At 55.7% G+C, this 230,686-nt stretch carries 198 protein-coding genes, 1 tRNA gene and 1 riboswitch (1 of these 200 cut by a window edge); of the genes, 126 read left to right on the forward strand and 73 right to left on the reverse strand.

What is annotated here, in order from left to right:
• Positions 1-151: 151 nt before the first annotated feature.
• From lrhA to nuoN, 14 genes are all read left to right on the forward strand, one after another.
• Positions 152-1,090, forward strand: a complete 939-nt coding sequence (lrhA, locus tag JY391_RS07415) for a transcriptional regulator LrhA (protein WP_042290686.1) — start codon at positions 152-154, stop codon at positions 1,088-1,090.
• 627 nt (positions 1,091-1,717) lie between these two features.
• Positions 1,718-2,161 carry an NADH-quinone oxidoreductase subunit NuoA gene (gene nuoA / locus JY391_RS07420; RefSeq protein WP_042317806.1) on the forward strand — a complete coding sequence of 148 codons (444 nt, stop codon included), beginning with the start codon at positions 1,718-1,720 and terminating at the stop codon, positions 2,159-2,161.
• 15 nt (positions 2,162-2,176) lie between these two features.
• Complete coding sequence (nuoB, locus tag JY391_RS07425; RefSeq protein WP_003028075.1) at positions 2,177-2,839, forward strand: NADH-quinone oxidoreductase subunit NuoB; 663 nt, start codon at positions 2,177-2,179, stop codon at positions 2,837-2,839.
• A 126-nt stretch (positions 2,840-2,965) separates the two neighbouring features.
• Complete coding sequence (nuoC, locus tag JY391_RS07430; RefSeq protein ID WP_082636826.1) at positions 2,966-4,768, forward strand: NADH-quinone oxidoreductase subunit C/D; 1,803 nt, start codon at positions 2,966-2,968, stop codon at positions 4,766-4,768.
• A 2-nt stretch (positions 4,769-4,770) separates the two neighbouring features.
• Positions 4,771-5,271 (forward strand): NADH-quinone oxidoreductase subunit NuoE, encoded by a 501-nt coding sequence (gene nuoE, locus JY391_RS07435; protein ID WP_012131493.1) that lies wholly within the window; start codon positions 4,771-4,773, stop codon positions 5,269-5,271.
• Positions 5,268-6,605 (forward strand): NADH-quinone oxidoreductase subunit NuoF, encoded by a 1,338-nt coding sequence (gene nuoF / locus JY391_RS07440; RefSeq protein ID WP_042290680.1) that lies wholly within the window; start codon positions 5,268-5,270, stop codon positions 6,603-6,605. The genes nuoE and nuoF overlap by 4 nt, the downstream gene beginning before the upstream one ends.
• Positions 6,606-6,634: 29 nt before the next feature.
• Positions 6,635-9,361, forward strand: a complete 2,727-nt coding sequence (gene nuoG / locus JY391_RS07445; protein ID WP_211935474.1) for an NADH-quinone oxidoreductase subunit NuoG — start codon at positions 6,635-6,637, stop codon at positions 9,359-9,361.
• Positions 9,358-10,335 (forward strand): NADH-quinone oxidoreductase subunit NuoH, encoded by a 978-nt coding sequence (gene nuoH / locus JY391_RS07450; protein WP_042290675.1) that lies wholly within the window; start codon positions 9,358-9,360, stop codon positions 10,333-10,335. Before nuoG ends, nuoH begins: the two co-directional genes overlap by 4 nt.
• A gap of 14 nt (positions 10,336-10,349) precedes the next feature.
• On the forward strand, positions 10,350-10,892 hold the full coding sequence (gene nuoI, locus JY391_RS07455; protein WP_042290673.1) for an NADH-quinone oxidoreductase subunit NuoI: 543 nt from the start codon (positions 10,350-10,352) through the stop codon (positions 10,890-10,892).
• Between the two features lie 11 nt (positions 10,893-10,903).
• On the forward strand, positions 10,904-11,458 hold the full coding sequence (gene nuoJ, locus JY391_RS07460; protein ID WP_042290671.1) for an NADH-quinone oxidoreductase subunit J: 555 nt from the start codon (positions 10,904-10,906) through the stop codon (positions 11,456-11,458).
• Complete coding sequence (gene nuoK / locus JY391_RS07465; RefSeq protein ID WP_211935475.1) at positions 11,455-11,757, forward strand: NADH-quinone oxidoreductase subunit NuoK; 303 nt, start codon at positions 11,455-11,457, stop codon at positions 11,755-11,757. The genes nuoJ and nuoK overlap by 4 nt, the downstream gene beginning before the upstream one ends.
• Entirely contained in the window at positions 11,754-13,595 is a 1,842-nt protein-coding gene (gene nuoL, locus JY391_RS07470; protein WP_042290669.1) for an NADH-quinone oxidoreductase subunit L, read from the forward strand. Before nuoK ends, nuoL begins: the two co-directional genes overlap by 4 nt.
• 291 nt (positions 13,596-13,886) lie before the next feature.
• Entirely contained in the window at positions 13,887-15,416 is a 1,530-nt protein-coding gene (gene nuoM / locus JY391_RS07475) for an NADH-quinone oxidoreductase subunit M (RefSeq protein WP_042290666.1), read from the forward strand.
• A gap of 6 nt (positions 15,417-15,422) precedes the next feature.
• Positions 15,423-16,880, forward strand: coding sequence for an NADH-quinone oxidoreductase subunit NuoN (gene nuoN, locus JY391_RS07480; RefSeq protein WP_042290665.1), 1,458 nt, complete (start codon positions 15,423-15,425; stop codon positions 16,878-16,880).
• Between the two features lie 78 nt (positions 16,881-16,958).
• On the opposite strand, the gene JY391_RS07485 is transcribed toward nuoN, so the two are convergent.
• Both JY391_RS07485 and rbn read right to left on the reverse strand, forming a co-directional pair.
• A complete protein-coding gene (locus JY391_RS07485; RefSeq protein WP_211935476.1) occupies positions 16,959-17,969 on the reverse strand; it encodes a chemotaxis protein in 1,011 nt (336 codons plus the stop codon).
• Between the two features lie 63 nt (positions 17,970-18,032).
• On the reverse strand, positions 18,033-18,950 hold the full coding sequence (gene rbn / locus JY391_RS07490; protein ID WP_211935477.1) for a ribonuclease BN: 918 nt from the start codon (positions 18,948-18,950) through the stop codon (positions 18,033-18,035).
• A gap of 65 nt (positions 18,951-19,015) precedes the next feature.
• Between rbn and JY391_RS07495 the strand changes: the two genes are divergently transcribed.
• From JY391_RS07495 to JY391_RS07535, 9 genes are all read left to right on the forward strand, one after another.
• Positions 19,016-19,477, forward strand: coding sequence for a GNAT family N-acetyltransferase (locus JY391_RS07495; protein WP_060570114.1), 462 nt, complete (start codon positions 19,016-19,018; stop codon positions 19,475-19,477).
• Positions 19,478-19,531: 54 nt separating this feature from the next.
• Positions 19,532-19,837: a stress response protein ElaB gene (elaB, locus tag JY391_RS07500; RefSeq protein ID WP_042290656.1), complete on the forward strand. Its 306-nt coding sequence runs from the start codon at positions 19,532-19,534 to the stop codon at positions 19,835-19,837.
• 96 nt (positions 19,838-19,933) lie between these two features.
• Positions 19,934-21,232, forward strand: a complete 1,299-nt coding sequence (gene menF / locus JY391_RS07505; protein ID WP_060570115.1) for an isochorismate synthase MenF — start codon at positions 19,934-19,936, stop codon at positions 21,230-21,232.
• A gap of 84 nt (positions 21,233-21,316) precedes the next feature.
• Positions 21,317-22,987, forward strand: coding sequence for a 2-succinyl-5-enolpyruvyl-6-hydroxy-3-cyclohexene-1-carboxylic-acid synthase (gene menD, locus JY391_RS07510; protein ID WP_211935478.1), 1,671 nt, complete (start codon positions 21,317-21,319; stop codon positions 22,985-22,987).
• Positions 22,984-23,742: a 2-succinyl-6-hydroxy-2,4-cyclohexadiene-1-carboxylate synthase gene (gene menH / locus JY391_RS07515; protein ID WP_211935479.1), complete on the forward strand. Its 759-nt coding sequence runs from the start codon at positions 22,984-22,986 to the stop codon at positions 23,740-23,742. Before menD ends, menH begins: the two co-directional genes overlap by 4 nt.
• Positions 23,743-23,756: 14 nt before the next feature.
• Entirely contained in the window at positions 23,757-24,614 is an 858-nt protein-coding gene (gene menB / locus JY391_RS07520) for a 1,4-dihydroxy-2-naphthoyl-CoA synthase (RefSeq protein WP_042290647.1), read from the forward strand.
• Positions 24,614-25,576, forward strand: coding sequence for an o-succinylbenzoate synthase (menC, locus tag JY391_RS07525; RefSeq protein ID WP_211935480.1), 963 nt, complete (start codon positions 24,614-24,616; stop codon positions 25,574-25,576). The genes menB and menC overlap by 1 nt, the downstream gene beginning before the upstream one ends.
• Positions 25,573-26,943: an o-succinylbenzoate--CoA ligase gene (gene menE, locus JY391_RS07530; RefSeq protein ID WP_211935481.1), complete on the forward strand. Its 1,371-nt coding sequence runs from the start codon at positions 25,573-25,575 to the stop codon at positions 26,941-26,943. Before menC ends, menE begins: the two co-directional genes overlap by 4 nt.
• A gap of 260 nt (positions 26,944-27,203) precedes the next feature.
• Positions 27,204-27,809: a histidine phosphatase family protein gene (locus tag JY391_RS07535; protein ID WP_211935482.1), complete on the forward strand. Its 606-nt coding sequence runs from the start codon at positions 27,204-27,206 to the stop codon at positions 27,807-27,809.
• Between the two features lie 55 nt (positions 27,810-27,864).
• Here the strand turns inward: JY391_RS07535 and nudI are convergent, their stop codons facing one another.
• Positions 27,865-28,290, reverse strand: a complete 426-nt coding sequence (gene nudI / locus JY391_RS07540) for a nucleoside triphosphatase NudI (RefSeq protein ID WP_181822838.1) — start codon at positions 28,288-28,290, stop codon at positions 27,865-27,867.
• 312 nt (positions 28,291-28,602) lie between these two features.
• Between nudI and JY391_RS07545 the strand changes: the two genes are divergently transcribed.
• From JY391_RS07545 to yfaU, 6 genes are all read left to right on the forward strand, one after another.
• Positions 28,603-29,145, forward strand: coding sequence for a YfaZ family protein (locus JY391_RS07545; protein ID WP_042290635.1), 543 nt, complete (start codon positions 28,603-28,605; stop codon positions 29,143-29,145).
• A gap of 93 nt (positions 29,146-29,238) precedes the next feature.
• Positions 29,239-30,435 carry a nicotinamide mononucleotide deamidase-related protein YfaY gene (locus tag JY391_RS07550; RefSeq protein WP_211935483.1) on the forward strand — a complete coding sequence of 399 codons (1,197 nt, stop codon included), beginning with the start codon at positions 29,239-29,241 and terminating at the stop codon, positions 30,433-30,435.
• Positions 30,436-30,732: 297 nt separating this feature from the next.
• Entirely contained in the window at positions 30,733-31,515 is a 783-nt protein-coding gene (locus JY391_RS07555) for an IclR family transcriptional regulator (protein ID WP_211935484.1), read from the forward strand.
• 12 nt (positions 31,516-31,527) lie between these two features.
• A complete protein-coding gene (rhmD, locus tag JY391_RS07560) occupies positions 31,528-32,733 on the forward strand; it encodes an L-rhamnonate dehydratase (protein ID WP_060570160.1) in 1,206 nt (401 codons plus the stop codon).
• Between the two features lie 54 nt (positions 32,734-32,787).
• A complete protein-coding gene (locus JY391_RS07565; protein ID WP_042290623.1) occupies positions 32,788-34,077 on the forward strand; it encodes an MFS transporter in 1,290 nt (429 codons plus the stop codon).
• 25 nt (positions 34,078-34,102) lie between these two features.
• On the forward strand, positions 34,103-34,906 hold the full coding sequence (gene yfaU / locus JY391_RS07570; RefSeq protein ID WP_205612446.1) for a 2-keto-3-deoxy-L-rhamnonate aldolase: 804 nt from the start codon (positions 34,103-34,105) through the stop codon (positions 34,904-34,906).
• A gap of 49 nt (positions 34,907-34,955) precedes the next feature.
• Here the strand turns inward: yfaU and JY391_RS07575 are convergent, their stop codons facing one another.
• The 4 genes from JY391_RS07575 to glpA all read right to left on the reverse strand — a co-directional run bounded on the left by JY391_RS07575 (position 34,956) and on the right by glpA (position 40,200).
• Entirely contained in the window at positions 34,956-35,918 is a 963-nt protein-coding gene (locus tag JY391_RS07575; protein ID WP_211935485.1) for an Rpn family recombination-promoting nuclease/putative transposase, read from the reverse strand.
• Between the two features lie 217 nt (positions 35,919-36,135).
• Positions 36,136-37,326 (reverse strand): anaerobic glycerol-3-phosphate dehydrogenase subunit GlpC, encoded by a 1,191-nt coding sequence (glpC, locus tag JY391_RS07580; RefSeq protein WP_211935486.1) that lies wholly within the window; start codon positions 37,324-37,326, stop codon positions 36,136-36,138.
• The gene (gene glpB / locus JY391_RS07585; protein WP_211935487.1) at positions 37,323-38,582 is read right to left on the reverse strand and encodes a glycerol-3-phosphate dehydrogenase subunit GlpB; all 1,260 of its coding nucleotides are present in this window, start codon (positions 38,580-38,582) and stop codon (positions 37,323-37,325) included. Before glpB ends, glpC begins: the two co-directional genes overlap by 4 nt.
• Positions 38,572-40,200 (reverse strand): anaerobic glycerol-3-phosphate dehydrogenase subunit A, encoded by a 1,629-nt coding sequence (gene glpA, locus JY391_RS07590; RefSeq protein WP_211935488.1) that lies wholly within the window; start codon positions 40,198-40,200, stop codon positions 38,572-38,574. The genes glpB and glpA overlap by 11 nt, the downstream gene beginning before the upstream one ends.
• A 272-nt stretch (positions 40,201-40,472) precedes the next feature.
• Here glpA and glpT point away from each other — a divergent pair, with 272 nt between their 5' ends.
• The 3 genes from glpT (at position 40,473) to inaA (ending at position 43,763) form a co-directional block, all read left to right on the forward strand.
• Positions 40,473-41,831 (forward strand): glycerol-3-phosphate transporter, encoded by a 1,359-nt coding sequence (gene glpT, locus JY391_RS07595; protein ID WP_211935489.1) that lies wholly within the window; start codon positions 40,473-40,475, stop codon positions 41,829-41,831.
• Between the two features lie 4 nt (positions 41,832-41,835).
• Entirely contained in the window at positions 41,836-42,912 is a 1,077-nt protein-coding gene (gene glpQ, locus JY391_RS07600) for a glycerophosphodiester phosphodiesterase (protein WP_042290610.1), read from the forward strand.
• A gap of 200 nt (positions 42,913-43,112) precedes the next feature.
• On the forward strand, positions 43,113-43,763 hold the full coding sequence (inaA, locus tag JY391_RS07605) for a lipopolysaccharide kinase InaA (protein WP_060570127.1): 651 nt from the start codon (positions 43,113-43,115) through the stop codon (positions 43,761-43,763).
• A gap of 6 nt (positions 43,764-43,769) precedes the next feature.
• On the opposite strand, the gene yfaE is transcribed toward inaA, so the two are convergent.
• The 4 genes from yfaE to ubiG all read right to left on the reverse strand — a co-directional run bounded on the left by yfaE (position 43,770) and on the right by ubiG (position 48,668).
• Positions 43,770-44,024, reverse strand: coding sequence for a class I ribonucleotide reductase maintenance protein YfaE (gene yfaE, locus JY391_RS07610; RefSeq protein ID WP_042290605.1), 255 nt, complete (start codon positions 44,022-44,024; stop codon positions 43,770-43,772).
• Positions 44,024-45,154 (reverse strand): class Ia ribonucleoside-diphosphate reductase subunit beta, encoded by a 1,131-nt coding sequence (nrdB, locus tag JY391_RS07615; protein WP_042290603.1) that lies wholly within the window; start codon positions 45,152-45,154, stop codon positions 44,024-44,026. Before nrdB ends, yfaE begins: the two co-directional genes overlap by 1 nt.
• A gap of 110 nt (positions 45,155-45,264) precedes the next feature.
• Positions 45,265-47,550: a class 1a ribonucleoside-diphosphate reductase subunit alpha gene (gene nrdA, locus JY391_RS07620; RefSeq protein ID WP_211935490.1), complete on the reverse strand. Its 2,286-nt coding sequence runs from the start codon at positions 47,548-47,550 to the stop codon at positions 45,265-45,267.
• Between the two features lie 389 nt (positions 47,551-47,939).
• The gene (gene ubiG / locus JY391_RS07625; RefSeq protein ID WP_042290598.1) at positions 47,940-48,668 is read right to left on the reverse strand and encodes a bifunctional 2-polyprenyl-6-hydroxyphenol methylase/3-demethylubiquinol 3-O-methyltransferase UbiG; all 729 of its coding nucleotides are present in this window, start codon (positions 48,666-48,668) and stop codon (positions 47,940-47,942) included.
• A gap of 193 nt (positions 48,669-48,861) precedes the next feature.
• Here ubiG and gyrA point away from each other — a divergent pair, with 193 nt between their 5' ends.
• Complete coding sequence (gene gyrA / locus JY391_RS07630) at positions 48,862-51,498, forward strand: DNA topoisomerase (ATP-hydrolyzing) subunit A (protein ID WP_042290596.1); 2,637 nt, start codon at positions 48,862-48,864, stop codon at positions 51,496-51,498.
• A 50-nt stretch (positions 51,499-51,548) separates the two neighbouring features.
• Here the strand turns inward: gyrA and JY391_RS07635 are convergent, their stop codons facing one another.
• The 6 genes from JY391_RS07635 to atoS all read right to left on the reverse strand — a co-directional run bounded on the left by JY391_RS07635 (position 51,549) and on the right by atoS (position 58,800).
• Complete coding sequence (locus JY391_RS07635; protein ID WP_211935491.1) at positions 51,549-52,733, reverse strand: acetyl-CoA C-acetyltransferase; 1,185 nt, start codon at positions 52,731-52,733, stop codon at positions 51,549-51,551.
• 29 nt (positions 52,734-52,762) lie between these two features.
• Entirely contained in the window at positions 52,763-54,085 is a 1,323-nt protein-coding gene (locus JY391_RS07640; RefSeq protein WP_042290590.1) for a TIGR00366 family protein, read from the reverse strand.
• A complete protein-coding gene (locus tag JY391_RS07645) occupies positions 54,082-54,732 on the reverse strand; it encodes a 3-oxoacid CoA-transferase subunit B (protein ID WP_211935492.1) in 651 nt (216 codons plus the stop codon). The genes JY391_RS07640 and JY391_RS07645 overlap by 4 nt, the downstream gene beginning before the upstream one ends.
• The gene (gene atoD / locus JY391_RS07650; RefSeq protein WP_060570132.1) at positions 54,732-55,394 is read right to left on the reverse strand and encodes an acetate CoA-transferase subunit alpha; all 663 of its coding nucleotides are present in this window, start codon (positions 55,392-55,394) and stop codon (positions 54,732-54,734) included. The genes JY391_RS07645 and atoD overlap by 1 nt, the downstream gene beginning before the upstream one ends.
• Positions 55,395-55,591: 197 nt before the next feature.
• Positions 55,592-56,977 (reverse strand): acetoacetate metabolism transcriptional regulator AtoC, encoded by a 1,386-nt coding sequence (gene atoC / locus JY391_RS07655; protein ID WP_211935493.1) that lies wholly within the window; start codon positions 56,975-56,977, stop codon positions 55,592-55,594.
• Positions 56,974-58,800 carry a two-component system sensor histidine kinase AtoS gene (gene atoS / locus JY391_RS07660; RefSeq protein ID WP_211935494.1) on the reverse strand — a complete coding sequence of 609 codons (1,827 nt, stop codon included), beginning with the start codon at positions 58,798-58,800 and terminating at the stop codon, positions 56,974-56,976. Before atoS ends, atoC begins: the two co-directional genes overlap by 4 nt.
• 173 nt (positions 58,801-58,973) lie before the next feature.
• Between atoS and rcsC the strand changes: the two genes are divergently transcribed.
• Positions 58,974-61,820 carry a two-component system sensor histidine kinase RcsC gene (gene rcsC, locus JY391_RS07665; RefSeq protein ID WP_211935495.1) on the forward strand — a complete coding sequence of 949 codons (2,847 nt, stop codon included), beginning with the start codon at positions 58,974-58,976 and terminating at the stop codon, positions 61,818-61,820.
• 50 nt (positions 61,821-61,870) lie between these two features.
• On the opposite strand, the gene rcsB is transcribed toward rcsC, so the two are convergent.
• Positions 61,871-62,521: a response regulator transcription factor RcsB gene (rcsB, locus tag JY391_RS07670; protein ID WP_042290573.1), complete on the reverse strand. Its 651-nt coding sequence runs from the start codon at positions 62,519-62,521 to the stop codon at positions 61,871-61,873.
• 16 nt (positions 62,522-62,537) lie between these two features.
• Positions 62,538-65,207: a phosphotransferase RcsD gene (gene rcsD / locus JY391_RS07675; protein ID WP_060570136.1), complete on the reverse strand. Its 2,670-nt coding sequence runs from the start codon at positions 65,205-65,207 to the stop codon at positions 62,538-62,540.
• Positions 65,208-65,948: 741 nt separating this feature from the next.
• Here rcsD and JY391_RS07680 point away from each other — a divergent pair.
• The 6 genes from JY391_RS07680 (at position 65,949) to mgtE (ending at position 73,484) form a co-directional block, all read left to right on the forward strand.
• The gene (locus tag JY391_RS07680; RefSeq protein ID WP_211935496.1) at positions 65,949-67,064 is read left to right on the forward strand and encodes a porin OmpC; all 1,116 of its coding nucleotides are present in this window, start codon (positions 65,949-65,951) and stop codon (positions 67,062-67,064) included.
• A gap of 115 nt (positions 67,065-67,179) precedes the next feature.
• Positions 67,180-68,235: an FAD:protein FMN transferase ApbE gene (apbE, locus tag JY391_RS07685; RefSeq protein ID WP_199956664.1), complete on the forward strand. Its 1,056-nt coding sequence runs from the start codon at positions 67,180-67,182 to the stop codon at positions 68,233-68,235.
• Between the two features lie 227 nt (positions 68,236-68,462).
• Positions 68,463-69,527: a bifunctional DNA-binding transcriptional regulator/O6-methylguanine-DNA methyltransferase Ada gene (ada, locus tag JY391_RS07690; protein ID WP_060570138.1), complete on the forward strand. Its 1,065-nt coding sequence runs from the start codon at positions 68,463-68,465 to the stop codon at positions 69,525-69,527.
• Positions 69,527-70,177, forward strand: a complete 651-nt coding sequence (gene alkB / locus JY391_RS07695) for a DNA oxidative demethylase AlkB (RefSeq protein ID WP_211935497.1) — start codon at positions 69,527-69,529, stop codon at positions 70,175-70,177. Before ada ends, alkB begins: the two co-directional genes overlap by 1 nt.
• A gap of 75 nt (positions 70,178-70,252) precedes the next feature.
• Entirely contained in the window at positions 70,253-71,896 is a 1,644-nt protein-coding gene (locus tag JY391_RS07700) for a multidrug ABC transporter permease/ATP-binding protein (RefSeq protein ID WP_211935498.1), read from the forward strand.
• Positions 71,897-72,047: 151 nt separating this feature from the next.
• The gene (gene mgtE, locus JY391_RS07705) at positions 72,048-73,484 is read left to right on the forward strand and encodes a magnesium transporter (RefSeq protein ID WP_042290555.1); all 1,437 of its coding nucleotides are present in this window, start codon (positions 72,048-72,050) and stop codon (positions 73,482-73,484) included.
• Here mgtE and JY391_RS07710 read toward each other — a convergent pair.
• On the reverse strand, positions 73,447-74,691 hold the full coding sequence (locus tag JY391_RS07710; protein ID WP_060570140.1) for a SulP family inorganic anion transporter: 1,245 nt from the start codon (positions 74,689-74,691) through the stop codon (positions 73,447-73,449). The genes mgtE and JY391_RS07710 overlap by 38 nt on opposite strands.
• Before the next feature lie 275 nt (positions 74,692-74,966).
• Here JY391_RS07710 and mqo point away from each other — a divergent pair, with 275 nt between their 5' ends.
• The gene (gene mqo / locus JY391_RS07715) at positions 74,967-76,628 is read left to right on the forward strand and encodes a malate dehydrogenase (quinone) (protein ID WP_211935499.1); all 1,662 of its coding nucleotides are present in this window, start codon (positions 74,967-74,969) and stop codon (positions 76,626-76,628) included.
• Positions 76,629-76,719: 91 nt separating this feature from the next.
• Here the strand turns inward: mqo and eco are convergent, their stop codons facing one another.
• On the reverse strand, positions 76,720-77,217 hold the full coding sequence (eco, locus tag JY391_RS07720) for a serine protease inhibitor ecotin (RefSeq protein ID WP_200034560.1): 498 nt from the start codon (positions 77,215-77,217) through the stop codon (positions 76,720-76,722).
• A gap of 412 nt (positions 77,218-77,629) precedes the next feature.
• Here eco and napF point away from each other — a divergent pair, with 412 nt between their 5' ends.
• The 15 genes from napF to JY391_RS07795 all read left to right on the forward strand — a co-directional run bounded on the left by napF (position 77,630) and on the right by JY391_RS07795 (position 89,818).
• Entirely contained in the window at positions 77,630-78,121 is a 492-nt protein-coding gene (napF, locus tag JY391_RS07725) for a ferredoxin-type protein NapF (protein WP_042290548.1), read from the forward strand.
• Entirely contained in the window at positions 78,111-78,374 is a 264-nt protein-coding gene (gene napD / locus JY391_RS07730) for a chaperone NapD (protein WP_042290545.1), read from the forward strand. Before napF ends, napD begins: the two co-directional genes overlap by 11 nt.
• On the forward strand, positions 78,371-80,857 hold the full coding sequence (napA, locus tag JY391_RS07735) for a nitrate reductase catalytic subunit NapA (RefSeq protein WP_211935500.1): 2,487 nt from the start codon (positions 78,371-78,373) through the stop codon (positions 80,855-80,857). The genes napD and napA overlap by 4 nt, the downstream gene beginning before the upstream one ends.
• A 6-nt stretch (positions 80,858-80,863) precedes the next feature.
• Positions 80,864-81,559 carry a ferredoxin-type protein NapG gene (napG, locus tag JY391_RS07740; RefSeq protein ID WP_060570143.1) on the forward strand — a complete coding sequence of 232 codons (696 nt, stop codon included), beginning with the start codon at positions 80,864-80,866 and terminating at the stop codon, positions 81,557-81,559.
• The gene (napH, locus tag JY391_RS07745) at positions 81,546-82,409 is read left to right on the forward strand and encodes a quinol dehydrogenase ferredoxin subunit NapH (protein ID WP_181822861.1); all 864 of its coding nucleotides are present in this window, start codon (positions 81,546-81,548) and stop codon (positions 82,407-82,409) included. The genes napG and napH overlap by 14 nt, the downstream gene beginning before the upstream one ends.
• The gene (napB, locus tag JY391_RS07750) at positions 82,406-82,855 is read left to right on the forward strand and encodes a nitrate reductase cytochrome c-type subunit (protein ID WP_042290535.1); all 450 of its coding nucleotides are present in this window, start codon (positions 82,406-82,408) and stop codon (positions 82,853-82,855) included. Before napH ends, napB begins: the two co-directional genes overlap by 4 nt.
• 9 nt (positions 82,856-82,864) lie before the next feature.
• On the forward strand, positions 82,865-83,467 hold the full coding sequence (gene napC, locus JY391_RS07755; RefSeq protein WP_042290532.1) for a cytochrome c-type protein NapC: 603 nt from the start codon (positions 82,865-82,867) through the stop codon (positions 83,465-83,467).
• 23 nt (positions 83,468-83,490) lie between these two features.
• Positions 83,491-84,111: a cytochrome c biogenesis heme-transporting ATPase CcmA gene (gene ccmA, locus JY391_RS07760; RefSeq protein ID WP_199956670.1), complete on the forward strand. Its 621-nt coding sequence runs from the start codon at positions 83,491-83,493 to the stop codon at positions 84,109-84,111.
• On the forward strand, positions 84,108-84,767 hold the full coding sequence (gene ccmB / locus JY391_RS07765; RefSeq protein WP_211935501.1) for a heme exporter protein CcmB: 660 nt from the start codon (positions 84,108-84,110) through the stop codon (positions 84,765-84,767). The genes ccmA and ccmB overlap by 4 nt, the downstream gene beginning before the upstream one ends.
• Before the next feature lie 85 nt (positions 84,768-84,852).
• The gene (locus tag JY391_RS07770; RefSeq protein ID WP_042290523.1) at positions 84,853-85,590 is read left to right on the forward strand and encodes a heme ABC transporter permease; all 738 of its coding nucleotides are present in this window, start codon (positions 84,853-84,855) and stop codon (positions 85,588-85,590) included.
• Positions 85,587-85,799, forward strand: coding sequence for a heme exporter protein CcmD (ccmD, locus tag JY391_RS07775; RefSeq protein ID WP_042290520.1), 213 nt, complete (start codon positions 85,587-85,589; stop codon positions 85,797-85,799). The genes JY391_RS07770 and ccmD overlap by 4 nt, the downstream gene beginning before the upstream one ends.
• Positions 85,796-86,275: a cytochrome c maturation protein CcmE gene (gene ccmE / locus JY391_RS07780; protein WP_042290518.1), complete on the forward strand. Its 480-nt coding sequence runs from the start codon at positions 85,796-85,798 to the stop codon at positions 86,273-86,275. Before ccmD ends, ccmE begins: the two co-directional genes overlap by 4 nt.
• On the forward strand, positions 86,272-88,215 hold the full coding sequence (locus JY391_RS07785) for a heme lyase CcmF/NrfE family subunit (protein ID WP_211935502.1): 1,944 nt from the start codon (positions 86,272-86,274) through the stop codon (positions 88,213-88,215). The genes ccmE and JY391_RS07785 overlap by 4 nt, the downstream gene beginning before the upstream one ends.
• Positions 88,212-88,769, forward strand: a complete 558-nt coding sequence (gene dsbE / locus JY391_RS07790) for a thiol:disulfide interchange protein DsbE (RefSeq protein WP_200034537.1) — start codon at positions 88,212-88,214, stop codon at positions 88,767-88,769. The genes JY391_RS07785 and dsbE overlap by 4 nt, the downstream gene beginning before the upstream one ends.
• Complete coding sequence (locus JY391_RS07795) at positions 88,766-89,818, forward strand: cytochrome c-type biogenesis protein CcmH (protein ID WP_211935503.1); 1,053 nt, start codon at positions 88,766-88,768, stop codon at positions 89,816-89,818. The genes dsbE and JY391_RS07795 overlap by 4 nt, the downstream gene beginning before the upstream one ends.
• A 108-nt stretch (positions 89,819-89,926) precedes the next feature.
• Here JY391_RS07795 and narP read toward each other — a convergent pair whose 3' ends face one another.
• The 4 genes from narP to JY391_RS07815 form a co-directional block, all read right to left on the reverse strand.
• A complete protein-coding gene (narP, locus tag JY391_RS07800; protein WP_042290506.1) occupies positions 89,927-90,574 on the reverse strand; it encodes a nitrate/nitrite response regulator protein NarP in 648 nt (215 codons plus the stop codon).
• 166 nt (positions 90,575-90,740) lie between these two features.
• Positions 90,741-92,285 (reverse strand): DUF6056 family protein, encoded by a 1,545-nt coding sequence (locus JY391_RS07805; protein WP_211935504.1) that lies wholly within the window; start codon positions 92,283-92,285, stop codon positions 90,741-90,743.
• Positions 92,285-93,232, reverse strand: coding sequence for a glycosyltransferase family 2 protein (locus JY391_RS07810; RefSeq protein ID WP_042290502.1), 948 nt, complete (start codon positions 93,230-93,232; stop codon positions 92,285-92,287). Before JY391_RS07810 ends, JY391_RS07805 begins: the two co-directional genes overlap by 1 nt.
• Positions 93,229-93,591, reverse strand: a complete 363-nt coding sequence (locus JY391_RS07815; RefSeq protein WP_181822868.1) for a GtrA family protein — start codon at positions 93,589-93,591, stop codon at positions 93,229-93,231. The genes JY391_RS07810 and JY391_RS07815 overlap by 4 nt, the downstream gene beginning before the upstream one ends.
• Before the next feature lie 923 nt (positions 93,592-94,514).
• Between JY391_RS07815 and tssB the strand changes: the two genes are divergently transcribed.
• The 22 genes from tssB (at position 94,515) to JY391_RS07925 (ending at position 123,280) form a co-directional block, all read left to right on the forward strand.
• The gene (gene tssB / locus JY391_RS07820) at positions 94,515-95,006 is read left to right on the forward strand and encodes a type VI secretion system contractile sheath small subunit (RefSeq protein ID WP_211935505.1); all 492 of its coding nucleotides are present in this window, start codon (positions 94,515-94,517) and stop codon (positions 95,004-95,006) included.
• A gap of 39 nt (positions 95,007-95,045) precedes the next feature.
• A complete protein-coding gene (gene tssC / locus JY391_RS07825) occupies positions 95,046-96,581 on the forward strand; it encodes a type VI secretion system contractile sheath large subunit (protein WP_042290941.1) in 1,536 nt (511 codons plus the stop codon).
• Positions 96,582-96,594: 13 nt separating this feature from the next.
• Complete coding sequence (tssK, locus tag JY391_RS07830) at positions 96,595-97,932, forward strand: type VI secretion system baseplate subunit TssK (RefSeq protein WP_211935506.1); 1,338 nt, start codon at positions 96,595-96,597, stop codon at positions 97,930-97,932.
• The gene (tssL, locus tag JY391_RS07835; protein WP_211935507.1) at positions 97,929-98,594 is read left to right on the forward strand and encodes a type VI secretion system protein TssL, short form; all 666 of its coding nucleotides are present in this window, start codon (positions 97,929-97,931) and stop codon (positions 98,592-98,594) included. Before tssK ends, tssL begins: the two co-directional genes overlap by 4 nt.
• On the forward strand, positions 98,591-100,294 hold the full coding sequence (locus JY391_RS07840; protein WP_211935508.1) for an OmpA family protein: 1,704 nt from the start codon (positions 98,591-98,593) through the stop codon (positions 100,292-100,294). Before tssL ends, JY391_RS07840 begins: the two co-directional genes overlap by 4 nt.
• Before the next feature lie 5 nt (positions 100,295-100,299).
• On the forward strand, positions 100,300-100,791 hold the full coding sequence (gene hcp / locus JY391_RS07845; protein WP_029883904.1) for a type VI secretion system effector Hcp: 492 nt from the start codon (positions 100,300-100,302) through the stop codon (positions 100,789-100,791).
• Positions 100,792-100,956: 165 nt separating this feature from the next.
• On the forward strand, positions 100,957-103,599 hold the full coding sequence (gene tssH / locus JY391_RS07850; protein WP_211935509.1) for a type VI secretion system ATPase TssH: 2,643 nt from the start codon (positions 100,957-100,959) through the stop codon (positions 103,597-103,599).
• Positions 103,596-105,968 carry a type VI secretion system Vgr family protein gene (locus JY391_RS07855; protein ID WP_211935510.1) on the forward strand — a complete coding sequence of 791 codons (2,373 nt, stop codon included), beginning with the start codon at positions 103,596-103,598 and terminating at the stop codon, positions 105,966-105,968. Before tssH ends, JY391_RS07855 begins: the two co-directional genes overlap by 4 nt.
• Before the next feature lie 9 nt (positions 105,969-105,977).
• A complete protein-coding gene (locus JY391_RS07860; RefSeq protein ID WP_211935511.1) occupies positions 105,978-106,850 on the forward strand; it encodes a DUF4123 domain-containing protein in 873 nt (290 codons plus the stop codon).
• On the forward strand, positions 106,847-109,429 hold the full coding sequence (locus JY391_RS07865) for a T6SS effector BTH_I2691 family protein (protein ID WP_211935512.1): 2,583 nt from the start codon (positions 106,847-106,849) through the stop codon (positions 109,427-109,429). The genes JY391_RS07860 and JY391_RS07865 overlap by 4 nt, the downstream gene beginning before the upstream one ends.
• Positions 109,426-110,481, forward strand: a complete 1,056-nt coding sequence (locus JY391_RS07870; protein WP_211935513.1) for a DUF6708 domain-containing protein — start codon at positions 109,426-109,428, stop codon at positions 110,479-110,481. Before JY391_RS07865 ends, JY391_RS07870 begins: the two co-directional genes overlap by 4 nt.
• A gap of 8 nt (positions 110,482-110,489) precedes the next feature.
• The gene (locus tag JY391_RS07875) at positions 110,490-111,299 is read left to right on the forward strand and encodes a hypothetical protein (RefSeq protein WP_211935514.1); all 810 of its coding nucleotides are present in this window, start codon (positions 110,490-110,492) and stop codon (positions 111,297-111,299) included.
• The gene (locus tag JY391_RS07880) at positions 111,287-111,517 is read left to right on the forward strand and encodes a hypothetical protein (protein WP_211935515.1); all 231 of its coding nucleotides are present in this window, start codon (positions 111,287-111,289) and stop codon (positions 111,515-111,517) included. The genes JY391_RS07875 and JY391_RS07880 overlap by 13 nt, the downstream gene beginning before the upstream one ends.
• Positions 111,514-111,780, forward strand: coding sequence for a PAAR domain-containing protein (locus JY391_RS07885; RefSeq protein ID WP_211935516.1), 267 nt, complete (start codon positions 111,514-111,516; stop codon positions 111,778-111,780). The genes JY391_RS07880 and JY391_RS07885 overlap by 4 nt, the downstream gene beginning before the upstream one ends.
• Positions 111,780-112,991 carry a KPHS_23130 family T6SS system protein gene (locus JY391_RS07890; protein ID WP_211935517.1) on the forward strand — a complete coding sequence of 404 codons (1,212 nt, stop codon included), beginning with the start codon at positions 111,780-111,782 and terminating at the stop codon, positions 112,989-112,991. The genes JY391_RS07885 and JY391_RS07890 overlap by 1 nt, the downstream gene beginning before the upstream one ends.
• Positions 112,992-113,291: 300 nt before the next feature.
• Complete coding sequence (locus tag JY391_RS07895; protein ID WP_229264107.1) at positions 113,292-116,510, forward strand: ImcF-related family protein; 3,219 nt, start codon at positions 113,292-113,294, stop codon at positions 116,508-116,510.
• Complete coding sequence (gene tssA, locus JY391_RS07900; RefSeq protein WP_211935518.1) at positions 116,510-118,102, forward strand: type VI secretion system protein TssA; 1,593 nt, start codon at positions 116,510-116,512, stop codon at positions 118,100-118,102. The genes JY391_RS07895 and tssA overlap by 1 nt, the downstream gene beginning before the upstream one ends.
• Positions 118,103-118,136: 34 nt before the next feature.
• Complete coding sequence (gene tssF, locus JY391_RS07905) at positions 118,137-119,897, forward strand: type VI secretion system baseplate subunit TssF (RefSeq protein ID WP_211935519.1); 1,761 nt, start codon at positions 118,137-118,139, stop codon at positions 119,895-119,897.
• Positions 119,861-120,946, forward strand: coding sequence for a type VI secretion system baseplate subunit TssG (tssG, locus tag JY391_RS07910; RefSeq protein WP_211935520.1), 1,086 nt, complete (start codon positions 119,861-119,863; stop codon positions 120,944-120,946). The genes tssF and tssG overlap by 37 nt, the downstream gene beginning before the upstream one ends.
• Positions 120,924-121,463, forward strand: a complete 540-nt coding sequence (gene tssJ, locus JY391_RS07915) for a type VI secretion system lipoprotein TssJ (RefSeq protein ID WP_211935521.1) — start codon at positions 120,924-120,926, stop codon at positions 121,461-121,463. The genes tssG and tssJ overlap by 23 nt, the downstream gene beginning before the upstream one ends.
• 2 nt (positions 121,464-121,465) lie before the next feature.
• Positions 121,466-121,909 (forward strand): type VI secretion system baseplate subunit TssE, encoded by a 444-nt coding sequence (gene tssE / locus JY391_RS07920; RefSeq protein WP_181822884.1) that lies wholly within the window; start codon positions 121,466-121,468, stop codon positions 121,907-121,909.
• A gap of 27 nt (positions 121,910-121,936) precedes the next feature.
• The gene (locus JY391_RS07925; RefSeq protein ID WP_211935522.1) at positions 121,937-123,280 is read left to right on the forward strand and encodes a VasL domain-containing protein; all 1,344 of its coding nucleotides are present in this window, start codon (positions 121,937-121,939) and stop codon (positions 123,278-123,280) included.
• Between the two features lie 106 nt (positions 123,281-123,386).
• On the opposite strand, the gene JY391_RS07930 is transcribed toward JY391_RS07925, so the two are convergent.
• The 3 genes from JY391_RS07930 to JY391_RS07940 form a co-directional block, all read right to left on the reverse strand.
• Positions 123,387-123,463: transfer RNA gene (locus JY391_RS07930), tRNA-Pro, on the reverse strand.
• Between the two features lie 73 nt (positions 123,464-123,536).
• Positions 123,537-125,297: an LPS biosynthesis-modulating metalloenzyme YejM gene (gene yejM, locus JY391_RS07935; protein WP_060569339.1), complete on the reverse strand. Its 1,761-nt coding sequence runs from the start codon at positions 125,295-125,297 to the stop codon at positions 123,537-123,539.
• A gap of 30 nt (positions 125,298-125,327) precedes the next feature.
• Complete coding sequence (locus JY391_RS07940; protein ID WP_042284592.1) at positions 125,328-125,555, reverse strand: YejL family protein; 228 nt, start codon at positions 125,553-125,555, stop codon at positions 125,328-125,330.
• A gap of 181 nt (positions 125,556-125,736) precedes the next feature.
• Here JY391_RS07940 and yejK point away from each other — a divergent pair, with 181 nt between their 5' ends.
• A complete protein-coding gene (gene yejK, locus JY391_RS07945; RefSeq protein WP_042284589.1) occupies positions 125,737-126,744 on the forward strand; it encodes a nucleoid-associated protein YejK in 1,008 nt (335 codons plus the stop codon).
• A gap of 52 nt (positions 126,745-126,796) precedes the next feature.
• On the opposite strand, the gene rplY is transcribed toward yejK, so the two are convergent.
• Together rplY and radD are read right to left on the reverse strand one after the other, a co-directional pair.
• Complete coding sequence (rplY, locus tag JY391_RS07950; protein ID WP_042284586.1) at positions 126,797-127,081, reverse strand: 50S ribosomal protein L25; 285 nt, start codon at positions 127,079-127,081, stop codon at positions 126,797-126,799.
• Positions 127,082-127,205: 124 nt separating this feature from the next.
• Complete coding sequence (radD, locus tag JY391_RS07955; RefSeq protein WP_211935523.1) at positions 127,206-128,966, reverse strand: DNA repair helicase RadD; 1,761 nt, start codon at positions 128,964-128,966, stop codon at positions 127,206-127,208.
• A gap of 150 nt (positions 128,967-129,116) precedes the next feature.
• On the opposite strand from radD, the gene rsuA reads away from it, so the two are divergent.
• The 3 genes from rsuA to JY391_RS07970 all read left to right on the forward strand — a co-directional run bounded on the left by rsuA (position 129,117) and on the right by JY391_RS07970 (position 131,711).
• Positions 129,117-129,812, forward strand: coding sequence for a 16S rRNA pseudouridine(516) synthase RsuA (gene rsuA / locus JY391_RS07960; RefSeq protein WP_200034422.1), 696 nt, complete (start codon positions 129,117-129,119; stop codon positions 129,810-129,812).
• Between the two features lie 32 nt (positions 129,813-129,844).
• Entirely contained in the window at positions 129,845-131,035 is a 1,191-nt protein-coding gene (locus JY391_RS07965; RefSeq protein WP_042284577.1) for a Bcr/CflA family multidrug efflux MFS transporter, read from the forward strand.
• Between the two features lie 331 nt (positions 131,036-131,366).
• The gene (locus tag JY391_RS07970; RefSeq protein WP_042284574.1) at positions 131,367-131,711 is read left to right on the forward strand and encodes a YejG family protein; all 345 of its coding nucleotides are present in this window, start codon (positions 131,367-131,369) and stop codon (positions 131,709-131,711) included.
• A gap of 3 nt (positions 131,712-131,714) precedes the next feature.
• On the opposite strand, the gene yejF is transcribed toward JY391_RS07970, so the two are convergent.
• From yejF to JY391_RS08015, 9 genes are all read right to left on the reverse strand, one after another.
• A complete protein-coding gene (yejF, locus tag JY391_RS07975; protein ID WP_211935524.1) occupies positions 131,715-133,304 on the reverse strand; it encodes a microcin C ABC transporter ATP-binding protein YejF in 1,590 nt (529 codons plus the stop codon).
• A gap of 1 nt (position 133,305) precedes the next feature.
• Entirely contained in the window at positions 133,306-134,331 is a 1,026-nt protein-coding gene (locus tag JY391_RS07980; protein WP_181822887.1) for an ABC transporter permease, read from the reverse strand.
• Positions 134,331-135,425, reverse strand: coding sequence for a microcin C ABC transporter permease YejB (locus JY391_RS07985; RefSeq protein WP_181822888.1), 1,095 nt, complete (start codon positions 135,423-135,425; stop codon positions 134,331-134,333). Before JY391_RS07985 ends, JY391_RS07980 begins: the two co-directional genes overlap by 1 nt.
• Positions 135,426-137,240, reverse strand: a complete 1,815-nt coding sequence (locus JY391_RS07990; protein WP_211935525.1) for an extracellular solute-binding protein — start codon at positions 137,238-137,240, stop codon at positions 135,426-135,428.
• A gap of 91 nt (positions 137,241-137,331) precedes the next feature.
• On the reverse strand, positions 137,332-138,888 hold the full coding sequence (locus JY391_RS07995; protein WP_042284559.1) for a cyclic di-GMP phosphodiesterase: 1,557 nt from the start codon (positions 138,886-138,888) through the stop codon (positions 137,332-137,334).
• Positions 138,889-139,085: 197 nt separating this feature from the next.
• Positions 139,086-139,655: a bifunctional murein DD-endopeptidase/murein LD-carboxypeptidase gene (gene mepS / locus JY391_RS08000; RefSeq protein ID WP_042284555.1), complete on the reverse strand. Its 570-nt coding sequence runs from the start codon at positions 139,653-139,655 to the stop codon at positions 139,086-139,088.
• 414 nt (positions 139,656-140,069) lie between these two features.
• The gene (locus JY391_RS08005; RefSeq protein ID WP_211935526.1) at positions 140,070-140,783 is read right to left on the reverse strand and encodes a phosphatase PAP2 family protein; all 714 of its coding nucleotides are present in this window, start codon (positions 140,781-140,783) and stop codon (positions 140,070-140,072) included.
• Between the two features lie 38 nt (positions 140,784-140,821).
• Entirely contained in the window at positions 140,822-141,808 is a 987-nt protein-coding gene (locus JY391_RS08010) for a CobW family GTP-binding protein (RefSeq protein WP_211935527.1), read from the reverse strand.
• Positions 141,809-141,924: 116 nt separating this feature from the next.
• The gene (locus JY391_RS08015) at positions 141,925-143,391 is read right to left on the reverse strand and encodes a mannitol dehydrogenase family protein (protein ID WP_042284548.1); all 1,467 of its coding nucleotides are present in this window, start codon (positions 143,389-143,391) and stop codon (positions 141,925-141,927) included.
• 203 nt (positions 143,392-143,594) lie between these two features.
• Between JY391_RS08015 and uxuA the strand changes: the two genes are divergently transcribed.
• Positions 143,595-144,785 (forward strand): mannonate dehydratase, encoded by a 1,191-nt coding sequence (uxuA, locus tag JY391_RS08020; protein ID WP_042284545.1) that lies wholly within the window; start codon positions 143,595-143,597, stop codon positions 144,783-144,785.
• A 111-nt stretch (positions 144,786-144,896) separates the two neighbouring features.
• Here uxuA and yeiP read toward each other — a convergent pair whose 3' ends face one another.
• Positions 144,897-145,469: an elongation factor P-like protein YeiP gene (gene yeiP / locus JY391_RS08025; RefSeq protein WP_042284542.1), complete on the reverse strand. Its 573-nt coding sequence runs from the start codon at positions 145,467-145,469 to the stop codon at positions 144,897-144,899.
• A 139-nt stretch (positions 145,470-145,608) separates the two neighbouring features.
• On the opposite strand from yeiP, the gene JY391_RS08030 reads away from it, so the two are divergent.
• Positions 145,609-145,863, forward strand: coding sequence for a YkgJ family cysteine cluster protein (locus JY391_RS08030; RefSeq protein ID WP_042284539.1), 255 nt, complete (start codon positions 145,609-145,611; stop codon positions 145,861-145,863).
• On the opposite strand, the gene setB is transcribed toward JY391_RS08030, so the two are convergent.
• Complete coding sequence (setB, locus tag JY391_RS08035; protein ID WP_042284537.1) at positions 145,860-147,041, reverse strand: sugar efflux transporter SetB; 1,182 nt, start codon at positions 147,039-147,041, stop codon at positions 145,860-145,862. The two genes, JY391_RS08030 and setB, sit on opposite strands and share 4 nt — an antisense overlap.
• A 367-nt stretch (positions 147,042-147,408) precedes the next feature.
• Here setB and fruB point away from each other — a divergent pair, with 367 nt between their 5' ends.
• The 6 genes from fruB (at position 147,409) to JY391_RS08065 (ending at position 154,665) form a co-directional block, all read left to right on the forward strand.
• The gene (fruB, locus tag JY391_RS08040) at positions 147,409-148,539 is read left to right on the forward strand and encodes a fused PTS fructose transporter subunit IIA/HPr protein (protein ID WP_211935528.1); all 1,131 of its coding nucleotides are present in this window, start codon (positions 147,409-147,411) and stop codon (positions 148,537-148,539) included.
• Positions 148,539-149,477 (forward strand): 1-phosphofructokinase, encoded by a 939-nt coding sequence (gene fruK / locus JY391_RS08045; protein ID WP_042284532.1) that lies wholly within the window; start codon positions 148,539-148,541, stop codon positions 149,475-149,477. The genes fruB and fruK overlap by 1 nt, the downstream gene beginning before the upstream one ends.
• A gap of 16 nt (positions 149,478-149,493) precedes the next feature.
• Positions 149,494-151,185, forward strand: a complete 1,692-nt coding sequence (gene fruA / locus JY391_RS08050; RefSeq protein ID WP_211935529.1) for a PTS fructose transporter subunit IIBC — start codon at positions 149,494-149,496, stop codon at positions 151,183-151,185.
• A gap of 282 nt (positions 151,186-151,467) precedes the next feature.
• Positions 151,468-152,409 carry a pseudouridine kinase gene (locus tag JY391_RS08055; RefSeq protein WP_060569323.1) on the forward strand — a complete coding sequence of 314 codons (942 nt, stop codon included), beginning with the start codon at positions 151,468-151,470 and terminating at the stop codon, positions 152,407-152,409.
• On the forward strand, positions 152,397-153,332 hold the full coding sequence (locus tag JY391_RS08060; RefSeq protein ID WP_042284527.1) for a pseudouridine-5'-phosphate glycosidase: 936 nt from the start codon (positions 152,397-152,399) through the stop codon (positions 153,330-153,332). Before JY391_RS08055 ends, JY391_RS08060 begins: the two co-directional genes overlap by 13 nt.
• 82 nt (positions 153,333-153,414) lie before the next feature.
• Positions 153,415-154,665 carry a NupC/NupG family nucleoside CNT transporter gene (locus JY391_RS08065; RefSeq protein WP_060569321.1) on the forward strand — a complete coding sequence of 417 codons (1,251 nt, stop codon included), beginning with the start codon at positions 153,415-153,417 and terminating at the stop codon, positions 154,663-154,665.
• A gap of 60 nt (positions 154,666-154,725) precedes the next feature.
• Here JY391_RS08065 and JY391_RS08070 read toward each other — a convergent pair whose 3' ends face one another.
• The 3 genes from JY391_RS08070 to JY391_RS08080 all read right to left on the reverse strand — a co-directional run bounded on the left by JY391_RS08070 (position 154,726) and on the right by JY391_RS08080 (position 157,840).
• Positions 154,726-155,817 (reverse strand): sugar kinase, encoded by a 1,092-nt coding sequence (locus tag JY391_RS08070; protein ID WP_060569320.1) that lies wholly within the window; start codon positions 155,815-155,817, stop codon positions 154,726-154,728.
• A complete protein-coding gene (nfo, locus tag JY391_RS08075) occupies positions 155,814-156,677 on the reverse strand; it encodes a deoxyribonuclease IV (RefSeq protein WP_211935530.1) in 864 nt (287 codons plus the stop codon). The genes JY391_RS08070 and nfo overlap by 4 nt, the downstream gene beginning before the upstream one ends.
• A 113-nt stretch (positions 156,678-156,790) precedes the next feature.
• A complete protein-coding gene (locus tag JY391_RS08080; protein WP_042284519.1) occupies positions 156,791-157,840 on the reverse strand; it encodes a YeiH family protein in 1,050 nt (349 codons plus the stop codon).
• A gap of 98 nt (positions 157,841-157,938) precedes the next feature.
• Here JY391_RS08080 and yieE point away from each other — a divergent pair, with 98 nt between their 5' ends.
• Together yieE and lysP are read left to right on the forward strand one after the other, a co-directional pair.
• Positions 157,939-158,802 carry a DNA-binding transcriptional regulator YeiE gene (gene yieE, locus JY391_RS08085; RefSeq protein WP_042284517.1) on the forward strand — a complete coding sequence of 288 codons (864 nt, stop codon included), beginning with the start codon at positions 157,939-157,941 and terminating at the stop codon, positions 158,800-158,802.
• 219 nt (positions 158,803-159,021) lie between these two features.
• Complete coding sequence (gene lysP / locus JY391_RS08090) at positions 159,022-160,497, forward strand: lysine-specific permease (RefSeq protein WP_042284515.1); 1,476 nt, start codon at positions 159,022-159,024, stop codon at positions 160,495-160,497.
• A gap of 97 nt (positions 160,498-160,594) precedes the next feature.
• Here lysP and JY391_RS08095 read toward each other — a convergent pair whose 3' ends face one another.
• Together JY391_RS08095 and fghA are read right to left on the reverse strand one after the other, a co-directional pair.
• Positions 160,595-162,580 carry a ligand-gated channel protein gene (locus JY391_RS08095; protein WP_042284512.1) on the reverse strand — a complete coding sequence of 662 codons (1,986 nt, stop codon included), beginning with the start codon at positions 162,578-162,580 and terminating at the stop codon, positions 160,595-160,597.
• 343 nt (positions 162,581-162,923) lie between these two features.
• Positions 162,924-163,760 (reverse strand): S-formylglutathione hydrolase, encoded by an 837-nt coding sequence (fghA, locus tag JY391_RS08100; RefSeq protein WP_211935531.1) that lies wholly within the window; start codon positions 163,758-163,760, stop codon positions 162,924-162,926.
• Positions 163,761-164,067: 307 nt separating this feature from the next.
• On the opposite strand from fghA, the gene folE reads away from it, so the two are divergent.
• The 6 genes from folE (at position 164,068) to mglC (ending at position 170,983) form a co-directional block, all read left to right on the forward strand.
• Entirely contained in the window at positions 164,068-164,736 is a 669-nt protein-coding gene (gene folE / locus JY391_RS08105) for a GTP cyclohydrolase I FolE (RefSeq protein ID WP_042284508.1), read from the forward strand.
• A 14-nt stretch (positions 164,737-164,750) separates the two neighbouring features.
• The gene (yeiB, locus tag JY391_RS08110) at positions 164,751-165,908 is read left to right on the forward strand and encodes a DUF418 domain-containing protein YeiB (RefSeq protein ID WP_211935532.1); all 1,158 of its coding nucleotides are present in this window, start codon (positions 164,751-164,753) and stop codon (positions 165,906-165,908) included.
• Positions 165,909-166,050: 142 nt separating this feature from the next.
• On the forward strand, positions 166,051-167,076 hold the full coding sequence (gene galS / locus JY391_RS08115; RefSeq protein ID WP_042284501.1) for an HTH-type transcriptional regulator GalS: 1,026 nt from the start codon (positions 166,051-166,053) through the stop codon (positions 167,074-167,076).
• 294 nt (positions 167,077-167,370) lie between these two features.
• The gene (gene mglB / locus JY391_RS08120) at positions 167,371-168,369 is read left to right on the forward strand and encodes a galactose/glucose ABC transporter substrate-binding protein MglB (RefSeq protein WP_211935533.1); all 999 of its coding nucleotides are present in this window, start codon (positions 167,371-167,373) and stop codon (positions 168,367-168,369) included.
• Positions 168,370-168,436: 67 nt separating this feature from the next.
• On the forward strand, positions 168,437-169,957 hold the full coding sequence (gene mglA / locus JY391_RS08125) for a galactose/methyl galactoside ABC transporter ATP-binding protein MglA (RefSeq protein WP_181822901.1): 1,521 nt from the start codon (positions 168,437-168,439) through the stop codon (positions 169,955-169,957).
• 15 nt (positions 169,958-169,972) lie between these two features.
• Positions 169,973-170,983 (forward strand): galactose/methyl galactoside ABC transporter permease MglC, encoded by a 1,011-nt coding sequence (mglC, locus tag JY391_RS08130; RefSeq protein ID WP_042284495.1) that lies wholly within the window; start codon positions 169,973-169,975, stop codon positions 170,981-170,983.
• Positions 170,984-171,027: 44 nt separating this feature from the next.
• Here the strand turns inward: mglC and JY391_RS08135 are convergent, their stop codons facing one another.
• The 6 genes from JY391_RS08135 to JY391_RS08160 all read right to left on the reverse strand — a co-directional run bounded on the left by JY391_RS08135 (position 171,028) and on the right by JY391_RS08160 (position 175,328).
• On the reverse strand, positions 171,028-171,267 hold the full coding sequence (locus tag JY391_RS08135; protein WP_042284493.1) for a DUF2542 family protein: 240 nt from the start codon (positions 171,265-171,267) through the stop codon (positions 171,028-171,030).
• 1 nt (position 171,268) lies between these two features.
• Complete coding sequence (gene sanA, locus JY391_RS08140; RefSeq protein ID WP_042284490.1) at positions 171,269-171,988, reverse strand: outer membrane permeability protein SanA; 720 nt, start codon at positions 171,986-171,988, stop codon at positions 171,269-171,271.
• Positions 171,989-172,183: 195 nt separating this feature from the next.
• Positions 172,184-173,068 carry a cytidine deaminase gene (cdd, locus tag JY391_RS08145; protein ID WP_181822902.1) on the reverse strand — a complete coding sequence of 295 codons (885 nt, stop codon included), beginning with the start codon at positions 173,066-173,068 and terminating at the stop codon, positions 172,184-172,186.
• Positions 173,069-173,197: 129 nt separating this feature from the next.
• Positions 173,198-173,893, reverse strand: a complete 696-nt coding sequence (locus JY391_RS08150) for a CidB/LrgB family autolysis modulator (protein WP_042284486.1) — start codon at positions 173,891-173,893, stop codon at positions 173,198-173,200.
• Complete coding sequence (locus tag JY391_RS08155; RefSeq protein WP_042284484.1) at positions 173,890-174,288, reverse strand: CidA/LrgA family protein; 399 nt, start codon at positions 174,286-174,288, stop codon at positions 173,890-173,892. Before JY391_RS08155 ends, JY391_RS08150 begins: the two co-directional genes overlap by 4 nt.
• 131 nt (positions 174,289-174,419) lie before the next feature.
• On the reverse strand, positions 174,420-175,328 hold the full coding sequence (locus JY391_RS08160) for a LysR substrate-binding domain-containing protein (protein ID WP_042284482.1): 909 nt from the start codon (positions 175,326-175,328) through the stop codon (positions 174,420-174,422).
• A 126-nt stretch (positions 175,329-175,454) separates the two neighbouring features.
• Here JY391_RS08160 and mhbT point away from each other — a divergent pair, with 126 nt between their 5' ends.
• The 6 genes from mhbT to dusC all read left to right on the forward strand — a co-directional run bounded on the left by mhbT (position 175,455) and on the right by dusC (position 181,491).
• The gene (gene mhbT / locus JY391_RS08165) at positions 175,455-176,816 is read left to right on the forward strand and encodes a 3-hydroxybenzoate transporter MhbT (protein ID WP_060569313.1); all 1,362 of its coding nucleotides are present in this window, start codon (positions 175,455-175,457) and stop codon (positions 176,814-176,816) included.
• A gap of 11 nt (positions 176,817-176,827) precedes the next feature.
• Positions 176,828-177,865, forward strand: coding sequence for a gentisate 1,2-dioxygenase (gtdA, locus tag JY391_RS08170; RefSeq protein ID WP_211935534.1), 1,038 nt, complete (start codon positions 176,828-176,830; stop codon positions 177,863-177,865).
• A gap of 14 nt (positions 177,866-177,879) precedes the next feature.
• On the forward strand, positions 177,880-178,581 hold the full coding sequence (locus JY391_RS08175; protein WP_042284475.1) for a fumarylacetoacetate hydrolase family protein: 702 nt from the start codon (positions 177,880-177,882) through the stop codon (positions 178,579-178,581).
• An 8-nt stretch (positions 178,582-178,589) separates the two neighbouring features.
• On the forward strand, positions 178,590-179,234 hold the full coding sequence (gene maiA, locus JY391_RS08180) for a maleylacetoacetate isomerase (RefSeq protein WP_042284474.1): 645 nt from the start codon (positions 178,590-178,592) through the stop codon (positions 179,232-179,234).
• Positions 179,235-179,248: 14 nt separating this feature from the next.
• Positions 179,249-180,442: a 3-hydroxybenzoate 6-monooxygenase gene (locus JY391_RS08185; protein WP_042284472.1), complete on the forward strand. Its 1,194-nt coding sequence runs from the start codon at positions 179,249-179,251 to the stop codon at positions 180,440-180,442.
• A 110-nt stretch (positions 180,443-180,552) separates the two neighbouring features.
• Positions 180,553-181,491, forward strand: coding sequence for a tRNA dihydrouridine(16) synthase DusC (dusC, locus tag JY391_RS08190; RefSeq protein ID WP_211935535.1), 939 nt, complete (start codon positions 180,553-180,555; stop codon positions 181,489-181,491).
• A gap of 42 nt (positions 181,492-181,533) precedes the next feature.
• Here dusC and yohP read toward each other — a convergent pair whose 3' ends face one another.
• A complete protein-coding gene (gene yohP, locus JY391_RS24050; protein ID WP_015572324.1) occupies positions 181,534-181,617 on the reverse strand; it encodes a small membrane protein YohP in 84 nt (27 codons plus the stop codon).
• A 244-nt stretch (positions 181,618-181,861) separates the two neighbouring features.
• On the opposite strand from yohP, the gene mdtQ reads away from it, so the two are divergent.
• Entirely contained in the window at positions 181,862-183,301 is a 1,440-nt protein-coding gene (gene mdtQ, locus JY391_RS08195; RefSeq protein WP_211935536.1) for a multidrug resistance outer membrane protein MdtQ, read from the forward strand.
• Between the two features lie 88 nt (positions 183,302-183,389).
• Positions 183,390-184,151, forward strand: a complete 762-nt coding sequence (locus JY391_RS08200) for an SDR family oxidoreductase (RefSeq protein ID WP_042284467.1) — start codon at positions 183,390-183,392, stop codon at positions 184,149-184,151.
• Between the two features lie 8 nt (positions 184,152-184,159).
• Here the strand turns inward: JY391_RS08200 and JY391_RS08205 are convergent, their stop codons facing one another.
• A complete protein-coding gene (locus JY391_RS08205) occupies positions 184,160-184,729 on the reverse strand; it encodes a DedA family protein (RefSeq protein WP_042284463.1) in 570 nt (189 codons plus the stop codon).
• A 172-nt stretch (positions 184,730-184,901) separates the two neighbouring features.
• On the opposite strand from JY391_RS08205, the gene JY391_RS08210 reads away from it, so the two are divergent.
• The gene (locus JY391_RS08210) at positions 184,902-185,489 is read left to right on the forward strand and encodes a Yip1 family protein (protein ID WP_042284461.1); all 588 of its coding nucleotides are present in this window, start codon (positions 184,902-184,904) and stop codon (positions 185,487-185,489) included.
• 169 nt (positions 185,490-185,658) lie between these two features.
• Positions 185,659-186,585: a D-alanyl-D-alanine endopeptidase gene (pbpG, locus tag JY391_RS08215; protein WP_042284459.1), complete on the forward strand. Its 927-nt coding sequence runs from the start codon at positions 185,659-185,661 to the stop codon at positions 186,583-186,585.
• 47 nt (positions 186,586-186,632) lie between these two features.
• Here pbpG and JY391_RS08220 read toward each other — a convergent pair whose 3' ends face one another.
• Positions 186,633-187,187: a GNAT family N-acetyltransferase gene (locus JY391_RS08220; RefSeq protein WP_042284457.1), complete on the reverse strand. Its 555-nt coding sequence runs from the start codon at positions 187,185-187,187 to the stop codon at positions 186,633-186,635.
• A 101-nt stretch (positions 187,188-187,288) separates the two neighbouring features.
• Positions 187,289-189,019 (reverse strand): D-lactate dehydrogenase, encoded by a 1,731-nt coding sequence (gene dld, locus JY391_RS08225; RefSeq protein ID WP_211935537.1) that lies wholly within the window; start codon positions 189,017-189,019, stop codon positions 187,289-187,291.
• Positions 189,020-189,235: 216 nt separating this feature from the next.
• Between dld and bglX the strand changes: the two genes are divergently transcribed.
• The 5 genes from bglX (at position 189,236) to JY391_RS08250 (ending at position 195,432) form a co-directional block, all read left to right on the forward strand.
• Positions 189,236-191,533, forward strand: a complete 2,298-nt coding sequence (bglX, locus tag JY391_RS08230) for a beta-glucosidase BglX (RefSeq protein ID WP_211935538.1) — start codon at positions 189,236-189,238, stop codon at positions 191,531-191,533.
• A gap of 143 nt (positions 191,534-191,676) precedes the next feature.
• The gene (gene osmF / locus JY391_RS08235; RefSeq protein ID WP_042284451.1) at positions 191,677-192,594 is read left to right on the forward strand and encodes a glycine betaine ABC transporter substrate-binding protein OsmF; all 918 of its coding nucleotides are present in this window, start codon (positions 191,677-191,679) and stop codon (positions 192,592-192,594) included.
• Between the two features lie 16 nt (positions 192,595-192,610).
• Positions 192,611-193,777: an ABC transporter permease gene (locus JY391_RS08240; protein WP_211935784.1), complete on the forward strand. Its 1,167-nt coding sequence runs from the start codon at positions 192,611-192,613 to the stop codon at positions 193,775-193,777.
• Positions 193,770-194,717 carry an ABC transporter ATP-binding protein gene (locus tag JY391_RS08245; RefSeq protein ID WP_211935539.1) on the forward strand — a complete coding sequence of 316 codons (948 nt, stop codon included), beginning with the start codon at positions 193,770-193,772 and terminating at the stop codon, positions 194,715-194,717. The genes JY391_RS08240 and JY391_RS08245 overlap by 8 nt, the downstream gene beginning before the upstream one ends.
• A complete protein-coding gene (locus JY391_RS08250) occupies positions 194,701-195,432 on the forward strand; it encodes an ABC transporter permease (protein WP_211935540.1) in 732 nt (243 codons plus the stop codon). The genes JY391_RS08245 and JY391_RS08250 overlap by 17 nt, the downstream gene beginning before the upstream one ends.
• Here JY391_RS08250 and JY391_RS08255 read toward each other — a convergent pair.
• Positions 195,413-195,520: a protein YohO gene (locus JY391_RS08255; RefSeq protein ID WP_042284438.1), complete on the reverse strand. Its 108-nt coding sequence runs from the start codon at positions 195,518-195,520 to the stop codon at positions 195,413-195,415. The two genes, JY391_RS08250 and JY391_RS08255, sit on opposite strands and share 20 nt — an antisense overlap.
• 59 nt (positions 195,521-195,579) lie before the next feature.
• The gene (gene mlrA, locus JY391_RS08260; RefSeq protein WP_042284435.1) at positions 195,580-196,311 is read right to left on the reverse strand and encodes an HTH-type transcriptional regulator MlrA; all 732 of its coding nucleotides are present in this window, start codon (positions 196,309-196,311) and stop codon (positions 195,580-195,582) included.
• A gap of 223 nt (positions 196,312-196,534) precedes the next feature.
• Here mlrA and JY391_RS08265 point away from each other — a divergent pair, with 223 nt between their 5' ends.
• From JY391_RS08265 to JY391_RS08275, 3 genes are read left to right on the forward strand one after another with little or no spacing between them, the layout of a single operon-like run.
• On the forward strand, positions 196,535-198,220 hold the full coding sequence (locus JY391_RS08265) for a sensor histidine kinase (protein WP_181822912.1): 1,686 nt from the start codon (positions 196,535-196,537) through the stop codon (positions 198,218-198,220).
• The gene (gene btsR, locus JY391_RS08270; protein ID WP_042284427.1) at positions 198,217-198,936 is read left to right on the forward strand and encodes a two-component system response regulator BtsR; all 720 of its coding nucleotides are present in this window, start codon (positions 198,217-198,219) and stop codon (positions 198,934-198,936) included. Before JY391_RS08265 ends, btsR begins: the two co-directional genes overlap by 4 nt.
• A gap of 46 nt (positions 198,937-198,982) precedes the next feature.
• Positions 198,983-199,471, forward strand: a complete 489-nt coding sequence (locus JY391_RS08275; RefSeq protein ID WP_042284424.1) for a YehS family protein — start codon at positions 198,983-198,985, stop codon at positions 199,469-199,471.
• A 32-nt stretch (positions 199,472-199,503) separates the two neighbouring features.
• On the opposite strand, the gene metG is transcribed toward JY391_RS08275, so the two are convergent.
• Positions 199,504-201,537: a methionine--tRNA ligase gene (metG, locus tag JY391_RS08280; protein WP_211935541.1), complete on the reverse strand. Its 2,034-nt coding sequence runs from the start codon at positions 201,535-201,537 to the stop codon at positions 199,504-199,506.
• 165 nt (positions 201,538-201,702) lie between these two features.
• Here metG and apbC point away from each other — a divergent pair, with 165 nt between their 5' ends.
• From apbC to JY391_RS08310, 6 genes are all read left to right on the forward strand, one after another.
• Positions 201,703-202,812 carry an iron-sulfur cluster carrier protein ApbC gene (gene apbC / locus JY391_RS08285; protein WP_060569302.1) on the forward strand — a complete coding sequence of 370 codons (1,110 nt, stop codon included), beginning with the start codon at positions 201,703-201,705 and terminating at the stop codon, positions 202,810-202,812.
• Positions 202,813-202,972: 160 nt separating this feature from the next.
• On the forward strand, positions 202,973-203,257 hold the full coding sequence (locus JY391_RS08290) for a DUF2574 family protein (RefSeq protein WP_211935542.1): 285 nt from the start codon (positions 202,973-202,975) through the stop codon (positions 203,255-203,257).
• 270 nt (positions 203,258-203,527) lie between these two features.
• Positions 203,528-204,115: a fimbrial protein gene (locus JY391_RS08295; RefSeq protein WP_211935543.1), complete on the forward strand. Its 588-nt coding sequence runs from the start codon at positions 203,528-203,530 to the stop codon at positions 204,113-204,115.
• A gap of 60 nt (positions 204,116-204,175) precedes the next feature.
• Complete coding sequence (locus tag JY391_RS08300) at positions 204,176-204,859, forward strand: fimbria/pilus periplasmic chaperone (protein ID WP_211935544.1); 684 nt, start codon at positions 204,176-204,178, stop codon at positions 204,857-204,859.
• Between the two features lie 14 nt (positions 204,860-204,873).
• Positions 204,874-207,360 carry a fimbrial biogenesis outer membrane usher protein gene (locus JY391_RS08305; protein ID WP_211935545.1) on the forward strand — a complete coding sequence of 829 codons (2,487 nt, stop codon included), beginning with the start codon at positions 204,874-204,876 and terminating at the stop codon, positions 207,358-207,360.
• Between the two features lie 12 nt (positions 207,361-207,372).
• Complete coding sequence (locus JY391_RS08310; RefSeq protein WP_211935546.1) at positions 207,373-208,341, forward strand: fimbrial protein; 969 nt, start codon at positions 207,373-207,375, stop codon at positions 208,339-208,341.
• A gap of 49 nt (positions 208,342-208,390) precedes the next feature.
• On the opposite strand, the gene rcnB is transcribed toward JY391_RS08310, so the two are convergent.
• Complete coding sequence (rcnB, locus tag JY391_RS08315) at positions 208,391-208,723, reverse strand: Ni(II)/Co(II) efflux transporter accessory subunit RcnB (protein ID WP_042284405.1); 333 nt, start codon at positions 208,721-208,723, stop codon at positions 208,391-208,393.
• A 243-nt stretch (positions 208,724-208,966) separates the two neighbouring features.
• Positions 208,967-209,362, reverse strand: a complete 396-nt coding sequence (locus JY391_RS08320; protein WP_211935547.1) for a hypothetical protein — start codon at positions 209,360-209,362, stop codon at positions 208,967-208,969.
• Between the two features lie 498 nt (positions 209,363-209,860).
• Positions 209,861-209,957, forward strand: a riboswitch (TPP riboswitch).
• Positions 209,958-209,988: 31 nt separating this feature from the next.
• On the opposite strand from JY391_RS08320, the gene thiM reads away from it, so the two are divergent.
• The 3 genes from thiM to JY391_RS08335 are packed head-to-tail and all read left to right on the forward strand — an operon-like array spanning position 209,989 to position 212,362.
• A complete protein-coding gene (gene thiM / locus JY391_RS08325; protein ID WP_211935548.1) occupies positions 209,989-210,777 on the forward strand; it encodes a hydroxyethylthiazole kinase in 789 nt (262 codons plus the stop codon).
• Positions 210,774-211,574 (forward strand): bifunctional hydroxymethylpyrimidine kinase/phosphomethylpyrimidine kinase, encoded by an 801-nt coding sequence (gene thiD, locus JY391_RS08330; RefSeq protein ID WP_042284397.1) that lies wholly within the window; start codon positions 210,774-210,776, stop codon positions 211,572-211,574. Before thiM ends, thiD begins: the two co-directional genes overlap by 4 nt.
• A gap of 41 nt (positions 211,575-211,615) precedes the next feature.
• Positions 211,616-212,362 (forward strand): GntR family transcriptional regulator, encoded by a 747-nt coding sequence (locus JY391_RS08335; protein ID WP_060569293.1) that lies wholly within the window; start codon positions 211,616-211,618, stop codon positions 212,360-212,362.
• A 69-nt stretch (positions 212,363-212,431) separates the two neighbouring features.
• On the opposite strand, the gene JY391_RS08340 is transcribed toward JY391_RS08335, so the two are convergent.
• The 3 genes from JY391_RS08340 to JY391_RS08350 are packed head-to-tail and all read right to left on the reverse strand — an operon-like array spanning position 212,432 to position 215,663.
• Positions 212,432-213,394, reverse strand: a complete 963-nt coding sequence (locus tag JY391_RS08340; RefSeq protein WP_211935549.1) for a PfkB family carbohydrate kinase — start codon at positions 213,392-213,394, stop codon at positions 212,432-212,434.
• Positions 213,391-214,395, reverse strand: coding sequence for an ADP-ribosylglycohydrolase family protein (locus tag JY391_RS08345; RefSeq protein WP_211935550.1), 1,005 nt, complete (start codon positions 214,393-214,395; stop codon positions 213,391-213,393). Before JY391_RS08345 ends, JY391_RS08340 begins: the two co-directional genes overlap by 4 nt.
• Positions 214,392-215,663, reverse strand: coding sequence for a nucleoside permease (locus JY391_RS08350; RefSeq protein ID WP_211935785.1), 1,272 nt, complete (start codon positions 215,661-215,663; stop codon positions 214,392-214,394). The genes JY391_RS08345 and JY391_RS08350 overlap by 4 nt, the downstream gene beginning before the upstream one ends.
• Before the next feature lie 249 nt (positions 215,664-215,912).
• Between JY391_RS08350 and fbaB the strand changes: the two genes are divergently transcribed.
• Positions 215,913-216,965, forward strand: a complete 1,053-nt coding sequence (gene fbaB, locus JY391_RS08355) for a class I fructose-bisphosphate aldolase (protein ID WP_042284383.1) — start codon at positions 215,913-215,915, stop codon at positions 216,963-216,965.
• A gap of 55 nt (positions 216,966-217,020) precedes the next feature.
• Here the strand turns inward: fbaB and yegS are convergent, their stop codons facing one another.
• The 9 genes from yegS to JY391_RS08400 all read right to left on the reverse strand — a co-directional run.
• A complete protein-coding gene (gene yegS, locus JY391_RS08360; protein ID WP_060569289.1) occupies positions 217,021-217,920 on the reverse strand; it encodes a lipid kinase YegS in 900 nt (299 codons plus the stop codon).
• Between the two features lie 305 nt (positions 217,921-218,225).
• Complete coding sequence (gene trhP, locus JY391_RS08365; RefSeq protein WP_211935551.1) at positions 218,226-219,587, reverse strand: prephenate-dependent tRNA uridine(34) hydroxylase TrhP; 1,362 nt, start codon at positions 219,585-219,587, stop codon at positions 218,226-218,228.
• A 187-nt stretch (positions 219,588-219,774) separates the two neighbouring features.
• Positions 219,775-220,485: a tetratricopeptide repeat protein gene (locus JY391_RS08370; protein WP_211935552.1), complete on the reverse strand. Its 711-nt coding sequence runs from the start codon at positions 220,483-220,485 to the stop codon at positions 219,775-219,777.
• Positions 220,486-220,513: 28 nt separating this feature from the next.
• Positions 220,514-221,236, reverse strand: coding sequence for an envelope stress response regulator BaeR (gene baeR, locus JY391_RS08375; RefSeq protein WP_042284377.1), 723 nt, complete (start codon positions 221,234-221,236; stop codon positions 220,514-220,516).
• Positions 221,233-222,636 (reverse strand): envelope stress sensor histidine kinase BaeS, encoded by a 1,404-nt coding sequence (gene baeS, locus JY391_RS08380; RefSeq protein WP_042284375.1) that lies wholly within the window; start codon positions 222,634-222,636, stop codon positions 221,233-221,235. The genes baeR and baeS overlap by 4 nt, the downstream gene beginning before the upstream one ends.
• Positions 222,633-224,048, reverse strand: a complete 1,416-nt coding sequence (locus tag JY391_RS08385; RefSeq protein WP_211935553.1) for an MFS transporter — start codon at positions 224,046-224,048, stop codon at positions 222,633-222,635. Before JY391_RS08385 ends, baeS begins: the two co-directional genes overlap by 4 nt.
• Positions 224,045-227,125, reverse strand: a complete 3,081-nt coding sequence (mdtC, locus tag JY391_RS08390; protein WP_211935554.1) for a multidrug efflux RND transporter permease subunit MdtC — start codon at positions 227,123-227,125, stop codon at positions 224,045-224,047. The genes JY391_RS08385 and mdtC overlap by 4 nt, the downstream gene beginning before the upstream one ends.
• The gene (locus JY391_RS08395; protein ID WP_211935555.1) at positions 227,126-230,248 is read right to left on the reverse strand and encodes an MdtB/MuxB family multidrug efflux RND transporter permease subunit; all 3,123 of its coding nucleotides are present in this window, start codon (positions 230,246-230,248) and stop codon (positions 227,126-227,128) included.
• A protein-coding gene (locus tag JY391_RS08400) for an MdtA/MuxA family multidrug efflux RND transporter periplasmic adaptor subunit (protein ID WP_211935556.1) crosses the window boundary here: on the reverse strand, positions 230,248-230,686 show its 3' portion. Its footprint extends 809 nt past the window's final position; 439 of the gene's 1,248 nt are visible here — the last part of the coding sequence; its start codon lies off the right edge, out of view; the stop codon is at positions 230,248-230,250. Before JY391_RS08400 ends, JY391_RS08395 begins: the two co-directional genes overlap by 1 nt.

Genomic DNA, 230,686 nt, shown 5'->3' on the forward strand with positions numbered 1-230,686 from the left:
TAGCATTTCACCCGTCACATGATATACATATTTACTTTCACCCTGTTACATCGGGATATCCTGCTAAGGAAGCGCATTACAAACGGAATTGCTTGTTTTTGTATGCACAGCATTAACGAGCTCAAAATGAGCCGCCAGTAAGTGAAAAATTATGATAAACGCAAATCGTCCGATAATTAACCTCGACCTCGATCTGCTGAGAACATTTGTTGCTGTTGCCGATCTGAACACTTTTGCAGCAGCAGCTGCTGCGGTGTGTCGTACGCAGTCGGCGGTGAGCCAGCAGATGCAGCGTCTTGAGCAACTCGTAGGAAAAGAACTTTTCGCTCGTCACGGTCGTAACAAGCTGTTGACGGAACACGGCATTCAGCTTCTGGGCTATGCCCGGAAAATCTTACGTTTCAACGATGAGGCGTGCTCATCTTTGATGTTCAGCAATCTTCAGGGGGTATTAACAATCGGCGCCTCTGATGAATCTGCCGACACCATTCTGCCTTTTCTTCTGAATCGCATTAGTTCGGTTTATCCGAAATTAGCGCTGGATGTCAGGGTGAAGCGTAATGCCTATGTCGTCGACATGCTGCAGTCGCAGGAAGTCGATCTGATCGTGACCACCAATCGTCCCACTTCTGTGGACTTTCTGACGTTACGCACTTCACCTACCCACTGGTATTGCGCGGCGGAATATGTGTTGCAAAAAGGCGAACCGGTACCGCTGGTGCTACTGGACGATCCCAGCCCTTTTCGCGATGTGGTGCTAAAGACCCTGAACGCCGCGAACATTCCCTGGCGTCTGGCTTATGTGGCCTCTACGCTGCCGGCGGTTCGCGCGGCGGTGAAGGCCGGTCTTGGCGTAACGGCGCGTCCGGTTGAAATGATGAGCCCGGATCTGCGTGTGCTTGGCGCCGTGGACGGTTTACCGCCGCTGCCCGACACCGAGTATCTGCTCTGTCGCGATCCGGCCAGTCAGAATGAGCTGGCGCAGGTTATCTTTCAGGCGATGGATTCCTGGCAAAATCCCTGGCAATACAGTTCGATTACCCCGGAAGGGGGAGATGACTCGGTGCTGGTCGAAGGGGACTTCGAGTAACGCTTTGCGTTCAACGGTTAAAAATTGTGTTTGTAAAAAAGAGCCACTGAAGATGAAAAAACATCCAGTGGTTCTTTTTTTGTACTAATATCGTTAACGGGCAGGAGAAAAAGGGCAAAATTCCTCAAAAATCAGCGAGTAGAAATCACGCTTACCCATTGCGCAAAAAACACGCTAAAACCGAACCGCTGTTTTTGCATGTTAAAAAAAGCGAGAAATTGTTGCTGTTTTTTATGGTGAATTAACAAAAGCGTGTCACAGATCAAGAAAATACTCCCTTTTAGGGGAAGGCATTTGCCCTAATTCCTGTCAAAATAGGCGCGCTTTTTTCCTTTACCTCACTACGGACACGATTCAACAACCTCGATTTTAGGCAGTGAGTCGATCGACACGGCGCTAAAACGCATTAAATGTTAAGGTTGTTGTTGTCATGTAAATTAATGTGAGGAAACTTTTGTTAAAGTTGACAAAAGGTTATAGAAAGGAGTAAAAAACCCCATCAATTGGCTGTGTAAAACGATTTTCTACAGTGATTGTAAGGTTTTTTTTATTCCTCCCCATGAATCGATGTGGCGTTCATCTGCCGATAAGAGCAGAGAATTTGGCGCTACTTTTGATGAGTAAGCAATGAGTATGTCAACATCCACTGAAGTCATCGCTCATCACTGGGCATTCGCTATCTTTCTTATTGTTGCCATTGGCCTGTGCTGCCTGATGCTCATCGGCGGTTGGTTTTTAGGCGGTCGCGCACGCGCGAGGTCAAAAAACACCCCGTTTGAATCAGGTATCGACTCGGTCGGCACCGCCCGCTTACGCCTGTCCGCCAAGTTTTATCTGGTGGCCATGTTCTTCGTTATCTTCGACGTTGAAGCGCTGTATCTGTTCGCATGGTCAACTTCTATTCGCGAAAGCGGCTGGGTTGGCTTTGTGGAAGCTGCAATTTTTATTTTTGTGTTACTGGCAGGTCTGGTTTATCTGGTGCGTATTGGCGCGCTGGACTGGACGCCCGCGCGTTCACGCCGCGAGCGTATGAACCCGGAAACGAACAGTATCGCTAATCGTCAACGCTAACCGCGAGGCATTAAGATGGATTATACGCTCACCCGCATAGATCCTAACGGTGAGAATGACCGTTACCCCCTGCAAAAACAGGAGATCGTAACCGACCCCCTGGAGCAAGAAGTCAACAAAAACGTGTTCATGGGCAAACTGCATGACATGGTTAACTGGGGGCGTAAAAACTCTATTTGGCCGTACAACTTCGGCCTTTCCTGCTGCTACGTTGAAATGGTGACCTCGTTTACCGCCGTGCATGACGTGGCGCGTTTTGGCGCGGAAGTATTGCGTGCGTCGCCGCGTCAGGCTGACCTGATGGTAGTGGCAGGCACCTGCTTTACCAAAATGGCGCCGGTGATTCAGCGCCTTTATGACCAGATGCTGGAGCCGAAATGGGTGATCTCCATGGGCGCATGCGCTAACTCCGGCGGTATGTACGATATTTATTCGGTTGTGCAGGGGGTCGACAAATTTATCCCTGTGGATGTTTACATCCCGGGTTGCCCGCCTCGTCCGGAAGCGTACATGCAGGCGTTAATGCTGTTACAGGATTCGATCGGCAAAGAGCGCCGTCCGCTCTCCTGGGTGGTGGGCGATCAGGGCGTTTATCGCGCCAACATGCAGTCAGAGCGCGAGCGTAAGCGCGGCGAACGCATTGCAGTAACCAATCTGCGTACACCAGACGAGATTTAATTTGCGCCTGTCGGCAGCAGCGTATGACTTCGCTAATTATTAGATAGACACAAAATCGTTCAGGTCTGAAAGATGAGTGGATAAATCGCGCGAAGCTCTGTCGACAGTCACCACGGACCATTTGCAATGGTGAACAATATGACCGACTTAACCGCGCAAGACGCCGTATGGCAGACCCGGGACCACCTTGATGACCCGGTCATTGGCGAACTGCGCAACCGTTTTGGGCCGGATGCCTTTACCGTTCAGGCGACTCGCACCGGGGTACCCGTTGTTTGGATCAAGCGTGAACAATTACTGGAAGTGGGCGATTTCTTAAAGAAACTGCCGAAACCTTACGTCATGCTGTTTGACTTACACGGCATGGACGAACGTCTGCGCACGCACCGCGAAGGGTTACCCGCCGCGGATTTTTCCGTTTTCTACCACCTGATTTCCATTGAACGCAACCGCGACATCATGCTCAAGGTGGCCTTGTCTGAAAACGACCTGCACGTGCCGACATTTACCAAAGTGTTCCCGAACGCGAACTGGTACGAGCGTGAAACCTGGGACATGTTTGGTATTGAGTTTGACGGTCACCCACACCTGACACGTCTGCTGATGCCGCCGACCTGGCAAGGGCACCCGCTGCGTAAAGATTACCCGGCGCGCGCCACCGAATTCGATCCGTTTGAGCTGACCAAAGCGAAACAGGATCTGGAGATGGAAGCGCTGACCTTCAAACCGGAAGACTGGGGCATGCAGCGTGGTACCGAAAACGAGGACTTCATGTTCCTCAACCTCGGTCCAAACCACCCGTCTTCTCACGGTGCTTTCCGTATCGTTCTGCAACTCGACGGTGAAGAGATCGTCGACTGCGTGCCGGACATCGGCTACCACCACCGTGGCGCTGAAAAAATGGGCGAACGCCAGTCCTGGCACAGCTACATTCCGTATACCGACCGTATCGAATACCTCGGCGGCTGCGTCAACGAAATGCCTTACGTGCTGGCGGTAGAAAAACTGGCGGGCATCACCGTGCCGGATCGCGTCAATGTGATCCGTGTGATGCTCTCAGAGCTGTTCCGCATTAACAGCCATCTGCTGTATATCTCGACGTTTATTCAGGACGTCGGCGCAATGACGCCGGTCTTCTTTGCCTTTACCGATCGTCAGAAAATCTATGACGTGGTTGAAGCGATCACCGGTTACCGCATGCATCCGGCGTGGTTCCGCATCGGCGGCGTTGCGCACGATCTGCCGCGCGGGTGGGAAAAACTGCTGCGTGAATTCCTTGACTGGATGCCGAAGCGCCTGGCCTCGTACGAAAAAGCCGCGCTGCGTAACACCATTCTGAAAGGCCGTTCCCAGGGCGTTGCCGCCTATGGGGCGAAAGAGGCGCTGGACTGGGGCTGTACGGGCGCTGCCCTGCGCGCAACCGGTATCGATTTCGATGTGCGTAAAGCGCGTCCGTACTCTGGCTATGAAAACTTCGACTTTGAAGTGCCGGTGGGCGGCGGGGTCTCCGACTGCTATACCCGCGTAATGCTGAAAGTGGAAGAGTTGCGCCAGAGCCTGCGTATCCTTGAGCAGTGTCTCAATAACATGCCGGAAGGCCCGTTCAAAGCGGATCATCCGCTGACAACGCCGCCGCCGAAAGAGCGCACGCTGCAGCATATCGAAACCCTGATCACCCACTTCCTGCAGGTGTCCTGGGGACCGGTCATGCCAGCGAATGAATCTTTCCAGATGATCGAAGCGACCAAAGGTATTAACAGTTATTACCTGACCAGCGATGGCAGCACCATGAGCTATCGTACCCGTATCCGTACCCCGAGCTATGCGCACCTGCAGCAGATCCCGGTGGCGGTACGCGGCAGCCTGGTGTCCGACCTGATCGTCCATCTGGGTAGTATCGATTTTGTTATGTCAGATGTGGACCGCTAATTATGCACGAGAATCAACAACCACAAACCGAGGCTTTTGAGCTGAGTGCGGCAGAGCGTGAGGCGATTGAGCACGAAAAGCACCACTACGAAGACCCGCGTGCGGCGTCCATTGAAGCGCTGAAAATCGTCCAGAAACAGCGTGGCTGGGTGCCGGACGGCGCGATCTACGCGATCGCCGACGTACTGGGGATCCCGGCGAGCGATGTCGAAGGCGTGGCGACGTTTTACAGCCAGATCTTCCGCCAGCCGGTTGGCCGACACGTGATCCGCTATTGCGACAGCGTGGTATGCCACATTACCGGTTACCAGGGGATCCAGGCGGCGCTGGAGAAAAAACTCAACATCAAGCCGGGGCAAACCACGTTCGATGGTCGCTTCACCCTGCTGCCGACCTGTTGCCTGGGGAACTGCGATAAAGGGCCGAACATGATGATTGATGAGGACACTCACAGCCATCTGACCCCGGAAGCGATTCCAGAACTGCTGGAGCGGTATAAATGAAAAACATTATCCGTACTCCCGAAACGCATCCGCTGACCTGGCGTCTGCGTGATGATAAACAGCCGGTTTGGCTGGACGAATACCGCAGCAAAAACGGTTACGAAGGCGCGCGTAAGGCGCTGACCGGTCTGTCTCCGGACGAGATCGTCAACCAGGTGAAAGACGCTGGCCTGAAGGGGCGCGGCGGCGCAGGCTTTTCTACCGGCCTGAAATGGAGCCTGATGCCGAAAGACGAATCCATGAACATCCGTTACCTGCTGTGTAACGCTGACGAAATGGAGCCGGGCACCTATAAAGACCGTCTGCTGATGGAACAACTGCCGCACCTGTTGGTGGAAGGCATGCTGATCTCCGCGTTTGCGCTGAAAGCGTACCGTGGCTACATCTTCCTGCGCGGTGAATATATTGAAGCGGCGGTTCACCTGCGTCGCGCCATTGCCGAAGCAACCGAAGCCGGTCTGCTCGGCAAAAATATCATGGGCACCGGTTTTGACTTCGAACTGTTTGTGCACACCGGGGCAGGGCGCTACATCTGCGGTGAAGAGACCGCGCTGATTAACTCCCTCGAAGGCCGCCGCGCGAACCCGCGTTCCAAGCCGCCATTCCCGGCGACCTCTGGCGTCTGGGGCAAGCCGACCTGCGTGAACAACGTTGAAACGCTGTGTAACGTCCCGGCGATTCTCGCTAACGGCGTCGAGTGGTATCAGAACATTTCGAAGAGCAAAGACGCTGGCACCAAGCTGATGGGCTTTTCTGGTCGCGTGAAAAATCCAGGCCTGTGGGAACTGCCGTTTGGCACTACCGCGCGTGAGATCCTTGAGGATTATGCGGGCGGTATGCGCGATGGCCTGAAATTCAAAGCCTGGCAGCCTGGCGGCGCGGGAACTGACTTCCTGACCGAAGCGCATCTCGACCTGCCGATGGAGTTCGAAAGTATCGGTAAAGCAGGCAGCCGTCTGGGGACGGCGCTGGCGATGGCGGTGGACCATGAAATTGGCATGGTGTCGCTGGTGCGCAACCTGGAAGAGTTCTTTGCCCGTGAGTCCTGCGGCTGGTGTACGCCGTGTCGCGATGGGTTACCGTGGAGCGTAAAAATTCTGCGCGCACTGGAGCGTGGCGAAGGCCAGCCGGGGGATATCGAGACGCTTGAGCAACTGTGTCGGTTCCTGGGCCCGGGTAAAACCTTCTGTGCACACGCACCGGGCGCGGTGGAACCGCTGCAGAGCGCAATTAAATATTTCCGCGAAGAATTCGAAGCTGGCATCAAGCAGCCGTTCAGCAATACCCACGGAATTGGTGGTATTCAGCCGAACCTGCTGAAAGAGCGCTGGTGAGTTAAATTTTTTAATTTGGAAGCATGCTAATGGCTACGATTCATGTAGACGGCAAAGAATATGAGGTGAACGGAGCGGACAACCTGCTTGAAGCGTGTCTGTCTCTCGGCCTTGATATTCCGTACTTTTGCTGGCACCCGGCGCTGGGAAGCGTCGGTGCTTGCCGCCAGTGTGCGGTGAAGCAATACCAGAACGCGGAAGACACGCGTGGTCGCCTGGTCATGTCCTGTATGACACCGGCCTCCGACGGCACCTTTATTTCTATTGACGACGAAGAAGCGAAACAGTTCCGCGAAAGCGTGGTGGAGTGGTTAATGACCAACCACCCGCACGACTGTCCGGTCTGTGAGGAAGGGGGGAACTGCCACCTTCAGGATATGACCGTGATGACCGGCCACAGCTTCCGTCGTTATCGTTTCACTAAACGTACGCACCGTAACCAGGATCTGGGGCCGTTCATCTCTCACGAAATGAACCGCTGCATCGCCTGCTATCGCTGTGTTCGTTACTACAAAGACTATGCGGACGGTACGGATCTGGGCGTGTATGGCGCGCACGACAACGTCTACTTTGGTCGCCCGGAAGATGGCGTACTGGAAAGCGAGTTCTCCGGCAACCTGGTGGAAATCTGTCCGACCGGCGTCTTTACCGATAAAACGCACTCCGAGCGGTATAACCGTAAATGGGATATGCAGTTTGCCCCGAGCATCTGCCAGCAGTGCTCTATTGGTTGTAACACCAGCCCGGGTGAACGCTACGGCGAACTCCGCCGTATCGAAAACCGTTACAACGGTACCGTGAATCACTATTTCCTCTGCGACCGCGGTCGTTTCGGCTATGGCTACGTCAATCTGAAAGATCGTCCGCGTCAGCCGGTACAGCGTCGTGGAAACGATCTGATTACCCTCAATGCCGAACAGGCCATGCAGGGCGCGGCGGATATTCTACGTCAGTCGAAGAAAGTCATTGGGATCGGGTCTCCGCGCGCCAGCGTGGAAAGCAACTTTGCGCTGCATGAGTTGGTTGGTGCGGAAAACTTCTACACCGGAATTGCGCAGTCGGAACAAGAACGTCTGCAACTGGCGCTAAAAGTACTGCGTGAAAGCGGCGTTCATACCCCTGCGCTGCGCGATATCGAATCTTACGACGCCGTGCTGGTGCTCGGTGAAGACATCACCCAGACCGGCGCGCGCGTTGCGCTGGCGGTTCGTCAGGCGGTGAAAGGGAAAGCGCGCGAAATGGCGGCGGCGCAGAAAGTGGCTGACTGGCAGATTGCGGCAATCCTTAACATTGGCCAGCGCGCTAAACATCCGCTGTTCGTCACCAACGTCGACAACACTCGTCTGGACGATATTGCCGCATGGACCTACCGCGCGCCGGTAGAAGACCAGGCGCGTTTGGGCTTTGCCATCGCCCATGCGCTCGACGCCGCCGCGCCTGCGGTGGACGGTCTGAGCAGCGACCTGAAAAGCAAAATCGACGTGATTGTTCAGGCTCTGGCTGGCGCGAAAAAACCCCTGATTATCTCTGGCACCAACGCCGGGAGCAGTGACGTGATCCAGGCGGCGGCTAACGTCGCGAAAGCGCTGAAAGGTCGCGGCGCGGATGTCGGTATCACCATGATTGCCCGTTCCGTAAACAGCATGGGCCTCGGCATTATGGGCGGGGGGTCGCTTGACGACGCGCTGACCGAGCTGGAAACCGGGCGTGCTGACGCTGTCGTGGTGCTGGAAAACGATCTGCATCGTCATGCTTCCGCCACCCGCGTTAACGCTGCGCTGGCAAAAGCGCCGCTGGTGCTGGTGGTTGACCATCAACGCACCGCGATCATGGAAAACGCCCATCTGGTCCTTTCCGCCGCCAGCTTTGCTGAAAGCGACGGTACGGTCATTAACAACGAAGGCCGCGCACAGCGTTTCTTCCAGGTTTATGACCCGGCGTACTATGACAGCAAGGCCGTGATGCTGGAAAGCTGGCGCTGGCTGCACTCGCTGCACAGCACCGTGCAGAACCGCCAGGTCGACTGGACGCAGCTTGACCACGTCATTGACGCCGTCGTGGCCGCGATGCCAGAGTTGGCCGGTATTAAAGACGCCGCGCCGGATGCTTCTTTCCGCATTCGCGGTCAGAAACTGGCCCGTGAACCGCACCGCTATAGCGGTCGTACCGCGATGCGCGCCAATATCAGCGTGCATGAGCCACGTCAGCCGCAGGATAAAGACACCATGTTCGCCTTCTCAATGGAAGGGAACAACCAGCCGTCGGCGCCGCGTTCACAGATTCCGTTTGCCTGGGCGCCAGGCTGGAACTCGCCACAGGCGTGGAACAAGTTCCAGGATGAAGTGGGCGGTAAACTGCGTCACGGCGATCCGGGCGTGCGTTTGATTGAAGCGTCCGAAGGGGGGCTGGATTATTTCACCACCGTTCCGGCGAGCTTCCAGCCGCAGGACGGTCAGTGGCGTATCGCGCCGTACTACCATCTGTTTGGTAGCGACGAGCTGTCCCAGCGTGCGCCGGTGTTCCAGAGCCGGATGCCGCAGCCGTACATCAAGCTCAACCCGGCCGATGCCGCGAAGCTGGGCGTCAATGCCGGTGCCCGCGTCTCCTTTAGCTACGATGGCAATACGGTAACGCTGCCGGTTGAAATCGCGGAAGGGTTAACGGCAGGGCAGGTCGGTCTGCCGATGGGTATGCCAGGCATTGCGCCAGTGCTGGCCGGTGCGCATCTTGAGGATCTGCAGGAGGCACAACAATGAGTTGGATTACACCGGATCTGATCGATATCCTGCTGACGATCCTCAAAGCGGTGGTGATCCTGCTGGTCGTGGTGACCTGCGGGGCCTTCATGAGCTTTGGCGAACGTCGTCTGCTGGGTCTGTTCCAGAACCGTTATGGACCAAACCGCGTCGGCTGGGGCGGTTCGCTCCAGCTGGTGGCGGACATGATCAAGATGTTCTTTAAAGAGGACTGGATCCCGAAATTCTCGGATCGCGTCATCTTTACGCTGGCGCCGATGATCGCCTTTACCTCGCTGCTGCTGGCCTTTGCGATTGTGCCGGTTAGCCCGGGTTGGGTGGTTGCGGACCTGAACATCGGCATCCTGTTTTTCCTGATGATGGCGGGTCTGGCGGTGTATGCGGTGCTGTTCGCCGGTTGGTCGAGCAATAACAAATACTCGCTGCTCGGCGCGATGCGCGCCTCTGCGCAAACGCTGAGCTATGAAGTGTTCCTCGGACTGTCCCTGATGGGCGTGGTGGCGCAGGCCGGATCGTTCAACATGACCGACATTGTGAACAACCAGGCTGACATCTGGAACGTTATCCCGCAGTTCTTTGGTTTTGTCACCTTCGCTATCGCGGGCGTGGCTGTGTGTCACCGTCACCCGTTTGACCAGCCGGAAGCCGAGCAGGAACTGGCCGATGGTTACCACATTGAATATTCCGGTATGAAATTCGGTCTGTTCTTTGTGGGTGAGTACATCGGTATCGTCACCATTTCCGCGCTGATGGTTACCCTGTTCTTCGGCGGCTGGCAAGGCCCGTTCTTACCGCCATTCATCTGGTTCGCGCTGAAAACCGCGTTCTTCATGATGATGTTCATTTTGATTCGTGCGTCGTTACCGCGTCCGCGTTATGACCAGGTAATGTCCTTCGGCTGGAAAATCTGCCTGCCGCTGACGCTCATCAACTTGCTGGTAACGGCGGCTGTCATTCTCTGGCAGGCGCAATAAGGGGCACTAAGACCATGACCTTAAAAGAGTTGTTAGTAGGTTTCGGCACCCAGGTACGCAGTATCTGGATGATCGGCCTGCATGCGTTCGCAAAACGCGAAACAAAGATGTATCCGGAAGAGCCGGTCTACCTGCCGCCCCGTTTTCGTGGTCGTATCGTCCTGACGCGCGACCCGGACGGCGAAGAGCGCTGCGTTGCCTGTAACCTGTGTGCGGTAGCGTGCCCGGTAGGCTGTATTTCTCTGCAAAAAGCGGAGACCAAAGACGGTCGCTGGTATCCGGAGTTTTTCCGTATCAACTTCTCACGCTGCATCTTCTGCGGTCTGTGCGAGGAAGCCTGTCCGACAACGGCGATCCAGCTTACCCCGGACTTTGAACTGGGTGAGTATAAGCGCCAGGATCTGGTTTTCGAGAAAGAGGATCTGCTGATCTCCGGTCCGGGTAAATATCCGGAATATAACTTCTACCGGATGGCAGGTATGGCAATCGACGGCAAAGATAAGGGCGAAGCGGAAAACGAAGCTAAGCCTATCGACGTCAAGAGCCTGTTACCGTAAGGAGAGGGGCAATGGAGTTCGCTTTTTATATCTGTGGCCTGATAGCCATTCTCGCAACCTTGCGAGTGATCACCCATACCAATCCGGTGCATGCGCTGCTGTACCTGATTATTTCGCTGCTGGCGATTTCCGGGGTGTTCTTCTCGCTGGGCGCTTACTTCGCCGGTGCGCTGGAAATCATCGTCTACGCGGGCGCCATCATGGTGCTGTTCGTGTTCGTGGTGATGATGCTCAACCTGGGCGGGTCTGAAATTGAACAGGAACGCCAATGGCTGAAGCCGCAGGTGTGGATTGGCCCGGCGGTTCTGTCGGCCATCATGCTGGTGGTGATTGTTTACGCCATTCTTGGCGTTAATGACCAGGGCATTGACGGTGAGCCGATTAGCGCGAAAGCCGTCGGTATTACCCTGTTCGGACCTTACGTTTTGGCGGTGGAGCTGGCGTCTATGCTGCTGCTGGCCGGTCTGGTTGTCGCTTTCCACGTGGGGCGTGAAGAACGCGCCGGGGAAGTGCTGAGCAACCGTAAGGACGACAGCGCGAAAAGAAAAACGGAGGAGCACGCATGATCCCCTTACAACACGGACTGATCCTCGCGGCAATCTTATTTGTTCTGGGCTTAACCGGTCTGGTTATCCGCCGCAATCTGCTGTTTATGCTGATTGGGCTGGAGATCATGATCAACGCTTCCGCGCTGGCTTTTGTGGTCGCCGGAAGCTACTGGGGCCAGACCGATGGTCAGGTGATGTACATTCTCGCCATCAGCCTTGCGGCGGCTGAAGCGAGCATCGGCCTTGCGCTGCTGCTGCTGCTTCATCGCCGTCGCCAGAACCTGAACATCGATTCAGTAAGTGAGATGCGTGGATGAACATGCTTGCCTTAACCATTATTCTGCCATTGATTGGCTTTGTACTGCTGGCGTTCTCTCGCGGACGCTGGTCGGAAAATCTCTCCGCGACCGTGGGCGTTGGCTCCATCGGTCTGGCGGCGCTGGTGACCGCGTTTGTCGGTATGGACTTCTTCGCGAACGGCAAGCAGGCGTACAGCCAGCCGCTGTGGACGTGGATGTCGGTCGGTGATTTCAATATCGGCTTCAACCTGGTGCTGGACGGCCTGTCGCTGACCATGCTTTCCGTGGTTACCGGCGTGGGTTTCCTGATCCACATGTTCGCTTCCTGGTACATGCGCGGCGAAGAGGGTTACTCTCGCTTCTTCGCCTACACCAACCTGTTTATCGCCAGCATGGTTGTTCTGGTGCTGTCCGATAACCTGTTGTTGATGTACCTCGGCTGGGAAGGCGTGGGCCTGTGCTCTTACTTACTGATCGGCTTCTATTACAGCGATCCGAAGAATGGCGCCGCGGCGATGAAAGCGTTCGTCGTGACCCGCGTGGGTGACGTATTCCTCGCCTTCGCGCTGTTCATCCTCTACAACGAGCTGGGTACCCTGAACTTCCGCGAAATGGTTGAACTGGCGCCAGCGCATTTCGACGCGGGCAACAATATGCTGACCTGGGCGACGCTGATGTTGCTGGGGGGAGCGGTAGGGAAATCCGCACAGCTGCCGTTGCAGACCTGGCTTGCCGACGCGATGGCTGGCCCGACGCCTGTCTCCGCGCTGATCCACGCCGCGACCATGGTCACCGCCGGCGTGTATCTGATCGCACGTACGCACGGCCTGTTCCTGATGACTCCGGAAATCCTGCATCTGGTTGGGATTGTGGGCGCAATCACGCTGGTGATGGCCGGTTTCGCCGCGCTGGTGCAAACCGACATCAAACGTGTGCTGGCATACTCCACCATGAGTCAGATTGGCTACATGTTCCTGGCGCTCGGCGTGCAGGCGTGGGATGCGGCGATTTTCCACCTGATGACGCACGCCTTCTTTAAAGCGCTGCTGTTCCTGGCGTCTGGCTCCGTTATCCTGGCCTGCCATCATGAACAGAACATCTTCAAGATGGGCGGCCTGCGTAAGTCCATTCCGCTGGTGTATCTCTGCTTCCTGGTGGGCGGCGCGGCGCTGTCGGCGCTGCCGCTGGTAACCGCAGGCTTCTTCAGTAAGGATGAGATTCTGGCTGGCGCGATGGCGAACGGTCATATCAATCTGATGGTGGCAGGTCTGGTCGGTGCATTCATGACCTCTCTGTATACCTTCCGAATGATTTTCATCGTATTCCACGGTAAAGAACAAATTCACGCACATGCAGGGAAGGGGATTACCCACCATCTGCCGCTGATTGTCCTGATGGTGCTGTCCACCTTTGTCGGCGCGCTGATTGTGCCGCCGTTGCAGGGCGTTCTGCCGCAGACTACCGAACTTGAACATGGCCGCGTAATGACGCTGGAAATTACCTCTGGTGTCGTGGCGATCGCGGGCATCCTGATTGCCGCATGGCTGTGGCTGGGCAAACGCACGCTGGTGACGTCCATCGCCAACAGTGCGCCGGGCCGTCTGCTGGGCACCTGGTGGTACAACGCCTGGGGCTTTGACTGGCTGTACGACAAAGTGTTCGTGAAGCCGTTCCTTGGCGTGGCCTGGCTGCTGAAGCGCGATCCGCTGAATGCGCTGATGAACGTACCGGCAATCCTTTCCCGCTTTGCAGGTAAAGGCCTGCTGTTCAGCGAGAACGGCTATCTGCGCTGGTATGTGGCATCCATGAGCATCGGTGCGGTTGTGGTGCTGGCGTTGTTGATGGTTTTACGTTGATTTGAGATCGCGGTTTTGCCCGGTGGCGCTGCGCTTACCGGGCCTACAAGACCGTAGGTCGGGTACGCAAAGCGCCACCCGACACAACAAACCGCACTCAAACGTGAATTTGTTGAAATTCGTTGAAAATCAGGTCCGACAGGACAGGCGTTATCGGCGAAGTCAGAGTGGACACCGCCTGCGCACAGCAACCGAAGCGTACTTAAGTACGTGCGGATTGCGAGCACAGCCGGGGTCGCTATGACGAGCAAGATAGCCTGAACCGGACTTAAACAAGGAACAAATACTGCCATGTTATTACCCTGGCTAATACTTATTCCCTTCATTGGTGGGTTTCTGTGCTGGCAGACCGAACGCTTTGGCGTGAAGGTGCCGCGCTGGATCGCGCTGATCACCATGGGACTGACGCTTGCGCTTGGCCTGCAGCTGTGGTTGCAGGGCGGCTATTCACTGACGCAATCCGCTGGCATTCCGCAGTGGCAGTCTGAATTTGTCCTGCCGTGGATCCCGCGCTTTGGCATCTCTATTCATCTGGCTATCGACGGTCTGTCGCTGCTGATGGTGGTGCTGACCGGCCTGCTCGGCGTTCTGGCGGTACTTTGCTCCTGGCGAGAAATCGAAAAATACCAGGGCTTCTTCCACCTGAACCTGATGTGGATCCTGGGCGGTGTGATCGGCGTGTTCCTCGCCATCGACATGTTCCTGTTCTTCTTCTTCTGGGAAATGATGCTGGTGCCGATGTACTTCCTGATCGCGCTGTGGGGCCATAAGGCGTCCGACGGTAAAACGCGTATCACGGCGGCAACCAAGTTCTTCATTTACACCCAGGCGAGCGGTCTGGTGATGCTGATTGCGATCCTGGCGCTGGTGTTCGTGCATTACAATGCAACCGGCGTCTGGACCTTCAACTATGAAGCGTTGCTGAATACTCCGATGTCCCACGGCGTCGAATACTTGCTGATGCTGGGCTTCTTCATCGCCTTCGCGGTGAAAATGCCGGTGGTTCCGCTGCACGGCTGGCTGCCGGATGCGCACTCTCAGGCGCCGACCGCCGGTTCCGTTGACCTTGCGGGGATTCTGCTGAAAACCGCGGCCTACGGTCTGCTGCGTTTCTCTCTGCCGCTGTTTCCGAACGCCTCTGCGGAGTTCGCGCCGATTGCCATGTGGCTGGGTGTGATCGGCATCTTCTACGGTGCATGGATGGCGTTTACCCAGTACGACATCAAGCGTCTGATTGCCTACACCTCCGTCTCCCATATGGGCTTCGTGCTGATTGCTATCTACACCGGCAGCCAGCTGGCGTACCAGGGGGCGGTGATCCAGATGATCGCGCACGGTCTGTCCGCGGCGGGGCTGTTTATCCTTTGCGGCCAGCTGTACGAACGTCTGCATACGCGTGATATGCGTATGATGGGCGGCCTGTGGGGCAAAATGAAGTGGCTGCCTGCGCTGTCGATGTTCTTCGCAGTGGCAACGCTCGGCATGCCTGGCACCGGTAACTTCGTCGGTGAATTTATGATCCTGTTCGGCAGCTACCAGGTTGTTCCGGTGATCACCGTCATCTCCACCTTTGGTCTGGTGTTTGCCTCTGTTTACTCGCTGGCGATGCTGCATCGTGCTTACTTCGGTAAAGCCAAAAGCCAGATTGCGAATCAGGAACTGGCAGGGATGTCGCTGCGCGAGCTGTTTATCATCCTGTTGCTGGTCGTGCTTCTGGTACTGCTTGGCTTCTATCCGCAGCCGATTCTGGATACGTCGCATTCCGCGATGAGCAACATCCAGCAGTGGTTTGTTAATTCCGTTTCTACTACAAGGCCGTAAATCGCCATGACAATAACTCCACAACACCTGATTGCGCTGCTACCGCTGCTGATCGTCGGCTTGACGGTGGTGGTTGTGATGCTCTCCATTGCGTGGCGACGCAATCACTTTCTCAATGCCACGCTGTCGGTCATTGGGCTTAACGCTGCGCTGGTTTCGCTCTGGTTTGTTGGCCAGGCGGGCGCCATGGACGTCACGCCGCTGATGCGGGTTGACGGTTTCGCCATGCTCTACACCGGGCTGGTTCTGCTGGCGAGCCTGGCGACCTGTACGTTTGCCTACCCGTGGCTGGAAGGCTATGACGACAACCGGGAAGAGTTCTACCTGCTGGTGCTGATTGCCGCTCTGGGCGGGATCCTGCTGGCGAACGCTAACCATCTGGCCGCGCTGTTCCTCGGTATCGAACTGATCTCCCTGCCGCTGTTTGGTCTGGTAGGCTATGCCTTCCGTCAGAAGCGCTCGCTGGAAGCCAGTATCAAATACACTATCCTGTCCGCCGCCGCGTCTTCCTTCCTGCTGTTTGGTATGGCGCTGGTGTACGCACAGTCCGGCAACCTGTCGTTCGTGGCCCTCGGCAAGAGCCTCGGCGACGGTATGCTGAGCGAACCGCTGTTGCTGGCGGGCTTCGGGATGATGATTGTCGGCCTCGGCTTTAAACTGTCGCTGGTGCCGTTCCACCTGTGGACGCCTGACGTCTATCAGGGCGCGCCTGCGCCGGTATCGACCTTCCTGGCGACGGCGAGCAAAATCGCTATCTTCGGTGTGGTGATGCGTTTGTTCCTCTATGCGCCAGTAGGCGACAGCGAAGCGGTACGCGTGGTGCTGGGCATTATCGCCTTTGCCTCTATCATCTTCGGTAACCTGATGGCGCTGAGCCAGACCAACATTAAGCGTCTCCTCGGTTATTCCTCCATCTCTCACCTCGGCTATCTGCTGGTGGCGCTGATTGCCCTGCAGAGCGGCGAGATGTCGATGGAAGCGGTAGGCGTCTACCTGGCCGGCTATCTCTTTAGCAGCCTTGGCGCGTTTGGTGTGGTCAGTCTGATGTCCAGCCCGTACCGTGGGCCGGATGCTGACTCACTGTTCTCCTATCGCGGTCTGTTCTGGCATCGTCCTGTTCTCGCCGCGGTCATGACGGTAATGATGCTGTCGCTGGCGGGTATCCCGATGACGCTCGGCTTTATCGGCAAGTTCTACGTGCTGGCGGTCGGCGTGCAGGCCAGCCTGTGGTGGCTGGTTGCCGCCGTGGTGGTCGGTTCCGCGATTGGTTTGTACTACTACCTGCGCGTTGCGGTCAGCCTGTACCTGAGCGCGCCGCAGCAGCTTAACCGCGATGCGCCGTCGAACTGGCAGTACAGCGCGGGCGGCATTGTGGTGCTGATCTCCGCGCTGCTGGTGCTGGTGCTCGGCGTCTGGCCGCAGCCGCTGATCAGCATTGTGCAGTTAGCGATGCCGCTGATGTAAGCGAAACGCAGACCTAAAAAAACCCGCTTCGGCGGGTTTTTTTGTGGGCTGGCATAACGCCCAGCCTCTCTGGCGTTATTAGGATCCGCTTAACCGCTGTCTGCTCACCAGCGGGCCGTCAATTCTTTTCACCGCGCGCGTCATCACTTCCTGAATAACTGACGACAGCTCGTTGATTTCAAACTTCGCCACATAGCCGTCAGCTTTTACTTTGCGTACGTGATCTTCGTTGGCGCTGCCAGACAGAGAGGAGTGGATCACCACTGGAATGTGCTTCAGGCGTTCGTCGGTTTTAATCTTACGGGTAAGGGTGAATCCGTCCATCTCTGGCATTTCCAGGTCGGTAAGCACCAGGGCGATTTTTTCGCTGACGGCTTTGCCTTCCGCTTCGGCCTCTTTCGCCAGGTGCTGGATTTTCTCCCACGCGTCTTTCCCGGTAACGTGCATCTGGTGCGGAATGTCCATTGCGTTCAAGCCTTTTTCCAGCATCGCCCGGGCCACGCGAGAGTCTTCGGCGACAATGGCCACCGCTCCGGGGGTAATGTTGAATTTACTGGTTTTCAGTTCCGTGGCGCGTAGGTCATGGTTTGCGGGCACGATGTCATACAGGATCTGCTCAACGTCCAGCACCAGCGCCAGGTTGTTGGTCTCTTTGTCCTCGTCCAGGCAGGCGATACTGGTGATGTAACGTCCGTTTACCGCTTTCTCGGCGGTATGCACCTGCTGCCAGTCCAGACGCATGATGTTTTCCACTGACTCGACGGCGAAGGCCTGGACGCTGCGGGCGTATTCAGTGATCAGCAGGATATTCAACCCGTTTTCCGGTTGACACCCGGCGACGGCGGGGAGGTCGATCACCGGGATCACCTGATCGCGAATATTCACCATCCCCAGCAGCGGCGCCTTCATGCCTGCCGGACGCGTAAACGTCGGCATTGGCACAATTTCACGCAACTTGAAGACGTTAATGCCAAACAGCTCAGACTTTTGCTCGTGCAGGGAGGTTCCCAAACGAAACAGCAGCAGCTCAAAGCGGTTGGACAGGGTGAGATTCGCCCTGTCATCGATATCTTTCTGGAAATTGTCCATTCTGTCCTCAGTGTGAATACTGCCTTTTTACTGTTATCGGCACCGGGGACAAAAAGTGGAGCGTTAAACCGTGAAAACGGCGAAATCCCCAGCCAGTTCCGTGTGCGGAAAAATGGCCCGACACTCCGCCAGAAGGCGCTGGCAGCCGGTTTCATCGTAGCGTGAACTGATATGCGTCATGATGAGCTTGCCGACTCCTGCCTCTTTCGCCAGCATCGCCGCCTGACGGGTGGAGCTGTGACCCCGGCTGTTGGCCTTCTCTTCCATCGAGGCATCCAGGGTGGTTTCGTGAATCATCACGTCAACCCCTTTCGCCAGCGCAAGGGCGCCGACGCAGGGCGCCGTGTCGCCAAAAATGGCCACCGCTTTGCCCGGGGTTGCCGGAGCAAGGTAGTCCGCGCCGTTGATGGTGCGGCCATCATCAAGGGTAATTGTCTTTCCGGCTTTCAAGTCCTGAAACCAGGGACCCGGCGTAACCCCCGCGGCTTTCAGCGCGTTGGCGTCAAGCGCACCCGGTTTGTCGTGTTCTTCAACGCGGTAGCCGTAGCATTCCAGCGGGTGTTCAAGCGGGTAGGCGGTCACCTTTCGCAAGCCGTCGTCAAGGATTTCACCGGCGGTAATCTCGATGATATCCAGCGGATAGTCGGTCCACGAACCGCTCAGGCGCAGGCTGGTTTCGGTGAACTCACGAAGCCCTTTGGGTCCATAAAGGGTCAGCGGATGCGGATTGCCTGCCATCGAGCGGCTACACAACAGACCCGGTAAACCAAACAGATGATCGCCATGCAGGTGGCTGATAAAAATGCGTTCAATCTTGCCGGGATGAAACGCCGTCTCCAGCATCTGCTGCTGCGTGCCTTCCCCGCAGTCAAACAGCCACAGCGCGGGCTGAGTGGGATGGTGCAGATGCAACAATATCGCCGTGACGTTGCGCGCGCGGGTAGGGACGCCCGCCGAGGTACCTAAAAAGATAAATTCCATTATTTCATTACACTTTTTCAACTTATTCTGGCTAGTATAAAACGTTTGAGCAAAAGGAGGGCGCGATGATTACCTGGCAAGATCTGCATCATTCACAATTAACGGTTCCCGCGTTGTACGCGCTACTTAAACTGCGCTGCGCGGTGTTTGTCGTCGAACAGCACTGCCCTTATCTGGATATTGACGGCGACGATCTGGTGGGTGAAAACCGCCACATCCTCGGCTGGCATAACGATGAGCTGGTGGCGTATGCGAGGATTCTGAAAAGTGACAACGCGCTGGAGCCGGTGGTCATTGGCCGGGTTATCGTCAGCGAAGCCCTGCGTGGCGAAAAGCTTGGCCAACATCTGATGTCCCGGACGCTCGCCGCCTGCCAGCAGCACTGGCCGCAAAAAGCGCTGTATCTCGGCGCGCAGGCGCATCTGCAAAACTTCTACGCGCGATTCGGTTTTACGCCCGTGACCGATGTCTATGATGAAGACGGCATTGCCCATATCGGTATGGCCCGTGAGGCAATTCAGGCGTAAATCCGCGTCGTTGTCTATAGTTAGGAACAGGTTTTACTAAAATGGAGAACGAGAATGTCTTATCAGTTTGGTGATTCGCGTATTGATGACGACCTGACGTTGCTGAGCGAGACGCTGGAAGAGGTGCTGCGCTCTTCGGGTGACCCTGCCGATCAAAAGTATATCGAACTCAAAGCGCGCGCAGAACAAGCGCTGGAAGATGTAAAAAATCGCGTCAGCCATGCGTCCGACAGCTATTACTATCGCGCAAAACAGGCGGTATATCGCGCTGATGACTATGTGCATGAAAAACCGTGGCAGGGGATCGGCGTGGGCGCAGCGGTAGGTATGGTATTGGGCTTGCTGCTCGCACGGCGTTAACCCTCACCGGAAACGCATCGACTCCCTAAACTGGGGTACTGCATTTTTTCTGTAGTACCCCGTATAATGTGAGGTTTTTAACAGGGAGAGGTCCGCGTGAATTCACTCACTACTGCGCTGGAAAGCCTGACGCGCCTTTTATCGCAGGAATTACCCGCCGCGCCGGGCATGCGGGTTTTCGATGTCCCTTTCCCCCTCAATGACGCTTTCGACGCGTTAAGCTGGCTTGCGAGCCAGCCTGTTTACCCACAATTTTACTGGCAGCAGCGCAACGGCGATGAAGAAGCCGCCGTGCTCGGTTCGGTCTCCCGCTTTTCCTCGCTTGATGCCGCGCAGCGTTTTCTTCGCGACCACCCACAGCAAAGCGACCTGCGAGTCTGGGGATTGAACGCCTTCGACCCGAAAACGGGCGAACTCTTTTTGCCCCGTCTGGAATGGCGGCGCTGTGCGGGCGTGGCGGTGCTGCGGTTGCATGTCTGGAGCGACAGATCGCTGCGTGAGGATGCCGACCGGGCGCTGTCGTTTCTCGCTTCACTGGCGAGCGTCAAACCGCTGGCGGCGCTGCGGCTCACCCTGGTTGGCGAGCAGCACTGGCCGGAAAAAGCAGGCTGGGTGACGCTGATTCAGCAGGCAACGCGCACGATTGCCGAAGACCAACTGGAAAAAGTGGTGCTGGCGCGCGCCAGCGATCTGCAATTTTCTCGTCCGGTGAATGCGGCCGCGATGATGGCGGCAAGCCGTCGTCTGAATCTGAACTGCTATCATTTCTACATGGCCTTTTGCGCGAACAGCGCTTTTCTTGGCTCATCCCCGGAGCGACTCTGGCGGCGGCGGGATACCGCGCTCCGGACCGAGGCGCTGGCGGGTACAGTCGCTAACGATCCTGATGACTACAAAGCCTGGCAACTGGGCGAGTGGTTAATGAAGGACGATAAAAATCAGCGCGAAAACATGCTGGTGGTCGAAGATATCTGCCAGCGATTACAACAACATACCCACTCGCTGGACGTGCTGCCGCCAAAAGTGCTGAGGCTGCGAAAGGTCCAGCATTTGCGCCGCTGCATCTGGACGGCGCTGAATCAGCCTGACGATACGCTGTGCTTACTGCAACTCCAGCCGACGGCGGCGGTGGCGGGGATCCCCCGGGATCGCGCGCGGATGTTCATTCATCAACATGAACCGTTCGAACGCGAATGGTACGCCGGGTCGGCGGGTTATCTGTCGTTACAGCAAAGCGAGTTTTGCGTGTCGCTGCGCTCAGCGAAAATCACCGACAACGTGGTCAGACTGTATGCCGGAGCGGGCATTGTTCGCGGTTCCGATCCCGAACAGGAATGGCAGGAAATCAACAATAAAGCCGCAGGTCTGCGAACTTTGTTACAGATGGACGGATAATGAGTCACTTAATTCCGATTCATATCAATAATCCATTTTTTCCATTCTTTATACTGAGTCGCAATATTGATACCGGACAAACTCATGTCAGTAAGCGCATTTAACCGACGCTGGGCGGCGGTCATTCTGGAAGCATTAACTCGCCACGGTGTCAGGCATGTCTGCATTGCCCCTGGCTCGCGTTCCACGCCCCTCACGCTGGCGGCGGCGGAAAACGCGGCATTTATTCACCACACGCATTTCGATGAGCGTGGACTTGGTCATCTGGCGCTGGGACTGGCAAAGGCGAGCAAACAGCCGGTGGCGGTAATCGTCACGTCCGGTACGGCGGTGGCTAACCTCTATCCGGCGCTGATTGAAGCGGGGCTGACCGGTGAAAAGCTGATTCTGCTGACGGCCGATCGCCCCCCTGAACTGATCGACTGCGGTGCGAATCAGGCCATTCGCCAGGCAGGGATGTTTGCGTCCCATCCGTCGCAAACGATCTCGCTGCCGCGTCCGACGCAGGATATTCCGGCAAGCTGGCTGGTTTCGACCATCGATAACGCGCTGGCGTCGCTGCATGCTGGCGCCGTGCACATCAACTGTCCCTTTGCCGAACCGTTGTATGGCGATATGGACGACACGGGACTGGCCTGGCAGCAGCGCCTCGGCGACTGGTGGCAGGATGACAAGCCCTGGCTGCGCGAAGCGCGTCGGCTGGAAAGTGAAAAGCAGCGCGACTGGTTTTTCTGGCGCCAGAAGCGAGGGGTGGTCGTTGCCGGGCGCATGAGCGCGGAAGAGGGTAAAAAGGTTGCCGAGTGGGCGCAAACGCTGGGCTGGCCGCTGATTGGGGATGTGCTGTCGCAAACCGGACAACCGCTGCCCTGTGCCGATCTGTGGCTCGGGAACGCGAAGGCGGTCACCGAACTGGAACAGGCGCAGATCGTCGTACAGTTGGGCAGCAGCCTGACCGGGAAACGGTTGCTACAGTGGCAGGCAACCTGCACGCCGGACGAATACTGGATTGTCGATAATATCGAAGGGCGGCTGGATCCGGCCCATCATCGCGGTCGCCGTCTGGTGGCGAAAATTGGCGACTGGCTGGCATTGCATCCGGCGGAAAAACGCAAGCCCTGGTGCGTGGCGATCCCGCGTCTGGCTGAGCAGGCCTGGCAGGCGGTGGCGGCGCGTCGTGACGCGTTTGGCGAAGCGCAACTGGCGCATCGCATCCGCGACTATTTGCCCGAACAGGGGCAATTGTTCGTCGGTAACAGCCTGGTGGTGCGCCTGATCGATGCGTTTTCACAGTTACCCGCGGGATATCCGGTATACAGCAACCGTGGGGCGAGCGGCATTGACGGCTTATTGTCAACCGCCGCGGGCGTACAGCGCGCCAGCGCCAAATCAACGCTGGCGATTGTCGGCGATCTTTCGGCGCTCTACGATCTTAACGCGCTGGCGCTGCTGCGCCAGGTATCCGCGCCGTTCGTACTGATTGTCGTCAACAATAACGGCGGACAGATTTTCTCACTGCTGCCGACGCCGCAGAGCGAACGCGAGCGATTTTATCTGATGCCGCAAAATGTCCATTTTGAACACGCTGCCGCGATGTTCGAGCTGAAATATTATCGTCCGGAAACCTGGGATGAACTGGACGCGGCGATAGCCGGCGCGTGGCGAACACCCGCGACGACGGTGATTGAACTGGTGGTTAACGATACCGACGGCACCCGGACGTTGCAGCAACTGCTGGCGCAGGTAAGCCATCTATGAACCTGCACGCGCAGGCGAAACCCGCTCAGCCCGGCGCGCCCTGGCTGGTTTTTCTGCACGGTTTTTCCGGCGACTGCCGGGAATGGCAGGCGGTCGGCGAGCAGTTGACGGCGTTTTCCCGTCTGTATGTCGATCTGCCCGGCCACGGCGGTTCCGCTGAGATTCGCGTAAGCGGATTTGCGCAGGTGATCGAATTACTGCGCAGTACTTTAATTAGTTACAACATACTGGACTACTGGCTGGTGGGTTACTCGCTCGGCGGCAGAGTGGCGATGACGGCAGCCTGTCAGGGGATGACCGGGCTGTGTGGCCTGGTGGTTGAAGGCGGTCACCCGGGGCTACAAAGTGAGGCGGCGCGCGTCGCGCGCCGTCGTTCCGATGCTCACTGGGCGCAGCGTTTTCGCCAGGAAGCGCTGCGAGACGTTTTCAGCGACTGGTATCAACAACCCGTTTTTGCCTCGTTAAATGCCGGGCAAAGGGCCGAACTGGTTGCCCTGCGAAGCGACAATAACGGCGGCACGCTGGCGGCGATGCTCGAAGCCACCTCGCTTGCGGCGCAGCCCGATTTACGCGCGGCGCTCACCGCGCGGACATTTCCGTTTTATTATTTATGTGGTGAACGTGACAGCAAATTTCGCGCGCTTGCGGCGGAATTAGCGGCGGAAAGCCATGTGATTCGTAACGCCGGACACAACGCGCACCGGGAAAATCCCGCTGGCGTGGTGGCATGTCTGGCGCAGATTCTGCGTCTCTGACTAAAGGACACACTATGATCTATCCTGATGAAACAATGCTTTACGCACCGGTTGAATGGCACGACTGCTCTGAAGGCTACACCGATATTCGCTATGAGAAGTCCAGCGACGGTATTGCAAAAATCACCATTAACCGTCCACAGGTGCGCAACGCTTTCCGTCCTTTGACCGTTAAAGAGATGATCCAGGCGCTGGCGGATGCCCGTTATGACGACAACGTGGGGGTGATTATCCTCACTGGCGAAGGTGACAAAGCCTTTTGCGCGGGTGGCGACCAGAAAGTGCGCGGCGACTACGGCGGTTACCAGGACGACTCCGGCGTACATCACCTGAACGTGCTGGATTTCCAGCGCCAGATCCGCACCTGTCCGAAGCCGGTAGTGGCGATGGTGGCCGGTTATTCCATCGGCGGCGGCCACGTGCTGCATATGATGTGCGATCTGACCATCGCAGCGGAAAATGCAATTTTCGGCCAGACCGGCCCGAAAGTCGGTTCGTTTGACGGCGGCTGGGGCGCATCTTACATGGCGCGGATCGTTGGACAAAAGAAAGCGCGTGAAATCTGGTTCCTGTGCCGTCAGTATGATGCGCAGCAGGCGCTGGATATGGGGCTGGTTAACACCGTAGTTCCGCTGGCGGATCTGGAAAAAGAGACCGTGCGTTGGTGTCGCGAAATGCTGCAAAACAGCCCGATGGCGCTGCGCTGCCTGAAAGCCGCGCTGAACGCCGACTGTGACGGGCAGGCGGGCCTGCAGGAACTGGCGGGAAATGCCACCATGCTGTTCTATATGACGGAAGAAGGTCAGGAAGGCCGTAACGCCTTCAACCAGAAACGTCAGCCTGATTTCAGCAAATTCAAACGGAATCCGTAATGCGTAGCGCGCAGGTATACCGCTGGCAGATCCCCATGGACGCGGGGGTGGTTCTGCGTGACAGGCGGTTAAAAACCCGCGACGGGCTGTATGTCTGTCTGCGTGACGGCGAACAGGAAGGGTGGGGAGAGATCTCCCCGCTGCCAGGCTTTAGCCTCGAAACCGTTGAAGATGCGCAGGTGGCCCTGCTGGCCTGGGTTAACGACTGGCTGCTGGGCGGCGAGTTACTGCCGGATATGCCGTCGGTGGCGTTTGGCGTCAGCTGCGCGCAGGCGGAACTGACGGGAATGCTGCCCACGGCGGCGGACTATCGCGCCGCGCCGCTGTGTACCGGCGATCCGGACGATCTGGTGCTGCAACTGGCCGACATGCCTGGCGAAAAAGTGGCGAAGATTAAAGTCGGCCTGTACGAAGCGGTACGCGACGGCATGGTGGTTAACCTGCTGCTGGAGGCGATACCGGAGCTGCATCTGCGTCTGGATGCCAACCGTGCCTGGACACCGCTGAAAGCGCAACAATTTGCGAAGTACGTCAACCCGGACTATCGCCATCGCATCGCTTTCCTGGAAGAACCGTGTAAAACCCGCGACGATTCCCGGGCATTTGCCCGTGAGACCGGTATTGCCATCGCCTGGGATGAAAGCCTGCGCGATGCCGACTTCGCCTTCGAGGCGGAAGAGGGCGTCCGCGCGGTAGTGATCAAGCCGACGCTGACCGGCTCGCTGGACAAGGTTCGTCAACAGGTTGAGTCCGCACATGCGCTGGGGCTGACGGCGGTGATCAGTTCGTCCATTGAATCGAGCCTGGGTTTAACGCAGTTGGCGCGTATTGCCGCGTGGCTGACGCCGCAGACCATTCCCGGTCTCGACACCCTGAACCTGATGCAGACGCAGCAGCTTCGCCGCTGGCCGGGCAGTACGCTACCGTGTACAGAACTTGATGCGCTGGAACGGGTGCAATGAGCTTTTCTGACTGGCCGTGGCGTCACTGGCGGCAGGTAAGAGGGGATGCGCCCGCTCTGCGCCTGAATGATGAGGTACTCACCTGGCAAGCGCTCTGCCAGCGCATTAACGCGCTGGCGAGCGGTTTTGCCGCGCAGGGCGTGGTGGAAGGCAGTGGGGTAATGCTGCGCGCCTGGAACCATCCTCAGACGCTGTTGGCGTGGCTGGCGCTATTGCAGTGCGGCGCGCGTGTTCTGCCGATCAACCCGCAGCTTCCGCAGTCGCTTCTGTCCACGCTGCTGCCGGATCTGACGTTACAGTTTGTGCTGGATCGCGAAGGCGACAATCCCTTTGCTTTTTTGACGACGCTGACGATGCGGGAAGAGGCGGGCGATCATGGCGTGGCCTGGCAACCACAGCGTCTGAGTTCAATGACGCTGACGTCCGGCTCTACCGGTTTGCCTAAGGCCGCCGTGCATACCTGCCAGGCGCATCTCGCCAGCGCCGAAGGCGTCCTCTCGCTAATACCCTTCGGCAAAGACGACGACTGGCTGCTTTCCCTGCCGCTGTTTCACGTCTCCGGTCAGGGCATCTTATGGCGCTGGCTGTTTGCCGGCGCGCGGATGACCGTACGGGAAAAACAGCCGCTGGAGCAGATGCTGGCCGGATGCACCCATGCGTCGCTGGTGCCAACGCAACTGTGGCGGTTGCTGATGAACCAGACGCCCGTTTCGCTGAAGGCGGTGCTGCTCGGCGGCGCGGCGATCCCGGTTGCGTTAACGGAGCAGGCGCGCGCGCAGGGCATTCGCTGTTGGTGCGGCTACGGACTGACAGAATTTGCCTCGACGGTATGCGCCAAAGAGGCCGATGGGCAGGCGGACGTCGGGGAGCCGTTACCGGGACGCGAAGTCAACGTTGTTAATGACGAAGTGTGGCTGCGTGCGGCGAGCATGGCGGCAGGTTACTGGCGAAACGGCAGACTGGCGCCGCTGGTTAACGACGAAGGATGGTTTGCTACACGCGATCGCGGTGTGCTGTCTAATAATAAATTGACCCTTCTCGGGCGGCTGGATAATCTCTTTTTTAGCGGTGGCGAAGGGATCCAACCGGAAGAGGTTGAGCGGGTGATTGCCGCCCATCCGCAGGTGCAACAGGTCTTTATTGTTCCCGTGGCGGATGCCGAGTTCGGCCAACGTCCCGTTGCGGTCGTGGAATATGACGCCAGCGAAGCGGTTCCGGACCTTCGCGAATGGGTGAAAGACAAGCTGGCGCGTTTCCAGCAGCCGGTGGGGTGGTTGATCTTGCCGGATACGCTTAAAAACGGCGGCATCAAAATTTCACGCCGGGCGTTGACCGACTGGGTGCGACAGATTTACGCGGATCGATAATGAATACGCGGGGGGAGCAATCTCCCCGAAAAACGTCATTAAACTCTTCGGGAAATAATTATTAAATAGCGGGTAATGCAATATTAGCAGGTGAATATTAATTTAACCTTAAGAAATAAAATAAAGACGAAAAAGGGATTATTCGCCTGAATAACCTTTGCTTTTATTCAGATTTTAAGGCATTTTCACGACACGAATTTTCGACTGGTATACCGAAAGGTAGACCGTATTTTATTTATTTTTATTGCGTGGAAAGTGACGTGTCAGCTTATTTCCAGTATTTTTCTCATTCCCGAAAATATGCCGCTATTTTGATCGTCAGTCTGGTTGTTCTGATTGGTGTTAGCGGCAAGGTGGCGTGGAGCAGTAACGGTTTGCCGCGCATCAATACCCCGACGCTCGCCTTGCTGGCAAAGCAGCACCCCGTCATCGTTCTGTTTCGCCATGCTGAGCGCTGCGATCGTTCCGAACATCCCTGTCTGTCAGATAAAACCGGTATTACCGCATACGGCGCGCATCAGGCCAGGGCGCGTGGAGAGACGTTCGCCGCACAAATTAACGATTATTCATTATTTGCCAGTCCTGCCGTACGCACTATTCAGTCGGCGACGTGGTTTTCCGGCGGTAAGAAACTCACCGTAGATAACGCGATGCGTACATGTGGAGGCGGAACGCAACGGGCTATTCTACGCCTCGCCAAACAGTCACAGGGTAAAAATACGGTTATTTTTACGCATAATCATTGTCTGACGTGGCTGGCGGAAAATATGCGCGGCGTTAAATACGATCCGGGATATTTGGACGCTTTAGTGATGCATGCCGATCACGGTAAGCTTTATTTAGATGGTCAACTGATGATTCAATAATAAAAGCTTATCTCATCAGCGTCTCAATGACAGCCATAAAGGCTGTCATGTTCTGTTAAAGTAATCCTTTCAGCCCCAACGTTTTTCGCGTGGCGATATTCAGATCATATTTCGGTAAATCTTCCGGTTTGACCCAGGCGAAGGCCTGAAACTCTTCGTTAATATGCACTTCACGGTTAGCGGCAATGCAGTCAAAGATCAGGTAAATCATGTAGATCTCTTCCTGACTACCGTCCGGATAGGTTTTAGTACGGATATCATCGCTGAACGTCCAGGGTTTAATATCACTCAGTATCAATTCATCTCCGAGCTCTTCGCGGATCTCACGACGCAGGGCGTCTTCAATTAGCTCCCCCGGCTCCACGCCACCGCCTGATAAGGCCCATTGACCCGGAAAAACACCGCGATCGTCGGCCATCTGGCACAACAGGTAACTGCCATTATTCTGTATTAAGGGGCAAACAATAGTCCTTTGACGCACGATAATGTTCCTTAAAGCAGAGGTAAATGTGCCAGCGAAAAGCATATCGCCTGACAACACGAGTAAAAAACGTCTCTTTTCCAGACAAAACCGGGAATTAATGTAAGGAAGATTGATCAATAAAAAATTGATCCTGGGCAAGCCCCTATTGGCTATACGGATTTCGTTACCGTTTCCCCTTACCAGACCGATCTTATTTAGTTACAAAACCCTGAACTAACTATTTTTTAACACCTTGATTCCTGCGTTAATGACAGTACAATCCGGCGGTTTTGGGACGTTTTGCGCAATTGCTTGCTGGAAAGGGTAAAAATGAAAAAAAGCGTAATAGTTGGACTGGCTGGAATGCTGTTCGTGTCTGCGACCGTGAATGCGATGAGTATCAGCGGTCAGGCGGGGGAAGATTACACCAATCTCGGTGTTGGATTTGGTACGGAGTCCAGCGGCCTGGCGCTGAGCGGTAACTGGATGCACAACGATGACGACGGCGACGCCGCAGGTCTGGGTTTGGGGTTAAATATTCCTCTTGGACCCATGCTGGCAACGGTCGGCGGCAAAGGCATTTATACCAATCCCAAGGATGGTGAAGAAGGTTACGCGGCGGCGGTCGGCGGCGGGCTGCAGTGGCCGATTGGCGACAGCTTCCGTCTGTTTGGCGAGTACTATTACTCACCGGACTCGCTGTCCAGCGGTATTGACAGCTACGAAGAAGCTAACGCTGGCGCACGCTGGACCCTTCTGCGTCCGCTGAGCATTGAAGCGGGCTATCGCTATCTGAATCTGGCGGGCAAAGACGGCAACCGCGACAACGCAATTGCTGACGGTCCGTATGTTGGGGTTAACGCCAGCTTCTAATCGCTTCGGCGCGGCGTCCTGCCGCGCCTGTTTTTTTCTCCTCCTCCTTCTTCATGCGTTATAGTGTTTGCATCATAAAAGCAGGAGAACACGATGTTACACGTGGAGATGCTATCCACCGGGGATGAAGTGTTGCATGGGCAAATTGTCGACACTAACGCCGCCTGGCTGGCCGATTTTTTCTTTAATCAGGGATTACCCTTAACGCGTCGCAACACGGTGGGCGACAATCTTGACGACCTGGTCGCCGTTTTGCGCGAGCGCAGCCAGCACGCAGATGTTCTGATCGTCAATGGCGGGCTGGGCCCCACCAGCGATGATCTGAGCGCCCTGGCGGCGGCGACGGCAAAGGGGGAGGGGTTGGTGTTACATGAACCGTGGCTTGCTGAAATGGCGCGTTTTTTCCGCGAGCGCGGTCGGGTGATGGCGCCCAGCAACCGCAAACAGGCGGAGCTGCCGGCCAGCGCCGAGTTTATCAACAATCCGGTCGGGACCGCCTGTGGCTTTGCGGTTCAGTTGAATCGCTGCCTGATGTTTTTCACGCCGGGCGTGCCGTCTGAATTTAAGGTGATGATTGAGCACGAGATCCTGCCGCGCCTGCGTGAACGCTTCGCGCTGAGCGAAGCACCGCTGTGTCTGCGTCTGACGACCTTCGGACGTTCGGAAAGCGATCTTGCCCAAAGCCTTGACTCGCTGACGCTGCCGGAAGGTGTGACGCTGGGGTACCGTTCGTCAATGCCGATCATCGAGCTGAAGCTCACTGGCCCATACGCCCAGCGTGAAGCGATGCAAACCCTGTGGCAGGAGGTGAAGCGCGTTGCCGGACAAAGCCTGATCTTTGAAGGCACGGAAGGCCTGCCTGCGCAAATTGCCCGGGAACTGCAGAAAAAGCAGCTTAGCCTGACGCTCAGCGAGCAGTACACCGCAGGGCTGGTGGCGTTGCAGCTTTCAAGGGCGGGCGCGCCGCTTCTGGCCAGTGAAGTGGTGCCTTCTCAGGAAGAAACGCTGGCGCAAACCGCGCACTGGACGAACGAGCGTCGCGGTAACCATTATGCCGGTCTGGCGCTGGCGGTATCCGGCCTGGAAAACGAACATCTTAATTTTGCCCTGGCCACGCCAGACGGCACCTGGGCGCTACGGGTTCATTTTAGCGTCACACGGCATAGCCTGCAGGTGCGTCAGGAAGTCTGCGCGATGATGGCGCTGAATATGCTGCGCCGCTGGCTTAACCATCAGGAGATCGCGACAGAGCACGGCTGGATTGAGGTGGTCGAGTCGTTTACGCTGTGATCGCGCTGACTCGCTTGTAAAAAAGTTTCCGGCACACTGCCCGGTTGCGTTACGGCATACCGGGCCTGGGCGATAGCGCTTTTTAAGATGCCCACCGTGGCGTCAGTCGCCATCCGGCAATAAGCCGTCATGCTTGTCCAACCTGCTGTACTCCCGCCGAAAAAATCCGTGCGTTTATTCACATTTTTCCTCATTTTTTTCCATTCTGCTGGAAGTGAGGCGCGATTTGATGTGCTTCACAAATTTCCCCCTGCGTACCGATCACACTGATTCCAGTATCTCAGACTGGAGTCCAGTATGTTGGAATCAAGTAAAGTGCCGGCGCTTACCCGCGCCATCGACATCCTTAATCTGATCGCGAGGATTGGCCCGTGCAGCGCGGCGACGATCATTGAGACGCTGGGCATTCCCAAGAGCACCGCGTATCTGCTGCTCAACGAACTGAAGCGCCAGCGGTTTATCAGCGTCGACCATCACGAGAATTTTTGCCTGTGGACCAAACTGGTGGAGCTTTCCGGGCATGCGCTTAGCAAAATGGATCTGCGTGAACTGGCACGCCCGCGCCTGACACAGTTGATGGATGAAACCGGCATGCTCTGCCATTTGGGGATCATCGATCACGAGAGTGCTTACTACATCCTGAAAGTGGAATCTTCCTCCACCATCAGCGTTCGCTCCCACGAAGGTAAAAGCCTTTCGCTTTATCGTTCCGGTATCGGCAAATGTCTGCTGGCCTGGCAACCGGCGCCGGTGCGCAAAGCCATCATTGCGCAACTGGTATGGGAAAAGGCGACGCCGACGACCATTACCGACCCGCAACAGCTTAGCGACGAACTGGAGCGCATCCGCCAGCGCGGATGGAGCTTTGACAACGGTGAAGATTACCCGGACGTGCGTTGTGTCGCCGCGCCAGTTTTTAATGCCAACAATGAACCCGCCGCCGCCATTTCGGTGGTCGGCACCCGATTACAAATCAACGATGAGAACCGTGATTATCTGGCCGGGAAGGCGATTGCCTGCGCGAAGGATATTTCACGCCTTCTGGGATGGAAAAGTCCCTTCGATTCACTCGCATCATAAATGGAGAACATCATGACCCTACCTAAAATTAAACATGTTCGCGCCTGGTTTACCGGCGGCGCTACGGCTGAAAAAGGCGCTGGCGGCGGTGACTATCACGATCAGGGGGCCAATCACTGGATTGACGATCACATCGCCACGCCGATGAGTAAATATCGCGAGTACGAACAGTCGCGTCAGTCTTTCGGGATCAACGTACTGGGCACGCTGATTGTGGAAGTCGAAGCCGATAACGGCCAGACGGGCTTTGCCGTCTCCACGGCGGGCGAGATGGGCTGTTTTATCGTTGAAAAGCATCTCAATCGGTTTATCGAAGGGAAATGTGTCAGCGACATCAAACTGATACACGATCAAATGCTTGGCGCGACCATGTACTATTCCGGTTCCGGCGGTCTGGTCATGAACACGATTTCCTGCGTCGATCTGGCGTTGTGGGATCTGTTCGGTAAAGTCGTTGGCCTGCCGGTTTACAAACTGCTTGGCGGCGCAGTGCGGGACGAAATTCAGTTCTATGCCACTGGCGCCCGTCCGGATCTGGCGAAAGGGATGGGCTTTATCGGCGGGAAAATGCCGACCCACTGGGGGCCGCATGACGGCGATGCGGGGATCCGTAAAGATGCGGCAATGGTCGCCGATATGCGCGAGAAGTGCGGGCCGGATTTCTGGCTGATGCTCGACTGCTGGATGAGCCAGGACGTGAACTATGCCACCAAACTGGCCCACGCCTGTGCGCCTTACAATCTGAAATGGATTGAAGAGTGTCTGCCGCCGCAGCAGTACGAAGGCTACCGCGAACTGAAGCGCAATGCGCCGGCGGGGATGATGGTCACCAGCGGTGAGCATCACGGCACCCTCCAGTCTTTCCGCACCTTGTCGGAAACCGGCATCGACATTATGCAACCGGATGTGGGCTGGTGCGGCGGCCTGACCACGCTGGTCGAGATCGCCGCTATCGCCAAAGCGCGCGGACAGCTGGTGGTGCCACACGGTTCCTCGGTCTATTCGCATCACGCGGTCATTACCTTCACGAATACGCCATTCAGCGAATTCCTGATGACCAGCCCGGACTGTTCAACGATGCGCCCGCAGTTTGACCCGATCCTGCTCGATGAGCCGGTGCCGGTGAACGGACGCATTCATAAATCTGTACTGGATAAGCCTGGATTTGGCGTCGAGCTTAACCGCGACTGCAACCTGAAACGCCCTTATAGCCACTAATGACCTGTGCGTTGCCGTTCATCCGGCAACGCCCTCTCTGTTGAGGATCTTGCTATGAGTACCACTTTGCTTGACCGCGTCGTAAAGAAAAACCGCGCGCGTTTGATCCCGTTCATGCTCACGCTGTACGTACTGGCGTTTCTGGATCGTTCGAATATTGGCTTCGCCAAAGAGACCTATCAAATTGATACCGGGCTAAGCAATGAAGCCTATGCGCTGGGGGCGGGGATTTTCTTCGTGGTCTACGCCTTTCTCGGGGTGCCTGCTAACCTGCTGATGCGCAAACTGGGGGCGAGAACCTGGATCGGCACCACCACGCTGCTGTGGGGCTTTCTCTCCGCGGCGATGGCGTGGGCGGATACAGAGGCGAAATTCCTGATTATTCGTACCCTGCTGGGGGCGGCGGAAGCCGGTTTCTTCCCCGGCATGATCTATCTGACCTCGCAGTGGTTCCCGCAGCGCACCCGCGCAAGCATTATGGGGCTGTTCTATATGGGCGCGCCGCTGGCGCTGACGCTGGGGTCGCCGCTTTCCGGCGCGCTGCTGGAAATGCACGGCTTCATGGGGCATCCGGGATGGTTCTGGATGTTCGTTATCGAAGGTTTACTGGCGGTTGGCGCAGGCGTGTTCACGTTTTTCTGGCTGGACGACACGCCGCAACAGGCACGTTTCCTGAGCGCAGAAGAAAAGGCCGCGCTGATAAGCCAACTGGCGAGCGAAGAAGAGAAGAAGGTCACGTCAAAACTCACCGATGCCCTGCGTAACGGACGCGTCTGGCAACTGGCGATCATTTACCTGACGATCCAGGTGGCGGTGTACGGGCTGATCTTCTTTCTGCCGACGCAGGTGGCGGCGTTGTTGGGGACCAAAGTGGGGTTCACCGCGTCGGTGGTCACCGCCATTCCGTGGGTCGCCGCGCTGTTTGGCACCTGGCTCATCCCGCGCTATTCCGACCGCACCGGCGATCGCCGAAACGTCGCCGCGCTGACGCTGTTAGCGGCTGGCATTGGTATTGGGCTTTCCGGGCTGGTTTCTCCGGTGCTGGCGATACTGGCGCTTTGCGTCGCGGCGGTGGGCTTTATTGCGGTACAACCGGTGTTCTGGACCATGCCGACGCAGCTGCTTTCGGGGACGGCGCTGGCGGCGGGGATCGGCTTTGTTAACCTGTTTGGCGCGGTAGGGGGATTTATCGCGCCGATCCTGCGCGTGAAGGCGGAAACGATGTTCGCCAGCGACGCGGCGGGTCTGCTGACTCTGGCCGGGGTCGCCATCATTGGCGCGTTAATCATCTTCACTCTGAGCGTGAACCGTGCCGCGTCGCAACCGGGTGCTGCGCATCAATAATTTTATCCACGTTGTAAGGATCATTATGAACGCATTGTTAGCAAACCCTTTTAAGGAAGGTTTACAAAAAGGGGAAGTGCAAATTGGGCTGTGGCTGAGTTCGACCACGTCTTATATGGCGGAAATTGCCGCGACCTCCGGTTATGACTGGCTGCTGATCGACGGTGAACACGCACCGAATACGGTGCAGGATCTGTATCATCAATTACAGGCTATCGCGCCGTATGCCAGCCAGCCGGTGATCCGGCCGGTTGAGGGAAGCAAAGCGCTGATTAAACAGGTGCTGGATATCGGTGCGCAAACGCTGCTAATCCCGATGGTCGATACCGCCGAACAGGCGCGTCAGGTGGTTGCCGCCACCCGTTACCCACCGCTTGGCGAGCGCGGCGTCGGGGCCAGCGTCGCGCGGGCGGCACGCTGGGGACGTATCGACAACTACATGGCGCAGGCCAACGAATCGCTGTGCCTGCTGGTACAGGTCGAAAGCAAAACGGCGCTCGACAATCTCGACGCTATTCTCGACGTGGACGGCATTGACGGCGTGTTTATTGGCCCGGCGGATCTCTCTGCGTCGCTGGGTTATCCGGATAACGCCGGACACCCGGACGTGCAGCGCATCATTCAGGAAAGCATTGCTCGCATACGCGCCGCCGGTAAAGCGGCAGGGTTCCTCGCGGTTGACCCGGCCATAGCGAAAAAATGCCTGCAGTGGGGGGCTAACTTCGTCGCCGTGGGCGTCGATACCATGCTTTATACCGAGGCGCTGGATCGCCGACTGGCGATGTTTAAAGCTGTCGGTTCAGCGACCCCGGTAAAAAGTAGCTACTGAGTAAACGTGCCGGATGGCGACGCTTCGCTTATCCGGCCTGCTTATGGCATCAGTGGTGGCTGGCTATGACCTCATCAACAGAGATACCGGTAATGGTCAGCACCAAATCACGTTCGATCCCTTTCTCGATCATCATACGCGCAATGCGCAGCGCCTCTTCTCTGGTGCCTGTTTGCTTACCTTCGTGTAATCCTTGTTCAAGCCCTTGCTGAAGGCCTTTTTGCAGCCCCTCCTGCAATCCATGACGGTGGCCTTCCTGCCGCAGTCGTTCTGCAATTGTCATCAGTCTCTCCTTATGATGGGGGGAACGTTCGGCGACCTCGCGGATAAACTCGCTAAAGCGCGTCGCATCGCCGTACTGCACCAGATAATTAAACAGCGTTTGCAGCTGGCTGTCATTAGCAATACCGGTAACTAACAGCGTCACCAGCCGGTCAACCAGACCCATCAGATCGCGATCCCGGATATGCTTTTGCATAAGCTCAAGCAGAGCAACGCGCTGGTGTTGCATGATTTCATCGTCAGGCACCACCGTTATGTCCACCAGCGGAAAGGCCTCCGTATAGAGCTGCCGTGCCAGCTGCGGATTATCAAATTCGTCCAGCCAGTTTAGCGACCAGGGATACGGACTTTGCACGCCGTGGTAAAACAGCATCGGGATCACCAGCGGCAGCGTTTTATGCCCGGCATCCAGATGATGTTGCATGGCGGCGGTGGCATAGCGCATGAGCCGAAAGGCCATATGTGGCACGGCAGTGCTCTGATGTTCAATGACGCAATAGATATAGCCTTCGCCTTCTTTTGTTTTCAGCGACCACACGACGTCAGAATAATATGCGCGGAGATCCTGTTCGATAAACGTGGTGGCTTCCAGCCTGAGCGTTGTTAAATCGCACATTTCGCGCAATGGCGCGGGAAGGTGGATAGTGAGAAAGTCCCGTGCCACTGCAGGACTGGAAATCAGCTTTTTAAACACCGCATCGTGCGGAGTGGATGTGGTTGAATGCGTCATGGTAGTCCGTCACCTTAACATTGTGTTGTCGTGACGTTACAGGCTGATGGCGCGGGTTGCATTAGTTGAATACAGGCTTTGCGCGGCGGGACGAGGGAAAGTTGCTTGCGGTTGCAACGCATACAGTTTTATGGAAAGAATCACGCAAAAATGCCGGATGCAATCCGGCATGGATGTGATGTTCAGGCTCTGTGTTTTGCGCCGTCAGGTAAGTGCGTTAGCCGAGCGCCTGCGCTAACAGCGTTATCGGATGTTCGCAACGCTTGCTGGTGGACATCTCAATTTGCCATTTACAGGTTTCGCAGTCGGTAACCACGATATCTGCGCCGCTCTCTTCAATCTGTTTAAACAGCGGCGCGCCAATGGATTGCGAGGTGGGGAAGTTCTCTTTCTTAAAGCCATAGGTTCCGGCGATTCCGCAGCACTGAGAGTCCAGCACCGTTAGCTCCAGACCCGGTATCCGGCGCAGCAGTTCAAGGGTATACAGCGTCCAGCCCATTTTTTCCATGTGGCACGGCGTGTGATAAACCACTTTCAGCGGCAGCGTTTTCAACGGCAACGTTTTGCCTTCATCAAGCCTGAGCCACAGCCAGCGGGTCGCCAGTTCGATGTGCTCTCGCAGACCGCGGTTGTCGACATCCAGCACTTCCGGATACTCGTCGCGCAGGGCGAAGGTACAGGTGGAGGAGGTGGCGATAACGGGGATGCCTTTTACCGCAATCGCTTCGCGCAGCGATTCGACGTTCGTCACCGCCTGCTTACGCGCTTTGTCGGTGAAACCGTTGGCGATAAGCGGTACCCCGCAACACTTCTCTTTGCTCAACAACTGGACGCCGGTGCCCATGGCGTTCAGCACCTTAATTAAGTCCTTTCCGAGTTGCGGATGGTTGTAATTGACAAAACAACCATGAAAGAAGGCGACCTGATCCTTATATTGCGCCTGCTGCTGCGCCACGCTGCGATACCAGCGACGGAAGGTGCCAAACGAGTATTTGGGCAGGGTGCGACGATGGTCGATTTTTAGCGCGTAATCAAGCAACTGGCGCACCGGTTTTAGCGATGTTGCGGTATTCACTACCGGGGCGAACGGCGTGGAGACGCTTCCCATCAGATCCGTATGGCTGAGGATGAAATTGCGTAGCGACGGGCGCGAAGTGTCATATTTTGCCCGCGCGCGCTGAATGATATCGCCAATCTTCACATCAGACGGACACGCCACTTCGCAGCGCTTGCAGTTAATGCAATATTTCAGCGCCTCATCGTATAGCGCACCGTCTTTCAGACGCAGACGCTCGCCGTCGGGTCCGGCCTGTTTGGGGCCGGGATAACCGGGATTGACGCGGCTGACCGGACAGGCGGTGGTGCACACTGTGCACTTGATGCAACTTTCAAAACGGGTATCGCTCATTGCTCACCTCCTGCACGTTTTGCGATCTCATGGGCGGCGTGTAAGGCGGTGACGGCGCAGACGCCGCCGCCGCATCCCTGGGTTATCGGGTCGAATCCGCCGAGCACCGAACCAATGGCAAACAGGTTTTCTACCGTTTGCCCGGCCAGCGATGGACGTAACGCTGCGTCGGTGGTGACGCCAAACTGCTGCCAGGGTTGGGCGTCAAAGAAATCTTGTCGGTACCACCCGGCACGGTTGGCCGTTTGCTGAACATCCAGTCCAAGAATCGGTTCGCGAATGCCCTGACGGTCAGCCACCAGCCCACTGCTGAAGAAGCTGCCGCTGGCCAGTACCGCGAAGCGCGGACGGAGTGGAATATCAGCATGATTGCGGGTCCAGATTTCGCTCACCGCGCCGTTTTTGCAGGTCACTTTCTTCACTTCATCGCCTGGCATCCAGATCCCGCCCTGACGTACGAACTGGCGCTGAAGCTGATTATGCAGACGAATGCCCAGCACAGACGGCGGCAGGGTCGGCAGCAGCGTCAGCGGACACGGCAGGCGCGCGTTGAGCCAGCGCCAGAGGCGCTCATCCGCGAGGCCAAAGCAGGCGGGCATCATCACCATCTCGCAGCTTTTCGCCACGGGTAACAGCGCGTCGAACAGCAGCGGCCATTTGTCTTCGTTGTCAAGAAAACGCGCAATGTTCACCGCGCGAAACTCCGTGGCGTTGTCGCGTAGCACGTCCAGTTCGGGCAGGTCGATCTCCGCCGTGTCGACCGTCAAACCGGCCTGCTGCAGAGAGGCGGCGGCAAGATGCGCCTGAAAATCGAGCAGACCGGTGATACCGACCACGCACAAGTGTTTTGCGGTAAGCGGCCAGACCGGAATTTCCGGCGCGCTAAGCCAGGTCGTCCGCAGCGTGCCCAGCGGGGTGACGCGCTGATGCGATTGCCTTACGTCGCCCTGCATCTGTGCGCCGGATGTTTGCAGCACTGCCTGTGCTTGCTGTGCAAGCTGTAGCACATGTTCTGTTCCCAGTTGTGAATAAGGGTGGGCAGGCGCCTGTTTTTGCAGTGCGTCCAGACCGGCAGCGATATCCGTTACCGGTTGTCCATCCGGTAATGCGCTGAGCAGATCCAGCGAACCGGAGGAGAAGTGCAGCGCGCTTTGCCCGCGGGTGACGATCGCACAGCGCTGGCCATGTTTTTGCAACTGCAAACCGCAGAGGAGTCCGGCCAGACCGCCGCCCATAATGACTGTATCAAATCTCATCGCGCGGCTCCTTTTCCAGACCACATAAGCCCTGGTATACCCAGCGGGTGAATTCGCTTTCGCGCAGCGCGTCGCCCCAGGCGATAGGCTGCACGCCTTTCCAGCGTTCATTTAAGAAATCAGAGAGTTGGCTGATGGATTGTGTGGCGGTGGTGATATTAAAACGTTGCAACAATCCGGCGGCACGGCAGGCGCACAGTTCACCCTGGCAGGTGCCCATGCCTACGCGGGTACGGCGGCGCAGGTCAAGCAGGCTGTTCACGTTTAAATTTTCCACCGCGTACTGGACTTCGCCAGCGGTGACGGCTTCACATTCGCAAACCACGCTGCGATGCTGACGTCCCTGGCTTAACCACGCCGGCGTGCGATCGCCGTGGCGATAAACGGCGGAGCCGCGCAGCGGCGCGGGCAGGGAGATCACGCGCTTAAGGGTGGTTTCTGTCGGTTCGTGCGAACCAGGCAGCGGCGTGTCGGCGGTCATACAGGGGCGAGTATTACCCAGTTTGCGACAGACCGCATCGGTGGCCCACTCCGCCATCAGGCGGTAGGTCATCAATTTGCCGCCGGTAATGGTGATAAATCCGTCCAGACCATCGCGTTCCGCATGGTCGAACAGCACAATACCGCGGCTGACGTTGCGTCCGCTCGGATCGTCGTCGCTGGTGACCAGCGGCCTTACTCCGGAGTATGCGCGCAGGATACGGGTCTTCGCCATCACGGGCGACAGTTTTTCCCCTTCACGCAGCAGAATATCCACTTCCTCGGCGGTGACGCGGTTGCTGTCGATATCGTTGTAATCAATGTGGGTTGAGGTGGTGCCAATGAGTGAAATGGTGTCGCCCGGCACCAGAATATCGGCATCGGACGGCTTACGGCAGCGGTTTATCACATGCTGATTAATACGGTGATCCAGAATCAGCAGCGATCCTTTCGCCGGGAACATGCGGATGCTCAGGTCGGCGTATTCCGCGATTCGTTGCCCCCAGATCCCGGCGGCATTGACCACCACTGGCGCATGCAGCGTTTGCGTTTCGCCAGTCAGCGCATTGCGTACATGCACGCCGCTGACCGTTGCCCCTTCGCGGATCAGGCCGGTCACTTCATGAGCGGTCAGAATCACTGCGCCATGCTCCTTCGCATCAAGCATATTCGCCGCCGTGAGGCGGAACGGATCGATCGTGCCGTCAGGGACTTTTACCGCGCCAGTCAGCTGTGGATTGACTGAGGGTTCAATTATGCGCGCCTGCTGCGGATCGATCGCCTCTGCGCGGATCCCGGCCTCTTCGCAGGCGCGAATAAACGTGGCCTGGAATGCGAGGTCGTCTTCGGGCAGGGTAATAAACAGACCGTCCGTCGGTTCAACGCAGTGACGGGCGATACGTTTTAAAATCTGGTTTTCGCTGATGCACTCGCGGGCGGACTCTGCGTCAGTGACCGCATAGCGCGCGCCGCTGTGCAGCAGACCGTGGTTGCGCCCGGTCGCGCCGGTGGCGATGTCGTGGCGTTCAACTAACATAACGCGCAGGCCGCGTAGCGCGCAGTCACGGGCAATACCGGCCCCCGTGGCGCCTCCACCAATGATAATCACGTCAGCAGTTTGCGAGTCGCGAGTTTTCATTGTTTTCCCTCACAGTTCGTTTTTTATCATTTAGCCACATAAAACGCATGGTTTGTTTGATTTCGCGCATATTCGCTCATGATTCGAAAATGAAACGTGATTTCGTGCGCCTTTCTGAACATTTGTCATAAAACTGTAACAATATGTGCTGTAATTCACATTAACCGCATGTATCTTTACTTAACATCGCGGCCACACTGGAAGCAGCGGGGTTGTTTGTACGAACTGCGGTGTTGACCACTTATAAAGAGACGGGCCACGGAGGCTACATTATGTTGAGTATTTTTAAACCAGCCGCGCATAAAGCGCGCTTGCCGCAAGCGGAGATTGATCCGACCTATCGTCGGCTCCGTTGGCAGATTTTCCTGGGGATATTCTTTGGCTATGCCGCGTATTACCTGGTGTGCAAGAACTTCGCGCTGGCCATGCCGTATCTGGTGGAGCAAGGGTTTTCGCGCGGCGATCTCGGTTTTGCGCTGTCAGGGATTTCCATCGCTTACGGATTTTCGAAATTCATCATGGGGTCGGTGTCCGACCGCTCGAATCCGCGCGTTTTCCTTCCCGCCGGTCTGATTCTCGCGGCGGCGGTTATGCTGTTCATGGGCTTTGTGCCGTGGGCGACATCGAGCATTGCCATTATGTTTGTCCTGTTGTTCCTGTGTGGCTGGTTCCAGGGGATGGGGTGGCCGCCGTGTGGTCGTACTATGGTGCACTGGTGGTCGCAGAAAGAGCGCGGCGGTATCGTGTCGGTATGGAACTGCGCGCATAACGTCGGCGGCGGGATCCCTCCACTGCTGTTCCTGCTTGGTATGGCATGGTTTAACGACTGGAAAGCCGCGCTGTATATGCCTGCGTTTGGCGCAATCATCGTTGCGCTCTTTGCTTTCGCCATGATGCGCGACACGCCGCAGTCCTGCGGCCTGCCGCCGATCGAAGAGTACAAAAACGATTATCCGGACGACTACAACGAAAAAGCGGAAGAAGAGCTGACCGCGAAGCAGATTTTCATGCAGTACGTATTGCCGAACAAACTGCTGTGGTACATCGCTATCGCTAACGTCTTTGTTTATCTGCTGCGCTACGGCATCCTCGACTGGTCGCCGACCTATCTCAAGGAAGTGAAGCATTTTGCGCTGGATAAATCGTCCTGGGCTTATTTCTTGTATGAATATGCAGGCATTCCGGGCACCCTGCTGTGCGGTTGGATGTCGGATAAAGTGTTCCGCGGCAACCGTGGCGCCACCGGCGTATTCTTTATGACCCTGGTGACCATTGCGACCATCGTCTACTGGATGAACCCGGCGGGCAACCCGACTGTCGACATGATTTGCATGATCGTCATCGGCTTCCTGATTTACGGTCCGGTTATGTTGATTGGTCTGCATGCGCTGGAACTGGCGCCGAAAAAAGCGGCAGGGACTGCGGCAGGCTTTACCGGTCTGTTTGGCTACCTCGGCGGTTCTGTGGCGGCGAGCGCGATAGTGGGTTACACCGTTGACTTCTTCGGCTGGGACGGCGGCTTCATGGTGATGATTGGCGGCAGCATTCTGGCGGTGATCCTGCTGGTTATCGTCATGTTCGGCGAGAAACGCCATCACCAGGAGATGATGCTGAAACGCAACGGAGGCTAATGTAATGAAAACGACGTTTAAGAACCTGAGCCTGGCGCTGATGATGAGCGGGATGGTGCTGGGAAGCAGCGCGCTGGCTGCCAGCGATAACGATAAAGTGGTGATTGCGCACCGCGGCGCAAGCGGCTATCTGCCGGAGCATACGCTGCCTGCGAAAGCGATGGCCTACGCCCAGGGAGCGGATTACCTGGAGCAGGATCTGGTGATGACGAAGGATGACCGGCTGGTCGTCCTCCATGACCACTATCTTGATCGCGTCACTGACGTCGCTGAGCGCTTCCCGGATCGCGCGCGGAAAGACGGACGCTATTACGCTATCGACTTCACCCTTGAGGAGATCAAATCCCTGAAGTTTACCGAAGGGTTCGACCTGGAAAACGGCAAGAAGGTGCAAACCTATCCGGGCCGTTTCCCGATGGGAAAATCGGATTTCCGCGTGCATACTTTTGAAGAAGAGATCGAGTTTGTGCAGGGGCTGAATCACTCTACCGGCAAAAACATCGGCATCTATCCGGAAATTAAAGCGCCGTGGTTCCACCATCAGGAAGGAAAGGACATTGCGGCAACCACGCTGGACGTGCTGAAAAAGTACGGCTACAGCGACAAGCAGGATAAGGTTTATCTGCAAAGTTTTGACGTCGCGGAACTCAAGCGCATCAAAAACGAGCTGGAGCCAAAGATGGGGATGGATCTCAACCTGGTGCAGCTCATTGCGTATACCGACTGGAATGAGACTCAGGAAAAACAGCCGGACGGAAAATGGGTGAACTACAGCTATGACTGGATGTTCAAGCCCGGGGCGATGAAGCAGATTGCCGAATACGCCGATGGCATTGGCCCTGACTATCATATGCTGATTGATGAGACGTCGAAAAAAGACAACATCATCCTGACCGACATGGTGAAAGACGCGCACCAGAATAAGATGACGGTTCATCCTTATACGGTACGCGCGGATCAACTGCCGGACTACGCCGCGAATGTCGACCAGCTTTATGACATTCTTTACAACCAGGCGGGTGTTGACGGGCTGTTTACTGATTTCCCCGATAAAGCGGTAGTGTTCCTGCGTAAAGAGTAAACCGCGCCGTATCAACCTTACCACTGCACCCAAAAGCGGTTTTTCGCGCACCCGGGTGCAGTTTTTATTTTTACCCTCCTGGCCGCGCAGCCGAGCGTGAAGTCCGCAACCGAACATCACCTTCTCAAGTATTTCTTATGTAAGCGATCTATATTTCCTGTCTAAATCGTTTTCCACGTGACTATAACGGATGGTGAAAGATGGCGCAGGACGTTCTACAGTCAACCTTTTATGACTGGTGGGCCACGGAAGGGGATTGGGTGGAAGAACCTAACTCCCGACGCAAAGGCATGAGCGGAGTACAGTGTATTGAGCGGGACGGAACCCGGCTGTACGTGAAGCGGATGACGCAACATCTTTTTTACTCGCTGCGTTATCCGTGGGGGCGCCCGACGATTGTGCGTGAAATCGCGGTGATCAAAGAACTGGCGCGTGCTGGCGTTATCGTACCGAAAATCGTATATGGCGACGCGATGAAAGTTAACGGCGAGTGGCGCGCGTTACTTGTTACTGAGGACATGAGCGGCTTTGTCAGCATTGCCGACTGGTATCACCAGCACGCGCTAACGCCCTATCCTGATGATCTGCGGCAGGACATGCTCAAAGCCGTGGCGCTGGCCTTCAAAAAGATGCATGCCGTGAACCGTCAGCACGGTTGTTGCTATGTACGTCACATCTACGTAAAAACGGAAGGTGAAGTGGAAGCCGGATTTCTCGATCTGGAAAAAAGCCGTCGCCGCTTTCGTCGGCGTAAAGCCGCGCAGCACGACTTTTCCCAGTTAGAGAAAAACCTGCATCCGATTCCGCAAGCGGACTGGGAGGCGGTTAAAGCGTATTATGCCGCGCTGTAATACGCGTTACATCTCAATCTCAATATCGCCTTTTGCCCTGCAACAGCAGGGTAAAATTTCGTCAGGCTGCACAAAGGCCAGCGGTTCGGTGAGCCAGTCAACCTGACCGGCGACCAGACGGATGCGACACGAGCCGCAGTAGCCTTCGCGGCACTGATATTCCACTTCCACGTTATGCGATTCAAGCGCGGCGAGCAGGGAAGGGTGCTCATCCTGGCACAGCAGCTGTGTGCCAGTGATGCGCAGCGTAACGCGTCCCATCAGAGCTGGAAATTGCTCAGATCGTCGGTATCGACTTCAGAGTCGATCTGACCGACCAGGTAAGAACTGACTTCCACTTCCTGCGGCGCGACCTGCACGTTGTCCGACACCAGCCAGGTGTTGATCCACGGGATCGGGTTGGAGCGCGTCTGGAAGGGGAGATCAAGGCCAACCGCCTGCATGCGGATGTTGGTGATATATTCCACGTACTGGCAAAGAATGTCTTTGTTCAGACCGATCATTGAGCCGTCGCGGAACAGATAATCTGCCCACTCTTTTTCCTGCTGCGCCGCCTGGACAAACAGGTCATAGCACTCTTGCTTGCACTCTTCGGCAATCTCCGCCATTTCCGGATCGTCGCTGCCGGAACGCAGCAGGTTCAGCATGTGCTGAGTGCCGGTCAGGTGCAGCGCTTCGTCGCGGGCAATCAGGCGAATGATTTTGGCGTTGCCTTCCATCAGTTCGCGCTCGGCGAAGGCGAACGAGCAGGCAAAGCTGACGTAGAAGCGAATGGCTTCCAGCGCGTTAACGCTCATCAGGCACAGGTACAGCTTTTTCTTCAGTTCACGCAGGTTCACGGTGACGGTTTTGCCATTTACCGTGTGCGTGCCTTCGCCCAGCAGATGCCAGTAGCTGGTCATCTCAATCAGTTCGTCATAATAGCTGGCGATGCCTTCAGCGCGTTTCTGAATTTGCTCGTTGGTCACGATATCGTCAAACACCACCGCCGGATCGTTGACGATATTACGAATGATATGGGTGTAAGAGCGGGAGTGAATTGTTTCTGAAAACGCCCAGGTTTCGACCCAGGTCTCCAGCTCCGGAATGGAGATCAGCGGCAGCAGCGCCACGTTCGGACTGCGTCCCTGAATGGAGTCCAGTAGCGTCTGATACTTCAGGTTGCTGATAAAAATGTGTTTTTCATGCTCCGGCAGCGCCTGGTAGTCGATGCGGTCGCGGGAAACGTCCACTTCTTCCGGACGCCAGAAGAAGGAGAGCTGTTTTTCAATCAGCTTTTCGAAGATGTCATATTTTTGCTGATCGTAACGCGCAACGTTCACCGGCTGGCCGAAAAACATCGGTTCCAGCAACTGGTCATTTTTCGTCTGTGAAAAAGTGGTGTATGCCATTGAAGTGAGTCCTTTGTGGGATGAGCGCCGGATAGGGGCAAGCACCGTATCCGGCCTACAAACCGTGCAATCGTAGGCCGGGTAAGCGTAGCGCCACCCGGCATCTTTCATCAGATCTTACATGCGCCGCTTTCGCAGCCATCGTCCTGAATGGATGGCACCAGATCGTCCTGGGCATCTTCCGCACCATCGCGGGTGTTCTGATAATACAGCGTCTTGACGCCGAATTTATAGGCGGTGAGCAGGTCTTTCAGCAACTGCTGCATCGGCACTTTTCCTGACGGGAAGCGTGTCGGGTCATAGTTGGTGTTAGCCGAAATCGACTGATCGATAAATTTCTGCATGATGCCAACTAACTGCAGATACCCATCGTTACCCGGCATTTCCCACAGCAGTTCGTAGGCCTTGCCCAGATGCTCATAGTCCGGTACCACCTGACGCAGAATGCCGTCCTTCGACGCTTTAATGCTGACGTAACCGCGCGGCGGCTCAATACCGTTGGTCGCGTTCGAGATCTGCGAAGAGGTCTCGGACGGCATTAGCGCAGAGAGCGTGGAGTTACGCAGGCCGTGGGTCTTGATGGATTCACGCAACGCTTCCCAGTCGTGATGAAGCGGCTCGTTGGCAATCGCGTCGAGGTCTTTCTTATAAGTATCGATCGGCAGAATGCCCTGCGCATAGGTGGTCTCGTTAAACCACGGGCAGGCGCCTTGTTCGATCGCCAGTTCGTTAGAGGCTTTCAGCAGATAGTACTGGATCGCTTCAAACGTTTTGTGCGTCAGGTTGTTGGCGCTGCCGTCGGAGTAGCGAACGCCGTGTTTCGCCAGATAGTAGGCGAAGTTAATGACGCCGATGCCCAGCGTACGGCGACCCATGGCGCCACGTTTCGCGGCCGGGATAGGGTAGTCCTGGTAATCCAGCAGCGCGTCGAGGGCGCGAACCGCCAGCACCGCCAGCTCTTCCAGTTCGTTAAGGCTGTTGATCGCGCCGAGGTTAAACGCAGACAGCGTACACAGCGCGATTTCGCCGTTTTCGTCGTTAACGTCCATCAGCGGCTTGGTGGGCAGGGCGATTTCCAGGCACAGGTTGGACTGACGTACCGGCGCGACCTGCGGGTCGAACGGGCTATGGGTGTTGCAATGGTCAACGTTCTGAATGTAGATACGGCCCGTGGACGCACGTTCCTGCATCATCAGAGAGAACAGATCTACCGCTTTTACGCGCTGTTTACGGATACTGTCGTCTTTTTCGTATTTGGTATACAGACGTTCGAACTCATCCTGATCGGCGAAGAACGCGTCATACAGGCCCGGGACGTCAGACGGGCTGAACAGGGTGATGTCTTCCCCTTTCAGCAGGCGGGTGTACATCAGTTTGTTGATCTGTACGCCATAGTCCATGTGACGCACGCGGTTGCCTTCCACGCCGCGGTTGTTTTTCAGCACCAGCAGGCTTTCGACTTCCAGATGCCACATCGGGTAGAACAAGGTTGCTGCGCCGCCGCGCACGCCGCCCTGCGAGCAGGATTTCACCGCCGTCTGGAAGTGTTTGTAGAACGGGATGCAGCCGGTGTGGAACGCTTCGCCGCCGCGAATCGGGCTGCCCAGCGCGCGGATGCGACCGGCGTTGATGCCGATACCGGCGCGCTGGGAGACGTATTTCACGATGGCGCTGGAGGTCGCGTTAATCGAGTCCAGGCTGTCGCCGCACTCAATTAGCACGCAAGAGCTGAACTGGCGCGTCGGGGTGCGCACGCCGGACATAATTGGCGTCGGCAGGGAAATCTTGAACGTAGAAACGGCATCGTAAAAACGCTTAACGTAATCGAGACGGGTTTCACGCGGATAGTTCGAGAACAGGCAGGCGGCCACCAGAATATACAGGAACTGGGCGCTCTCGTAGATCTCGCCGGTGACGCGGTTCTGCACCAGGTATTTGCCTTCCAACTGTTTCACGGCAGCATAGGAGAAGGTCATATCGCGATCGTGCACGATGAACGAATCCATCTGCTTGAACTCTTCTTCCGTGTAGTCTTCCAGCAGATGATTGTCGTATTTGCCCATCTCAACCATTTTTACCACATGGTCGTACAGCGCGGGCGGCTCGAACTCGCCGTAGGCTTTTTTACGCAGATGGAAAATCGCCAGGCGAGCGGCCAGGTACTGGTAGTCCGGCGCGTCGCGGGAGATCAGATCGGCGGCGGCTTTGATGATCGTTTCATGGATATCGGATGTCTTGATACCGTCATAAAACTGGATGTGGGAGCGCAGTTCGACCTGAGAAATCGAGACGTTGTTCAGTCCTTCTGCCGCCCAATCCAGAACCCGATGGATTTTGTCGAGATTGATGCGCTCTGTACTACCATCACGCTTTGTCACCAGCAGACTCTGATTCATGTGGTTTTTACCTGTCCGTGAAAGAAAAAATATCCCCCGCATTATCCACAGCGCCACCTTGTGACTAACTCTGTGGATAAATACTATATGTAGGGGGTGGGTGTTAAAGTAAACGCTATATGGTGAGTATTCTAGTAGGGAATCTTTTCAGTACAAGAGTTGATTTTAAGGTTAAATTGAGGTTGCAAAAGGGTAAGAAAGGCTAAGTGCGCGTCTTATAAGGCCTGGCGGGGATGTCAATAATTCATAAAAAAAATAGATAATTTGATCGAGTGCTGATTTCTTCAACGAAGGTGAAGAAAGTTCTTATGACCTGGCACAATTTTTTCGGATTTTTATTTTTTCCGCAGGCCGGACAGGACGCCGTAGCGTCTCATCCGGCGACGGGATTACTCAGCTTTAGCCGTGGTATGCACCATGTAGTTGACGTCAACGCCCGGGCCCAGCTTGAAGCTGTTGGTGAGCGGGTTATAGTGCAGGCCGGTGATATGGCGTTCTTTCAGGGCCGTCTCGTCCACCCAGCCTAACAGCTCGGCGGGCTTGATAAATTTTTTCACATCATGCGTGCCCTTGGGCACCATTCGCAGAATGTATTCTGCGCCGACGACCGCCATCAGCCAGGATTTACCGTTACGGTTAATCGTCGAGAAAAAGACTTCGCCGCCGGGTTTGACTAACTGTGCGCAGGCGCGAACCACCGACTGCGGATCCGGGACATGCTCCAGCATCTCCATGCAGGTCACCACATCATACTGTCCGGCATGCTTCGCCGCGTGTTCCTCCACGGTTTCCTGCACGTAATCGACGTGAATACCGCTTTCCAGCGCATGCAGTTTTGCCACCTGCAGCGGCTCGAAGCCCATATCCAGCCCGGTAACGCTGGCGCCTTCGCGGGCCATACTTTCAGCCAGAATGCCGCCGCCGCAGCCGACGTCGAGCACCTTTTTCCCAAACAGACCCCCGGAACGCTCCGCGATGTAACCGAGGCGCAGCGGGTTAATGCGGTGCAGCGGCTTAAATTCGCCTTCCAGATCCCACCAGCGCGACGCGACTGCTTCAAATTTGGCAATTTCTTCGTGGTCAACGTTCTGGTTTACCGGCTGTTTTTCGGCATTCATCGGGGCTATTACTCCTTATTTGGCATGACGAATGAGTATATCAGGCATTCACGCTGAATAAAGCGCAGATCCCGGCCATACAGCAGGTCGCGGCCAGCTTAAGTATTTAGGGGATAGGTTTACCTCAATCAGCGCGGTTGTGTTATAATTTGCGACCTTTGAATCCGGGATACAGTAGAGGGATAGCGGTTAGATGAGCGACCTTGCGAGAGAAATTACACCGGTCAACATTGAGGAGGAGCTGAAAAGCTCTTATCTGGATTACGCGATGTCGGTCATTGTTGGCCGTGCGCTGCCGGATGTCCGAGATGGCCTGAAGCCGGTACACCGTCGCGTACTTTACGCCATGAACGTATTGGGCAATGACTGGAATAAAGCCTATAAAAAATCTGCCCGTGTCGTTGGTGACGTAATCGGTAAATACCATCCTCACGGCGATTCCGCGGTGTATGACACCATTGTTCGTATGGCGCAGCCGTTTTCGCTGCGCTATATGCTGGTGGATGGTCAGGGTAACTTCGGTTCTATCGACGGCGACTCTGCTGCGGCGATGCGTTATACGGAAATCCGTCTGGCGAAGATTGCCCATGAACTGATGGCCGATCTGGAAAAAGAGACGGTAGATTTCGTTGATAACTATGACGGCACGGAGAAAATCCCTGACGTTATGCCAACGAAGATCCCGAACCTGCTGGTAAACGGTTCGTCCGGTATCGCGGTAGGTATGGCGACCAACATCCCGCCGCACAACCTGACGGAAGTGATCAACGGTTGCCTGGCCTATATCGACGATGAAGACATCAGCATTGAAGGGCTGATGGAACACATCCCGGGTCCGGACTTCCCGACTGCGGCGATCATTAATGGTCGTCGCGGCATTGAAGAAGCCTACCGTACCGGTCGCGGCAAAGTGTACATTCGCGCGCGCGCCGAAGTGGAAGCGGACGCGAAAACCGGTCGCGAAACCATTATCGTTCATGAAATCCCGTACCAGGTGAACAAAGCGCGCCTGATCGAGAAAATCGCTGAGCTGGTAAAAGATAAGCGCGTTGAAGGCATCAGCGCACTGCGTGACGAGTCCGATAAAGACGGTATGCGCATTGTGATTGAAGTGAAACGCGATGCGGTTGGGGAAGTGGTTCTGAACAACCTCTATTCCCAGACGCAGCTGCAGGTCTCCTTCGGTATTAACATGGTGGCGTTGCACCACGGCCAGCCGAAGATCATGAACCTGAAAGATATCATTTCCGCGTTCGTGCGCCATCGCCGTGAAGTGGTGACTCGCCGTACCATTTTCGAACTGCGTAAAGCCCGCGATCGCGCGCATATCCTTGAAGCGTTGGCGATTGCGCTGGCGAACATCGATCCGATCATTGAACTGATCCGCCGCGCGCCGACTCCGGCAGAAGCGAAAGCCGCGCTGATCGCGCGTCCGTGGGATCTGGGCAACGTGGCGGCGATGCTGGAGCGTGCGGGCGATGACGCTGCGCGTCCGGAATGGCTGGAACCGGAATTCGGTGTGCGTGATGGTCAGTACTATCTGACTGAACAGCAGGCTCAGGCGATTCTGGATCTGCGCTTGCAGAAGCTGACCGGTCTTGAGCATGAAAAACTGCTCGATGAGTACAAAGAGCTGCTGGAGCAGATCGCTGAACTGCTGCATATTCTGGGCAGCGCCGATCGTCTGATGGAAGTGATCCGCGAGGAGCTGGAGCTGATCCGCGATCAGTTCGGCGATGCGCGCCGCACCGAAATCACCGCCAACAGCGCGGACATCAACATCGAAGACCTGATCAACCAGGAAGACGTTGTGGTGACTCTGTCGCACCAGGGTTACGTGAAGTATCAGCCGTTGACCGACTACGAAGCCCAGCGCCGTGGCGGAAAAGGCAAATCAGCGGCACGCATTAAAGAAGAAGACTTTATCGACCGCCTGCTGGTGGCCAACACCCACGACACCATCCTCTGCTTCTCCAGCCGTGGACGCCTGTACTGGATGAAAGTTTACCAGTTGCCGGAAGCGAGTCGCGGCGCGCGTGGTCGTCCGATCGTTAACCTGCTGCCGTTAGAAGCTGATGAACGTATCACCGCTATCCTGCCGGTACGCGAGTACGAAGAGGGCGTGAACGTCTTTATGGCGACCGCCAGCGGTACGGTGAAGAAAACCGCGCTGACCGAGTTCAGCCGCCCGCGTTCCGCCGGTATCATTGCGGTGAACCTGAACGAGGGCGACGAGCTGATTGGCGTCGATCTCACCTCTGGCTCCGATGAAGTCATGCTGTTCTCTGCCGCCGGTAAAGTGGTGCGCTTTAAAGAGGACGCCGTCCGTGCGATGGGCCGTACCGCGACCGGCGTGCGCGGCATCAAGCTGGCGGGCGAAGACAAGGTGGTTTCGCTGATTATTCCTCGTGGCGAAGGCGCTATCCTGACCGTGACGCAAAACGGTTACGGTAAGCGTACCGCGGCGGACGAATATCCGACCAAGTCACGTGCGACACAGGGTGTTATCTCTATCAAAGTGACCGAGCGCAACGGTTCCGTTGTTGGCGCGGTGCAGGTAGACGATTGTGACCAGATCATGATGATTACCGATGCCGGTACGCTGGTGCGTACCCGCGTGTCGGAAATCAGCGTGGTGGGTCGTAACACCCAGGGCGTGATCCTCATCCGTACTGCGGAAGATGAAAACGTCGTGGGCCTGCAGCGTGTTGCTGAACCGGTGGATGACGAAGAGCTGGATTCTATCGACGGCAGCGTCGCGGAAGGGGATGATGACATCGCTCCGGAAGCGGAAACCGACGACGATGCGGCGGATGACGCAGACGAGTAATTGACTCACCGCTGAGTGCGAAGGGCCGGATATTCTCCGGCCCTTTTTATTTAGTTCATCCTTTCCACGATCATGGCAATTCCCTGCCCGCCGCCAATACACAGCGTCGCCAGTCCCAGCGTTTTATCTCTCGCTGAAAGCGCGTGCAGTAACGTCACCAGGATACGTGCGCCGCTGGCGCCAATAGGATGGCCCAGCGCAATCGCGCCGCCGTTGACGTTGACTTTTTGCGGATCAAACCCCAGCGTTTTACCGACCGCTAAAAATTGCGCGGCAAAGGCTTCATTCGCTTCAATCAAGTCAATATCTGACAGCGCTAGTCCACATTGCTGTAACGCTTTTTGGGTGGCGGGAACGGGGCCCATCCCCATTAACGCGGGGGCGACGCCGCCGCTGGCATAGGCTTTGATCCGTGCCAGCGGCTTAAGCCCCGCCGCCAGCGCCGCCGATTCGGCCATGACGATAAGCGCCGCCGCGCCGTCGTTGATCCCAGAAGCATTACCGGCCGTTACCGTACCCGCCTTGTCGAAGGCGGGACGCAGCCCGGCCAGACCTTCCGCCGTACAGTCCGCTTTAGGAAATTCGTCGCGTTCCACCACCGCCGTTTTCTTCCGCGACGTGACGCTAACAGGGACGATTTCAGCCTCGAACGCGCCGGCGTTAATCGCGGCAACCGCCTTCTGCTGAGAGAGCAGCGCCAGTTCGTCCTGCATTTCGCGGCTGATGCCATATTCGCGGGCCACGTTTTCCGCCGTAATTCCCATGTGATAGCCGTGCGTGGCGCAAAGTAAGCCATCGCGCAGGATCACGTCAGAAAGCTGGCCGTCGCCGAGGCGATAACCCCAGCGGGCCTTTGCATCCAGGAGATACGGCGCCTGGCTCATGTTTTCCATTCCCCCTGCGATAATCGCCTGAGCCTGCCCGGCCTGAATCGCCTGAGCAGCAAGCGCGACGCTCTTAAGGCCTGAGCCGCAAACCTTGTTGACGGTAAAGCCGCAAACCGTTTCATTTAGCCCCGCTTTAAGCAGCGCCTGACGGGCCGGGTTTTGCCCGAGACCAGCCTGCAACACGTTCCCCATAATCACTTCATCCACGCGAGTAGGATCAAGCTGTGCGCGTTCCAGGGCTGCTTTAATGACTGTCGCCCCCAGTTCGATTGCGCTGGTAGTGGCCAGCGCGCCATTGAAGCTGCCGATAGCGGTACGTGCTGCGCTGACGATGACACAATTTTTCATCTTCTGTTCCTTAAACGTGAGGGTTGCCGTCAGAACAACGTCAAACCAATAACAAAAATGATTCCGGAGAACAGCAGGGCGGTGATGCAGTAACCCATGATGTCGCGGACCCCAAGCCCGGCGATAGCCAGAGCGGGCAGCGCCCAGAACGGTTGCGCCATGTTCATCCACTGCTCGCCATAGGCGATAGCCATGACCGATTTACCGAGGTCGGCTCCCAGTGCTTGTGCGGCGGGTATGACAAACGGACCCTGGATCACCCAGTGACCGCCCCCTGACGGCACCGCGAAGTTGATCAGTGCAGAGCTAAAAAAGGTCATGATCGGGAACGTGTCTTTGTTGGCGACGTTGATGAAAAACTCAGTGATCAATCCACCGAGACCGGAGTGTTCCATCATCAACTGGATCCCCGCATAAAACGGGAACTGCACCAGAATCCCGGCGGTGCTGCGCGCTGCGGCGCTAATGGCGCGCATGTAGGCCATCGGTGTTTTATGCAGTAGCAGACCGGCAATCATAAACATGAGATTGACGGTGTTAATGGTGATGTTGAACCCTTTCTCGGCAAAGTAGATCCCGAGATAGGCGATACCCAGCGCACCGATGATCAGCGCCAGAATCCGGCTCTCTTCCAGCTTTTCTGACGGTGGCGCATCTGCCGGCAGGGTCTTCTGGAAATCAGGCTCTTCCATCAGCAGTTTCGGGTCAACGCTGACCACATCAGAGGGTTTCGGCGTCATCATGCGAGTAATAAAAGGCATGACCACAATGAGACCAAGCGTAATGAAGATGTTGAAGCCGGTGAACAAGGTGTCGCTGACCGGGATTAACCCGGCAATATGTTCGACCGGATTGCCTGGTGTCGCCGCCAGCAGGGGCATCGAACCGGAGAAACCGCCTCCCCAGGTCAGAAACCCAATATAGGCGCAGGCGATCAGCAGCGGATAGTCAGAGCCGGGTACGCGACGGGCCACTTCCCTGGCAAACATGGCGCCTACCACCAGGCCGAAGCCCCAGTTGATCACGCAGGCGACTGAGCCAAAAAAGGTCACCAGCATAACGCCCTGAGCGGGCGTTTTAGCCGCGGACGCGGCGGTCCTCAGCAGCTTTTTCACCGGACCCGAGCTGGCCAGCGCGTGGCCTGTGACGATAATCAGCGCCATCTGCATGCCGAACGCCAGCAGATTCCAGAAACCGTCACCCCAAAAGCGCACCATGGCGACCGGCGTTTGCGGCGTAAGCCACAGCGCGATGCCGAATGTTAACAGTGTCAGCAGCATGGCAAAAATCAGCGGATCGGGAAGCCAGCGACTGACGAAGCGCGTCATAAAACGCGAGATACGGCCAATCATGCATCACCTCGCTGGATCAACAAGTCGGCGGCCACGTCAAAGTGCGCTTCGGTTTTCGATCTCAGCGTTTGCAGGTCGCAGTCTTCAGCGATTTCACACAACCACATTTTGCCATCTATAAAACGGAATACCGCCAGTTCGGTGACCAGCATATGTACCGCATGTTGGGCGGTAAGCGGCATCGTGCAGTGGCGGAGAATTTTCGCCGATCCGTCTTTCGCGCAGTGTTCCATCGCAATAATGACTTTACGCGCGCCAGTGACCAGGTCCATCGCGCCTCCCATGCCGGGCACCATTTTGCCCGGCACCACCCAGTTCGCGAGGTTGGCCTGCTCGTCAACCTGAAGGCCGCCAAGTACGCAGGCATCCACATGCCCGCCGCGAATTAGCGCGAATGACATTGCGCTGTCGAACATCGCCGCCCCGGGTAAAATTCCGCAAGGTTGGCCTCCGGCATTCACCAGATCCGGATGCGCGGTTGTCACCGGCCCGAGTCCGAGAAATCCATTTTCCGATTGCAGGGTGATATGAATATCTGCAGGCAAGTAATTGGCGACCATCGTTGGCAGGCCTATACCTAAGTTCACAATGTCGCCATCACGAAGTTCGTGCGCCACACGGCGCGCAATACGTTGTTTCGCATCCATTATTTGCTCTCCTGTGGCATGACGATATAGTCAATGACGGCGCCGGGCGTAACGATGTGGTCCGGCAACAGATCGCCTGTCGCAACCAGTTCGTCGGGTTCCACCAACGTGATGTCAGCGGCAAGGGCGATCAGCGGGTTAAAATTGCGGGCGCTGAGTTGATAGGTCAGGTTGCCAAGGGGATCGGCCCGATGCGCGCGTATCAGCGCTAAATCGGCGCGCAGTGGGCGCTCAAGCAGCCAGGTCTTACCGTCGAGCGTCAGGGTTTGTTTGCCCTCTTCGACAACCGTACCGACGCCGGTGGGGGTCAGGAAACCGCCGAGACCGGCACCGCCGCAGCGAATTTGTTCAATCAGGGTGCCTTGCGGGACCAACTGAACATCCATCTCTTTAGCAATCATTCGCCGTCCGGTTTCCGGGTTAGTGCCAATGTGCGAGGCAATGACTTTTTTCACCCGACCATTGACAATCAGAGGGCCGATACCGGTATCGACAAAAGCGGTATCGTTGGCGATAAGGGTCAAATCCCTGACGCCGGATTCCAGTAGGGTGTCGATAAGGCGAGGGGGCGTGCCAACCCCCATAAAACCGCCAACCATGATGGTCATGCCGTCACGAAAGAATTCGGCGGCGTCCTGTAAGGTAATCAGTTTTGTTTTCATTATGTTTCCCTTTTGCATACTCCATTTTGGGTACGAAGCGGGAATTGCAAACAGGATGCCAGAGTTGGGAGGAGAGGGGTTTTGAAATTAACTAGCTGAATAAAAACGAAAAATAGCAAAAGCTCCGTATGCTGTGAGGCACGGAGCTATGCAGAAAATTGCGCACTGTGCAAAATTCTGCATAGCAAATTCCGGGACTAAAGATCCGTCGGATCGATACCGTACTCCTGAAGTTTATACATCAGGGCGCGGCGGCTAATGCCTAACATCAGGGCTGCACGGGTGCGGTTACCGTCTTGTTGTTCAAGGACTTCCATAATGATCCGCTTCTCTTCGCGCTTAATTTCTTCTTTTAAATTTCGTTCGCCGGGCTGCGCGGTTTTGACCTCCGCTATGCTGCTTACCGGCTGGCGTAGCGGGGCGGGCAGATCGTCGGCAAAAATTACCGCTCCAGTATTCATCACCACTGCGCGTTCAATAACGTTTGAGAGTTCACGTATATTGCCAGGCCACGGCCAGGCGGTCAGCATCGACATGGCCGTGGGGTCGATCTCAATAATGTCGCGCTGATTTTCAGTACTGAATTTTTGCAGAAAATGGTTGGCAAGCAGTGCAATGTCCTCCCGCCGCTCGCGCAGCGGAGGCAACTGCAAATGGATGACGTTTAGCCGGTAAAAGAGATCTTCGCGGAAGGCGCCTTCCTTCACCATTGCCGGAAGGTCCCGGTTGGTGGCGGCAATAATACGGATATCGACCTGAATGGTCTGATGTCCGCCCACCCGTTCGAATTCTCGCTCCTGGAGAATCCGCAACAATTTTGCCTGCAACACTAGCGGCATTTCGCCAATTTCATCCAGAAGCAATGTTCCCGTATGAGCACGCTCAAACAGTCCCTGACGCAGGGACTGGGCGCCGGTAAAAGCCCCTTTCTCATGGCCAAATAACTCGCTTTCCAGCAGTGACTCTGGCAGCGCGGCACAGTTGATTTTGATAAACGGACCGTTGGCGCGCCGCGAGTTATAGTGAATGGCGCGGGCTATCAATTCTTTTCCGGTACCGCTTTCTCCGCTGATCAACACATTGGCCTGGGACATGGCAATTTTGGCGGTGTCTTTGCAGATATCCATCATTCGCGGACTGTTGGTCAGAATATGTCCCCATTGCCAACTGGTACTCAGCGCCTGATGCAGACGTCGAATCTCTTGCCTCATCGCCTGAAGCTGCAGCGCCCGCTGAATTAATAAATGCAGTTCATCAAGGTCGAAGGGCTTTATGACATAGTCAAACGCGCCGCTGCGCAGCGCTTCGACTGCGGTTTCGACTTCGGCATATGCCGTCATCAAAATAACGGGGATACGTGGTTGGCGGGCGCGCATCGCCTTTAATGCGTCGAGCCCGTTCATTTCCGGCATGCGGATATCCATCAACACCACGTCCGGCGGCTCGTCGGCAAATTGCTGCAAGGCTTCCTCGCCATTACTGGCGCAGTGGGTTTCATGTCCCTGGAGGGAAAACGCGGTGGTGAGCATACGACGAACGTTGTCTTCATCATCCACGATAAGGATTCGGTAGCGGGTTTTCATACTAACAAGTTTCCCTGCGGATTAATCGGTAAAATGAGGGTGAAGGTCGCGCCGCATCCCGGCATGCTGCTGATGCGAATGTCTCCCTGGTGGGCATTGATGATGCGCTGGCTAAGCGCAAGTCCAAGACCGGTTCCTGACGCTTTGGTGGTAAAGAACGGATCAAAGATTTTTTTCTGTAGCGCGATATCAATCCCGCAGCCGTTATCTTCAATCGATACTGCCTGCTGCGAAGGGGCGTATTGCCAGGTACGAATCCGGATTTCACCGCGCGCGTTAATCGCCTGCACGGCATTGATGAGAATATTGAGGATGACCTGTTTCAATAGTTCACGGTCAGCAATGATGGCGGGCAGTTCCCGGTTAAGTTCACAATTAAAGGCAATCCGCGCCTGTACACCGGAGGTTTTGACCAGAATTAACGTCTCTTCAATCAACGTGTTGAGCTGAACCCGCTGCCACTGGCTTTGTCTCGGTCGGGAAAAATCGAGAAGTTGCTGAATCACTTTATTAATAGAATCAATCTCTTTTAGCACAACGGACAAATATTCCTGGTGTACGGGGAGGGTGAGTTGCTGGCGAATAATCTGTACATAACCACGAATAGCGGTAAGCGGGTTACGGACCTCATGCGCCACGCCGGCCATTAACTCGCCCAGCGTGGCCAGCCGTTCGGTTTGTGCAAGGCGGCGCTGGGACTCTTTGCGGGCGGTCAGGTCGGAAAAAATCACTAACGCGCCAATCAGTTCACCATTGGCATTATGAATGCGACTGGTGGTGACGCTGAGCTCAATGGTACGGTCACGCGCCGGGAAACTCACTTCCTGCGCCAGATGTTCTGTGCCGTGCGCCAAAGTATCAAGCACCGGGCTGGCGAAGTGCGGGTCGGAGAAGAGTGTCGCATAGGGCCGACCGACAAGTTCACTGAGTGTATAACCGGTAATGGCTTCTGCCGCAGGGTTCATTGTGGTGACATCCCCCTGGCGATCAATGGCGATGACTCCGTCGGCGGCGTTTTCAATAATCAGATCGTTGAGCGTTTTGGTTTCGCGTAACGTTTGCGCCAGTGCGTTAACGCTGCGGCTAATTTGCCCCAGTTCGCCGGGGAGATTGGGAAGTTGGGTGGGCGTTTTATGCGCCAGCGTCGACAGACCATCGGTAATGATGTCGATATTGGCGCCGAGACGTCGGGAGAAGAGGACTATCAGCAGCAGACTGCAAAGCAGCCCCGCCACCAGTACCGCAATAATGCGCATGTCCATCTTCCATGCCTGACGTCGGATATCTTCTGTGAGCTCATTGGCCCAGATATAACCCAGAACTTCGCCGTCTCGTCGGATAGGGATCATTGAATTGAGAATATCCCCACGAACCTGGCGGCCGGAAAAGACCACAGGGGTGTTGCTACGCATTACGTCACGACCGGGATGATCGGCAGAAATGGTCACGCCAACATTGTTCTGATACAGCGCGGAAGGGGCATAAGTAATGATCGCATCCAGAGCTTTGTGATAATAGCCCGCGCCGATGCCGGGAAACGCTTGCGTGATTCGCTCGGTAATCGGGCCAAGTTCCGCATTCAGCGCCTGGATGCGTGCATCGCGCGGCAATGTGCTGAAGTGGAAAAAACGTTCTTCCAGCGCCTGGTCGAGCAGATGAACGACGGCGGACAATTTTTTCTCTTTTTCCGCTAAGACCGCTGAACGTCCTTCGGTTTCGACGATATAACCAATCGACACCGTTGGCACGATGACCATCAGGATAGCCATCAGAATCATTTGATTGCGCAAGCGTCGCGGATAGAAACCCCTTAAAAAACGCATTCTGGCATCCCTGTTACCCTTTTCAGGTAAACGCCAATTATCCGCAGTTGCGCAAAAGGTTTCTCAGCGGTGTATCATATTCCGGCAAAGAGGGGCGTGAGGATTGCGACATCGCACTTTTACCGCTACCTTAACCACACTCTATTTATCGCCTCAGGCGGAGCTTTGCCCCTTTGAAATACCTGGCTTCCTTTCGTACAACCCTGAAAATCTCGCGCTACCTGTTCAGAGCGCTGGCGCTGTTGATATGGCTGTTAATCGCCTTTGCTTCGGTGTTCTACATTGTCAACGCGCTGCATCAGCGGGAGTCCGAGATTCGTCAGGAGTTTAATCTCAGTTCCGATCAGGCCCAGCGCTATATTCAGCGTACGTCGGACGTGATGAAGGAGCTAAAGTACATTGCCGAGAATCGTTTGACGGCGGAGAACGGGGTACTTTCTTCACGCACCCGCGATGATAAAACCGTCGTGCCAACCTTTGAGCCCTTGTTTGCCGACTCGGACTGCGCGGCGATGGGCAACGCCTGGCGCGGATCGCTGGAGTCGCTGGCCTGGTTTATGCGCTACTGGCGGGATAACTTCTCCGCGGCGTACGATCTTAACCGCGTGTTCCTGATTGGCAGCGATAATCTGTGCATGGCGAATTTTGGCCTGCGCGATATGCCGGTTGAGCGCGACAATGCGCTGAAAACGCTGCATGAACGGATTATGAAATACCGCAGCGCGCCGAAGGATGATTCCGGAAATAACCTTTACTGGGTGGGGCAGGGGCCGCGTCCGGGTATCGGCTACTTTTACGCGCTGACGCCCGTATATCTGGCTAACCGGCTGCAGGCCCTGCTGGGCGTAGAGCAGGCGATCCGGATGGAAAATTTCTTTACCCCCGGCAGCCTGCCGATGGGCGTGACCATTCTTGATGAAAATGGTCATGCGCTCATCTCACTGACGGGGCCGGAAACCACCATTAAAGCTGAACCTCGCTGGATGCAGGAACGCTCCTGGTTTGGCTATACGCCCGGTTTTCGTGAGCTGGTGCTGAAGAAAAACCTGCCGCCATCCTCGCTCAGCATCGTCTATTCGGTACCGGTCGATCTGGTGCTGGAGGGGATTCGGATGTTAATTCTGAATGCCATTCTGCTGAACGTTTTGGTTGGCGCCGCGCTGTTTACCCTCGCCAGAATGTATGAGCGGCGAATTTTTATCCCGGCGGAAAGCGACGCCCAGCGGCTGGAGGAGCACGAACAGTTCAACCGTAAAATTGTGGCTTCGGCACCGGTTGGGATCTGTATCCTGCGTACCGTCGACGGCGTCAACATTCTCAGTAACGAGCTGGCGCACACCTATCTGAACATGCTCACCCATGAGGATCGGCAGCGGCTGACGCAAATCATCTGCGGACAGCAGGTGAATTTTGTCGATGTGTTGACCAGCAATAACACCAATTTGCAAATCAGCTTCGTTCATTCCCGCTATCGTAACGAGAACGTGGCGATATGCGTGCTGGTGGACGTCTCCGCACGCGTCAAAATGGAAGAGTCCTTACAGGAGATGGCGCAGGCGGCGGAGCAGGCAAGCCAGTCGAAGTCTATGTTCCTCGCAACCGTCAGCCATGAACTGCGCACCCCGCTGTACGGTATCATTGGTAACCTCGATCTCCTGCAAACCAAGGCGTTGCCGAAAGGGGTTGATCGCCTGGTGACGGCGATGAATAACTCTTCCAGCCTGTTATTGAAGATTATCAGTGATATTCTCGACTTCTCAAAGATTGAGTCCGAGCAGCTGAAAATCGAGCCGCGAGAGTTCTCCCCGCGTGAGGTGATGAGCCACATCACCGCCAACTATTTGCCGCTGGTGGTGCGCAAGCAACTCGGTCTTTATTGCTTTATCGAGCCGGACGTGCCGGTAGCGATGAATGGCGATCCAATGCGGTTGCAGCAGGTTATCTCCAATCTTCTGAGCAACGCGATTAAGTTCACCGATATCGGCTGCATTGTGCTGCACGTGCAGCGTGATCATGACTATCTGAGTATTCGGGTGCGCGATACCGGCGTTGGTATTCCGGCGAAAGAGGTCGTACGTCTGTTCGACCCGTTCTTCCAGGTTGGCACCGGGGTGCAGCGCAATTTCCAGGGAACCGGGCTGGGGCTGGCGATTTGTGAAAAGCTGATCAGCATGATGGACGGCGATATCTCGGTGGATTCAGAGCCGGGGATGGGGAGCCAGTTTACGGTGCGTATTCCGCTCTACGGCGCGCAGTATCCGGCGAAGAAGAGCCTCGACGGGCTGGTCAACACGCGCTGCTGGCTGGCGGTGCGGAACGCCTCGCTGTGCCACTTTGTTGAGAACAGCCTGACGCGCGGCGGGATGGACGTGATCCGTTATGAAGGTCAGACGCCCGCCGTCGACGACCTGCTGATCACCGACGATGCGCTGGAGCAGCCGTGGCAGGGAAGAGCGGCGGTGATATTCTGCCGTCGTCACATTGGTATTCCGCTCGAAAGAGCGCCGGGGGAATGGGTACACAGCGTGGCCTCCCCGCATGAACTGCCCGCGCTGCTGGCCCGTATCTACAGCGTCGAGCTGGACAATGAGGAACTGACAGCCTCGTTACCGGCGCCAGAAAAGGTGGCGATCGCCAACGACGATATGATGATCCTGGTGGTGGACGATCATCCGATCAACCGTCGCCTGCTGGCCGATCAGTTGGGATCGCTGGGCTATCAGTGCAAAACGGCCAATGACGGTGTGGATGCGCTGAATGTGTTGAGCAAAAACCACATTGATATTGTGCTGAGCGACGTCAACATGCCGAATATGGACGGTTACCGTCTGACCCAACGTATTCGTCAGCTTGGCCTGACGCTGCCGGTGGTCGGGGTGACGGCGAACGCGCTGGCGGAAGAGAAGCAGCGCTGCCTGGAATCGGGCATGGACAGCTGTTTGTCTAAGCCGGTGACGCTGGACGTGCTGAAACAAACCCTTGCGGTCTATGCCGAACGGGTGCGCAAAACGCGGACATAAAAAATGCCGGATAAGCGTAGCGCTATCCGGCATTTTGCACAGGAAAGGAATTACTCTTTGTCAGCCGGACTCAGGGTCACAGAAGACAGGTAGTTCAGCAGTGCGATATCGTTCTCGACGCCCAGTTTCATCATCGCTGATTTCTTCTGGCTGCTGATGGTTTTGATGCTGCGGTTCAGCTTCTTGGCGATTTCGGTCACCAGGAAACCTTCGGCAAACAGACGCAGCACTTCACTCTCTTTTGGTGAGAGGCGCTTGTCTCCATAACCGCCCGCGCTGATTTTCTCCAGCAAACGGGAAACGCTTTCCGGCGTAAATTTTTTCCCTTTCTGCAGCGCCGCGAGCGCTTTCGGCAGGTCGGTCGGCGCGCCCTGTTTCAGGACGATCCCTTCGATATCCAGATCCAGTACCGCGCTCAGAATCGCCGGGTTGTTGTTCATGGTAAGAACAATAATCGACAGGCTCGGGAAATGACGCTTGATGTATTTGATTAACGTGATCCCATCACCGTACTTGTCGCCCGGCATAGAGAGATCGGTAATCAATACGTGTGCATCCAGTTTAGGCAGATTGTTAATCAGTGCTGTGGAGTCTTCAAATTCGCCGACAACATTCACCCACTCGATTTGTTCAAGTGACTTGCGAATACCGAACAGTACAATCGGATGGTCATCGGCAATAATTACGTTCATATTGTTCATGTATAAGGCTACCTTGCTACAGCAAGCTCTTGACGTAGGCGTCAATGTCGCTGATGTATTTTTCTATTCCTGGAGCATCTTTCTCGCGAATAAGATGTTCCAGCGTTTCACATAACTGCTTGCCGGGTACCAGATTTAGCATGGCAAACACGCCTTTCAGGCGGTGAGCCGTTTGGGCTAGCGCAGCAAAATCGCTGGTTGCCGCCTCAGTATACAACCTCTTAACATCATCCGGTACTGTGTCTACAAATAGCGCGTAATAACCGCTGGCATGAAGTTCGGCATTTTCATCGCCGCCCAGGGGGGATTCCGGAATATCTTCCTGCGCCAGCTGTTCTTCTATTAGTTGTAGTACAGCTTCCTGCATAGCATTACTCATATTAAAGTTGACGCGAAGCTGGCCGGGGCCTATTTTCCGCACGCCTGACTCATCATCGCTTAAAAGCAAGCCGGAAGCAGTAAGATTAGACGGATTATCCGTTAAAAAGAGATCATATTCTTGACTTATGAGTCTTTCGTCCGGCGTGATGCAGGTGGCTCCCCAGTTTTCTAACTGGCGAAGCACGATGGTGCGAATCTCGTTAGAGGTCACGTCAATCATTACGCTGACATCATCCAGCAGACGCTCCTCGTCTTCTACATGCTGATCCAACGGCGTCATTTTAACATGGACCGTATAGCGTGTACCCAGCGTATCTCGCGCTTTGATATTCAAATGTCCGCCCAGCTTGCGCGCCAGTTGATCGCACAACCAGAAGGTGAGGGGATTCGCTTTACCATACCGGTCTTTCTGCGTTTCGCTGATAAACGGGAAATGCAGATTATCGATTTCGCTCAGCGTCACGCCTTCACCGGTGTCCAGGATGCGGAAGGTTAAGCGCTCCGCCACGGATTCATCCTGATCAACTTCAAGCGTGATTTTGCCGATCTGGGTGGTGGTAACAGCATACTGCATCAACAGCATTAATATACGGCGCAACGCGTTACGGTCGCCATGGCGCTCGTCGTTAGCGTTCAGACGGTTGTTGATCAGCAGTTGCAGCCCTTTCCGCTTCATTGCCGGCAGGACTTCCGGCACCACTTCATCAATCAGCGTCTGCACCGAGAATCGGGTCGGTTCACTTTTCCAGGCATCGTTTTCCAGCATGTTCGCCAGCTGGATTTCATCAATCATGCGAACCAGCACGTCAGCCTGAGTGGCCAGCTTCTGCGAGTCGGGCGCTGCGACCTGAGCAATCTCGTCGGCCAGGGTTTTGACCGGCTCTTTCAGCGTATCGCTGATATTTTGCATGAAGGCGATGCGCCCCTGCTGATTTTTTTCATACAAGCGCTGCGCCTGTTTCAGTTTTTTATTCACCAGCACTTCACGATCCTGATCGCGGATGATGAAGATTTGGGTACGCGGCGCAACCTGACTGCGGAACAGGCGGATTTCGTACAGTTCGTTATTGATCGTCGCCTGGATCACCCCCTGATGCTGCTCTGCCATGCTGGTGATATTCTGCAGGTTCAGATGCGGCAGCAGATGGTCGGCAATTTTGTTGCTGATCACCGTTCGGTTGGCCTCCTGGTCGTGCACCAGCAATCCCAGCGGCAGCAGGGAAACGATCTCTTCATTGATGGCGCGTAGGATCCGCAACTCATTATTCGCCGCCGTGTTGGGCGCAACCTCTGTTGAACGTCCCGGCTGGTGACGGAAAGTGGTATAGCCAAACAGCGCCAGCGCAAGCAGACCGATATTCAGCAACAGCGGCAACAGAATATTTTGCAGGGTGTCGAGCAGCAATGTACCGAACGGCACCTGCCAGACAAGGCGCATATCCGTTGAATTCAGCGCAGATGAAATTTCAATTTTTGAACTGTTAAAACTGATGCTGACGCTGTCCGGCGACTCTTTCTCATTATTTCGCGTGGTCGCGGGCGTGGTATCCGGCTCAAGGCGGAAACTGTCCAGCGGCATACCGGGTGGGATGAGATCGTTGATCGGCAGGTCAAACGCGACCACGGTCGCCAGATGTCCCGGCTGGTTGAACGTGGTACGCAGGGTAAAATAGTGCCCGTTCTGCCATGCCAGACGCCGCAGCGAGGAGAAGCTCTCCCGCTCGTCCAGCGCGTTGGCCTGCTGAAGCATCTCCGCCCGACGGGAGTCGACGATATTGCCAATAGTGGATTCTTTAAATCCGGACGAGAGGTCTTTCAGCGGCAGCGTGGAGATGAGGATCAGACTGTTATCCTGACCATTGAGATAATACATTGACCACGGCACCGTTTCCGCCCCCCAGAGGGTGTCGAGATAGGTCGAAATGCGCTGGGTCATTTCCAGCGTGGCGCTGTCGTGCGAGCCAAAGATCAGCGCTTCCGTTTTACGGCGCGGTTTCTCGAGATAGTAAACATCCTGCTTCAGCCGTGTTTCCTGCAATCCTTCGCCAGTGGAAGGGCTGGTGGAGGCGGCAATGTTGTCATAGATTTGCCAGGTCACGTACCGCCAGGTATCCACCCTTTTATGGATAGCATGGGTAATGTCGACAATCTGATAGCTCTTATCTTTCAGCCATGCGTTCACCGCGCTCTGCACCATTACCCCCATCGTCACCAACAGTACGATGATCAGTAATAAAAAGAAGCGGGTGATGCTTCCTGGCAGGAGGGAGAAGCGGGATGTAGCCGTGGTTTCAGACTGACTCATTCGTGGTTATGACCTGTAAAGCAACGCAAAGGTGATAGGGCAGTATAAAGGCTACGCCGTAGATTTCCACACTCTCGTCGCGTCGGATGAACAGCGCTATTCACGGAATATACGGGAAACGAACGGCTTGCGTTAAACGTGTACAACCCGACAGGCGTCGTACAAATATCACCCGATGCTGTGCGATAAATAGCACTATTTAACAAGAAAATGTTTATGAATATCATTCAGGAAATAAACGAAGCGGAATGATTGATTGTGGTGATTGTTTTTATGCGGTAGCACATAAACAGAAAGAGAGTGTAAAGAAAAGTAAAAAAAAACCGAATGCGAAGCATCCGGTTGAAATAGGGGTAAACAGACATTCAGAAATGAATGACGGTAATAAATAAAGTTAATGATGATAGCGAGATTATTTTAGTTGTGAGTGACGATTTTGTTTTGTCATTCAGTGCTATGTTTTATTTGTCTATATTTTATTGTATTTAAAGGGTTTTTATTATTTCTTGTACATTTGTGCTTATTTCTTGACTTTCAGAGCGATATAAAAAGTTCCTTCTTATTAATGTTTTGAAACATCTATATGGATATCTGAAACATCTTAAAAGTTTTAGTATCATATTCGTGTTGGATTATTCTGCATTTTTGCGGAGAATGAACTTGCCGACTGGTTAATGAGGGTTAATCAGTATGCAGTGGCATAAAAAAGCAAATAAAGGCATATAACAGAGGGTTAATAACATGAAAGTTAAAGTACTGTCCCTCCTGGTACCGGCTCTGCTGGTAGCAGGCGCAGCAAATGCGGCTGAAATTTATAATAAAGACGGCAACAAATTAGACCTGTTTGGTAAAGTAGACGGTCTGCACTATTTCTCCGATGACAACAGCGCTGACGGCGACCAGACCTACATGCGTATCGGCTTCAAAGGCGAAACGCAGGTAAACGATCAGATCACCGGCTACGGCCAGTGGGAGTATCAGATCCAGGGCAACGCGCCTGAAAACGAAAACAACTCCTGGACCCGTGTGGCGTTTGCTGGGGTTAAATTTGGCGATGCGGGTTCTTTCGACTACGGTCGTAACTACGGCGTGGCGTATGACGTCACCTCCTGGACTGACGTACTGCCGGAATTCGGCGGTGACACCTACGGTTCTGACAACTTCATGCAGCAACGTGGTAACGGCTTCGCGACCTACCGTAACACTGACTTTTTCGGTCTGGTTGATGGCCTGAACGTTGCGGTTCAGTACCAGGGTAAAAACGGCAGCCCGTCCGGCGAAGGTATGACCGGCATTACTAACAATGGTCGTGAAGCCCTGCGCCAGAACGGCGACGGCGTTGGCGGTTCTGTCACTTACGATCTGGGCGAAGGCTTCGGTCTGGGTGCGGCAGTCACCAGCTCCAAACGTACGGATGAGCAGAACAACGGCATTTACATTGGTAACGGCGATCGTGCTGAAACCTACACCGGCGGCCTGAAATACGACGCCAACAACATCTACCTGGCGGCACAGTACACCCAGACTTACAACGCAACGCGTGCGGGCGACATTGGCTGGGCAAACAAAGCGCAGAACTTTGAAGTGGTTGCGCAGTATCAGTTCGACTTCGGCCTGCGTCCGTCCGTGGCTTACCTGCAGTCCAAAGGCAAAAACCTGGGAACTGTTAACGGCCGTAACTACGACGACGAAGATCTGCTGAAATACGTTGATGTGGGCGCGACTTACTACTTCAACAAAAACATGTCCACCTATGTTGATTACAAAATCAACCTGCTGGACGACAATGACTTCACCCGCGCTGCTGGTATCGGTACTGACGATATCGTCGCACTGGGTCTGGTTTACCAGTTCTAAGGTCATTTCATGACGACAAAAGGCCCTGCGGGGCCTTTTTTTATGGACTTTTCGCGGCGTACAGTCGGGCGTTTTTAGTGTAACCTTGCGCAATTTCGCAGAAGGACAATCACCAATGGAAATTTCTTTTGCGCGGATGGCCCTCCTTGCCGCCACGCTTTTTTTTACCGGGTGCGATAGCGCGCCTGACGCGACGCAGGTTCCCGCATCGGCGCCGGTGATGCTTGAAGGTAAAACCATGGGCACCTTCTGGCGCGTGAGCGTGGTCGATATAGACGCCGCGCGCGCAGAGAAACTGCGTAACCGGATCCAGGCGCAACTGGATGCTGACGATCGGCTTCTCTCGACGTATAAAAATGATTCCGCGTTGATGCGCTTTAACCACACCAAAAGCCTCACGCCCTGGCCAGTTAGCGAGGCGATGGCGGACATCATCACCACTTCGCTGCGTATTGGCGACAAAACCCTGGGGGCGATGGACATTACCGTCGGTCCGCTGGTGAATCTCTGGGGATTTGGTCCGGACAAACAGCCGGTGCAGGTACCCACTCAGGCGCAGATCGATGCGGCGAAGGCGAAAACGGGACTCCAGCACCTGACGGTGATTAATCAGGCGCATCAGCAGTACCTGCAAAAAGATCTGCCGGATCTGTATGTTGATTTGTCCACGGTGGGGGAGGGCTATGCGGCGGATCATCTGGCGCGGCTGATGGAGCAGGAAGGCATCGCGCGTTATCTGGTTTCCGTTGGCGGAGCGTTAAACAGTCGCGGTATGAACGCCGAAGGGCGTCCGTGGCGGGTAGCGATCCAGAAACCGACCGATCGCGAAAACGCCGTTCAGGCGGTGGTGGACATTAATGGTCATGGCATCAGCACCTCCGGCAGTTATCGCAACTATTATGAAGTGGACGGTAAGCGGCTTTCGCATGTTATCGATCCGCAGACTGGCCGCCCCATTGAACATAATCTGGTTTCGGTCACGGTTATCGCCCCGACGGCGCTGGAAGCGGACGGCTGGGACACCGGGTTGATGGTGCTCGGCGCCGAGAAAGCGAAAGAAGTCGTGCGCCGAGAAGGGCTGGCGGTGTACATGATCACCAAAGAGGGCGAGGACTTTAAAACCTGGATGTCGCCACAGTTTTCCGCCTTTCTGATCGGTGAACAAAATTAAACAGCAAGATTGCGGGTTTTTGCGAAAGGGCTTTCGAACATACTGTCGTTAAGCAGGCACTATGCCAGGAGCCTGGCCCAATAGACGATGTCATTTGCCATTTTGCCTCCGGCAGTGCTCAGAATCCTCCCGTACGCCGTGTACGCTCCGGTTCTTCCGCGCTGTCCGTGTTGAAACTCTGCCACAATGACGTCTCTTAGGTTAGGCTCTTATTTAAGGAGTCCCGTATGAAACCGAATCTGTCGAACAATCCTGATGAATGCTGGCAGGCTGTGCTCGCACGCAGCGCTGCCGCTGACGGCCAGTTTGTCTTTGCGGTACAGACCACCGGCATTTTTTGTCGGCCATCCTGCAGCGCTAAGCACGCGTTGCGTAAAAACGTGCGCTTTTTTCCCGATGCGCAGGCCGCGTTATCGGCAGGGTTTCGTCCCTGTAAGCGCTGTCAGCCGGATAAAGCCCATCCCCGGCAGCACCGACTGGATAACATCACCCGCGCCTGCCAGTTGCTGGAGCAGGATAACCCCATCACGCTGGCGGCGCTGGCACAGCAAGTGGCAATGAGCCCGTACCATTTTCACCGCCTGTTCAAGGCCGCCACCGGCATGACGCCGAAAGCCTGGCAGCAGGCCTGGCGCGCGCGTCGGTTACGCGACGCGCTGGGCAAAGGGGAGAGCGTCACGCAGGCGATTCTCGACGCCGGTTTCCCTGACAGTAGCAGCTATTACCGTCACGCCGATACGGCGCTGGGGATGACGGCAACGCAGTTTCGCCGCGGCGGTGAACGGCTGACGGTTCGCTATACGCTTGCAGACTGCGCGCTGGGGCGCTGCCTGGTGGCGGAAAGCGAACGCGGGATCTGCGCAATCTTGCTGGGTGATGACGACGCAGGTTTGATCGCCGAACTGCGCGCGCTGTTCCCGTCGGCGCGCGGCGAACCGGCTGATGAGGCGTTTCACCAGCGTGTGCGTCAGGTGATCGCCAGTATTGACGGGCGCGATGTGCCGCTATCGCTGCCGCTGGATATTCAGGGCACGGCTTTTCAGCAGCAGGTCTGGCAGGCGCTGCGCGCCATTCCTTGTGGTGAAACGGTCAGTTATCAGCAACTGGCCGCCGCGCTCGGCAAACCGAAAGCAGTACGCGCCGTTGCCAGCGCCTGCGGGGCGAACAAACTGGCGATCGTCATTCCTTGCCATCGGGTGGTGCGCGGCGATGGCGCGCTTTCGGGCTATCGCTGGGGGGTAACGCGCAAAGCGCAACTGCTGCGGCGGGAGTCATCAGATAAGGAGTCATAATGCTCGATCTGTTTGCCGATTCACAACCCTGGCAGGAGCCGCTGGCGCCCGGCGCAACAATCCTGCGCCGTTTTGCCTTCAGCGCGGCGCAGAGGTTAATGCTGGATATCGACGCGGTGGCCAGCCGTTCGCCGTTTCGCCAGATGGTCACGCCCGGCGGTTACACCATGTCGGTGGCGATGACCAACTGCGGACAACTGGGCTGGACCACCGATCGACGCGGCTATGTCTATTCCTCTATTGATCCACTCACTGGTCACGCCTGGCCGCCCTTTCCGGCATCGTTTGTCGAACTTTGCCGGCGGGCGGCGACGGCGGCGGGCTATACGGATTTCCAGCCGGACGCCTGCCTGATCAACCGCTACGCGCCTGGCGCGAAGCTGTCGCTGCATCAGGATAAAGACGAGCCGGATTTGCGCGCGCCGATTGTCTCGGTGTCGCTGGGCCTGCCTGCCATTTTTCAGTTCGGCGGCCTGAAGCGCAGCGATCCGCTGAAACGCCTCATGCTGGAACATGGTGATGTGGTGGTATGGGGGGGCGAATCGCGGCTGTTTTATCATGGCATTCAACCGCTGAAGGACGGGCTTCACCCGTTAACCGGAAACTGCCGCTACAATCTCACCTTTCGTCAGGCGAGTAAAAAAGAATAAAAATAAGAATTATTATTGCCGATCGCGTTGAGATGTTTAAACTGCGGGCAGTTATTCCTTGTCCGGGTAGTCTTAATGCAACTCCTTCTTCTTGTCTGGCGGCAGTATCGCTGGCCATTTATCGGCGTGATGGCGCTCAGCCTCGCCAGCGCCGCGTTAGGTATCGGGCTGATTGCCTTTATTAATCAGCGGCTGATCGAAACGGCGGATACGTCGCTCCTGGTGTTACCGGAATTCCTCGGTTTATTACTGTTGCTGATGGCGGTAACGCTGGGTTCGCAGCTGGCGTTAACCACCCTCGGCCATCACTTTGTCTATCGTCTGCGCAGTGAGTTCATCAAGCGTATTCTGGATACCCACGTCGAGCGCATCGAACAGCTCGGTAGCGCGTCGTTGCTGGCCGGACTGACCAGCGATATCCGTAACATTACTATCGCTTTTGTGCGTCTGCCGGAGCTGGTACAGGGGATTATCCTCACCGTGGGGTCCGCGGCATATCTGGCAACGCTGTCGACCAAAATGCTGCTGGTGACCGCAATCTGGATGGCGATCACCATCTGGGGCGGATTCGTGCTTGTTGCGCGGGTCTACCGACATATGGCGACGCTGCGTGAGACGGAAGATAAGCTGTACAACGACTATCAGACGGTGCTGGAAGGGCGCAAGGAGCTGACCCTCAACCGCGAGCGGGCCGAACAGATCTTTAATCATCTGTACGTGCCGGACGCGCGGGAGTATCGCCACCATATTATTCGCGCCGATACGTTCCATCTGAGTGCAGTGAACTGGTCGAATATTATGATGCTCGGCGCCATTGGCCTGGTGTTCTGGATGGCGAATAGTCTTGGCTGGGCGGATACCAACGTCGCGGCCACGTATTCGCTGACGCTGCTGTTCCTGCGTACGCCGCTGCTGTCGGCGGTAGGGGCATTGCCGACGCTGCTGACGGCTCAGGTGGCCTTTAACAAGCTGAACACATTCGCGCTGGCGCCGTTCAGAGCGGAATTTCCCCGTCCGCAGGCGTTCGCGGACTGGAAAACCCTCGAACTGCGCGACGTCACCTTTCACTATCAGGACAACGCCTTTGCCGTGGGGCCAGTGAACCTTACCCTTCATCGCGGCGAACTGCTGTTTTTGATCGGCGGTAACGGCAGCGGCAAGTCGACGCTGGCGATGTTGCTGACGGGGCTGTACCAGCCGCAGTCCGGCGAAATTCTGCTCGACGGCAAGCCACTATCCGCAGAGAAACCGGAAGATTACCGTAAGCTGTTTTCGGCGGTATTTACTGACGTCTGGTTGTTTGATCAACTGCTTGGTCCGGAAGGCAAACCGGCAGATCCGGCGCTGGTTGAGAAGTGGCTCGCGCACCTGAAAATGGCGCACAAGCTGGAACTGCGCGACGGGCGGATCCTGAATCTTAAACTGTCAAAAGGGCAAAAAAAGCGCGTGGCGCTGCTGCTGGCGCTGGCGGAAGAGCGGGACATCATTCTGCTTGATGAATGGGCGGCTGACCAGGACCCGCACTTTCGCCGCGAATTTTATCAGGTGCTGCTGCCGCTGATGCAGGAGATGGGGAAAACCATTTTCGCCATTAGCCACGACGATCACTACTTTGTACACGCCGACCGCCTGCTGGAAATGCGTAACGGTCAACTGAGCGAGCTGGTGGGCGATGAGCGCGACGCTGCGTCGCGTGATGCGGTGGCGCGTACCGCCTGAAGCTGACAACCGTTCGCCCGATGGCCCTGCGCACGTCGGGTGAGCGGATTGTCGCCTGCCGTTTTTTTATCCGTCCGCTAATGCCGTTTATTGTTATTTACATCATCTCGCACCATGCTTAATGGCAACTCGTATCATGGATTTATGATTAATGTCTGTAAAAACCAAAAACAGCGCAAGGCTGCGCGATGAAGAACGTGCGCGCCTGATCTGGCTTCTCACGACCGACAAAGCGGTCGTTTCCACCTTACTGGGCAAACTCACCCTGGCTGAGCAATATGATGTCGGTACGCTTGCCGACGATATTGCTGAGGTAGGCGCTCTGGTCGCCCATCTGCCGCCGCCGGATTTGGCGGATACCCTTGAAGCGCTGCCATCAGAGGAACGCCACGCGCTGTGGCACCTGGTTGATAAGGCAAAGCGCGGTTACGTGCTGCTAGAAGCGTCGGAAAGCGTCTGGGATGACCTGATCGACGAAATGACCGACAGGGAACTGCTCGATGCCCTGCAATATCTGGACATTGACGAACAGATCTATCTGGTGCAGCACCTGCCGAGAAACCTGACCGGACGACTGCTGGCGTCATTACCGGCGGACGAGCGCGCCCGCGTGCGCCAGGTGATGCATTACGAAAAGAACCGCGTCGGCGCGATCATGGAGTTCGAGGTCATTACCGTGCGTCCCGACGTGACTCTGCAGGCGGTGCAGCGTTATTTGCGTCGGCTGGGCAAGATGCCTGAGAACACCGACAAACTGTTCGTCACCCGTCGCGATAAAACGCTGGTTGGGGAGTTGTCCCTGACCTGCATTTTACTCAACGACGTACAGCGCCAGGTCAGCGAGGTCATGGATAACGATCCCCTGACCTTTGAGCCGGAAGATATCGCGGAAAACGCGGCGCGCACGTTTGAACGTGACAACCTGGTCAGCGCGGCGGTGGTGGATCCCGCCGGCAAGCTGATGGGGCGTTTAACCATTGATGAGATCGTCGATGTGGTGTACGAAGAAACCGACAGCGATCTCCGGCGGATGGGGGGGCTGAGCGCCGAGGAAGACGTCTTTGCCCCAGTGCCGAAAGCGGTAAAAACGCGCTGGGCGTGGTTGGCTGTCAACCTCTGTACGGCGTTCATCGCCTCGCGGGTCATCGATGGGTTTGAACATACCATCTCGCAGCTGGTGGCGCTGGCCTCGCTGATGCCTATCGTTGCCGGGATAGGCGGTAATACCGGCAATCAGACCATCACCATGATCGTCCGCGCGCTGGCGTTGCAGAACATTCAGCCCGGTAACCTGAGCTTTTTGATCCTGCGTGAAATGGGCGTCGCGCTGGTGAATGGTCTCGTCTGGGGCGGGATTATGGGCGGCATCACCTGGTGGTTGTATGACGACATGGCGCTCGGCGGCGTGATGACCCTGGCGATGGTGCTCAACCTGCTGGTGGCGGCGCTGATGGGGGTCATCATCCCTATGACGATGGTCAGGCTCGGGCGCGACCCGGCGGTCGGCTCGAGCGTCATGATTACCGCGATTACCGATACCGGCGGCTTCTTTATTTTTCTTGGGCTGGCGACGCTGTTTCTTCTGTAGCGCGTTTTTTACTTCTGATAACGCGCGGAAACAGGCCCATCGCCAGCACACCGGCAACCACGCCAATCGCCAGGTTGTCGGTAGAAACCGTTGCGCCCACGGTGACCAGCATCACCAGCGTTTCTGTGACGGGCAGAGTTGACAGCGTGCTGGGCTGAATGCTGTGCCAGCTAAAGGTTTTTACCGCCACAATCACCATGATCCCCGCCAGCACCGACATGGGGATTTTTGCCATCACCTCGCTCAGAGCCGTAACCAGCAGAAGCAACACCACACCCGCGGCGAAAGTCGATACGCGGCTGCGTCCTTTCCCCATCTCAACGTTGACGATGGTCTGGCCGATCATCGCGCAGCCTGCGATCCCGCCGTAAAAACCGGCGCAGATATTGGCGATGCCCAGACCGGCGCTTTCGCGATTTTTGTTTGACGGCGTGACCGTCAGGTCGTCGACCAGCTTCGCGGTCAGCAGCGACTCCATCAGACCGACAAACGCGATGCTCAGCGCGCACGGCCAGATAATGGTCAGCGTATCCAGATTCAGCGGCACCCGCAGTTGCGTCAGTCCGGGGAGTCCGCCGCTCATTGAGCCTTCATCGCCCACTGTCGGCAGGATCTGACCGGTGGTCACCGTAAACACCGTCAATAACACAATGGCGATCAGCGGCGCGGGAACGCTTTTGATAAACCGCGGCGCCCACAGCACGATCAACAGTGTCAGGGCAAACAATCCCCAGATTAACGGGCTTTTACTCCAGAAATGGGGAACCTGGGCGAAGAAAATTAAAATACCGAGGGCGTTGACAAAGCCGGTCATCACCGCAGAGGGGATAAAGCGCATCAGACGCGCCATACCGGTCACGCCGAACAGGATTTGAATCAACCCGGCCAGAATGACCGCAGGCAGGATGTATCCCACGCCGTGCTGATGCACCATCGGACCAATTACCAGCGCCACGGAGCCTGCGGCGGCGGTTACCATCGCCGGACGACCGCCGAGTACCGACATCGCCAGGCACAGCACCACCGAGGCGATCAGGCTGACTTTCGGATCAACGCCAGCGATAACGGAAAAGGAAATCACTTCGGGGATCAGCGCCAGCGCGGTGATCACGCCCGCCAGCGTTTCGCGCGCCAGCAGGCGTGGCGAGCGCATGACACCGCTGACGGTGTTGTCTGCCGCGACGGCAGAAGAAGGGGTTACAGACATAAATACTCTCAGGTCGGAAATGGCCTGATAACAGCAGACCGACTGGCGTCCGTGCGATGGAAACAAAGCGTCGCATAGTACCTGCCTGGCGCGCGAGTTTCCAGAAAATCTTGTGAATATCCTTATAAAAAATCAACGTATTAATAACATCTTTAAAATCTTAATATAATTTATAAACAATATTTAAATCTTATTGTTGAAATGTTAACGTTGATGCCGCTCGATTTTCACCTGCAAAAAGCAAAAAAACGATACTAAAAGTAAGGCATTACAATATGAAAAAAGTGACTGCCATGCTCTTCTCAATGGCCGTGGGGCTGAATGCTGTCTCTATGGCGGCAAAAGCGAAAGCGACGGAAGAGCAGGAAACGGACGTGCTGCTGATTGGCGGCGGCATCATGAGCGCCACATTAGGAACCTATCTGCAAGAACTGGAACCTGACTGGTCGATGACCATGGTGGAACGCCTTGACGGCGTGGCGCAGGAAAGCTCGAACGGCTGGAATAACGCCGGCACCGGGCACTCGGCGCTGATGGAGTTGAACTATACGCCTAAGAAAGCCGACGGCAGCATCAGTACCGAAAAGGCAGTTGAAATTAATGAAGCCTTCCAGATTTCCCGTCAGTTCTGGGCGCATCAGGTGAAGAACAACGTTCTGCACGATCCGCGCTCCTTTATCACCACCGTCCCGCACATGAGCTTTGTCTGGGGAGATGAGAACGTCAACTTCCTGCGTGCCCGCTACGCCGCGCTACAGCAGAGCACGCTGTTCCGTGGAATGCGCTATTCCGAAGATCATGCGCAGATTAAAGAGTGGGCGCCGCTGGTGATGGAAGGGCGTGACCCGAACCAGAAAGTGGCCGCCACGCGTACCGAAATTGGTACGGACGTCAACTATGGTGAAATCACGCGACAGCTGGTGGCCTCGCTGCAGGAAAAGCCTAACTTTGCGCTGGAGCTGAATACAGAAGTGCGCGGCTTTAAACGCAACAGCGACAACACCTGGACGGTTACCGTCGCGGATCTGAATAAGGGTGAAGCGGAACATCAGATTAAAGCGAAGTTTGTCTTTATTGGCGCAGGCGGTGCGGCGCTGAAGCTGCTGCAGGAAACAGGTATTCCTGAAGCTAAAGACTATGCTGGTTTCCCGGTGGGCGGCCAGTTCCTGGTTGCGGAGAATCCGGACGTGGTGAATCGCCACCTGGCGAAAGTATACGGTCAGGCTTCCGTTGGCGCACCGCCGATGTCCGTCCCGCATATCGATACCCGCGTGCTGGACGGTAAGCGCGTGGTGCTGTTCGGGCCGTTCGCCACTTTCTCGACAAAATTCCTGAAAAACGGCTCGCTGTGGGATCTGCTAAGCTCCACCACCACCTCGAACTTTATGCCGATGGTGAACGTTGGAATGGATAACTTCGATCTGGTGAAATACCTGATTAGCCAAGTGATGCTGAGCGACGACGATCGTTTTGAGGCACTAAAAGCGTATTATCCGCAGGCTAAAAAAGAAGACTGGCGTCTGTGGCAGGCGGGCCAGCGCGTGCAGATCATCAAGCGTGATGAAGACAAAGGTGGCGTACTGCGTCTGGGCACCGAAGTGGTGAGCGATAAAGAAGGAACCGTTGCGGCGCTGTTAGGCGCATCGCCGGGCGCCTCCACCGCAGCACCGATCATGCTGCACCTGATGGAAACGGTATTTAAAGACAAGGTGGCGACTCCGGAATGGCAGGCGAAGCTGAAGACGATTATTCCGTCTTATGGCACGAAACTGAACGGAAATGTGGCGGCAACGGAGCAGGAATTGCAGTACACCAGCGAAGTGCTTGGTCTGAAATACGATACGCCGCAGGCCGCGGACGTCGCGCCGAAACCCCAGCTAAAACCGCAGGCGCAACCGCAGCCCGTGCGTAAAGAAGTGGCGGATATCGCGCTTTAATCCCGAGTCGCGGTTGGCGCTGCGCTCATCCGGCCTGCAACGAAAATCCGTAGGCCGGATAAGGCGGTGCCGCCAGCCGATAAACCGTGCCTTAACGCGCTACCGCATCCTGAATTTTCTCTTCCGCTTTCCAGATACGGTACTTCACGTCGACGTTCGCCGGGGTATACACCACGATCGGCAGTTTGCTGTTATAGCGCAGCATCCCGTCGTCGCCCAGATAAGCGGTAACAAATTTTTTCTCTTTCTTACCGTCCGGGCAGGCCATCATAGTGGAAACCGGCGAGGTGAGTTTATCAAACACATAATAGTCATAGCCCCAGCCTTCCAGCGTCTTGCTGTCCAGTTCGCCGCCCAGGCGGTGCTGATTGCAGTCGACTTCCAGCGTCTGGCCAATCAGCAGTTCCACTTTCAGGGTAGATTCGTCTTCCTGATGGGGTAGCTGAATCACCTGGCGCTTCATGCCTTTTTCCGCCTGTGGATACGGCGCGATTTTTTCCAGTGGCTGTGGGCTGCTCTCCGTTGAGGCCGCCCAGGTGGCGGTACTGGCGAAGGCAGCGAACAGAACGGCAGGGACCATTGTCTTCATTTTTGAGTTCACAGGAGTTCCTTTTATGTCTTATGAACGGTTTTATGGTCAGGCTAACACATTTCTTTAATCAATAACTTCAGATTTACGTATTTTTAAAGTGTATTAACTCTTTGTTGGGTTTTAGGATGGTGATTTATTCTGAATAATTTAATGTGTATAAGATAAATCGCTATCATGAATTGTTGCTGTATAAAGTATTATATAACCCTTTGATTTGTGCGCAGAAGCACATTCTGACAAGCTTCTTTAACACTCTTTTGATCCGACCACCTGTTTTACCCCGATTGGGGTATGCACCTCTGACACATCCTTTAATATCTTAGCCAACATAATAATGACGTAGTTGTAATGCGGTTTTTATTGTCGTTCACCCCGCCTGGGGGAGCGTCGTTTATGGAAGGGCGATGCCATGGTTGATCTATCCCGTCGAGGCATACTGACAGGCAGTTGGCGCAGCGCCAATAGCGGGATCCGTCCGCCGTGGAGCAGGGAAGAATCTCATTTTCTGTCTCATTGCACCCGCTGCGATGCCTGTGTCCAGGCGTGTGAAAACGACGTCCTGCAACGCGGCGCGGGCGGCTATCCGAGCGTTAATTTCAAACAAAACGAATGCAGCTTCTGCTATGCGTGCGCGCAGGCCTGCCCCGAATCTCTCTTTCTTCCGCGCCACACCAGGGCATGGGATCTGATTTTCACTCTCGGGCAAGGCTGTCTGGCGTACCAGTCGGTAGAATGCCGCCGCTGTCAGGATAGCTGCGAGCCTCAGGCGATTACCTTTCGCCCGACGCTGTCCGGCATATATCAACCGCAGCTCGACAATCTGGCCTGTAACGGATGCGGCGCGTGTGCCGCCAGTTGTCCGGTGTCAGCCATTACCGCGGAGTACAACCATGCACACTAACTGGCAGGTCTGCAGCCTGATTGTTCAGGCCAAAGGCGAACATTTACAGGATATCAGCGCGCGGGTGAACGCCTTTTCGGGTTGCGAAGTGGCGGTCAGTGACACCGAAAGCGGTCAGCTGATTGTGGTCGTCGAAGCAGAACACAGTGAAACGCTGATGCAAACAATTGAGTCGGTACGCAACGTTGCGGGCGTGCTGGCGGTGTCGCTGGTTTATCACCAGCAGGAAGAGCAAGGTGAGGAAACACCATGAAACTCAGTCGTCGTAGCTTTATGAAAGCTAACGCCGTTGCGGCCGCTGCGGCGGCTGCCGGGCTAAGCGTGCCGGGCGTCGCCCGCGCAGTTGTGGGTCAGCAGGAAGCCATTAAATGGGATAAAGCGCCCTGCCGTTTTTGCGGTACGGGCTGTGGCGTTCTGGTGGGAACCCAGCAGGGGCGTATCGTCGCCTGTCAGGGCGACCCGGACGCGCCGGTTAACCGTGGTCTGAACTGCATCAAGGGCTACTTTCTGCCCAAAATCATGTACGGCGATGATCGTTTAACGCAGCCGTTGCTGCGCATGAAAGACGGAAAATACAGCAAAGACGGCGAATTTACGCCGATCAGCTGGGATCAGGCTTTCGACGTGATGGAAGAGAAATTCAAAGCCTCACTGAAAGAGAAAGGCCCGGAGTCTATCGGTATGTTTGGTTCCGGTCAGTGGACCATCTGGGAAGGCTACGCTGCGGCGAAACTGTTTAAAGCCGGTTTCCGTTCAAACAACATCGATCCAAACGCCCGCCATTGTATGGCGTCGGCGGTGGTAGGGTTTATGCGTACCTTCGGGATGGACGAACCGATGGGCTGCTATGACGACATTGAGCACACCGACGCTTTCGTGCTGTGGGGCGCCAACATGGCGGAGATGCACCCGATCCTCTGGTCACGCATCACCAACCGCCGTCTGTCCGATCCGAACGTGACCGTCGCCGTACTGTCCACCTTCCAGCATCGTAGCTTTGAGCTGGCGGACAATGGCATGATCTTCACCCCGCAGACTGACCTGGTGATCCTCAACTACATCGCGAACTACATCATTCAGAACAACGCGATTAACCAGGATTTCTTCAGTAAACACGTCAACGTGCGCAAAGGGGTGACCGATATTGGTTACGGCCTGCGTCCGACCCATCCGCTGGAGAAAGCGGCGAAGAACCCCGGCTCCGACGCCTCTGAGCCGATGAGCTTTGAAGATTACAAAGCCTTTGTCGCTGAATACACGCTGGACAAGACCGCCGAAATGACCGGCGTGCCCAAAGATCAGCTGGAAAAACTGGCGCAGCTGTATGCCGATCCGAATAAAAAAGTGATCTCCTACTGGACGATGGGCTTCAACCAGCATACCCGCGGCGTATGGGCCAACAACCTGGTGTACAACATTCACCTGTTGACCGGCAAAATCGCCCAGCCGGGTTGCGGACCGTTCTCGCTGACCGGTCAGCCTTCCGCCTGCGGCACCGCGCGTGAAGTGGGGACGTTCTCCCACCGTCTGCCGGCGGACATGGTGGTGACCAACGAAAAACACCGCGATATCTGTGAGAAGCACTGGAATATCCCGGCGGGGACGATTCCGGCGAAGGTGGGGCTTCACGCTGTCGCTCAGGACCGGGCGTTGAAAGACGGTAAGCTTAACGTCTACTGGACAATGTGTACCAACAATATGCAGGCCGGTCCGAACATCAATGAAGAGCGTATGCCTGGCTGGCGCGATCCGCGCAACTTTATCATTGTCTCCGATCCGTATCCGACCGTCAGTGCGCTGGCCGCCGACCTGATCCTGCCCACTGCGATGTGGGTGGAAAAAGAGGGGGCTTACGGCAACGCCGAGCGTCGCACCCAGTTCTGGCGTCAGCAAATTAAAGCGCCGGGAGAGGCCAAATCCGACCTGTGGCAACTGGTGCAGTTCTCGCGCCGTTTCAAAACCGAGGAGGTGTGGCCGGAAGAACTGCTGGCGAAGAAACCGGAACTGCGCGGTAAAACGCTGTACGACGTGCTGTTTGCCACCCCGGCGGTCACGAAGTTCCCGGTGGCGGAGCTGAAAGAGGATCAGCTTAACGATGAGTCCCGCGAGCTGGGCTTCTATCTGCAAAAAGGGCTGTTCGAAGAATACGCGTGGTTTGGACGCGGTCACGGTCACGATCTTGCCCCATTCGACGATTATCACAAGGCGCGGGGGCTGCGCTGGCCGGTAGTGGACGGCAAAGAGACGCAGTGGCGCTACAGCGAAGGCCATGACCCGTACGTGAAGGCGGGCGAGGGCTACAAATTCTATGGCAAGCCAGACGGCAAAGCGGTGATCTTCGCGCTGCCGTTTGAGCCAGCCGCCGAATCGCCTGACAAAGACTATGACCTGTGGCTCTCAACCGGCCGCGTACTGGAGCACTGGCATACCGGCAGTATGACCCGCCGCGTGCCGGAATTGCACCGCGCGTTCCCGGAAGCGGTGCTGTTTATCCATCCGTTGGATGCGAAAGCCCGCGATCTGCGTCGTGGCGACAAAGTGAAGGTGATCTCCCGTCGTGGCGAGGTTGTTTCGATTGTCGAAACCCGTGGACGTAACCGTCCGCCGCAGGGGCTGGTGTACATGCCGTTCTTCGACGCCGCGCAGCTGGTGAACAACCTGACGCTGGATGCGACGGATCCGCTCTCTAAAGAGACGGATTTCAAGAAGTGCGCCGTGAAACTGGCGAAGGTGTAAGCCATCATGTCCCGGTCAGCGAAACCGCAAAATGGCCGCCGCCGCTTTCTGCGCGACGTGGTTCGCACAGCGGGCGGGCTGGCAGCTGTAGGCGTGGCGCTGGGGCTGCAACAGCAGACCGCGCGAGCCACAGGCGTGCGGCTGCGCCCGCCCGGCGCGCTGAGCGAAAACGCGTTCGCCAGCGCCTGCGTGCGCTGCGGGCAGTGCGTACAGGCGTGTCCGTACGACACCTTAAAGCTGGCGACGCTGGCGTCGGGTTTGTCGGCGGGAACACCCTATTTTGTTGCCCGCGATATTCCCTGCGAAATGTGCGAAGACATTCCGTGCGCCAGGGTCTGCCCCAGTGGAGCGCTGGATAAAGACATCGAATCCATTGATGACTCGCGCATGGGGCTGGCGGTGCTGTTGGATCAGGAAAACTGCCTGAACTTTCAGGGACTGCGTTGCGACGTCTGTTATCGCGAGTGCCCGAAAATCGACGAGGCCATCACGCTGGAGCTGGATCGCAATATGCGTACCGGCAAGCATGCGCGATTTCTTCCCACCGTTCACAGCGACGCCTGTACCGGCTGCGGTAAGTGCGAAAAAGTCTGCGTCCTGGAACAGCCCGCCATCAAGGTGCTGCCGCTGTCGTTGGCGAAAGGGGAGTTAGGCCACCATTACCGCTTCGGTTGGCTGGAGGGGAACGATGGCAAATCGTAAACGTGACGCCGGGCGCGAAGCGCTGGCGAAAAAAGGCTGGTGGCGCAGTCACCGTTGGCTGGTGCTTCGCCGCCTCAGCCAGTTTGCGGTGCTGGGCATGTTTCTTAGCGGACCGTGGTTTGGGGTGTGGATCCTGCATGGCAACTACTCCGGTAGCCTGTTGCTGGACACCATCCCGCTGACCGATCCGCTGATGACCCTGCAAAGCCTGGCGAGCGGTCATCTGCCCGCAGCGCTGGCGCTGACCGGGGCGGTGATTATTGCCCTGCTGTACGCCCTGGCAGGAAAGCGATTGTTTTGCAGTTGGGTCTGTCCGCTGAATCCCGTGACCGATTTTGCGGCCTGGCTGCGCAGAAGATTTGACCTGAATCAGTCCGCAACGCTGCCGCGTCATATACGGTACGTGCTGCTGGTTGTGGTCCTGGTTGGATCGGCCCTGACCGGAACGCTGCTGTGGGAATGGATCAACCCCGTCTCCCTGATGGGGCGTAGCCTGGTGATGGGCTTTGGTAGCGGCGCACTGCTGATTATCGCTCTGTTTTTGTTTGATTTACTGGTCGTTGAACACGGCTGGTGCGGACATCTCTGTCCTTTAGGCGCGCTGTATGGCGTACTGGGTAGCAAAGGCGCATTAACCGTTGCGGCGACTGACCGACAGAAATGTAACCGCTGTATGGACTGTTTTCATGTTTGCCCGGAACCGCATGTGCTACGTGCCCCGGTGCTGGATGAGCAAAGCCCGGTGCAGGTCACCAGTCGCGATTGCATGACCTGCGGTCGCTGCGTGGATGTCTGTTCTGAGGATGTATTTACAATAACTACACGATGGAGTTCGGGAGCGAAATCATGAAAAGCCATGACCTGAAGAAAGCGCTGTGTCAATGGACGGCCCTGCTTGCCCTGGTAGTCAGCGGCGCGGTCTGGGCGGCAAACGGAGTGGATTTTAGCCAGTCGCCGGAAGTGTCCGGTACGCAGGAAGGGGCGATTCGCATGCCGAAAGAGCAGGAGCGTATGCCGCTGAATTATGTCAACCAGCCGCCGATGATTCCCCATAGCGTCGAGGGTTATCAGGTGACCACTAACACTAACCGCTGTCTGCAATGCCACGGCGTAGAAAGCTATCGCACCACTGGCGCGCCGCGCATCAGCCCGACGCACTTTATGGACAGCGACGGTAAAGTGCTGGCGGAAGTGGCGCCGCGTCGTTATTTCTGCTTGCAGTGTCACGTCCCGCAGGCCGATGCCGCGCCGATTGTTGGCAACAGCTTTACGCCATCCAAAGGTTACGGAAAATAAGAGGTCGTTATGGAAAATGCTAACCGTAAACCTGGCCGGATTAAGCGCCTCTGGCAATGGTGGCGTCGCCCCAGTCGCCTGGCGCTGGGCACGCTGCTGTTAATCGGGTTCGTTGGCGGCATTATTTTCTGGGGTGGATTCAACACCGGGATGGAAAAAGCCAACACCGAAGCGTTCTGCATCAGCTGCCACGAAATGCGTAACACAGTGTACCAGGAATACATGGAAACCGTGCACTACAACAACCGCAGCGGTGTGCGCGCAACCTGTCCGGACTGCCATGTGCCGCACGAATGGGGACCGAAGATGATCCGCAAGATCAAGGCCAGCAAAGAACTGTATGCCAAAGCGCTCGGCCTGATCGATACGCCGCAGAAATTCGAAGATCATCGTCTCACTATGGCGCAAAACGAATGGCGAAGAATGAAAGACAATAATTCGCAGGAGTGTCGCAATTGTCACAACTTCGAATTCATGGACTTAACTGCCCAAAAAGGCGTCGCGGCGAAAATGCACGACCAGGCGGTGAAAGACGGCCAAACCTGTATTGACTGCCATAAAGGGATTGCCCACAAGCTTCCCGATATGCGCGACGTTAAGCCGGGCTTCTGACGGGATGGTAATGAGTGGGTAGTATGCTTGAAGCCAGAAAGTTGCTCTGCGAACGGGATGAGCGGATCTTATTCAGCGATTTGTCATTCCGGGTCAACGCGGGTGAATGGATACAAATCACCGGGCGCAACGGCGCGGGGAAAACAACCCTGCTGCGGTTGCTGACGGGGCTTGCTCGCCCCGACGCCGGGGAGGTGTGCTGGCAAGGGCAACCGCTGCATCGTGTGCGGGACAGCTACCATCAAAATTTGTTGTGGATTGGACATCAGCCGGGCATAAAAACCCGGCTGACGGCGTTGGAGAACCTGCGCTTTTTCCATCAGGACGGCGACACCGCGCAGTGCCTGGCGGCATTGGCGCAGGCTGGTCTTGCCGGATACGAAGATCTTCCCGTTAATCAACTTTCTGCCGGTCAGCAGCGCCGGGTGGCGTTAGCGCGCTTGTGGTTGACCCACGCCCGGCTGTGGATCCTCGACGAACCTTTTACCGCGATCGATGTGAACGGCGTTGAACGCCTGACGCAGCGTATGGCGCAACATACCGACCAGGGGGGGATGGTTCTCCTCACCACTCACCAGCCGCTGAACGTCGCCGCAGATCGCATTCGTCGCATCGCGCTTAACGCCATGAGGGAAGCGTTATGATGTGGCGTATTTTCCGGCAAGAGCTGCGCGTCGCGTTTCGCCATAGCGCGGAAATCGCCAACCCGCTGTGGTTCTTCCTGATCGTTATTACGCTGTTTCCCCTGAGCATCGGCCCCGAGCCACAGCTGCTGGCGCGTATTGCCCCTGGCATTATCTGGGTCGCCGCACTGCTGGCCTCACTGCTGGCGCTGGAGCGACTGTTTCGCGACGATCTGCAGGACGGCAGCCTTGAACAACTGATGTTGCTGCCGATCCCCCTGCCAGCGGTGGTGCTGGCGAAAGTGCTGGCCCACTGGGTGGTGACGGGCTTACCGCTGTTGATCCTTTCTCCGTTAGTGGCGCTGCTGCTGGGCATGGACATTTACGGCTGGAAAATTATGGCGCTGACGCTCTTGCTGGGAACGCCGACGCTGAGCTTTCTCGGTGCGCCGGGGGTGGGGCTCACGGTCGGGCTGAAGCGCGGCGGCGTGTTGCTGAGCGTGCTGGTGCTGCCCTTGACCATTCCCCTGCTGATTTTTGCGACCGCCGCTATGGACGCGGCGTCAATGCATTTACCGGTCGACGGTTACATGGCGATTTTAGGCGCGCTATTGGCGGGAAGCGCGACGTTGAGTCCGTTTGCGACAGCGGCGGCGTTACGTATCAGCGTGCAGTAGACCGGTACAGGCTGTAGGCCGGAGAAGGCGAAGCCGCCCCCGGCGCCACGGAATTTCATTGGTTTAGAGAGGTCTGGTGACTTATATGTGGAAAACACTTCATCAACTGGCTATGCCCCCACGGCTGTATCAGATCTGCGGCTGGTTCGTCCCGTGGCTGGCCGTCGCCAGCGTCATCGTCCTGGCGACCGGCTGGATTTGGGGATTCGGCTTTGCCCCTGCGGATTATCAACAGGGGCAGAGCTACCGCATTATTTATCTGCACGTTCCGGCGGCGATCTGGTCGATGGGGATATACGCCGCCATGGCGGTAGCGGCGTTTATCGGTCTGGTCTGGCAGTTGAAAATGGCAAACCTGGCGCTGGCCGCGATGGCGCCGATTGGCGCGGTGTTCACCTTTATCGCCTTGGTGACTGGCTCCGCGTGGGGCAAACCCATGTGGGGCACCTGGTGGGTGTGGGACGCGCGGCTGACCTCTGAACTGGTGCTGCTGTTTCTCTATGTCGGCGCCATTGCGCTCTGGCACGCTTTTGACGATCGCAAGATGGCCGGGCGCGCGGCGGGGATCCTGGTGCTGATCGGCGTCGTTAACCTGCCCATCATCCATTACTCCGTGGAGTGGTGGAATACCTTACACCAGGGCTCGACCCGGATGCAGCAAAGCATTGACCCGGCGATGCGTACGCCGCTGCGCCTGGCAATTGTCGGCTATCTGCTGCTGTTTATCACGCTGACGCTGATGCGCATGCGTAACCTGATTCTAATGATGGAAAAACGCCGCCCGTGGGTGAGCGAACTGATTTTAAAAAGGGGCCGCCAATGACCACTGCATTTGCATCCTGGAGTGAATTTTTCGCCATGGGCGGCTACGCCTTTTATGTCTGGCTGGCCGTGGCGATGAGCGTGATTCCGCTGGCAGTATTGGTTGCGCATACCGCTACCCGGCAGCGGGCCATTTTGCGCGAGGTTGCCCAACAGCGGGCGCGTGAAGCGCGGATGCGCGCCGCCCAGACTCAGCAGGAGGCCGCGTGAATATTCGACGTCGAAACCGCTTATGGATAGCCTGCGGTGTGCTGGCAGGGCTGGCGCTGACCATTACGCTGGTGCTGTATGCGCTGCGTTCCAATATCGATCTGTTTTATACCCCCGGCGAGATCCTTTATGGCAAGCGAGAAACCCAGGAGATGCCGGAAGTTGGCCAGCGCCTGCGCGTCGGCGGCATGGTGATGCCCGGCAGCGTGAAGCGCGATCCGGACACCCTGAAGGTTAATTTCAGTATTTATGACGCTGAAGGCGTGGTGGATGTGAGCTACGAAGGCATACTCCCGGATCTGTTCCGTGAAGGGCAGGGCGTCGTGGTGCAGGGGGAACTCGGCGAGAAAAACCATATCCAGGCGAAAGAGGTGCTGGCGAAACATGACGAAAACTACACGCCGCCGGAAGTGGAGAAAGCGATGCAGGAAAACCATCGCCGCCCGGAAAGCGTGTATAAGGATGCGTCGTCATGATGCCTGAAATCGGCAATGCGCTGCTCTGCCTGGCGCTGGGTGTCGCGCTCCTGCTTTCCATATATCCGTTATGGGGCGTGGCGCGTGGCGACGCGCGGATGATGGCCTCGGCGAGACCCTTTGCCTGGCTGCTGTTTATTCTGGTAATAGGCGCATTTTTGGTGCTGGTCAACGCTTTCGTGGTCAATGATTTCACCGTGATTTACGTTGCCAGCAACTCGAATACCCAACTGCCGGTGTGGTACCGGGTTGCCGCGACCTGGGGCGCCCACGAAGGCTCTCTGCTGCTGTGGGTGCTGCTGATGAGCGGCTGGACCTTCGCCGTGGCGCTGTTTTCGCAACGCATGCCGCTGGATATCGTCGCCCGCGTACTGGCGGTAATGGGGATGGTCAGCGTTGGCTTCCTGTTGTTTATACTCTTCACCTCCAACCCGTTTGCCCGCACGCTGCCCGATTTCCCCATTGAAGGGCGCGACCTGAACCCGCTGCTGCAGGATCCGGGGCTTATTTTCCATCCGCCGCTGTTGTATATGGGCTACGTCGGCTTCTCGGTGGCCTTTGCTTTTGCCATTGCCGCGTTGTTGAGTGGCCGTCTGGACAGCACGTTCGCCCGCTTCTCGCGCCCGTGGACGCTCGCGGCGTGGGTGTTCCTGACGCTCGGCATTGTGCTCGGTTCGGCCTGGGCTTACTACGAACTTGGCTGGGGCGGCTGGTGGTTCTGGGACCCGGTAGAAAATGCGTCGTTTATGCCGTGGCTGGTGGGAACGGCGCTGATGCACTCGCTGGCGGTGACTGAACAGCGCGCCAGCTTTAAAGCGTGGACGCTGCTGCTTTCCATCAGCGCCTTTTCGCTCTGTTTGCTCGGCACCTTCCTTGTGCGCTCCGGGGTGCTGGTATCGGTACACGCCTTTGCCTCCGATCCGTCACGCGGTATGTTTATCCTCGCCTTTATGGTGCTGGTGATTGGCGGATCGCTGCTGCTGTTTGCTACCCGGGGGCACAAGGTACGTTCACGGGTGAACAATGCGCTCTGGTCGCGTGAGTCGCTGCTGCTCGGTAACAACGTGCTGCTGATTGCCGCGATGTTAGTGGTGCTGTTAGGGACGCTGCTGCCGCTGGTGCACAAGCAGCTGGGGCTGGGCAGTATTTCCATCGGCGAGCCATTCTTTAATACCATGTTTACCTGGCTGATGGCGCCGTTTGCGCTGCTGCTGGGCATTGGACCGCTGGTTCGCTGGGGGCGGGATCGCCCGCGTAAGCTGCAACGCCTGTTGGTCGTCGCCCTTGTCAGTACGTTGGCGCTCTCTTTCCTGCTGCCGTGGCTGTTTGAGGACAACATCGTCGCGATGACGGTGGTCGGGCTGGTGATGGCCTGCTGGGTGTTCGTGCTGGCGATCGCCGAGGTGGCGCAGCGCGTTACCCGCGGCACGAAAATGACGCCGGGCTACTGGGGGATGGTATTAGGGCACGTTGGCCTGGCGGTGACTATCGTGGGTATCGCGTTTAGCCAGAACTACAGCGTTGAGCGCGATGTACGCATGAAGGCGGGCGATAGCGTTGATATTCATGAATATCGCTTTACCTTCCGCGAAGTGAAAGAGATCACCGGACCAAACTACCGGGGCGGCGTAGCGATTATCGGCGTTACGCGGAACGGGAAGGCGGAAGCGACGCTGCATGCGGAAAAACGTTTTTACAACAGCACCCGTTCGATGATGACGGAAGCGGCAATTGACGGCGGGATCACCCGCGATCTATACGCAGCGCTGGGTGAAGAGCTGGAAAACGGCGCATGGGCGGTACGCCTGTATTACAAACCGTTTATCCGCTGGATTTGGGCGGGCGGGCTGCTGATGGCGCTGGGCGGGCTGTTCTGCCTGTTCGATCCGCGCTACCGCAAGCGCAAGCAACCGCAAAACACGGCGCCGGAGGCAGTATGAAGCGCAACGTACTTTTGATCCCATTGATAATTTTTCTGCTGATTGCGGCGGCGTTGCTGTGGCAGCTGGCGCGTAACGCCGAAGGGGATACGCCAACCAACCTTGAGTCGGCGCTGGTGGGTAAACCGGTGCCCACGTTCCGCCTTGAGTCGCTGGAGAACCCCGGCAAGCACTATGAAGCGGATGTCCTGACCCAGGGCAAACCGGTGCTGCTTAACGTCTGGGCAACATGGTGTCCGACTTGTCGCGCCGAGCATCAGTATCTGAATCAGCTGTCAGCGCAGGGTATTCGCGTGGTGGGTATGAACTATAAAGACGACCGGCAGAAAGCGATCGCCTGGCTGAAAGAATTAGGAAATCCTTATGCCCTGAGCCTGTTTGACGGCGACGGGATGCTGGGACTGGATCTGGGGGTGTATGGCGCGCCGGAAACCTTCCTCATCGACGGTACCGGCATTATTCGCTATCGCCACGCCGGTGATTTGAACGCCCGGGTATGGGAAAGTGAGATCAAGCCGCTGTGGGAGAAGTACAGCAAGGAGGCCGCGCAATGAGGACTCTGTTAGGCGCGCTGATGCTGCTGCTTTCAGCGAACGCGCTGGCCACTATTGATGTCATGCAGTTTAAGGACGAGGCGCAGGAACAACAGTTTCGCCAGCTCACCGAGCAGCTTCGCTGTCCAAAATGCCAGAATAACAGCATTGCCGATTCCAACTCGATGATCGCGACCGATCTGCGCCAGAAGGTATATGAGCTGATGCAGGAAGGAAAAAGCCAGAAAGAGATCGTCGACTACATGGTGGCGCGCTACGGCAATTTTGTGACTTACGATCCGCCGCTGACGCCGCTGACCATCCTGCTGTGGGTGCTTCCTGTCGCGGCGATCGGCGCCGGAGGCTGGATAATTTACGCGCGCTCGCGTCGCCGGGTAAGGGTGAAACAGGACGCTTTTCCTGACGAGCAGCCTGTACAGGCGGGTAAGCGCGCCGGGTTTGGCGCGTATCTGCCGGGCATAGTGATTGCCCTGGCGGTTGGCGGCGTTAGCTATTATCAGACCGGAAACTTTCGTCAGGTACAAATCTGGCAGCAGGCGACGGCGCAAACGCCGGCACTGCTGGAACGTGCGCTGGATCCGAACGCCCAGCCTCTGAATGAAGAGGAGATGACCCGCCTGGCGCTGGGCCTGAGAACCCGCCTGCAGGATGATGCGGCAAATGTGGAAGGCTGGATCATGCTGGGGCGGATTGGCATGGTGTTAGGCAACGCCAGCACCGCGACCGAGGCCTATGCCAACGCGTATCGGCTGGATCCGAAGAACAGCGATGCCGCGCTTGGCTACGCCGAGGCGCTGACTCGTTCTTCCGATCCTGACGATAATCTGCGCGGCGGGGAACTGCTTCGACAGCTGGTGCGCAGCGATCATGCCAATGTTCGGGTACTGAGCATGTATGCCTTTAACGCCTTCGAGCAGCAGCGCTTTGGCGAAGCGGTGGCGGCCTGGGAAATGATGCTGAAACTGTTGCCCGCCAACGATAGCCGCCGCGCGGTTATCGAACGCAGTATTGCGCAGGCGTTACAGCAGCTTTCGCCGCCGAAGGAGTAACCTTACGGCTGCCCGATGGCGTTACGCTTATCGGGCCTGAATGCCTGTGAGCGGTGGTCCGGATAAGACGCGTTGCGTTGTTATCCGGTAGCAGATAGCTGTGTGACTTTATTGCATCCCGCGCGTTTGCAGGAAAAGGATGGTGGCCGCAACGCGCGAACGCACGTTGAGCTTACGCAGCAGATTGCGGATATGCACTTTTACCGTTTGTTCGGAAATGTTCAGCGCCGAGGCGATCTGTTTATTCGACAGCCCCTGCGCCAGTTCGTGCAGAACGTCCAGTTCCCGCTCGGTCAGTACGCTAAAGGGATCGTCCTGCTCGCCGAACAGTTCCCGTTCGCGCAGGTATTCGCTTACCCGTTCACTGAAGACCTGACCGCCGTTAGCGCCCTTGCGAATGGCTTCCAGTAAGACTTCCGGATCGCTGTCCTTCAGCAGATAGCCGTCTGCGCCTGCATCGATCAGCGCATACACATCGCTGGCGGAATCCGACACGGTGAGAATAATAATTTGCGCCGTTACGCCGTCCCGACGCAGGGCGTTAAGGGTATCCAGACCGCTCAGACCTTTCATATTCAGATCGAGCAGGATCAAATCCAGGTCGAGACGGTTCGCCAGATCAATCGCCGTTGCGCCATCGCCCGCTTCGGCAACCACGTCAAATGCGGGGTCCAGTTCCAGTAATTGACGAATACCGCGCCGCATAAGGGGGTGGTCGTCTACAACCAGCACCTGAAAAGGCGTTGCTTCAGGCATAGTTATCTCCCGAGATTTTCTTAGCATCATTATTGTTATTAGCGCATAAATCGTCCAGATTCATCGCGTCGAAAAGCAGGGTAATTTTACCCCAATTTACGCATGGGTAAGTAGTAAAACCGTGGGGAAATAAGGTCTGCCTCCCACAGATGCGGGAGGCGAAAGCTCAGGGGTGCAACGAGAGAGTCGTGACGTCGCCTGCAGGAATGGCGGTATAGTACCAATATTCGTCATTGATCTGCGCAGACGCAAAGCCGCTTAACGGCAGGTCTCTCTCTTTTGCGTTCACCGAGATATGCAGTGTGCCGGTTACGGGACGAGAGCTGACCAGCATCACGTCGCCATCGCGATTGTAGTGCGCCACCACCCCTCCAGGTAACGACATCATTTTGCCGGATGCCAGTACGGAGTAATCGAAATGAACTTTTTTCTTTTCGACACTTCCGGCGCCGAAATAGCGGCCATAGATTTGCGGATCGTGGAAGAAACCGAAATGGCCGCCGCTGTTTTGCATTTTGAGGAAATGAAAGTCCGGGACAGTAAAGTCACGCTGGTGGCGGCTCAACTGTGTGTGGATGATATTCACCCGTACCTGATCCTGCTGGTAAACGCGGGTATAGGCCGCATACATCAGCGAGAACGACCAGACGAATACGCCTGCCATGAGTCCCGTGATGGCGTAAACGCCAATCCTGACGCCTTTACTGGTGTAAATAACCAACTCTTTAAGCAGAAAAGAGAGCGCTAGCAGGAAAAACAGGAATGTCGACATCATTACCCGGTCCGGATAAGACGGGGAGGCCACCATAATAAAAGAGGTGCCCAGCCCGACCAGCAGCATCAACACAACCATGGCGAGATTGCCGCTTTTAACGCGCGGGCCGTTGCGTCTGGCGAAATACAGAATCACCGCCAGCAGAACCAGCACGACGTAGGCGATCCAAACCAGCGCTAAATGGCTGAAGAAACGATCGCTCAGGTGAATGACGAGGCGCTCAATAATCGATTTCTCATACCAGACTTTATGCGCCCCCTGTGCGCGAATAAAATTACCCGGAGAAAAGATCAGAATAGCCGCGCCCGCCAGGGCAGATAAAAAATAGGCAACTTTGTTGCCGTACAGACGCTTGTCCTGCCAGAGATCGTAAATGATGGCCAGCAGCGCCAGGCCAACCACAAACGGCGCAACACTTTCGTTAGAGCAGCCTGCCAGCACCCCCAGCAGTAGCATGACGACACGCGTGTTTTTTTCCCGCCGCATCTGGATGCGGTACAGGTTCCACAGCCAGGCGGCGACAAACAGATTGGTCCACAGATAATTGGCGCTGCCGACAACCCAGAATACGGTCTGTCCTATATTGGGATTGGCGACCCAGAACGTCAGAAAAATAAGGGTGAAGGTTACCGCGTCATATTTCTTCCACTTCAGCGTGCCGTCGGGCGTTTTGACAATCAAATAGCAGAACGCGACCACGGCGAGCCCGGTCATCATCGAGATAAAAATACGTGATTCCGAGGCCAGCAAAAGCGCGCTGGTGTAGTCAGCGACCAGGCGTCCGCTCCAGGTTAAATAGTGATGCAGATGGGCATCAAATGAGAGGCCAATTAAGGCGTAGCGATAATCATCAGAATGAATTGGGGTATACCATTCAAGGATGAAAACGGCAAAAAAAGCGACAAGAATGATGCTTTTATTAACATACTTAACCATCAGCTATCCTTTCCTGAATTCTGTTCCACAGTGTGTCGTTTTTTGAGCAAGTAACGAGGACGTTGCTTGGTCTCAATGTAAATCCGCCCTATGTATTCCCCCAGTACGCCAATGCCAATCAACTGGACGCCGCCTAAAAACAGGATCGATACAATCAGCGAGGCATAGCCACGAACCGGATTCCCCCACAGGAGAGTGTCAATAAGCATTCCCGCGCCGTAGGTGAATGAGATAAGCGCAACGGCGAGGCCAATATAGGTCCAGATACGCAGGGGGAACGTCGAGAATGAGGTGATTCCCTCCAGCGCGAGGTTCCAGAGCTTCCAGCCGTTGAATTTGCTTTTTCCGGCACAGCGATTCGCCCGGGCGTAAAGCACCACCTCCGTTTTGCCGCCTACCCAGGATAAAATGCCTTTCATAAACAGGTTACGTTCCGGCATCTGCTTGATGTTTTCCACCACTTCCCGACTCATCAGCCGAAAATCGCCAACGTTTTCTTCGATGTGCGGCGTGCTGATTTTATTGTGCAGCGCATAAAACCATGCGGCGGTTTTGCGCTTCAGTCGACCGTCCACCGAGCGGTCTGAACGTTTTGCCAGCACAATGTCCGCACCGTCCTGCCACTTACGGATGAGGTGCGGGATCACTTCTACCGGATCCTGAAGATCGACATCAATAGGGATCACCGCATCGCCCGTCGCGTTATCAAGTCCGGCGAACAGGGCGGGTTCCTTACCGAAATTTCTCGTTAACGACAACGCGACAACCAGCGGGTCGGCAACCGCCAGCGCAGTAACGATCGACTCCGTTGCATCGGTACTGCCATCGTTGATAAAGACAATTTCGACGTCATACGCTTTTAGCGCGTCATATTCGCGCACCGTTTTGTAAAAGATGCCGATGGTCTCTTCTTCGTTGAAAACCGGAACGACCAGCGAGATTTTCATTGAACGTCCTTAAACACAATCAGTCTGGAATAGATAAACCCGCAGATGAGGCTAATTGCTGAGAAAGCGACCAGCGTAACGAGAGGGGGCAGGCCGCACCGTTCGGCCGCCCAGCCGGTCAGGAAACTCAGCAACCCCATAAAACCGACGTAAAGGAAATAGCGCCGTGGCGTAGTGGTTTGCCGGAAGGTAAACCGGGCGTTGGCATAAAAGGAGAAGCTCACCGCGAGGCTGAAGCCAAGAAAATTGGCCAGCGCCTGGTGGATATGAAAGGCGTAAACGCAGACCGCGAAAACCAGCCAGTGGATCAAGGTGTTGATCACGCCTACGGATGTGTACTTAATAAAGTAATGCCACATTATCAAAGAAGTCGGTTATGCAAAGGCGGAAGTGTAACATTATTTTCTACCGCTGCCCGAGTCTGAAATGCCTTTGACCGGCAAAAGTGTGCTGACAAACCGCATTCACCTCCCCTGGCGTACATCTGCGGGTTTTGTCCTGAGCCTGTTACGCATCCTGCCTGCGGTTTGTCGAAAACATGATGGCGCGGGACCTACCCTGAAGTCCTGCGGGAATTCTGCCGATAGTGTAAATTTATATCCCGCCTGTTGGTTCCACGCATTGTGTTTATCGCGGAGCAGATCGTTTTATTGTGGAAGGCTAAGCGTATTCTCCAGGAATTTTCATTGCCTGTCGCATGCCGGGCATGATTTTCAGAAAAAAACAGTGCGGACAGCGCATTTATAGTTCATTTCACAACAGGTGAACTGAAAAAAAGTTTTTTGACCTGATGTCGAGGCGAATACAGGTGGGTTTGACTTATTTTCTGTTCGGTTATTCGTTTTATAAATGCTTGCTATTCGAATTATTAAAGTTATGCATAAGGAATTGTCTTAGATAATCGCTCCCGTCGTCTCTCATTTGCGAAGCATCACTGCTGCTTTTTTTTGCTGAAACTCATATTGTTATGAAAAAGCAAATCCTGACTCCCTGTAAATAATGATCTAAGTCAATAAATAACAAAAATTCAAGCATATCTCTGCTATTTAACTGGTGGGCAGAGATTTCCCCTGTCTTTCATGTGAATTATCGGTCAAAATTTTGTAATGAAGGTGGTTGAGTAGCGATCTCTGTTGTTTGAATTTAGAGGAAAATTCTTAAGTATAGTCTAAAGATGGACTTAAGATCTGATTAATTGATCTGACATGGTGTTTTGTACTAACATGCTTTTGTAAAGAAATGCCGTTTCATTAACAATCATTCCTTAAGGAAAGGGACTACTATGGCTGATTCATTCCAGAATGAAGTGCCGAAGGCACGTATAAATCTCAGGCTGGCGCTGCATACAGGTGGCGCGCAGAAAAAAGTCGAACTGCCGCTGAAACTGCTCACCGTCGGTGATTTCAGTAATGGCAAAGAAACCCGCCCATTATCTGAAAGAGAAAAAATCAACGTCAATAAAAATAACTTCAACAGCGTACTTTCAGAATTTAACCCGGAAGTAAACCTCACCGTCGAGAATACGCTGGCGGGCGATGGCTCTGAAGATAATGTGAAGCTGAGCTTTTCCGATATTAAAGATTTCGAACCGGAACAGGTTGCCCGTCAAATCCCTCAGCTTCGCGCCATGCTGGCAATGCGTAATTTATTACGCGACCTCAAGTCCAATCTTCTTGATAACGTCACTTTCAGAAAAGAACTCGAGAAAATTCTCAAAGACCCGGCGCTGTCTCAGGAATTACGCGACGAAATGAGTGCACTGGCCCCGAAATAACGGCGTGCGTCTTTTAATGGATTAACCGGGAATATGCTGATGTCTGTAAATACTGAAACCGCCTCTGCCCAGGGGCAGACCACCGTACTGGAAAAAGAAGGCGTTTACGCCTCCCTGTTTGAAAAAATCAACCTGACCCCGGCTTCCAGCCTGGGCGACATTAACGCGTTTATGGATGATGCCGCGCTCTCCGACGCGCCGGCGGGCGAGCGCCTGACGGCGGCGATGCAGGTGTTTATGGACTGTATCCGCAAATCCGGTCAGCAGGTGGAGAAACTCGACAAGACCTTAATCGACCACCATATCGCGGAGCTGGATTATCAAATCAGCCGCCAGCTGGACGCGGTCATGCACCATCAGGAATTCCAGAAAGTGGAATCCCTGTGGCGCGGTCTGAAGCAACTGGTGGACAACACCGACTACCGCCAGAACGTGAAAACCGAAATCCTGGACGTCTCCAAAGACGACCTGCGCCAGGACTTTGAGGACGCGCCGGAGCTTATTCAGAGCGGCCTCTACTGGCACACTTACACCGCCGAATACGACACCCCGGGCGGTGAGCCGATTGGCTCGGTCATTTCTGCTTACGAATTTGACGCCAGCCCGCAGGACGTGGCGCTGCTGCGCAATATCTCGAAAGTCTCCGCCGCCGCGCACATGCCGTTTATTGGCGCCGTCGGCCCGACATTCTTCCTGAAAGAGACGATGGAGGAGGTGGCGGCCATTAAGGATATCGGCAACTACTTCGACCGCGCCGAGTACATCAAGTGGAAATCGTTCCGTGACACCGACGACTCGCGCTATATCGGCCTGGTGATGCCGCGCGTGCTGGGCCGTCTGCCATACGGCCCGGACACTGTGCCGGTACGCAGTTTCAACTACGTGGAGCAGGTTAAAGGTCCGGATCACGAGAAATACCTGTGGACCAGCGCGTCATTTGCCTTCGCGTCCAACATGGTGAAGAGCTTCATTAACAACGGCTGGTGCGTGCAAATTCGCGGTCCGCAGGCGGGCGGGGCGGTGAAAGATCTGCCCATTCATCTGTATGACCTCGGCACCGGCAACCAGGTAAAAATCCCGTCGGAAGTGATGATCCCGGAAACCCGCGAGTTTGAGTTCGCGAATCTCGGCTTTATCCCGCTGTCGTACTACAAAAACCGCGACTACGCCTGCTTCTTCTCGGCGAACTCGGCGCAGAAACCGGCGCTGTATGACACCGCCGATGCGACGGCCAACAGCCGCATCAACGCGCGCCTGCCGTATATCTTCCTGCTGTCGCGCATTGCCCACTACCTGAAGCTGATTCAGCGTGAAAACATCGGTACGACGAAAGACCGCCGTCTGCTGGAGCTGGAACTCAACACCTGGGTTCGCGGCCTGGTCACTGAAATGACCGATCCGGGCGACGAGCTGCAGGCATCTCATCCGCTGCGCGATGCGAAGGTGGTGGTGGAAGATATCGAGGACAACCCGGGCTTCTTCCGCGTGAGGCTGTATGCGGTGCCGCACTTCCAGGTGGAAGGCATGGACGTGAACCTGTCTCTGGTTTCTCAGATGCCGAAAGCGAAAGCGTAAGGCGGGAACAGGGATGAAAACAGTCCGACCGCTGTGGGGGCGGGGGCAGATGGTCTCCCCCCAGCATTTCCAGCAACAGGTGGCCGACGCGGCCTGGCAGGCAGAGTGTATTGCCCGTCTGGGAGCGATGGAACCCTGGGGCGTTGTCCGGGCAGAGTTTGATGCTGCCCTGTTGAAACAGGGGAAACTGAAGGCCAGCCACCTGTGCGTGCGTTTCGCCGACGGGACGCTCACTGACACCGACAACGCCGATGCGCTGCCACCGGTGATGACCTTACCGGAAAGTCACGAACTGACAGTGGTACTGGCGCTTCCCCATGAGCATGAAAACGGCGGCAACTGCCTGCAGCCGGAGCAGAAGGCGGACCGCCCGGTGCGCTGGCGCCTGGTATGGCGCGAAGTGCGCAACCGTTATGGCGACGACAGTCGCCAGATTGCAGTGATGCAGCCGGAACTGACGCTGCGTGAGGCAGATGATGACAACGGTAATTACCAGACCGTTGCCGTCGCCCGTCTTAAGCGCGACAGCCAGGGCAACTGGTCGCAGGATGACACCTTTATTCCGCCGCTGCTGAACGTGCAGGCCAGCCGCTGGCTGGCTGAACAGTCTGAACAACTGACGGACCAGATCCGTGCGCGTCTGAAACGCCTGATGGCGATGCGCCGTGAAAGCAACGACCGCATGGCCGACTTTGCGGTGGCGGACGTTTCGCTGTTCTGGCTGCTGAATGCGCTGAACAGTGCGGAGCCGCTGCTCAGCCATTTTGTGCGCCATCCGCAGGTGCATCCGGAACGGCTTTATGAAGCGTTGGCTGCTCTTGCGGGCAGTCTGCTGACCTTCTCCCTTGACCACACCACGGCTGATATTCCGGCCTATCGCCATGAGCAGTTAACGGCGGTCTTCCCGCCGTTGTTTGACCTGCTTGGCGTACTGCTGGAAGCCAGCCTGCCATCAAGGGTGGTGGCGATTGAGATGACCCGTGATGAGCGGCGCAAGCGCTGGCATGCCCGTTTACATGACCCGAGACTGCGCGAAGAGGCGGACTTTTATCTCTCGGTCCGCTCTGTGCTGCCGGTGGCGAAGCTGCTGGAGCAGTTTCCGCAGCAGTGCAAGGCCGGTAGCCCGGATGAGGTCGACAGGGTGGTGAACGGTTCACAGCCCGGCATTCCACTGAAGGCAATGAGCCACGTTCCGGCGGCCATCCCGCTGCGTCTGGAGAACCAGTATTTCACCCTCGATATGACGCATCCGGCGGCGCAGGCGATGCTGGCGGAAGGCAGCTGTGTCTTTTACGTACCGGGACTGCTGGGCGATCCTGAACTTGAACTGTATGCGGTGCTGCGATCATGAAACAGGACACAGATATCGACGCCCTGATGGCGGACGGCTGGCTGACGGTAACAGAGCTGCGGTTCGGCGGCAGACTGGCCGACGGGGAGGGGGACACGCTCTGGCAGCATTGCGTGGACAACATTGAGCAGGTTATGGCGCAGCTTGAGGCGGCGGATGTCAGCGAGGCGAGTCGCCAGCACATTCTTTATGCCTGGTGCGCGCTGATGGATGAGACGGCCAAGGGGCGCGGCGTGGAGGATGACGCCAGCATCGTGTGGTATGACCGTCCGCTGCAGGCGAAATACTTTGGCACCCTGGATGCCGGCGATGAGCTGTATGAAAGGATGCGCCAGGTCCTTCGGGAACCGGCGCCGGACATGGCGGTGCTGACCTGTTTCCACCGGGTGCTGATGCTGGGCTTTAAGGGGAGCCTTGCCCTGAATGATCCTGCCCGCGAACAGCTTGTCCGGGCGCTGGCAGAGCGCGTGCCGCCGTTTAAGACCGATCAGAGCCAGCCCATACTGGCGGATATCGCCGGGCGCAGCGGTCTGGCTGACTGGCTGCGCCGCTGGCCGGTTTGCATCGGGCTGTCGCTGGTTGTGGTCATTGCGTTGTGGCTGGGTCTGAACCACTGGCTTGACGCACTGGTTGCGGCCCTGCTGCCGGGGGCCGGGAAATGAGCGTGCCCCATCTGCGCCTGTTATGGCTGTGGGGAGGGCTGCTTGCTGTCCTGCTATGCCTGCTGTTTCTGCCGCTTTCCACTGGCTGGCGTGTCGCTGCCCTGCTGTCGACGGTTGTCGTAGTGGCTGCCGGACTGGCGTACGCCGGACGCAGGCCGGGCGCGCCGCTGGCGGATGAATCCTGGCTGAATGACCTGCCGGATGCGCCGTACCGTCTGCCGGTCGTGCTGGTCTGTGGTGATACCGCCAGCTGGCCGGGCGACAGCCGGGTGCATCGTACTGCTCAGGGGTGCTGGCTCAGCGTCTCCGCCACTGAACTACAGCAGACGGTACGTATTTTCCGCTGGAAACGTTCCGATCTGCTATCGCAGCTTGCCGTGATGTTCAGCATTTATCCGCAGCAACATAATGACAATGCGGCGCTGGCGGCCCGGCTTTATGAACTGCGCTGGCAACTGAGCCAGGTACGGCGCGATACCCGCCGGGCGGTGCCTTTATTACTGGGCAGTACGATTGCCGGAAAGTCAGTGACTCAGCCGCTGTGGCAGACGGCGCATGCCGGCGAGGCCGTACAGGTGTGGCAGCCTGATGAAGCGCCGTGCAGTACCGGTACATGGCTGTCGCAAACGGATGGCGCAGAGCGTCTGGCGGTACAGGTACGGATGAACGCGCTGATCCGCTTTACACAGCAGACGGCGCTGGCCGCGCTGACGGAGGAATCCGACGATATGCCCCCGGCGGCTCCCGCTGTGCTGCTTTATCACATGATGGTTTCGGGGACGCCTGTTCTGACTGACAACCTCTGGCAGCGCTGGCTGACCCTGCACACAGCCCTGAGTCCACAGCCTGGCTGGCAGCCGGATTCGTCATCAGAGACTCTCACACTGCCGGAATTTATTCTGCCGCTACTGCCGCAGGGGCAGGGCGAAACGCCGCGCAGCCGTGCGCTGCGCCGGGCAGTCTGCCTGCTCACACTTGCCGCGGCCATCGCGCTGTGCGCCAGCGCATGGAACAACCGCCAGCTGGTGCAACGAGTGGGATTTGACATTCAGCACTACGACAGGATTGCGATGGACAACCATGCCCCGAAAGCGCGTGCCGTGCAGGTGCTGCGTGAGGATGCGCGGCAACTGGACGAATGGGCCCGCAGCGGCGAGCCGGTGGCGATGAGTCTCGGTCTGTACCACGGTGAGCGTCTGCGCCTGCCGGTGCTGGAGGCCATCCGTTCATATGTACCGCCGCCTCCGCCGCCGAAACCCGTGGAAAAGGTCGTGCCGAAGATTATCCGTCTCGACAGCATGTCGCTGTTCGACACCGGCAAATGGGCGCTGAAGCCCGGCTCGACGAAACTGCTGGTGAACTCGCTGGTGGGGATTAAGGCGAAGCCCGGCTGGCTGATTGTGGTGGCGGGCCATACCGACAGCACGGGGGATGACAAATCCAACCAGGCGCTGTCGCTTAAGCGTGCGGTATCAGTGCGCGACTGGATGCGCGACACCGGCGACGTGCCGGAGAGCTGTTTTGCGGTGCAGGGCTACGGCGAAAGCCGTCCTGTCGCCACCAACGACACGGCGGAAGGCCGGGCGCTGAACCGACGTGTCGAAATCAGTCTGGTGCCGCAGGCGAATGCCTGCCAGCTGCCGGGCAACACCCCCGCGCCATCGCAGGATGATGGTGCGTCAATAAATGAAATGGAGTAATTAACATGGCAATTCCGGTTTATCTGTGGCTGAAAGACGATGGCGGCGCGGACATTAAAGGTTCCGTCGATGTGAAAGATCGTGAAGGAAGCATCGAAGTTGTTGCGCAGGAACATAACCTGTACATCCCGACCGACAACAACACCGGCAAGCTGACCGGCACGCGTATCCACACGCCGTTCCTGTTCACCAAGGAAATCGACTCTTCCAGCCCGTACCTGTACAAGGCGGTGACCACCGGCCAGACCCTGAAGTCTGCTGAATTTAAGTGGTACAAAATCAACGACGCCGGCCAGGAAGTGGAGTACTTCAACACGAAGCTTGAAAACGTGAAGCTGGTGAAGGTCAATCCGAAGATGCACGACATCAAGGACCCGGCTTTCGAGAAGCATAACCACCTTGAGCAGATTGAGCTGCGCTACGAAAAAATCACCTGGACCTACAAGGACGGCAACATCATTCATTCCGACTCCTGGAACGAACGTACCACCGCGTAAATCCTGTGCGGGCAGTTCTGCTGTCCGCCGTTTTTGCTGAGCGCCTGAGAACGGGCGTTGAGCAAAAAAACAATCTGCCTGCCTGACCTGATGCGCTTTGGGTTCCTGAACCACAGGAAAAGCGACGGGCGGTAGCGTGCCCGGAAGCCAACAAGAGAGAGAAAAATGGAAAATCCCGCCATCCTGTTACGCCGTCTGAATCCTTACTGCGCCCGCGCGATGGAAGGCGCCGCCTCCCTGTGCCAGACCCGGGCCCATGCGGAAATTCTGCCCGAGCACTGGCTGCTGAAACTGCTGGAGCAGGGCGAGGGCGACCTGACGGTGCTGGCGCGGCGCTACGAATGGGATATGGACGCCATCTGGCAGGATTTGCTGGCATTTCTCGACACGCTGCCCCGCTCGGTGCGCAGCCGCCCGCAGTTATCGGACAGCATTCAGACCCTGATGCAGGACGCCTGGCTGCGCGCCTCACTGGCGGGGGAAGCGCATATCCGCAGTATTCACCTGCTGATGGCTATGGTGGAGAAACCAACGCTGGTGCGCTGCGACGGCCTGTGGCCGCTGTTAACGCTGGCGCAGAGCCAGCTTGAGCGTCTGCGCCCGCTGCTTGATGCGCAGTCGGACGAGCGCCAGGAGGTGCAGCAGGACGAGGAACTGACGCACGGCGGGGAGGTGGAATTTGTCGGCCGTCCGGTGAATGCGGAGATTAAAGAAGGCGAACTGAATCCGGCGTTACAGAACGCGCTGGACAAATTCACCCTTGACGTCACCGCCCGTGCCCGGGAGGGTAACATCGACCCGGTGTTTGGCCGCGATAACGAAATCCGCCAGATGGTGGATATTCTCTCAAGACGCCGCAAGAACAACCCGATTCTGGTGGGCGAGCCGGGTGTCGGCAAAACTGCGCTGGTCGAAGGACTGGCGCTGCGTATCGCCGAAGGCAACGTCCCGGACGCGCTGAAATCGGTCTCTGTGCGCACTCTTGACCTCGGCCTGCTGCAGGCGGGCGCGGGCGTGAAGGGCGAATTCGAGCAGCGGCTGAAAAACATCATCGACGCGGTGCAGCAGTCGCCACTGCCGGTGCTGCTGTTTATCGATGAGGCGCATACCATTATCGGCGCGGGCAATCAGGCGGGCGGCGCGGATGCAGCAAACCTGCTGAAACCGGCGCTGGCGCGTGGCGAACTCAGAACCATCGCCGCCACCACCTGGAGCGAGTACAAACAGTACTTCGAGCGCGACGCCGCGCTGGAGCGCCGCTTCCAGATGGTCAAAGTGGATGAGCCGGACGACGACACCGCCTGCCTGATGCTGCGCGGACTCAAATCCCGCTACGCACAGCACCACGGGGTGCACATTACCGATGAAGCGGTGAAAGCCGCCGTCACGCTTTCACGACGCTATCTCACCGGCCGCCAGTTGCCGGATAAAGCCGTGGACCTGCTGGATACCGCCTCCGCCCGTGTCCGTATGAGCCTCGACACCGTGCCGGAGCCGCTGACCCGGCTGAAGGCGCAGATGACGGCCCTTGAAATGGAAAAGCAGGCGCTGCTGGAAGATATCGCGGTCGGCAGTCAGACGCACGGCGAACGTCTGGCCGTTATTGAGCAGGACGAAATCCGCATCATCCTGGAACTCGACGCGCTGGAAACCCAGTACGGCCAGGAGCTGAAGCTGACGGAAGAACTGCTGGCCTGCCGCAGCGATATCTCCCGCCAGGCGGAAATTGCTGATTTGCAAAACCAGCTTACCGGCGTGCAGCGGACTAACCCGCTGCTGGGGCTGGACGTGGACACTCGCACCGTCGCCACGGTAATTGCCGACTGGACCGGTGTGCCGCTCTCCTCATTAATGAAGGATGAGCAGACGGAATTACTGAGTCTTGAGCACAACCTGTCAAAACGCGTTGTTGGTCAGGACGCGGCGCTGAACGCCATTGCACAGCGCCTCCGGGCCTCCAAAACCGGCCTGACGCCGGAGAACGGCCCGCAGGGCGTGTTTTTACTGGTGGGGCCGAGCGGCACCGGCAAGACCGAAACCGCGCTCACACTGGCGGACGCGCTGTTCGGCGGGGAAAAATCGCTTATCACCATCAACCTCTCCGAGTACCAGGAGCCGCACACCGTTTCCCAGCTCAAAGGCTCCCCGCCGGGCTACGTCGGCTACGGCCAGGGCGGCATCCTCACTGAAGCCGTCAGAAAGCGCCCGTACAGCGTGGTGCTGCTGGATGAAGTGGAGAAGGCGCACCGGGACGTGATGAACCTGTTCTACCAGGTGTTTGACCGTGGCTTTATGCGGGACGGGGAAGGGCGTGAAATTGATTTCCGCAATACCGTGATTCTGATGACCTCAAATCTCGGCAGCGACCCCATCATGCAACTGCTGGAGGAACAGCCGGACGCCACAGAGTCTGACCTGCATGAACTGCTGCGCCCGCTGCTGCGGGACCACTTCCAGCCCGCGTTGCTGGCGCGCTTCCAGACGGTGATTTATCGTCCGCTCACACAGACGGCGATGCGCACGATTGTGGAGATGAAGCTGAATCAGGTGAGTAAACGTCTCAACCGTCACTACGGAATGAAAACCACCATCGATGAATCCCTGTACGACGCGCTGACCGCTGCCTGCCTGCTGCCGGATACCGGCGCCCGTAACGTGGACAGCCTGCTGAACCAGCAGATTTTGCCGGTGTTGAGCCAGCAGTTGCTTACGCATATGGCGGCGGGGGTGAAGCCACACGCTCTGACGCTGGGCTGGGATAGGGAAGAGGGCGTTGTGATGGCTTTTGATGAAGGAGCGAGCATATGAGCGTGATAAAATCCCTGCTGTTCAGCCACAGCCACCATCTTTTAAAGGTGCACGGCTGTAGCGCTCTGCCGGACGTGCTGAGCTTTGAAGGTGAAGAAGCGCTGAGCGTGCCGTTTAACTATTTGATTGAATTCACCAGCACGGATAAGGCCATCACGCCGCAACAGATGCTGATGCAGGATGCGACCTTCACCCTGCAGGCTCCGGTGGACCAGGGCTTCGGAATTAAAATCCAGCAGCCGGTACGCACGATTCAGGGCGTGGTGACAGCGTTTGAGCGGCTTTCCACCTCAGCAGACGAAACGCGTTACTCCCTGACCCTGCAGCCGCGCATGGCGCTGCTTTCCCGCAGCCACCAGAACCGGATTTACCAGGACATGTCGGTGCCGGATATCGTGGAGCATATCCTGCGTAACCGACACGACATGCGTGGTGAGGACTTTGTCTTCACCCTGGCAAATGAATACCCGCGCCGCGAACAGGTGATGCAGTACGGCGAGGATGACCTGGCCTTTATCACCCGCCTGCTGGGCGAGGTGGGTATCTGGTTCCGCTTTACTGCCGACACCCGGCTGAACATCGACGTGGTGGAGTTTTATGACGACCAGCGGCATTACGAACAGGGGCTGACGCTGCCGTCGGTGCCGCCCTCCGGCCAGCATGACAGCGGCACGGAGTCGGTGTGGGAGATAGTGAGCCACCACAACGTGGTGCAGCAGTCGGTGTTCACCCGCGACTACAACTACCGTAACGCGCCTGAGGATATGAGCCAGAGCGCGGATGCCACTTCCGGTGACAGTACCACCTACGGCGAGGCGTACCACTGGGCGGATAATTACCTGGCCCCGGGCAGTGCCAGCCAGCGCAACCCGGAGCCGGAGAGCGGGGCGTTTTACGCCCGCCTGCGCCATGAACGCTATCTGAATAACCAGACCCGGCTGAACGGCAAAACCAGCAGTGCGGCGCTGACGCCGGGCCAGGAACTGAAGGTGACCGGTGGCCCGGATGTGACGGACATCTTCCGCCAGGGTGTGGTGATCACCCGGATTCACAGCAGCGCCCGCCGCGACCGCAGCTATGAGGTGGCATTTGAGGCTATCCCGTATTCGGAGAATTACTGCTTCCGCCCGGAGCCGGGCGACAAACCGGTAATGGCGGGCACGCTGCCCGCGCGGGTAACCAGCACCAAAACCAACGATATCTACGGCCATATCGACCGCGACGGTCGCTACCGGGTGAACCTGCTGTTCGACCGCGACCACTGGGCTCCGGGTGAGGAAAGTCTGTGGGTACGCCAGGCTCGCCCCTATGCCGGGGACACCTACGGCCTGCACCTGCCGCTGCTGGCGGGGACCGAGGTGGCGATAGCGTTTGAGCAGGGCGACCCTGACCGGCCTTATATCGCGGGCGTGTTGCATGACTCGGCGCACGGGGACCATGTCACTATCCAGAACTACAAACGCAATGTGCTGCGGACGCCGGCAAACAACAAAATCCGCCTGGATGATACGCGAGGTAAAGAGCATATCAAGGTCAGCACGGAGTACGGTGGCAAGAGCCAGCTGAACCTGGGGCACCTGGTGGACCAGCAGAAACAGCCACGCGGGGAAGGGGCTGAATTGCGAACGGATGACTGGGTATCTGTGCGTGGCGGTAAGGGGATCCTTCTTACTGCTCAGGCACAGCCCAAAGCGACCAGCCAGCAACTGAGTATGGATGAGATTAAGCGCCAACTCTCAGATGCACTCTCTCTGGTGGAGTCATTATCCGGCGTAATGCAGACAGCGCAGCTAGAACCGATGGATAACAGCACGCAGAAGAATTTTCTTCAGCAGCACGTTGATTTCCTCCAACAGCCGGCGATAGTTGCTGGTGCACCTGGTGGTATTGCGTTATCCACACCGCAGCACATCCAGCTCAGCGCTAATGGCAGTCAGATACTGACGGCGGGAGGCAATACAGAATTTTCCTCTTTACGACGCATAGTGCTGGCTGCGAAGCGTGGTCTGGTAGCTTTTGTGCATGAACTGGGGATGAAACTGGTGGCCGCAGCCGGAAAAGTGACTATCCAGGCGCAAACTGATGCGATGGAAATGACGGCGATGAAAGGTATTACCATCACCAGCTCGCAGGATGAAATCATCATCTCAGCGCAGAAAAAAATTACCCTGCAGTGTGGTGGCTCTTACGTGACGCTCTCTCCAGACAAAATTGAGAACGGCTGTGGCGGGGATTTTAAGGTGAAAAGCGCAAACTTTAATTATGCCGGACCAGCCACGCTCAGCGCCACAATGCCTGGATTTACGGCTTGTGAAAATACGGCTGCGGATGCTTCCGAGCAGGGGGCAGCGACTGTGCCGCTGAGTTGAGGAGATACCATGATTACCCGTTTTTACCGGCCAGATCCGTTGCCGCTTTCTGCACACCAGTATCTGGTGATTGATCGCCTGAGCGCTGGAGTATTTCCCGACACTCTACCGCTGACTGAACTGGTAACGCCGTTAACCGCTCCGCAAGCACATCTTTACCCTTGGTTGTTACCACTGAAAACTCTGTCGGCGGATAACTGGATATGGCTGGAGGAACAGTTTCGGTTATCGACCAAAAAAGCCCAGCCTCCGCCAGGTTTTCTGCTGTTAACCAGTCATTGCCCTGAATTTGAAGTGAGAAGTCATCTGATAAATATGTTATTTATCAGTGATGAACAGCGAAAACGGCATATGTTGCGCTGGTTCGACCCACGGGTTTTGTTCCATCTGTGCTGGATGACAGATACTCGCAGCTTGGCAGACATACTACACATTCGCGATATTACTGATTGGACATACTGGCTGAGTGGACGGTGGCAAACACTTTCATTCAAGAAGGATAATACACCGGATGAGGGGCTACCAAATCCGCATCGTCTTTTTAATCGGCTACAGCATGTCGGGCTGATTAATGATGTGCTTGCTGCTCTGCCGGATGAGGCGGATTTATTGCAGCGTGAGCATCTGAGTCAACGGATTCTTCATCTGGCAGAAACAGGAAAAGACTGGTTCTGCTATTCTCGGGATTTGCGAGAGTTTATTCTGCACGGTATGAAATATGGTCCACTTTTTTATGAAACGGAAATTATTCAGTCTCTGGTAAAAAAGAGCGGCAAAACAGCGGGTGTTTATTACCAAGTGACCCGTAGCTGGAATGATGAACAATGGCAGGATGTAATTCACAATACCGCTAAAAAAGAGCATAAAGGATATTTCATATGAGTCAGAAACAGGGATGTAATTTTTGTACCCGTCAGGGGCTGGCGTTATTACCGGTACGTCCGGGTATTAAAGGACTGAATGACCGCGCACCGGATTTCCCGGCGACATTCACACCACCGCCGGTGATGGCGCAGGGTGAAACGGCTTATACCACCCGGTTACTGCGTGAAGGATTTTTGTATATCCGGAATGAAATGGCCGGAAGCTGGATAAATTATTATGTGACGCAGGAAGGTTTTTATTATCCGTTGCCGGAGAGCGGAAATGTGCCCCCGACAGTGGTGAACGGCAAAACAAAGCCCTGCATTACGGAACCCGCAGAGCTGGCGAACGCTTCGCTGATAACGCTGCCGGTGATGCCGCCGCCTTACCAGAATGGCGTGTTCTGGTTTGCGTGGAGCGAGGTGGAATGGACGGATGCGGTGCGTAAACAGCACGAAGATGCGGGATACCAGGCCCGGTATATGCAGCGTTTTGATCTGAATGGCTGGCTGAATGGTGGTAAAGCGGAGAATGTGGTCTCCATTTCGGCACTGACGGAAACGGTGGCGGAATACAGTCAGGGGGCGGACAGCTGCGATCTTCGTCTATGGTCGCCGGTGTACTGGAAAAAGGCAAAAGCGCTGGATGGTGCGAATCTGTTTCAGGCAGCGGATGCGCTGTCGCCAGGGAAGGGAGGGATGATTATGTTGCGAGACCCGGTGGCGGTGGCGCAGGAGCTGAGTGCGCTGTCGAATTACCGGCTGGAGACGAATTTCAGCAACAATCCTGAGTACAAACGGGGTCTGGCGTTATCTTCTGCCCTGTCGGGCCTGCAGGATGCGATGTGCACCCAGTTTGCCCGCGATTTGCTCGCACAGGACGAGCGGCTGGAAAGCCGGACCCGGTATGGCTGGGAGACGACAGGGGGGATAATGATCCCGCCACAACCGGAACGGGCGGATGATCTGCATGAGCTTAATAACAGCGTGATGGAAACTCAGGTCGGTGAACGCTGGGCCGCGTATGAAAAATATATCGACCGGGAGCAGGAAAAGGCATTCCTGAAAAAATACGATGATGCGCTGCTTGCGTATGATTCCCGCATCGTCGTCCCGATGACGGAAATGTACCTGGACTGGATGAAAAGTGGCGAATTGCTGGACTATCTCGATCACAACTTCGATCCGGAAGATGTGGCAAGCGGAGGTCTGTTTGTTCAGGCAGTGACGGATTGTATTGCCGGGATGACCGACAAGAAAGGGGCATCAGATTATTTCTGTGAGCAAATGAGCCTGCCGTCGGTAACGGCCCGTAATATCCTGCTACGGGCCACGGTAATGAATAATACCTCGTGGATGCAACAGATAAACAGTTCGGTTTCAGGTGGTCGTTACGATGATTTGCCCTGGGATAAGCTGGCGGACGGCTTTAAGGATATTACCAAAGGGCTGAACACTGGCATAAATCTGGCTATGGAAACTTATCTTAGTTCTGTGAGCAGCGTACTGCTGGCGGTTGCACGTAAGTCGGTGGAGGGGGCGCTGATGCCCGCACTGGTTGCACTGGCGTCATGCAGCGGTCATGCTTTAAAAACCGTACAACTGACGGGGGAGAGGAAACATTTTGTCAGTGCGGTGCTGGAACAACTCGCTGAGTTAACGGATGTGGACGACAGAGTCTCAAAGGATCGCCTGCGCCACTATATCGATATAGAAATGCGGCGGATGAAGATTTCCGGAGTGGAAATGAACGGTAAGCAGGAGAGTCGGTTCATTGTCATGATTGATATTGATGAAGCGAAACAACTGAAATCTTTGCCAGCCGCAGGAAGGGAGAAAGCGCTGGCGAAAACGATCCATTCAGCAGAAGAAATTAATGAATCGGTGTTTCCGAAATACTGGAGGAGTAAGCTGTATCAGGCAAAAGGGATATCAACGAACAGGCTGGCGGGCGATGCGGCCACTGCCGTGCCATTAGCAGGCGGTGTGCTTTCCGTGGTGCTGCAATGGAATGCGGTCATCAGTGGCGGACTACCGAAAAATTTTGAGAATGGCAGTAAGTTTACAGCCAATATTGTTTCAGCAGTAGGCGCTTCTGCGGAGGCGGTGGACACGGTCTGGCGGGAGTTCAGGACGATACGGCTTCGTGGGGTGGTGAGGCTGAGATACGGGGCGGGTACGGAGCGGTTTATAACCCAAACTTTAAAGGTGTTTAAATGGGTTGGTACCGCCGCTGGAGTTATGGCTGTATTGTGGGATTCTTGGCATGCAGTAGATGAATTTTTGATAAAAGATAACGGAAGCTTTAGCCAGGGTGTTGCGTATTTAGCATCAGCTACTGGTGGCGGTATACTTTGGGCATCAGCTATGGGGTGGCTGGCATTAGGTCCACTTGGGATAATTATTTGCCTGGTGCTGGTCTTCGGCTCAGCAATTTATCTGGCATCAAAAGAGAAAGATAAAATACAGAAATGGCTGGCAGCGATGTGGTGGCGAGCTATTCCTTCCGATGAGAAAAACATTCCGGCGATCATGCCGGAAACTGTTGAGATGGATTCGTTTGCTAAATTGATGGATCTGGAAGGTGCAACAGCATGATGAACTATACTGGGTTATATACGCCTTATAAGCTGAATCGCCCTTTGACGGAGAAAGAAAAGGCGGAGCAGTTTCGTCAAGGGAAATGGCGAAGAGTGAAATTTATCATGGATGAATGTTCTGTTATCAGAATGAATTCGGTATATATGGAGACAGTCTGTAAATATTACCAGGGAAAGGGGGTTGCAAGTTCTATACTCTCTATTTTAACCTTTGGGATATTGTTAATGGTTTTATATGGCTGTGCTTATGCGATTTACGCAACCTTATATGAGGGAAGACCATTTCGGTGGGGGGGAAGTATAATAATTATAATATTTACTATATTAGCTGAGTATTTTCTTATGCGATTGCTCCATAAAGAGTGGTTCAGAAAGACACATTATCCGATCCGTTTTAATCGCAGAAACCAGATGGTATATGTTTATCAGGTAAACGGACAGATATTTTCAGTGCCTTGGTGTAAGGTTTTTTTTACCCCTGCGAAATCAAAGGGGGCCATGTCAGAGTGGGGAATTGATGGCCATATCCTCGCGAATGATGGCGAGACGGTGATTCACACCTTCAGTTTGGCGGTTTCGGTAATAGGTAGCAAAAAATTGCTCAGTGAGTACTGGGAGTTTATTCGCTGCTATATGGAGGAAGATTGCGTGGAGGACCTGGCGGATATCGTGACACTTTGCCCTCCCGTGGAGAACAGAAAAGAAGGGTATATTTTTGGCCTGCAATATCTGCTGAAAATGGATTCCCGACTGGAGTGGATATTCCTGCCAATAATGTTGCCTCTGAATCTGCTTGCCAGTATTGGTCGTTATATTGCCATGCAGACGAGTAAAACTCCCCAGTGGTCGCAGGAGGTGCTGGACGCCTGTCAGCCCGATCCGGACGATCCGGTAAATGTTAGTGCGGCAAACAACCCGGAACATCTGTGGCGCTACGTGCTGGCCAATGAAAAACGGGAAGAGTATGAAATACGCCATGCCCGACAAACGGCGGCAAATGAACGGATAAAGACAAAGCTGGCTGCACGTTATAAGGGAAAAAGTGGATAATGATATAATTGGACTATGGAAAAAAAATAGAATTGCCTTATGTCAATGATAAAGAAAAGGCAATTAATGATTTCCTTACAGAATTTACACTTATGGAATTCTGGATTGAGTGTGAAGAGCATGACGGAACGTTAGGTTTTGTGCTTACGGAAGCAACTGAAGATGATCTGAAATCGTTGCTATTTGCATATCCAGCGGATAGAGTAGAAGAACCGCCGGAGTTGTTAGCTAATGCAATAAATAAAGGAGGTAAAAAATTTCATAAATTCGATGGCGCTTCATTGTTGGGGATTTTACATGGTATTGGATGTTCTTTAATGATTGTATCCTCAGAGCAAAAATTTGTTTGTATCAAAAAAGATATTATAGATAAATTTTATATTGCTCTGACAGGTGATGTGAACTCTGGTAATAATAATAGTGGTATATCACAAAAGTGGTTTTGGGCTGGTATTGCGGTAATCGTATTGCTGTGTTTCCTGGGGGGTAAATTTTATCTGGACAGTTATCCTCAGATACCAACAATTAACTTATCTGAATTATCGTGGCGAATAGCAAAAATTGACGTCGCGAAAGGTGATTTCTCATTAGAACTACCATTTAATTATGAAACTGATGGCTGGAAGAAAGATCTGGCTTATGAACTTCAATCAGGGAAGGTCTTTAGAGTCTATAAAAGCAACGATGCTGTATTCCGTAATCATATCATTAATATTGGTTTTACCCCCTCCAGAATATCACTGTCTGAATCAATGTCAGATTTGGATGCTGAAACCAGTTTGATGCTGACTGCAATGCAAAAAAATTGGGAGAATTAAAAATAAGCAGCAGAGAACATGTTGATATTAACAATAAAGATATGGTTATGGTTAAGGGGAATATGAAAGTAAATGGTGATAATGCGAGACTTACTACTGTTTTTGCGTTAACAGGGACGGGAGTTATGTGGGTACAAGTGATCTCTGCAAGAGGAGATTCTGAAGAACATGACTTTTTTGTAAATAAAATAATCAACAGTATTGAGATTATGAGATGAAAGGCATCATCCGCAAAAACGACAAACTTTCCAGCGGGGGTTATATCACCGTGGGTTCTGAGACCATGAAATTCGGTGGTATCGGTGTGGCGCATAAGGACGACCCGGTGAGCTGTCCACTGGAGGGACACAGTCCTTCTTTTATTGCAGAAGGCCATCCGACCTTTCAGGACAATGGTAGGCAGGTTGCCTTTCACGGCTATAAATGTACCTGCGGCTGTACGCTTATCTCCTCCCTCGGCAATGCCACGACGAGTAAATAATGCCGGTCGATCTTACCTGTATACCTGCGCGGGTTGAAAACTGCAGGACTCCATCGACCAGGCGCTGGCTGGTGTTTCTGCTGGCGTTGCTTACCGGGAATGGTCTGATAACCGCCTGGCTGTGGCCTGCCGGGGTCTCCACCCATATTCCACTGTTCTGGCTCTGTTTTCCGGGAGGGGCGATCGTCATCTGGCTAGCTCTTGTAATTGTTCGGAGCACGATTTTCCTTGCTCCGGTATTCGGCAATGGGGGCTGGAACGATGCGCGTGAACGGGATCTTGCTCAGGAGATCCGGCGCGGGCAACGTAGCCTGATCGTGCTGGCTCAAGCCGCGCAGCTACCACATGTGGTTGTCTCCGGAGCATTATCCGGTCAGTTGCTGATACCCGATGGGATCTCCATACCTCCGGTCGCCGATGCCACCGGGCAGAATGTGATTCATCAGGCACAGTTTGGCGACGCTTCGCTGGCGCGGATGGATAGGCTGAAAGCCCGGCTGCAGGCGCTGTTGTCAGACGGCCGGGTGCTGTCTGCTCTTCGCGGTTTGCCCCAGCAAAGCTCCCTTGCGATCGCATTGCTGACGGGCCCGGAAGATCCGGTGACCCGGGAACAACAGCAGATGTCAGAACAGATTATCAGAGAGATAACCGGATTATCGCTTCATCTTTCATTTATTGAAGGAACCGGGCCGGACATTCTGGATCGCTGGCTGGACGAGCCGGGACTGATGCAGACTTTGCTGGTACTGGCTGTGAATCTGGTAGAAGGGGGGACTGACGGAACGGGGGAGGCCGCCGTTGCGCTGCTACTACAACGAACTGACGACCTGATGAAAGAATCTGTGGTGTCTGTTCACCGTCCGGAGCTGACTCATCCTGAGCAGGGCATAACATATGCGTTGCAACAGGCGCTGTTGTGGGGAATGACCACACCAGATGCGGTTCGCCAGATCTGGTTGACAGGGATGGGAATTGAAAATAAAGCCGATGGACTATTTTCTGATGCAGGTATTCGTTTTCCTGGAGCGGGGCAACCCTGCGATATTGATTTGTATACTGGACAGACTGGTTGTGCATCTCACTGGCTGGCGATGGTCGTGGCAGCTGAAAATCTAATCACCACATCATCTCCACAGTTGCTTATGAGTGTCGCCGGGGAAAACCAAGCTCCGTGGTTTATGGTGATCCGTTCTCCGGCTAAGCCTGTCTGATCTCATCTCTTTTTATTGTCTCTCATCGCTGTAACAGGGCAGTTCCTGCTGCCCGCCAGTTTCTTACAGGAGTAAACCGTAGTGAAGCGCTTTCGCTCATTATTGAGCATATTCAAAAATTCCGGCATTCAGTTATGGCTGCTTTGTGTTGCCATACTGGGGTTGGGCGGCGGTATCTGTCTGTTGCTGATATTACATCCTGAGTGGATAAATATTCGGCGAGATTCTCTTGTGTGGAGGGTATCTTTGATTACCGGGGCTTTTGTTACCCTGATTTTATTTTCCGGCATCCTGATCATAATGTTTACCAGCCGGAGTGTGGGAGTCCATGGATATCTGAAAGCGAAGGCGCTGGCGGCTGGTAAGGGAAAATCCACTCAGATTGAGAAGAACGTCGCCGTAGGTACAAATGAAGATGGTTTTCGCAACATGGCTACCCACCTCCGCCGTCGCCATAACCGCTTCTGGCGCTACAACGTCCGTCTCTTACTGGTTTGCGGCGAACCGGGGCACATCGCAGCCATTGCCCCCGGCCTTGCAGAGAAGCAATGGCTGGAAGGTGGCAGAACGGTGCTGATTTATGGCGGTAGCCTGTCTTCTGCGCCGGACACAGCGCGTCTGAACGTCCTGCGCAAGCTGCGCCGCAGCCGTCCTCTGGACGGCATCGTGCTGGCGCTTGATCAGCAGCAGGTAACCGCCAGCACGCTGGATCTCCATCTGCGTACTCTTGAGCAGGTCGGGGAGGTGCTGCACTGGCAGCCGCCAGTGTACCTGTGGCAGGTGCATGACAGCGACTGGCCGCAGGATACGCGTATCACCCAGACGCTGGGGGCGCTGTTTCCGGCACGGGCCATGCCGGACGCAGTGGAGCGACAACTCCGTGCCATTCTGCCGTCTTTGCGTGAGCAGGGTATGCAACAGATGTGCGCTGAACCGGCTCATGATTTTCTGCTACGCTTGGGACGCTACCTTGAGGAACAGGGCATTGCCCGCTGGCGCACGCTGCTGACGCCGTGGCTGACGGAACGCCTGAAGCGTGTTCCACTGCGCGGCCTGATGTTCAGCCCATCACTGACAGCGGAAGTGACGACTGATGAAGATTTTCATCCCCATCGCTGGCCCATCCCGGCGGTGTGGCAGGGCGTGTCGGCAGATTGTGAACGGGCGCGTGGTGTGCGGGTGGGGATGCCCTGGCAGCGAACACTGGGCGTCACCCTGCTGACGCTGATTGCTCTGTGGGCGGTGGGATGCCTGATCTCCTTTGCCGTTAACCGTCACCATATCGCCAGCGCAGCGGAGCGGGCGATGCAACTGGTGAATTATCCCGCGGTTAACGATGAGCAACTGATGGCGCTCCAGTCCCTGCGCAACGATATCGGACGCTTACACATGCAACAGATGAACGGCGCCCCCTGGTACCAGCGCTTCGGGCTGGACCACAATACGCCACTTGCCGCTGCCCTGATGCCCTGGTACGGCCAGGCAAATAACCGCCTGATACGCGATACAGCGTTGCAGACGCTAACGCAGAAATTGTCGGTTCTGGCAAACCTGCCGCCGCGCAGTCCTAAGCGTGCGGCCCTGGCGAAATCAGGTTACGACCAATTAAAAGCGTACCTGATGATGGCACGTCCGGACAAGGCTGATGCCGCGTTTTACGCACAGGTGATGAACACGGCTGAACCGTCCCGTTCGGGGCATTCTACTGCGTTGTGGCAAAGTATCGCCCCGGACCTGCACGCCTTTTACATGCAGAACCTGCCGTTACAGCCGTCGTGGAAAATCACTCCTGACAGTCAACTGGTCACTCAGGCCCGTCAGGTGCTGCTGGAGCAGATTGGCCGGCGCAACGCCGAAAGCACGTTGTATGCGAACATGCTGGCTCAGGTTCGCCGTAACTATGCGGATATGACGCTTGAGGACATGACACCACAAACTGACGCCGGCCGCCTGTTCAGTACCCAGGAATCGGTGCCCGGCATGTTCACGCGCCAGGCCTGGGAAGGGGGAATTCAGGGCGCTATTGAGAAAGCCGTGGCGTCACGACGTGATGAGATTGACTGGGTGCTGAGCGATAACCGCAAAAGTGTTACCGGGGACGTCTCTCCGGAGGCGCTGAAAAAACGACTGACGGACCGCTATTTTACTGACTTTGCTGGTGCCTGGCTGACCTTCCTCAACAGCATCCGGCTGAACCCGGCGCACAGCATTGCCGATGTCACAGACCAGTTAACCCTGGCAGGCGATGTGCGTCAGTCGCCGCTGATTGCCCTGATGAACACGCTAGCGTACCAGGGGCAGACTGGGCAGCAGAAGGAGGCGATAGCGGACTCGCTGGTCAAATCGGCGAAAAATCTACTGGGCAATGACGATAAACCGGTGATTGACCAGCAGGCAAACGGCCCCGTTGGCCCCCTCAACAGCACCTTCGGGCCACTGCTGGCGCTGATGGGCAAAAACAGCATGCAGAATGTGATGGCGGCGGACAGTTCACTGAGTCTTCAGACGTATCTGACACGACTGACCCGCGTGCGTCTGCGTCTCCAGCAGGTAGCGAATGCTGCTGACCCTCAGGCGATGATGCAGCAATTGGCGCAGACGGTATTCCAGGGCAAAAGCGTGGACCTCACTGACACCCGGGATTACGGCAACCTTGTGGCGGCAAGTCTCGGAGAAGAGTGGAACGGTTTCGGGCAGACGATGTTTGTCCAGCCATTAACCCAGGCCTGGGAGAAGGTGCTTCAGCCATCGGCGGCCAGTCTGAACGAAGCGTGGCAGCGTTCGGTTGTCGCGAACTGGAACTCAGCCTTTAAAGGGCGTTATCCCTTTGCTGCCGGGAAAAATGACGCTTCGCTGCCGATGTTGGCAGAGTTTATCCGCCGTGATACTGGTCGCATTAACCGTTTTCTCACCTCGCAACTGGGGGGCGTGCTGCACCGTGAAGGCAGTACCTGGGTGGCAGACCGAACCAATAGCCAGGGGCTGACGTTCAGCCCGGCGTTTCTGACAGCGGTGAATCAGTTAAGTCAACTGTCCGATATCCTGTTTACCGACGGCAGCCAGGGCATCAGTTTTGAAATGCAAAGTGTGGCTATGCCAGAAATTGTCGAAACACAGCTGACGCTTGATGGCCAGAAGCTGCATTACTTTAACCAGCTTGCCGACTGGCAGAGTTTCCGTTGGCCGGGCGTTATTAATAAACCCGGCGCGATGCTTACCTGGACTTCGACAGCGGCGGGAGCCCGGCTGTTTGCAAACCACAATGGCCAGTGGGGCGTTATCCGAATGCTAGAACAGATGCAGCGGCAGAAGGTGGGGGATGGATTGTACCGGCTGACCATTGCTGCCCCGGATCGCCGCCAGCTACAGTGGCTGCTGCGTACAGAGCTGGGTGACGGCCCCTTGGCGTTACTAAAGCTGCGTAACTTCACGTTGCCGCCGCAGATATTCAGCATCGATACGCTGAACACAAACAGGATGGAAGAAAATGAGTCAGATGTTGTGCTGGAGGGTGAATAATGGCGTCAATTGATACCCTGCTTGCCGCCTGTCAACTGCGGACAGAGACGCTGATGTTTCAGGCGCAGTCGCGGACTGCCCTGTGGGAGAACTGGCTTAAGCCAGTTTCAGACAGCCTGCCTGCTGGGGATGATTTGGGTTACGACGACGATTTTCAGCAGATGCGTGAGGAGGTGAACAAGCTTTCAGGCGCGGATACCGGGTTGATTACTGAGCTGGCGGAAAAATTGCTGACCACCTCCACGAAAGATATCCGCGTGGCTACGTACTACACCTGGGCACGACTGCACCGGGATGGTGAGTCAGGGTTAGCGGATGGGCTGGAGTTGCTGTCCGGGCTATTGCTGCGGTTCGGGAACCAACTCCATCCGAAACGGGAGCGCAGCCGGAAGGCTGCGCTGGAATGGCTTGGCAGTAACCGGATGCTGGATAGTTTGTCGCTGTATCCGGAGGTCACGAAAGCGGAAGCGGAGCGTATAGCCGTGGCGCTGTGGTTGACAGAGCATATGACTGAGAAAACGGACGCTGCAGATCCTCCGCAACTGGGGCCTCTGTACGGGGCGCTGGAAACCCGGCTTCTGAAATCCGGCGGCGTGGATGCCGTGGTGCCGCAGAATGTCAATGAAGACAGCCATGTCACCCCGGCAGGTAATATGCCGTCCCTGAATGGCATTACCTCCGGTCAGGAACTGCTGACACAGGCTCGTATTTTGGCAAAGTATCTGAGAAGCCAGCCGGAAGGCTGGCTACCTGCTCACCGGCTGATAAAAAACCTGCGCCACGACACCCTGCGTCAGTTGCCGGCGCTGTCGGCGGACGGCAAAACCCGTATCGAACCGCCGAAGCCGGACCAGCGGGCGCAGCTTAAGCGGCTGTATGTGCAACAGAGCTGGCGGGAGCTGATGGAGGAGGCGGACAGCCTGCTGTCGCGCGGGGCAAACCATCTGTGGCTGGATGTGCAGTGGTACCTGCACCAGGCGCTGGTCAAATCCGGCCATGAAAATGAGGCGGCCATTATTCAGTCCGACCTGAAGGGGCTGCTGTCGCGCCTGACGGGGCTGGAGACGCTGGCCTTTAACGACGGTACGCCATTTGCCGATGAGGTGACCCTGAATTGGATTCAGCAACAGGTGATGGCTGACCCGTCCGTCTGGCAGGAGGACCTCGCCTCCAGTTCTGTCATCACGTCAGTAGACGACGATATCTTACAACTGGAGCCGGAAGCGCTGGCTCTTGCCGACAGCGAAGGAGCGGAGGTCGCGCTGGCGTGGTTGCAGAACCGTCCCGGCATAACATCGGTACGCAGCCGCTGGCTGATGCATCTACTGATGGCGCGTATAGCCGAGCAGACTGGAAAAAATGAGCTGGCCCTACATCTGCTAGGGAAACTTGACAGCCACGCTAACGAGATCACTCTCAGCCGTTGGGAGCCGGGACTGCTGTTTGAAGTGAAGGCCAGAAGGCTGAAGCTGCTGCGCATGAAGGCTGGTCGCAGCGAGGTGGAGAAGATGCGCTTTCAGCCGGAAATGGAACAGCTGCTGGGCGGACTGATTGTTATCGACCCAGTGAGGGCGGCAGTGCTGTGCAACTGACACCCTTTTTGTTTCCTGATATTTGAGATATTTGATGGATGATTTAACCCTGCGTTATTTTGACGCCGAAATGCGCTACCTGCGTGAAGCGGGCGAGGAGTTTTCCCGCGCGCATCCAGACCGGGCGGCGGCTTTAAACCTTGATAAAGCCGGTGCCCGCGACCCGTATGTCGAACGCCTTTTTGAGGGTTTCGCCTTCCTGATGGGCCGGCTACGCGAAAAGCTTGACGACGACCTGCCGGAACTGACCGGTGGGCTGGTGAGCATGATTTGGCCGCACTATCTGCGCACCATTCCATCGCTCTCCATTGTGGAGTTCACTGCACAATGGCGGGAGATGAAAGAGCCGGTGCAGGTGGACAAGGGTTTTGAAGTGCTGTCGCAGCCTGTGGGCGAAAAGCGCACCCGTTGCCGCTATACCACCACGCAACCTCTGACCTTGCTGCCGCTGTCACTTTCAAGGGTGGGTATCGCCACTGAGCCGGACGGACGCTCGCTTCTGCGACTGCGTTTTGAATGCAGTCCGCTAGCGGACTGGCATGAGATAAATTTAAGCCGTATACCGTTGTACCTGAACGCCGATGCGCCGATGGCCTGTGCCCTGCACGAGGCACTTACCCTGAATGTGGCGAAAATGGGTATCCGCTTTCCGGGTAATGCCGACCGTAGCCCCCTCAACGTCCGTTTTACCGTCTGTGGTTTCGGGAGGGATGAGGTGCTGTTGCCGGAGAGCGGCGGCTTCAGCGGCTATCAACTTTTGCTGGAGTATTTCACCTTTCGCGAGAAGTTTATGTCGGTGATGTTGAGCGGTCTGGAAAAGGTGGATTTCCCGGAAGGACTGACGTGGTTTGAAATCGACGTGGTACTGGATAAACAGTGGCCGCACACGTTTACTCTGTCGGAAAAACACATCCGCCTACACTGCACGCCAGTGATTAACCTGTTCCCGCTGGAGTCCGACCCGCTGTGTCTGGACTCGTTACAGACTGAATATCTGCTGCGCCCGAAGCGTGTCCAGGATGGACACACGGAAATCTATTCAGTGGATTCGGTCACCTCATCACGCCATTCGGGCCAGCAGGAGTATGTGCCGTTCACCAGCTTTCGCCACAAAGGCGGGATGCTACGCCACGACGCGCCGGACTACTACTACCATACGCGGGTAAAGCGAGGTCCTTCAGGGCTGCACGACACCTGGCTGACGCTCGGTGGCGAGGCGTTTGATAACCATACCGTGCCGGAGAACGAAAGACTCTCTCTCAGTCTGACCGGAACCAACGGTCAGTTGCCGTGCCGGGCGCTGCAGAGCACATTGCTTGATACGGCGGTGAAATCCACCACCACGCGTATTCAGGTGCGAAATCTCTGTGCGCCGACGCTGCCGTGTTATCCGCCGGATCAAGACCGTTTTCACTGGCGTGTGCTGAGCCATCTCGGCAGTAGTTTTTTGTCGATGATGGACAATGCCGACGTGCTGCGCGGCGCGCTGGCGTTGTATGACTGGACGGATAACGAAATGAATCGCCGCCGTCTGGAGGCGATTATCGATGTGAAACATTCTGAGACAGAGCGTTTTGAACAGGGGCACTTCCTGCGCGGCGTACAGATAGAGGTGACTCTCGACAGTAACGGCTTCGCCGGACATGGTGATATCTGTCTGTTTGGTGAGATGCTTAACCGCTTTTTTTCACTGTATACCGATATTCACTTGTTTAACCGCTTGATTCTGATACTGCAACCCACCGGAGAGCGCCTCGAATGGCAGGAAAACCACAACCGCCGTATTCCTGGCTGAGCCCTCGGCTTGAGCGGGATATTCACCGCATCAATTTTTACCGGTTCTGCCAGTTGCTGGAAAAATCGCGCCCTGAGGTACCCGCGCTGGGTACCACGCTGAACCCGGCGGATGACCCGGTCCGTTTTCGTCCGCATCCGGGGATGGGCTTTCCGGCCAGCGAACTGAAGTCCGCGCAATATGATGGCGATAACCCTGACGCGCCGCCGGTTGTACGCACCACCTTTATGGGACTGTACGGTGTTGATTCGCCGCTGCCCACCGCGTGGCTCGACGACATCGTGCAGCAGCGGGAAGGGCATGAGGCACAGGAAGCGTTTCTCGATATCTTTAATCACCGCATCCTGACGCAGTTTTACCGTATCTGGCGCAAGTACTCGTATCCGGCGACGTTTGAGGTGGGCGGACGTGATAGCACATCGCAGAGTCTGCTGGGCTTAATCGGACTGGGGTTACCCGGTACCGACGGGCATATCGCTACCCCGGCGTCGCGCTTTCTGGCGCTGCTCGGCATTATGCGCCTCCCAGCCCGCACCGAAGAAGGCGTTCAGGCTCTGGCGCGTTTATTGGCCCCCCGCACCTGGTCCACTGTCACACCATACTGTCCGAATACGGTTTATCTCAGCCATCCGCTGGGTTTTTACGGAGATGAAGATTTCCGTCTCGACGATTATATTGTGCTGGGCGATGAAACCACTGAGGTAAGCAGTAAGTTACTGATTGTGCTGTACACGGAAGATATCGCCGAGGCACAGGGTTGGCTGCCGGAAGGGCAGATATTTGAGGATTTTCTGGCCCTGCTTCGTGTGTATCTCGGCTGGCGTTATAAAGCGAGAATACAATTGACCGTTCCCACGCAGTTACTGCCTGCGCCGGTGCTGGGCGAGACGCCTTTTATGCTGGGCATGACCGGAGTGCTGGGTATGGAAGGTGACGACGTCCCGCCTGATTTGCCAGCGACCTTTACTACCGAACTCGGCGGCTACAGCGGAATGCCGCCTGCAACTCTACAACAAGGAAACCAGCGTGTTGCCTACCACTTTGACTAAACGATTTTCCTTAATTCTTTTACCGTTACTGCTGGTCGGCTGTGGCTTGACACAGCAAATTGGTGACGGTACGTCAGCTATGGTGAAATCCGTTTTTTATAAACAGGTCAAGACGTTGCATCTGGACTTCACGGCAAGAGCTAAACTCAATACCGATGACAGTGAGAACACCTCGCTTTCCCAGCCAGTGATGGTACGGGTGTACCAGTTCAGGGACCGAAAGGTATTCGATAAAATGGTGTATCAACAACTGGAAGCGGAAGGGGATAACGCCGTTGGTGATGAACTTCTCGCCAGTCGTAGTCTGGTAATAAAACCTGGCGCTGATGTGAGCCTGGATATGCCGATGGAGGCGGCGGCACAGTTTGTTGCGGTGGTAGGGTTATTCCGGGCCCCGGATATGGTAAAAAACGACTGGAAACTGGTGCTGACCCGTGACGACCTCGACCCGGACAAACCGCGCATTATTGAAGCCAGCCACAACCGCCTGACCCTGCTACCCCTGAAGGAGGACTGATAATGCCGCGGCCTTCACTCTATGAAACCCTGTTTGGCAACTTCTCCGGTGGTCTCGACCTGCACAACGTCAGCGAGGAAAACCAGCTTATCCTGTCGGTGCTGGACAACATGCAGCGTATTCTCAACTGCCGCGCGGGCACGCTGGCGCACCTCCCGGATTACGGTCTGCCGGATATGACCAAAATCCTCCAGGGGATGCCGGGCACCGCGCACCAGCTCATCACCACGCTGTCGGCGGTGCTGCTGAAGTATGAGCCGCGGCTGAGCAAAATTACGGTGGTGATGCTGGAGCAAACGCAGCCCGGTGAACTGCGCTACGCCATCGACGCGGAGCTGAAGGGGATCGGGCTGGTGCGCTACGGCACCGAATTTATGCCTGAAGGCAGAGTGCTCATACGCCATCTGAAGCAACAGCAGTACCTGGATGCCCGCGCGGCGATTTAATTCCTCTCTTTGAATGAAGCCCTGACGATGACAACCCTTTCTGAACGCCACCTTAACACCGGCGGTGACCCGCGCACGCTTGCGGATTACGCCGCACTCCGCGATGAAATGAACAAACTGACCCACCCGGCGCGCCCCGACGTCAACTGGCCACATGCAGAAACACTCTGCCTGTCGCTGTTTGAGCATAATGGCGTGGAGTTGCAGACCGCTGCCTGGTACACGCTCGCGCGCACCCATCTGGCCGGGCTGTACGGCATGAATGAGGGGCTGGCGATACTGGACGCGCTTCTCTCCCGACAGTGGGGAAATCTGTGGCCGCAACCCGTGCATGCGCGGATGGAAATTCTCAGTGCGCTCAGTAAACGGCTACAGCAGGTGATGCGTACCCTGACGCTGCGCTATGCCGATCTCAGCCAGCTGTACCAGGCAGAGGAACATCTGAACGCGCTGGGTGGCGTGTTACAGCGGCTGGAACTGAAACACGCCAGTCAGCTTGATGCCCTACGTACTCAACTGCATAACGTCGCGGTGCGGCTGGAAAACAGCGATGACGATACCGAAAACACGCCGTCCGCCGGCGTGTGCGTACCGGGTGATGCCGTGAGGTCGCCCGGCCTGACGGCGCCTGCTGAAGGCGTAAAATGGGTTTATGTCGCGCAACCTGAACCGCTGCCGAATGTGCAGGTGGTGACAGACTCTCCGCTACCGGTAAAACTCTGGAAGCCATTCGCCGCAGGTATGCTGACGATGATGGCGCTGGCTGGCGCGGCGGTCTGGGGATGGCAAATGATGCATAATGCGGACCCGGCGAAGGGGCAGTTTACGGCAACGCTTGCGCCTTTACCTGCCGCGCTTTCGGATGAACAATTACAGTCTTTCCGGCAGTCCTCTCCGTCTCCGGAAACGGGTATCAAACAGACGCAGCAGCAGCTTGCACGGCTTGCGCAGTTAAAACCAGACTGGGTTATCCGCTACGGCGACAGTCTGGTGCAGCAGGCGCTTATCCTGTGGCCGGAACAGGCAAAGCCGCTGGCGCAGCAGTGGCAGCAGCAACTTACCGCGTCGGCGCTTCCTGGAGAAAATCTCAACGGCTGGCATCAGGGAATGACGCAGTTACAACAGTTGGCGAACCGGTTGAACGCGCTGGACGAGCAGAAGGGGAAGTACATGACGGTCAGCGAACTGAAGTCGGCTGTCTTTACCATGACGCAGTCATTTAACCGCGCTGTGCCGATCGAGGAAAAACTGCGCCAGCTTGCACTCCTGCCGGAAGGGCAACCCTGGCCTGCGGCGCAGCAAAGCCAGGCGGAACAGCATTTACAGCAGCTTATGACGCGTTACGCGCTGATGAAAGAACACAAACCGTAGTAACCGGGTCCTCATTCAGCCAAAAAAAACAGCGAGTGATTACACTCGCTGTTTTTTCGTGGGGTAATGAACACACTTACATCTGTTATGTGTTCAAAAATTTGATTGGTCGGCACGAGAGGATTTGAACCTCCGACCCCCGACACCCCATGACGGTGCGCTACCAGGCTGCGCTACGTGCCGACTCGTGGGTGCTAATACTACCGCTTTCCACACCGAATGCAAGGGGACATCCCGCTAACTGATTAATTATAAATCAGTTAGCGATAAAACGTTTCTCATCCGTGAGGACCTGTAGCAGCAGGCTTAGCTGCGGCTTCTGATCTTTGATCTTCTCGCCGCGTAAATCATACGTCTGATACTTGCCATTACTGTTCAGCACCAATGTCATGTCCGCCGTGGTGATCGCCAGCGTATTGCCATCCGCTGCGGTTACCCAGTAGTGGCGACGGTTGGCGTTAAACAGATCCTGCCCCTGGGAATATTCATTGGCAGGGGTGCTTACGTGCAGCAGTCGCTGCATCAGCGTGGTCATCACATCCGTATGATCGGTCAGGCTGTTAATTCGTTGGGCGGGGGTGCCCGGCCAGTGAATGATTAACGGAACCTGCAGATGTCCACGCGACCAGTCGAAGTTGCGCTGTTCCTCGCTCAACGGAACACCCCGACCTGCAGTGATAATGACGACCGTGTTGTCCAGTTTACCGGACTCGCGCAGGGCGCCGAGTACCCGGTTTATCTGTTTATCGACATCACCAGCGGCACGGGCGTAACGGCGGACAAAATTCTTTTGATTATCTTCATCCACGTTGGTGCCGTTAAACGAAACCCACGAGAACCAGCGGTTATCTTCCTGGGCGTAACGCCCTAACCAGTTGATCCATTGGCTGGCGGTTTGCTCGTCGGACTGCGTTTGCACGCTCGGCATTGAGAAGTCTGACAGCAGCGCCTGGCGATACAGCGGACTGGTAAAACCGTCGGAGGAGAACAGTCCCAACTGGTAGCCCTGCTGATTGAGCGCCGTGATCAGCGCGGCTGGCGTGCGGGTGGATAAAATGCCGTCCATATAACTCGGCGAGACGCCGTAGAACAGGCCAAAGATACCGTTGTCAGTAGCGTTGCCGGAACTCATATGGCGCGTGAAGGCAATGTTTTGTTCGGCAAATCCGGCAAGGGCTGGCATCTGCTTTTCATAACGCGAATAGTTCAGGCCGTCGACGGTGATCAACAGCACGTTTTGTCCGGTCCCCATGTCGCGATAACGCAATTCGCTCAGCGGATACTGAACGGAAACGGCTTCCGGATTACCCTGCTCAACCAGACGACGCTGATACTCCTGCGCGTCCAGCAGGCCGTGTTTTTCCAGAAAACGGCGCGCTGTCATCGGATAAGACAGCGGCAGGTTGGCGCGCTGCATGGTTATCGGGCGATAAAAATTCGCGTCGGCCCAGATATACACCACGTGCGAGGCAATAAACGACACGAAAAAGAAGGCGGCCAGCGGCCTGGCGAAATGTCGGCGCCGCGTCAGGCTGCGCAGCTTCTGCCAGCTCCAGGTGGCGAACAGCATCTCAATCAGCAGGATCACGGGCACGCTGATAAACATTAGCTGCCAGTCCCGCGCCATCTCATTCTGGTCAGGGTTAATCACCAGTTCCCAGACGATGGGATTAAGATGCAAGTGGAAACGGGTAAAGACTTCGCTGTCGATCAACAACAGCGTCATCCCGGCGGTTGCCAGAATGGCTGACAGGAAACGCATCAGCCTCTGGGACATGACGATAAACGTCAACGGGAACAGGATCAGCAGATAGGCGGCAAACACCAGAAAGCTGAAATGCCCGACGATACTCACATACGAGTAAACGCGACCGGCCAGCGTTGTCGGCCAGTCGGCGACAAACAGGTAACGGCTGCCGAGCGCAATAGCCAGCAGGATATTGAACAGTGCAAACCAGTGTCCCCAGCTAACCATCTGGGAGACTTTTTCACGGTAGCGCTGACGATGAGTTACCATAACGTGTCGTTCGTTTCCCCGAAGTCGGCTTTAGTGCGCTTTGTCGTCGTTGATCGAAGACTGCAACGCGCGGGCAAAAGAGTTGGCTATCGCCTGGCGCTGAGCCGGGGCAATGCTGGTGTTGATAAGGTTAGTGACCATGTTTCCCAACACCATCAGGGAAAGGTCAGTCGGCGCCTTATGTTTTTCCAGTACGTTGAGCATCTCGGTGAGCATCTGTTCAACGTGTTCGTCACTGTAGCGGGAGATTTGTGGCATAAATCGAAATCAGTTTGTTCATGAAAGGGCAACATATTACCGTAGCAGCAGTTTTTTTTCCGCTTTTTTATCCGCAAATAATTCGCATTACTGTGCTAAAGGCAAAACGGCGCGGCATCTTCTGTTGCGTCGCTTCGCGGGTGGTGGTTGAATACCGCCCGGTCTTAAAGGAGAGTTTATCATGAGTCTGGATATCAACCAGATTGCCCTGCACCAGCTTATCAAACGCGATGAGCAAAACCTTGAGCTGGTCTTGCGCGATTCATTACTGGAACCGACAAACACCGTTGTTGAGATGGTGGCCGAGTTGCACCGGGTCTATAGCGCGAAAAATAAAGCGTATGGCCTGTTCAGCGAAGAAAGTGAACTGGCGCAAGCGCTGCGGTTGCAGCGTCAGGGGGAGGAGGATTTTCTCGCCTTTAGCCGTGCGGCGACCGGCCGTTTACGCGATGAGTTAGCGAAGTATCCTTTCGCGGACGGCGGTATCGTCCTGTTCTGCCACTATCGCTATCTGGCGGTAGAGTACCTGCTGGTGGCGGTGCTGAACAATTTAAGCAGCATGCGTGTAAATGAAAACCTGGATATCAACCCGACGCACTATCTGGATATTAACCATGCGGATATTGTGGCGCGTATTGATCTCACCGAATGGGAAACCAACCCGGAGTCCACCCGTTATCTGACCTTCCTGAAAGGGCGGGTAGGGCGCAAAGTCGCCGATTTCTTTATGGATTTTCTTGGCGCCAGCGAAGGGCTGAACGCCAAAGCGCAAAACCGCGGACTGCTGCAGGCCGTCGATGACTTCACCGCAGAGGCGCAGCTTGACAAAGCCGAACGCCAGAATGTGCGTCAGCAGGTTTACAGCTACTGCAGTGAACAGCTGCAGGCCGGAGAAGAGATCGAGCTTGAGTCGCTGTCAAAAGAGCTTTCCGGCGTCAGTGAAGTGAGCTTCAGCGAGTTTACCGCCGAAAAAGGTTACGCGCTGGAAGAAAGTTTCCCGGCGGATCGCAGCACCCTGCGCCAGTTGACCAAATATGCCGGCAGCGGCGGCGGGTTGACCATTAATTTTGACGCGATGTTATTAGGCGAGCGAATTTTCTGGGATCCGGCTACCGATACGCTGACCATTAAAGGTACGCCGCCGAACCTGCGCGACCAGTTGCAGCGCCGCACATCGGGTGGGAATTAACAGGCATAAAAAAACCCCGCCGCGGCGGGGTTTCTCTTCGACGTGTTGGCGATTACGCGCGAACGAAGTCGATGTGGGTCAGCTTCGGCTTGAACGCGTGGCGCTGTACAGCCTGAGCTTTAACTTTTACTTCTTTACCGTCAACAACGATGGTCAGAACTTCGCTGTAGAATTCAGCTTTAGCTTGCATGTTCATAACCTGATCGTGGTCCAGTTCGATAGCGATCGGGGCTTCTTTGCCACCGTAGATGATCGCCGGGAACTTGTTAGCGGCACGCAGGCGGCGGCTCGCACCCTTACCCTGCTCTTTACGTACTTCAGCGTTGATAGTAAACATTTAAATCTCTCTTTAATAATTCCTGCTACAGGCGACCCAGCAACAGGTAAGTGATCTGCTTTGCGTATGCAAAAGCGGGCGAGATTCTATACTCAAACGCCCGGCACATCAATCAAAACTACGATTAACCGCGCAATTCATGCGCCCGGCGAAAACGTCCTTCGTAATCGAACACTTTTTCACGCACCTGCCAGTACTGGCCTTTCATCCGCGCGACCACAAAATCGGGGTGGCGCAGCAGCGGCTGTTGCGCGAGGATATCCGCGGCGGTGAGCCAGCGTAGCGGAACGCCCGGCGTGCGGGTATGCGGGCGAATAAACAGTTGCTCAAAGGCGGTGCGCTGGGCAGGCGTCTGTAAGCGGAAGCGCTCGCTGACGTCCGCGCCATCCTCATCGTAATAGGTAATTTTCAGCCACTCGCCTTTCTCATCCTGACCGTGCTGCAAGGCCATGCCGCTACAGCGCAACACCAGCGCGTCTTTCAGCTTTAGCGCCGCCTTCAGCATATCGTCGGGATCGACCAGCACGGCGTCGCATTCGCGGCAGCGGCGGGCGGCGATATCGTTTTCGGCATTGCAATGCGGGCAGTTTTTGAAACGAAAGCGGAAGTCACACTGTTCGCGAAGCCCTTCATCATCCTCGAACCAGCCCTGGCAACGGCGGCCAAAATGCTCGATCAGCGTACCGTCTGCGGTGGTTTTCCCCCAGAAAGTATTGGCGAATCCGCAGGCGGGGCAGAACACCTGCACCGGCACGTTGTCACTTTTGCCTTTTGGACTTCCAACCTCAGGGGAATACAGGTCGTGCGGGTTTCCGGCGTAATCCAGAATCAGGCAGTCGGTTTTTCCTGGCGCAAGGCGCAAACCGCGCCCGACGATCTGCTGATACAGGCTGACCGACTCGGTTGGGCGAAGAATGGCGATCAGATCGACATGCGGCGCATCAAAACCGGTGGTTAAGACGGAAACATTCACCAGGTAGCGAAAACGCTGCGCTTTGAAAGCATCAATGAGCGTATCGCGATCCGCGCCTGGCGTGTCGCCGGTAATCAGTGCGGCGTCCGTAGCGGGCAGCAATCCGACGATCTCTTTGGCGTGCTCTACGGTGGCGGCGAAAATCATCACGCCTTTACGGCGTTGGGCAAATTCGACGATCTGGCTGATGATATGCGGCGTAATGCGCTGCTGCTTTTTTAGCTCGCGGTTCAGGTCGGCTTCGCTAAACAGACCGTTGCTCTGCGCCTGCAGACGGCTGAAGTCATACTGTACGACAGGCATATCCAGACGCTCCGGCGGCGTCAGATAACCGTGTTTGATCATATAGCGCAGCGGTAACTCATAAATGCAGTCGCGAAACAGCGCCTTTTCGTTGCCGCGCACCATGCCGTGATAATGGAACTGATAAATCCAGCCTTTACCCAGGCGAAACGGGGTGGCGGTCAGCCCCAGCAGGCGCAGGTGAGGGTTCACTTCTGTCAGATGGGCCAGAATTTGCTGATACTGGCTTTCTTCATCGTCGCCGATCCGATGGCATTCATCGACGATCAACAGCGAAAATTCGCCCTGGAAAGCGTCAAGATTGCGCGCGACGGATTGTACGCTGCCGAACACCACTTTCCCCTGACTCTCTTTGCGCTTCAGCCCGGCGGCGAAAATATCGGCCTCCAGCCCCAGCGCGCAGTATTTAGCGTGGTTCTGCGCGACCAGTTCTTTGACGTGGGCCAGCACCAGCACGCGCCCTTTGGCGACACGGGCCAGTTCGGCGATCACCAGGCTTTTGCCCGCGCCGGTAGGGAGGACGATGACCGCTGGCGTACCGTGGCGGCGGAAATGGTTGAGCGTGGCGTCCACGGCTTCCTGTTGGTAGGGACGAAGTGTAAAAATCATGGTCTCACAATGCGTAACGAACTCGGGTATAGTATGCCACGAATCGTTTTCCCTTGAGGGATGTTGTTAGCCCGCTATACTGGGCAAATAACGACGCCACTTTCGGGCACATTGCCCGTTTCCCGTATTTTTACAGGCAAAATCAAACTCATGCGACTTGATAAATTTATCGCTCAGCAACTCGGCGTCAGCCGCGCTATTGCCGGGCGTGAGATCCGCGCTAACCGTATTACCGTGGATGGTGAGGTTGTCCGCAACGCAGCGTTCAAACTGCTGCCGGAGCACAATGTTGAATATGACGGCAACACGCTGGTCCAGCAGCACGGACCCCGTTACTTCATGCTCAATAAACCGCAGGGCTATGTTTGCTCGACAGACGATCCGGATCATCCGACCGTGCTCTACTTCCTCGATGAGCCGGTTGCGTACAAGTTACATGCCGCAGGACGGCTGGACATAGACACTACCGGTCTGGTGCTGATGACCGACGATGGTCAATGGTCGCACCGCATCACTTCTCCTCGCCATCATTGCGAAAAAACGTACCTTGTCACCCTTGAATCGCCGGTGGCCGACGACACCGCGGATCAATTCGCCAAAGGCGTGCAGTTGCATAACGAGAAAGATCTGACGAAACCGGCAACGCTTGAGATTATTACGCCGACCCAGGTACGTCTGACCATCAGCGAAGGGCGCTATCATCAGGTGAAACGCATGTTCGCCGCGGTCGGTAATCATGTGGTGGCGCTGCACCGTGAGCGGATCGGCGCTATCGCCCTTGATGCTGACCTTGCGCCAGGCGAGTATCGCCCCTTGACTGAAGAAGAAATTGCCAGCGTGGGTTAAGCCCCCGCATTGATATATTCAGGAGCTAATTTGTGACCACCCGGCAGCGTTCGTCCCTTGCCATCGTCTTTATTCTCGGCCTGCTGGCCATGCTGATGCCGCTGTCGATTGACATGTATCTTCCGGCGCTTCCGGTGATCTCGGAACAGTTTGGCGTGCCTGCGGGCAGCGCGCAGATGACGCTGAGCACCTATATCCTTGGTTTTGCGCTGGGTCAGTTGCTGTATGGACCCATGGCGGACAGTCTGGGGCGCAAGCCGGTGATCCTGGGCGGGACGCTGGTGTTCGCGGCAGCGGCGGTGGCCTGTGCGCTGGCGCAAACCATCGATCAGCTCATCGTGATGCGTTTCTTTCACGGTCTGGCGGCAGCCGCGGCCAGCGTGGTGATCAACGCGCTGATGCGCGATATGTATCCAAAAGATGAATTCTCCCGCATGATGTCCTTTGTGATGCTGGTGACCACTATCGCCCCGTTAATGGCGCCGATTATCGGCGGTTGGGTGCTGGTGTGGTTGAGCTGGCATTCTATTTTCTGGATCCTCGCGGTGGCGGCGGTGCTGGCATCGGTAATGATCGCTGTGTTGATCAAAGAGACGCTACCGGTTGAAAAGCGCCAGCCGTTTCATATTCGCACCACGATTGGCAACTTTGCGTCGCTGTTTCGGCATAAGCGTGTGCTGAGCTATATGCTGGCGAGCGGCTTTAGCTTTGCCGGCATGTTCTCCTTCCTGAGCGCCGGGCCTTTCGTTTATATCGAGATTAACCACGTCTCCCCGCAGCACTTTGGCTACTACTTCGCTCTGAATATCGTCTTTTTGTTTATCATGACGATCATTAACAGCCGCTTCGTGCGACGTATCGGCGCGCTGAATATGTTCCGAACGGGATTGTGGATCCAACTGGCAATGGCGGTATGGATGGTGGTTAGCGCGCTGGCAGGGGTCGGGTTCTGGTCGCTGGTGCTGGGCGTGGCTGTCTTTGTCGGCTGCGTATCGATGATCTCTTCCAACGCTATGGCGGTTATTCTTGATGAGTTTCCCCACATGGCGGGAACCGCGTCGTCGCTGGCGGGGACCTTCCGTTTTGGCATTGGCGCGGTGGTAGGCGCATTGCTCTCTCTGGCCACGTTTAACTCGGCGTGGCCGATGATTTGGTCGATCGCGTTTTGTGCGACCTGTTCAATTTTGTTTTACCTCTATGCAAGCCGTCCGAAAAAACGGTGATCGCAGACACAACATGGAAGCCTGCTGGCTTCCTTTGTTGATGTACGTCAACGACAAATCCATCATTTCCCCGATATATGTTTATTTTATGTAAAATCAATTTATGTAAAAAGTCACATCATTGTAGTTAAAAAGGTTGAGTTAGATCGCAGAAACGGGTACATATAGCCCGCGAATGTGTCCCGACACAAAAATTTATTTCACAAAAGCCAAACAGGCCGGGCGGGACAAGGATCGCAACATTGTGCATCTGTTTAAGGACGGATTGTCAATGATGTGTTAATATGGATGTAAATAAATTGTGAAGTAATTGTACTTCCGGGGAAAGAAAGTGACATCATTACAGCTCTCAATCGTACATCGCTTGCCACAGAACTATCGTTGGTCTGCGGGTTTTGCAGGTTCGAAAGTTGAACCGATTCCGCAAAATGGCCAGGCCGTCGAGAATAGCCTGGTGGCGCTCAAACTGCTGAGTCCGGACGGCGACAGCGCATGGCCGGTCATGCATAAACTGAGTCAGGCGCTCAGCGATATCGAAGTGCCATGTTCGGTACTGGAATGTGAAGGCGAGCCGTGCCTGTTCGTGAATCGCCAGGATGAGTTTGCCGCAACCTGCCGCCTGAAAAACTTCGGCGTGGCGATTGCCGAACCGTTCTCCAACAACAATCCGTTTTGAGCGTCAGCTTAGCGCGAGAAGCTGACGCGTATACGCCTGCTGCGGCGCGCTAAAGACGTGCTCGCATTGCCCCTGCTCCACAACCTCTCCCTGTCTCAGCACAATTACCTGATGGCATAACGCGCGAACGACGTGCAGATCGTGGCTGATAAAAATATAGGCCAGGCGATGTTTTGCCTGTAGCGATTTCAGCAGCGCGAGAATTTGCGCCTGTACGGTGCGGTCAAGAGACGAGGTCGGCTCATCAAGAATGATTAGCGATGGTTTCAGTATCAGCGCGCGGGCTATCGCAATACGCTGACGCTGACCGCCGGAAAATTCTGCCGGATAACGGTGACGCGTCTCCGCGTCCAGCCCCACCTCGGCCATTACCGTCATCACCTGTTGCTCACGCTGGTCGGCAGACAGGGCAGGCTGGTGGACGCGCAATCCTTCTTCAATGATTTGAAGCACGTTGAGACGGGGATTCAGCGAGGAGTTCGGATCCTGAAACACTACCTGAATGCGATGCCGCACCGGCAACAGCTCGCGACGCTTTAGAAACTGCAACTGCTGACCGTCAAACTCAATGCTGCCCTGCGAAGAAATCAGGCGCAGCAGCGCAAGGCCGGTGGTGCTTTTGCCTGAACCTGACTCGCCCACCAGTCCCAGCGTTTCGCCCGGGCGCAGGCTAAAGCTGACGCCTTTTACCACATTATTGCGGGCTACCACGCGTTTGAGGACCCCTTTGCGGATCGGAAACGAAACCCGCAAATCGTCGACTTTCAGCAACGGAGACCGTTCAGCGGGCAACGGGACGGGATCCCCCACTGGTTCACTGTTGAGCAAGGTTTGTGTGTAAGGATGCACTGGCGCGTTAAGCAGGATGTCCGCGCTGTTCTGCTCAACGCAGCGACCGTTTTGCATCACCGCCACGCTGTCGGCGAGCTTTTTCACAATGCTCAGGTTATGGGTGATAAACAACATCCCCATATTCAGTTCGTGCTGCAGTTCGCGCAGCAGTTGCAGGATCTGCGCCTGGACCGAAACATCCAGCGCGGTGGTCGGCTCGTCGGCAATCAGCAGCTCCGGTCGCGTCAGTAGCGCCATCGCGATCATCACGCGCTGGCGTTCGCCGCCGGAAAGTTGATGCGGGTAATCACCCAGCCGCTTTGCCGCCTGGCGAATGCCGACGCGGTCGAGACAGCTTAAGATCTCGGCGCGGGCAGCTTCCCGGCGCATACCGCGGTGCAGTGACAGCACTTCATAAAGCTGTTTTTCCAGATTATGCAACGGGTTCAGCGAAACCATCGGCTCCTGAAAAATCATCGCGATCCGGTTGCCGCGCACGCCGCGCAGCGTCTTTTCGTTGGCGTGAAGCAGAGACTCGCCGTGAAAGCGGATGTCGCCGGAAAGATAAACCGTCGGGGGGGAGGGTAACAGGCGAAGAATGGACAGCGCCGTCACGCTCTTGCCGGACCCGGATTCGCCCACCAGCGCCAGCGTTTCACCGGCGTTCACCATCAGCGAAACGTCGTTCACCACGGTGCGAACGTTCTCCTCGCGGCGAAAGCCAACGGTCAGATTGTCAATCGACAGTAACGGTTGCGTCATGTTATATCGCCTTATTCGGATCGAAGGCATCACGGACGGCCTCACCGATGAAGATCAGCAGCGAGAGTAAAATCGCCACCGACAGGAAGGCGGTGATCCCAAGCCAGGGCGCCTGGAGATTATTTTTGCCCTGCAAAAGCAGCTCGCCCAACGAAGGCGATCCCAGCGGTAAACCGAAGCCGAGAAAGTCCAGCGAGGTCAGGGTGGTGATGGAACTGCACAAAATGAACGGCAAAAATGTTAGCGTGGCCACCATCGCGTTGGGCAGCATGTGGCGGAAAATAATACTGCGGTCGCTGACGCCTAGCGCCTGGGCAGCGCGAATGTAGTCGAAATTACGGGTACGTAAAAACTCTGCGCGCACCACGCCCACCAGGCTCATCCAGCCAAACAGCACCGTAATCGCTAACAGCCACCAGAAGTTAGGCTGTACGACGCTTGATAGCAGTATGATCAGAAACAGCGTCGGCATCCCCGACCAGACTTCGATAAACCGCTGTCCCCACAGGTCGACTTTTCCGCCGTAATAGCCCTGTAGCGCACCGGCCAACACACCCATAACGCTTGAGCACAAGGTCAGCATCAGGCCAAACAGAATAGAGATACGGGTGCCGTAGAGGATCCGCGCCAGCACGTCGCCGCCATTAGCGTCTGTACCCAACCAGTTTTGCGCCGACGGTGGCGAAGGGAAGGGGGTGTCGGTGGCGAAGTTGATGCTGTTTGCGCCAAAGCGAACGGGCGCCCAGAGGATCCACCCGCGATGTTCCAGTTGTTGCTTCAGCCATGGGTCCTGGTAGTCCGCTTTTGTCGCCAGCGGCCCGCCGAAATCACTCTCGCTGTAGTTTTTGACCAGCGGGAAGTACCAGCTTCCGTCATAGCGCACCAATAGCGGCTTATCATTCGCCACCAGTTCAGCGCACAGGCTCAGCGCAAACAGGACAAGAAAGATCCATAACGACCAGTAGCCGCGGCGGTTGTGACGAAAACGCGCCCAGCGGGCCTGATTCACGGGGCTTAAACGCGCCATTAACGTCCCTCAAAATCAATACGCGGATCGACCAGCGTATAGCTGATATCGCTAAGGATATTCAGCAGCAGGCCAATCAGGGTGAAGATGTACAGCGTGCCGAACATCACCGGATAGTCGCGGGACACCGTGGCCTCGTAGCCTAAGAGTCCCAGACCATTCAGTGAAAACATCACTTCAATCAGCAGCGAGCCGGTAAAAAACATGCTGATGAAGGTGGCGGGAAAGCCGGCAATCACCAGCAGCATGGCATTACGGAAAACATGCTTCCAGAGAATGTTTTTTTCGCTCACCCCTTTTGCCCTGGCGGTGACCACGTACTGTTTGCGGACTTCATCAAGAAATGAATTTTTTGTCAGCATAGTAAGCGCGGCAAAGCCGCCAATCACCGTGGCCAGTACCGGCAGGGTAATGTGCCACAGATAGTCGGTTATCTTCTGATACCAGGGCAGGGTGTCGAAATTCGCCGAGACCAGCCCACGCAGTGGAAACAGATCGTAGTAGCTGCCGCCGGCAAAGAACACGATCAGCAAAATGGCGAAAAGAAACGCCGGAATGGCGTAGCCGATGATAATGAACGCGCTACTCCAGACGTCAAAGCGGCTGCCGTTATGTACCGCTTTGCGGATCCCCAGCGGAATGGAGACCAGATATATGATCAGCGTGCTCCACAACCCAAGCGTCACCGAAACCGGCAAACTGTCTTTAATGAGCGTCAGCACGGAAGCGCTGCGAAACAGGCTGTCGCCAAAATCGAAGCGGAGATAGTTCCAGAGCATGGTGAAATAACGTTCATGCAGGGGTTTATCAAAGCCGTAGCGTTGGGTGATTTCAGCGATAACTTCCGGGTCGAGCCCGCGGCCGCCCCGGTAGTGACTGTCGCTGATATTGCCGATGCCGGTTTGCGCATGGCTGGCCCGAACGCCCTCGCTCCCCGCGCCAGGGAGCGCCCCAGCCTGGCCAAACTCAATGGCGGCAATCGCCTGGTCTACCGGACCGCCAGGGGCGATCTGCACGATAAAAAAGTTAATGGTGATAATGGCCCACAGCGTCGGGATAACCAGCAGCAGCCGGCGAATCAGATAGGCGCCCATTTACTCTCCCTGTCGTCTGGAGGCGGGCAGTTTTGCCGCGCGATTCACGTCATACCACCAGGTATCCAGGCCCAGAGTATATATGGGGCGGATGGCGGGACGGGAGAACTTATCCCACCAGGCCAGTCTGTCTTCCGCCATATACCACATTGGCAGCATGTAGTAATTCCATGTCAGTACCCGGTCCAGCGCGCGACCAAGTGGAATAAGTTTTTCTTTGTTTCCCTGCGCGGCGATGATTTGCGCGATCAGGCGATCAATTACCGGACTCTTTACGCCGGGCGCATTATAACTGGAGTCAATGTATTCAGAGGCCCATGAGATTTGCAGATCGGAACTTGGCCACGGCATCGCCCGCCACAGACGCGGCATCATATCGTAGTCGCGGCTACGCATACGGTTGGTGATTTGGGAATTATCGACCTGGCGAATATTCATCGTGATGCCCAGGCGCTGAAGATTATGCTGGAACGGTAAAACCCACTGACTGTTGCTGCCTGCGGAGATGAGCAGTTCAAAGATGAGCGGTTTCCCGGTCGCGTTGTTGATCCGCTGCTGGCCTTTCAATACCCAGCCCGCCTCTTTCAGGAGCGCGTCCGCTTTCAGCAGATTTTCTCGATCGTAGCCGTCGCCTTTGGAAACGGGGGGCTGATAGATCTGGCTAAAGATCTCCGGTGGCAGATCCTTTTTCATTGGCGCGAGCAGCACCAGTTCGTCCGCGTCGGGATACGCTCTGGCCGCATACTCGGTATTCTGGAAATAGCTGTTTGCCCGGCTCCAGGCGTTATAAAACAGCGCTTTATTCATCCATTCAAAATCAAAGGCCAGCGTGATGGCTTCGCGGACGCGGCGGTCGCTGAACACCGGACGCTGGATATTAAACGCCAGCCAGCGCGTGTCCTGCGCTGATTCATTCTTCTGCTCGTCTTTGACGATGTACTGTTTATCAAAGTTTTTTCCCACGTAACGCGTCGCCCAGTTTTTCGCGTCGCCTTCCAGACGCAGGTCAAATGCTCCGGCTTTAAACGCTTCGAAAGCCACATTGTCGTCGAGATAATAGTCGTAGCGGATAGTGTCAAAATTCCAGCGCCCGCGGTTCACCGGCAGGTTAGCCGCCCAGTACTCTTTCACCCGCGTATAAACAATGTATTGACCCATTTTCCACTGGCTGATGCGGTAAGGTCCGCTGCTTAACGGCGGCGTCGATAATGGATCGCTGAGCTTATGATCTTTCCAGTAAGACGCCGGCATCACCGGCAGCGAGAACAGGCTGAGCATATCTTCTTTACCTGGCTTCGCTAACACCATCCGCACGGTCAGCGGCGCAATGGCTTTAACGGTCGTGCCTTTGTAAACCAGGCGGAACTGAGGAACGCCTTCGGTCATAAACTTGTGGAAGGTAAAGGCGACGTCTTTTGCCGTAATGGGGGTGCCGTCGTGAAAGCGGGCGCGCGGGTTAATCGTCACTTCCACCCAGGAATAGTCGTCGGCATAGCGAGCGCTCTCGGCAATTAATGGGTAGTAGCTGCCTGGCTCATCGTCCGACGTGGTGAACAGCGTGTCGTAAAGCTGCTCGGTACGCGCGCCGGGGTTGCCGCGCAGGGCATAACGATTGAAATTGTCAAAGGTGCCGATGGCGGAAAGGGTGATCTGTCCCCCTTTCGGCGCGGCCGGATTAACGTAATCAAAATGATCGAAATTAAAGGCGTATCGTGGCTCGCCCAGAACGGAAAAAGCATAGCTCTCTTTAATTGTCTGGGCCTGGATGCTAAAGGCCATTGACAGAACAATCAGCAGCAATACGCGAACAATCATTTGCAACGGGATTCCTTATCGTGACTGCCTGTCAGCGCAGGCAAGGGAATAATAGGGCAGGCTGTGCGTATTGTGAATCCGAGTTTGCGTATTACCTCTTCAGCGTAGGGGGCTCTGACACCCAGCGCACAAAATCGTCGAGCGGCAGCGGTCGGCTGATCCAGTAGCCCTGGAGGAAGCGAACGCCTCTGTCACGCAGCCATTTCGCCTGCTCGGGTGTTTCCACGCCTTCGGCCACAGTCATCATATTAAGGCGTTTCGCAAGGGTGAGCACGGCGTCAAGCACCGGTGAAGTGACCGTTTCCATACCGATCGCGTGAATAAAGCCGCGATCGATCTTCAGATAATCCAGGGTGTAACGCTCCAGATAAATAAGCGCGCTGTGTCCAGTACCAAAGTCGTCGATTGCGATTTCAAAGCCTGCGTTGTGCAGCCATTCAAACAATTGCGCGGCTTCGTGCTGCTGGAGCATGTCGCGTTCGGTAATTTCAAGCACCAACTGAAAATGATTTGGCGGCATCGCGGCAGCCAGCTGGCGCACATCGTCTTTAAAACTGCTGCTGTGCAGATGGTCTGGCGCGATATTGATGCCAAATTTCGCCCCCACGGGCAAAACGGCTTGTAAGGCAGGCGCGTCGCGTGCGATCAGCCTGAACAGATGCTGCGTCAGCGGCACGATCATCTGCTGCGCTTCAGCGTAATTGATAAACGCATCGGGGGGAATTTCCCCGGCGGTTGGATGCTTCCAGCGGAGCAGTACTTCGAGGCCGGTCACGCGCAGGGTTTGCGTATCGACCACCGGTTGATACACCACGTAGAACTGATCGCGTTTAATGCCGATCAGGATCTCCCTGCCGGGGCGCAGGCGCAGAGACAGAATGTAATAACAGAGCAAACCGGCGATGCTGCCGCCCATGCCGCCAAGCAGCAGGGCATACCACAATTCCGGCCAGGTCCAGTTGGTTGCGTACAGACGAATCGTCATCGGCACACCGTCGATTTTGGCTTCACGTATCGGGTTATCGCCCAGCTCGTTTAGGGTCAGCAAATGGTCGGAAAAGGTGGAAAGCGCGTTGTTGCCGACGATAATCGCCACACCGTCAAATTCCTCCTGCCTTGCGGTATAGAGCAGGTAAGGGGTGAGATTGATATTCAGTGAGGTGAATACGCCGCTGTTAACCAACAAAGGATTACGATACCAGATCGCCATGGCCGGTTTATTGGGCATCATGGGCGTACCCGGCAGGAGCGCCATATCAATGTCTTTGCTGATATCAATTGCGGGCACCAGTTCGTTCAGCAGCGTATCCATCGCGCCGGTCGCCGAGGAGCAAAAGGCTTTTTTTTCCTTCACCAGAAGAAATGCACGTACGTTCAGACTAAACGCGGCGCGGGAGGTCAGCTCTGAGCCCACCTGCTCACAGGTGTTCAGGGTGAACGGCTGAAGGACATCAGACGTGGTTTTCAGGTCAGCAAAATAGCTGTCAAGATAATGCTGAATGTCGGAAATTAAGGTGTCGTATTTAACTTCTCGTTTATGCCACGCCATCAGAAATTGCAGGCTGCTGATAAACAGGGCAACGATGACCCCGGTAACCAGACAGGTCAAGATGATTTTTCGACCAGACGTTAAGACGCGAGTGAACATGATACCGGGTTTGACCTTACGGTTGCCGCTGATGGCGAAAATGACGTAATTACAAGACTATAGCCTGGATTGCTTCGGCGAGACATATTTTTCCCCAATACGGGCGGGGGACAGGGCAAAAAAAAGCACCGCCGAAGCGGTGCCTGCAATGTGTTCCGGAGTCTCGTCAGGATAGCCAAGGGATAGCAACCTCACGATTAACTGCGGGTAAGAACCCGACGCGCTTCGTTGTAGCGCTTTTTCCAGTACGGCTCGTTCATGCTGGAGATAATGACGCCGCTGCTGGTGGAAGCATGGACAAACTGGTTATTACCAATGTAGATCCCCACATGACGACCTGTTGATCCTGCGCGAAACAGAACCAGATCGCCGGTACGCAGATTGCTGCGTGACACCGATTTGCCGGTTTCCTGCTGTTCGTAGGTGGAGCGTGGAAGCTCTAAACCAAACTGTTCCCGGAATGTACGCTGTACAAAACTGGAACAATCAATGCCTTTCTTGGAGGTGCCGCCGAGACGATAACGCACGCCTTTCCAGTCGGCATACTGATCCATAATCCGCGATTTTACATCGAGGTTACGCACCATACTCTCAAATTCATCCTGAGAAGCTTGCAGTGAAGAAGTCTCCTGACTCACACCAAGCGTCTCAGAATGCACATTCTTTGCGGTGTTGGATGGCGTACTACATGCCGAAAGCAGTACCGCTACTGCTACCGCGGGGATCCCGCGCAAGATATATCTCAAGAACGGTTGAGATTTGACCATTTTGTGTGTTTTCCCTTGAAGTCCTTAACGATAAATATCGTTATAAAAAATGCCAAACGTGACGAGACTAATTACCAGCGCACAATGAGACAATTCTTTAAGCACAAAAGTGTGGCAGAACGCACAAATTTATTCGCGGCAAGAATAATTCCCTGGCGAGGCAAAACGAGTCCGAGGTTACCGTAATGCAACAGGCTTTGCGAGCGATTTTATCTGAATTTTTATAAGAAATTGTGATAGGGAAAGTGAATAAACGGGATTGGTTAAATTAAGTACAAAAAGAGGGCAATATACGCAACTTACTCATTCATAACAGGAATAATGTGACAGGAAAATGACAATAATAAAGATAAATTTACCTTGCACATCAGCAGAGGGATAAGCAAACCCCCTGATGATGTTAATCACTTTAATTTATTTGTTTAAAACTTGTTTGTTTTGACCGGGAAGATAATGGTCGAACAGTCCAATCAGCCGATCGCTTAATGGTGTCATCAGGCACCAGGGCAGCCCAATCAACACCACGGTCAATGATCCAACGACGATATCGGTCAGCCAGTGGGCGCCAATCATCACGCGCGGAAAAGCAAAAACCAGCGCAATAAGCAGGCCGATCGCGCCAGCGGTTTTGCCGAAATAGCGCAGCATAAAGGCGGCGAAAATAAGCAGCATCATGCCGTGATCGCCAGGAAAACTGTCGCGCGATGCATCTTTCGTCGGAATATGCAGCAGCTCGCTGACGCGATAAATGTGTTCAAAGCTGAGCGTTGGGCTGGCGCGTTTGACGGGCAGCAGCGCCTGGCCCAATTGATTGAGAATCACGGCGGTAAGCAGCATCACCAGACCTGTCATGACGATGCGACGGCGACCCGCAGGGGTCTCTTTCAGCCAAAAACTGAGCATCAGACAGCCCATCGCCAGCAGCGAACAGCCGTCAAACGCGCGGTTATTGGTGAGCGCGACCAGCCACAGAAATGCGCGGCTTTCTACCAGCTTTTGATTAAAGAAGTGGAAAATGCTGGAATCGGCGGTGGACCAGATTCCGTGCTGAGCAGGAAGATACCAGCTCATGAATAAGGCCAGGCCTGCCGCGTTCAGCAGAAGTATCAGGGACAACCGGGTTTTCATAGTGACATCTTTTCGCTGTTTATTGGCGGCAGACAACCTTACGCGTGGTCAGCTAAACGAAGCTTCAACAATGCGGACTGCAGCGCATTCCAGTCGGCATCACGACTGGAAATCAGCTCAATGCGGCTATCCGGCGGGGCAACGTTTTGCGTTTCAATATGCAGATCGTCACCCTGGCGATTAATACGCACCAGCCCTTCCGGGATGCGCATCACCCCTTTCACCCGTCCAACCGGCGCCAGCCGCGCCCATTCCAGCAGGCCAATGGTGTCGAAAACGGTATCGGCATCGAAAATCCAGCCGCAGGCCTGGTGCCCCTGTCCACTGTTGAGGCTGCGTCGCCACCGCTGCTGGGCGGGCAGACTCAGCGCCGCGAGTCCTCGTTTTTCCGGATGGCTGTGCGAGTGCGCTTCGCTGGCGGGGAGCGCTTTCAGGTTAAGGCGGGGTAAATCCAGCAACTGAGCGTCAATTTGTCCGTGATCGGCGTGAACGAGCTGGCGATTGTCGCCATTTTGCCGCCACCAGGCGTCCAGCGCTCGCGTGCTCTCTGCGCTTGCTCGATCGCTTTTATTCGCCACCACGATATCCGCTGCGGCCAACTGGTCGCGGAAATTCTCATTGGCAACGGTTTTTTCATCCAGTAGCAGGCGTGGGTCGAGAAGACATAAGGTGGCGCGTAAGTCGATCCACGGCTCGTATACCGGCGCGGTAAGCAGGTCGAGGATCTGTTTTGGATGACCCAGCCCCGTTGGTTCAATCAGCAGCCGATCCGGCTTTCCCTGACGCAGCAGGGTATTCAGGCCAACCTGCATCGGTAAGCCGTTAACGCAACACATGCAGCCGCCGGGAATTTCTTTCAGCAATGCGCCGCTGTCCGCGAGTAGCGCGCCGTCGATACCGACCTCGCCGAACTCATTAACCAGCACCGCCCATTTTTCTGCGGGATCTTTGTGCGCTAACAGATGAAGGATGGAGGTGGTTTTTCCGCTTCCCAGAAAACCAGTGATGAGGTTAGTTTTGGTCACGCCTGCTCCAGAACGATATGCCGTAACGATTTGCATTAATCCTGGCGAAAAAAAGCGGAAAAGAGAAGGGCGGGGCGAACGAACGCGGCATTCGTTCGCCTTAATGGCAGAAATTGTTAAATTTTTAACGTACTGATGACCGCCTGATGCGCGCCGTGCCGGGCAAGATGCTGCCAGGCTGTTTCAATAGCCTGCACAAAAACAGGGTTTTTCGGCAGGTCGCTACCAAAAACTTCCTGTAAAGTGAGCAGGTTTGCCACCTTCTCGTTTTCACCCACGTTGGCGACGAGCAGACGAATTTTGTCGCTCAGCGGATCGCGAACGTCAATTGGCGCGCCCGCGTCGTCAACGCCGCACACATAGCGCATCCAACCCGCGATGCCCAGCGCCAGCAGTGGCCATGCGCTGCCGCGTTCAAGGTGAATTCGAACCCCCGCCAGCATGCGTTGCGGCAGTTTTTGACTGCCGTCCATCGCGATTTGCCAGGTTTTGTGCTTCAGCGCCGGATTGGCGAAACGGGCGATCAGGCTTCCGGCATAGCGCTGCAGATCGACATCGGTAATGCTCAGCGTGGGTGCCTGTTCGCGCATCATCAGTTGATACGCGGCTTCACGGAAGGCCTCGTCCTGCATACATTCGCTGATATGCTGAAATCCGGACAGGTAACCCAGATACGCGAGGAATGAGTGGCTGCCGTTCAGCATTCGCAGCTTCATCTCTTCCCAGGGCCGGACATCGGTGACCAACTGAACGCCCGCGGTTTCCCATGCCGGGCGCCCGGCGACGAAGCGATCTTCAATGACCCACTGGATAAACGGCTCGCAGCTGATGCCGCACGGGTCGGCAACGCCCAGCGCCCGGGAGATTTCATCCAGCGTTTCGTCTGTGGCGGCGGGGACAATCCGGTCAACCATCGTCCCGGGAAAGCTGACATGCTCGCGGATCCACATTGCCAGCGCCGGATCGCGCTTTTCGGCCATTCCCAGCACCGCGTTTTTTACCACATGACCGTTGTCAGGAATGTTATCGCAGGACAGTACGGTAAAAGGGAGTAGCCCCCGCTCACGACGGCGGGACAACGCTTCGACCAGAATGCCCGGCGCGGAATGCGGCTCACCCGGTGAGTCAATGTCGTGCCGGATACGGGGATGGGTCAGATCGAGCGTGCCGGTAGCGGGGTCAATGCAGTAGCCTTTCTCAGTGATAGTCAGCGAGACAATCGCCACCTGCGGCTCGCAAAATTTTTCAATAATCGCGGTCAGCGAGTCGAGCTTTGCGTTCAGACATTCATGGACAGCGCCGATAACGATCGCCTGGTTGCCGTTCGCGCCTTTCTCCAGCACGGTATATAAATGATCCTGAGCGCGGAGCTGACTCATCAGCCTGTCGCCGCTGAACAAGCTGATCTCACAAATGCCCCAGTCGCCGCCTTGCGCATTCAGTACCCGGTCGGTAAGTAGCGCCTGATGGGCGCGATGAAACGCGCCGAAACCGAAATGGACGATACGCGAGGCGAGTCGGCTGCGGTCATACTGCGGCGTCCGGACGCTATCGGGCAGGATGGCTGAGGCAATAGTAGTCATTTTTTATACACCTGATTAACGATAAATTAACAGGCTCAGTGTAAAGTTATATGACAACAAATTGAATTGGTAAGCCGAATTATTCCAGGGAATGTGAGCTGGATCAATCAATGATGCGGCCCTGATTGATCGGAGATGAGAAGCCTGTATGGTAGTCGTCATTCAATGACCCTATTTTGGTATAACAACTTGTGAGGTGAACAATGGAACAAACCTGGCGTTGGTACGGACCAAACGATCCGGTATCGCTTGATGATGTGCGTCAGGCGGGCGCAACGGGCGTTGTGACGGCATTGCACCACATTCCAAACGGTGAAGTGTGGCCGGTCGAAGAGATCAAAAAGCGTCAGGCGGTTCTGGCGGAGAAAGGGCTTACCTGGTCCGTGGTCGAAAGCATTCCGGTGCATGAAGATATCAAAACCCGTTCCGGTCAGTATCAGACCTGGATTGCTAACTACCAGCAGAGCATCCGCAATCTGGCTACCTGCGGTATCGATACCGTCTGCTACAACTTTATGCCGATCCTCGACTGGACGCGTACCGATCTGGAATACACGCTGCCGGACGGTTCAAAAGCGCTGCGTTTTGATCAGATCGCCTTTGCCGCTTTTGAGCTGCACATTCTGAAGCGTGCAGGTGCTGAAGCGGATTATACCGATGAAGAACAGCGTCAGGCGCAGGCGTATTTCAACGCCATGAGCGCGGCGGATATCGAAAAGCTGACCCGTAATATTATCGCCGGCCTGCCGGGCGCGGAGGAGGGTTATACTCTCGATCAGTTCCGCGCGCGCCTGGCGGAGTATGACGGCATCAGCAAAGACGATTTGCGTGAGAATATGGCCGTATTTCTGCGCGCGATTGTGCCGGTGGCTGAAGAAGTGGGCGTCCGTCTTGCCGTTCATCCGGACGATCCGCCGCGCCCGATCCTCGGTTTGCCGCGCATCGTCTCGACCATTGAGGACATGCAATGGCTGAAGGAGACGGTGGACAGCATTCACAACGGCTTCACCATGTGTACAGGATCTTACGGCGTGCGCGCGGACAACGACCTGGTGAAAATGATCGAAACCTTTGGCGATCGTATTCACTTTACGCATCTGCGCTCCACCTGCCGTGAAGACAATCCGAAAACCTTCCACGAAGGCGCGCACCTGCAGGGCGATGTCGACATGGTTGCCGTGGTGACGGCTATTTTGCGTGAAGAGCAGCGTCGTAAACAGGCGGGAGATCTCCGCCCCATTCCAATGCGTCCCGATCACGGGCATCAGATGCTGGACGATCTGCATAAGAAAACCAATCCAGGGTACTCGGCGATTGGCCGTCTGAAAGGGCTGGCGGAAGTGCGCGGCGTTGAACTGGCGTTGAAACAGACTCAGTTCCGCGATCTGCTGTAATGACGCGTTATTGACGTAAAGAGGCCTGATGGCGCTGTGCTCATCAGGCCTACAGCGAAGAGAGCCCTGGCCGGATAAAGGGTTTACACCGCCATCCGGCTACCTCTTCTGTTAATCCGCGCGTCCCATATAGCGACGTTCTTCGATATGAATGCGGATTTTCTCTCCGGCGCTCAGGTATTCCGGTACCAGAATCACCAGACCGGTACTCAGGGTCGCAGGTTTGTTACGTGCGCTGGCAGAGGCGCCTTTAATTCCTGGCGCGGTTTCCACGATCTCCAGATCCACGGTCTGCGGCAATTCAAGCGCCAACAGTTGTCCGTCCCAGAGCAGTACCTGCATGTCCGGCATGCCGCCTTCAGGAATAAACTGCAATTCCTCTTCGATTTGATCCTGGGTAAAGGTATAAGGCGTATAGTCTTCTTTATCCATGAAGACATATTCATTGCCGTCGATATAAGAGAAATCGACGCCACGGCGGTTCAGGGTCACGGTATCAACGATATCATCGCCCTTAAAGCGCTCTTCAACTTTCAGACCGGTACGGACGTCGGAGAAACGCATTTTATACAGCGTCGCCGCGCCGCGGGCGGTAGGAGACTGAATATCGATATCTTTCACAATCAGCAACTTGCCGTTGTAGTTCAGTACCATACCTTTTTTGATTTCGTTCGCTCTTGGCATCGAAAAGATCCTGTTGTGGAGATTAGCTAAATTATCGCGTCAAACTACTCGCGCCGGGGCTTTCAGGCAAGCGGAATTCGCACTTTTACTGGTGTACAAAAGGTGGTACTGTCCGGACGTCAAAAAAAGAGAGCCCGTTATGGAATGCCGTCCGGATTGCGGGGCGTGTTGCACCGCCCCCTCGATTTCCAGCCCCATCCCCGGCATGCCCAACGGCAAGCCCGCCAATACGCCGTGCGTCCAGTTGGACGCGCGCCTGCGCTGCAAAATTTTTGGTTCGCCGCAGCGTCCTAAAGTTTGTGCCGGACTGCAACCGGACGCCGAAATGTGCGGACGCAGCCGCGAACAGGCGATGACGTACCTCATCGAACTGGAAGCGATGACCGCGCCTTAAACGTCTTTGATTCGTGCCAGACAGGCCATGGTGGCGATAATCATCACCAGCGCAAACCAGAACACCGCGTGGTAATTCCAGATCTCCGCGGCAATGCCCGCCAGAGAACCGGCGATGATCCAGCCCACGCGAATGGTGTTGGTATATAAGGTGGTGGCGGAACCCGCCTGGCCCGGCATCAGATCCTGAAAATAGAGCATGCCGATACCGCCAAGAATGCCGATATAGATAGCGTTCAGCAATTGCAGACCCAACAACACCGCCGGGGAGTGGGCGACCAACATTCCCGCATAAAAGCAGAGGCCCGCCGCGACGGCGATGCACATCAGCAACCGTTTACCCAGACGTTTCGCGAAGTAGCCCGCAATCAGCATCGTTGGGATTTCCAGCCCGGCAGCGGTTCCCATCATCACGCCAGCCAGCTTCTCCGGAAGATGTAACTCGTTGATAATAAACAGCGGCATATTAATGATATACAGGCTGTTAGTTCCCCACATCAACGTACAGATCGCGAAAAGCAGCAGGGTATCGCGACGGTTGCGGCGCGGCGCTTCCAGCGCGCCGGTCGCCAGCGTGGTCTCTTTACGCATAGAAGGCAAAAAGAACCACACCATCGCGCCGCAGACCACAAACGCCACTGCGGCGCTCAGGTACATTACCGTAAAGCTGAAGCCCATCGCCAGCGCATAGGCCAGCGGCGGACCAATCACCCAGGCCAGCGATACCTGGGCGCGTAGGATCGAGCTGAACATTACGGCTTCCCGCCCGGTACGGTCGGCGTGCTCGCGGGCCAGCGCAAACATCTGCGGGTTGGCTGTCGAGCCAAAGCTGCTCAGGAACACTCCGATAAACAGCAGAACAAAGTAGTTGCGGTTCCAGGCGAATAACACGCAGGCCAGCATCCCCAGCGCGCAGCAAAAAACAATCAGCGTTTTACGATCGCCCTTTTTATCTGAACGTCCCGCCAGAAACTGGCTTACCAGTATGCCGATCACGGCGCTGCCGGTAAAAAAGAAGCCGACCATACCCGGTCGCGCATGCACTTCATCGGTGAGAAAAAGGCTCAGCGTCGGGGTCTGAAGCGCGCCGGCAATGCCGGTAAGAAAGGCGACAATAAGGAAGGCCGTAGACGTCAGGTCAAACGTTTTTGGCGCGGCGGCAGCGGGACTGTTATGCATGTTTCAGTATCAGTGATGTGACGAGACGCGGAGTTTACGCCGCTTGTCAGAAAATAAACAGGTGCCTGAATCAAATTCGACACGAAAAATCAAAATGGCATTTCATTATGCAAAGCGGGTGCTGACGCTGCTGAACCTTAAACGAAACGCGACCCGATTTGCTTCAGCAAGGCAAAAGCGATGGCGGAAAAATGTGCATTACATCTAAATTTTGCGATCAAAAATACAACTTTTCTTGCGTGCTGAAGCAGAAAGCGCAAGACTTCTTGAAACGTTTCAGCGCTGTCGTGTTTCACTCAACGAAGCCCGTTAGCGCCTTTTTTCTCATGTAAGCTGAATCGTTTCAATTCAGCAGGAGAGGAGAACCATGTTCCAGTTATCCGTTCAGGACATTCATCCGGGCGAACAGGCCGGAGATAAACAAGAGGCCATCCGCCAGGTTGCCGCCGCGTTAGTACAGGCGGGCAACGTGGCGGAAGGCTATGTTGACGGCATGCTCGCGCGCGAGCAACAGACGTCTACCTTTCTCGGCAACGGGATCGCTATTCCTCATGGCACGACCGACACGCGTGACCAGGTGCTGAAAACCGGCGTACAGGTTTTTCAGTTTCCGCAGGGCGTCACCTGGGGGGAAGGTCAGGTTGCCTATGTGGCAATCGGTATCGCCGCCAGCTCCGACGAACACCTCGGACTGCTGCGTCAGTTGACGCATGTCCTTAGTGATGATTCCGTTGCTGAACAGCTGAAATCCGCCGCCACCGCAGAGGAACTGCGCGCGCTGCTGATGGGGGAAAAACAGAGCGAGCAACTGAAGCTGGACAACGACACGCTGTCGCTCGATGTGGCGGCCCAATCTCTGGTTACGCTCCAGGCGCTGAACGCAGCGCGGCTGAAAGAAGCGGGCGCCGTGGACGCGGCGTTTGTCGCCAAAACCATCAACGAACTGCCGATGAACCTGGGACAAGGCGTCTGGCTGAGCGACAGCGCGGAAGGCAACCTGCGTAGCGCCGTTGCTGTCAGCCGTGCGGCGAAGGCCTTCGACGTTGGCGGCGAAAAAGCGTCGCTGCTGGTCACCGTTGCGATGGCTGACGATCAGCCGGTGTCCGTGCTGAAGCGTCTGGGCGATCTGCTGCTCGACAATAAAGCTGACCGACTGCTGAACGCGGATGTGGCGACAGTGCTGGCCTTGCTGACCAGCGATGAGGCATTGACTGAGGATCTGCTGAGCGCAGAGTTTGTCGTGCGCAACGAACACGGGCTGCATGCCCGTCCGGGAACCATGCTGGTCAATACGATTAAACAATTTAGCAGTGAAATTACCGTGGCAAATCTTGATGGAACCGGCAAACCGGCTAATGGACGCAGTTTAATGAAAGTGGTAGCGCTGGGCGTGAAAAAAGGACACCGTCTGCGCTTTACCGCGCAGGGGGCAGATGCTGAACAGGCGCTGAAGGCGATAGGCGATGCTATCGCTGCCGGTCTTGGGGAGGGCGCGTAATGAGCAGACGCGTTGCCACAATCACTCTTAACCCGGCTTATGATCTGGTGGGCTTCTGCCCTGAAATTGAGCGCGGCGAAGTCAATCTGGTGAAAACGACCGGCCTGCACGCGGCGGGCAAGGGCATCAACGTCGCCAAGGTGCTGAAAGACCTGGGCATTGACGTCACCGTAGGCGGTTTCCTCGGCAAAGACAACCAGGACGGTTTTCAGCAGTTGTTCAGCGAACTGGGCATTGCTAACCGTTTTCAGGTGGTGCAGGGGCGTACCCGTATCAACGTCAAGCTGACGGAAAAAGATGGCGAAGTCACCGACTTTAACTTCTCTGGTTTCGACGTGACCCCTGCCGACTGGGAGCGTTTTGTTAACGATTCCCTGAGCTGGCTCGGTCAGTTCGATATGGTTTGCGTCAGCGGAAGCCTGCCGGCCGGCGTTAGCCCGGAAGCCTTTACCGACTGGATGACCCGTCTGCGCAGCCAGTGTCCGTGCATTATCTTTGATAGTAGTCGTGAAGCGCTGGTCGCGGGCCTGAAAGCGGCGCCGTGGCTGGTTAAACCGAACCGTCGCGAACTGGAGATCTGGGCAGGTCGCAAGCTGCCAGAGATGAAAGATGTGATCGAAGCCGCCCACGCCCTGCGTGAGCAGGGCATCGCACACGTGGTGATCTCCCTCGGGGAAGAAGGCGCCCTGTGGGTGAACGCGTCGGGCGAATGGATCGCCAGACCGCCTTCGGTGGACGTTGTGAGCACCGTGGGCGCAGGCGATTCGATGGTTGGTGGCCTGATTTATGGCCTGCTGATGCGCGAATCCAGCGAGCATACGCTGCGCCTGGCGACCGCTGTCGCCGCGCTGGCGGTTAGCCAAAGCAATGTCGGCATTACCGATCGTCCTCAGTTGGCCGCAATGATGGCGCGCGTCGACTTACAACCGTTTAACTGACAGCAGGAGAGGCATAATGAAAACGCTGCTGATTATTGACGCTAACCTCGGGCAGGCTCGCGCGTATATGGCGAAAACCTTGCTTGGCGCGGCGGCACAAAAAGCACATCTGGAGATTATCGATAACCCGAACGATGCTGAGCTGGCTATCGTCCTGGGCGACCGTATCCCGGAAGACAGCGCGCTGAACGGCAAAAAAGTCTGGCTGGGCGACATTGCCCGGGCGGTGGCGCATCCTGAACTGTTCCTGAGCGAAGCGAAAGGTCACGCAAAACCCTATAGCGCGCCAACCGCAACGACGGTGGCGCCTGCAACCAGCGGGCCGAAGCGCGTGGTGGCGGTCACCGCCTGTCCGACGGGCGTCGCCCATACTTTTATGGCGGCAGAAGCGATTGAAACCGAAGCGAAAAAACGCGGCTGGTGGGTGAAGGTTGAAACCCGTGGTTCCGTAGGCGCAGGCAATGCCATCACGCCGGAAGAAGTGGCTGAAGCGGATCTGGTGATTGTTGCGGCAGATATCGAAGTGGATCTGGCGAAGTTTGCCGGTAAGCCGATGTACCGTACTTCTACCGGGCTGGCCCTGAAGAAAACGGCGCAGGAACTGGACAAAGCGGTAGCGGAAGCGACGCTGTATCAACCAACGGCCAAAACGCAGACTGCGGCGGCGGAAGGGAAGAAAGAGAGTGCTGGCGCTTACCGTCATCTGCTGACGGGCGTTTCCTATATGTTGCCGATGGTGGTGGCTGGCGGGCTGTGTATCGCGCTCTCCTTTGCCTTTGGTATAGAAGCGTTCAAAGTAGAAGGCACGCTGGCGGCGGCGCTGATGCAGATTGGCGGCGGCTCGGCGTTCGCGCTGATGGTGCCGGTTCTGGCGGGCTATATTGCCTTCTCGATTGCTGACCGTCCGGGTCTGACGCCGGGCCTTATCGGCGGTATGCTGGCTGTCAGCACCGGTTCTGGCTTTATCGGCGGGATTATCGCCGGTTTCCTTGCCGGGTATGTGGCGAAGGGGATCAGCACCCGGCTGAAACTGCCGCAGAGTATGGAAGCGCTGAAGCCGATCCTGATTATTCCGTTGATCTCCAGCCTGGTGGTGGGCCTGGCGATGATTTACCTCATCGGCAAACCCGTAGCCGGTATACTGGAAGGTCTGACCCACTGGCTGCAAACCATGGGCACCGCAAACGCAGTACTGTTGGGCGCGATCCTAGGCGGGATGATGTGTACCGATATGGGGGGGCCGGTCAACAAAGCGGCATACGCGTTCGGCGTGGGTCTGCTCAGTACGCAAACCTACGCGCCAATGGCAGCGATAATGGCGGCAGGCATGGTGCCACCGCTGGCGCTGGGGCTGGCTACGCTGGTTGCGCGTCGTAAGTTTGATAAAGCGCAGCAGGAAGGCGGCAAAGCGGCGCTGGTGCTCGGCCTGTGCTTTATCACCGAAGGGGCGATTCCGTTCGCCGCGCGTGATCCCATGCGCGTTCTGCCGTGCTGTATCGTTGGCGGTGCGCTTACCGGCGCGATCTCCATGGCCGTCGGCGCGAAGCTGATGGCGCCGCACGGCGGCCTGTTTGTGCTGCTGATCCCAGGCGCTATTAGTCCGGTGTTGGGATACCTGCTGGCGATTGTCGCCGGTACGCTGGTGGCGGGGCTGGCCTATGCGTTCCTGAAACGTCCGGAAGCCGAGATCGCCGCGAAAGCGGTATAAACCGAATTTCCTCAAGGGCAGAGAGACCTCTGCCCTTTTTTTATCTCTGTTTTGTGTTCTTCCTCTCAAGTTTTTCCTCCCTAATAAACTGTCACGATAAAAAATTGTGATTCTGTTCATATCTGTCACTTTTTGCACTTGTCAGCCCGTTTACTTTCGACAAAAGAGGTTTACCATAAACACATGTTTGAATATGAACATGTGCTCAAATAGTTTTTACTAAGGCGAAGTCAGGCCTTACTCTCGCTATCGTAATGGTATTTTCTTACCAGAGGGCGTGCTATGCGCGAAAAGGAATACATAATCACCATTGGTTCCGCCAATATGGATGTCGCCGGATATTCGCATGCGTCATTAAATTATGCGGATTCGAATCCAGGGAAAATAAAATTCACGCCCGGCGGCGTAGGGCGCAATATCGCGCATAACCTTGCTTTATTGGGTAAGCACTCCTGGCTAATGACCGCGGTTGGCGAAGATTTTTACGGTCGCTCGCTTCTGGCGCAAACAAACCAGTCGGGTGTGCATGTTGACAAATGTTTGATCGTTCCCGGCGAAAATACGTCGAGTTATTTATCGCTGCTTGATAATACCGGTGAAATGCTGGTGGCGATAAATGACATGAGTATTACCGACCATATTTCCGCAGCGTTTCTTGCACAGCATCGTGATTTTATCCACGGAGCGAAGGTGATTGTCGCCGACTGCAATATCAGTGAAGACGCGCTGGCGTGGCTGTTGGATAACGCCGGTGGGGTGCCGGTGTTTGTCGACCCGGTCTCGGCGTGGAAATGCGTCAAAATTCGCGACCGCCTGTCCCGTATTCATACCCTTAAACCCAATCGTCTGGAAGCCGAAACCCTGAGCGGTATTGCGCTTGCCGGACGTGATGATGTGGAAAACGTGGCCGCCTGGTTCCACGCGCGTGGGCTACATCGTCTGGTGCTGAGCATGGGTGGCGACGGGGTGTATTACAGCGAAAAACAGGGCGACAGCGGTTGGTCGCCACCGATTAAAACGCAGGTGATCAACGTCACCGGGGCGGGTGACGCCATGATGGCCGGACTTGCCGCCTGCTGGATGGAAGACATGCCATTAATGGATTCCATTCGATTTGCCCAGGGTTGTTCCGCTATGGCGCTGGCCAGTGAATATACCAATAACCCTGAATTATCCGTTGCGAACGTCAGAACTCTTGTGGAGAACACCGAATGTCTGAATTAACGATTTCCTCTGAATTATTACAAATTTCACCAGAAGTACAGGAAGCCTTAAATAACAAAAAACCTGTTGTTGCACTGGAGTCGACAATTATTTCTCACGGTATGCCTTTTCCACAAAATGCGCAAACCGCAATTGAGGTTGAAGAAACGATTCGTAAACACGGCGCCGTGCCGGCAACGATCGCCATTATTGGCGGCGTAATGAAAGTAGGACTGAGCAAAGACGAAATCGAATTATTAGGTCGCGAAGGACATAACGTCACAAAAGTCAGCCGTCGCGATTTACCTTTTGTGGTCGCCGCCGGAAAACATGGCGCAACGACCGTCGCCTCTACCATGATTATTGCCGCACTGGCCGGTATTCATGTTTTTGCCACTGGTGGAATTGGCGGCGTTCATCGCGGAGCTGAGCATACGTTTGATATTTCCGCCGATTTGCAGGAACTGGCGCATACCAATGTGACAGTCGTGTGCGCGGGCGCAAAATCTATTCTCGACCTCGGCTTGACCACTGAATATTTAGAAACCTTCGGTGTACCGTTAATTGGTTATCAGACTACCGCGCTACCGGCGTTTTTCTGCCGCACCAGTCCGTTTGAGGTCAGCATTCGCCTCGACAGCGCGAAAGAGATAGCCCGCGCGATGGCGGTGAAGTGGCAAGCCGGTCTGAACGGCGGTCTGGTGGTCGCTAACCCGATTCCGCACGCGTATGCGATGGCGGAAGAAAAAATCAATGCCGCCATTGACCAGGCGGTCCGGGAAGCCGAAGAGCAGGGCGTAGTGGGCAAAGAAAGCACGCCGTTCCTGCTGGCGCGCGTGGCGGAGCTGACCGGAGGCGACAGCCTGAAGTCGAATATTCAGCTGGTGTTCAATAACGCCGTTCTGGCCTGTGAGATTGCTAAAGAGTATCAGCGTCTCGCCTGATCACACACGGGCAGGATGCGGTCGCCCGAAATAACCAAAACCTGGCTTCGCGCCGGGTTTCCTGGCATGAAGGGAAATCATTATGGACGTCATGAGAAGTCTCGTGGGTATGGCGGTACTGCTGGCGATCGCATACTTACTGTCAGTGAATAAAAAACGCATCAGTTTACGCACCGTGGGCGCAGCGCTGGTTTTGCAAATCGCCATTGGCGGTATCATGCTCTATTTTCCCCCCGGGAAATGGCTGGTGGAGCAGGCCGCGCTGGGTGTGCACAAGGTCATGTCTTACAGCGACGCGGGCAGCGCATTTATCTTTGGCTCTCTGGTTGGGCCAAAAATGGATGTGCTGTTTGACGGCGCAGGGTTTATTTTCGCCTTCCGCGTGCTGCCCGCCATTATCTTTGTCACCGCGCTGATCAGTCTGCTGTACTACATCGGCGTCATGGGCCTGCTGATCCGTATTCTGGGCGGTATTTTCCAGAAAGCGCTGAATATCAGCAAGATTGAGTCGTTTGTGGCGGTTACCACCATTTTCCTCGGGCAAAATGAGATCCCGGCGATTGTAAAGCCGTTTATCGATCGCCTTAACCGCAACGAACTGTTCACCGCAATCTGTAGCGGGATGGCCTCCATTGCCGGTTCGATGATGATTGGATACGCCGGAATGGGCGTACCGATTGATTATCTGTTGGCGGCATCGTTAATGGCGATCCCCGGTGGGATCCTGTTCGCCCGTATTCTCAGTCCGGCAACGGAAGAATCCCGGGTTAGCTTTGAGAATCTTTCATTCACCGAGACGCCGCCCAAAAGTATTATTGAGGCCGCCGCCAGCGGCGCAATGACCGGACTGAAAATTGCCGCCGGGGTGGCGACGGTCGTGATGGCGTTTGTGGCGATAATCGCGCTGATTAACGGCATTATCGGCGGCATCAGCGGCTGGGCGGGTTTTGGTCCGGCAACGCTGGAGGGCATTTTCGGCTACATTCTTGCACCGCTGGCGTGGATTATGGGCGTTGACTGGAGCGATGCGACGCTGGCCGGTAGCCTGATCGGGCAGAAGCTGGCGATCAATGAGTTTGTCGCGTATCTGAACTTCTCGCCATATTTGCAGGCCGGGAGCACGCTGGATGTGAAAACCATCGCCATTATCTCTTTCGCGCTCTGCGGGTTTGCTAACTTTGGCTCGATTGGCGTGGTTGTCGGGGCGTTTTCGGCCATTTCTCCCCAGCGCGCGCCGGAGATTGCGCAGTTAGGTATGCGGGCGCTGGCGGCGGCCACACTCTCTAACCTGATGAGCGCGACAATCGCCGGGTTCTTTATCGGGCTGGCGTAGCGAACAGAGCCGGACAGCAACGCTTCGCGTCCTGTCCGGCCAGAAAGAAGCAACGCGCCATCAGGCGCTGTGCTCTAACAAATACGCGGCGTTATCGGCAGACAGGGTAGGATTGTTGATGCTGACGCTGGCGCGCGAAAGCGCCGCACAGGCCATAGCAAACTGCGCGCTTTCGCGGAAATCGTTGCCTTCCAGGAAGCTGTAAATCAGCCCGGCCATAAAACCGTCGTCAGCGCCGAAGCTGTCGACGACCGTGTGCGCAGGCGGTGTGAGCAGGAACTGCTCGCCGTCTTTCTGGCTGCAAAATACCGACTCATCTTCCAGACAGACGAAAATCTGCTGAACGCCCTGTTGATGCAGCGCATTAACGGCGGCAATCCGATCCGCTTCGTTGTGAACAGGGTGGCCCCACAATATTTCCAGCTCTTTTTGCGTGGGTTTCAGCGTATGAATGCGCGTGAACCAGGTTTTCACTTTTGTGGCCTTAAACTCTGACACCGTATCGATAAACACCGGAATATCGTCGGCCACCGTAAAGACCCACTCAATGGCTTCCGGGGTCAGGTTGCAATCGGCAAGCACCACGCCGGAATGGCGGATTAAGTCGCGGGAACTGTTCAGTAACTGCGGCGTCAGCTGTTGCAGGATATGGGTATCGTTAATCGCCAGCACCGTCTCTTCCTGCTGGTTGGCGATGGAGAGATAGGTGGAGGTGTTATGCCCGTGCAATCGGATACAGCTGGAAATATTTACCCCAGCCTGGCGCGTTTGCTCCAGCAACGTTTCACCGTAAAAATCACTGCCGACGGCGGAAATCAGATGCACATCGCGCCCTAACAGCGCGAGGTTATGGGCGATATTGCGCCCCACGCCGCCCGCGGAGCACTGGATGCTGCCGGGATTCGACGCCGCCTGGGGATAATGGATATCCGCCACGCCGCGAATATCCATGTTGATCGCCCCGACCACCACACAGTACGCCTGCTCGGTGAGGATATACCCTTTGCCTTTAATCACCCCTTTTCGCATCAAATCCATGATATGCGCGGCAACGCGGGAGCGGCTGATCTGCAGGATATCCGCGATTTCATTTTGCTGAATCAGAGGATTGCGGCGCAGGATTTTAAGGATCTGTTTTTCCCTGTCGTTCATGACAACGCTTCCGCCTGTTCAGTTTGCTGCGCCTTTAGCCAGGCGATCTCCTCGGCCCAGATATCCGGGTTGATGGTTTCAAGGATCAGCGGAATGCCGTCAAAGCGCGGATCCTGCATGATCCAGCGGAACGCATCGTGGCCAATGTTGCCTTCCCCTAAGCTATGATGGCGGTCAACGCGGCTGCCGAAGGCGCTTTTAGCATCGTTAAGGTGCATGCCGCGCAAATAGCGAAAGCCGACGATTCGCTCAAATTCGGCGAAGGTTTTCTCGCACGCGTCTGCGGAACGTAAATCGTAGCCTGCCGCGAAAGCGTGACAGGTGTCGATGCATACCCCGACGCGTGACTTGTCTTCCACGCCATCAATAATCGCCGCGAGGTGTTCAAATTTAAACCCGAGGTTGCTGCCCTGACCGGCGGTATTTTCAATGACCGCGGTCACGCCATCGGTACGCGAGAGGGCGATGTTGATTGACTCGGCAATCTTTGCCAGACACGCCTCTTCCGCAATCTGCTGGAGATGGCTGCCCGGGTGGAAGTTCAGTAGCGACAACCCCAACTGCTCGCAGCGCTGCATTTCATCGAGAAACGCGTCGCGGGATTTTTCCAGCGCGTCGCTGACCGGGTGACCGAGATTAATCAGATAGCTGTCGTGCGGCAGAATTTGCGCGGAGGTGTAGTGGTACTTCTCGCAGGCGGCTTTGAAGTCATCAATGATTTGCGCGGTAAGCGGGGCGGCGCGCCACTGGCGCTGATTCTTGGTAAATAAAGCAAAGGCCGTCGCGTCGATTTCTGCGGCGCGAATCACGGCGTTTGCCAGGCCGCCAGCCGCGCTGACGTGCGCTCCGATGTATTTCATAAGGGACTCCTGTTAACCCGCCTACGCAACCATGATAAAACGTGAAGGACGTTGCGTATCTGATAAAGACAATCTCCAATCATAACGGGTTAACAGGGGGGGAATGTAGCAGTTTATGCAATAACGTGATGAACCAGGATGTTAATCACGCCGCCGCCTACAATCAGCCAGGCAAACAGCACCAGCGCCATCAGCAGCGGCTTCGCTCCCGCTTTTTTCAGCGCGCTCACGTGGGTGGTAAGCCCCAGCGCCGCCATCGCCATCGCCAGCAGTACCGTGTCCAGCGTGATCAACATATCGACCACCGCCTTCGGTAACAGGTGGAACGAGTTGAAAATCGCCACCACGATGAACAGAATCGCAAACCATGGAATGGTAATTTTGCTTTTTTCCGCACCGCTCGCCGGGGAAAGCTGTTTTACCCGCGCCGCCAGGAAAATCAGGAACGGCGCCAGCATCATCACGCGCAGCATTTTAGCAATCACCGCCGCGTTTTCCGCATCCGGATTAATTGCATGTCCGGCGGCAACCACCTGCGCCACTTCATGCATGGTTGACCCTATGTAAATGCCGTAGGTTTCCGGGCTGAACCAGTGCGCCAGCAGCGGATACATCGCCGGGTAGAGGAAGATCGCCAGCGTACCGAAGATCACCACCGTCGCCACCGCAACCGTCACTTTGCTCGCTTCTGCCTTGACGACAGGTTCGGTCGCCAGTACGGCCGCCGCGCCGCAGATACTGCTGCCCGCGCCAATCAACCAACTGGTATGACGGTCCAGACCAAAGACCTTCTGCCCGAGGAAGCAGGCCAGCATAAAGGTGCTGGAAAGGGTCAGAATATCGATCAGGATCCCACTTACCCCGACGTCGGCAATTTGCGCGAAGGTCAGGCGAAAGCCGTAAAGAATGATCCCCAGACGTAACAGATGCTGCTTGGCAAACAGCACGCCGCCGTCACAACTTTTCCAGATGTGCGGGTATACGGTGTTACCTATCACCATGCCCAACAGAATAGCTAAGGTGAGGGCGCTGAACCCGGCCCCCGCTACGGCGGGAATGGAACCACCCCACAGGGCCACCCCGGTAATCACTGCACTCAGGGCGAGCCCCGGAATAAAATGCCACACAGTACGACGATGATTCGTTAAGGTGAGTTCTGTCATAACCTTCTCCTTTATCTGGGCAAAAGATTACGGCGATCTGGTTTAAAAATAAAATTGATTATATATTTATAATTAATCTTTATAAGTGGTAAGCGGCCATGCACATCACCCTGCGACAACTGGAAGTATTCACCGAAGTTTTGAAAAGCGGCTCGACAACCCAGGCATCGGTGATGCTGGCGCTGTCGCAATCGGCGGTCAGCGCGGCGCTCACCGACCTGGAAGGACAGCTTGGCGTTCAGCTATTTGACCGGGTGGGAAAGCGGCTGGTGGTGAACGAACACGGGCGATTGTTGTACCCACGGGCGCTGGCGCTGCTGGAGCAGGCCTCGGAAATTGAACAACTGTTTCGCGAAGATAACGGCGCTCTTCGGGTCTATGCGAGCAGCACCATTGGTAACTATATTCTTCCTGCGGTCATTGCCCGTTATCGTCATGACTTCCCGGATTTACCGTTGGAGCTGAGCGTGGGTAACAGTCAGGATGTGATCACCGCGGTGCTCGATTTTCGCGTCGATATCGGCCTGATCGAAGGGCCATGTCACAGTACGGAAATCATTTCGGAGCCGTGGCTTGAGGATGAGCTGGTGGTGTTTGCCGCGCCCTCTTCACCGCTGGCGCAAAAACCGGTGACGCTGGAGCAGCTTGCCGCCGCCCCCTGGATCTTGCGCGAACGGGGTTCCGGCACGCGGGAAATCGTGGACTACCTGCTGTTGTCACATTTACCCAAATTTGAAATGGCGATGGAGCTGGGAAATTCGGAAGCCATTAAGCACGCCGTACGCCACGGACTGGGCATCAGTTGCCTGTCGCGGCGGGTGATTGAAGAACAGTTGCACGCTGGCACGCTGAGCGAAGTAGCGGTACCGCTGCCGCGGCTGGTGCGTACCCTGTGGCGCATTCACCATCGCCAGAAACACCTGTCAAACGCGCTGCTGCGCTTTTTACGCTACTGCGAATAACTTCCGCAAGCGGGAGGCGGTCTCTCCTCTATCCGGCATCCTCTTCGCGTCCTTAACGAACCAGGACGCGAAATCGTCCTGTCCGGCCTACACTTTAGTGCTTTACTTATAATCCGCGGCCAGTCATGAAGGTCTCTTATAACTGCGCATTTGTGCCGGAAGGATAGCGTTTCGTCTGCTACAATCGCGCCTCATTTTTTGGATGGACAGCATTTTCACATGGTTTCCAAAACTAAAACCACAGAAGCGCCCGCGCTACGTCGCGAACTGAAGGCGCGCCACCTGACGATGATCGCCATCGGCGGCTCTATCGGTACGGGGCTTTTCGTTGCATCTGGCGCAACCATTTCAGCAGCGGGTCCAGGCGGCGCGCTGTTTTCCTATATCCTGATTGGCCTGATGGTCTACTTCCTGATGACCAGTCTTGGCGAACTGGCGGCGTATATGCCGGTTTCAGGTTCGTTTGCCACCTATGGCCAGAACTATGTTGAAGAAGGCTTTGGCTTTGCGCTGGGCTGGAACTACTGGTACAACTGGGCGGTAACGATCGCTGTTGACCTGGTCGCCGCGCAACTGGTGATGAGCTGGTGGTTCCCGGACACGCCCGGCTGGATCTGGAGCGCGCTGTTCCTTGGGGTGATTTTCCTGTTGAACTACATCTCGGTACGCGGGTTTGGTGAAGCGGAATACTGGTTCTCGCTGATCAAAGTGGCGACGGTAATCATCTTTATCATCGTGGGCATCATGATGATTGTCGGTATTTTCAAAGGCACGCAGCCGGTGGGCTGGAGCAACTGGACAACCGGCGATGCGCCGTTTGCGGGCGGCTTTGCGGCGATGATCGGCGTGGCGATGATTGTCGGCTTCTCCTTCCAGGGGACTGAGCTTATCGGTATCGCCGCCGGTGAGTCTGAAGATCCGGAAAAAAACATTCCGCGCGCGGTACGTCAGGTGTTCTGGCGAATCCTGTTGTTCTACGTCTTCGCGATCCTGATTATCAGCCTGATCATTCCGTATACCGATCCGAGCCTGCTGCGTAACGATGTGAAAGACATCAGCGTCAGTCCGTTCACGCTGGTGTTCCAGCATGCGGGTCTGCTTTCGGCGGCGGCGGTAATGAATGCGGTGATCCTGACGGCGGTACTGTCGGCGGGTAACTCCGGGATGTATGCGTCAACCCGTATGCTTTACACGCTGGCCTGCGACGGTAAAGCGCCGCGTATTTTCGCGAAGCTGTCCCGCGGCGGGGTACCGCGTAACGCGCTGTATGCCACCACCGTGATTGCCGGTCTGTGCTTCCTGACCTCCATGTTCGGAAACCAGACGGTCTATTTGTGGTTGCTCAACACCTCGGGGATGACCGGTTTTATCGCCTGGCTGGGGATTGCGATCAGCCATTATCGCTTCCGTCGCGGCTATGTTATGCAGGGCAACGATATTAACGACCTGCCGTATCGTTCAGGCTTCTTCCCGCTGGGACCCATCTTCGCTTTTGTGCTGTGCCTGATCATTACGCTCGGCCAGAACTACGAAGCATTCCTGAAAGACACCATTGACTGGGGCGGCGTCGCGGCAACCTACATTGGTATCCCGCTGTTCCTGATTATCTGGTTTGGCTACAAGCTGGTAAAAGGCTCTCGTTTTGTTCGCTACAGCGAAATGCAGTTCCCCGAACGCCTGAAGAAACCGCGCTAAGCGCTTACCTGTAGGCCGGAAAAGACTATTGCATCGCCTTCCGGCAAACAAAAAACCCCGACATTTATCATGCCGGGGTTTTTTTATGCTCTCAGCCTCAGAAGTTATACGTCAGCCCCACCGTATAGCGACGGCCATCCAGTACCGTGTCATACGTGTCGTAATCGATCTGTTTATCCAGAACGTTATACACCCCGGCGGTCACCAGCAGGTTTTTATTCGCGTTATAGCGCAGGCCAACATCCACCTGGGTATACGACGGCGTGCCCTGCGACATCGAGGTTCGGCTCAGGTATTCAGAGGTTTTACCGCGGAAGTTCACCCGGCTCCAGAAACCCACGTCCTGTGTGGCCTGCCAGTCCAGCGTAGTGTTGAACATATGCTTAGGCATTTTGTTTAACGGTTTGCCAGAAAACTGTCCGCTCTTTTGTTCTGATTCGGTATAGGTATAGTTCGCCGTCCAGTTGATATCGGGGGTGATTTTCCAGCCGAAGGTGGATTCCACGCCGCGCATAGTGGCTTCATCAACGTTGACGCGATCGCTGACAAAATCATACTGGGTGCTGCCGATGGTGCAGGCCGGGTCGGCGCTGCTGTTACAGCGGCGCACTTCGGTGATTTTATCTTTGAAATCGGTATTGAACAGGGTGACGCCTGCGTTAAGGTTTTCACCGTTATCCCACAGCAACGCCAGCTCTTCGCTCAGGCTTTTTTCCGGTTTCAGGTCCGGGTTGCCTACGATGATTCCGTTCAGACGGCCCCCGCCGGTGACTTGCCCCCAGCTTGCAGAGGACTGACGCAGATCCGGCGCGCGATAGCCCGCAGATACACCGCCTTTCAACGTCCATTGATCGTTCAGATGCCAGACGCCGTAACCGCGCGGTGTCCAGTTATCGCCGTAGTTTTCGTCTTTATCCATCCGAATGCCGCCGGTCAGCGTGAAGCTGTCGGTCATCGCCCATTCGTCTTCCGCAAACAGCGCCCAGCTCCAGCGGGTGAGTTTGTTCAGACCGTCTGCCGCTTCCAGTTGGTTGCCGTTGTCCGTCAGTTTTTCATAGCGATACTGACCGCCCAGCGTCAGCGTATGCGCCCCGAGGAAAATCTGGTTCTGGTTATTGAAGATAGTGTTATAGGACTTCATCTCACGGCCAGGATTGTTGGTTTCTTCCTGCTGGATGTAGCTGGTGCTGTTAACGTCTTCATAGTAGCCGCTGTGAGTCAGTGAATATGTCGTATGCTCATAGCGGTTTTCGCTTTTGCTGTTCGGCTTGCAGGTGCCATTGCGGCAGGTTTCCGCCGCCATGGATTTACCCGGCGTACTGTTGCGATCCTGAAGCTCGCGGGCAATATCAAAATCGAAATCGTTTTTATCGTCTGGCGTGAAGTTCAGAGTCAGGCCGCCGTTGCGCAGGCGCTGTTCATTATAGCCGTTGACGATCTGGTCTTCCGCGCGGCGAGAGAGCAGGCCGGTCACTTTCGCCCCCAGCAGGCCGTCGATCAGCGGACCGGAGGCATAGGCGTTGGTCTGGAACAGATCGCCGGAATCACTGTCTTCCTGGAAGGTGGCGTCGCCATGCAGCGAGCCGCTCCAGCCTTTAGTGTTGGAGACTTTTTTGGTGATCACGTTAATCACGCCGCCCATGGCATCGGAACCGTACAGCGAGGACATCGGGCCGCGAATCACTTCGATACGTTCGATAGACTCCAGCGGCGGCAGCCAGCCTTGTTCGATACCGGAATTGTCGCTGTTCGGGCGGGTTCCGCGGGTGCTAATGCGTTTGCCGTTGACGAGGAACAGCGTGTACTGCGACGCCATCCCGCGGATGCTGATGTCGCTGCTGCTTCCGCCGCCGGTGACCACGACACCGGGGACGTCTTTCAGCGCGTCGGTCACGTCGCGATACGCTTTATCTTCAAGTTGCTGTTTGGTGATAACCGAAATCGACGCAGGCGCGTTCTGAATTTTCTGCTCAAATCCGGTTGCTGTCACCACAACGGTATCCTGATCGGCAGCCTGAACGAGCGATGGGAGGCATGCCGCGCCGACGGCGACAGCGAGAGCCTTAACGTGAGGTATGGTCATTTTGTCATTCCATTAAACGAGTAAAATCCGCTTGTCATGTAAAAGGCCATGACAACTGTATGTATTTGTCTTTTAAGGACTCTTTGCGGTAAAGAAGCGGAAGAATTGTACAAAATAATCAATATTTGTAAACACAAATGATAATTGAAATCATTTGTGTTTAGTTGATTTATAAAGAAAAAGCTTGTAAGTCAACAGGATACGTAAACGTAAATGTGACGAAAAAATGAAGAAAAAAAGGAGATATGAAGGAAAAATTGGAGAGGCGCGGCAAGCCCGGTAAACAGGAGAGGGCGCGTGCCCCCACCGACGTTGTGCCCGGCGACATAGCCGGGCATGCGCATTATTTCATCAGATGTTCGGCGTGGAACCGCAGATGATCCTCTATAAAGGAGGCGATAAAGTAATAGCTGTGATCGTAGCCCGGCTGAATACGCAGTGTCATGGGCCACGCGGTCTGCCGGGCGGCTTCCGCCAGAACGGCAGGCTGGAGCTGATCGGCGAGGAACTGATCGCTGTCGCCCTGATCGATAAGCGTCGGTATGGCCTCTTCCGGCTTGCTGGCATACATCAGCGCGCAGCTGTCCCATTGTGCCCAGTCGGCTTTATCCTCACCCAGATAAGCGGAAAAAGCTTTTTCGCCCCAGGGCACGCGACAGGGGTTAACGATCGGCGCAAAGGCGGAAACGCTGGTATATTTGCCGGGGTTCTTTAACGCCAGTACCAACGCGCCGTGTCCGCCCATTGAATGGCCGCTGATCGCACAGCGATCGCTGACGTTGAATCGCGCCTGGATCAGCGCAGGCAGTTCGTCGCGAATATAGTCGTACATGCGGAAATGCGCGGCCCAGGGCTGCTGCGTGGCATTGAGGTAGAAACCGGCGCCCTGGCCGAGATCGTAACCGTCATCGTTGGCGACCGCGTCACCGCGCGGGCTGGTGTCCGGCATGACCAGTACCATCCCCAGTTCTGCGGCGATCCGCTGCGCGCCCGCTTTGGTGGTAAAGTTTTCGTCATTACAGGTTAAGCCCGAGAGCCAGTACAGGACCGGAGGCGGCGTGTTGTCGCGGGGCGGCGGAAGAAAAATGCTGAACGTCATTGTACAGTTCAGCGTGGTGGAGTCGTGTCGCCAGCGTTGCTGCCAACCTTCAAAACAGCGGTGCTCCTCAAGCATTTCCATGCGTGGCTCCTTGTTATGTGATCGGAATGTGTTCGCAAACGCCCCATAATACAGATAATTCATGGTGCTGTGAGTAACTTTCACTTCCGCATTCGGCAAAGATGCCTCATCATTTGCACAACGTATAATTAACAGATTTCCGCAGTCTGTTCTGACGGCGGAACGAAAGGCAACGACGATTTCAATAATTATCGTTGTGAATACTGGATTATGTGCACGGCCTCACGCACAATAATCGGGCTGTCACACAGCCGACAAACTTTGCCCCACGCAGGGCAGAGGCGCCACACCTGCAGGAGAAAAATTGATGTCATCACTGAGTAAAGAAGCGGCTCTGGTACATGAAGCGCTGGTCGCGCGAGGGCTGGAAACACCGTTGCGCCCGCCCGTGCATGAGATGGATAACGAAACGCGCAAACGTCTTATCGCCGGCCATATGACCGAAATTATGCAGCTGCTTAATCTCGACCTGAGCGATGACAGCCTGATGGAAACGCCGCATCGCATTGCGAAAATGTATGTCGATGAAATTTTCTCTGGTCTGGATTACGCCAACTTCCCGAAAATTACCGTCATAGAAAACAAAATGAAGGTGGATGAAATGGTGACGGTGCGCGATATCACGCTAACCAGTACCTGTGAGCACCATTTTGTGACTATCGACGGTAAAGCGACGGTCGCCTATATCCCGAAAGATTCGGTGATCGGCCTGTCAAAAATCAATCGCATCGTGCAGTTCTTCGCACAGCGTCCGCAGGTGCAGGAGCGCTTAACCCAGCAGATCCTGACCGCCTTACAGACCCTGCTCGGCACGAATAATGTCGCGGTATCGATTGATGCTGTGCATTATTGCGTGAAAGCGCGCGGTATCCGCGATGCGACCAGCGCCACCACCACCACTTCGCTCGGCGGTCTGTTCAAGTCCAGCCAGAATACGCGTCAGGAATTCTTGCGCGCAGTGCGTCACCATAACTGATCGGGGCAGAGGCTATGGCGCGAAATGTCACGCTGGATGTTGTTCGTGGCGTCGCCGTTCTGGGCATTCTGCTTCTGAATATCAGCGCCTTTGGTTTACCAAAGGCGGCTTACCTTAATCCTGCCTGGTATGGCGAGATTACCGCGCAGGATGCCTGGACCTGGGCTGTACTCGATGTGTTCGCCCAAGCCAAATTCCTCACGCTTTTTGCCTTGTTGTTTGGCGCCGGACTGCAAATGCTGCTGCCGCGCGGAAAACGCTGGATCCAGGCGCGACTGACCCTGCTGGTTTTGCTGGGTTTTTTGCATGCCCTGTTGTTCTGGGATGGCGATATTTTGCTGGCTTATGGCCTGGTCGGGCTGATTTGCTGGCGGCTGGTGCGCGATGCGCCTTCGGTAAAAAGCCTGATGAATACGGGCATTCTGCTGTATCTGGTCGGTATTGGCGTATTACTGCTGCTCGGCGCGATCTCTGACAGCCAAACCAGTCGCGCGTGGACGCCAGACGACGCGGCGCTTCTGTATGAAAAATACTGGAAGGTGAACGGGGGTATGGAAGCCATCAGCAACCGGGTTGACGCGTTGTCCAACAGTCTGCTGGCGCTGGGCGCGCAGTATGGCTGGCAACTGGCCGGGATGATGCTGGTCGGGGCATCGCTGATGCGCAGCGGTTGGCTGAAAGGGCAGTATAGCCTTGCCCACTATCGACGCACCGGTTTCCTGCTGATTGCCGTTGGCCTGCTGATTAATCTGCCTGCCGTGGTTGCGCAGTGGCAACTGGGGTGGAGCTACCGCTGGTGCGCGTTTTTGTTACAAGCGCCGCGCGAGCTGAGCGCGCCGTTACAGACGATCGGCTATGCCGCGCTGCTGTTCGGCTACTGGCCGCAGCTAAGTCGTCTAAAACTCGTATTTGCCATCGCCTGCGTTGGGCGGATGGCGCTGACCAACTACCTGCTACAAACGCTCCTCTGTACCACGCTGTTTTATCAGTTTGGCTTATTTATGCAGTTTGACCGTAGCACGCTGCTGCTGTTCGTCATCCCCGTCTGGCTGGTAAATCTGCTGTTCTCCGTTTTCTGGTTGCGCTTCCTGCCGCAGGGGCCGGTGGAATGGGTATGGCGTCAGTTAACCCTGCGGGCATCAGGAGCGCGCATCTCTCATACATCCGGATAACGATCTGGATCACAATCATTAACAAAACGGATGTAAGCGCTTTCATCCCTGTGACCTTACTCACGTAGCGCTTTTCCTACCGCTGACAAAATAGCCGCCAGTTGTGCAGTGAACCACTGCATTGTCAAACAGGGTAGTGAATATGATCACCATACGTGATGTGGCGCGTCAGGCTGGCGTATCCGTGGCGACGGTTTCCCGGGTTTTAAACAACAGCGCGCTGGTCAGTCCCGATACGCGCGAGGCGGTAATGAAAGCGGTGACGCTGCTGGGCTATCGCCCCAACGCCAATGCGCAGGCGCTGGCGACGCAGGTGAGTGAAACCATCGGCGTGGTGGTGATGGATGTCTCTGATGCCTTTTTTGGCGCACTGGTGAAAGCGGTCGATATGGTCGCCCAACAGCATCAGAAATATGTCCTGATCGGCAACAGCTACCATGAGGCGGAAAAAGAGCGCCATGCGATTGAAGTGCTGATCCGTCAGCGATGTAACGCGCTGATCGTCCATTCAAAGGCGCTGAGCGATCGTGAACTGGGCGAATTTATGGATCAAATCCCCGGCATGGTGCTGATTAACCGTATCGTGCCTGGCTATGCTCATCGCTGCGTCTGCCTGGACAACATCAGCGGCGCGAAAATGGCGACCCGGATGCTGCTGAACAACGGTCACCAGCGGATTGGTTATTTGGCCTCCAGCCACGGTATTGAAGATGACGATATGCGCAGGGAAGGGTGGCTGAGCGCGCTTGGCGAGCAGGGGATAACGCCGCCGGAAAGCTGGACAGGCGTGGGCTCGCCGGACATGCAGGGCGGGGAGTCTGCAATGGTCGAACTGCTGGGGCGCAACCTGCAACTGACCGCCGTCTTCGCCTATAACGACAGCATGGCCGCCGGCGCGCTGACGGCACTCAAGGATAACGGCATTGCCATCCCGCTGCATCTTTCGATCATTGGTTTCGATGATATTCCCATTGCCCGTTACACCGATCCACAACTGACAACGGTGCGTTATCCCATCGCGTCAATGGCGAAACTGGCGACCGAACTGGCATTACAGGGCGCAGCGGGGACGCTGGACGCAACGGCGACCCACTGTTTTATGCCGACGCTGGTCAGGCGGCATTCCGTCGCCGCCCGGCAGAATGCGGTGGTGATCACTAACTCATGACGTCGGCAGATGTAACCGTTTTCAATATGTGAGTAAATTCACAGTATATTAACATTGCCGTCGCTATGATGGCACCGCTTAGCGCAGTGTAACTACGATGTAACCGTGAGTAATCACTTTTAACGAATGAAAGCTGCTTTAAGCAAAATTAAAGCCTATTTCTGGAGCGTTACCGGGCAAGGAAGAACGATTTTTTTAAAAAGAGCCTCGGCGTTCAATTAACACTTCATTAACGTTATGTCCCGCCGGGCATTTATCTGAAGCACTACCCTGCATAATAAAACCGGAGTTACCATGAATAAGAAGGTGTTGACCCTTTCTGCTGTAATGGCAGGCATGTTGTTCGGCGCGGCTGCGCACGCCGCGGATACTCGCATCGGTGTGACAATCTATAAATATGACGATAACTTTATGTCCGTGGTGCGTAAGGCTATCGAAGCAGACGCGAAAGCGGCGCCGGACGTCCAGTTGCTGATGAACGACTCGCAAAACGACCAGTCCAAACAGAACGATCAGATAGACGTCCTGCTGGCGAAGGGGGTGAAAGCGCTGGCGATCAACCTGGTCGACCCGGCGGCGGCTGGCACCGTTATTGAAAAAGCCCGCGGCCAGAACGCGCCGGTGGTTTTCTTCAACAAAGAACCTTCCCGTAAAGCGCTGGACAGTTATGACAAAGCCTATTACGTCGGCACTGACTCCAAAGAATCCGGTATTATCCAGGGCGATCTGATCGCGAAACACTGGGCGGCGAATCAGGGCTGGGATCTGAATAAAGACGGTCAGATTCAGTTCGTACTGCTGAAAGGCGAGCCGGGTCACCCGGACGCGGAAGCGCGTACCACTTACGTGGTTAAAGAATTGAACGACAAAGGCATCAAGACCGAACAGCTTCAGTTAGATACCGCCATGTGGGATACCGCTCAGGCGAAAGACAAAATGGACGCGTGGTTGTCCGGCCCGAACGCTAACAAAATTGAAGTGGTTATCGCTAACAACGATGCGATGGCAATGGGGGCGGTAGAAGCGCTGAAAGCGCACAACAAAACCAGCATTCCGGTCTTTGGCGTGGATGCGCTGCCAGAAGCGCTGGCGCTGGTGAAATCCGGAGCGATGGCCGGTACTGTGCTGAATGACGCCAACAACCAGGCGAAAGCGACATTCGATCTGGCGAAAAACCTGGCGGATGGTAAAGGCGCCGCAGACGGCACCAGCTGGAAAATTGAAAACAAAATTGTGCGCGTTCCTTACGTGGGCGTAGATAAAGATAACCTGGCCGAGTTCTCCAAAAAGTAAGACTGTTGGGCGCGATCGCGATCGCGCCCTTTAATCACGCACTCTGCGAGGCCGACAAGGTATAATTATGGTCAGCACAACGACACCGTCCTCAGGCGAATACTTGTTGGAAATGAGCGGTATCAACAAGTCTTTTCCCGGCGTTAAGGCACTTGATAATGTTAATTTAAAAGTCCGTCCACACTCTATTCATGCATTGATGGGAGAAAACGGCGCGGGGAAATCGACACTATTGAAATGTCTTTTTGGCATCTATCAAAAAGATTCTGGCAGCATATTATTTCAGGGGAAAGAGATCGATTTCCATTCAGCGAAAGAAGCGCTGGAAAACGGTATTTCAATGGTTCATCAGGAATTAAACCTGGTATTACAACGCTCCGTGATGGACAACATGTGGCTCGGGCGTTATCCCACCAAAGGCATGTTTGTCGATCAGGACAAAATGTATCGCGACACAAAAGCGATATTTGACGAACTGGATATTGATATCGACCCGCGGGCGCGCGTCGGGACGCTTTCCGTTTCGCAAATGCAGATGATCGAAATTGCCAAGGCGTTTTCCTATAATGCCAAAATCGTCATCATGGATGAGCCGACCTCGTCGTTAACCGAAAAAGAGGTTAATCATCTGTTTACGATTATTCGTAAGCTGAAAGAACGCGGCTGCGGCATTGTGTATATCTCGCATAAAATGGAAGAGATTTTCCAGCTCTGCGATGAGGTCACGGTGCTGCGCGACGGCCAGTGGATTGCCACTCAGCCGCTCGAAGGGCTGGATATGGACAAGATCATCGCCATGATGGTTGGACGCTCGCTGAACCAGCGTTTCCCGGATAAAGAGAACAAACCCGGTGAAGTAATACTGGAAGTGCGTAATCTGACGTCGCTGCGCCAGCCGTCGATTCGTGACGTCTCTTTTGATCTGCATAAAGGTGAAATTCTCGGTATTGCCGGGCTGGTAGGCGCAAAACGTACCGACATCGTCGAAACGCTGTTTGGTATTCGTGAGAAATCTTCCGGCACCATTACCCTGCACGGCAAAAAAATCAATAACCATAATGCGAACGAAGCCATCAACCACGGCTTTGCGCTGGTTACCGAGGAGCGACGCTCTACCGGTATTTATGCCTATCTGGATATTGGTTTTAACTCCTTAATCTCCAATATCCATAATTATAAAAACAAGGTCGGTCTGTTAGACAATTCGCGGATGAAAAGCGACACCCAGTGGGTTATTGACTCCATGCGGGTAAAAACCCCTGGCCACCGCACGCAAATTGGTTCGCTTTCCGGAGGCAACCAGCAGAAAGTGATTATTGGTCGCTGGCTGCTGACCCAGCCGGAGATATTAATGCTCGACGAACCCACGCGTGGAATTGACGTTGGCGCCAAATTTGAAATCTATCAGTTAATTGCGGAACTGGCCAAAAAAGGAAAAGGGATCATCATTATCTCCTCCGAAATGCCGGAATTGTTAGGGATAACCGATCGTATTCTGGTCATGAGCAACGGACTCGTGTCTGGAATTGTTGATACTAAAACGACCACGCAAAATGAAATTTTGCGTCTTGCGTCTTTGCACCTTTAAGATCAGGGGCTCCTCATGAGTGCGTTAAATAAGAAAAGTTTTCTCACTTATCTGAAAGAGGGCGGTATTTACGTCGTTCTTTTAGTTTTACTGGCAATTATTATTTTTCAGGATCCCACGTTCTTAAGTCTGCTTAACCTGAGTAACATTCTGACTCAGTCCTCGGTGCGCATTATTATCGCCCTCGGCGTGGCGGGGCTGATCGTCACCCAGGGGACAGACCTGTCAGCCGGGCGTCAGGTCGGGCTGGCGGCGGTGGTTGCGGCAACACTATTGCAGTCGATGGAGAACGCCAATAAGGTCTTTCCGGAAATGGCGACCATGCCGATTGCGCTGGTGATCCTGATTGTCTGCGCTATTGGCGCGATTATCGGCCTGATCAACGGCATCATTATCGCCTATCTGAACGTGACGCCGTTTATTACCACGCTGGGTACGATGATTATCGTGTACGGTATTAACTCCCTGTATTACGACTTCGTTGGGGCATCGCCGATTTCCGGCTTTGACAGCGGTTTCTCGACCTTCGCGCAGGGCTTTATCGCGTTAGGCAGCTTCCGGCTTTCCTATATCACGTTCTACGCACTGATCGCCGTGGCGTTCGTGTGGGTGTTGTGGAACAAAACCCGCTTCGGTAAAAACATTTTCGCCATCGGCGGCAACCCTGAAGCGGCGAAAGTGTCTGGCGTCAACGTCGCGCTGAACCTGCTGATGATCTATGCCCTCTCCGGCGTGTTCTACGCGTTTGGCGGTTTGCTGGAAGCGGGGCGTATCGGCTCCGCCACCAACAACCTCGGCTTTATGTATGAACTGGATGCGATTGCCGCGTGTGTCGTAGGCGGCGTATCGTTTAGCGGCGGCGTTGGGACGGTGTTGGGCGTGGTGACCGGGGTCATTATCTTTACGGTTATCAACTACGGCCTGACCTATATCGGCGTTAACCCGTACTGGCAGTACATTATCAAGGGCGGCATTATCATTTTCGCCGTTGCGCTGGACTCCCTGAAGTACGCACGTAAGAAGTAACCGGCAGGACAAAAAAACCGGCGCAGAGCCTCTGCGCCGGTTTTTTATTTAAAGAACACTAACCAGACGCCGACAACCAGCGCGCCAACGGCAACGCCAAAATAGGCGATAACGTAGCTCCAGTAGACGCCCGGCTGTCCGGTCCGCTGAATGATAAGCGGCGTCTGCGAGCCTTTTACCGTTTTTTCTACACTGCCTGCGCGTAGCGCTTTGAGCCCTTCACGAAAGGTCCACAGGACGATCATCAGTACGCCAATGACGATAAAAATCGTTTTATCTTCCATGTTATTTTCCCAGTTTCTTTTGCAATTCCAGCAACTGCTCTGGCGTAACCGCCGGGTAACCCTGCGCGTCATCGGGGATCTGATGCTGTGTCGGGATAGGCACCAGCGGGCCGAGGAAACGCGGTTCACGCTTAAACAAGTACAGGTCCGCCAGCGCGCCAAAGCGTGCGCCAAACTCGCGAACCCGAACCGTCAGCATATCCTTCGGCGACGGGACGGCGTAGCACTGCGCCTGAATGCCCATGTGCAGAGCGATAAACAGCGCGCGCTCGCAGTGGAAGCGCTGAGTGATGATAATAAAGTCGTTGGTGTCAAAAACCTTGCGGGTGCGGACAATTGAATCCAGCGTGCGGAACCCGGCATAATCCAGCACGATGTCCGCCGGATCGACGCCTGCGGCAATCAGATCCTTACGCATGGTTCTCGGTTCGTTATAACTCTGCAGGGCGTTGTCGCCGCTAAGCAGCAAATAGTTCACTTTCCCGCTGTTATAGGCGTTGAGCGCGCCCTGAATGCGGTAACGGTAGTACTGGTTGATGACGCCAGCGCGATAATATTTCGCGGTGCCGAGCACCACGCCGACCTGACGATAGGGAAGGTCCTGCAGTTCATCATAAATATAGGGCGCGGTTTTCCAGCTCATCCAGCGGTCAAGGCCGAGCACGGTCAACAGCAGCAAGCCGATCAGGACTAACAGGCTGTAAAAAACGCGCTTTAGCATGAAGAAAACTCGGTAACGGGATGAAATTTCAATCAGGCTACTTTACCCGCCTGCGAAGCGCAAGAAACGGCAGTCTGATTGAAGGGATTTTCAGCAATACGCCCCGGAAAAAACGCGTAACATCCAGGCAGGAAAAGGCAACGGCAATTGCGCGAGAGGGGGATGTTGCTCGCGCCGGCCTGGATGATGACAGGTTTATGCTAACAATACGCGGTCGATATTATTGCAGCCTAATGCCTTCAGCGTTGCGGCGGTGGCATCCCACTGAATCAACGAGGCATCCGCTTTTTCCGCCAGCACCGCCCGCTGAATATCGGCAAAATCATATCCGTTGAGATTCAACAAATTCAGCGCGCCCTGAAGCGGCGGCAGAGTCGGGTTAAACGCCGCATTTTCGGCGTAGCTTCCGCTAAAAATGTTGCCGTCTTTGCACGCCAGCGCCACGCCGCTTGGTGACTGGCTGTAAGGCATATGTGAGCGGTTCGCCGCGGCAATGGCCGCTTGCGCCAGCGCGTCGCCTTCGGCGGAGAAGCCGTGATCCTGCTCGTCCATCAAGAGCGTCTTAATGTCCAGATCTTTAGGGCCGAAGGCGTCCGGCAGATAGTCGCGCAGGGTATGCGGTTCGCGTCCTGGCAGATGAATGCGCAGATCCAGCCCGCTGTTCAGTTCATTCATAAACTGACGACAGTGACCACATGGCGTGTAGTTGACAGTGATCGCCGCAAGGCCTTTTTCACCGCGCAGCCACGCGTGACTGATAGCGCTTTGCTCGGCATGGACGGTTTGCTGCATGGTGGCGCCCAGATATTCCATATTGCCGCCGAAATACCAGGTGCCGCTGACGCCGCGCGCAATCGCGCCGACGTTGAAATGGGAGAGCGGGGTACAGGCGCAGGCCGCAGCCAGGGGCAGTAGCGCAAATGCCAGCGCGTCTTCGTCAAGTCCCGTGGCGCTTTTCAGCCACGCGACCTGCTCTGCGGTCAGCAAGGCGGGGAAATGCGTTTCCGCCAGGATCGGCGCCAGCGCTGATTGCAAATTATCCGCAAGTTGGCCAAAGGCAGTGTGAAAACGTGGGTGCATGGCGTTGCCTCAAAATAATGTAATGGGATCGTAGTGTACGGGCCTGTCAGGGCTTTATATGTGATATAAATCTCATTATTTGTGCAACTTATGAAACTTAAATGAAAAATGCGCGACGTATCGCAAATTTTAGCCGGCTACCGCCAGAATTAGCGGAAACAAAAACGGCGCGATCAGGGATGTGATGATCCCGCAGATCACCAGCGCCAGCGAACTGAACGCCCCTTCCTGATAATCCAGCTCCGCGCAGCGGGCGGTGCCGAGGGCGTGAGAAGCCGTTCCCATCGCCAGGCCACGCGCGGCTTTAGTACGAATACGCATGGCATTTAACAGGGTGTGGCCAAAGACGGCGCCGAGAATACCGACAAATATCACGCAAACCGCGCTCACTGCCGGGATGCCGCCAATGCTGCCGCCCACCGCCATTGCGATTGGCGTGGTGACGGATTTTGGCAACACCGACGCGGCAATTTCCGGAGTTGCCCCCATCAGCAGCGCAACCGAGGTGCCGGTCACCATCGCCACAACGCTGCCGACAAAGCAGATGGTGATGATGGATTTCCAGCGGGCGCGGATTTGGTGCAACTGTTCATATAGCGGATAGGCCAGCGCCACGACCGCCGGTTGCAGCAGATCGTTTAACACTTCACTGCCTTTGAAATAGTGATCGTAGGGAATCCCCGTAAGCAGCAAAAACGGAATGATGACCACCATCGCCACCAGCAGCGGGTTCAGCAACGGAAACTTAAAGCGCGCCGCCAGCTTCCGCGCGGCAAAAAAGACCGCTAAGGTCAGCGGCAGCGACCACCAGATATAGGCCATCATTCTTTTGATCCTTTCTGTCCAACCACTTTACGTTCACCGTGAACCAGGTGCGAACTCCAGCTGACCACCAGAAAAACCACCAGCGTACTGATGGCGCACGAGACCACCACCGGGCCAAACTGCGCGCGCAGTAAGTCAAAATACTGCATCACGCCCACGCCAATTGGCACAAACAGCAGCGCCATATAGCGAATCAGGACATAGCAGCCAGGATTGACCCATTTAGCGGGGATGATTTGTAGCGCCAGCAGGACAAACAGGATCAGCATGCCGATAATGCTGCCGGAAATGGCGACAGGAAGCAGAGTTGCAATAAAAATGCCCGCATACAGGCAGGCATAGATCAGCACGAAAGCGCGTAAATATTGCCAGATGATATTCAGTGTCTTACTCATGGGATACGCCTTAAATGAGATGGATTCATCATACAATTAAACGTTAAAACGTGCTACCGATCACATCATGAATTCTTAGCATACTGAGGATAGACAACGGGAACATCGTGCCATGTTCTCCCTTCGTCGGGCTAGACCTGCGTCAGAAAGTGCAGAAAGCGGCTGAGCGCCGCCGAAGGCGTTTCGTTGTTGCGCCAGAACACGCCGACGCTGCCTTTCTGCTCTATCTTCGGCAGGTTCAGGATCACCAGTTGCCCCTGGCTGGCATAGCGCTGCGCCAGCCGTAAAGAAAGAATAGAGATCATGTCGCTGCTTTGCAGCAGGTTAGTGCTGACGTTCATGGATGCCGATTCAATGGTGTTTTCTGGCAGCATCACGCCGTTATCGACCAGCGCGTTATCAATGCTGATGCGGATGGGCGTCCCCGTGGGCCAGACGATCCAGCGCCAACTGGCGAGATCGTTCCAGGAGAGGCTGGCATGGCTGGCCAGCGGGTGATCCGGCCGCGCAACAAAGCAGACGGGTTCGGTATACAGGACCTGATAGTTCAGCGGAAGCTGGAGCGCCCGCCCGCCAACCCGGCCAACCACCACATCCACTGACCCCGCCAGCAGATCGTGCAGCAGCGGCGTCATCACTTTTTCTTCGATGTTGAGGTGCAGCGTCGGCATTTCGCTGAGCAAACCGAGGATCGCCTGTGACACACAGTCAGTCGCCACCGGCGAGCAACCGATTTTCAGGCTGCCGACCAGACCACCGGCCTTAAAGCGGGCAATTTCATACTGGGATCGCTCCATGTCGTTGATTAAGCGCTGAGCATGCTGCAACAACAATTTGCCGCCTTCGGACGGGCGCAGGCCTTTACTGTGACGTTCGAAGAGCGTGATCCCTATCTCATCTTCGAGCTGTGACAACCATTTCGACAGCGCGGGCTGGCTGATATTCATCATTCGCGCCACCTGCGTGAGATTGCCCTGCTCGCCCAGCGCCATCAGCGTTTGCAGGTGATGAAGTTTCAATTTCTGCGCCCAGTTAGCCATCCGCGATAACCTCCAGGTTATGTCTCTGCATGAAAAGCCATTGTACATTTTATCGCCCTATCTACAAACTCGTAACATACCAAAAACAAAAGAACCTCTTACCTTACCTGCACCGAGGCATACACAATGACTCAACGACGTGAACTACAGGCTCTGATCGATGCCGCCCCCGTCGGCAAAACCCAGTGGCGGGTGATCATCTGCTGCTTTCTGGTGGTGATGCTGGACGGCTTTGATACTGCCGCGATTGGCTTTATTGCACCCGACATTCGCAGCCACTGGCAACTGACCGCCGGTGACCTCGCGCCGCTGTTTGGCGCGGGACTGCTGGGGCTGACGGCGGGCGCGCTGCTCTGCGGCCCACTTTCCGACCGCTTTGGCCGCAAACGGGTTATCGAGCTTTGCGTGGCGCTGTTCGGCGCTCTGAGTCTGATCTCGGCGTTTTCGCCGGATCTGCAAACGCTGGTATTCCTGCGCTTTTTGACCGGGCTTGGGCTGGGCGGCGCGATGCCGAACACCATCACCATGACCTCTGAATATCTGCCTGCGCGGCGGCGCGGCGCGCTGGTGACCCTGATGTTCTGCGGCTTTACCCTCGGTTCGGCGATGGGGGGGATCGTCAGCGCCCAACTGGTGGCGGTCATTGGCTGGCACGGCATTCTGATCCTTGGCGGGGTGCTGCCGTTAATGCTGTTCGCCGCGCTGCTGTTCGTGCTGCCGGAATCTCCGCGCTGGCAGGTTCGTCGCCAGCTGCCGCAGGCCACCATTGCCCGCACGGTCAGCGCCATTACCCGTCAGCGTTACGAGGACACGCATTTTTACCTTAATGAAGCGGCGGCGATCGCCAAAGGCAGCATTCGTCAGCTTTTCGTGGGTCGCCAGTTGCCCATTACCCTGATGTTATGGGTGGTGTTCTTCATGAGCCTGCTGATTATTTATCTGCTTTCAAGCTGGATGCCCACGCTGCTCAACCACCGCGGCATTGACCTCCAGCAGGCCTCCTGGGTGACGGCGGCTTTCCAGATTGGCGGTACGCTGGGGGCGCTGGCGCTGGGCGTACTGATGGATAAACACAACCCGTTCCGGGTTCTGGCGGTGAGCTATGCGCTGGGCGCGGTGTGCATCATCATGATTGGCCTGAGCGAAAATGGCCTGTGGCTGATGGCGCTGGCGATTTTTGGTACCGGGGTGGGGATCAGTGGATCGCAGGTGGGACTGAACGCCTTAACCGCCACGCTCTACCCGACGCAAAGCCGCGCGACAGGCGTCAGTTGGTCAAACGCGGTGGGTCGCTGCGGCGCCATCGTCGGATCGCTCTCCGGCGGCGTGATGATGGCGATGAATTTCTCATTCGATACGCTGTTTTTCATTATCGCTGTCCCGGCGGCGATCAGCGCGGTGATGTTGACCCTGCTGATCGTGGTTGTCCGTCAGTCAGCCTCTGTCCCCGATAACGTGCCGCGCACTGGCGGTATGGTAAATGAATAAGGAGAATCCCTATGTCTGAACATAACCAGGATGTCAAAAACAGCCGTCAGCAGTTCTATCAGCATATTTCGGGGCAAAACCTGACCCCGCTGTGGGAGTCGCTGCATCACCTGGTGCCGCAAACCCCGAACGCCAACTGCGCGCCGGCTTACTGGAACTACCAGGAAATTCGTCCGCTGCTGCTGGAGAGCGGCAACCTGATTGGCGCAAAAGAGGCGGTGCGGCGCGTGCTGGTGCTGGAAAACCCGATGCTGCGCGGACAATCCTCTATCACCTCGACGCTGTATGCCGGGCTTCAGCTGATCATGCCGGGAGAGGTCGCCCCGAGCCACCGCCATAACCAGTCGGCGCTGCGGTTTATTGTGGAAGGGAAAGGGGCGTTCACTGCCGTGGATGGCGAGCGCACGCAGATGCACGTCGGTGACTTTATTCTGACGCCGCAATGGCAGTGGCATGACCATGGCAACCCGGGCGATGAGCCGGTTGTCTGGCTTGACGGGCTGGACCTGCCGCTGGTGAATCTTCTCGGCTGCGGCTTTGCCGAGGATTACCCGGAAGATCAGCAGCCGGTGACGCGCAAAGAGGGCGATTACCTGCCGCGCTATGCCGCTAACATGCTGCCGCTGCGTCAGCAAAAGGGGAATTCATCACCAATCTTCAACTATCGCTACGATCGCAGTCGCGAAGCGCTGCACGATCTGACCCGTTTCGGCGAGGCCGACGAGTGGGACGGCTACAAAATGCGCTACGTCAACCCGGTCACCGGCGGGTACCCGATGCCATCAATGGGCACTTTCCTGCAGCTGTTGCCGAAAGGCTTTGTCTCGCGGATGGCGCGTACCACCGACAGCACCATTTACCACGTGGTGGAGGGCAGCGGCGAAGTGACCATCGGCAATGAAACCTTCACCTTTACCGCCAAAGACATTTTCGTGGTGCCGACCTGGCACGGCGTGTCGTTTACATCCTTCGATGACACCGTGTTATTCAGTTTTTCAGACCGGCCGGTACAGGAAGCCCTCGGGTTATTCCGCGAAGCACGTTATTAATAAGGGAGAAAACAATGACTCAGTATGTATTTGAACCGCAAGCGCCCGTTACCGTACCGGTGGTCGGCAGCGATGAACGCTTCCCCGTCCGCCGCGTGTATTGCGTCGGACGCAACTACGCCGCCCATGCCCGGGAAATGGGTTTCGACCCGGATCGCGAGCCGCCGTTCTTCTTCTGCAAGCCCGCCGATGCCGTAGTGCCGGTGCCGGCAGGTGAAACGCTCGAACTGCCGTATCCGGCGCAAACCGACAATTACCACTATGAAATTGAGCTGGTGGTGGCGATAGGCAAAAAAGGCAGTGATATCCCGTTAGAAAACGCTCATGAATATGTCTGGGGCTATGCCACCGGACTGGATATGACCCGCCGCGATCGGCAGATGGAGATGCGCCAGATGGGCCGTCCGTGGGAGATTGGCAAAGCGTTCGATCTCTCTGCGCCCATCGCGCCGCTGCATAAAGCCAGCCAGGCGCCGGACGTTAATGCCGCGCCTATCTGGCTCCAGGTCAACGGCGAAGATCATCAGCGCAGCGACATCCGCCACCTCATCTGGTCGGTGAACGAAACCATTAGCTATCTGTCCGGCTTCTTCGAACTGCAACCGGGGGATCTCATTTTTACCGGCACGCCGGAAGGGGTGGGGGCAGTGGTGAAGGGCGATGTGATCACCGGTAACGTGGACGGGTTAACCCCCCTCGCCGTGAAGATTGTCTGAGGTGAGACATGAAGCTGTACAGTTTTTTCAATAGTTCGGCCTCGTACCGCGTGCGCATTGCACTGGCGCTGAAAGGTATCGACTACCAGACGGTGGGCGTCAATATCCGCATCGGTCAGCAAAATGAACTGGCCTACCGGCGGATGAATCCGGTGGGGCTGGTGCCAACGCTGGTGACCGATGACGGCGACGCGCTTGGCCAGTCGCTGGCGATTATCGACTGGCTGGACCGGCATTTCCCGCAGTCGCCACTGCTGCCGGCCAGCGATCCGGCGCGCAGCCAGGTGCTGGAGATTGTCTACGCCATCGCCTGTGATATTCACCCAGTGAATAATCTGCGGGTGCTGCGCTATCTCACTGACGAACTGAAGATCAGCGAAGAGGATAAAAAACGCTGGTACGCGCACTGGATCCAGCAGGGGCTGAGCGCTGTTGAACAGTTGTTGCGTCAAAGCCAGTCTCAGTCGTACTGCGTCGGAAACCGTCCAACGCTTGCCGACTGTTGCTTGATCCCGCAGTGGGCGAACGCGCTGCGTATGGGGTGTGACTTAAGCGCCTTTCCGCGCTGCAATGCGGTGTATGAAGCCTGCACACAGCTTCCGGCGTTTATCGCCGCCGCGCCCGAAAATCAACAAGATAAACTCTCAGCCTGAGAAGGAGAACGACAATGGCTAAAGTGAAGAGCGCAATTATCGTTGGCGGCGGCATCGGCGGGGCAGCAACCGCGCTTTCGCTGGCGCGCCAGGGTATCAAGGTGATGCTGCTGGAAAAGGCGCACGAGATTGGCGAGATTGGCGCAGGCATCCAGCTTGGCCCAAATGCCTTTTCGGCGCTGGACAGCCTCGGTGTTGGCGACGTAGCGCGCCAGCGGGCGGTATTTACCGACCATATCACCATGATGGATGCGGTAAACGCGGAGGAAGTTGTCCGCATTGAAACCGGCCAGGCGTTTCGCGACCATTTCGGCGGGCCGTATGCCGTGATTCACCGCGTCGACATTCATGCCTCGGTCTGGGAAGCGGTGCTGACCCATCCTGATGTTGAATACCGGACATCCACCAATGTGGTGGATATTCGCCAGACGCCGGACGACGTCACGGTATTTGATGAGCAGGGAAACAGCTGGACAGCCGATATTCTGGTGGGCTGTGACGGCGTGAAGTCGGTTGTGCGCCAGAGTCTGCTGGGGGATTCCCCGCGGGTGACCGGACATGTGGTCTACCGGGCGGTGATTGACTGTGACGATATGCCGGAAGATTTACGCATTAACGCGCCGGTACTGTGGGCGGGGCCGCACTGTCACCTTGTTCACTATCCGCTACGCGGCGGCAAGCAGTACAACCTGGTGGTGACGTTCCATAGCCGTCAGCAGGAGGAGTGGGGTGTGAAGGACGGCAGTAAAGAAGAGGTGCTCTCGTATTTTGCCGGTATCCATCCTCGTCCACGTCAGATGCTCGACAAACCCACCTCCTGGCGTCGCTGGTCCACCGCCGATCGCGAACCGGTGGAAAAATGGGGAACGGAGCGCATTACGCTGGTCGGTGACGCCGCGCATCCGGTCGCGCAGTATATGGCCCAGGGCGCATGCATGGCGCTGGAAGATGCGGTGACCCTCGGCAAAGCGCTGGAAAAATGCGAGGGCGATGCGGCAAGCGCCTTTGCGCTGTATGAGTCGGTGCGTATTCCGCGCACGGCGCGAATTGTCTGGTCGACCCGCGAAATGGGGCGCGTCTACCACGCCGCGGGCGTCGAACGTCAGGTGCGTAATCTGCTGTGGAAAGGCAAATCGCAGGCGGAATTTTATCGCGGCATGGAGTGGTTATACGGCTGGAAAGAGGATAACTGTCTGCTGCCGCGCTAGCGCTGTGCTTCATCACCGGCCTGGGCAGCCGTTTTACCGCCATCCGGCAAAAGGTTTTGATCCTCGCAGAGAGGCGCTATGATAGCGCCTCTTTTTTTGCGGATAACCTTATGCGTGTTTTACTGGCGCCGATGGAAGGCGTACTCGACTCCCTGGTACGCGAACTTCTGACGGAAGTGAATGACTACGATTTATGCATCACCGAATTTGTGCGCGTGGTGGATCAACTTCTGCCGGTAAAAGTGTTTCATCGCCTGTGTCCGGAACTGATGAACGGCAGCCGAACGCCTTCCGGGACGCTGGTGCGCGTGCAACTGCTGGGCCAATATCCACAGTGGCTGGCGGAGAACGCCGCCCGCGCCGTTGAGCTGGGATCCTACGGCGTTGATCTCAACTGCGGCTGCCCGTCGAAAATGGTTAACGGCAGCGGTGGCGGCGCGACGCTTCTGAAAGATCCGGAGCTGATTTATCAGGGCGCCAAAGCGATGCGTGAGGCGGTGCCTGCCCACCTGCCGGTGACGGTAAAAGTCCGTCTCGGCTGGGACAGCGGCGATAAAAAATTTGAGATCGCCGACGCCGTGCAGCAGGCCGGGGCCAGTGAGCTGGTGGTGCATGGCCGCACGAAAGAGCAGGGCTACAAAGCCGATCACATCAACTGGCAGGCCATCGGCGAGATTCGCCAGCGTCTGACCATTCCGGTGATCGCCAACGGGGAAATCTGGGACTGGCAAAGCGCGCAGGCCTGCATGGCGGCAAGCGGCTGTGACGCGATAATGATTGGCCGTGGCGCGCTGAATATTCCCAACCTCAGCCGGGTGGTGAAATACAACCAGCCGCGGATGCCGTGGCCGGAGGTGGTGGCGCTACTGCAAAAATATACCCGTCTGGAAAAGCGGGGAGATACCGGGCTTTATCACGTGGCGCGCATCAAGCAGTGGCTGGGGTATTTGCGTAAAGAATATGATGAAGCCACCGTTCTCTTTCAGCACATCCGCGCGTTAAATCATTCACCGGACATTGCACGGGCGATCCAGGCGATAACCCTCTGATAACTGGCCGGGTAAGCGAAGCGTCGCTACCCGGCGCAGCCGTTAAAAAATCATCTTAAACACGCCGGTGACCACCAACAGCCCAATCAGAAAAATAATCAAAATCACCCACAGTAAAATCTTCATTGCCGTTCCCTTATTGGTAAGTTCAGATTAAGTATAGGAAATCTTCGGCAACCTGCCGCCGGGATATCGTCCGTAAATAACAAACACATAAATCAGATAAATAAATCCCATTAATGATATTTATTTGAGAAATACATTGCCGGATATGACGGTTATTTGCCAAAGATGTTATGCCACGCGTAACTAAAAAACCGCATTCAACAACAGGTAAGCTCCGCGCACCCTTTCAAAGCAGAACTTCTTCATGAATCGTAACTCTTTTCACGCTGTGAAAGCGTGCTTCCCCTTTGCACTTTTGCTGGCGGGATGCGCCCCCATGCATGACAGTCATCAGACGCTGGCGCAGCAAACCCCCGCGACTCACGTTGACGCCTCACTGCCTGCGTCACTCAAAAAAGGGTGGCCGGAAAGCCAATGGTGGCAGGTATATCACGATCCCCAGCTCAACGGTCTGATTGAGCACGCCCTGCTGCACTCGCCGGATATGCAGGTGGCTGAACAACGCATTCAACTGGCGGAAGCGCAGGCGAAAGCGGTTGAAACCCAGGACGGTCCGCAACTGGATTTTTCAGCGGATCTCGAGCGGCAGAAAATGTCAGCGGAAGGGTTAATGGGGCCGTTCGCACTGACCGATCCCGCGGCAGGCACCACGGGACCGTGGTATACCAACGGTACATTTGGCTTAACCGCCGGTTGGGATCTGGATTTATGGGGGAAAAATCGTGCGGAAGTGACGGCGCGAATCGGCGCGGTGAAAGCGCGGGAAGCGGAACGTGAGCAGACCCGCCAGTTGCTGGCAAGCAGCGTCACGCGGTTGTACTGGGAATGGCAAACGCAGGCGGCGTTAAGCACGCTGCTCCAGCAAATCGAAGACGAACAGCGCAATATTATTAACAGCGATCGCCAGCTGTACCAGAACGGGATAACGTCTTCGGTCGAGGGTGTTGAAACCGATATCGATGACAGCAAAACACAACAGCAACTGAATGATGCTGCCGGAAAGATGAAGGTCATAGAGGCGCGGCTCAGCGCGCTCATTAATGCCCAGTCGACCTCGCTGGCGCTTCACCCGGTGGCGCTGCCGAACGTGGAAAGCCGACTGCCGGATCGCCTGGGCTATGAATTGCTGGCGCGCAGGGCAGATTTGCAGGCGGCGCACTGGTATATCGAATCGTCGCTCAGCAGCGTGGAGGCGGCGAAAGCGGCGTTTTATCCTGATATCAACCTGATGGCTTTTCTGCAACAGGATGCGCTGCATTTAAGCGATCTGTTCCGCAGCTCCGCGCAGCAGATGGGCGTTACCGCCGGGCTGACGCTACCGATTTTCGACAGCGGCAGACTGAACGCGAATCTGGATATCGCCCAGGCGCAAAGTGATTTGTCGATCGCGAATTACAACAAAGCGGTGGTGGAGGCGGTAAATGACGTCGCACGCGCCGCCAGTCAGGTGGCAACGCTGGCGCAAAAAAATGCCCATCAGCAGCAGATTGAGCACGATGCCCGGCGGGTGGTAACGTTGGCTGAAGCGCGCTTCAGGGCGGGGATTATTGCCGGTTCCCGCGTTAGCGAGGCGAAAATTCCGGCGCTGCGCGAACAGGGTAACGGCCTGATTTTACAAGGCCAGTGGCTGGACGCCTCGGTACAGCTCATCAGCGCGCTCGGCGGCGGCTACCCGCACTCCTGATCTTTCCGGCTCTCTCAGACTGAGCTTCTATACTTAGAGCCTGATGAGACAGATTCTTAAGGTTCAGTTTGATTCAACCGGAGATATTATGAGAAAAGTGGCCATTGTCACCGCGTCTGATTCAGGTATCGGCAAAGCCTGCGCCCTGCATCTGGCGCAGCAGGGATTTGATATTGGCATCACCTGGCATTCCGATGAACAGGGCGCGCGCGCGACAGCGCAAGAGGTGATGAAGCACGGCGTTCGCGCTGAGACCGTCCAGTTAGATCTCAGCCAGCTACCTGCGGGGGTACAGGCGCTTGAGCAACTGATTACCCGGCTGGGCCGGATTGACGTGTTGGTGAATAATGCGGGCACAATGCGCAAAGCCGCGTTTCTTGAGATGCCCTTCGACGACTGGCGACAGATTTTCACGGTGGACGTCGACGGCGCATTTCTCTGTTCCCAACTGGCTGCTCGCCAGATGGTAAAACAGGGGGAGGGCGGCCGTATTATCAATATCACCTCGGTACATGAGCATACGCCGCTGCCCGAGGCCAGCGCTTATACCGCCGCGAAACACGCCCTTGGCGGGCTGACCAAATCCATGGCGCTTGAGCTGGTCAAACACAATATTCTGGTCAACGCCGTGGCGCCGGGAGCCATCGCCACCCCGATGAATGATATGGACGACAGCGACGTGAAGCCTGGCGCTGAACCGTCGATCCCACTGGGCAGAATGGGGGCGACGCGCGAAATTGCCAGCCTGGTGGCGTGGCTGTGTTCGGACGGGGCAAGCTACACCACCGGCCAGTCGCTGATCGTCGACGGCGGATTTATGCTCGCCAATCCACAGTTTACACCGCAGTAGCGTTCGTATTAGTCGGCTTTGCGGCGGCTGCGGCGTTTTAACCACCCGCGAACGCCGACCACCAGCGCAATGGCAAGAAACAGCCAGACCAGATGTTTTAGATGGTGATCAAGGCTGTGCAGCCAGGGGGCAATGACTTCACCACCCGCGTAGCCGAGTGTGGTGAAGATCAGCGCCCAGATCAGCGCCCCGAGAATATTCAGCGGCAGAAAAATTTTTGGCGGCAGATGGCTTGCGCCAATCAGCAGCGGGCCAATGACGCGAAAACCGTACATAAAGCGCGTGCCGATGACGAACAGATATGGACGACGCTGGATCATCTTTTGCGCCTGGCGGATTTTGTCACGATGACGGGAAAAACGGCGCAGGAGCGGGTCACCGTAGCGGCGCCCAAGCAAATACAATACCTGATCGCCAATCATGCCGCCTACGGCGACGGCCAATACCACCAAAGGAAACTTCAGTAATCCCTGATGAGCGGCGACGCCGCCCAGCAGGGTCACAGTTTCGCCTTCCGCCAGACTACCGATGACCAGCGCGGCATAACCGTATTGTGCAATAAGACTGTTTATATCCATGTGTCTGAATGACCTCCGCACGTTTAAGCATACACCTTGTGAATTTATGTTGCTGAATGAAAAAGGAGGGAGGGGATCGTCTGCCATGACATTTCCTGAACTGTACATAAAATAATCGAAAAGCGAATTATACTTGAGGTGTTAGGGGCCGGAACTGACACAAGGGGGCGGTATGAACCATGTCTGGGGGTTGTTTTCCCATCCCGATCGTGAAATGCAGGTGATCAAAAGCGAGAATGAAACGGTATCGCATCACTACACCCATCATGTACTGCTGATGGCGGCGATTCCGGTTATCTGCGCGTTTATTGGCACCACGCAAATCGGCTGGAATTTTGGCGACGGCAACGTGCTGAAGCTGTCGCCGGTAACGGGGCTTGCGCTGGCTGTGCTGTTCTACGCCGTCATGCTCGCTGGTGTGGCGGTGATGGGACGGGTGATCTGGTGGATGGCGCGTAGCTTTCCGCAGCGCCCGTCGCTGGCGCACTGTATGGTGTTTGCCGGTTATGTAGCGACCCCGCTGTTTCTGAGTGGGGTGGTGGCGTTGTATCCGCTGGTCTGGCTGTGCGCGCTGGTGGGAACGGTGGCGCTGTTTTATACCGGTTACTTACTGTATCTCGGTATACCGACCTTCCTGAACATTAATAAGGAGGAGGGGCTGAGCTTCTCCAGTTCGACGCTGGCGATTGGCGTGCTGGTGCTGGAAGTGCTGCTCGCGCTGACCGTTATTCTGTGGGGATACGGTTACCGGGTCTTCTGAGGTCATTCTCTGCATTGTTGGTGTAAAAGCCAGCAATGCAGCCTTTCCTGACGATTCTCTTATGGCGGCAACGTTATTAGCTCGCTATGATTCTTTCGCTAGCTTAAGTAAATTCTCACTCAAGCGGTGCGTGTTATCACACGTGTGAATCATTTTCTGAAATCTCATCATGCTGACATTCCGAGTTTCTGTTCTTAGCCTGGCGTTAATACTGGCGGTGCCTTTTGCACCGCAGGCGATGGCCAAAGCGGCGGCGACGACCGCGGCCTCCCAACCGGAAATCGCCTCCGGTAGCGCGATGATCGTCGATCTGAACACCAATAAGGTGATCTATTCGAACCATCCGGATCGGGTGCGTCCGATCGCCTCGATAACCAAATTAATGACCGCGATGGTCGTGCTGGACGCGCGACTGCCGCTGGACGAGAAGCTGAAGATCGATATCAGCCAGACGCCAGAAATGAAAGGCGTCTATTCCCGTGTGCGGCTGAACAGTGAGATCAGTCGTAAAAACATGCTGTTGCTGGCGCTGATGTCCTCGGAAAACCGCGCGGCGGCAAGCCTGGCGCACCATTATCCGGGAGGCTATAACGCCTTTATTAAGGCGATGAATGCGAAGGCGAAAGCGCTCGGCATGACCCATACGCGTTTTGTCGAGCCGACCGGGTTATCCATTCACAACGTATCTACCGCGCGCGATCTCACCAAAATGCTGATTGCCAGCAAGCAGTATCCGCTGATTGGGCAACTGAGTACGACGCGTGAGGATATGGCGACCTTCTCGAACCCGGCGTATACCCTGCCGTTTCGCAATACCAACCATCTGGTGTACCGCGACAACTGGGACATTCAGTTGACGAAAACGGGCTTCACCAACGCGGCGGGGCACTGCCTGGTGATGCGCACGGTAATTAATCACAAACCGGTGGCGCTGGTCGTGATGGACGCCTTTGGCAAATATACCCATTTTGCCGACGCCAGCCGTTTACGTACCTGGATTGAGACCGGCAAAGTGATGCCGGTTCCGGCGGCGGCATTAAGCTATAAAAAGCAAAAAGCCGCGCAGATGGCGCAGCAGACCGCGCAAAACGATTGAGCTGAAAGCCGGATAAGGCGGTTCTCCGCCATCCGGCGACATCAACGTTATTCCGGCAGCGTCCAGTCACCCTCGTTAAGCGGGCGCTGCATAATCAATGTGTCCCGCCAGTCGCCTTTCTTGTAGCCGACGCTGCGAAGCTGTCCGGCAATTTCAAAACCATGTTTTTTATGTAACCGTAATGAGCCAGGGTTATTGTGCCCGTCGCCGATCACCGCCACCATTTGTCGCCATGGGCCTGCTTCACAGCGACTGATGAGCGTGGACATTAACAGACTACCGATACCGCGCCCGGTCATGCTGGCGTCAACGTATATCGACTCTTCCAGGGTATAACGGTAGGCGGGGCGAGGGCGGTACTGAGTGGCATAGCAATAGCCCACCACCACGCCGCGATACAAAGCCACCAGCCAGGGCAGGCCATACTGCGCGACCTTGAGCATTCGCTGGCGCATCTCTTCTACCGTCGGGGGGATCTCTTCGAAAGAGGCGCGACCATTCAGCACATGCCAGGCATACAGCGCGGAAATGGCCTCCACGTCGCCGGGCGAAGCGTCGCGCACCACAATATCATCATCAGAAAGCGTATCGGCAGCAGACATGGTTATCACCTTCAGGATAAAAAGCCGGAGTCATAGCTCCGGCACATGTCGTTACTTTTGCACGATATTTCGAGCAGATCCAGCCTGCACGGCGGGCCTGCTTACACGGTTTGCCCGGTAGAGGGGGCTTTCCAGAATTTCTGCTTGCTGGTTTTGCCAATTCCGGGATTCATACTATTGGTCGGGTCATTTTCGCGATAAAAACGGGTCAACGCCTCCGGCGCTTTGTACAGATGACCGACGTTGTGCTCGGCGGGATACTGCGCGCCGCGCTGGTGAAGCAGTTCAAGCATCTGCGCTTTCAACGCATGTACGTCAACGCCTTTTTTAACGATGTAATCCTGATGGAAGACGTAGCACATAAAGTGTCCGTAATAGAGCTTATGCACTAACTGGCTGTCAAGTTCCGCCGGCAGATGTTCATACCACTCGGTGTCATTACGACGCAAGGCGATGTCCAGCGCCAGAATATCTTCCACGTCATCGGCATGCACTGCCTGATAGCGGATTGCCGCGCCCGCCGCCGCGAAACGGTGCAGGAATGCTTTGCTGCCTTCCTCCGGCGTACAGGCGAAGAAGTCGCCTTCCGCGGTTTTAAAGAATTCGCTCAGCCAGTTTTGCGCTTCCGCCACGCCGTCACCGGCCATTTTTAACAGCAGATGATGCTCGTATTTATCGCGCCAGCTTTTCATTCGCGGCGGCAAATGACTGGGGAACAGATGACCGAACTTCTGCATTGCGCGGTCAGTGAAGTGCGGACGGAAAAATTTCACTTTCTCCAGCATTGCATCGGTACGGCCCTTCAGGGTAAAGAAGAACGGCATTTTGTCGGTACCGAGCTTGTCGATCATCAGGAACGTATCTTTACCGTACTGCTCCGCGATATCGTAAATATCACGATGCATATACTCGCCCGCGACCGGCAGATTCTCAAAGTTTGCCAGAATATGGCGGCGGATTTCGGTCAGCACGTCAGGCTGATTGGTGCCGATGTAAAACACCTGCTGGTTTTTTTCCGCTTCAAAAGTGTCGAGGCGTACCGCAAACACCGCCAGTTTTCCGGCGCAGCCGGAGGCTTCAAACAGGCGGTCCGGGTCGGCGTTATAACGCGCCGGCGTGTCAGCCTCGATATCGCGCACGCGGGTTACGTAGTCGTGATCGTGGGCGTGACGCCCGTCGTGACGCACGTTTTCTTCTTTGATGCGCTCATCGTCCAGTTGACTGAGGATCTGCTCCGGCGTTTGACCAAGGTCGATGCCAAGATGGTTGACCAACTGGAGCTTGCCGTTTTCATCAATACGCGCAAACAGCGACATTTCGGTATAGGCAGGGCCGCGCTGAACCAGCGAGCCGCCGGAGTTATTACAGATGCCGCCAATCACCGAGGCGCCAATGCACGACGAACCAATGACCGAATGCGGTTCGCGTCCCAACGGTTTCAGCGCTTTTTCCAGTGAATACAGCGTGGTGCCCGGCCAGGCCAGCACCTGCTCGCCTTTGCCAAGGAGATGCAGCTTGTCGAGGCGCAGAGTGCTGATAATCACAATATCGCGATCGTAGTCGTTGCCGTTTGGCGTTGAACCTTCGGTCAGGCCCGTGTTGGCGGCCTGCATCAGAATAATTTTGTCGGCATTCACGCAGGCGTTAAGGACGCGCCAGAGTTCAAGCAGTGAGCCGGGAAAGACCACCGCCAGCGCATCGCCCTGGCCGGAACGGAAGCCCTTGCGATAGCGGGCGGTTTTCTCAGGTTCAGTCAGCAGGTGTGAATGACCCACGAGACGGGCGAGTTCATTCAGAAAGGCTTTATTATCAGTTGTTGTCAGGGAAGACATTTTCCACTCCTTGTGGTGGGACAAAATATCACGTTCAAGCATAGCGCTTTGTCTGACCCTGCGCTTACTCATTTACCCTGTCTGTGAATCAGCGGCGGTGAAAATTAAGAGAATAACCTTCGCTTTCTGCGTGGCGGCCAATTAGGCTTATGGCAACGTGCGGTTTTTGTTATATTTTCGCAGCCACGTCGGGCTAATGAGAAAGAGAGAAACAACATGAAATGGCTATGTTCTGTAGGTGTCGCGGTGAGTCTGGCGTTGCAGCCAGCGCTGGCGGAAGATCTGTTTGGTAACCACCCGCTGACGCCGGAAGCGCGGGATGCGTTTGTGACTGAACTCCTGACCAAAATGACCGTTGACGAGAAGATTGGTCAGCTTCGCTTGATTAGCGTCGGCCCGGATAACCCGAAAGAAGCGATCCGTGAAATGATCAAGGACGGACAGGTTGGGGCGATCTTCAATACCGTCACCCGCCAGGATATCCGCAAAATGCAGGATCAGGTGATGGAACTGAGCCGCCTGAAGATCCCTCTCTTTTTCGCGTATGACGTGTTGCACGGTCAGCGTACCGTTTTCCCCATCAGCCTGGGCCTGGCTTCCTCTTTTAACCTTGAGGCGGTGAAAACCGTCGGGCGCGTGTCGGCATATGAAGCGGCAGATGACGGCCTGAATATGACCTGGGCGCCGATGGTCGACGTTTCCCGCGACCCGCGCTGGGGACGCGCTTCCGAAGGCTTTGGCGAGGACACCTATCTCACATCGATCATGGGCAAGACGATGGTGGAAGCGATGCAGGGTAAAAGCCCGGCGGACCGCTATTCGGTGATGACCAGCGTGAAGCACTTCGCCGCCTACGGCGCGGTGGAAGGCGGCAAAGAGTACAACACCGTCGACATGAGTCCACAGCGTCTGTTCAACGACTATATGCCGCCGTACAAAGCGGGGCTGGACGCGGGCAGCGGCGCCGTCATGGTGGCGCTGAACTCGCTGAACGGAACGCCCGCCACGTCTGATGCCTGGCTGCTAAAAGATATTCTGCGCGACAAATGGGGCTTTAAGGGGATTACCGTTTCCGACCACGGCGCGATCAAAGAGCTGATAAAACACGGCACCGCCGCCGATCCCGAGGATGCGGTGCGCGTGGCGCTCAAGTCCGGCATTAACATGAGCATGAGCGACGAGTATTACAGCAAATACCTGCCGGGGCTGATCAAATCCGGCAAGGTGACGATGGAAGAACTGGACGACGCCGCCCGTCATGTGCTGAACGTCAAATATGATATGGGGCTGTTCAACGATCCGTACAGCCATCTGGGGCCGAAAGAGTCTGACCCGGCGGACACCAACGCCGAAAGCCGCCTGCATCGTAAAGAGGCGCGAGAAGTGGCGCGCGAAAGTCTGGTTCTGCTGAAAAACCGTCTGGAAACCCTACCGTTAAAAAAATCCGGCACTATTGCGGTGGTAGGTCCCCTGGCAGACAGCAAACGTGACGTGATGGGCAGTTGGTCCGCGGCGGGCGTGGCGGATCAGTCAGTGACCGTACTGACCGGCATTCAGAACGCCGTGGGTGATAAAGCAAAAATTGTTTACGCCAAAGGCGCGAATGTCACTGACGATAAAGACATCGTCACGTTCCTCAACCAGTACGAAGAAGCGGTGAAGGTGGATCCACGTACGCCGAAAGCGATGATCGACGAAGCGGTGAACGCGGCGAAACAGTCCGACGTGGTGGTTGCCGTCGTCGGTGAAGCGCAGGGCATGGCGCACGAAGCCTCCAGCCGGACCGATATCACTATTCCGCAGAGCCAGCGCGATCTGATCGCGGCGCTGAAAGCGACCGGCAAGCCGCTGGTGCTGGTGCTGATGAATGGCCGTCCGCTGGCGCTGGTGAAAGAAAATCAACAGGCCGACGCGATCCTGGAGACCTGGTTTGCCGGTACCGAAGGCGGTAACGCCATTGCCGACGTGCTGTTTGGCGACTACAACCCGTCCGGTAAACTGCCGATGTCTTTCCCGCGTTCCGTCGGGCAGATCCCGGTCTACTACAGCCACCTTAATACCGGTCGTCCGTATAATGCCGATAAACCTAATAAATACACGTCACGCTACTTTGACGAGGCTAACGGCCCGCTGTATCCGTTTGGCTACGGTCTGAGCTACACCACGTTTACCGTGTCTGACGTCAAACTTTCCGCCCCGAGCATGACGCGTGACGGCAGCGTAACCGCGAGCGTGCAGGTGACGAACACCGGTAAACGGGAAGGCGCGACGGTGATTCAGATGTACCTGCAGGACGTGACGGCGTCTGTGAGTCGTCCCGTGAAAGCGCTGAAGGGCTTTAAGAAGGTGACCCTGAAACCAGGGGAAACTCAGACCGTCAGTTTCCCGATTGACATCGAGGCGCTGAAGTTCTGGAATCAACAAATGCAGTATGATGCCGAACCGGGCAAGTTTAACGTCTTTATCGGCGTAGACTCAGCGCGGGTCAAGCAAGGGGAATTTGAGCTGCTGTAACAGAGACGAGAGGCGGGCGTAATCCCGTCTCTCTTTTTTGCGCTGGCGCGAAAAAACTGAATTCTCCGGTTAAAGAGACACTTTTCGACTATGCTTTTTGCTCAAGTCGCTGAAAAGGGCGGCAAAAGGATGAGGAAAGCATAATGACACTCTCAAAGATCTGTGCGGGCTCGCTGGCGCTGCTAGCGGCGGTGAGTTTACCCCTGCAGGCGGCGTCGCCGGTGACGGTGGGGTCGAAAATCGACACCGAAGGGGCTCTGCTCGGCAATATCATTTTGCAGGTGCTGGAAAGCCACGGCGTTAAAACGGTCAATAAAGTCCAACTGGGCACGACTCCGGTTGTGCGCGGGGCAATCACCTCCGGCGAACTGGATATTTATCCGGAATACACCGGCAACGGGGCCTTCTTCTTTAAAGATGAAAACGACCCGGCGTGGAAAAACGCCAACGCGGGCTATGAGAAAGTCAAAAAGCTCGATGCCGAACAGCATAAGCTGGTGTGGTTAACGCCAGCGCCCGCCAATAATACCTGGACCATCGCAGTGCGTAGCGATGTCGCTGAGAAAAATAAACTCACTTCGCTGGCCGATCTCGGACGCTACCTGAAAGCGGGCGGAACCTTTAAGCTGGCCGCCTCGGCCGAATTTATTGAGCGCGCCGATGCGCTTCCCGCTTTTGAAAAAGCCTACGATTTTAAACTGAGTCAGGATCAACTGCTTTCGCTGGCGGGCGGCGACACCGCGGTAACGATCAAAGCGGCAGCACAGCAAACGTCCGGCGTAAACGCGGCGATGGCTTACGGTACGGACGGTCCGGTGGCCGCGTTGGGGTTGCAAACCCTGAGCGATCCGAAAGGCGTACAGCCGATCTATGCCCCTGCGCCGGTAGTGCGTGAAGCAGTGCTGAAAGACTATCCTCAAATGGCCGAATGGCTGCAGCCGGTATTCGCCAGCCTTGACGCGAAAACCCTGCAGCAGTTAAACGCCAGTATTGCCGTGGAAGGGCTGGACGCGAAAAAAGTCGCCGCAGATTACCTGAAGCAAAAGGGATGGGTGAAGTAAAAGGACTGAAATAAGGCTGGGTGACGTGGCAAAAGTCAGTATTAACCGCGTGCTGTTGCTGCTGGTGGCGCTCACCGCAGTTGCCGCCGCGCTGCCGTTCGTAAACTATGCTCCTAACCGACTGGTTTCTGGCGAGGGGCGTCCGATCTGGGCAGTCTGGCCCGGTTCGGTTTCGCTGCTGGTGGGCGCCGGGTGCGCCTTGCTCACGCTGTGCTTCGTGCCGGGAAGACGAGGCGCTGCGCTCACGCTTGCTGTTGCGCAACTGTTGGTGATCCTGATGCTCTGGAGCGCGGGAAAAGCCGCCAGCCATCTGGCTGAAACGGGCTCGCCGTTGGCGCGGACCAGCCTGGGAAGCGGTCTGTGGCTGGCGCTGGCGTTAGGGCTGCTGGCCTGTAGCGACGCGATTCGCAGAATCACCGTCCAGCCGCTCTGGCGCTGGGTTCTGCATGCCCAGATCGCCATCGTGCCGCTGGCGCTGCTGTTTTCCGGCGCGTTCGACGCGCTTTCTCTGCTTAAAGAATACGCCAACCGGCAGGACGTCTTTGACGACGCGCTGGCGCAGCATCTGACGCTGCTGCTGGGAACCGTTTTGCCTGCGCTGGCGATTGGCGTGCCGCTGGGCATCTGGTGCCACTTTTCCGCTGCCCGTCAGGGACCGGTGTTTACCGTGTTAAACGTGATCCAAACCATTCCGTCGGTGGCGCTGTTTGGTCTGTTAATTGCGCCGCTTGCCGGGCTGGTAAAGGCCTTCCCGTGGCTTTCATCGTTGGGCGTCGCGGGAACCGGTCTGACGCCAGCACTGATCGCGCTGGTGCTGTACGCGCTGCTGCCGCTGGTGCGCGGCGTGGTCGCCGGGCTGGACCAGGTGCCGCGTGACGTGCAGGAAAGCGCGCGCGCGATGGGCATGGGCGCCGCCCAGCGCTTTTTTCACGTCCAGTTGCCGCTGGCGTTACCGGTATTTTTGCGCAGCCTGCGCGTGGTCATGGTACAAACAGTCGGGATGGCAGTGATTGCCGCGTTGATTGGCGCGGGCGGCTTCGGCGCGTTGGTTTTTCAGGGACTGCTCAGCAGCGCCATCGATTTAGTGTTGCTTGGCGTGATCCCGGTGATTGTACTGGCGGTAGTGATTGACGCGCTGTTTGACTTAGGGAGCGCTTTGCTGAAGGTAACCCATCATGATTGAATTTAACCACGTGAGTAAAACCTTCGGTGAGCAGAGAGCGGTTAACGATCTCAATCTGCATTTTAAAGAAGGCAGTTTTTCGGTGCTGATTGGCACCTCCGGTTCGGGAAAATCAACCACGCTGAAGATGATCAACCGCCTGGTGGAACATGACAGCGGACGAATTCGCTTTGCCGGTGAGGAGATCCGCTCTCTGCCGCTGCTCGAACTTCGCCGACGTATGGGATACGCCATTCAGTCGATCGGTCTGTTTCCACACTGGACCGTGGCGCAAAACATTGCCACCGTGCCGCAGTTGCTCAAGTGGTCGCGACAGAAACGAGACGATCGTGTCGATGAACTGATGGCGCTGCTGGGGCTGGAGCCGGGGCTGCGGGAACGCTATCCGCATCAGTTGTCCGGCGGGCAACAGCAGCGGGTGGGCGTAGCGCGCGCGCTGGCCGCCGACCCGCAGGTGCTGCTGATGGATGAGCCGTTTGGCGCGCTGGACCCGGTTACCCGTGGCGCATTACAGCAGGAGATGACCCGTATTCACCGCCTGCTCGGGCGAACCATTGTGCTGGTGACCCACGATATTGACGAGGCGTTACGCCTGGCGGAACATCTGGTACTGATGGACGGCGGCGAAGTGGTGCAGCAGGGCACTCCGCTCCAGATGTTGACCGCGCCGAACGATGATTTTGTTCGCCAGTTTTTTGGACGTAGCGAACTGGGCGTACGTCTGCTGTCGCTGCGTAACGTCGCCGACTATGTGCGGCGTGATGAGCACACTGACGGCGATGCGTTAACGGAAACGATGACGCTACGCGACGCGCTCTCCCTGTTTGTGGCGCATAACCGGGAAATCTTACCGGTGGTTAACCAGCATGGCGTTGCCTGCGGTACGCTGCACTTTCGCGATCTGCTTTCGGAGACGTTGCGTGATGAAACGACTGACTGATCCGCTGCTCTGGCTTATCGTCGTATTTGTGCTGATGCTGGTAGGCTTGCCGCATAGCGAGGCGCTGTTCGCTCGCCTGTTTCCTGAACTGCCGCGTCCGGTCTACCAACAGGAGAGCTTTGTCGCGCTGGCGCTGGCCCACTTCTGGCTGGTCGGCGTGTCGAGCCTGATCGCGGTGCTGATTGGCGTCGGGGCAGGGATCGCGGTCACGCGACCTGCCGGGGCGGAGTTTCGTCCGCTGGTGGAAACCATTGCTGCAGTAGGACAAACCTTTCCGCCCGTCGCCGTGCTGGCAATCGCGGTGCCGGTGATGGGGTTTGGCCAGCAGCCGGCGATTATTGCGCTGATCCTCTACGGCGTGCTGCCGGTGTTACAGGCGACGCTGGCGGGGTTGGGGTCTGTCCCGGCAAGCGTACGAGAAATCGCCAGCGGGATGGGAATGAGCCGCGGCCAGCAGCTGCGAAAGGTCGAACTGCCGCTGGCTGCGCCTGTCATTCTGGCGGGGATCCGCATCTCGGTAATCATCAATATTGGCACGGCGACCATTGCCTCTACGGTTGGGGCGAGTACGCTGGGCACGCCGATCATTATCGGCCTGAGCGGCTTTAATACCGCCTATGTCATTCAGGGGGCGTTACTGGTCGCGCTGGCGGCGATCGTCATTGACCGCCTGTTTGAACGATTAGTTCAGCGGCTTAGCCAGCACGCAAAATGAAGGTATAACCCGCGAGCATGACGCCGCCGATACCGCCGATAGCCATGAGTAAAAAGAGGGCGATAACGCCGATTTTCGTTGCGCTCATGATGTTCTCCTTATGTTAACCAAGAGATTATACAGAGAAGCGCTCCTGTTAATGAATCATTAAATGCCAAGTGGGTAAATATCATATCCCTGGGCACGCCAGGTCGCCAGTTGCTGTTGCTGCGCCGGTGTCTGGTTTTCGCCGCACCACACCAGGAGGGTGCGGCCTTCAAACTGCTCCGGGCGAAGCTGGTTCAGGGAGTGCGCCAGTACATCAACGCGCCAACCCTGCTGGCTGGCGATCCAGCCCTCAAGCCATAATCGGGTGGTGTCGTGAATATTCCAGCCTACCACCAGCGCGTCTTTGCCCTGTTTCTTTCTCGCCGAGGCGAGACAAATCGCAATGTAGTTAATTAACACGCCGTCGAGAATGCCCAGCAGCGCCTGAAGCGTCGGCTGCGGGCACTGGAGACGGCGGCGTAGCGGAATAAACAGATGGCTGGTGAGCGTTTGCGCCGGATAATCCTGGCCGCGCTCTTTAAGCCAGACTCTGATGCTGTGCAGATTATTGTTTTGCAGGTAATGCAGGAGCGTTTCCTGATGCTCGCGCCAGCCGTTTTGCCGATCGAACGTGTCATTGCTCAACAGCACTTTGACTTTGCTGACCTGGACGCCATTGTCGATCCAGCGTTTGATCTCGCGGATGCGGTCGATATCCGAGTCGTTGAAAAGACGATGTCCGCCGTCTGTTCGCTGCGGTTTCAGTAATCCATAACGCCGCTGCCACGCGCGAAGCGTGACAGGGTTGATATCACAAAGCAGAGCCACTTCACCTATGGTGTAAAGCGCCATCTTTTAATCCTTGCTCGCGAGGTCCCAGTTTAACTTTAGACGCTCTTTTTCGAACCAGGTAGTTTTGTCTGTTTTTTAATCAATTTAGCGGTAAAAATCTGAGAGTCGGCGGCGACATTGAGTGATCGTACTCACGATTTCATCTTTTTTTGCAACAGTTCAAAGAAAGATCAACGCAGTCGATGTATGTTACGCGGTTTTAATAGAAGTGTGGTCTGCGGGTATGTACGAGTTTAATCTGGTGTTGCTGCTGCTTCAGCAGATGTGCGTGTTCTTGGTTATCGCATGGCTGATGAGCAAAACGCGTCTGTTCATTCCCTTAATGCAGGTCACTGTCCGCTTACCGCACAAGCTGTTGTGCTACGTTACCTTCTCCATCTTTTGCATTCTCGGCACCTATTTTGGCCTGCATATCGACGATTCTATCGCCAATACCCGGGCGATAGGCGCGGTGATGGGCGGGCTGCTCGGTGGGCCGGTGGTCGGCGGATTGGTTGGGCTAACCGGCGGCCTTCATCGCTACTCCATGGGCGGGATGACCGCCCTGAGCTGCATGATCTCCACCATCGTCGAAGGCTTGCTCGGCGGGTTGGTACACAGCGTTCTGACGCGGCGGGGGCGGACCGACAAAGTCTTTAATCCGCTGACCGCAGGCGCGATTACCTTTGTCGCCGAGCTGGTGCAGATGCTGATCATTTTGCTGATCGCCCGGCCTTTTGACGATGCGTACCGGCTGGTCAGTAATATCGCCGCGCCGATGATGGTGACCAACACCGTCGGGGCGGCGCTGTTCATGCGCATTCTGCTCGACAAGCGCGCCATGTTCGAAAAATACACTTCGGCGTTTTCCGCTACCGCCCTGAAGGTGGCGGCCTCGACGGAGGGGATTTTGCGCCAGGGCTTTAACGAAGTGAACAGCATGAAGGTCGCGCAGGTGCTGTACCAGGAGCTGGATATCGGCGCGGTGGCGATTACCGACCGGGAGAAGCTGCTGGCTTTTACCGGCATTGGCGATGACCATCACCTGCCGGGCAAGCCGATCTCATCAAGCTATACGCTGCGGGCGATTGAAACCGGCGAGGTGGTTTACGCCGACGGTAACGAAGTGCCGTACCGCTGTTCGCTGCATCCGCAGTGCAAACTGGGATCAACGCTGGTGATCCCGCTGCGCGGCGAAAACCAGCGGGTGATGGGCACCATCAAGCTGTATGAAGCCAAGAACCGCTTGTTCAGCTCCATCAACAGGACGCTCGGGGAGGGGATTGCCCAGCTGTTGTCCGCCCAGATTCTGGCCGGACAGTACGAGCGCCAGAAAGCGATGCTGACCCAGTCGGAAATCAAGCTGCTGCACGCCCAGGTGAATCCGCATTTTCTGTTCAATGCGCTCAATACCATTAAAGCGGTGGTGCGCCGCGACAGCGAGCAGGCGGGCCAACTGGTGCAGTATCTGTCCACCTTCTTTCGCAAAAACCTGAAGCGACCCTCAGAAATTGTGACGCTTGCCGATGAAATTGAGCACGTCAACGCCTATCTGCAAATTGAAAAGGCGCGATTTCAGTCGCGCTTAAAGGTGAATCTGAACGTGCCGGAGGCGCTGGCTCACCAGCAACTTCCGGCGTTTACCCTTCAACCCATTGTGGAAAACGCCATCAAACACGGCACATCGCAACTGCTGGAGACGGGCGAAGTGTCCATAACCGCCCGTCAGGAGGGACAACACCTGATGCTGGACATAGAAGATAACGCCGGGCTGTATCAACCGACGACCAATGCCAGCGGCCTGGGAATGAATCTGGTGGACAAACGCCTGCGTGAGCGTTTTGGCGATGACTATGGCATTAGCGTGGCCTGCGAGCCTGACCGCTTTACCCGAATAACCCTACGACTTCCGCTGGAGGAGAACGCATGATTAAAGTGCTGATTGTGGATGATGAACCGCTAGCGCGGGAAAATCTGCGGATCCTGCTACAGGAACAGAGCGATATTGAGATTGTCGGGGAGTGCGCGAATGCGGTAGAAGCGATTGGCGCGGTGCATAAATTACGCCCGGACGTGCTGTTCCTCGACATTCAGATGCCGCGCATCAGCGGACTGGAGATGGTCGGTATGCTCGACCCGGAACACCGTCCATATATCGTTTTTCTGACCGCTTTTGATGAGTACGCCATCAAAGCCTTTGAAGAACACGCCTTTGATTATCTGTTAAAGCCCATTGAAGAGGCGCGTCTGGAGAAAACCCTCAACCGCTTGCGCCAGGAGCGCAGCAAACAGGACGTTTCCGTGCTGCCGGAAAACCAGCAGGCGCTGAAGTTTATTCCCTGTAGCGGACACAGCCGGATTTATCTGTTGCAGATGGATGATGTCGCTTTCGTCAGCAGCCGAATGAGCGGCGTTTTTGTCACCAGCAGCGAAGGTAAAGAAGGCTTTACCGAACTGACGCTCAGAACACTGGAAAGCCGTACGCCGCTGCTGCGCTGCCACCGGCAATATCTTGTGAACATGGCGCATCTTCAGGAGATTCGGCTGGAAGATAATGGCCAGGCGGAGCTGATTTTACGCAACGGATTAACCGTGCCGGTGAGCCGGCGCTATCTGAAAAGTTTGAAAGAGGCGATTGGCCTGTAAAACTGGTACACTGCGCGCCATTGCATCATCGACAGTTGAAGGCTCTATGCTTAGTAATGATATTCTTCGTAGCTTGCGCTACACCCTGAAAGCCAATAATAACGACATGGTACGCATTCTTGCGCTTGCCGGTATGGAATCGACCTCTGCGGGTTTTGATACCTGGATGACCAAAGAGGATGAAGACGGTTTTGTGCGCTGCCCGGATATTGTCCTGAGCGGATTCCTCAACGGCCTGATTTATGACAAGCGCGGAAAAGACGACTCTGCGCCGGAATTAGCGCTCGAACGCCGCGTGAATAACAACACGGTGCTGAAGAAACTGCGCATCGCGTTTTCTCTGAAAACGGACGATATCCTCGCCATCATGACCGAACAGAATTTCCGCGTATCAATGCCGGAAATTACCGCGATGATGCGCGCGCCGGACCATAAGAACTACCGCGAGTGCGGCGATCAGTTTATGCGTTATTTTTTACGCGGGCTGACGAACCGGGAACATAGCGCGAAGCCGCCACAGGGCAAGAAGGCGTAAAAAAAAGCCGGAGACGATCTCCGGCTTTTTGGTTATTTAACCTGCTGACCCGGCTTTGCGCCTTCGTCAGGGGTTAACAGGAAGATATCTTTCCCGCCCGGGCCTGCGGCCATCACCATCCCTTCCGAGATGCCGAAGCGCATTTTACGCGGCGCGAGGTTTGCCACCATCACCGTGTGGCGGCCAATCAGCACCTGCGGGTCAGGGTACGCGGAACGAATGCCGGAGAAGACGTTACGCTTCTCGCCGCCGAGATCCAGCGTCAGGCGCAGCAGCTTGTCCGAACCTTCCACAAACTCGGCGTTTTCAATCAACGCCACGCGCAGATCGACTTTGGCGAAGTCGTCAAAAGTGATGGTTTCCTGAATCGGATCGTCCGCCAGCGGACCGGTGACCGGCGCTGTCGCCGCCTTTACTTCCTCTTTCGACGCTTCAACCAGCGCATCGACCTGCTTCATGTCGATGCGGTTATACAGCGCTTTGAAGGTATTTACCTTATGGCCCAGCAATGGCTGCTGGATAGCATCCCAGGTCAGTTCGGTGTTGAGGAAAGCCTCCACGCGTTCGGACAGGGTCGGAAGAACCGGCTTCAGATACGTCATCAGCACGCGGAACAGGTTGATGCCCATTGAGCAGATCGCCTGCAGGTCGGCGTCACGGCCTTCCTGTTTAGCCACAACCCACGGCGCCTGTTCGTCCACGTAACGGTTTGCCAGGTCGGCCAGCGCCATGATTTCACGGATCGCTTTGCCAAATTCGCGGCTTTCCCACGCGTCGCCAATAACCGCTGCCGCGTCGGTGAAGGTTTTATACAGCTCAGGGTCAGCCAGCTCCGCCGCCAGTACGCCGTCGAAACGTTTATTGATAAAACCCGCGTTACGCGACGCCAGGTTAACCACTTTATTAACGATATCGGCGTTGACGCGCTGCACGAAGTCTTCCAGGTTCAGGTCAATATCGTCGATGCGGGAAGAGAGCTTGGCGGTGTAGTAGTAGCGCAGGCTGTCGGCGTCGAAGTGGTTCAGCCAGGTGCTGGCTTTAATGAACGTTCCGCGAGACTTGGACATCTTGGCGCCGTTAACCGTCACGTAGCCGTGTACAAACAGGTTGGTCGGCTTACGGAAGTGACTGCCTTCCAGCATTGCTGGCCAGAACAGGCTGTGGAAGTAAACAATGTCTTTGCCGATAAAGTGATACAGCTCGGCGCTGGAGTCTTTTTTCCAGTATTCGTCGAAGCTTACGCTGTCGCCGCGCTTGTCGCACAGGTTCTTGAACGACCCCATGTAGCCAATTGGCGCATCCAGCCAGACGTAGAAGTATTTGCCCGGCGCGTTCGGAATTTCAAAGCCGAAGTATGGCGCGTCGCGGGAGATATCCCACTGTTGCAGGCCGGATTCGAACCATTCCTGCATTTTGTTCGCAACCTGCTCCTGCAACGCGCCGCTGCGGGTCCACGCCTGTAGCATTTCGCTGAACGACGGCAGATCAAAGAAGAAATGTTCAGAGTCACGCATCACCGGCGTCGCGCCGGAAACCACGGATTTCGGCTCGATCAGCTCCGTCGGGCTGTAAGTCGCGCCGCACACCTCGCAGTTGTCGCCGTATTGGTCCGGCGATTTACATTTCGGGCAGGTGCCTTTCACAAAACGGTCCGGCAGGAACATGCCTTTTTCCGGATCGTACAGCTGAGAAATGGTGCGATTTTTAATGAAGCCGTTTTCTTTCAGACGGGTGTAGATAAGCTCTGACAGCTCACGGTTTTCCTCGCTGTGCGTGGAGTGATAGTTGTCGTAGCTAATGTTGAACCCGGCGAAATCGGTCTGGTGCTCCTGACTCATCTCGCCAATCATCTGCTCCGGCGTAATGCCAAGCTGCTGCGCTTTCAGCATGATCGGCGTGCCGTGGGCGTCGTCGGCGCAGATGAAGTTGACCTCGTGGCCGCGCATTCGCTGGTAACGGACCCAGACATCAGCCTGGATGTGCTCCAGCATATGGCCGAGGTGGATTGAGCCGTTGGCGTACGGCAGCGCGCACGTTACCAGAATTTTCTTCGCGACTTGAGTCATAGTAGGTATTACTTCTTCTCTGTTAAAAGGGGGTTTTGATGTTACCTGAAAGGTAATAACTACGCCAAGAAATAAGGGCATCAAACCATAAATGATTAATCATTACCGCTGGAGTACACTAGGTCGCTACACTTGTACTTTTCAGAACAACAAAAAGGAGTCGGGATGAACGCACAATCCCAGGCCAAATCACCAGAGACCCTGCGCGCGATGGTCGCCGGGACGCTGGCGAATTTTCAGCACCCCACTTTGAAGCATAATCTGACAACCCTGAAAGCGCTGCACCATGTCGCGTGGATGGATGACACGCTGCACGTTGAGCTGGTGATGCCATTCGTCTGGCATAGCGCGTTTGAGGTGCTAAAAGAGCAATGCAGCGCTGATCTGCTGCGTATCACGGGTGCGAAAGCGATTGACTGGAAACTCTCGCATAACATCGCCACCCTGAAGCGGGTGAAAAATCAGCCGGGCGTGAACGGGGTGAAAAATATCATCGCGGTCAGTTCCGGGAAGGGCGGGGTCGGTAAGTCTTCTACCGCGGTTAACCTGGCGCTGGCATTAGCGGCGGAAGGGGCAAAAGTCGGTATTCTTGACGCCGATATCTATGGCCCGTCGATCCCCACCATGCTGGGGGCGGAAAATCAGCGCCCGACGTCGCCGGACGGAACCCACATGGCGCCGATTATGTCGCATGGCCTGGCAACCAATTCCATTGGCTATCTGGTAACCGACGATAACGCGATGGTATGGCGCGGCCCGATGGCCAGCAAAGCGCTGTTGCAGATGCTGCAGGAGACGCTGTGGCCGGATCTGGATTACCTGGTACTGGATATGCCGCCGGGCACCGGTGACATTCAGCTGACGCTGGCGCAGAACATCCCGGTAACCGGTGCTGTGGTGGTGACCACGCCGCAGGATATCGCGCTGATCGACGCCAAAAAAGGCATCGTCATGTTTGAAAAAGTCGAGGTGCCGGTACTCGGTATCGTCGAGAATATGAGCATGCACATTTGCAGCAACTGCGGCCACCATGAGCCCATCTTTGGTACTGGCGGCGCGGAGAAGCTGGCTGCGCAATATCACACCCAACTGCTGGGGCAGATGCCGCTGCATATTAGCTTGCGCGAAGACCTTGACCGCGGTACCCCAACGGTAACCAGCCGTCCGGAAAGCGAATTTACCGCAATGTACCGTGAGCTGGCGGGACGTGTTGCCGCGCAATTGTACTGGCAGGGGGAAGTGATCCCCGGAGAAATCGCCTTCCGCGCCGTGTAATACCGCTAGTTAAAAATATTCACCGCATCAACAATATATTGATGTGGTGAATATGTTTTATTAATTTATTTTTTAGGTTGTTTTATTCGGTAAGGTCAGCCATTCTTACTTTTATAAAAGCGGCGTTTGTTACTCTCTCCTTTACAGGTATATAGATACAATGAATAAGAGCATATTCCTGGGGTTTTTTGCTGTAATGTTTGGAATGCGTTCTCTTGCTTTTGCGTCTGATGGCCTTGATGGCAAAGTTACCCTTGTTGGACATGTTGTTGAATCCACCTGTCCGGTCGACATGACCCTCGGCAAGTTACGACATGACTGCCAGAACGCAGCACAACGGTTTATGGCTGCCAACCCTGAAAGCAAACTGCCGGGGATCACCACCACACGGATTGCATTAGCGAACGATGCCCAACGGCAAATTATTCTAAATACATACGACTAAATTTTACGCAATACATCATTGCTAAGGCGGAATTCTAAGTGAATACCGCCTTTTTAAGTTTATTAATACACCAAAGCATACATTTAATGTAATTTATTCTTTTTAAGAATGGTATTTTGCGCTTTATTATTCATAAATATAATGCGTTATGTTATTTGCGTTAAATCAATAAAACGAGACGTTCACATTGCCTTAACGTTATCTTCATGAGATTTTTAAATTGAAGTCATTCAACGGATACTCTTTTAAAAATACGATAAGGATAGACTTATGAAAAAGTCGGTTATTTTTACGTCGCTGCTTCCCTTTTTATTTGCAAGCATGACCAATGCAACAGGTACAAACGTTATTACAGAAGATGGACAATTGATTATTAAAGCGACGGTTGAAGGATCATCCTGCCATTTTAGTTCTGATGGTGGAAACTCCGCGGTAATTGATATGGGTATAATTTCTACTTCTGATGTTTATAAATTAGCTATCGGCTCAGTTGATACAACGAAATGGAATAATGAAGGGGATGTGCTGGAAATTATCTGTCCCGACAATGTAAAACTAAATCAAATCACTTTTGATCCCACGTTATTTTCAGCTGTACATTCTGGCCTGTTACAGGATGATAATGGTGATGCGACTGGCGTCGGTTTTGCCGTAAATTTTCATAATACCGATTCCGCAAGCGTACAAATTACGCAAAAAAATCAGGTTGTCGATGTTAGTAGCTTAACGGGAACATCCACGGGCGAGGGTGGGGTGATGTATTCACTGAAATTTGACGCCCGTTGGGCGCGACTGGCTCAAGTGGTAAAAGCGGGCGACGTAAAATCAACCATCAAATTTACCGTTGAAACTGACTAGTATTAGTTGCTCTTGTCGGAGAGCTCTGGCAAGAGCTGTATCAAAATAAGGCTGTACACGATGAAACGGATTTTATTTTCGAGCCTGTTAGCGCTTATGCTTCCCGCTCATGCGGATGTTGTTATTTATGGTACTCGCGTTATTTACCCGTCAGAGAGGAATGAAATTATCGTGCAACTGATGAACCAGAGCGGTAAGGCCTCGTTGGTTCAGTCCTGGATAGATGACGGTGACACGACCATCCCGCCAGAAAAGATTCAGGTGCCGTTTTTGCTTACTCCACCCGTAGTGCGGATAAAGGGAAACTCGGGCCAGCAAATTAAAATTAAGAAAATGCCAAACGCGTTACCGCAGGATAAAGAAAGCCTTTTTTATTTTAACGTACTGGATATCCCGCCCAATGTCAGTGAGCATGAAGGGAAAAATACCCTGAAATTTGCTATGCAAAACCGCCTGAAGTTGCTATATCGGCCAAAAGGCATAGAACCCGTGACGCAAAACAGTATTAAGAAAATCACCTTGTCGAGAAAACAGGGGGGATTACAACTGAATAATGGGACTGCTAACTGGATTACGATACCTAAAATTGAAGCGAAAAAAGTGCAGCTTAATAGCAAAACGCTTTTACTGGCACCGCTATCCACTCAGGCGGTTACGTTAAAATCTGCTGCCAGCAATGACTATCACATCACGATTATTGACGACCGCGGAAATTACGTGAGCGATAGGGTTCAGGTTAACTAATATGAGGTGTGGCTATGTTACGGATAACTCCTCTCGCGTCCGCGATATTCATATTGCAGTTTTCTTGTCCCCTGTTAGCGGAAGAAGAGACCTTTGATACCCATTTTATGATGGGCGGATTAAAAGGCGAGAAAAGCAGTAACTTCAGTTTTGACGGTGAAAATCCCATTCCCGGCGTCTACGATTTAGAGCTCTATGTGAATCATCGCTGGAGTGGAAAGTATGAGTTAACCGTCAAGGACGATCCTGATACGACGTGTTTAACCGGGCAGCTCCTGCATCGTCTGGGTATCGATACGGAATCACTCAAAACGGGTAAAGATGCGCAATGCATTCCCTTAAAAACCGCGGTGCATGGCGGAGATTACGTGTTTGATATCGGTCGTTTTCGTCTTGAATTGAACGTACCACAGGCGTTTGTTAACGAGCCAGAATATGGGTATGTCGAACCGCAAAACTGGGATCGTGGTATTGATGCGTTGTATACCTCTTATTATGTCAGCCAGTATAACAGTGATTATGAAAATACCGGCAACAATAAGAATATCTTCGCGCGTTTCAATAGTGGGCTGAATTTGCTCGGATGGCAGCTGCATTCCGATGCCAGTTACAGCAAATCCGACGACAGCAGAGGGGAATGGAAAAGTAACACTCTCTATCTGGAACGCGGGCTCCCGGCGGTATTAGGTACGTTGCAGGCGGGTGAGATGTACACCTCTTCAGATATTTTTGATGCTGTTCGCTTTCGCGGTATGCGTCTGTATCGCGACATGCAAATGTTGCCGAACTCTAAACAAAATTTTACCCCTGTCGTTCAGGGCATCGCCCAAAGTAACGCGCTGGTTACCGTTGAGCAAAACGGCTTTATTGTGTATGAGAAACAAGTTCCTCCAGGACCTTTTGCGATAGCCGATCTGCAGCTGGCAGGAGGTGGGGCCGATCTTGACGTCAGCGTAAAAGAAGCAGATGGCAGTATCACCACCTATCTTGTGCCTTATTCGTCGGTTCCTAATATGCTTCAGCCTGGCGTATCAAAATACGATTTTGTCGTTGGGCGGAGCGATATCGAGGGTGCCAGTCATCAAAGTGACTTCGTGCAGGCCAGCTATCAGCATGGGGTGAACAACCTGTTAACCCTCTACGGCGGTACGATGCTGGGGGACAATTACTCGGCTTTCACGCTGGGTACCGGCTGGAATACGGCTTTTGGCGCGGTCTCTTTAGACGCCACGCAAGCACACAGTAAACAGGATGATGGCGCTGTTTTCGATGGACAAAGCTACCAGATTGCCTGGAATAAATATTTCTCGCCAACAAAAACACGCTTTGGCCTGGCGGCATATCGCTACTCGTCACGTGATTATCGTACCTTTAACGATCATATATGGGCGAATAATAAAAACAGTTATCACCGCGACGATCACGATGTCTACGATATTGCCGACTACTATCACTATGACTTTGGACGCAAGAACAGTTTTTCAGCCAATATTAGCCAGCCGCTTGCTGAAGGTTGGGGGACGTTGTCGTTAAGCACCCTGTGGCGGGACTATTGGGGTCGAAATGGTAACAGCAAAGATTATCAGCTCAGTTACTCCTCTGGCTGGCGGCGTATCACTTATACGCTTTCTGCCAGCCAGACGTATGATGAATCTCACCAGCAAGATAAACGCTTTAACCTTTTTATATCAATTCCGCTTGAATGGGGTGACGGTATCTCAACACCTAAGCGTCAACTGTATCTTTCGAATTCAACCACGTTGGACGACGATGGCTTTACGTCGAATAACACCAGCCTGACCGGTATCGCAGGTGAGCGCGACCAGTTTTCCTACGGCGTTAACCTGAGCCATCAGCGTCAGGATAGCGAAACCAGCGCCGGGGCTAACCTCACATGGCGCGCGCCGGTTGCGACTCTCAGCAGCAGCTACAGCCAGTCTTCACACTATACACAGAGCGGGGCAAGCCTTTCCGGCGGAATTGTGGCCTGGTCTGGTGGTATTAATCTGGCCTCTCGTCTTTCTGATACGTTTGCGATCATTGAAGCGCCGGAGCTTAAGGGGGCATATATTAACGGTCAGAAATATCGGGTTACCAATAGTAAAGGGACGGTATTGTATGACGGCCTGAGCGCGTACCGGGAAAACAGACTGACGCTGGATATTTCTAACACCGATAGCACCACTGAATTGCAGGGAAACCGGAAAAGCGTAGCGCCTTATCGCGGGGCGGTTGTAAAAGCCCGATTTGACACTGATCCACGTAAGCCCTGGTATTTCCGCGCACTCCGCCCCGATGGCACGCCGCTGACCTTTGGTTATGAGGTAGAAGACCCACAGGGGATAAATATCGGATTGGTGGGGCAAGGCAGTACGTTATTTATTCGTAGTGATGAAGTACCGGCAAAAGTCAACGTCGCCGTGAATAAACAGCAGGGCCGTTACTGCACAATCTCTTTCAATAATGAGATTGATGAAAGTAAAACCTATGTCTGCCAATAAAAGGAAATTACGATGAAATGGATACTCTTCACAATATTATTGCTGTGTTCGTTCTGGGCTCAGGCTTACAAATGTGATTTTATGCCGTCCGAAACAATAAATGGTGAGTACACTTTCACGCCAAATGCCATGTCCGGAACGTTGGAAGGCGGTCTTTTTGCGGCGAGCCAGAACGGAACGATAGTCTTGTTATGCAACTCTACGGTAAACGCATGGCTGGAGGCAGCAATGCTCATTGCGCAAAGCGACAGCTATGCATTTCGGGTTGGCAGCAAATACTACATAATCTCATTTACGGTTGATTATCAGAAGCAGACGCCGGTTGCGGCGAAGTCGCAATATACGTTGGCGGATTTTTTCGCTATGGCGGGACTGGTGCTACATTATTCGATTGTGGAAGCGGATTCGCCGGGGGACGCGACGGTCATTTTGCCTGGGGCGACAATACCGCTGGTGACCACCTTACGGCTGGACTACTGTCAGGGGAATCAGACTAACTGCTCTTCAGACAAAAAGGTAAATTACACTATCAATATATTTCTGGATATCGATATTACGACCTGTGCTTTTGGCCATCAGGAGATCGATTTGGGCACAATAAATATTAACGATCTTAATAAAAAACCGTTCACACTTTATCCCGTCCAGTTTATTTGTCAGGCGAGGGGGGCGGGGAGCCTGAAATTTACCCCGGACAATGTTGTCTTTTATTTTGAACCGATTAGCCCCCTGGCTGAGGATGAGATGACCTTAACCAATGATTTAGCGGCATCCCCTGGCAGCGCAGGGGCGGTAGGGTTTCAGCTCTCGCTGGACGGTACAACCAGCATTCAGTATGGACGCGCATTCCCGTATACCTCGCCAGAGATTATGGGAAGCACAGTGCCCATCAATCTTTATGCGCGAACCAGAACCTATGCAGGTCACGTCGCAGCGGGAGAAACCCTTAGCAGGGTGAAGGTGGTTGTCGATTATCACTAATAACAAAACCTGGCAGGATATTTACGCACCCATGAAAGGGTGCGTTTTTTCACCGATGATAAAAAATTTCGCCGTCGTAGGCTTTGATGATCTTACCGTCAGCGTCGTTGATCAGCACATACGCGCCACCCATGTAGGTCCAGTGGGTTCCGGCATCGGGCGCGGGCAGATTACGTAATTTCCACTGTTTGATGTTGTACTCATCGGTGCGGTACATCTCGGGAACCGTATCGCCGGGTTTAAAATGGGTGAAATCAGCCACGAAGCTGCTGAGCTCATATTGATCAATCCCCTTTGCGGCGACGGTTGTAGCAGGTGCGGCCCAGACCGCGCTGGAAGCGAGCAGCAATGCGCCCAGCAACATAGTATTTTTTATACCCATACACACTCCACTCTTCGGGTTATCCATCAAGGTCGTACATGATTCAACCGCAGAGCCAGGTCAGGCAAGCGCCTTTTTGTGAGATTCCCGGCAATTGAGTAAAAATTGTAACCTTCCTCTCCGGCGTTTCACAAACAGAGATTACTTCCGCCGCATCTCATTGCGACATGAGATATGTCTTATCTGAACAGACTGACTGGAGGAAAGCGTTCGAGGAAAACCCCGCGCCGGGCGGGGGAATGGTTATTTCTGCACCACCTGAAGGATACCGTGTACGCGGCTATGCGCTTTAGTGTAAGAGGCCGTTTCAACCCCTTCATCATTAAGCGAGATGGAGAGGATATATCCGTTACCGCTGACTTCGTAGTAAGCGGCATTGACGCGTTTGACTGTCGCTTTCTTGTGATTAATATGCGCAACGGTAAATCCGTTGTTAATACTGGCGTTAATCCCCGGCCCGCTGAATTCTGCCATTCGCAATGGATCGGCAACATGACTGGCGTTTGCTGCCTGTGCATGTTGCGCTATATCGTTAACATTTTTTTGCCCACCGTATTTTGCCATTCTGTCAGCTGGCGACGCACATGCCGCCAGCGCGACGACAACAGGAATCAGACATAACCTCGTTACGTTTTTCACATCATCACCATTACATTTAACCCCATACACAAAAGCTTAGTCGCTGGGCGTACATCGCCCCGGCGAAAAAGCCACAAAGCAGAAACAGAAAATACATACTGACCTGCAAAATTAAAAATTTTAAGTCTTTCAAGGTAATTAACGTTCACGTTGGCCAGACTGAATTTGGAATCAAGCGCGGAATGAGAGAGACATTGTATTAATGTCAGCAATCGGCCTGTTGAATATAAAGACTATGTTTTAAATAAGCCCGCATGACGTTGATGCAGATCATATGAAATGCCTCCTGGAAAATAAATGCCAAAAAATAAAATGATGACATTACGTTAATGTGGCGATTGCGTAAATAATTAGCGTGGGTTATTTGAGAACAGGAGGCGGCGACGGGAAAATAATCTGATATAAGGTGATGCTTATCCTTCCTGCCTCCAGTTTAAAACCATCTTGCAAAGCGCAGAGGCTTACCTTACCCTTTTAACCTTGCATAACGCATTTATGCACATTGACTCGGGGTGCCCTTCCACGCGAAGGCTGAGAAATACCCGTACCACCTGATCTGGATAATGCCAGCGTAGGGAAGTCAGACACTGCTCGTGTCCCTTCTTCGCGCGGGCAGGAGCGTAACTATGCAGCCTGACCTGCTCAGCCCCGCACTTGCGGTGCATACTCTGCAACATTTTAAACAACACTCTCCGTTAACCCATTGCATGACCAATGATGTGGTTCAGAGCTTTACCGCCAATACGCTGCTGGCGCTCGGCGCTTCCCCCGCGATGGTGATTGAACCTGACGAAGCGTGTCAGTTCGCCGCGATTGCCAGCGCGCTGTTGATCAACGTCGGCACGCTAACCCAGCCGCGCGCAGTAGCGATGCGGGCGGCGGTTGAACGGGCGAACAGCGCGCATACGCCGTGGGCGCTCGACCCCGTCGCGGTGGGAGCGCTCGACTATCGCCGTGAGTTCTGCCTGGACATATTGAACATGAAACCCGCCGCCATTCGCGGCAATGCCTCTGAAATTCTCGCCTTAGCCGGTGAGCGAGCCGGCGGTCGCGGTGTGGATACCACCGACGCTGCCGCCGCTGCGTTGCCCGCGGCGAAGCGGCTGGCCGTACGGGTGGGGGCCGTTGTCGTGGTCACCGGGGAAATAGATTATGTTACCGATGGCGAACGTACCCTGATCGTCGCCGGCGGCGATCCGTTAATGACCCGCGTTGTGGGCACCGGCTGTGCGCTCTCGGCAGCAGTGGCGGCTGTCTGCGCGCTGCCGGGCAGTCGGACAGAAAATGTCGCATCCGCCTGCTGGTGGATGAAACGCGCCGGACAACGTGCCAGCGAAATCTGTCGCGGTCCGGGGAGTTTTATCCCGGCATTCCTCGACGCGCTGTATCAACTCGACCAGGAGGCGCTGGCATGAAACGGATCAACGCATTAACTATCGCCGGAACGGACCCCAGCGGCGGCGCGGGCATTCAGGCCGATCTGAAAACCTTTTCTGCGCTTGGCGCGTATGGCTGCTCGGTCATCACCGCGCTGGTGGCGCAAAACACCCGTGGCGTGCAGTCGGTTTATCGTATTGAGCCTGATTTTGTCGCCGCACAGCTGGACTCGGTGTTCAGCGATGTGCGTATCGATACCACCAAAATCGGTATGCTCGCCGAAACCGATATTGTGGAAGCGGTAGCTGAACGTCTTCGGCGCCATCAGGTGAAAAATGTGGTGCTGGATACGGTTATGCTGGCGAAAAGCGGCGATCCGCTGCTATCGCCTTCGGCTGTCGCCACCCTGCGGACGCGTTTACTGCCGCAAGTTTCGCTGATTACGCCCAATCTGCCCGAGGCCGCGGCGCTTTTGTCATGTCCGCATGCCCGTACGGAAAAAGAGATGCTGGAGCAGGGACGTGCGTTGCTGGCGCTGGGATGTGGCGCGGTGCTGATGAAGGGCGGACATCTGGACGATACGCAAAGCCCGGACTGGCTGTTTACGCCGACGGGCGAGCAGCGTTTTACCGCGCCGCGGGTGATGACCAAAAATACCCACGGTACGGGCTGTACGCTCTCTGCGGCGCTCGCGGCGCTGCGCCCGCGCCATACCGACTGGACCGAAACGGTGCAGGAGGCGAAAAGCTGGCTTTCTGCGGCGCTGGCCCAGGCGGATACGCTGGAGGTTGGGGAGGGGATTGGACCGGTTCATCATTTCCATGCCTGGTGGTAGCGTATATACTGGCAAAAGACTTGCTGTCAGGAAAAACGTCCATGGAACAAGCGCATACCCGGCTTATCGCACAGCTCAACGAACGTATCGCAGCGGTGGACAATACACCGTTGTACATTAAGTTCGCCGAAACGGTAAAAAACGCCGTGCGCAGCGGCGTGCTGGAGCATGGCAATATTCTGCCCGGCGAGCGCGATCTGAGTCAGTTGACCGGCGTTTCGCGCATAACGGTGCGCAAGGCGATGCGGGCGCTTGAGGATGAAGGCGTGGTGACGCGCGCGCGTGGGTACGGTACGCAAATTAACAACATTTTTGAGTACTCCCTGAAAGAGGCGCGCGGTTTCTCTCAGCAGGTGGTCCTGCGCGGGAAAAAACCGGACACCCTGTGGGTCAACAAGCGGGTGGTAAAATGCCCGGATGACGTGGCGCAACAGCTGGCGGTCGAAACCGGAAGCGACGTCTTTTTACTTAAGCGGATCCGCTATGTTGATGAAGAGGCGGTATCCATCGAGGAATCCTGGGTGCCTGCGCATCTTATTCATGATGCGGATGATATCGGCGTATCATTATATGATTATTTCCGTAGTCAGCATATTCATCCGCAGCGAACCCGTTCACGGGTGAGCGCAAAAATGCCGGACGCCGAATTCCAGTCGCATATTCAACTGGATGCTAAAATCCCCGTGCTGGTCATTAAACAGGTCGCGCTCGACCAGCAGCAGCGGCCCATTGAGTACAGTATTAGCTATTGCCGTAGCGATTTATATGTCTTTGTTTGCGAGGAGTAGCGCTTTTGCAGACCGGTCGTCTGCATGAGGCAAAAGCCGCACTGATTTGCGCCGATGCGGCTTTATGATTTATCTCTTGAGCGAAACCAGCAGCTGTTCACGGAACGGCGCACAGTCGCCGCCCCGGTGTCCCACGACCCACGACGCGACGGCGTTACCAAGCAGCACCGCGTCCGCAACTGACCAGCCAGAGGCCAGACCGGCCAGCAATCCCCCGGCATGACTGTCGCCCGCGCCAATGGTATCAACCACCGTTGTCGGGAAGGCGGGGACGCAGCCAGCGGCATCGTCAGTGAAATACCATGCTCCGTCTTTGTCATGACGCACTATCAGTGGCGCAGCGAAACGCCTGACCCATTCTGCGCCAAATGTCCGGATTTCCTTGCTTAGCGTAAAGCGATCGCTGACGATGTCCGCCTCCTGGCGATTAAGCGACACCAGCGGACGACAGGCCAGAATACGGGCCATCAGCGCATCGGGGATATCGCCAATCCGCGGACCAAAATCAATAACGGGCGTCACGTCCGTGAGGTTTTCAAGCCAGTGCGCCAGCAATTCGCCGCACGGCGACGCAAGTTGATAGCCTGACAGATAAATCAGGCTACCTCGCGGCACCGAGAGCTGAGCCAGCCAGTCGGCGTTCCAGGCATTTTCCACGCCGCTAAAAGACATAAAGGTGCGTTCACCGTCCGGCTCAACCAGGGCAAGACACCAGCCGTTATCACCCTGAGCATGATCAATCGGGCTATATAAGCCCTCTTTCGCCATCCGGTTGCGGATAATCTCCGCCCATACGCCCTGGCCGAGCGGCAGGGCATTGGTCGCCGTAATCCCAAGGCGCTTTAGCGCGACGGCGATGTTTAGCGCGCAGCCGCCGACGTTAACGCTTTGCTGCTTAAGCTCGATGTCGCAGCCGCGCCAGGGCAGAGCGTAAGCGTCGGCGATAACATCGATGACCGCCGCGCCGACTACCGTGACCGGCTGGCGGGAGTCGAGATCCGCAAGCATCCCGTACAGGCGTGAAGCGTTCATATTCCCTCCCGTCGCTGACGCAGACGCGCCAGCTCCGTAGCATAGCGGGTGAAATCGAGGCGGTTCACCGTATCCAGCTCTCGTTTCAGTGTGGAATCGATGGCATCAATGCCGTGCAGCGCGCCGCAAATGGCGGTCGCCATCGCGCCGATGGTATCGGTATCGCCGCCCAGGTTAGCGCAAAGTATCGCGCAGCGGTTCGGATCGGTCTGCGCCAGCTCGACCATAGCGATGGCGCAGGCGACCGACTCCAGCGTGCTGGTGCCCGCGCCCACGATCTGATACAGCTGTTCACTGGCGGCTTCAGGGCCATCGGCCTGGCGAACGATTTTTAACGCCAATTCCAGCCGTGCAGCCAGCGAGGCGCTGAAAGTGGTGATGCGTTTTTCCTGAGCGTGTCGGGCAATGGCGGGCAGTGATGCCACGATGTCGGACCATGCGTCGCCGTCTACCGCCCGGGAAATGGCCCATGCCACCACTACCGCGCCGGCAATGGCCAGATCCGACTTGTGGGTGGGGCTGGACGCCAGCGCCACGTCATCAATAAAGGCGTCGAGATCGCGCGGCGGCAACAGGCATCCCAACGGCGACACGCGCATCGCCGCGCCGTTAGTGACGCCGTTGTTATCCAGTTCCGCTACCGGTTTACCGTCGCGTATGGCGTTGAGTGCAATCTTCGACGTCGGCCCGAGAACATTTTTATTGAAAGCGTCAAAGCCCTGCGCCCAGTCGAGAATCGTGTGGCCAATCAGGTCGGGATCAATGTCGCCGTCGCGCGCCAGGAGCGCATCTGCCAGACAGAGCGCCATCGAAGTATCATCGGTAAACTCCGCACGATTGAAATAACAGGCCGCGCTGTTCTCCTGCGGACCTGGCAGAAAGCGGTCGATCCAACCGAAGTGCGCTTTCACGCGGCTTCTCGGCCACAGCTCAGAGGGCATCCCCATCGCATCCCCTAACGCCTGCCCGTAAAGAGCACCGAGAATACGCTCTGCTTTCATTTTACTTCTCCTTGTGTCAACGCAGAATCGCGAACCTCAATAGCGGTGATCTCTTTGTCTGATTCGCGAAAGAAAATCATAAACAGTACGGCAATGACAGCGATCATCACCGCGCCGAACGTCCACATTCCCGCCCAGTTGAAGGTGAGACCGTTAACCGGTTCCTGATAAGCAAACATTTTTTCCATCATCACGCCGCCAAGACGATAGCCCAGCAGGCTGCCGAAGCCCTGACAGCACAAGGTGATCAGCCCCTGGGCCGCGGTGCGCATATGCACTGGCGCTTTTTTATCCACGTAGATATAGGCGGTCACGTAGTAGAAGTCGTAACTGACGCCGTGCAGCAAAATGCCAAGAAACAGCAACGCATAGGTGAAGTATTCTTCTGCGCCGCCGTAGATAAAGAACGCGTACCGGATCGCCGCGGTGATAAGACCAAGTAATAATACCTTCTTAATACCAAAGCGTTTAGTGAAAAACGGCAGCGCCAGCATAAAGAAGATTTCGGAGAACTGACCGAGCGTCATCCAGCCGGTGGCGTTTTTCATGCCGACTTCCGTCAGATACCCGTTGGCGAAGATGTAATAAAACGCCAGCGGCATCGCGAACAAAAACGAACAGAAGAAAAAAACGAGGAAGTTGCGGTCGCGCAGCAGGATCAGCGCGTCCAGCCCGAGCATGACCCGGAAGTCCATTTTCCCCGTGCTTTTTGGCGGGGTGTCCGGCAAAAAGAAAGCGAACACGCCCAGCAGCGCGGAACTGGCGGCGGTAATCAGCAACGGAATATTGGTCGGCGAGATATCGTTATAACCCAGCATCTGCGGCAGAAACCCGCAGGCAAGACCCGACGCAATCCAGCCAATCGTCCCCATTACGCGGATGCGCGGAAAATCACGTTCCACGTCCGGCACGTTGGCGAAAGCGATACTGTTGGTCAGGGCGATAGTGGGCATATAGGTCAGCGAATAGGCCAGCAGCAACGGAAAGAACCCGGCAAAGGTCGTTTGTCGGGCGGCAAAATACATCAGCGCCGCGCCTGCGAACATCAGCACAGCGAGCACCTTTTGCGCCGAGAAAAAGCGGTCGGTCAGCGAACCCACAAGGATCGGCGAGAGGATCGCCGCTATCGCCGTACAGGCGTAAGACCAGCCAATCTCACCGGCAGAAAAGCCGCTTTTGCTTAACCAGAGCCACAGCGGAACGAACCAGGCCCCCCAGATAAACCACTCAACGAACATCATGAATGACAGTTTCACTGTAGTTTTCATCATTAAATCCTTCATGACAGGTAAGGTACGTCATGACAGTACCATTAAATAATACCTTTAAAATACCTTTGCGGCGAAATCTTGACCGTCATAACACTTTTTCGTCAGTGAATCGTGCCAGCAGATAGCGCTGAAAAGTGCGCTGAAAATGGAAAAAATGGCCGGTCGGTACCAGGCTTAATGCTGCCCGCAAAAGCGGGTCAGGACAATCCACATTCCGAATCCCTCGGAACTTACGGGAGCATAGCTATGACTGATATTGCGCAGTTGCTTGGCAAAGACGCCGACAGCCTGTTACAGCATCGTTGTATGACCATACCTTCTGACCAACTTTATCTGCCAGGACATGACTACGTTGACCGCGTGATGGTGGACAATAACCGTCCGCCTGCGGTGCTGCGTAACATGCAGACGCTGTATAATACCGGACGTCTGGCGGGAACCGGTTATCTGTCTATTTTACCGGTTGACCAGGGCGTGGAACACTCGGCAGGCGCGTCGTTTGCCGCCAACCCGCTCTATTTTGATCCAAAGAATATTGTTGAGCTGGCGATTGAAGCCGGCTGTAACTGTGTGGCATCCACATACGGCGTGTTGGCTTCCGTCTCGCGCCGCTACGCCCACCGTATTCCGTTCCTGGTGAAGTTGAACCACAACGAAACGTTAAGCTACCCAACGGAATACGATCAGACCCTGTATGCCAGCGTCGAGCAGGCGTTCAATATGGGGGCGGTCGCCGTCGGCGCGACGATCTACTTCGGTTCCGAGCAGTCCCGTCGGCAAATTGAAGAGATTTCCGCGGCCTTTGAACGGGCGCATGAGCTGGGGATGGTCACCGTGCTGTGGGCGTATTTGCGTAATTCGGCGTTTAAGAAAGAGGGGACCGATTACCACGTTTCTGCGGATCTCACCGGGCAGGCTAACCATCTGGCGGCGACCATCGGCGCGGATATCGTGAAGCAGAAAATGGCGGAAAATAATGGCGGTTATAAAGCGGTTAATTTCGGCTACACCGACGATCGCGTCTACAGCAAACTGACCAGCGACAACCCAATCGATCTGGTGCGTTACCAGTTGGCGAACTGCTATATGGGACGTGCGGGTCTGATTAACTCCGGCGGCGCGGCGGGCGGCGAGACCGATCTGACCGACGCGGTACGTACGGCGGTCATCAACAAACGTGCTGGCGGTATGGGCCTGATCCTCGGCCGCAAAGCCTTCAAAAAGTCGATGGCGGACGGTGTGAAGCTGATCAACGCTGTTCAGGATGTCTACCTCGACAATAAGGTCACTATCGCCTGACCAGCAGGGCTGCGGCGCGTGGTCGCAGCCTTTTCATCACGACCAGAAGGAAGCATTAACGCAACAACGGACAGTCCGGTGGTAAACGGCAGCGTAGCGCGGCGGGGAGGGTTTTAATATGAAAAGACTGACCGCTCAGCGGTTCGCCGTCCAGGTTAAAGGTAATGTCGTGCGGCGCGCGTATCTCGAACCACGAGGAGGCGCCGTCGACGATATTGGGATTTTCTTCCGGCGGCTTGAGGGTGGAAAACAGCGCGGGCAGGATCTCCTCGCCGGTAAAGATTCGCAGTTGCAGTAAACCGTCGTTAATCAGCGCGTCCGGGCAGAGCTGCTGTCCGCCACCCGCCTGGCGACCGTTGCCAATGCCGATCACCAGCGCGTCACCCTGCCACTGAAAGTTCTCGCCGCGAATTTCGCAGCGGTCAGGTTTCAGCGTATCCATGCGCATCAGACCGTGGATGATATACGACACGCCCCCCAGCGCGGCCTTCAGCTTTTCCGGCGTTTCGGTGGTAATGCGGGTACCGAATCCGCCGGTCGCCATATTGATAAAGCAGGTTTTGTCGTTCACTTTTGCGATATCAATCGCGACGGCGTTCCCGGCGATGGCCAGCTTCAGCGCTTTATCCAGCGCGTCTGGTATGCCGACACTGGTAGCGAAATCGTTGGCTGTGCCGAGCGGCAGAATACCCAGCGCCGGAACGGCCTGGCCTTCGCACTGAATTAACGCGGTCGCCACTTCATTAATTGTTCCGTCGCCGCCGCCGGCAATCACCGTTTCCACGCCGAGACGGCGGGCTTCTTCAACATAGCGCTGCGCGTCGCCTTTTTCCCACGTAACGCGAACATGAATTTCTACGCCTTCGTCACGAAGCAGCCCAATCGCTTCACGAAGCGTGGGGTTATCGGCCCCCTTGCCGTTCAGAATCAGTAAACTGGCGGGAAAATTAGCCATTCTCGTTTTTGCCTTATTGTTTTATCAGAACACAAGAAGTGTATAGCAGAATGAAAAACCGCGCGGACAGAACTGACTGAAAAAGGGTTCCGCTTTTTGCAGAATGGCGTCTGGAAATAAAAAAACAGCCGCCCAAAAAATAAGCCTGCGTAAGGGAGATTACGCAGGCTAAGGAGGTGGTTCCTGGTACAGCTAGCATTTATGGGTTATGTTTTTCAGCACGGCGGATAATACCCTTAAAGAACGAAGCGGTATGTGATCGGTTTCTAAGAATCATCCTGGCATGAAAAAATAACCCTGATTAACTATTTACCGTGCGGATTACGCGTTGATTCACCGGAAAAATTGCGCATCAGCAGAGCATAATCCAGCGTAAGATCCTGCGGTACAGGGATCCATACGGTATAGCCGTCGCCCGGTGCGACCGGCATCGCTTCGCCTTTGCCGTTTTCCATTTGTTCCAGGGTAAAGTTGACGTTGCCCTGCGGCGTCATCAGCTCAAGGCTGTCGCCGACAGAAAACTTGTTCTTTACCGCAACGGCGGCTAACTCACCTTTACGCTCGCCGGTGAATTCCCCCACGAACTGCTGGCGCTCAGACACCGAATAACCATAGTCATAGTTCTGGTAGTCGTCGTGGGTATGACGACGCAGGAAGCCTTCGGTGTAGCCACGGTGCGCCAGACCTTCCAGGGTTTCCAGCAACTGCGGATCGAACGGTTTACCGGCGGCGGCGTCGTCAATGGCTTTCCGGTACACCTGCGCGGTGCGGGCGCAATAGTAGAAAGATTTGGTGCGGCCTTCAATTTTCAGCGAGTGCACGCCCATGTGGGTCAGGCGCTCAACGTGAGCGATGGCGCGCAGATCTTTTGAGTTCATGATATAGGTGCCGTGCTCATCCTCGAACGCGGTCATGTACTCGCCGGGCCGCTGGGCTTCTTCTATCATGAACACTTTATCGGTAGGCGCGCCAATACCCAGCGTCGGCTCGACGTTTTGCACCGGAATCGGTTCGTATTTGTGAACAATATTGCCGACCATATCCTCTTTGCCTTCCTGGACGTTGTACTCCCAGCGGCAGGCGTTAGTGCAGGTGCCCTGATTCGGGTCACGTTTATTGATGTAGCCAGAGAGCAGGCAACGGCCGGAGTAGGCCATGCACAGCGCGCCGTGCACGAAAATTTCGATCTCCATGTCCGGCACCTGATTGCGGATCTCTTCTATTTCTTCCAGCGACAGTTCGCGGGAAAGGATCACGCGCGTTAACCCCATCTGATGCCAGAATTTTACCGTTGCCCAGTTGACGGCGTTGGCCTGTACGGAGAGATGGATCGGCATATCGGGGAAGTTTTCCCGCACCAGCATGATAAGCCCGGGGTCAGACATGATCAGGGCATCCGGACCCATTTCCACCACCGGTTTGAGGTCGCGGATAAAGGTTTTCAGCTTTGCGTTGTGCGGCGCGATGTTCACCACCACGTAGAATTTTTTCCCCAGCGCATGGGCTTCATTGATGCCAAGCTGAAGGTTTTCGTGGTTGAATTCGTTGTTGCGCACGCGCAGGGAGTAGCGCGGCTGGCCCGCATACACGGCGTCAGCGCCATAGGCGAAAGCGTAACGCATGTTTTTCAGCGTTCCCGCCGGGGAAAGGAGTTCCGGTTTAAACATAGTGTTCTCGTTCTGATGACAGGTCAGATCCGCTTCACCTGATGAAGCGGCAGGAGGAGAGTCCTCACGTTAAGGGCGGGCATTGTAGCGCCGCGAAGAGGGGAGGTAAAGTAAAGGGAAACGCCGTATCCGACCTGAAGGAGGATAAACAGGCCGGATAAGCGTGGCGTCATCAGGCAGACGGTATTTATTCATCAACGCGAAGATAATGCCCGTCCGCTCTAACGTTCATACCAAAACCGCAGCCCGTCACATCATCGGTTTCGGCATCAATGGTTTCAGGAGAGAAGGTTAAAGAAATATCGCAATGGAGATAATCGCCTTCGCGAATGGCCACGATGGCCTTATCGTCTTGTATCGTGACCCTTTCCGAGAATTCGCCCATATTGGGGCCGCTGTACAGCCCCATTAAGCCCATGTAATAACCCTGAAAATCGATCTGGTAATCCGCTTTTTTTGCCGCCGGTTTGACCTGCAGGACATTCCATGAGGCCAGCCCGGCATAACGCCAATACTCGCCCGCCGGGCCAGATTGCGAAAGGGCGTCAAGTTTGTCTTTGATAAGGGCAAGATTATAAACGGATTTTTCATCATCCGGTGTGAGCATCAGCCAGGCGCGCGCTTTTCGCCACTCACCCTGGCGAATCCAGGTGAGCGCCACATTGTTATAAGCCGTGGCGATAAGCTTGTCATCCAGGCCACAGTTTTCGCTCCACGCGACCTGTCGCACAAAGGCTTCGCGCGCTTTGCCGTAGTTTTTCGCTTTATAGAACGTTTCGCCCTGGCTTGCCCAGGTCGGGATCTTTGCGCAATCCGCCTCCAGCCGTTCGTCGGAGAATTCCGCATGGGCCATGCCTGAAACCAGTGCGAGTAACAAGGCGTAATGTCGTCTATCCATGGCAATGTTGTCCTGAAAAAAATAGGGATTAAGCCATCCTGCAGGCGTCCGCTTCCCAGCGGTAGCCTACGCCGTACACCGCGCGGATAAACGACTGCTCTTCGTCCAGCGCTTCCAGCTTACGGCGCAGGTTTTTGATATGGCTGTCAATGGTGCGGTCGGTGACGACGCGATAATCATCATACAAACGGTTGAGCAACTGTTCGCGGGAAAACACTTTTCCCGGTTCGTGCGAAAGGGTTTTAAGCAGACGAAATTCCGCCGGGGTCAGGTCGAGCATCTTCCCGCGCCAGGAGGCCTGGAAACGGCCTTCGTCGACAATCAGCGGGCTTTCGGCGTCCATCTGTTGTAGCTCGCGCTGCGGCTTACAACGGCGCAGGATGGTCTTCACGCGGGCGACGACTTCTCGCGGGCTGTACGGTTTGCAGATGTAATCATCCGCGCCAATCTCCAGCCCCAGCAGACGGTCGATCTCTTCAATCTTGGCCGTGACCATCACAATCGGCACGTCAGAGAAGCGGCGTATTTCACGGCACAGGGTCAGGCCGTCAGTCCCCGGCAGCATCAGATCCAGCAGGATCAGGTCGGGCGGCGTCTGGCGCACATAGGGCAGCACCTTGTCGCCATGGCTAATCAGCGTCGGGGCATAGCTCGCGGCGCGCAGATAGTCGATCAGTAACTGCCCCAGCTTGGGTTCATCTTCCACGATTAGAATACGCGGTGTGTTTTCATCAATGGGTAACTCAGTCATACGTCTCTCTGTATATCGCGTTCCAGCGGAAATTCTACTGTAATGCTAACCCCGCCAAAAGGCGAATGGGCAGCGTGGATGCGGCCATTGTGCGCTTCAACAATGTTGACGCAAATCGCCAGCCCCAGTCCGGAGCCGCCGCTGGCGCGGTTGCGAGAGCCTTCGGCGCGGTAAAAGCGCTCAAACAGTTTATGTAACTGCTCATCGCTGACGCCCGGCGCAGAATCGGCAAAAACGAGAAGCACCCGTTTGTCGCGCTGTTCGGCGCTGATGTGCAATTTTCCGCCGCTGTCGGTGTAGCGCAGGCTGTTTTCCAGCAGATTGTTAAAAAGCTGCATCAGACGATCCCGATCGCCAAACATCTGGATGCTGTCCGGCAGGGAAAGCTGTAACGTCAGGTCACGGCTGGCAAAGCGTTCCCGGAACGCGCCTCCCGCCACTTCCAGCAGCGGGATTAAATCCACGGACGTTTTTTGATAGGCCAGCGCGCCTTCGTCGGACATGGAAAGCTGGTGCAGATCGTCCACCAGCTTGGTCAGCGTCGCCACTTCAGCCTGTAATGATGCCACCGACTCCGGCGTGAACTGGCGAACGCCGTCCTGAATCGCCTCCAGTTCTCCGCGCAGTACCGCCAGCGGCGTGCGCAGTTCATGAGAGATATCGGCCATGAAATCGCGGCGCATCTGCTGGTTCTTTTCCAGGGTACTGGCCAGTTGGTTAAAGTCCTGCGCCAGTTTGCCCAGCTCGTCAGCGCTGGTGGCGGTCACCCGGGTAGTAAAATCGCCCGCCGCCAGCTTGTGAGTCCCGTCAACCAGGCGTTTGACCGGGGCCAGCAGCCCACGCGCCAGCAGGAAGGTCGCCAGGGCCGCGAGCAGCGTGGCGAGCGCGACGATAAGCCAACTGGTACGCCGCTGCTGCTTGTCGAAATTAATGTCGGTATTGCGGGTCAGGCGCTCTACAGGAGAGGCGATCACTGCGCCAACCTCCACGCCATTGACGATAATCGGCCGCCGTGAGCCGTCGTGCGGCACCGGACCGCGTGGGCCGACCAGGACTCTGGCGTTTTGATCGACCACCCAGAACTGAGTGCGCCAGCCGTGCGGCGGCATGCCGGGCCCGGGCTTGTCGTCATCTCTCTCATGCTCGAACGAGCGCAGGATCTGGAACACAAAGCGGTCGTTATTTCGCAAAAAGCGCCAGTTGCCGTGCAGCGCATACTGTTCGCCCAGCGCGTCGCCCAGCAGGGTTAAGCGCTGCTCGTTGCCGTGCTTGATGTAGTCGATAAATCCGCGCTCAAAGCTGACGCGAACCGCCCAATGCATACTGATAAGCAGTACGATGCAGGTGGCGAAAATCGCCAGAAACAGTTTGCCGGTAATGCCGGGCCGCCAGAGCTTCATCTGGTTCTCCTTTTGCGCCGCGCAATGACGACATTTTTATGCGTGTCATGGGGGACACGGGCAAAGATAACGGCGGGCAGAGCGATGATCACCGCCATGCAAAGCCAGGTGTATATAAAGACTGTGTGGGTTGCGCCGCTGTCGGCGGTGACGTGCTGCTGTCCGAACATACCCAACAGCAGGCCAGCCACGGTTACGCCGATACTCATCGACAGTTGCATAATCATCGACAATAAACTGTTGCCGCTGCTGGCCAGCTCATCCGGCAGATCTTTCAGCGTCAGGGTGTTCATGGATGAGAAACGCGTCGAGTTAATCATCCCCTGCAACAGCAGGACAAACGGCAGCACGTAGTACCAGCCCAGCAGGGCGGCGGACATAAACAGCAGCGTTACGCCTGCGAGCCCCAGCGTGGTGCATACCAGCACCCGACGATAGCCAAAGCGGTTAACCACCTGCACCACAATGCGCTTCATGCCCATGCTGCCAAGGACCATCGGGATCATCATCAGCCCGGCGTGAAACGGCGAGAAGCCAAGGCCAATCTGCAAAAAGACCGGGGTCATAAAGGGCAGCATGCCGCTGCCGATGCGTCCGGCAAAGCTGCCCAGCGAACCGAGCGAAAAGGTCGGCGTGTGAAACAGGGTCAGGCTGAACAGGGCGCGTGGATTGTTTCTGGCATGGTTGAGGTACAGCAAAATCGCCGCGATGCCGCATACCACCAGCGCGCCGAGGGCGAAGTGAGTCATTCCCGTCTCTTTGCTGCCGTCCAGCGCAATGGTCAGCAGCGCCATGCCGGCGGCCAGCAGCAGAAAACCCGACAGGTCGAAACGCCGGGTTTGCAGGGTGTAGTTGGGCATCAGCATCAGCGTGGCAATGGCGCCGACGATGCCAACCGGCAGATTAATCAGAAAGATCCAGTGCCAGGAGGCGTATTCCACGAGGATCCCGCCCAGCGCGGGTCCCAGCAGCGGACCGACCTGACCCGGCAGCGTGACGAAAGTCATCGCCGCCATGTACTGCGCGCGCGGAACGATCTTCATCACCGTCAGCCTGCCAACCGGCACCATCATTGCGCCGCCCACGCCCTGTAATACGCGCGCCATTACCAGTTCATTTAGCGTGCTGGACCACGCGCAGAACAGCGATCCCAGCGTAAACAGCGTAATCGCCGTAAAAAAGATATTCCGCACGCCCACCCGATCCGCCAGCCAGCCGCTGGCGGGGAGCATCACCGCCACGGTCAGTACATATGACACAATCACCCTATGCATGTGAAGCGGGCTTTCCCCGAGACTTGTCGCCATCGAGGGAAGCGCGGTATTCACAATGGTGGTATCCAGCGACTGCATAAAAAAGCCGAAGGCTACAATCCACAGTTGCCAGCGGGTGCTGTTAGGAAGTTCTGTCATAGGTCAGTTATCGGGTCACCTTTATTCCGGGAAAAACGCAGCCGCAGGCGGTCGAAAAAGAGATACACCACCGGTGTGGTATAGAGCGTTAACAGCTGGCTCATCACCAGACCGCCGACAATGGTGATCCCCAGCGGCTGGCGCAGTTCGGAGCCGTCGCCGCCGGAAAGCACCAGCGGCAGCGCGCCAAATAACGCGGCCAGCGTGGTCATCATTATCGGGCGAAAACGCAGCAGACAGGCCTGGAAAATCGCTTCCTGCGGGCTGAGGTTACCCTGTCTTTGCGCTTCCAGCGCAAAGTCGACCATCATAATGGCGTTTTTCTTTACAATACCAATTAACAGCATGATGCCAATCAGCGCAATCAGGCTGAACGGGGCGTTGAAAATTTCCAGCGCCAGCAATGCCCCAACGCCCGCTGAAGGCAGGGTGGAGAGAATCGTGAGCGGGTGAACATAGCTTTCATACAGTATTCCGAGCACGATATAAACCGTGGCAATGGCGGCGATAATCAGGATCACCTGTGAATTCATGGTTTCCTGGAACACCTGCGCGGTGCCGGCGAAACTGCCGCGTACGGTCGACGGCACGCCAAGCTGGGTCATCGCGCGGGTGATAGCCTCGCTGGCCTCAGACAGCGACGAACCGGTCGGCAGGTTAAAGGAAACGGTCGAAGCCGCAGACAGCCCCTGATGATTCACTGACAGCGGCGCGTTAGCCGGTCGCCATTTGGCGAAATAGGAGAGCGGAATTGCCTTGCCATCGCTGTTTATCACGAACATTTTCTCCAGCGCGCTGATGTCCTGGGTATAGCGCGGATCGACTTCCATCACCACTTTGTACTGGTTCATCGGCTGGTAAATGGTGGAGATTTGCCGCTGGCCAAAGGCGTTGTTTAACAGGCTGTTCGCCGCCTGCACGTCGATACCGAGGCGCGACATGGTTTCGCGATCGTAAACCAGATTCATCTCGGCGCCGTTATCCTGTTGATCCGAGTTGACATCCGCCAGTTGGGGCAGGGCTGCCAGCGCTTTACGGATCTTCGGCTCCCATTCCCGCAGGGCGGCCAGATCGTCCGACAGCAGCGTGTACTGATAGCTGGCGTTCGACTGGCGTCCGCCGACACGAATATCCTGCACCGCCATCAGGAACAGGTTTGCTCCCGGCTCTTTTGCCAGCTTCACGCGCAGGCGGTCAATCACCTGCTGCGCCGTTTCATTACGCTCGCCGCGAGGTTTTAGGGTAATGAACATCATCCCGCTGTTAACGCGCGAACCGCCAGTGAAACCCGTAACATTATCCACGGCCGGGTCGTCACGAATGATTTTCATGAAGTCCTGCAGTTTCCCGCGCATTGCCTGGAAGGAGATACTCTGGTCGGCCTGAATCCCGCCCATCAGCACGCCGGTATCCTGCTCCGGAAAAAAGGTTTTCGGAATCGAAATATACAGCCAGACGTTAAGGGCAATGGTGCCGAGCAGCACCACGCCCACCAGGCGGGTATGATTCAATACCCATTTTAGCGATTTGCCGTATCCCTGTTGCAGGGCAACCAGCATCCGGCCAAAGCCGCGCAGCCGTTTTTGTTCGCGCGGTTTGCTGGATTTCAGCATCCAGCCGCACATCATCGGCGTCAGCGTCAGGGACACCAGCAGCGAAATGCCAATGGCGACCGACAGCGTGACGGCAAATTCGCGCAGCAGGCGTCCCGGTAAGCCGCCCATCAGCAGCAGCGGTAAAAACACCGCCACCAGCGACAGGCTCATCGAGAGGACGGTAAAGCCCACCTCGCGCGTTCCCTGCAGCGCCGCCTGCAACGGTTTCATCCCTGCTTCCAGATGACGCGAGATATTTTCCAGTACGACGATGGCGTCATCGACGACAAAGCCGGTAGCAATCGTCAGGGCCATCAGAGACAGGTTGTTCAGGCTAAAGCCGCAGAGATACATCGCGGCGAAGGTGCCTATCAGCGAAACGGGTACCGCCACGGCGGGGATCAGCGTTGCCCGCCCGGAGCGCAGGAACAAAAAGACCACCAGAATCACCAGCGCGACGGAAATCACCAGCGTCTGCTCGACTTCTTCCAGTGAGGCGCGGATGGTGGGAGAGCGGTCCTGGGCGATTTGCAGATCGATTGCCGCTGGAATGGTGGACTGTAGCTCTGGCAGCTTTGCCCGAATGCTGTCGACCGTCTGGATAATATTGGCTTCCGGCAGCTTGCGGATCATCAGCAAAATAGCCGGTTTAGCGTTGGTCATCCCGGCGTTGCGCACGTCCTGCACCGCGTCGGTCACCGTTGCGACGTCCCCCAGGCGTACCGCGCCGCCGTTGTTATAGTGGATCACCAGCGGCTGATAGTCTGTTGCGGTTTTCAGTTCGTCGTTGGTCTGGATCTGCCAGCGATGGCTGGCGTCCTCCAGCGCGCCCTGCGGTTTTCGCACGTTGGCATTGCTGATGGCGGTGCGCACGTCGTCAAGCGACACGCCCTGATTAAACAGCGCCTGCGGATTTAATCCCACGCGCACGGCGGGCAGCGAACTGCCGCCCACGTCAACATCGCCGACGCCGTCGATCTGCGCGATAGTCTGCGCCAGCTGCGTGGAGGCGAAGTCATACAGCTCGCCCTGCGAATACGTGTCCGAGGTGAGCGTCAGGATCATGATCGGCGCATCGGACGGGTTGGCTTTACGGTAGGTGGGGCGGCTCGGCATCCCGCTGGGCAGCAGGCTTTGCGCGGCATTGATCGCCGCCTGTACGTCGCGCGCCGCACCGTTAATGTCGCGATCAAAATTAAACTGCAGAATGATCCGCGTGCTGCCAAGCGAACTGCTTGAGGTCATTTCGCTGACGCCGGCGATGCGACCCAGCGATCGCTCCAGCGGCGTCGCCACCGACGACGCCATGGTTTCCGGCGACGCGCCCGGTAGCGAGGCGCTGACCATAATCACGGGAAAATCCACCTGCGGCAGCGGGGCGACGGGCAGCAGACGAAACCCCAACACGCCGCACAAGGTAATGGCGACGGAAATCAAAATCGTCGCCACCGGGCGATAGATGAACAGGGCGAAAAATTTCATTTACGCTTCCTCATCCTGACGCGGGAAGCGGCTTTTTACGTACAGCGACAGCCGATCAAACAGCAGATAAATAACCGGCGTGGTAAACAACGTCAGCACCTGGCTCACCAACAGACCGCCGACCATGCCGATCCCCAGCGGACGGCGCAGCTCTGCGCCAACGCCGGTGCTAAGCATCAGCGGCAGAGCGCCCAGCAGCGCGGCAAGGGTGGTCATCAGGATCGGGCGAAAACGCAGCAGGCAGGCCTGATAAATCGCGTCGCGCGGCGCCATGCCCTGTTCGCGTTCGGCGGCAAGGGCAAAGTCGATCATCATGATGGCGTTTTTCTTGACGATGCCGATCAGCAAAATGATGCCGATGATCGCTATTACATCCAGTTCGCTTCCGGCGATCATCAGCGCCAGCAGCGCGCCGACGCCAGCGGTTGGCAGGGTGGACAGGATGGTGATCGGATGAATAAAGCTCTCGTACAGCACGCCGAGCACGATGTACATCGCCACCACCGCCGCGACAATCAGCCACACCGTACTGCCCAGCGCAGCCTGGAAGGCGAGGGTGCTTCCCTGGAACTGGGTGGTGATGTCCACTGGCAGATTAAGCGTTTTTTCCGCGTCGAGAATCGCCTGCACCGCATCGCCCAGCGAATAGCCGTCCGGGACGTTAAACGACAGGGTGGCGACCGGAAACTGATCCAGATGGTTAATGGAGAGCGGCGCAAAGCGCTGTTCAACGCTGGCGATAGCGCTCAGCGGCACGATGCCGCCGTCGCTGCTGGTCAGGCGAATGGTGTCCAGCGCCGCCAGTCCTGGCGTGCTTTCGGTATTATGCTCCAGGACTACGCGGTACTGATTAGCCTGAGTATAAATCGTTGAAATCAGCCGCTGGCCAAAAGCGTTATACAGGGCGTTATCGACGTCCGCCATGCTGATGCCTAACCGGCTTGCGCTGTCGCGATCGACCTTCACATACGCCACCAGGCCCTTGTCCTGCCAGTCGCTGCTGACATCGGAAAGCTGCGGCAACTGCCGCAGTTTGTCCATCAACTGAGGCACCCAGGTGCTGAGGGCGTCCAGTGACGTGGCCTGAAGCGTAAACTGATACTGGGTGCGGCTCACCTGGGTGTCGATGGTCAGATCCTGCGTCGGCTGAAGATAGAGGTTAACGCCGGGAACACGCGCCACCGCCTCCTGCAGACGGGCGATCACTTTCTGCACCCGATCGTCACGATCGTCGAGCGGCTTCAGGTTGATTTGCAGCCGCGCGCTGTTCAGCGACGGGTTAGTGCCATCGACGCCAACGAACGCCGTTAAGCTCTCCACCGCCGGGTCTTTGAGGATCACGTCGGACACCTGCCGCTGACGCTGGGCCATGCTGACAAACGAGCTGGACTGCGGCGCCTGCAGGGTGCCCTGAATAATGCCGTTATCCTGCACAGGAAAGAAGCCTTTCGGGATGACCACCCATAGCATCACGCTTAACAGCAGCGTGCCCAACGCCACGCTGAGCGTCAACCACGGGTGGTTAAGCACTTTCGCCAGCCAGCGGCCATACCCGGCGATCACCCGCTCAAACAGACGTTCCGAGGCCCGGGAAAAGCGATTTTGTTTGCGCAAGGATGCCTGGCTCAGCATTCGGGCGCACATCATCGGCGTCAGGGTAAGCGACACCACGGCAGAAATAAGTATCGCCACCGCCAGCGTGACGGCAAACTCGCGAAACAGGCGTCCGACGATATCGCCCATAAACAGCAGCGGAATCAGTACCGCAATCAGCGAGAGGGTGAGGGAGATAATGGTAAAACCGATTTCGCCCGCCCCTTTCAGTGCGGCGGCCAGCGGTTTTTCGCCCTTTTCGATATAACGCGAAATATTCTCAATCACCACGATGGCGTCGTCGACCACAAAACCGGTCGCGATGGTCAGCGCCATCAGCGTCAGGTTATTGATCGAGAAATCCAGAAACACCATCACCGCGAAGGTGCCCACCAGCGACAGCGGAACGGCGACGCCGGGAATAATGGTGGCGGGAACGTTACGCAGGAAAAGATAAATAATCATCACGACCAGCGCGATCGCCAGCATCAGTTCAAACTGGGTGTCGCTGACCGAAGCGCGAATGTTCGTGGTGCGGTCGGACAGCACCGTCACGTTTACCGACTTCGGCAGGCTTTCTTTCAGTTGCGGCAGCATCTGTTGAATGCTGTCGGCGGTCGCGATGATATTGGCGCCGGGCTGGCGCTGAACGTTCATCACAATCGCCTGTTCTTTATTGGCCCAGGCGCCGAGCCAGCTATTCTCCGCCCCTTGTTCGACGGTAGCGACATCGCCCAGCCGCACTGGCGCGCCGTTTTGATAGGCGATGATCAGTTGACGGTATTCCTCGGCGGACTGCATCTGGTCGTTGGCAGAGAGCGTCACCGCACGAGTCGGGCCGTCAAGGCTCCCCTTCGCCGAGTTAACGTTGGCGCCGGTGATGGCGTTGCGTACCGTTTCGCTGGTCAGTCCCAACGCGGCGATCGCCTGGGCGTTGAGCTTCACCCGCACCGCCGGACGCTGCCCGCCGGAGAGGGTCACCAGACCGACGCCGGACACTTGGGAAATTTTCTGCGCGACGCGCGTTTCCACCATATCTTCAACCTGCGTCATCGGCATGGCGCTGGAGGTGACGGCAAGCGTCATGATGGGCGGATCCGCCGGGTTGACTTTGCTGTACACCGGTGGGTTCGGCAGATCGTTTGGCAGCAAGTTGGTCGCCGCGTTAATCGCCGCCTGCACCTCCTGTTCGGCCACGTCCAGCGGCAGGGTGAGCTGGAACTGAAGCGTGACCACCGAAGCGCCGCCGGAACTTTGCGACGACATTTGCTTGAGGCCGGACATCTGGCCGAACTGGCGTTCTAACGGGGCGGTGACGGCGGAGGTCATCACATCCGGACTGGCGCCGGGATAGAGCGTGACCACCTGAATGGTTGGATAGTCCACCTCCGGCAGTGCGGAGATGGGCAGAAAACGATAGCCGATGATCCCGGCCAGCAGTATCGCCACCATCAGCAGGGTGGTGGCGACAGGACGCATAATAAACAGACGCGACGGGCCGCCGGTGCTGCCTGGAGGTAATACCTGCATCAGGAGCGCGCTCCTTTCTTGGCGTATTCGCGCGCGGTGGCTTTTGCGTCAGGCGCGGTGGCGCTTTGCGCTTCCACCACCTCCACTTTCGCCCCTTCGGTAAGACGGTCAATACCGTCGGTAACCACGCGGTCGCCAGCGGAAATCCCGGCGCTGATCACCACCTTCTGGCTGTCCTGAATACCGGTTTGTACCCGATGCTTACTGACTTTGTTTTCGTCATTTAACACCCAGACAAAGTGACCTTCGTTGCCCATCTGCAGGGCGGCGGTGGGTATAACCACCGCGTTCTGTTCGGTATCCACCAGCATTCTCGCGTTAACAAACTGATTGGGGAACAGCGTGTCATCCTGGTTCGTGAAGCGGGCTTTCACTTTGATGGTGCCGGTGGTGGGGTCAATCTGATTGTCGAGGCTCAGCAGCACGCCTTCGCTCAGC

Source organism: Citrobacter sedlakii (genome assembly GCF_018128425.1).
GTDB classification, from domain to species: Bacteria; Pseudomonadota; Gammaproteobacteria; order Enterobacterales; family Enterobacteriaceae; genus Citrobacter_A; species Citrobacter_A sedlakii.

Excerpts from the sequence above, each read along its gene's own strand:
- lrhA (WP_042290686.1), top strand. The coding sequence starts at position 152 with ATGATAAACGCAAATCGTCCGATAATTAACCTCGACCTCGATCTGCTG.
- nuoA (WP_042317806.1), top strand. The coding sequence starts at position 1,718 with ATGAGTATGTCAACATCCACTGAAGTCATCGCTCATCACTGGGCATTC.
- nuoB (WP_003028075.1), top strand. The coding sequence starts at position 2,177 with ATGGATTATACGCTCACCCGCATAGATCCTAACGGTGAGAATGACCGT.
- nuoC (WP_082636826.1), top strand. The coding sequence starts at position 2,966 with ATGGTGAACAATATGACCGACTTAACCGCGCAAGACGCCGTATGGCAG.
- nuoE (WP_012131493.1), top strand. The coding sequence starts at position 4,771 with ATGCACGAGAATCAACAACCACAAACCGAGGCTTTTGAGCTGAGTGCG.
- nuoF (WP_042290680.1), top strand. The coding sequence starts at position 5,268 with ATGAAAAACATTATCCGTACTCCCGAAACGCATCCGCTGACCTGGCGT.
- nuoG (WP_211935474.1), top strand. The coding sequence starts at position 6,635 with ATGGCTACGATTCATGTAGACGGCAAAGAATATGAGGTGAACGGAGCG.
- nuoH (WP_042290675.1), top strand. The coding sequence starts at position 9,358 with ATGAGTTGGATTACACCGGATCTGATCGATATCCTGCTGACGATCCTC.
- nuoI (WP_042290673.1), top strand. The coding sequence starts at position 10,350 with ATGACCTTAAAAGAGTTGTTAGTAGGTTTCGGCACCCAGGTACGCAGT.
- nuoJ (WP_042290671.1), top strand. The coding sequence starts at position 10,904 with ATGGAGTTCGCTTTTTATATCTGTGGCCTGATAGCCATTCTCGCAACC.
- nuoK (WP_211935475.1), top strand. The coding sequence starts at position 11,455 with ATGATCCCCTTACAACACGGACTGATCCTCGCGGCAATCTTATTTGTT.
- nuoL (WP_042290669.1), top strand. The coding sequence starts at position 11,754 with ATGAACATGCTTGCCTTAACCATTATTCTGCCATTGATTGGCTTTGTA.
- nuoM (WP_042290666.1), top strand. The coding sequence starts at position 13,887 with ATGTTATTACCCTGGCTAATACTTATTCCCTTCATTGGTGGGTTTCTG.
- nuoN (WP_042290665.1), top strand. The coding sequence starts at position 15,423 with ATGACAATAACTCCACAACACCTGATTGCGCTGCTACCGCTGCTGATC.
- JY391_RS07485 (WP_211935476.1), bottom strand. The coding sequence starts at position 17,969 with ATGGACAATTTCCAGAAAGATATCGATGACAGGGCGAATCTCACCCTG.
- rbn (WP_211935477.1), bottom strand. The coding sequence starts at position 18,950 with ATGGAATTTATCTTTTTAGGTACCTCGGCGGGCGTCCCTACCCGCGCG.
- JY391_RS07495 (WP_060570114.1), top strand. The coding sequence starts at position 19,016 with ATGATTACCTGGCAAGATCTGCATCATTCACAATTAACGGTTCCCGCG.
- elaB (WP_042290656.1), top strand. The coding sequence starts at position 19,532 with ATGTCTTATCAGTTTGGTGATTCGCGTATTGATGACGACCTGACGTTG.
- menD (WP_211935478.1), top strand. The coding sequence starts at position 21,317 with ATGTCAGTAAGCGCATTTAACCGACGCTGGGCGGCGGTCATTCTGGAA.
- menH (WP_211935479.1), top strand. The coding sequence starts at position 22,984 with ATGAACCTGCACGCGCAGGCGAAACCCGCTCAGCCCGGCGCGCCCTGG.
- menB (WP_042290647.1), top strand. The coding sequence starts at position 23,757 with ATGATCTATCCTGATGAAACAATGCTTTACGCACCGGTTGAATGGCAC.
- menC (WP_211935480.1), top strand. The coding sequence starts at position 24,614 with ATGCGTAGCGCGCAGGTATACCGCTGGCAGATCCCCATGGACGCGGGG.
- menE (WP_211935481.1), top strand. The coding sequence starts at position 25,573 with ATGAGCTTTTCTGACTGGCCGTGGCGTCACTGGCGGCAGGTAAGAGGG.
- JY391_RS07545 (WP_042290635.1), top strand. The coding sequence starts at position 28,603 with ATGAAAAAAAGCGTAATAGTTGGACTGGCTGGAATGCTGTTCGTGTCT.
- JY391_RS07550 (WP_211935483.1), top strand. The coding sequence starts at position 29,239 with ATGTTACACGTGGAGATGCTATCCACCGGGGATGAAGTGTTGCATGGG.
- JY391_RS07555 (WP_211935484.1), top strand. The coding sequence starts at position 30,733 with ATGTTGGAATCAAGTAAAGTGCCGGCGCTTACCCGCGCCATCGACATC.
- rhmD (WP_060570160.1), top strand. The coding sequence starts at position 31,528 with ATGACCCTACCTAAAATTAAACATGTTCGCGCCTGGTTTACCGGCGGC.
- JY391_RS07565 (WP_042290623.1), top strand. The coding sequence starts at position 32,788 with ATGAGTACCACTTTGCTTGACCGCGTCGTAAAGAAAAACCGCGCGCGT.
- yfaU (WP_205612446.1), top strand. The coding sequence starts at position 34,103 with ATGAACGCATTGTTAGCAAACCCTTTTAAGGAAGGTTTACAAAAAGGG.
- JY391_RS07575 (WP_211935485.1), bottom strand. The coding sequence starts at position 35,918 with ATGACGCATTCAACCACATCCACTCCGCACGATGCGGTGTTTAAAAAG.
- glpC (WP_211935486.1), bottom strand. The coding sequence starts at position 37,326 with ATGAGCGATACCCGTTTTGAAAGTTGCATCAAGTGCACAGTGTGCACC.
- glpB (WP_211935487.1), bottom strand. The coding sequence starts at position 38,582 with ATGAGATTTGATACAGTCATTATGGGCGGCGGTCTGGCCGGACTCCTC.
- glpA (WP_211935488.1), bottom strand. The coding sequence starts at position 40,200 with ATGAAAACTCGCGACTCGCAAACTGCTGACGTGATTATCATTGGTGGA.
- glpT (WP_211935489.1), top strand. The coding sequence starts at position 40,473 with ATGTTGAGTATTTTTAAACCAGCCGCGCATAAAGCGCGCTTGCCGCAA.
- glpQ (WP_042290610.1), top strand. The coding sequence starts at position 41,836 with ATGAAAACGACGTTTAAGAACCTGAGCCTGGCGCTGATGATGAGCGGG.
- inaA (WP_060570127.1), top strand. The coding sequence starts at position 43,113 with ATGGCGCAGGACGTTCTACAGTCAACCTTTTATGACTGGTGGGCCACG.
- yfaE (WP_042290605.1), bottom strand. The coding sequence starts at position 44,024 with ATGGGACGCGTTACGCTGCGCATCACTGGCACACAGCTGCTGTGCCAG.
- nrdB (WP_042290603.1), bottom strand. The coding sequence starts at position 45,154 with ATGGCATACACCACTTTTTCACAGACGAAAAATGACCAGTTGCTGGAA.
- nrdA (WP_211935490.1), bottom strand. The coding sequence starts at position 47,550 with ATGAATCAGAGTCTGCTGGTGACAAAGCGTGATGGTAGTACAGAGCGC.
- ubiG (WP_042290598.1), bottom strand. The coding sequence starts at position 48,668 with ATGAATGCCGAAAAACAGCCGGTAAACCAGAACGTTGACCACGAAGAA.
- gyrA (WP_042290596.1), top strand. The coding sequence starts at position 48,862 with ATGAGCGACCTTGCGAGAGAAATTACACCGGTCAACATTGAGGAGGAG.
- JY391_RS07635 (WP_211935491.1), bottom strand. The coding sequence starts at position 52,733 with ATGAAAAATTGTGTCATCGTCAGCGCAGCACGTACCGCTATCGGCAGC.
- JY391_RS07640 (WP_042290590.1), bottom strand. The coding sequence starts at position 54,085 with ATGATTGGCCGTATCTCGCGTTTTATGACGCGCTTCGTCAGTCGCTGG.
- JY391_RS07645 (WP_211935492.1), bottom strand. The coding sequence starts at position 54,732 with ATGGATGCGAAACAACGTATTGCGCGCCGTGTGGCGCACGAACTTCGT.
- atoD (WP_060570132.1), bottom strand. The coding sequence starts at position 55,394 with ATGAAAACAAAACTGATTACCTTACAGGACGCCGCCGAATTCTTTCGT.
- atoC (WP_211935493.1), bottom strand. The coding sequence starts at position 56,977 with ATGAAAACCCGCTACCGAATCCTTATCGTGGATGATGAAGACAACGTT.
- atoS (WP_211935494.1), bottom strand. The coding sequence starts at position 58,800 with ATGCGTTTTTTAAGGGGTTTCTATCCGCGACGCTTGCGCAATCAAATG.
- rcsB (WP_042290573.1), bottom strand. The coding sequence starts at position 62,521 with ATGAACAATATGAACGTAATTATTGCCGATGACCATCCGATTGTACTG.
- rcsD (WP_060570136.1), bottom strand. The coding sequence starts at position 65,207 with ATGAGTCAGTCTGAAACCACGGCTACATCCCGCTTCTCCCTCCTGCCA.
- JY391_RS07680 (WP_211935496.1), top strand. The coding sequence starts at position 65,949 with ATGAAAGTTAAAGTACTGTCCCTCCTGGTACCGGCTCTGCTGGTAGCA.
- apbE (WP_199956664.1), top strand. The coding sequence starts at position 67,180 with ATGGAAATTTCTTTTGCGCGGATGGCCCTCCTTGCCGCCACGCTTTTT.
- ada (WP_060570138.1), top strand. The coding sequence starts at position 68,463 with ATGAAACCGAATCTGTCGAACAATCCTGATGAATGCTGGCAGGCTGTG.
- alkB (WP_211935497.1), top strand. The coding sequence starts at position 69,527 with ATGCTCGATCTGTTTGCCGATTCACAACCCTGGCAGGAGCCGCTGGCG.
- JY391_RS07700 (WP_211935498.1), top strand. The coding sequence starts at position 70,253 with ATGCAACTCCTTCTTCTTGTCTGGCGGCAGTATCGCTGGCCATTTATC.
- mgtE (WP_042290555.1), top strand. The coding sequence starts at position 72,048 with ATGTCTGTAAAAACCAAAAACAGCGCAAGGCTGCGCGATGAAGAACGT.
- JY391_RS07710 (WP_060570140.1), bottom strand. The coding sequence starts at position 74,691 with ATGTCTGTAACCCCTTCTTCTGCCGTCGCGGCAGACAACACCGTCAGC.
- mqo (WP_211935499.1), top strand. The coding sequence starts at position 74,967 with ATGAAAAAAGTGACTGCCATGCTCTTCTCAATGGCCGTGGGGCTGAAT.
- eco (WP_200034560.1), bottom strand. The coding sequence starts at position 77,217 with ATGAAGACAATGGTCCCTGCCGTTCTGTTCGCTGCCTTCGCCAGTACC.
- napF (WP_042290548.1), top strand. The coding sequence starts at position 77,630 with ATGGTTGATCTATCCCGTCGAGGCATACTGACAGGCAGTTGGCGCAGC.
- napD (WP_042290545.1), top strand. The coding sequence starts at position 78,111 with ATGCACACTAACTGGCAGGTCTGCAGCCTGATTGTTCAGGCCAAAGGC.
- napA (WP_211935500.1), top strand. The coding sequence starts at position 78,371 with ATGAAACTCAGTCGTCGTAGCTTTATGAAAGCTAACGCCGTTGCGGCC.
- napG (WP_060570143.1), top strand. The coding sequence starts at position 80,864 with ATGTCCCGGTCAGCGAAACCGCAAAATGGCCGCCGCCGCTTTCTGCGC.
- napH (WP_181822861.1), top strand. The coding sequence starts at position 81,546 with ATGGCAAATCGTAAACGTGACGCCGGGCGCGAAGCGCTGGCGAAAAAA.
- napB (WP_042290535.1), top strand. The coding sequence starts at position 82,406 with ATGAAAAGCCATGACCTGAAGAAAGCGCTGTGTCAATGGACGGCCCTG.
- napC (WP_042290532.1), top strand. The coding sequence starts at position 82,865 with ATGGAAAATGCTAACCGTAAACCTGGCCGGATTAAGCGCCTCTGGCAA.
- ccmA (WP_199956670.1), top strand. The coding sequence starts at position 83,491 with ATGCTTGAAGCCAGAAAGTTGCTCTGCGAACGGGATGAGCGGATCTTA.
- ccmB (WP_211935501.1), top strand. The coding sequence starts at position 84,108 with ATGATGTGGCGTATTTTCCGGCAAGAGCTGCGCGTCGCGTTTCGCCAT.
- JY391_RS07770 (WP_042290523.1), top strand. The coding sequence starts at position 84,853 with ATGTGGAAAACACTTCATCAACTGGCTATGCCCCCACGGCTGTATCAG.
- ccmD (WP_042290520.1), top strand. The coding sequence starts at position 85,587 with ATGACCACTGCATTTGCATCCTGGAGTGAATTTTTCGCCATGGGCGGC.
- JY391_RS07785 (WP_211935502.1), top strand. The coding sequence starts at position 86,272 with ATGATGCCTGAAATCGGCAATGCGCTGCTCTGCCTGGCGCTGGGTGTC.
- dsbE (WP_200034537.1), top strand. The coding sequence starts at position 88,212 with ATGAAGCGCAACGTACTTTTGATCCCATTGATAATTTTTCTGCTGATT.
- JY391_RS07795 (WP_211935503.1), top strand. The coding sequence starts at position 88,766 with ATGAGGACTCTGTTAGGCGCGCTGATGCTGCTGCTTTCAGCGAACGCG.
- narP (WP_042290506.1), bottom strand. The coding sequence starts at position 90,574 with ATGCCTGAAGCAACGCCTTTTCAGGTGCTGGTTGTAGACGACCACCCC.
- JY391_RS07805 (WP_211935504.1), bottom strand. The coding sequence starts at position 92,285 with ATGGTTAAGTATGTTAATAAAAGCATCATTCTTGTCGCTTTTTTTGCC.
- JY391_RS07810 (WP_042290502.1), bottom strand. The coding sequence starts at position 93,232 with ATGAAAATCTCGCTGGTCGTTCCGGTTTTCAACGAAGAAGAGACCATC.
- JY391_RS07815 (WP_181822868.1), bottom strand. The coding sequence starts at position 93,591 with ATGTGGCATTACTTTATTAAGTACACATCCGTAGGCGTGATCAACACC.
- tssB (WP_211935505.1), top strand. The coding sequence starts at position 94,515 with ATGGCTGATTCATTCCAGAATGAAGTGCCGAAGGCACGTATAAATCTC.
- tssC (WP_042290941.1), top strand. The coding sequence starts at position 95,046 with ATGTCTGTAAATACTGAAACCGCCTCTGCCCAGGGGCAGACCACCGTA.
- tssK (WP_211935506.1), top strand. The coding sequence starts at position 96,595 with ATGAAAACAGTCCGACCGCTGTGGGGGCGGGGGCAGATGGTCTCCCCC.
- tssL (WP_211935507.1), top strand. The coding sequence starts at position 97,929 with ATGAAACAGGACACAGATATCGACGCCCTGATGGCGGACGGCTGGCTG.
- JY391_RS07840 (WP_211935508.1), top strand. The coding sequence starts at position 98,591 with ATGAGCGTGCCCCATCTGCGCCTGTTATGGCTGTGGGGAGGGCTGCTT.
- hcp (WP_029883904.1), top strand. The coding sequence starts at position 100,300 with ATGGCAATTCCGGTTTATCTGTGGCTGAAAGACGATGGCGGCGCGGAC.
- tssH (WP_211935509.1), top strand. The coding sequence starts at position 100,957 with ATGGAAAATCCCGCCATCCTGTTACGCCGTCTGAATCCTTACTGCGCC.
- JY391_RS07855 (WP_211935510.1), top strand. The coding sequence starts at position 103,596 with ATGAGCGTGATAAAATCCCTGCTGTTCAGCCACAGCCACCATCTTTTA.
- JY391_RS07860 (WP_211935511.1), top strand. The coding sequence starts at position 105,978 with ATGATTACCCGTTTTTACCGGCCAGATCCGTTGCCGCTTTCTGCACAC.
- JY391_RS07865 (WP_211935512.1), top strand. The coding sequence starts at position 106,847 with ATGAGTCAGAAACAGGGATGTAATTTTTGTACCCGTCAGGGGCTGGCG.
- JY391_RS07870 (WP_211935513.1), top strand. The coding sequence starts at position 109,426 with ATGATGAACTATACTGGGTTATATACGCCTTATAAGCTGAATCGCCCT.
- JY391_RS07885 (WP_211935516.1), top strand. The coding sequence starts at position 111,514 with ATGAAAGGCATCATCCGCAAAAACGACAAACTTTCCAGCGGGGGTTAT.
- JY391_RS07890 (WP_211935517.1), top strand. The coding sequence starts at position 111,780 with ATGCCGGTCGATCTTACCTGTATACCTGCGCGGGTTGAAAACTGCAGG.
- JY391_RS07895 (WP_229264107.1), top strand. The coding sequence starts at position 113,292 with ATGTTTACCAGCCGGAGTGTGGGAGTCCATGGATATCTGAAAGCGAAG.
- tssA (WP_211935518.1), top strand. The coding sequence starts at position 116,510 with ATGGCGTCAATTGATACCCTGCTTGCCGCCTGTCAACTGCGGACAGAG.
- tssF (WP_211935519.1), top strand. The coding sequence starts at position 118,137 with ATGGATGATTTAACCCTGCGTTATTTTGACGCCGAAATGCGCTACCTG.
- tssG (WP_211935520.1), top strand. The coding sequence starts at position 119,861 with ATGGCAGGAAAACCACAACCGCCGTATTCCTGGCTGAGCCCTCGGCTT.
- tssE (WP_181822884.1), top strand. The coding sequence starts at position 121,466 with ATGCCGCGGCCTTCACTCTATGAAACCCTGTTTGGCAACTTCTCCGGT.
- JY391_RS07925 (WP_211935522.1), top strand. The coding sequence starts at position 121,937 with ATGACAACCCTTTCTGAACGCCACCTTAACACCGGCGGTGACCCGCGC.
- yejM (WP_060569339.1), bottom strand. The coding sequence starts at position 125,297 with ATGGTAACTCATCGTCAGCGCTACCGTGAAAAAGTCTCCCAGATGGTT.
- JY391_RS07940 (WP_042284592.1), bottom strand. The coding sequence starts at position 125,555 with ATGCCACAAATCTCCCGCTACAGTGACGAACACGTTGAACAGATGCTC.
- yejK (WP_042284589.1), top strand. The coding sequence starts at position 125,737 with ATGAGTCTGGATATCAACCAGATTGCCCTGCACCAGCTTATCAAACGC.
- rplY (WP_042284586.1), bottom strand. The coding sequence starts at position 127,081 with ATGTTTACTATCAACGCTGAAGTACGTAAAGAGCAGGGTAAGGGTGCG.
- radD (WP_211935523.1), bottom strand. The coding sequence starts at position 128,966 with ATGATTTTTACACTTCGTCCCTACCAACAGGAAGCCGTGGACGCCACG.
- rsuA (WP_200034422.1), top strand. The coding sequence starts at position 129,117 with ATGCGACTTGATAAATTTATCGCTCAGCAACTCGGCGTCAGCCGCGCT.
- yejF (WP_211935524.1), bottom strand. The coding sequence starts at position 133,304 with ATGACGCAACCGTTACTGTCGATTGACAATCTGACCGTTGGCTTTCGC.
- JY391_RS07980 (WP_181822887.1), bottom strand. The coding sequence starts at position 134,331 with ATGGCGCGTTTAAGCCCCGTGAATCAGGCCCGCTGGGCGCGTTTTCGT.
- JY391_RS07985 (WP_181822888.1), bottom strand. The coding sequence starts at position 135,425 with ATGGGCGCCTATCTGATTCGCCGGCTGCTGCTGGTTATCCCGACGCTG.
- JY391_RS07990 (WP_211935525.1), bottom strand. The coding sequence starts at position 137,240 with ATGATTGTTCGCGTATTGCTGCTGATTGTTCTGTCAATGGCCTTTAGC.
- JY391_RS07995 (WP_042284559.1), bottom strand. The coding sequence starts at position 138,888 with ATGTTCACTCGCGTCTTAACGTCTGGTCGAAAAATCATCTTGACCTGT.
- mepS (WP_042284555.1), bottom strand. The coding sequence starts at position 139,655 with ATGGTCAAATCTCAACCGTTCTTGAGATATATCTTGCGCGGGATCCCC.
- JY391_RS08005 (WP_211935526.1), bottom strand. The coding sequence starts at position 140,783 with ATGAAAACCCGGTTGTCCCTGATACTTCTGCTGAACGCGGCAGGCCTG.
- JY391_RS08015 (WP_042284548.1), bottom strand. The coding sequence starts at position 143,391 with ATGACTACTATTGCCTCAGCCATCCTGCCCGATAGCGTCCGGACGCCG.
- uxuA (WP_042284545.1), top strand. The coding sequence starts at position 143,595 with ATGGAACAAACCTGGCGTTGGTACGGACCAAACGATCCGGTATCGCTT.
- yeiP (WP_042284542.1), bottom strand. The coding sequence starts at position 145,469 with ATGCCAAGAGCGAACGAAATCAAAAAAGGTATGGTACTGAACTACAAC.
- JY391_RS08030 (WP_042284539.1), top strand. The coding sequence starts at position 145,609 with ATGGAATGCCGTCCGGATTGCGGGGCGTGTTGCACCGCCCCCTCGATT.
- setB (WP_042284537.1), bottom strand. The coding sequence starts at position 147,041 with ATGCATAACAGTCCCGCTGCCGCCGCGCCAAAAACGTTTGACCTGACG.
- fruB (WP_211935528.1), top strand. The coding sequence starts at position 147,409 with ATGTTCCAGTTATCCGTTCAGGACATTCATCCGGGCGAACAGGCCGGA.
- fruK (WP_042284532.1), top strand. The coding sequence starts at position 148,539 with ATGAGCAGACGCGTTGCCACAATCACTCTTAACCCGGCTTATGATCTG.
- fruA (WP_211935529.1), top strand. The coding sequence starts at position 149,494 with ATGAAAACGCTGCTGATTATTGACGCTAACCTCGGGCAGGCTCGCGCG.
- JY391_RS08055 (WP_060569323.1), top strand. The coding sequence starts at position 151,468 with ATGCGCGAAAAGGAATACATAATCACCATTGGTTCCGCCAATATGGAT.
- JY391_RS08060 (WP_042284527.1), top strand. The coding sequence starts at position 152,397 with ATGTCTGAATTAACGATTTCCTCTGAATTATTACAAATTTCACCAGAA.
- JY391_RS08065 (WP_060569321.1), top strand. The coding sequence starts at position 153,415 with ATGGACGTCATGAGAAGTCTCGTGGGTATGGCGGTACTGCTGGCGATC.
- JY391_RS08070 (WP_060569320.1), bottom strand. The coding sequence starts at position 155,817 with ATGAACGACAGGGAAAAACAGATCCTTAAAATCCTGCGCCGCAATCCT.
- nfo (WP_211935530.1), bottom strand. The coding sequence starts at position 156,677 with ATGAAATACATCGGAGCGCACGTCAGCGCGGCTGGCGGCCTGGCAAAC.
- JY391_RS08080 (WP_042284519.1), bottom strand. The coding sequence starts at position 157,840 with ATGACAGAACTCACCTTAACGAATCATCGTCGTACTGTGTGGCATTTT.
- yieE (WP_042284517.1), top strand. The coding sequence starts at position 157,939 with ATGCACATCACCCTGCGACAACTGGAAGTATTCACCGAAGTTTTGAAA.
- lysP (WP_042284515.1), top strand. The coding sequence starts at position 159,022 with ATGGTTTCCAAAACTAAAACCACAGAAGCGCCCGCGCTACGTCGCGAA.
- JY391_RS08095 (WP_042284512.1), bottom strand. The coding sequence starts at position 162,580 with ATGACCATACCTCACGTTAAGGCTCTCGCTGTCGCCGTCGGCGCGGCA.
- fghA (WP_211935531.1), bottom strand. The coding sequence starts at position 163,760 with ATGGAAATGCTTGAGGAGCACCGCTGTTTTGAAGGTTGGCAGCAACGC.
- folE (WP_042284508.1), top strand. The coding sequence starts at position 164,068 with ATGTCATCACTGAGTAAAGAAGCGGCTCTGGTACATGAAGCGCTGGTC.
- yeiB (WP_211935532.1), top strand. The coding sequence starts at position 164,751 with ATGGCGCGAAATGTCACGCTGGATGTTGTTCGTGGCGTCGCCGTTCTG.
- galS (WP_042284501.1), top strand. The coding sequence starts at position 166,051 with ATGATCACCATACGTGATGTGGCGCGTCAGGCTGGCGTATCCGTGGCG.
- mglB (WP_211935533.1), top strand. The coding sequence starts at position 167,371 with ATGAATAAGAAGGTGTTGACCCTTTCTGCTGTAATGGCAGGCATGTTG.
- mglA (WP_181822901.1), top strand. The coding sequence starts at position 168,437 with ATGGTCAGCACAACGACACCGTCCTCAGGCGAATACTTGTTGGAAATG.
- mglC (WP_042284495.1), top strand. The coding sequence starts at position 169,973 with ATGAGTGCGTTAAATAAGAAAAGTTTTCTCACTTATCTGAAAGAGGGC.
- JY391_RS08135 (WP_042284493.1), bottom strand. The coding sequence starts at position 171,267 with ATGGAAGATAAAACGATTTTTATCGTCATTGGCGTACTGATGATCGTC.
- sanA (WP_042284490.1), bottom strand. The coding sequence starts at position 171,988 with ATGCTAAAGCGCGTTTTTTACAGCCTGTTAGTCCTGATCGGCTTGCTG.
- cdd (WP_181822902.1), bottom strand. The coding sequence starts at position 173,068 with ATGCACCCACGTTTTCACACTGCCTTTGGCCAACTTGCGGATAATTTG.
- JY391_RS08150 (WP_042284486.1), bottom strand. The coding sequence starts at position 173,893 with ATGATGGCCTATATCTGGTGGTCGCTGCCGCTGACCTTAGCGGTCTTT.
- JY391_RS08155 (WP_042284484.1), bottom strand. The coding sequence starts at position 174,288 with ATGAGTAAGACACTGAATATCATCTGGCAATATTTACGCGCTTTCGTG.
- JY391_RS08160 (WP_042284482.1), bottom strand. The coding sequence starts at position 175,328 with ATGGCTAACTGGGCGCAGAAATTGAAACTTCATCACCTGCAAACGCTG.
- mhbT (WP_060569313.1), top strand. The coding sequence starts at position 175,455 with ATGACTCAACGACGTGAACTACAGGCTCTGATCGATGCCGCCCCCGTC.
- gtdA (WP_211935534.1), top strand. The coding sequence starts at position 176,828 with ATGTCTGAACATAACCAGGATGTCAAAAACAGCCGTCAGCAGTTCTAT.
- JY391_RS08175 (WP_042284475.1), top strand. The coding sequence starts at position 177,880 with ATGACTCAGTATGTATTTGAACCGCAAGCGCCCGTTACCGTACCGGTG.
- maiA (WP_042284474.1), top strand. The coding sequence starts at position 178,590 with ATGAAGCTGTACAGTTTTTTCAATAGTTCGGCCTCGTACCGCGTGCGC.
- JY391_RS08185 (WP_042284472.1), top strand. The coding sequence starts at position 179,249 with ATGGCTAAAGTGAAGAGCGCAATTATCGTTGGCGGCGGCATCGGCGGG.
- dusC (WP_211935535.1), top strand. The coding sequence starts at position 180,553 with ATGCGTGTTTTACTGGCGCCGATGGAAGGCGTACTCGACTCCCTGGTA.
- yohP (WP_015572324.1), bottom strand. The coding sequence starts at position 181,617 with ATGAAGATTTTACTGTGGGTGATTTTGATTATTTTTCTGATTGGGCTG.
- mdtQ (WP_211935536.1), top strand. The coding sequence starts at position 181,862 with ATGAATCGTAACTCTTTTCACGCTGTGAAAGCGTGCTTCCCCTTTGCA.
- JY391_RS08200 (WP_042284467.1), top strand. The coding sequence starts at position 183,390 with ATGAGAAAAGTGGCCATTGTCACCGCGTCTGATTCAGGTATCGGCAAA.
- JY391_RS08205 (WP_042284463.1), bottom strand. The coding sequence starts at position 184,729 with ATGGATATAAACAGTCTTATTGCACAATACGGTTATGCCGCGCTGGTC.
- JY391_RS08210 (WP_042284461.1), top strand. The coding sequence starts at position 184,902 with ATGAACCATGTCTGGGGGTTGTTTTCCCATCCCGATCGTGAAATGCAG.
- pbpG (WP_042284459.1), top strand. The coding sequence starts at position 185,659 with ATGCTGACATTCCGAGTTTCTGTTCTTAGCCTGGCGTTAATACTGGCG.
- JY391_RS08220 (WP_042284457.1), bottom strand. The coding sequence starts at position 187,187 with ATGTCTGCTGCCGATACGCTTTCTGATGATGATATTGTGGTGCGCGAC.
- dld (WP_211935537.1), bottom strand. The coding sequence starts at position 189,019 with ATGTCTTCCCTGACAACAACTGATAATAAAGCCTTTCTGAATGAACTC.
- bglX (WP_211935538.1), top strand. The coding sequence starts at position 189,236 with ATGAAATGGCTATGTTCTGTAGGTGTCGCGGTGAGTCTGGCGTTGCAG.
- osmF (WP_042284451.1), top strand. The coding sequence starts at position 191,677 with ATGACACTCTCAAAGATCTGTGCGGGCTCGCTGGCGCTGCTAGCGGCG.
- JY391_RS08245 (WP_211935539.1), top strand. The coding sequence starts at position 193,770 with ATGATTGAATTTAACCACGTGAGTAAAACCTTCGGTGAGCAGAGAGCG.
- JY391_RS08250 (WP_211935540.1), top strand. The coding sequence starts at position 194,701 with ATGAAACGACTGACTGATCCGCTGCTCTGGCTTATCGTCGTATTTGTG.
- JY391_RS08255 (WP_042284438.1), bottom strand. The coding sequence starts at position 195,520 with ATGAGCGCAACGAAAATCGGCGTTATCGCCCTCTTTTTACTCATGGCT.
- mlrA (WP_042284435.1), bottom strand. The coding sequence starts at position 196,311 with ATGGCGCTTTACACCATAGGTGAAGTGGCTCTGCTTTGTGATATCAAC.
- JY391_RS08265 (WP_181822912.1), top strand. The coding sequence starts at position 196,535 with ATGTACGAGTTTAATCTGGTGTTGCTGCTGCTTCAGCAGATGTGCGTG.
- btsR (WP_042284427.1), top strand. The coding sequence starts at position 198,217 with ATGATTAAAGTGCTGATTGTGGATGATGAACCGCTAGCGCGGGAAAAT.
- JY391_RS08275 (WP_042284424.1), top strand. The coding sequence starts at position 198,983 with ATGCTTAGTAATGATATTCTTCGTAGCTTGCGCTACACCCTGAAAGCC.
- metG (WP_211935541.1), bottom strand. The coding sequence starts at position 201,537 with ATGACTCAAGTCGCGAAGAAAATTCTGGTAACGTGCGCGCTGCCGTAC.
- apbC (WP_060569302.1), top strand. The coding sequence starts at position 201,703 with ATGAACGCACAATCCCAGGCCAAATCACCAGAGACCCTGCGCGCGATG.
- JY391_RS08290 (WP_211935542.1), top strand. The coding sequence starts at position 202,973 with ATGAATAAGAGCATATTCCTGGGGTTTTTTGCTGTAATGTTTGGAATG.
- JY391_RS08295 (WP_211935543.1), top strand. The coding sequence starts at position 203,528 with ATGAAAAAGTCGGTTATTTTTACGTCGCTGCTTCCCTTTTTATTTGCA.
- JY391_RS08300 (WP_211935544.1), top strand. The coding sequence starts at position 204,176 with ATGAAACGGATTTTATTTTCGAGCCTGTTAGCGCTTATGCTTCCCGCT.
- JY391_RS08305 (WP_211935545.1), top strand. The coding sequence starts at position 204,874 with ATGTTACGGATAACTCCTCTCGCGTCCGCGATATTCATATTGCAGTTT.
- JY391_RS08310 (WP_211935546.1), top strand. The coding sequence starts at position 207,373 with ATGAAATGGATACTCTTCACAATATTATTGCTGTGTTCGTTCTGGGCT.
- rcnB (WP_042284405.1), bottom strand. The coding sequence starts at position 208,723 with ATGGGTATAAAAAATACTATGTTGCTGGGCGCATTGCTGCTCGCTTCC.
- thiM (WP_211935548.1), top strand. The coding sequence starts at position 209,989 with ATGCAGCCTGACCTGCTCAGCCCCGCACTTGCGGTGCATACTCTGCAA.
- thiD (WP_042284397.1), top strand. The coding sequence starts at position 210,774 with ATGAAACGGATCAACGCATTAACTATCGCCGGAACGGACCCCAGCGGC.
- JY391_RS08335 (WP_060569293.1), top strand. The coding sequence starts at position 211,616 with ATGGAACAAGCGCATACCCGGCTTATCGCACAGCTCAACGAACGTATC.
- JY391_RS08340 (WP_211935549.1), bottom strand. The coding sequence starts at position 213,394 with ATGAACGCTTCACGCCTGTACGGGATGCTTGCGGATCTCGACTCCCGC.
- JY391_RS08345 (WP_211935550.1), bottom strand. The coding sequence starts at position 214,395 with ATGAAAGCAGAGCGTATTCTCGGTGCTCTTTACGGGCAGGCGTTAGGG.
- JY391_RS08350 (WP_211935785.1), bottom strand. The coding sequence starts at position 215,663 with ATGAAAACTACAGTGAAACTGTCATTCATGATGTTCGTTGAGTGGTTT.
- fbaB (WP_042284383.1), top strand. The coding sequence starts at position 215,913 with ATGACTGATATTGCGCAGTTGCTTGGCAAAGACGCCGACAGCCTGTTA.
- yegS (WP_060569289.1), bottom strand. The coding sequence starts at position 217,920 with ATGGCTAATTTTCCCGCCAGTTTACTGATTCTGAACGGCAAGGGGGCC.
- trhP (WP_211935551.1), bottom strand. The coding sequence starts at position 219,587 with ATGTTTAAACCGGAACTCCTTTCCCCGGCGGGAACGCTGAAAAACATG.
- JY391_RS08370 (WP_211935552.1), bottom strand. The coding sequence starts at position 220,485 with ATGGATAGACGACATTACGCCTTGTTACTCGCACTGGTTTCAGGCATG.
- baeR (WP_042284377.1), bottom strand. The coding sequence starts at position 221,236 with ATGACTGAGTTACCCATTGATGAAAACACACCGCGTATTCTAATCGTG.
- baeS (WP_042284375.1), bottom strand. The coding sequence starts at position 222,636 with ATGAAGCTCTGGCGGCCCGGCATTACCGGCAAACTGTTTCTGGCGATT.
- JY391_RS08385 (WP_211935553.1), bottom strand. The coding sequence starts at position 224,048 with ATGACAGAACTTCCTAACAGCACCCGCTGGCAACTGTGGATTGTAGCC.
- mdtC (WP_211935554.1), bottom strand. The coding sequence starts at position 227,125 with ATGAAATTTTTCGCCCTGTTCATCTATCGCCCGGTGGCGACGATTTTG.
- JY391_RS08395 (WP_211935555.1), bottom strand. The coding sequence starts at position 230,248 with ATGCAGGTATTACCTCCAGGCAGCACCGGCGGCCCGTCGCGTCTGTTT.